Origin of the sequence: Pseudomonas triclosanedens, assembly GCF_026686735.1 — a bacterium.
Lineage (GTDB): Bacteria > Pseudomonadota > Gammaproteobacteria > Pseudomonadales > Pseudomonadaceae > Pseudomonas > Pseudomonas triclosanedens.
Genome location: NZ_CP113432.1, coordinates 399,559 through 627,062, shown reverse-complemented (window position 1 = coordinate 627,062; position 227,504 = coordinate 399,559). Strand labels below are relative to the sequence as shown.

212 protein-coding genes, 1 tRNA gene and 2 pseudogenes (2 of these 215 only partly in view) are annotated in these 227,504 nt (G+C 65.1%); 115 read left to right on the top strand and 100 right to left on the bottom strand.

The features are described from left to right. From OU419_RS02905 to OU419_RS02850, 12 genes are all read left to right on the top strand, one after another. Window positions 1–66, top strand: the end of a protein-coding gene (locus tag OU419_RS02905) for an LPS-assembly protein LptD (RefSeq protein WP_254470203.1). 2,706 nt of this gene lie to the left of the window's left edge; only the last 66 of its 2,772 coding nucleotides appear in the window; the start codon falls outside the window, past its left edge; it ends in the stop codon at window positions 64–66. Further along, window positions 47–1,339 carry a peptidylprolyl isomerase gene (locus OU419_RS02900; RefSeq protein ID WP_254470201.1) on the top strand — a complete coding sequence of 431 codons (1,293 nt, stop codon included), beginning with the start codon at window positions 47–49 and terminating at the stop codon, window positions 1,337–1,339. The genes OU419_RS02905 and OU419_RS02900 overlap by 20 nt, the downstream gene beginning before the upstream one ends. Window positions 1,340–1,464: 125 nt before the next feature. Further along, window positions 1,465–2,457, top strand: a complete 993-nt coding sequence (gene pdxA, locus OU419_RS02895; protein ID WP_254470199.1) for a 4-hydroxythreonine-4-phosphate dehydrogenase PdxA — start codon at window positions 1,465–1,467, stop codon at window positions 2,455–2,457. Between the two features lie 115 nt (window positions 2,458–2,572). Continuing rightward, entirely contained in the window at window positions 2,573–3,400 is an 828-nt protein-coding gene (rsmA, locus tag OU419_RS02890) for a 16S rRNA (adenine(1518)-N(6)/adenine(1519)-N(6))-dimethyltransferase RsmA (protein ID WP_254470197.1), read from the top strand. Further along, a complete protein-coding gene (apaG, locus tag OU419_RS02885) occupies window positions 3,397–3,777 on the top strand; it encodes a Co2+/Mg2+ efflux protein ApaG (protein WP_254470196.1) in 381 nt (126 codons plus the stop codon). Before rsmA ends, apaG begins: the two co-directional genes overlap by 4 nt. Beyond that, on the top strand, window positions 3,777–4,616 hold the full coding sequence (locus OU419_RS02880) for a symmetrical bis(5'-nucleosyl)-tetraphosphatase (protein ID WP_254470194.1): 840 nt from the start codon (window positions 3,777–3,779) through the stop codon (window positions 4,614–4,616). Before apaG ends, OU419_RS02880 begins: the two co-directional genes overlap by 1 nt. Continuing rightward, window positions 4,613–4,942 (top strand): thiosulfate sulfurtransferase GlpE, encoded by a 330-nt coding sequence (gene glpE / locus OU419_RS02875; RefSeq protein WP_254470193.1) that lies wholly within the window; start codon window positions 4,613–4,615, stop codon window positions 4,940–4,942. Before OU419_RS02880 ends, glpE begins: the two co-directional genes overlap by 4 nt. A gap of 289 nt (window positions 4,943–5,231) precedes the next feature. After that, on the top strand, window positions 5,232–7,154 hold the full coding sequence (locus OU419_RS02870) for a PrkA family serine protein kinase (protein WP_254470192.1): 1,923 nt from the start codon (window positions 5,232–5,234) through the stop codon (window positions 7,152–7,154). Between the two features lie 90 nt (window positions 7,155–7,244). Beyond that, window positions 7,245–8,516, top strand: coding sequence for a YeaH/YhbH family protein (locus OU419_RS02865; RefSeq protein ID WP_254470190.1), 1,272 nt, complete (start codon window positions 7,245–7,247; stop codon window positions 8,514–8,516). Continuing rightward, window positions 8,513–10,066 (top strand): SpoVR family protein, encoded by a 1,554-nt coding sequence (locus OU419_RS02860; RefSeq protein WP_254470188.1) that lies wholly within the window; start codon window positions 8,513–8,515, stop codon window positions 10,064–10,066. Before OU419_RS02865 ends, OU419_RS02860 begins: the two co-directional genes overlap by 4 nt. 59 nt (window positions 10,067–10,125) lie before the next feature. After that, window positions 10,126–10,635 (top strand): DUF4136 domain-containing protein, encoded by a 510-nt coding sequence (locus OU419_RS02855; protein WP_254470187.1) that lies wholly within the window; start codon window positions 10,126–10,128, stop codon window positions 10,633–10,635. A 220-nt stretch (window positions 10,636–10,855) separates the two neighbouring features. Then, on the top strand, window positions 10,856–12,085 hold the full coding sequence (locus OU419_RS02850) for a multifunctional CCA addition/repair protein (RefSeq protein ID WP_254470185.1): 1,230 nt from the start codon (window positions 10,856–10,858) through the stop codon (window positions 12,083–12,085). Window positions 12,086–12,242: 157 nt separating this feature from the next. On the opposite strand, the gene folK is transcribed toward OU419_RS02850, so the two are convergent. Next, window positions 12,243–12,779: a 2-amino-4-hydroxy-6-hydroxymethyldihydropteridine diphosphokinase gene (folK, locus tag OU419_RS02845; protein ID WP_254470184.1), complete on the bottom strand. Its 537-nt coding sequence runs from the start codon at window positions 12,777–12,779 to the stop codon at window positions 12,243–12,245. After that, the gene (gene folB / locus OU419_RS02840) at window positions 12,770–13,123 is read right to left on the bottom strand and encodes a dihydroneopterin aldolase (protein ID WP_254470183.1); all 354 of its coding nucleotides are present in this window, start codon (window positions 13,121–13,123) and stop codon (window positions 12,770–12,772) included. The genes folK and folB overlap by 10 nt, the downstream gene beginning before the upstream one ends. Window positions 13,124–13,204: 81 nt before the next feature. Here folB and plsY point away from each other — a divergent pair, with 81 nt between their 5' ends. Beyond that, complete coding sequence (gene plsY, locus OU419_RS02835; protein ID WP_254470181.1) at window positions 13,205–13,774, top strand: glycerol-3-phosphate 1-O-acyltransferase PlsY; 570 nt, start codon at window positions 13,205–13,207, stop codon at window positions 13,772–13,774. Between the two features lie 93 nt (window positions 13,775–13,867). Here plsY and tsaD read toward each other — a convergent pair whose 3' ends face one another. Then, window positions 13,868–14,893: a tRNA (adenosine(37)-N6)-threonylcarbamoyltransferase complex transferase subunit TsaD gene (tsaD, locus tag OU419_RS02830; protein WP_254470180.1), complete on the bottom strand. Its 1,026-nt coding sequence runs from the start codon at window positions 14,891–14,893 to the stop codon at window positions 13,868–13,870. 200 nt (window positions 14,894–15,093) lie between these two features. Here tsaD and rpsU point away from each other — a divergent pair, with 200 nt between their 5' ends. From rpsU to OU419_RS02805, 5 genes are all read left to right on the top strand, one after another. Continuing rightward, window positions 15,094–15,309 (top strand): 30S ribosomal protein S21, encoded by a 216-nt coding sequence (rpsU, locus tag OU419_RS02825; RefSeq protein ID WP_003085057.1) that lies wholly within the window; start codon window positions 15,094–15,096, stop codon window positions 15,307–15,309. A 209-nt stretch (window positions 15,310–15,518) separates the two neighbouring features. After that, window positions 15,519–17,501: a DNA primase gene (dnaG, locus tag OU419_RS02820; protein WP_254470179.1), complete on the top strand. Its 1,983-nt coding sequence runs from the start codon at window positions 15,519–15,521 to the stop codon at window positions 17,499–17,501. 78 nt (window positions 17,502–17,579) lie between these two features. Beyond that, a complete protein-coding gene (rpoD, locus tag OU419_RS02815) occupies window positions 17,580–19,436 on the top strand; it encodes an RNA polymerase sigma factor RpoD (RefSeq protein WP_254470177.1) in 1,857 nt (618 codons plus the stop codon). 103 nt (window positions 19,437–19,539) lie between these two features. After that, window positions 19,540–23,274, top strand: a complete 3,735-nt coding sequence (locus tag OU419_RS02810; RefSeq protein WP_254470176.1) for a bifunctional diguanylate cyclase/phosphodiesterase — start codon at window positions 19,540–19,542, stop codon at window positions 23,272–23,274. A 16-nt stretch (window positions 23,275–23,290) separates the two neighbouring features. Then, window positions 23,291–23,367: transfer RNA gene (locus OU419_RS02805), tRNA-Ile, on the top strand. A gap of 195 nt (window positions 23,368–23,562) precedes the next feature. Here OU419_RS02805 and OU419_RS02800 read toward each other — a convergent pair. Beyond that, a complete protein-coding gene (locus OU419_RS02800; protein WP_254470174.1) occupies window positions 23,563–23,769 on the bottom strand; it encodes a hypothetical protein in 207 nt (68 codons plus the stop codon). Between the two features lie 345 nt (window positions 23,770–24,114). Here OU419_RS02800 and OU419_RS02795 point away from each other — a divergent pair, with 345 nt between their 5' ends. The 3 genes from OU419_RS02795 (at window position 24,115) to OU419_RS02785 (ending at window position 28,347) form a co-directional block, all read left to right on the top strand. Continuing rightward, complete coding sequence (locus OU419_RS02795) at window positions 24,115–24,438, top strand: hypothetical protein (protein WP_254470173.1); 324 nt, start codon at window positions 24,115–24,117, stop codon at window positions 24,436–24,438. Between the two features lie 163 nt (window positions 24,439–24,601). Next, on the top strand, window positions 24,602–26,782 hold the full coding sequence (locus OU419_RS02790) for a putative bifunctional diguanylate cyclase/phosphodiesterase (RefSeq protein ID WP_254470172.1): 2,181 nt from the start codon (window positions 24,602–24,604) through the stop codon (window positions 26,780–26,782). Then, window positions 26,779–28,347, top strand: coding sequence for a methyl-accepting chemotaxis protein (locus OU419_RS02785; protein WP_254470171.1), 1,569 nt, complete (start codon window positions 26,779–26,781; stop codon window positions 28,345–28,347). Before OU419_RS02790 ends, OU419_RS02785 begins: the two co-directional genes overlap by 4 nt. Here the strand turns inward: OU419_RS02785 and OU419_RS02780 are convergent. The 5 genes from OU419_RS02780 to OU419_RS02760 form a co-directional block, all read right to left on the bottom strand. After that, complete coding sequence (locus tag OU419_RS02780; protein ID WP_003084988.1) at window positions 28,344–28,502, bottom strand: YqaE/Pmp3 family membrane protein; 159 nt, start codon at window positions 28,500–28,502, stop codon at window positions 28,344–28,346. The genes OU419_RS02785 and OU419_RS02780 overlap by 4 nt on opposite strands. A gap of 298 nt (window positions 28,503–28,800) precedes the next feature. After that, window positions 28,801–30,150, bottom strand: coding sequence for a glutamine synthetase family protein (locus OU419_RS02775; RefSeq protein ID WP_254470170.1), 1,350 nt, complete (start codon window positions 30,148–30,150; stop codon window positions 28,801–28,803). Between the two features lie 75 nt (window positions 30,151–30,225). Then, entirely contained in the window at window positions 30,226–30,777 is a 552-nt protein-coding gene (locus tag OU419_RS02770; protein WP_254470169.1) for a helix-turn-helix domain-containing protein, read from the bottom strand. 158 nt (window positions 30,778–30,935) lie between these two features. Then, entirely contained in the window at window positions 30,936–32,225 is a 1,290-nt protein-coding gene (locus tag OU419_RS02765) for an NAD(P)/FAD-dependent oxidoreductase (protein WP_254470168.1), read from the bottom strand. A gap of 105 nt (window positions 32,226–32,330) precedes the next feature. Further along, window positions 32,331–33,089 (bottom strand): COG4705 family protein, encoded by a 759-nt coding sequence (locus OU419_RS02760; RefSeq protein WP_254470167.1) that lies wholly within the window; start codon window positions 33,087–33,089, stop codon window positions 32,331–32,333. A 244-nt stretch (window positions 33,090–33,333) separates the two neighbouring features. On the opposite strand from OU419_RS02760, the gene fnr reads away from it, so the two are divergent. Then, window positions 33,334–34,035: a fumarate/nitrate reduction transcriptional regulator Fnr gene (gene fnr, locus OU419_RS02755; RefSeq protein ID WP_408004920.1), complete on the top strand. Its 702-nt coding sequence runs from the start codon at window positions 33,334–33,336 to the stop codon at window positions 34,033–34,035. Between the two features lie 214 nt (window positions 34,036–34,249). Here fnr and OU419_RS02750 read toward each other — a convergent pair whose 3' ends face one another. Next, window positions 34,250–36,223 carry a PhoX family protein gene (locus tag OU419_RS02750; RefSeq protein ID WP_254470165.1) on the bottom strand — a complete coding sequence of 658 codons (1,974 nt, stop codon included), beginning with the start codon at window positions 36,221–36,223 and terminating at the stop codon, window positions 34,250–34,252. Between the two features lie 205 nt (window positions 36,224–36,428). Then, window positions 36,429–37,136 carry an MOSC domain-containing protein gene (locus tag OU419_RS02745; RefSeq protein WP_254470164.1) on the bottom strand — a complete coding sequence of 236 codons (708 nt, stop codon included), beginning with the start codon at window positions 37,134–37,136 and terminating at the stop codon, window positions 36,429–36,431. 100 nt (window positions 37,137–37,236) lie between these two features. Here OU419_RS02745 and OU419_RS02740 point away from each other — a divergent pair, with 100 nt between their 5' ends. Beyond that, window positions 37,237–38,115 carry a LysR family transcriptional regulator gene (locus tag OU419_RS02740; protein ID WP_254470163.1) on the top strand — a complete coding sequence of 293 codons (879 nt, stop codon included), beginning with the start codon at window positions 37,237–37,239 and terminating at the stop codon, window positions 38,113–38,115. Window positions 38,116–38,474: 359 nt separating this feature from the next. On the opposite strand, the gene OU419_RS02735 is transcribed toward OU419_RS02740, so the two are convergent. From OU419_RS02735 to bioB, 10 genes are all read right to left on the bottom strand, one after another. Continuing rightward, complete coding sequence (locus OU419_RS02735; protein WP_254470162.1) at window positions 38,475–40,253, bottom strand: acyl-CoA dehydrogenase C-terminal domain-containing protein; 1,779 nt, start codon at window positions 40,251–40,253, stop codon at window positions 38,475–38,477. A 207-nt stretch (window positions 40,254–40,460) separates the two neighbouring features. Continuing rightward, window positions 40,461–42,257: an acyl-CoA dehydrogenase C-terminal domain-containing protein gene (locus OU419_RS02730; RefSeq protein ID WP_254470161.1), complete on the bottom strand. Its 1,797-nt coding sequence runs from the start codon at window positions 42,255–42,257 to the stop codon at window positions 40,461–40,463. A gap of 119 nt (window positions 42,258–42,376) precedes the next feature. After that, window positions 42,377–43,657, bottom strand: a complete 1,281-nt coding sequence (locus tag OU419_RS02725; protein ID WP_254470160.1) for a GGDEF domain-containing protein — start codon at window positions 43,655–43,657, stop codon at window positions 42,377–42,379. Between the two features lie 163 nt (window positions 43,658–43,820). Next, window positions 43,821–45,626 carry a phenylacyl-CoA dehydrogenase gene (locus tag OU419_RS02720; protein WP_254470159.1) on the bottom strand — a complete coding sequence of 602 codons (1,806 nt, stop codon included), beginning with the start codon at window positions 45,624–45,626 and terminating at the stop codon, window positions 43,821–43,823. Window positions 45,627–45,932: 306 nt separating this feature from the next. Then, window positions 45,933–46,169, bottom strand: coding sequence for a hypothetical protein (locus OU419_RS02715; protein WP_254470158.1), 237 nt, complete (start codon window positions 46,167–46,169; stop codon window positions 45,933–45,935). A 74-nt stretch (window positions 46,170–46,243) separates the two neighbouring features. Next, complete coding sequence (bioD, locus tag OU419_RS02710) at window positions 46,244–46,927, bottom strand: dethiobiotin synthase (RefSeq protein ID WP_254470157.1); 684 nt, start codon at window positions 46,925–46,927, stop codon at window positions 46,244–46,246. A 34-nt stretch (window positions 46,928–46,961) separates the two neighbouring features. Beyond that, window positions 46,962–47,765: a malonyl-ACP O-methyltransferase BioC gene (bioC, locus tag OU419_RS02705; RefSeq protein WP_254470156.1), complete on the bottom strand. Its 804-nt coding sequence runs from the start codon at window positions 47,763–47,765 to the stop codon at window positions 46,962–46,964. Further along, entirely contained in the window at window positions 47,746–48,471 is a 726-nt protein-coding gene (locus tag OU419_RS02700; protein WP_254470155.1) for an alpha/beta fold hydrolase, read from the bottom strand. Before OU419_RS02700 ends, bioC begins: the two co-directional genes overlap by 20 nt. After that, window positions 48,464–49,669, bottom strand: coding sequence for an 8-amino-7-oxononanoate synthase (bioF, locus tag OU419_RS02695; RefSeq protein ID WP_254470154.1), 1,206 nt, complete (start codon window positions 49,667–49,669; stop codon window positions 48,464–48,466). The genes OU419_RS02700 and bioF overlap by 8 nt, the downstream gene beginning before the upstream one ends. A 115-nt stretch (window positions 49,670–49,784) precedes the next feature. Beyond that, window positions 49,785–50,843 (bottom strand): biotin synthase BioB, encoded by a 1,059-nt coding sequence (gene bioB, locus OU419_RS02690; RefSeq protein ID WP_254470153.1) that lies wholly within the window; start codon window positions 50,841–50,843, stop codon window positions 49,785–49,787. Between the two features lie 236 nt (window positions 50,844–51,079). On the opposite strand from bioB, the gene OU419_RS02685 reads away from it, so the two are divergent. The 6 genes from OU419_RS02685 (at window position 51,080) to rarD (ending at window position 55,600) form a co-directional block, all read left to right on the top strand. Continuing rightward, window positions 51,080–51,373, top strand: coding sequence for a hypothetical protein (locus tag OU419_RS02685; protein ID WP_254470152.1), 294 nt, complete (start codon window positions 51,080–51,082; stop codon window positions 51,371–51,373). Window positions 51,374–51,397: 24 nt separating this feature from the next. Further along, a complete protein-coding gene (locus OU419_RS02680; protein ID WP_254470151.1) occupies window positions 51,398–52,120 on the top strand; it encodes a ComF family protein in 723 nt (240 codons plus the stop codon). Between the two features lie 93 nt (window positions 52,121–52,213). After that, the gene (locus OU419_RS02675) at window positions 52,214–52,978 is read left to right on the top strand and encodes a TOBE domain-containing protein (RefSeq protein ID WP_254470150.1); all 765 of its coding nucleotides are present in this window, start codon (window positions 52,214–52,216) and stop codon (window positions 52,976–52,978) included. Between the two features lie 109 nt (window positions 52,979–53,087). Next, entirely contained in the window at window positions 53,088–53,498 is a 411-nt protein-coding gene (locus tag OU419_RS02670) for a substrate-binding domain-containing protein (RefSeq protein WP_254470149.1), read from the top strand. 56 nt (window positions 53,499–53,554) lie between these two features. Next, window positions 53,555–54,529 carry a serine/threonine protein kinase gene (locus OU419_RS02665; protein WP_254470148.1) on the top strand — a complete coding sequence of 325 codons (975 nt, stop codon included), beginning with the start codon at window positions 53,555–53,557 and terminating at the stop codon, window positions 54,527–54,529. A gap of 183 nt (window positions 54,530–54,712) precedes the next feature. Beyond that, window positions 54,713–55,600, top strand: coding sequence for an EamA family transporter RarD (gene rarD, locus OU419_RS02660; RefSeq protein WP_254470147.1), 888 nt, complete (start codon window positions 54,713–54,715; stop codon window positions 55,598–55,600). Window positions 55,601–56,255: 655 nt separating this feature from the next. On the opposite strand, the gene OU419_RS02655 is transcribed toward rarD, so the two are convergent. Together OU419_RS02655 and OU419_RS02650 are read right to left on the bottom strand one after the other, a co-directional pair. Further along, window positions 56,256–56,774 (bottom strand): glycine cleavage system protein R, encoded by a 519-nt coding sequence (locus OU419_RS02655; protein WP_254470146.1) that lies wholly within the window; start codon window positions 56,772–56,774, stop codon window positions 56,256–56,258. Between the two features lie 13 nt (window positions 56,775–56,787). Continuing rightward, window positions 56,788–57,237 carry a GNAT family N-acetyltransferase gene (locus tag OU419_RS02650; RefSeq protein WP_254470145.1) on the bottom strand — a complete coding sequence of 150 codons (450 nt, stop codon included), beginning with the start codon at window positions 57,235–57,237 and terminating at the stop codon, window positions 56,788–56,790. A 293-nt stretch (window positions 57,238–57,530) separates the two neighbouring features. Here OU419_RS02650 and OU419_RS02645 point away from each other — a divergent pair, with 293 nt between their 5' ends. Together OU419_RS02645 and OU419_RS02640 are read left to right on the top strand one after the other, a co-directional pair. Next, the gene (locus tag OU419_RS02645) at window positions 57,531–59,708 is read left to right on the top strand and encodes a malate synthase G (RefSeq protein ID WP_254470144.1); all 2,178 of its coding nucleotides are present in this window, start codon (window positions 57,531–57,533) and stop codon (window positions 59,706–59,708) included. Between the two features lie 378 nt (window positions 59,709–60,086). After that, complete coding sequence (locus OU419_RS02640) at window positions 60,087–61,616, top strand: NCS1 family nucleobase:cation symporter-1 (RefSeq protein ID WP_254470143.1); 1,530 nt, start codon at window positions 60,087–60,089, stop codon at window positions 61,614–61,616. Between the two features lie 44 nt (window positions 61,617–61,660). Here OU419_RS02640 and pcaD read toward each other — a convergent pair whose 3' ends face one another. After that, window positions 61,661–62,458 (bottom strand): 3-oxoadipate enol-lactonase, encoded by a 798-nt coding sequence (pcaD, locus tag OU419_RS02635; protein WP_254470142.1) that lies wholly within the window; start codon window positions 62,456–62,458, stop codon window positions 61,661–61,663. 113 nt (window positions 62,459–62,571) lie between these two features. Here pcaD and OU419_RS02630 point away from each other — a divergent pair, with 113 nt between their 5' ends. Continuing rightward, entirely contained in the window at window positions 62,572–63,474 is a 903-nt protein-coding gene (locus OU419_RS02630; protein WP_254470141.1) for a LysR family transcriptional regulator, read from the top strand. A 4-nt stretch (window positions 63,475–63,478) separates the two neighbouring features. Here the strand turns inward: OU419_RS02630 and OU419_RS02625 are convergent, their stop codons facing one another. Continuing rightward, entirely contained in the window at window positions 63,479–64,231 is a 753-nt protein-coding gene (locus OU419_RS02625) for a glutathione S-transferase family protein (protein WP_254470140.1), read from the bottom strand. A gap of 157 nt (window positions 64,232–64,388) precedes the next feature. On the opposite strand from OU419_RS02625, the gene OU419_RS02620 reads away from it, so the two are divergent. The 3 genes from OU419_RS02620 to OU419_RS02610 all read left to right on the top strand — a co-directional run bounded on the left by OU419_RS02620 (window position 64,389) and on the right by OU419_RS02610 (window position 68,413). Continuing rightward, on the top strand, window positions 64,389–64,907 hold the full coding sequence (locus OU419_RS02620) for an RNA polymerase sigma factor (protein WP_254470139.1): 519 nt from the start codon (window positions 64,389–64,391) through the stop codon (window positions 64,905–64,907). Then, entirely contained in the window at window positions 64,904–65,866 is a 963-nt protein-coding gene (locus OU419_RS02615) for a FecR domain-containing protein (protein ID WP_254470138.1), read from the top strand. The genes OU419_RS02620 and OU419_RS02615 overlap by 4 nt, the downstream gene beginning before the upstream one ends. Before the next feature lie 150 nt (window positions 65,867–66,016). Further along, window positions 66,017–68,413 (top strand): TonB-dependent siderophore receptor, encoded by a 2,397-nt coding sequence (locus OU419_RS02610; protein ID WP_254470137.1) that lies wholly within the window; start codon window positions 66,017–66,019, stop codon window positions 68,411–68,413. A gap of 108 nt (window positions 68,414–68,521) precedes the next feature. Here the strand turns inward: OU419_RS02610 and OU419_RS02605 are convergent, their stop codons facing one another. Next, window positions 68,522–69,376 carry a protein phosphatase 2C domain-containing protein gene (locus tag OU419_RS02605; protein ID WP_302328826.1) on the bottom strand — a complete coding sequence of 285 codons (855 nt, stop codon included), beginning with the start codon at window positions 69,374–69,376 and terminating at the stop codon, window positions 68,522–68,524. Window positions 69,377–69,459: 83 nt separating this feature from the next. Between OU419_RS02605 and OU419_RS02600 the strand changes: the two genes are divergently transcribed. Both OU419_RS02600 and OU419_RS02595 read left to right on the top strand, forming a co-directional pair. After that, on the top strand, window positions 69,460–70,416 hold the full coding sequence (locus OU419_RS02600; protein WP_254470135.1) for a Vgb family protein: 957 nt from the start codon (window positions 69,460–69,462) through the stop codon (window positions 70,414–70,416). A gap of 16 nt (window positions 70,417–70,432) precedes the next feature. Beyond that, on the top strand, window positions 70,433–71,056 hold the full coding sequence (locus OU419_RS02595; RefSeq protein WP_254470134.1) for a glutathione S-transferase: 624 nt from the start codon (window positions 70,433–70,435) through the stop codon (window positions 71,054–71,056). Between the two features lie 228 nt (window positions 71,057–71,284). Here the strand turns inward: OU419_RS02595 and OU419_RS02590 are convergent, their stop codons facing one another. From OU419_RS02590 to rloA2, 5 genes are all read right to left on the bottom strand, one after another. Then, window positions 71,285–71,599, bottom strand: a complete 315-nt coding sequence (locus tag OU419_RS02590; protein WP_268172942.1) for a hypothetical protein — start codon at window positions 71,597–71,599, stop codon at window positions 71,285–71,287. Beyond that, the gene (gene creD, locus OU419_RS02585; protein ID WP_254470132.1) at window positions 71,599–73,044 is read right to left on the bottom strand and encodes a cell envelope integrity protein CreD; all 1,446 of its coding nucleotides are present in this window, start codon (window positions 73,042–73,044) and stop codon (window positions 71,599–71,601) included. Before creD ends, OU419_RS02590 begins: the two co-directional genes overlap by 1 nt. A gap of 186 nt (window positions 73,045–73,230) precedes the next feature. Continuing rightward, on the bottom strand, window positions 73,231–74,649 hold the full coding sequence (gene creC / locus OU419_RS02580) for a two-component system sensor histidine kinase CreC (RefSeq protein ID WP_254470131.1): 1,419 nt from the start codon (window positions 74,647–74,649) through the stop codon (window positions 73,231–73,233). Continuing rightward, window positions 74,649–75,338 (bottom strand): two-component system response regulator CreB, encoded by a 690-nt coding sequence (creB, locus tag OU419_RS02575; RefSeq protein ID WP_254470130.1) that lies wholly within the window; start codon window positions 75,336–75,338, stop codon window positions 74,649–74,651. Before creB ends, creC begins: the two co-directional genes overlap by 1 nt. A 66-nt stretch (window positions 75,339–75,404) precedes the next feature. Continuing rightward, complete coding sequence (rloA2, locus tag OU419_RS02570; protein WP_254470129.1) at window positions 75,405–75,932, bottom strand: retropepsin-like aspartic peptidase RloA2; 528 nt, start codon at window positions 75,930–75,932, stop codon at window positions 75,405–75,407. Window positions 75,933–76,068: 136 nt separating this feature from the next. Between rloA2 and OU419_RS02565 the strand changes: the two genes are divergently transcribed. Further along, the gene (locus OU419_RS02565; protein WP_254470128.1) at window positions 76,069–76,953 is read left to right on the top strand and encodes an acyltransferase; all 885 of its coding nucleotides are present in this window, start codon (window positions 76,069–76,071) and stop codon (window positions 76,951–76,953) included. Between the two features lie 7 nt (window positions 76,954–76,960). Here OU419_RS02565 and OU419_RS02560 read toward each other — a convergent pair whose 3' ends face one another. Next, on the bottom strand, window positions 76,961–77,518 hold the full coding sequence (locus OU419_RS02560; protein ID WP_254470127.1) for a DUF2780 domain-containing protein: 558 nt from the start codon (window positions 77,516–77,518) through the stop codon (window positions 76,961–76,963). A 96-nt stretch (window positions 77,519–77,614) separates the two neighbouring features. Then, entirely contained in the window at window positions 77,615–78,157 is a 543-nt protein-coding gene (locus OU419_RS02555) for a DUF2780 domain-containing protein (RefSeq protein ID WP_254470126.1), read from the bottom strand. A gap of 258 nt (window positions 78,158–78,415) precedes the next feature. Between OU419_RS02555 and mdtD the strand changes: the two genes are divergently transcribed. After that, window positions 78,416–79,852 (top strand): multidrug transporter subunit MdtD, encoded by a 1,437-nt coding sequence (mdtD, locus tag OU419_RS02550; RefSeq protein ID WP_254470125.1) that lies wholly within the window; start codon window positions 78,416–78,418, stop codon window positions 79,850–79,852. On the opposite strand, the gene rloA3 is transcribed toward mdtD, so the two are convergent. Further along, the gene (gene rloA3, locus OU419_RS02545) at window positions 79,853–80,383 is read right to left on the bottom strand and encodes a retropepsin-like aspartic peptidase RloA3 (RefSeq protein WP_254470124.1); all 531 of its coding nucleotides are present in this window, start codon (window positions 80,381–80,383) and stop codon (window positions 79,853–79,855) included. A gap of 90 nt (window positions 80,384–80,473) precedes the next feature. Further along, a complete protein-coding gene (locus OU419_RS02540; protein WP_015475193.1) occupies window positions 80,474–80,686 on the bottom strand; it encodes a cold-shock protein in 213 nt (70 codons plus the stop codon). A 320-nt stretch (window positions 80,687–81,006) separates the two neighbouring features. On the opposite strand from OU419_RS02540, the gene dbpA reads away from it, so the two are divergent. Both dbpA and yccS read left to right on the top strand, forming a co-directional pair. Further along, window positions 81,007–82,383 carry an ATP-dependent RNA helicase DbpA gene (gene dbpA / locus OU419_RS02535; RefSeq protein WP_254470123.1) on the top strand — a complete coding sequence of 459 codons (1,377 nt, stop codon included), beginning with the start codon at window positions 81,007–81,009 and terminating at the stop codon, window positions 82,381–82,383. A gap of 174 nt (window positions 82,384–82,557) precedes the next feature. After that, window positions 82,558–84,753, top strand: coding sequence for a YccS family putative transporter (yccS, locus tag OU419_RS02530; protein WP_254470122.1), 2,196 nt, complete (start codon window positions 82,558–82,560; stop codon window positions 84,751–84,753). A 13-nt stretch (window positions 84,754–84,766) separates the two neighbouring features. On the opposite strand, the gene OU419_RS02525 is transcribed toward yccS, so the two are convergent. From OU419_RS02525 to rpmE, 8 genes are all read right to left on the bottom strand, one after another. Next, complete coding sequence (locus OU419_RS02525; RefSeq protein WP_254470121.1) at window positions 84,767–85,501, bottom strand: substrate-binding periplasmic protein; 735 nt, start codon at window positions 85,499–85,501, stop codon at window positions 84,767–84,769. A 55-nt stretch (window positions 85,502–85,556) separates the two neighbouring features. After that, window positions 85,557–86,330, bottom strand: coding sequence for a phosphatase PAP2 family protein (locus OU419_RS02520; protein WP_254470120.1), 774 nt, complete (start codon window positions 86,328–86,330; stop codon window positions 85,557–85,559). 93 nt (window positions 86,331–86,423) lie between these two features. Further along, complete coding sequence (locus OU419_RS02515) at window positions 86,424–87,194, bottom strand: slipin family protein (protein WP_302328783.1); 771 nt, start codon at window positions 87,192–87,194, stop codon at window positions 86,424–86,426. Then, window positions 87,194–88,534: an NfeD family protein gene (locus tag OU419_RS02510; RefSeq protein ID WP_254470118.1), complete on the bottom strand. Its 1,341-nt coding sequence runs from the start codon at window positions 88,532–88,534 to the stop codon at window positions 87,194–87,196. Before OU419_RS02510 ends, OU419_RS02515 begins: the two co-directional genes overlap by 1 nt. Window positions 88,535–88,670: 136 nt before the next feature. Next, entirely contained in the window at window positions 88,671–89,939 is a 1,269-nt protein-coding gene (locus tag OU419_RS02505; protein WP_254470117.1) for a malic enzyme-like NAD(P)-binding protein, read from the bottom strand. A gap of 103 nt (window positions 89,940–90,042) precedes the next feature. Then, window positions 90,043–91,449 (bottom strand): M48 family metalloprotease, encoded by a 1,407-nt coding sequence (locus OU419_RS02500; protein WP_408004945.1) that lies wholly within the window; start codon window positions 91,447–91,449, stop codon window positions 90,043–90,045. 38 nt (window positions 91,450–91,487) lie between these two features. Continuing rightward, a complete protein-coding gene (locus tag OU419_RS02495; protein WP_254470116.1) occupies window positions 91,488–92,291 on the bottom strand; it encodes a thermonuclease family protein in 804 nt (267 codons plus the stop codon). A gap of 24 nt (window positions 92,292–92,315) precedes the next feature. Further along, window positions 92,316–92,531 carry a 50S ribosomal protein L31 gene (rpmE, locus tag OU419_RS02490; protein ID WP_009615432.1) on the bottom strand — a complete coding sequence of 72 codons (216 nt, stop codon included), beginning with the start codon at window positions 92,529–92,531 and terminating at the stop codon, window positions 92,316–92,318. 211 nt (window positions 92,532–92,742) lie between these two features. On the opposite strand from rpmE, the gene OU419_RS02485 reads away from it, so the two are divergent. From OU419_RS02485 to OU419_RS02440, 10 genes are all read left to right on the top strand, one after another. Further along, the gene (locus OU419_RS02485; protein ID WP_254470115.1) at window positions 92,743–94,962 is read left to right on the top strand and encodes a primosomal protein N'; all 2,220 of its coding nucleotides are present in this window, start codon (window positions 92,743–92,745) and stop codon (window positions 94,960–94,962) included. Between the two features lie 225 nt (window positions 94,963–95,187). Beyond that, window positions 95,188–96,951, top strand: a complete 1,764-nt coding sequence (argS, locus tag OU419_RS02480; RefSeq protein WP_254470114.1) for an arginine--tRNA ligase — start codon at window positions 95,188–95,190, stop codon at window positions 96,949–96,951. Window positions 96,952–96,957: 6 nt separating this feature from the next. Beyond that, window positions 96,958–97,752, top strand: coding sequence for an SPOR domain-containing protein (locus OU419_RS02475; protein WP_254470113.1), 795 nt, complete (start codon window positions 96,958–96,960; stop codon window positions 97,750–97,752). A gap of 143 nt (window positions 97,753–97,895) precedes the next feature. Then, window positions 97,896–98,432, top strand: coding sequence for an ATP-dependent protease subunit HslV (hslV, locus tag OU419_RS02470; protein ID WP_254470112.1), 537 nt, complete (start codon window positions 97,896–97,898; stop codon window positions 98,430–98,432). Between the two features lie 29 nt (window positions 98,433–98,461). Further along, entirely contained in the window at window positions 98,462–99,802 is a 1,341-nt protein-coding gene (gene hslU / locus OU419_RS02465) for an ATP-dependent protease ATPase subunit HslU (RefSeq protein WP_254470111.1), read from the top strand. A gap of 94 nt (window positions 99,803–99,896) precedes the next feature. After that, window positions 99,897–100,268: a gamma-butyrobetaine hydroxylase-like domain-containing protein gene (locus OU419_RS02460; RefSeq protein WP_254470110.1), complete on the top strand. Its 372-nt coding sequence runs from the start codon at window positions 99,897–99,899 to the stop codon at window positions 100,266–100,268. A gap of 489 nt (window positions 100,269–100,757) precedes the next feature. Then, window positions 100,758–102,437: a class II poly(R)-hydroxyalkanoic acid synthase gene (gene phaC / locus OU419_RS02455; RefSeq protein WP_254470109.1), complete on the top strand. Its 1,680-nt coding sequence runs from the start codon at window positions 100,758–100,760 to the stop codon at window positions 102,435–102,437. Next, complete coding sequence (phaZ, locus tag OU419_RS02450; protein WP_254470108.1) at window positions 102,434–103,435, top strand: poly(3-hydroxyalkanoate) depolymerase; 1,002 nt, start codon at window positions 102,434–102,436, stop codon at window positions 103,433–103,435. Before phaC (OU419_RS02455) ends, phaZ begins: the two co-directional genes overlap by 4 nt. A gap of 363 nt (window positions 103,436–103,798) precedes the next feature. Continuing rightward, complete coding sequence (gene phaC, locus OU419_RS02445; protein ID WP_254470107.1) at window positions 103,799–105,481, top strand: class II poly(R)-hydroxyalkanoic acid synthase; 1,683 nt, start codon at window positions 103,799–103,801, stop codon at window positions 105,479–105,481. A gap of 173 nt (window positions 105,482–105,654) precedes the next feature. After that, window positions 105,655–106,269 (top strand): TetR/AcrR family transcriptional regulator, encoded by a 615-nt coding sequence (locus OU419_RS02440; RefSeq protein ID WP_254470106.1) that lies wholly within the window; start codon window positions 105,655–105,657, stop codon window positions 106,267–106,269. A gap of 49 nt (window positions 106,270–106,318) precedes the next feature. Here OU419_RS02440 and OU419_RS02435 read toward each other — a convergent pair whose 3' ends face one another. From OU419_RS02435 to OU419_RS02425, 3 genes are all read right to left on the bottom strand, one after another. Continuing rightward, window positions 106,319–107,209 carry a phasin family protein gene (locus tag OU419_RS02435; RefSeq protein WP_254470105.1) on the bottom strand — a complete coding sequence of 297 codons (891 nt, stop codon included), beginning with the start codon at window positions 107,207–107,209 and terminating at the stop codon, window positions 106,319–106,321. A 10-nt stretch (window positions 107,210–107,219) separates the two neighbouring features. After that, window positions 107,220–107,630 carry a phasin family protein gene (locus OU419_RS02430; protein ID WP_254470104.1) on the bottom strand — a complete coding sequence of 137 codons (411 nt, stop codon included), beginning with the start codon at window positions 107,628–107,630 and terminating at the stop codon, window positions 107,220–107,222. A 166-nt stretch (window positions 107,631–107,796) separates the two neighbouring features. Beyond that, window positions 107,797–108,072 (bottom strand): polyhydroxyalkanoic acid system family protein, encoded by a 276-nt coding sequence (locus OU419_RS02425; protein ID WP_254470103.1) that lies wholly within the window; start codon window positions 108,070–108,072, stop codon window positions 107,797–107,799. Between the two features lie 140 nt (window positions 108,073–108,212). On the opposite strand from OU419_RS02425, the gene ubiE reads away from it, so the two are divergent. The 14 genes and pseudogenes from ubiE (at window position 108,213) to OU419_RS02365 (ending at window position 119,112) form a co-directional block, all read left to right on the top strand. After that, complete coding sequence (gene ubiE / locus OU419_RS02420) at window positions 108,213–108,995, top strand: bifunctional demethylmenaquinone methyltransferase/2-methoxy-6-polyprenyl-1,4-benzoquinol methylase UbiE (RefSeq protein WP_254470102.1); 783 nt, start codon at window positions 108,213–108,215, stop codon at window positions 108,993–108,995. Beyond that, window positions 108,992–109,618: a ubiquinone biosynthesis accessory factor UbiJ gene (locus OU419_RS02415; RefSeq protein ID WP_254470359.1), complete on the top strand. Its 627-nt coding sequence runs from the start codon at window positions 108,992–108,994 to the stop codon at window positions 109,616–109,618. The genes ubiE and OU419_RS02415 overlap by 4 nt, the downstream gene beginning before the upstream one ends. Beyond that, the gene (gene ubiB, locus OU419_RS02410; RefSeq protein ID WP_254470101.1) at window positions 109,615–111,222 is read left to right on the top strand and encodes a ubiquinone biosynthesis regulatory protein kinase UbiB; all 1,608 of its coding nucleotides are present in this window, start codon (window positions 109,615–109,617) and stop codon (window positions 111,220–111,222) included. The genes OU419_RS02415 and ubiB overlap by 4 nt, the downstream gene beginning before the upstream one ends. 81 nt (window positions 111,223–111,303) lie before the next feature. Beyond that, the gene (gene hisI, locus OU419_RS02405) at window positions 111,304–111,717 is read left to right on the top strand and encodes a phosphoribosyl-AMP cyclohydrolase (protein ID WP_254470100.1); all 414 of its coding nucleotides are present in this window, start codon (window positions 111,304–111,306) and stop codon (window positions 111,715–111,717) included. Continuing rightward, window positions 111,707–112,045, top strand: a complete 339-nt coding sequence (locus OU419_RS02400) for a phosphoribosyl-ATP diphosphatase (RefSeq protein WP_045212901.1) — start codon at window positions 111,707–111,709, stop codon at window positions 112,043–112,045. The genes hisI and OU419_RS02400 overlap by 11 nt, the downstream gene beginning before the upstream one ends. A 24-nt stretch (window positions 112,046–112,069) precedes the next feature. Beyond that, window positions 112,070–112,315 carry a twin-arginine translocase TatA/TatE family subunit gene (locus OU419_RS02395; RefSeq protein WP_254470099.1) on the top strand — a complete coding sequence of 82 codons (246 nt, stop codon included), beginning with the start codon at window positions 112,070–112,072 and terminating at the stop codon, window positions 112,313–112,315. Between the two features lie 11 nt (window positions 112,316–112,326). Beyond that, complete coding sequence (gene tatB / locus OU419_RS02390) at window positions 112,327–112,809, top strand: Sec-independent protein translocase protein TatB (RefSeq protein WP_254470098.1); 483 nt, start codon at window positions 112,327–112,329, stop codon at window positions 112,807–112,809. After that, window positions 112,806–113,603, top strand: coding sequence for a twin-arginine translocase subunit TatC (gene tatC / locus OU419_RS02385; protein ID WP_254470097.1), 798 nt, complete (start codon window positions 112,806–112,808; stop codon window positions 113,601–113,603). Before tatB ends, tatC begins: the two co-directional genes overlap by 4 nt. Next, window positions 113,600–114,307, top strand: coding sequence for a 16S rRNA (uracil(1498)-N(3))-methyltransferase (locus OU419_RS02380; RefSeq protein ID WP_254470096.1), 708 nt, complete (start codon window positions 113,600–113,602; stop codon window positions 114,305–114,307). Before tatC ends, OU419_RS02380 begins: the two co-directional genes overlap by 4 nt. A 145-nt stretch (window positions 114,308–114,452) precedes the next feature. Further along, window positions 114,453–115,484 (top strand): annotated as a pseudogene (locus tag OU419_RS28970) (methyl-accepting chemotaxis protein); the annotation flags it as partial. A 48-nt stretch (window positions 115,485–115,532) separates the two neighbouring features. Continuing rightward, the gene (locus OU419_RS28965) at window positions 115,533–116,405 is read left to right on the top strand and encodes a methyl-accepting chemotaxis protein (RefSeq protein WP_408004944.1); all 873 of its coding nucleotides are present in this window, start codon (window positions 115,533–115,535) and stop codon (window positions 116,403–116,405) included. A 231-nt stretch (window positions 116,406–116,636) separates the two neighbouring features. Beyond that, window positions 116,637–117,677, top strand: a pseudogene (locus OU419_RS28960) (methyl-accepting chemotaxis protein); the annotation flags it as partial. 33 nt (window positions 117,678–117,710) lie between these two features. Continuing rightward, window positions 117,711–118,583 carry a methyl-accepting chemotaxis protein gene (locus tag OU419_RS28955; RefSeq protein ID WP_408004943.1) on the top strand — a complete coding sequence of 291 codons (873 nt, stop codon included), beginning with the start codon at window positions 117,711–117,713 and terminating at the stop codon, window positions 118,581–118,583. Between the two features lie 100 nt (window positions 118,584–118,683). Beyond that, window positions 118,684–119,112, top strand: coding sequence for a UPF0158 family protein (locus tag OU419_RS02365; protein WP_254470093.1), 429 nt, complete (start codon window positions 118,684–118,686; stop codon window positions 119,110–119,112). A gap of 222 nt (window positions 119,113–119,334) precedes the next feature. On the opposite strand, the gene OU419_RS02360 is transcribed toward OU419_RS02365, so the two are convergent. From OU419_RS02360 to mexA, 3 genes are read right to left on the bottom strand one after another with little or no spacing between them, the layout of a single operon-like run. After that, the gene (locus OU419_RS02360) at window positions 119,335–120,783 is read right to left on the bottom strand and encodes an AdeC/AdeK/OprM family multidrug efflux complex outer membrane factor (RefSeq protein WP_254470092.1); all 1,449 of its coding nucleotides are present in this window, start codon (window positions 120,781–120,783) and stop codon (window positions 119,335–119,337) included. Between the two features lies 1 nt (window position 120,784). Next, a complete protein-coding gene (locus OU419_RS02355) occupies window positions 120,785–123,925 on the bottom strand; it encodes an efflux RND transporter permease subunit (protein ID WP_254470091.1) in 3,141 nt (1,046 codons plus the stop codon). A gap of 15 nt (window positions 123,926–123,940) precedes the next feature. Further along, the gene (gene mexA, locus OU419_RS02350; RefSeq protein WP_254470090.1) at window positions 123,941–125,095 is read right to left on the bottom strand and encodes a multidrug efflux RND transporter periplasmic adaptor subunit MexA; all 1,155 of its coding nucleotides are present in this window, start codon (window positions 125,093–125,095) and stop codon (window positions 123,941–123,943) included. Between the two features lie 270 nt (window positions 125,096–125,365). Between mexA and OU419_RS02345 the strand changes: the two genes are divergently transcribed. After that, complete coding sequence (locus OU419_RS02345; protein WP_254470089.1) at window positions 125,366–125,800, top strand: MarR family transcriptional regulator; 435 nt, start codon at window positions 125,366–125,368, stop codon at window positions 125,798–125,800. 52 nt (window positions 125,801–125,852) lie between these two features. Here the strand turns inward: OU419_RS02345 and OU419_RS02340 are convergent, their stop codons facing one another. The 3 genes from OU419_RS02340 to OU419_RS02330 all read right to left on the bottom strand — a co-directional run bounded on the left by OU419_RS02340 (window position 125,853) and on the right by OU419_RS02330 (window position 128,677). Next, window positions 125,853–126,428 (bottom strand): YceI family protein, encoded by a 576-nt coding sequence (locus OU419_RS02340; protein ID WP_254470088.1) that lies wholly within the window; start codon window positions 126,426–126,428, stop codon window positions 125,853–125,855. Window positions 126,429–126,454: 26 nt separating this feature from the next. Continuing rightward, window positions 126,455–127,009, bottom strand: coding sequence for a cytochrome b (locus OU419_RS02335; RefSeq protein WP_254470087.1), 555 nt, complete (start codon window positions 127,007–127,009; stop codon window positions 126,455–126,457). Window positions 127,010–127,189: 180 nt separating this feature from the next. Beyond that, the gene (locus tag OU419_RS02330) at window positions 127,190–128,677 is read right to left on the bottom strand and encodes a flavin monoamine oxidase family protein (RefSeq protein ID WP_254470086.1); all 1,488 of its coding nucleotides are present in this window, start codon (window positions 128,675–128,677) and stop codon (window positions 127,190–127,192) included. Between the two features lie 180 nt (window positions 128,678–128,857). On the opposite strand from OU419_RS02330, the gene OU419_RS02325 reads away from it, so the two are divergent. Further along, window positions 128,858–130,261 carry an adenosylmethionine--8-amino-7-oxononanoate transaminase gene (locus OU419_RS02325; protein WP_254470085.1) on the top strand — a complete coding sequence of 468 codons (1,404 nt, stop codon included), beginning with the start codon at window positions 128,858–128,860 and terminating at the stop codon, window positions 130,259–130,261. Between the two features lie 66 nt (window positions 130,262–130,327). Next, on the top strand, window positions 130,328–131,047 hold the full coding sequence (locus OU419_RS02320) for a 16S rRNA (uracil(1498)-N(3))-methyltransferase (protein WP_254470084.1): 720 nt from the start codon (window positions 130,328–130,330) through the stop codon (window positions 131,045–131,047). A 45-nt stretch (window positions 131,048–131,092) separates the two neighbouring features. Here the strand turns inward: OU419_RS02320 and OU419_RS02315 are convergent, their stop codons facing one another. From OU419_RS02315 to pilG, 10 genes are all read right to left on the bottom strand, one after another. Then, window positions 131,093–131,707 (bottom strand): LysE family transporter, encoded by a 615-nt coding sequence (locus tag OU419_RS02315; protein WP_254470083.1) that lies wholly within the window; start codon window positions 131,705–131,707, stop codon window positions 131,093–131,095. 81 nt (window positions 131,708–131,788) lie between these two features. After that, window positions 131,789–132,586, bottom strand: coding sequence for an AraC family transcriptional regulator (locus OU419_RS02310; RefSeq protein ID WP_254470082.1), 798 nt, complete (start codon window positions 132,584–132,586; stop codon window positions 131,789–131,791). Window positions 132,587–132,594: 8 nt separating this feature from the next. Continuing rightward, a complete protein-coding gene (locus OU419_RS02305; protein WP_254470081.1) occupies window positions 132,595–133,095 on the bottom strand; it encodes a chemotaxis protein CheW in 501 nt (166 codons plus the stop codon). 194 nt (window positions 133,096–133,289) lie between these two features. Beyond that, on the bottom strand, window positions 133,290–134,324 hold the full coding sequence (locus OU419_RS02300) for a chemotaxis protein CheB (protein WP_254470080.1): 1,035 nt from the start codon (window positions 134,322–134,324) through the stop codon (window positions 133,290–133,292). Further along, the gene (locus OU419_RS02295; RefSeq protein WP_254470079.1) at window positions 134,317–142,359 is read right to left on the bottom strand and encodes a hybrid sensor histidine kinase/response regulator; all 8,043 of its coding nucleotides are present in this window, start codon (window positions 142,357–142,359) and stop codon (window positions 134,317–134,319) included. The genes OU419_RS02300 and OU419_RS02295 overlap by 8 nt, the downstream gene beginning before the upstream one ends. A gap of 24 nt (window positions 142,360–142,383) precedes the next feature. Continuing rightward, entirely contained in the window at window positions 142,384–143,247 is an 864-nt protein-coding gene (locus OU419_RS02290) for a protein-glutamate O-methyltransferase (protein ID WP_254470078.1), read from the bottom strand. Window positions 143,248–143,309: 62 nt separating this feature from the next. After that, window positions 143,310–145,358, bottom strand: a complete 2,049-nt coding sequence (locus OU419_RS02285; protein ID WP_254470077.1) for a methyl-accepting chemotaxis protein — start codon at window positions 145,356–145,358, stop codon at window positions 143,310–143,312. 81 nt (window positions 145,359–145,439) lie between these two features. After that, window positions 145,440–145,976: a chemotaxis protein CheW gene (locus tag OU419_RS02280; RefSeq protein WP_254470076.1), complete on the bottom strand. Its 537-nt coding sequence runs from the start codon at window positions 145,974–145,976 to the stop codon at window positions 145,440–145,442. A 60-nt stretch (window positions 145,977–146,036) separates the two neighbouring features. Next, the gene (pilH, locus tag OU419_RS02275; protein ID WP_254470075.1) at window positions 146,037–146,402 is read right to left on the bottom strand and encodes a twitching motility response regulator PilH; all 366 of its coding nucleotides are present in this window, start codon (window positions 146,400–146,402) and stop codon (window positions 146,037–146,039) included. A 45-nt stretch (window positions 146,403–146,447) separates the two neighbouring features. After that, window positions 146,448–146,855 (bottom strand): twitching motility response regulator PilG, encoded by a 408-nt coding sequence (gene pilG / locus OU419_RS02270; protein WP_254470074.1) that lies wholly within the window; start codon window positions 146,853–146,855, stop codon window positions 146,448–146,450. Window positions 146,856–147,125: 270 nt separating this feature from the next. Between pilG and gshB the strand changes: the two genes are divergently transcribed. From gshB to OU419_RS02235, 7 genes are all read left to right on the top strand, one after another. Then, window positions 147,126–148,088, top strand: a complete 963-nt coding sequence (gene gshB / locus OU419_RS02265) for a glutathione synthase (RefSeq protein ID WP_254470073.1) — start codon at window positions 147,126–147,128, stop codon at window positions 148,086–148,088. A 54-nt stretch (window positions 148,089–148,142) separates the two neighbouring features. After that, entirely contained in the window at window positions 148,143–149,036 is an 894-nt protein-coding gene (locus OU419_RS02260) for an energy transducer TonB (RefSeq protein WP_254470072.1), read from the top strand. 62 nt (window positions 149,037–149,098) lie between these two features. Next, window positions 149,099–149,668: a YqgE/AlgH family protein gene (locus tag OU419_RS02255; protein WP_254470071.1), complete on the top strand. Its 570-nt coding sequence runs from the start codon at window positions 149,099–149,101 to the stop codon at window positions 149,666–149,668. Next, window positions 149,665–150,102, top strand: coding sequence for a Holliday junction resolvase RuvX (gene ruvX / locus OU419_RS02250; protein ID WP_254470358.1), 438 nt, complete (start codon window positions 149,665–149,667; stop codon window positions 150,100–150,102). The genes OU419_RS02255 and ruvX overlap by 4 nt, the downstream gene beginning before the upstream one ends. Before the next feature lie 139 nt (window positions 150,103–150,241). After that, a complete protein-coding gene (gene pyrR / locus OU419_RS02245; protein WP_254470070.1) occupies window positions 150,242–150,754 on the top strand; it encodes a bifunctional pyr operon transcriptional regulator/uracil phosphoribosyltransferase PyrR in 513 nt (170 codons plus the stop codon). Window positions 150,755–150,799: 45 nt separating this feature from the next. After that, entirely contained in the window at window positions 150,800–151,804 is a 1,005-nt protein-coding gene (locus tag OU419_RS02240) for an aspartate carbamoyltransferase catalytic subunit (RefSeq protein WP_254470069.1), read from the top strand. Continuing rightward, window positions 151,801–153,072, top strand: coding sequence for a dihydroorotase (locus tag OU419_RS02235; protein ID WP_254470068.1), 1,272 nt, complete (start codon window positions 151,801–151,803; stop codon window positions 153,070–153,072). The genes OU419_RS02240 and OU419_RS02235 overlap by 4 nt, the downstream gene beginning before the upstream one ends. Before the next feature lie 175 nt (window positions 153,073–153,247). Here the strand turns inward: OU419_RS02235 and OU419_RS02230 are convergent, their stop codons facing one another. The 5 genes from OU419_RS02230 to pilT all read right to left on the bottom strand — a co-directional run bounded on the left by OU419_RS02230 (window position 153,248) and on the right by pilT (window position 158,759). After that, window positions 153,248–154,417, bottom strand: coding sequence for a trans-sulfuration enzyme family protein (locus tag OU419_RS02230; protein ID WP_254470067.1), 1,170 nt, complete (start codon window positions 154,415–154,417; stop codon window positions 153,248–153,250). Next, window positions 154,414–155,787, bottom strand: coding sequence for a pyridoxal-phosphate dependent enzyme (locus OU419_RS02225; protein ID WP_254470066.1), 1,374 nt, complete (start codon window positions 155,785–155,787; stop codon window positions 154,414–154,416). Before OU419_RS02225 ends, OU419_RS02230 begins: the two co-directional genes overlap by 4 nt. 215 nt (window positions 155,788–156,002) lie before the next feature. Next, window positions 156,003–156,407 (bottom strand): NINE protein, encoded by a 405-nt coding sequence (locus OU419_RS02220; RefSeq protein WP_254470065.1) that lies wholly within the window; start codon window positions 156,405–156,407, stop codon window positions 156,003–156,005. 69 nt (window positions 156,408–156,476) lie between these two features. Further along, complete coding sequence (gene pilU, locus OU419_RS02215; protein WP_254470064.1) at window positions 156,477–157,622, bottom strand: type IV pilus ATPase PilU; 1,146 nt, start codon at window positions 157,620–157,622, stop codon at window positions 156,477–156,479. A gap of 102 nt (window positions 157,623–157,724) precedes the next feature. Further along, window positions 157,725–158,759, bottom strand: a complete 1,035-nt coding sequence (gene pilT, locus OU419_RS02210) for a type IV pilus twitching motility protein PilT (RefSeq protein ID WP_254470063.1) — start codon at window positions 158,757–158,759, stop codon at window positions 157,725–157,727. 73 nt (window positions 158,760–158,832) lie between these two features. Between pilT and OU419_RS02205 the strand changes: the two genes are divergently transcribed. The 13 genes from OU419_RS02205 (at window position 158,833) to OU419_RS02145 (ending at window position 168,706) form a co-directional block, all read left to right on the top strand. Next, entirely contained in the window at window positions 158,833–159,522 is a 690-nt protein-coding gene (locus tag OU419_RS02205) for a YggS family pyridoxal phosphate-dependent enzyme (RefSeq protein ID WP_254470062.1), read from the top strand. A gap of 17 nt (window positions 159,523–159,539) precedes the next feature. Then, window positions 159,540–160,373 (top strand): pyrroline-5-carboxylate reductase, encoded by an 834-nt coding sequence (gene proC / locus OU419_RS02200; RefSeq protein WP_254470061.1) that lies wholly within the window; start codon window positions 159,540–159,542, stop codon window positions 160,371–160,373. 13 nt (window positions 160,374–160,386) lie between these two features. After that, a complete protein-coding gene (locus OU419_RS02195) occupies window positions 160,387–160,980 on the top strand; it encodes a YggT family protein (protein ID WP_254470060.1) in 594 nt (197 codons plus the stop codon). Between the two features lie 5 nt (window positions 160,981–160,985). Next, on the top strand, window positions 160,986–161,276 hold the full coding sequence (locus tag OU419_RS02190) for a DUF167 domain-containing protein (RefSeq protein ID WP_254470059.1): 291 nt from the start codon (window positions 160,986–160,988) through the stop codon (window positions 161,274–161,276). Between the two features lie 117 nt (window positions 161,277–161,393). After that, a complete protein-coding gene (locus tag OU419_RS02185) occupies window positions 161,394–163,361 on the top strand; it encodes a dynamin-like GTPase family protein (RefSeq protein WP_254470058.1) in 1,968 nt (655 codons plus the stop codon). A gap of 122 nt (window positions 163,362–163,483) precedes the next feature. Further along, window positions 163,484–164,623 carry a homoserine O-succinyltransferase MetX gene (metX, locus tag OU419_RS02180; RefSeq protein ID WP_254470057.1) on the top strand — a complete coding sequence of 380 codons (1,140 nt, stop codon included), beginning with the start codon at window positions 163,484–163,486 and terminating at the stop codon, window positions 164,621–164,623. A gap of 8 nt (window positions 164,624–164,631) precedes the next feature. Then, entirely contained in the window at window positions 164,632–165,252 is a 621-nt protein-coding gene (metW, locus tag OU419_RS02175) for a methionine biosynthesis protein MetW (RefSeq protein WP_254470056.1), read from the top strand. A 20-nt stretch (window positions 165,253–165,272) separates the two neighbouring features. Further along, the gene (locus OU419_RS02170) at window positions 165,273–165,695 is read left to right on the top strand and encodes a DUF4426 domain-containing protein (RefSeq protein ID WP_254470055.1); all 423 of its coding nucleotides are present in this window, start codon (window positions 165,273–165,275) and stop codon (window positions 165,693–165,695) included. After that, window positions 165,692–166,285: an RdgB/HAM1 family non-canonical purine NTP pyrophosphatase gene (gene rdgB / locus OU419_RS02165; RefSeq protein ID WP_254470054.1), complete on the top strand. Its 594-nt coding sequence runs from the start codon at window positions 165,692–165,694 to the stop codon at window positions 166,283–166,285. Before OU419_RS02170 ends, rdgB begins: the two co-directional genes overlap by 4 nt. 42 nt (window positions 166,286–166,327) lie before the next feature. Then, window positions 166,328–166,828, top strand: coding sequence for a DUF3916 domain-containing protein (locus OU419_RS02160; RefSeq protein WP_254470053.1), 501 nt, complete (start codon window positions 166,328–166,330; stop codon window positions 166,826–166,828). 27 nt (window positions 166,829–166,855) lie between these two features. Beyond that, on the top strand, window positions 166,856–168,010 hold the full coding sequence (gene hemW, locus OU419_RS02155) for a radical SAM family heme chaperone HemW (protein WP_254470052.1): 1,155 nt from the start codon (window positions 166,856–166,858) through the stop codon (window positions 168,008–168,010). A gap of 71 nt (window positions 168,011–168,081) precedes the next feature. Next, complete coding sequence (locus tag OU419_RS02150; RefSeq protein ID WP_254470051.1) at window positions 168,082–168,405, top strand: DUF3392 domain-containing protein; 324 nt, start codon at window positions 168,082–168,084, stop codon at window positions 168,403–168,405. 46 nt (window positions 168,406–168,451) lie between these two features. Further along, window positions 168,452–168,706 carry a hypothetical protein gene (locus OU419_RS02145; protein WP_254470050.1) on the top strand — a complete coding sequence of 85 codons (255 nt, stop codon included), beginning with the start codon at window positions 168,452–168,454 and terminating at the stop codon, window positions 168,704–168,706. A gap of 93 nt (window positions 168,707–168,799) precedes the next feature. Here the strand turns inward: OU419_RS02145 and OU419_RS02140 are convergent, their stop codons facing one another. The 5 genes from OU419_RS02140 to OU419_RS02120 form a co-directional block, all read right to left on the bottom strand. Beyond that, on the bottom strand, window positions 168,800–170,146 hold the full coding sequence (locus OU419_RS02140; protein ID WP_254470049.1) for a DUF1329 domain-containing protein: 1,347 nt from the start codon (window positions 170,144–170,146) through the stop codon (window positions 168,800–168,802). A 165-nt stretch (window positions 170,147–170,311) separates the two neighbouring features. Continuing rightward, window positions 170,312–170,983 (bottom strand): tRNA (guanosine(46)-N7)-methyltransferase TrmB, encoded by a 672-nt coding sequence (gene trmB, locus OU419_RS02135; protein ID WP_254470356.1) that lies wholly within the window; start codon window positions 170,981–170,983, stop codon window positions 170,312–170,314. Window positions 170,984–171,107: 124 nt separating this feature from the next. Continuing rightward, the gene (locus OU419_RS02130) at window positions 171,108–171,914 is read right to left on the bottom strand and encodes a thiazole synthase (RefSeq protein ID WP_254470048.1); all 807 of its coding nucleotides are present in this window, start codon (window positions 171,912–171,914) and stop codon (window positions 171,108–171,110) included. Between the two features lie 55 nt (window positions 171,915–171,969). Next, complete coding sequence (thiS, locus tag OU419_RS02125) at window positions 171,970–172,170, bottom strand: sulfur carrier protein ThiS (RefSeq protein ID WP_254470354.1); 201 nt, start codon at window positions 172,168–172,170, stop codon at window positions 171,970–171,972. A gap of 100 nt (window positions 172,171–172,270) precedes the next feature. Then, a complete protein-coding gene (locus OU419_RS02120; protein WP_254470047.1) occupies window positions 172,271–172,639 on the bottom strand; it encodes a DUF423 domain-containing protein in 369 nt (122 codons plus the stop codon). 66 nt (window positions 172,640–172,705) lie between these two features. On the opposite strand from OU419_RS02120, the gene mtgA reads away from it, so the two are divergent. Continuing rightward, on the top strand, window positions 172,706–173,395 hold the full coding sequence (mtgA, locus tag OU419_RS02115; RefSeq protein WP_254470046.1) for a monofunctional biosynthetic peptidoglycan transglycosylase: 690 nt from the start codon (window positions 172,706–172,708) through the stop codon (window positions 173,393–173,395). Between the two features lie 13 nt (window positions 173,396–173,408). Here mtgA and OU419_RS02110 read toward each other — a convergent pair whose 3' ends face one another. The 5 genes from OU419_RS02110 to ftsY form a co-directional block, all read right to left on the bottom strand. Next, window positions 173,409–174,029, bottom strand: a complete 621-nt coding sequence (locus OU419_RS02110) for a hypothetical protein (protein ID WP_254470045.1) — start codon at window positions 174,027–174,029, stop codon at window positions 173,409–173,411. 79 nt (window positions 174,030–174,108) lie between these two features. Next, window positions 174,109–174,963, bottom strand: coding sequence for an RNA polymerase sigma factor RpoH (gene rpoH / locus OU419_RS02105; RefSeq protein WP_254470044.1), 855 nt, complete (start codon window positions 174,961–174,963; stop codon window positions 174,109–174,111). 109 nt (window positions 174,964–175,072) lie between these two features. Continuing rightward, window positions 175,073–176,083 carry a permease-like cell division protein FtsX gene (gene ftsX / locus OU419_RS02100; protein WP_254470043.1) on the bottom strand — a complete coding sequence of 337 codons (1,011 nt, stop codon included), beginning with the start codon at window positions 176,081–176,083 and terminating at the stop codon, window positions 175,073–175,075. Beyond that, window positions 176,083–176,754, bottom strand: coding sequence for a cell division ATP-binding protein FtsE (gene ftsE / locus OU419_RS02095; RefSeq protein WP_254470042.1), 672 nt, complete (start codon window positions 176,752–176,754; stop codon window positions 176,083–176,085). Before ftsE ends, ftsX begins: the two co-directional genes overlap by 1 nt. Continuing rightward, window positions 176,751–178,091: a signal recognition particle-docking protein FtsY gene (ftsY, locus tag OU419_RS02090; protein WP_254470041.1), complete on the bottom strand. Its 1,341-nt coding sequence runs from the start codon at window positions 178,089–178,091 to the stop codon at window positions 176,751–176,753. The genes ftsE and ftsY overlap by 4 nt, the downstream gene beginning before the upstream one ends. 193 nt (window positions 178,092–178,284) lie before the next feature. Here ftsY and OU419_RS02085 point away from each other — a divergent pair, with 193 nt between their 5' ends. The 4 genes from OU419_RS02085 to OU419_RS02070 all read left to right on the top strand — a co-directional run bounded on the left by OU419_RS02085 (window position 178,285) and on the right by OU419_RS02070 (window position 182,412). Beyond that, window positions 178,285–179,655 (top strand): M16 family metallopeptidase, encoded by a 1,371-nt coding sequence (locus OU419_RS02085; RefSeq protein ID WP_254470040.1) that lies wholly within the window; start codon window positions 178,285–178,287, stop codon window positions 179,653–179,655. Continuing rightward, window positions 179,648–181,135 carry a M16 family metallopeptidase gene (locus OU419_RS02080; RefSeq protein WP_254470039.1) on the top strand — a complete coding sequence of 496 codons (1,488 nt, stop codon included), beginning with the start codon at window positions 179,648–179,650 and terminating at the stop codon, window positions 181,133–181,135. The genes OU419_RS02085 and OU419_RS02080 overlap by 8 nt, the downstream gene beginning before the upstream one ends. Next, window positions 181,135–181,737, top strand: coding sequence for a 16S rRNA (guanine(966)-N(2))-methyltransferase RsmD (rsmD, locus tag OU419_RS02075; RefSeq protein WP_254470038.1), 603 nt, complete (start codon window positions 181,135–181,137; stop codon window positions 181,735–181,737). The genes OU419_RS02080 and rsmD overlap by 1 nt, the downstream gene beginning before the upstream one ends. Before the next feature lie 111 nt (window positions 181,738–181,848). After that, window positions 181,849–182,412 (top strand): hypothetical protein, encoded by a 564-nt coding sequence (locus tag OU419_RS02070; protein WP_254470037.1) that lies wholly within the window; start codon window positions 181,849–181,851, stop codon window positions 182,410–182,412. A 135-nt stretch (window positions 182,413–182,547) separates the two neighbouring features. Here the strand turns inward: OU419_RS02070 and OU419_RS02065 are convergent, their stop codons facing one another. Beyond that, window positions 182,548–182,901: a hypothetical protein gene (locus OU419_RS02065; RefSeq protein WP_254470036.1), complete on the bottom strand. Its 354-nt coding sequence runs from the start codon at window positions 182,899–182,901 to the stop codon at window positions 182,548–182,550. A 108-nt stretch (window positions 182,902–183,009) separates the two neighbouring features. Between OU419_RS02065 and OU419_RS02060 the strand changes: the two genes are divergently transcribed. After that, a complete protein-coding gene (locus OU419_RS02060; RefSeq protein WP_254470035.1) occupies window positions 183,010–184,014 on the top strand; it encodes a hydrolase in 1,005 nt (334 codons plus the stop codon). A gap of 61 nt (window positions 184,015–184,075) precedes the next feature. Then, on the top strand, window positions 184,076–184,492 hold the full coding sequence (locus tag OU419_RS02055) for a GNAT family N-acetyltransferase (RefSeq protein ID WP_254470034.1): 417 nt from the start codon (window positions 184,076–184,078) through the stop codon (window positions 184,490–184,492). 7 nt (window positions 184,493–184,499) lie between these two features. Here the strand turns inward: OU419_RS02055 and OU419_RS02050 are convergent, their stop codons facing one another. Further along, window positions 184,500–185,153, bottom strand: a complete 654-nt coding sequence (locus OU419_RS02050) for a TetR/AcrR family transcriptional regulator (RefSeq protein ID WP_254470033.1) — start codon at window positions 185,151–185,153, stop codon at window positions 184,500–184,502. A gap of 240 nt (window positions 185,154–185,393) precedes the next feature. Here OU419_RS02050 and OU419_RS02045 point away from each other — a divergent pair, with 240 nt between their 5' ends. The 6 genes from OU419_RS02045 (at window position 185,394) to OU419_RS02020 (ending at window position 191,979) form a co-directional block, all read left to right on the top strand. Beyond that, window positions 185,394–186,824: a coniferyl aldehyde dehydrogenase gene (locus OU419_RS02045; RefSeq protein ID WP_254470032.1), complete on the top strand. Its 1,431-nt coding sequence runs from the start codon at window positions 185,394–185,396 to the stop codon at window positions 186,822–186,824. 55 nt (window positions 186,825–186,879) lie between these two features. Further along, complete coding sequence (locus OU419_RS02040) at window positions 186,880–187,425, top strand: twin-arginine translocation pathway signal protein (RefSeq protein WP_254470031.1); 546 nt, start codon at window positions 186,880–186,882, stop codon at window positions 187,423–187,425. 39 nt (window positions 187,426–187,464) lie between these two features. After that, the gene (locus tag OU419_RS02035) at window positions 187,465–189,060 is read left to right on the top strand and encodes a GMC family oxidoreductase (protein ID WP_254470030.1); all 1,596 of its coding nucleotides are present in this window, start codon (window positions 187,465–187,467) and stop codon (window positions 189,058–189,060) included. A 186-nt stretch (window positions 189,061–189,246) separates the two neighbouring features. Further along, complete coding sequence (gene coaD, locus OU419_RS02030) at window positions 189,247–189,726, top strand: pantetheine-phosphate adenylyltransferase (protein ID WP_254470029.1); 480 nt, start codon at window positions 189,247–189,249, stop codon at window positions 189,724–189,726. Between the two features lie 168 nt (window positions 189,727–189,894). Further along, window positions 189,895–190,146 carry a YfhL family 4Fe-4S dicluster ferredoxin gene (locus OU419_RS02025; RefSeq protein ID WP_254470028.1) on the top strand — a complete coding sequence of 84 codons (252 nt, stop codon included), beginning with the start codon at window positions 189,895–189,897 and terminating at the stop codon, window positions 190,144–190,146. A 132-nt stretch (window positions 190,147–190,278) separates the two neighbouring features. After that, window positions 190,279–191,979: a gamma-glutamyltransferase family protein gene (locus OU419_RS02020; RefSeq protein ID WP_254470027.1), complete on the top strand. Its 1,701-nt coding sequence runs from the start codon at window positions 190,279–190,281 to the stop codon at window positions 191,977–191,979. Here OU419_RS02020 and OU419_RS02015 read toward each other — a convergent pair whose 3' ends face one another. The 6 genes from OU419_RS02015 to nudE all read right to left on the bottom strand — a co-directional run bounded on the left by OU419_RS02015 (window position 191,980) and on the right by nudE (window position 197,236). Next, the gene (locus OU419_RS02015) at window positions 191,980–193,827 is read right to left on the bottom strand and encodes a Na/Pi cotransporter family protein (protein WP_254470026.1); all 1,848 of its coding nucleotides are present in this window, start codon (window positions 193,825–193,827) and stop codon (window positions 191,980–191,982) included. It abuts the gene before it with no gap. A gap of 92 nt (window positions 193,828–193,919) precedes the next feature. Beyond that, the gene (locus OU419_RS02010; RefSeq protein ID WP_254470025.1) at window positions 193,920–194,258 is read right to left on the bottom strand and encodes a multidrug transporter; all 339 of its coding nucleotides are present in this window, start codon (window positions 194,256–194,258) and stop codon (window positions 193,920–193,922) included. Window positions 194,259–194,342: 84 nt separating this feature from the next. Beyond that, a complete protein-coding gene (locus OU419_RS02005) occupies window positions 194,343–194,921 on the bottom strand; it encodes a lysophospholipid acyltransferase family protein (RefSeq protein ID WP_254470024.1) in 579 nt (192 codons plus the stop codon). Between the two features lie 78 nt (window positions 194,922–194,999). Then, window positions 195,000–195,812: a bifunctional DNA-formamidopyrimidine glycosylase/DNA-(apurinic or apyrimidinic site) lyase gene (gene mutM, locus OU419_RS02000; RefSeq protein ID WP_254470023.1), complete on the bottom strand. Its 813-nt coding sequence runs from the start codon at window positions 195,810–195,812 to the stop codon at window positions 195,000–195,002. 39 nt (window positions 195,813–195,851) lie between these two features. Next, window positions 195,852–196,673 (bottom strand): 3'(2'),5'-bisphosphate nucleotidase CysQ, encoded by an 822-nt coding sequence (gene cysQ / locus OU419_RS01995; RefSeq protein WP_254470022.1) that lies wholly within the window; start codon window positions 196,671–196,673, stop codon window positions 195,852–195,854. Beyond that, window positions 196,670–197,236, bottom strand: coding sequence for an ADP compounds hydrolase NudE (nudE, locus tag OU419_RS01990; RefSeq protein ID WP_254470021.1), 567 nt, complete (start codon window positions 197,234–197,236; stop codon window positions 196,670–196,672). Before nudE ends, cysQ begins: the two co-directional genes overlap by 4 nt. A gap of 125 nt (window positions 197,237–197,361) precedes the next feature. Here nudE and yrfG point away from each other — a divergent pair, with 125 nt between their 5' ends. Continuing rightward, window positions 197,362–198,024, top strand: a complete 663-nt coding sequence (yrfG, locus tag OU419_RS01985; RefSeq protein WP_254470020.1) for a GMP/IMP nucleotidase — start codon at window positions 197,362–197,364, stop codon at window positions 198,022–198,024. A gap of 36 nt (window positions 198,025–198,060) precedes the next feature. Here yrfG and lysM read toward each other — a convergent pair whose 3' ends face one another. Further along, complete coding sequence (lysM, locus tag OU419_RS01980) at window positions 198,061–198,498, bottom strand: peptidoglycan-binding protein LysM (protein WP_254470019.1); 438 nt, start codon at window positions 198,496–198,498, stop codon at window positions 198,061–198,063. 150 nt (window positions 198,499–198,648) lie between these two features. Here lysM and OU419_RS01975 point away from each other — a divergent pair, with 150 nt between their 5' ends. The 5 genes from OU419_RS01975 (at window position 198,649) to OU419_RS01955 (ending at window position 204,276) form a co-directional block, all read left to right on the top strand. After that, window positions 198,649–199,548: a LysR family transcriptional regulator gene (locus OU419_RS01975; protein WP_254470018.1), complete on the top strand. Its 900-nt coding sequence runs from the start codon at window positions 198,649–198,651 to the stop codon at window positions 199,546–199,548. 93 nt (window positions 199,549–199,641) lie between these two features. Continuing rightward, complete coding sequence (gene fdhD / locus OU419_RS01970) at window positions 199,642–200,493, top strand: formate dehydrogenase accessory sulfurtransferase FdhD (RefSeq protein WP_254470017.1); 852 nt, start codon at window positions 199,642–199,644, stop codon at window positions 200,491–200,493. Next, window positions 200,490–202,811 (top strand): FdhF/YdeP family oxidoreductase, encoded by a 2,322-nt coding sequence (locus OU419_RS01965; RefSeq protein WP_254470016.1) that lies wholly within the window; start codon window positions 200,490–200,492, stop codon window positions 202,809–202,811. Before fdhD ends, OU419_RS01965 begins: the two co-directional genes overlap by 4 nt. A gap of 395 nt (window positions 202,812–203,206) precedes the next feature. After that, the gene (locus tag OU419_RS01960) at window positions 203,207–203,713 is read left to right on the top strand and encodes a hypothetical protein (RefSeq protein WP_254470015.1); all 507 of its coding nucleotides are present in this window, start codon (window positions 203,207–203,209) and stop codon (window positions 203,711–203,713) included. A 122-nt stretch (window positions 203,714–203,835) separates the two neighbouring features. Next, window positions 203,836–204,276 (top strand): glycine zipper domain-containing protein, encoded by a 441-nt coding sequence (locus OU419_RS01955; RefSeq protein WP_254470014.1) that lies wholly within the window; start codon window positions 203,836–203,838, stop codon window positions 204,274–204,276. A 60-nt stretch (window positions 204,277–204,336) separates the two neighbouring features. On the opposite strand, the gene OU419_RS01950 is transcribed toward OU419_RS01955, so the two are convergent. Then, on the bottom strand, window positions 204,337–204,876 hold the full coding sequence (locus OU419_RS01950; RefSeq protein WP_254470013.1) for a DUF2087 domain-containing protein: 540 nt from the start codon (window positions 204,874–204,876) through the stop codon (window positions 204,337–204,339). Window positions 204,877–205,153: 277 nt separating this feature from the next. Here OU419_RS01950 and OU419_RS01945 point away from each other — a divergent pair, with 277 nt between their 5' ends. Next, entirely contained in the window at window positions 205,154–205,513 is a 360-nt protein-coding gene (locus OU419_RS01945; RefSeq protein WP_254470012.1) for a hypothetical protein, read from the top strand. Window positions 205,514–205,521: 8 nt separating this feature from the next. Here the strand turns inward: OU419_RS01945 and OU419_RS01940 are convergent, their stop codons facing one another. The 3 genes from OU419_RS01940 to OU419_RS01930 form a co-directional block, all read right to left on the bottom strand. Then, a complete protein-coding gene (locus tag OU419_RS01940; RefSeq protein ID WP_254470011.1) occupies window positions 205,522–205,956 on the bottom strand; it encodes an acyl-CoA thioesterase in 435 nt (144 codons plus the stop codon). A 7-nt stretch (window positions 205,957–205,963) separates the two neighbouring features. Then, a complete protein-coding gene (locus OU419_RS01935) occupies window positions 205,964–207,121 on the bottom strand; it encodes an iron-containing alcohol dehydrogenase (RefSeq protein WP_254470010.1) in 1,158 nt (385 codons plus the stop codon). 291 nt (window positions 207,122–207,412) lie between these two features. After that, window positions 207,413–208,207, bottom strand: a complete 795-nt coding sequence (locus OU419_RS01930) for a thymidylate synthase (protein ID WP_254470009.1) — start codon at window positions 208,205–208,207, stop codon at window positions 207,413–207,415. A 217-nt stretch (window positions 208,208–208,424) separates the two neighbouring features. Here OU419_RS01930 and OU419_RS01925 point away from each other — a divergent pair, with 217 nt between their 5' ends. The 7 genes from OU419_RS01925 to OU419_RS01895 all read left to right on the top strand — a co-directional run bounded on the left by OU419_RS01925 (window position 208,425) and on the right by OU419_RS01895 (window position 215,451). Then, entirely contained in the window at window positions 208,425–208,922 is a 498-nt protein-coding gene (locus tag OU419_RS01925) for a sorbitol dehydrogenase family protein (RefSeq protein WP_254470008.1), read from the top strand. Window positions 208,923–208,924: 2 nt separating this feature from the next. Then, window positions 208,925–210,508: a GMC family oxidoreductase gene (locus OU419_RS01920; protein ID WP_254470007.1), complete on the top strand. Its 1,584-nt coding sequence runs from the start codon at window positions 208,925–208,927 to the stop codon at window positions 210,506–210,508. A gap of 2 nt (window positions 210,509–210,510) precedes the next feature. Further along, a complete protein-coding gene (locus OU419_RS01915; RefSeq protein WP_254470006.1) occupies window positions 210,511–211,791 on the top strand; it encodes a cytochrome c in 1,281 nt (426 codons plus the stop codon). Window positions 211,792–211,887: 96 nt separating this feature from the next. Further along, window positions 211,888–214,299 carry a tetratricopeptide repeat protein gene (locus tag OU419_RS01910; protein ID WP_254470005.1) on the top strand — a complete coding sequence of 804 codons (2,412 nt, stop codon included), beginning with the start codon at window positions 211,888–211,890 and terminating at the stop codon, window positions 214,297–214,299. Between the two features lie 79 nt (window positions 214,300–214,378). After that, complete coding sequence (locus OU419_RS01905) at window positions 214,379–214,696, top strand: DUF2388 domain-containing protein (protein ID WP_254470004.1); 318 nt, start codon at window positions 214,379–214,381, stop codon at window positions 214,694–214,696. A 113-nt stretch (window positions 214,697–214,809) separates the two neighbouring features. Then, window positions 214,810–215,136, top strand: a complete 327-nt coding sequence (locus OU419_RS01900) for a DUF2388 domain-containing protein (RefSeq protein WP_254470003.1) — start codon at window positions 214,810–214,812, stop codon at window positions 215,134–215,136. A gap of 93 nt (window positions 215,137–215,229) precedes the next feature. Then, entirely contained in the window at window positions 215,230–215,451 is a 222-nt protein-coding gene (locus tag OU419_RS01895; protein WP_254470002.1) for a hypothetical protein, read from the top strand. A gap of 178 nt (window positions 215,452–215,629) precedes the next feature. Here the strand turns inward: OU419_RS01895 and gcvP are convergent, their stop codons facing one another. The 10 genes from gcvP to OU419_RS01845 all read right to left on the bottom strand — a co-directional run. Beyond that, a complete protein-coding gene (gcvP, locus tag OU419_RS01890; protein ID WP_254470001.1) occupies window positions 215,630–218,506 on the bottom strand; it encodes an aminomethyl-transferring glycine dehydrogenase in 2,877 nt (958 codons plus the stop codon). Window positions 218,507–218,592: 86 nt separating this feature from the next. Beyond that, the gene (gene gcvH, locus OU419_RS01885; RefSeq protein ID WP_254470000.1) at window positions 218,593–218,982 is read right to left on the bottom strand and encodes a glycine cleavage system protein GcvH; all 390 of its coding nucleotides are present in this window, start codon (window positions 218,980–218,982) and stop codon (window positions 218,593–218,595) included. A gap of 66 nt (window positions 218,983–219,048) precedes the next feature. Next, window positions 219,049–220,131, bottom strand: coding sequence for a glycine cleavage system aminomethyltransferase GcvT (gene gcvT, locus OU419_RS01880; protein WP_254469999.1), 1,083 nt, complete (start codon window positions 220,129–220,131; stop codon window positions 219,049–219,051). A gap of 112 nt (window positions 220,132–220,243) precedes the next feature. Further along, window positions 220,244–221,872 (bottom strand): ABC transporter permease, encoded by a 1,629-nt coding sequence (locus OU419_RS01875; protein WP_254469998.1) that lies wholly within the window; start codon window positions 221,870–221,872, stop codon window positions 220,244–220,246. A gap of 138 nt (window positions 221,873–222,010) precedes the next feature. Continuing rightward, window positions 222,011–223,012, bottom strand: coding sequence for an extracellular solute-binding protein (locus tag OU419_RS01870; RefSeq protein ID WP_254469997.1), 1,002 nt, complete (start codon window positions 223,010–223,012; stop codon window positions 222,011–222,013). Window positions 223,013–223,144: 132 nt separating this feature from the next. Further along, a complete protein-coding gene (locus OU419_RS01865) occupies window positions 223,145–224,362 on the bottom strand; it encodes a 2-octaprenyl-3-methyl-6-methoxy-1,4-benzoquinol hydroxylase (RefSeq protein WP_254469996.1) in 1,218 nt (405 codons plus the stop codon). A 50-nt stretch (window positions 224,363–224,412) separates the two neighbouring features. After that, the gene (locus OU419_RS01860) at window positions 224,413–224,895 is read right to left on the bottom strand and encodes a DUF4442 domain-containing protein (protein WP_254469995.1); all 483 of its coding nucleotides are present in this window, start codon (window positions 224,893–224,895) and stop codon (window positions 224,413–224,415) included. 9 nt (window positions 224,896–224,904) lie between these two features. After that, entirely contained in the window at window positions 224,905–226,089 is a 1,185-nt protein-coding gene (ubiH, locus tag OU419_RS01855) for a 2-octaprenyl-6-methoxyphenyl hydroxylase (protein WP_254469994.1), read from the bottom strand. Between the two features lies 1 nt (window position 226,090). Further along, the gene (gene pepP, locus OU419_RS01850) at window positions 226,091–227,425 is read right to left on the bottom strand and encodes a Xaa-Pro aminopeptidase (protein WP_254469993.1); all 1,335 of its coding nucleotides are present in this window, start codon (window positions 227,423–227,425) and stop codon (window positions 226,091–226,093) included. 9 nt (window positions 227,426–227,434) lie between these two features. Then, window positions 227,435–227,504: the final stretch of a UPF0149 family protein gene (locus OU419_RS01845; RefSeq protein WP_254469992.1), read on the bottom strand. The gene runs 485 nt beyond the window's last position; only the last 70 of its 555 coding nucleotides appear in the window; the start codon falls outside the window, past its right edge — the gene reads right to left on this strand; it ends in the stop codon at window positions 227,435–227,437.

Here is a 227,504-nt window from a genome sequence, read left to right as displayed (position 1 = left end):
CAGGTGGAAGGCTTCCTCGACCAAGGTATCCAGGGTTATCGTCAACGTGAAGACAATGCTATGTAAGGCCCTGCGCCCGCTGATGCTGGGCGCGCTGTTGGCAAGTTCCGTCGTACAGGCCGAAGTGGTTCCGCTGGATCGCGTGGTCGCCATCGTCGATAACGACGTGGTGATGCAGAGCCAGCTGGACCAGCGCCTGCGTGAAGTTCGCCAGACCATCCAGAAGCGTGGCGCCCCACTGCCGCCGGAACATGTCCTCACCCAGCAGGTGCTCGAGCGCCTGATCATCGAGAACATCCAGCTGCAGATCGGCGACCGTTCCGGCATCCGCATCACCGATGAGGAGCTGAACCAGGCCATGGGCACCATCGCCCAGCGCAACAACATGAGCCTGGATCAGTTCCGCGCAGCCCTCGCTCATGACGGCCTGTCCTACGACGACGCCCGCGAGCAGGTACGCCGCGAGATGATCATCAGCCGCGTACGCCAACGCCGTGTGGCCGAGCGTATCCAGGTCAGCGAGCAGGAAGTGCAGAACTTCCTGGCGTCCGACATGGGCAAGATCCAGCTCTCCGAAGAGTATCGCCTGGCCAATATCCTGATTCCGGTTCCCGATGGCGCTTCGCCCGAAACCGTGCAGGCCGCTGGCCGTCAGGCTACCGAGCTGTACCAGCAGCTCAAGCAGGGTGCGGATTTCGGCCAACTGGCGGTTTCCCGCTCGGCGGGCGACAACGCCCTGGAAGGCGGCGAAATCGGCTGGCGCAAGGCAGCCCAATTGCCCTCGCCGTTCGACAGCATGATCGGCACTCTGGCCGTGGGCGATGTCACCGAGCCAGTCCGTACGCCGGGTGGCTACATCATCCTCAAGCTGGAAGAAAAGCGCGGCGGCAGCAAGATGCTGCGTGACGAAGTGCACGTCCGCCACATCCTGCTCAAGCCCAGTGAAATTCGCAGCGAAGAAGAAACCCAGCGCCTGGCCCAGAAGCTCTACGAGCGCATTCAGGCTGGCGAGAGCTTCGGCGAACTGGCGAAGAAATACTCCGAAGATCCGGGCTCCAAACTCAACGGCGGCGACCTGAACTGGGTCGATCCGGAGTCGCTGGTACCGGAATTCCGCGAAGTGATGAACAACGCGCCGCAGGGCCAGGTCACCAAGCCGTTCCGCTCGCCGTTCGGCTGGCATGTCCTGGAAGTTCTGGGTCGCCGCGCCACGGACAGCAGCGACAAGTTCCGCGAGCAACAGGCCGCCCAGACCCTTCGCGCACGCAAATACGATGAAGAGCTGCAAGCCTGGCTGCGCCAGATCCGCGACGAAGCCTACGTCGAGATCAAGCTGTAAGCCGCGCCCGTCGCTACAAGGAAACCCGGCCCAGGCCGGGTTTCTTTTTGCCCGTCGAACGCTTCGTCGTAGAGTAGTCCCATCCGTCTTCCCGGCCCGAACGGCCAACGATTCGAGAGTGCCAGATGAACAGCCCACGCCTCTTTGCCCTGACCCCCGGCGAACCCGCCGGCATCGGCCCCGACCTGTGCCTTCTGCTCTCGCGGGAAGCGCAGCCCTATCCGCTGGTGGCGATCGCCAGCCACGCGCTGCTGGCCGAACGCGCCACCCAGTTGGGACTGGACATCACGCTGCAGAAAGTCGGCCCGGGCACATGGCCCAACCAGCCGGCCGCAGCCGGTTCGCTGTACGTGTGGGACACCCCGCTGGCCGCGCCGGTGGAGCCCGGCAAGCTGAACCCCGGCAATGCCGCCTACGTGCTGGAAACCCTGACACGTGCCGGCCAGGGCTGCATTGATGGGCACTTCGCCGGCATGATCACTGCGCCGGTGCACAAGGGCGTCATCAATGAGTCCGGCATCGCCTTCTCCGGCCACACCGAATTCCTCGCCGACCTGACCGCCACCGCCCAGGTGGTGATGATGCTGGCCACCCGTGGTTTGCGCGTTGCCCTGGTGACCACTCATCTGCCGCTGCGGCAGATCGCCGATGCCATCACCCCGGAACGCCTCGAACGGGTCACCCGCATCCTCCACGCCGACCTTCGCGACAAGTTCGGCATAGCCAATCCGCGCATTCTGGTCTGCGGCCTGAACCCCCATGCCGGCGAGGGCGGGCACCTCGGCCACGAGGAAATCGATGTCATCGAGCCGACGCTGGAGCGCCTGCGCACGGAGGGCATGCAACTGATAGGCCCGCTGCCGGCCGATACCCTGTTCACCCCCAAGCATCTGGAGCACTGCGATGCGGTCCTTGCCATGTACCACGACCAGGGCCTTCCGGTGCTCAAGTACAAGGGTTTCGGCGCGGCAGTGAACGTGACGCTGGGCCTGCCGATCATCCGCACTTCGGTGGACCACGGCACCGCGCTGGACCTCGCCGGAACCGGCCGGATCGACAGCGGAAGCCTGCAGGTCGCACTGGAAACCGCCTACCAGATGGCCGAGGCCGGGCGCTGACCCGGGCATTCCGTTCGGCCAGCGTTTCGTGCTGGCCGCACAGGGCTGGTAAACTGATGGTTTTTCGCCTCCAGCTCGCAGCCTAGCGCTCCCAGCTGCTCCTCCGGAGCCATCGATGTCCGAACCTTTCCAACACCGCGCCCGCAAACGCTTCGGCCAGAACTTCCTGCACGATGCCGGGGTGATTCACCGCATCCTGCGCTCCATCGCCCCCAAGGAGGGCCAGCACGTGCTGGAAATCGGCCCGGGCCAGGGTGCCCTGACCGAGGGCCTGGTGGACAGCGGCGCGAAGCTCGACGTGATCGAGCTGGACCTCGACCTGATCCCGCAACTGAAATGGCGCTTCGGCCTCAAGCCCAACTTCAGCCTGCACCAGGGCGACGCCCTGAAGTTCGACTTCGCAAGCCTGGTCGGCGCTGAGGACGATAAGCTCCGCGTGGTCGGCAACCTGCCCTACAACATCTCCACACCGCTGATCTTCCATCTGCTGGACCATGCGCCGATCATTCAGGACATGCACTTCATGCTGCAGAAGGAAGTGGTCGAGCGTCTGGCCGCCGAGCCGGGCAATGGCGACTGGGGCCGCCTGTCGATCATGGTGCAGTATTTCTGCCGGGTGGATTACCTGTTCACCGTCGGCCCCGGCGCGTTCAATCCGCCGCCCAAAGTCGAATCGGCGATCGTCCGCCTGGTGCCCTATAGCGAACTGCCCTATCCGGCCAAGGACCACCGAGTGCTGGAGCGCATCGTCCGCGAAGCCTTCAACCAGCGCCGCAAGACCCTGCGCAACACCCTGCGCGCCCTGATGAGCGTCGAGGACATCGAGGCGGCAGGCGTCGACCCGACCCTGCGCCCGGAGCAACTGAATGTTGCCGACTTCGTGCGCCTGGCGAACCGCCTGTCCGAGATATCCGCCGATACCGCGCAAGGACCCTCCGCATGAGCGACCCGCGCTACAACGTAACCGTCAGCGTCACCACTCGCCATCTGCCGGAGCAGTCGCAGCCCGAGCAGCAGCGCTATGTCTTCGCTTACACCGTGACCATCCACAATCAGGGCGAGCAGGCCGCCAAGCTGCTAACCCGCCACTGGGTCATCACCGATGGCGACGGCCACGTACAGGAAGTGCGCGGCGCCGGTGTCGTCGGCGAGAAGCCGCTGATCGAGCCGGGTGCCAGCCATACCTACACCAGCGGCACCGTGCTCGCCACGAAGGTGGGCAGCATGCACGGCAGCTACGAGATGATCGCCGCCGATGGCCACCATTTCGACGCCAAAATTCCGGTGTTCCGCCTGGCCGTTCCGGGAGCGCTGCACTGATGGCTACCTACGCCGTCGGTGATCTGCAAGGCTGCCTGGAGCCGCTGAAATGCCTGCTCGCACAGGTGAAGTTCGACCCGGCGCAGGACACGCTGTGGCTGGTGGGCGACCTGGTCAACCGCGGGCCGGCATCGCTCGAAACGCTGCGCTACCTGTACGCCATCCGCAATTCGCTGGTCTGTGTGCTGGGCAACCACGACCTGCACCTGATCGCGGTGGCATATAACGCCGAGCGCCTGAAGAAGAACGACACGCTGCGTGAGATCATCGAAGCGCCGGACGGCGCACAGTTGGTCGAATGGCTGAGGCGGATGCCGCTGGTCCACCATGATGCCGAGCGCGACGTCACCCTGGTGCATGCCGGCATCCCGCCGCAATGGTCCATCGAGAAGGCCCTGCTGCGCGCCGCCGAGGTTGAGAAGGCCCTGCGCGATGACACCCAGTTGCCGCTGTTCCTCGATGGCATGTATGGCAACGAGCCGGCCAAGTGGGACAAGAAGCTGCACGGCATCGAGCGCCTGCGGGTGATCACCAATTACTTCACGCGCATGCGCTTCTGCACGCCGGACGGCAGGCTCGACCTGAAGTCCAAGGAAGGTCTGGATACCGCGCCGCCCGGCTACGCACCCTGGTTCAGCTACCCCGAGCGCAAGGCCGCCGGGCGCAGGATCGTCTTTGGACACTGGGCGGCGCTGGAAGGCCAGTGCGATGTCCCCGGCCTCTTCGCCCTGGACACCGGTTGCGTTTGGGGCGGCAGCATGACGCTGATGAACATCGACACCCTGGAGCGCATCACATGCAGTTGCGCGTCCGAAGAAACCCGAGGTAACCCCGCATGAGCGAATTCAAGCGCATCGCCCCCGACCTGGCCCAGCAACTGCGCGAAGGTGGCGCCCAGGTAGTCGACATCCGCGACCCGCAGAGCTTTGCCATTGGCCACATCACTGGCTCCCGCCATATCGACAACTACTCGGTGGCCGATTTCATCCGCGAGGCAGACATGGACGCTCCGCTGGTCGTGGTCTGCTATCACGGCAACTCCAGCCAGAGCGCGGCGGCCTATTTCGTCCAGCAGGGCTTCTCCGAAGTCTACAGCCTCGATGGCGGCTTCGAGCTGTGGCGCAGCGTCTATCCCGCGGATACCAGCGCTGGCGGCGCTGACTGAACGGCCCTGCAAAGGGGATGGAATCGCCCCTTCAAAAAATCTGTAACTTCTCGCGCTTTCGCCCTTTACAGGCCGGATAACGAACTATCCTTTCCCTCAGGCCATCCAAAACAGGGAGAGCCGGCACACCGGCTTCCGGGTAATCGGCAGTGACCATTTGGGGCGGATCAGGGCTATGGCCAGGTTCCGTTGGAGTTCTGGGGGATTCTCGCCGGCTTCACTGGCGGCCCGACCGCACCCGCACACGACCGATCCCGCGCCGGCTCCATGCATCGAGCGAGGAGACGTCATGAGCATTTTCAGTCACTTCCAGGAACGCTTCGAAGCGACCCGCCAAGAGGAATACTCCCTGCAGGAGTACCTGGATCTCTGCAAGCAGGACAAGACCGCCTACGCCACCGCCGCCGAACGGATGCTGATGGCCATCGGTGAGCCCGAATTACTCGACACGTCCGTCGATTCCCGCCTGTCGCGAATCTTCTCCAACAAGGTGATTCGCCAATACCCGGCCTTTGCCGACTTCCACGGCATGGAAGAGTGCATCGACCAGATAGTCGCCTTCTTCCGCCATGCCGCCCAGGGCCTGGAAGAGAAGAAGCAGATCCTTTACCTGCTGGGCCCGGTGGGCGGCGGCAAATCGTCCCTTGCCGAAAAGCTCAAGCAATTGATGGAACGCATACCTTTCTATGCCATCAAGGGCTCGCCGGTATTCGAGTCCCCCCTGGGGCTGTTCAACCCGGACGAAGACGGTGCCATCCTCGAGGAAGACTACGGCATTCCCCGGCGCTACCTGCGCTCGGTGATGTCGCCGTGGGCGACCAAACGGCTCAACGAGTTCGGCGGCGACATCAGCCAGTTCCGCGTGGTCAAGCTGCACCCGTCGATCCTCAATCAGATCGCAATCGCCAAGACCGAACCGGGCGACGAGAACAACCAGGACATTTCCGCCCTGGTCGGCAAGGTGGATATCCGCAAGCTGGAGGAATACCCGCAGAACGACGCAGACGCCTATAGCTACTCGGGTGCGCTGTGCCGGGCCAACCAGGGCCTGATGGAATTCGTCGAGATGTTCAAGGCGCCGATCAAGGTCCTGCACCCCTTGCTCACCGCCACCCAGGAAGGCAACTACAACAGTACCGAGGGCCTGGGTTCCCTGCCCTACAGCGGCATCATCCTCGCCCACTCCAACGAATCGGAGTGGCACAGCTTCCGCAACAACAAGAACAACGAGGCGTTCATCGACCGTATCTACATCGTCAAGGTGCCGTACTGCCTGCGCGTCTCCGATGAGATCAAGATCTACGACAAACTGCTCATCAACAGCTCCCTGGCGCACGCCCACTGCGCGCCGGACACCCTGAAGATGCTCTCGCAGTTCTCCGTGCTCTCGCGCCTGAAGGAGCCGGAAAACTCCAATATCTACTCGAAGATGCGCGTCTACGACGGCGAGAACCTCAAGGACACCGACCCCAAGGCCAAGTCGATCCAGGAATATCGCGACGCCGCGGGAGTCGACGAAGGCATGGCCGGACTTTCCACTCGTTTTGCCTTCAAGATCCTGTCGAAGGTATTCAACTTCGACCCTCACGAAGTGGCAGCCAACCCGGTCCACCTGCTCTACGTGCTGGAGCAACAGATCGAGCAGGAACAGTTCCCGCCGGAAACCCGCGAGCGCTACCTGCGCTTCCTGAAGGAGTACCTGGCGCCGCGCTATGTCGAGTTCATCGGCAAGGAGATCCAGACTGCATATCTGGAGTCCTACAGCGAGTACGGGCAGAACATCTTCGACCGCTACGTTCTATACGCCGACTTCTGGATCCAGGACCAGGAATACCGCGACCCGGAAACCGGAGAAATACTCAATCGCGCGGCCCTCAACGAGGAACTGGAGAAGATCGAGAAACCCGCCGGCATCAGCAATCCGAAGGATTTCCGCAACGAAATCGTCAACTTCGTGCTGCGTGCCCGGGCCGGCAACAACGGCAAGAACCCGAGTTGGCTGTCGTACGAGAAGCTGCGGGTGGTGATCGAGAAGAAAATGTTCTCCAACACCGAGGACCTGCTGCCGGTCATCAGCTTCAACGCCAAGGCGAGCAAGGAGGATCAGCAGAAGCACAACGACTTCGTCAAACGCATGGTCGAGCGCGGCTATACCGAGAAGCAGGTACGCCTGCTGTCGGAATGGTATCTGCGGGTTCGCAAGTCGCAGTAGTCTGCCATCGGCGCGGCGGAAACCGCCGCGCCGGTCGCTTTCGGGTCCGTAGCGGTTCCGCCGCTGCGCAGCAGGCCCTGAGGAGCATTCATGAGCTACGTCATCGACCGGCGTCTGAACGGCAAGAACAAGAGCACGGTGAACCGCCAGCGTTTCCTGCGGCGCTACCGTGAGCACATCAAGAAGGCCGTCGAAGAGGCCGTCAGCCGCCGCTCCATCACCGATATGGAACATGGCGAGCAGATCAGCATTCCCGGTCGCGATATCGACGAACCGGTGTTGCACCACGGGCGCGGCGGCAAGCAGACCGTCGTTCATCCCGGCAACAAGGAATTCACCACTGGCGAACATATCCCGCGCCCCCAGGGAGGTGGCGGCGGTCGTGGCGCCGGCAAGGCCAGCAACCAGGGCGACGGGATGGACGACTTCGTCTTCCAGATCACCCAGGAAGAGTTCCTCGACTTCATGTTCGAGGACCTGGAGCTGCCCAACCTGGTCAAGCGCCACCTCACCGGCAGTGACACCTTCAAGACCGTGCGCGCCGGCATCAGCAACGAAGGCAACCCCTCGCGCATCAACATCGTCCGCACGCTGCGCTCGGCCCATGCACGACGCATCGCACTTTCCGGCTCCACCCGCGGCAAGCTGCGCGCCGCGCTGACGGAGCTGGATCGCCTCAAGCGCGAGGAGCCGGACAACCTCGGCGATATTCAGGAGCTGGAGCAGAAGATCGCCGCCATGCGCGCGCGCATCGACAAGGTGCCCTTCCTCGACACCTTCGACCTCAAATACAACCTGCTGGTCAAACAACCCAACCCGACGTCCAAGGCCGTGATGTTCTGCCTGATGGACGTTTCCGGCTCGATGACCCAGGCCACCAAGGACATCGCCAAGCGCTTCTTCATCCTTCTCTACCTGTTCCTCAAGCGGAACTACGAGAAGATCGAAGTCGTGTTCATCCGCCACCACACCAGCGCCCGCGAGGTGGATGAGGAAGAATTCTTCTACTCCCGCGAAACTGGCGGCACCATCGTCTCCAGCGCGCTCAAGCTGATGCAGGAAGTCATGAGCGAGCGCTACCCCACCAACGAGTGGAACATCTACGCCGCCCAGGCATCCGACGGCGACAACTGGAACGACGACTCGCCAGTCTGCCGCGATATCCTGATGAAGCAGATCATGCCGTTCGTGCAGTACTACACCTACGTCGAGATCACCCCGCGCGAGCACCAGGCGCTATGGTTCGAGTACGAGAAGATCCGCGAAACCTTCGAGGACAGCTTCGCCCAGCAGCAGATCGTCTCGTCCTCGGACATCTATCCGGTCTTCCGCGAGCTGTTCCAGAGGAGGCTCGTCGCATGAGCAAGCGCCAGCCGATTGCCACCGGCTCGGAGTGGACCTTCGAGCTGATCCAGCAGTACGACCGCGAGATCAGTCGGCTCGCCGAGCGCTACGCGCTGGACACCTACCCCAACCAGATCGAAGTGATCACCGCCGAGCAGATGATGGATGCCTACGCTTCGGTCGGCATGCCCATCGGATATAACCACTGGTCTTATGGCAAACACTTCCTCAGCACGGAAAAGAACTACAAACGCGGGCAGATGGGGCTGGCGTACGAGATCGTGATCAACTCCGATCCGTGCATCGCCTACCTGATGGAAGAGAACACCCAGTGCATGCAGGCACTGGTCATCGCCCACGCCTGCTACGGGCATAACAGCTTCTTCAAGGGCAACTACCTGTTCCGCACCTGGACCGACGCCACCTCGATCATCGACTACCTGGTGTTCGCCAAGTCCTACATCAGCAAGTGCGAGGAACGTTACGGCATCGACGCCGTGGAAGACCTGCTGGACTCCTGCCACGCCCTGATGAACTATGGCGTGGACCGCTACAAGCGGCCCTATCCGATCTCCGCCGAGGAGGAGCGGCAACGCCAGAAGGAGCGGGAAGAGCAGATCCAGCGCCAGGTCAACGACCTCTGGCGGACCATCCCCAAGGCCGCCGGAAAGGACAAGGAACAGGGCCTGGCCCGCTATCCCAGCGAGCCCCAGGAAAATATCCTGTACTTCATCGAGAAGAACGCCCCGCTGCTAGAACCCTGGCAGCGCGAAGTCGTGCGCATTGTGCGCAAGGTCGCGCAGTACTTCTACCCGCAGCGCCAGACCCAGGTAATGAACGAAGGTTGGGCAACTTTCTGGCACTACACGCTGATCAACGACCTCTACGACGAAGGGCTGGTCAGCGACGGCTTCATGATGGAGTTCCTCCAGTACCACACCAGCGTGATCTACCAGCCAGGCTTCGACAGCCCCTACTACAGCGGCATCAACCCCTATGCGCTGGGCTTCGCCATGTACCGCGACATCCGCCGGATCTGCGAGACTCCCACAGAGGAAGACAGGCGCTGGTTCCCGGATATCGCCGGCAGCGACTGGCTGGCCACGCTCAAATTCGCCATGAAGAGCTTCAAGGACGAAAGCTTCATCCTGCAGTTCCTTTCACCCAAGGTGATCCGCGAGTTCAAGTTGTTCAGCATCCTCGACGACGACCAGAAGGACGACATGCTGGTCGATGCCATCCATGACGACGACGGATACCGCAAGATCCGCGAAACCCTGGCGGCGCAGTACAACCTCGGCAACCGCGAGCCGAACATCCAGATCTGGGACGTCGACCGCCGCGGCGACCGCTCGCTGACCCTGCGCCACCAGCAACATGACCGCAAACCGCTGGGCGAATCCACCGACGACGTGCTCAAGCACCTGCATCGCCTGTGGGGCTTCGACATCCACCTGGAAACCCTGCAGGGGGAAAACCTGGTCAACACCTTCCACATGCCCCCAAAGGGTGAACGCGACAGCGAGGAAGGCTACCCACGGCTCGACCTGATCATCCCACCCATTTGATCGGTTGACCGGTGCGAGCGGCGAATTCCAGCATGGCGAGACTCCCCACGGAGATCGCCATGCGCCTGTTCGCCATCCTCCTTCTCTGCCTCGCTGTCGCGACCTGCACCACCCATACGCCGCAGGCCCAGGTATCCCATCCGGCCGATGCGCGTCTGGAGGCGCTGCGCGACTTCCAACTGATGCCGCCGGAAAACGCCATCGACGCCCTGCCCTATCGCAACCGCTACCCGCTGATCAACGCACAGGTGCGCCAGGGCCTGATCGAACACGGCTACCGGGAAAGCGCCACACCGCAGATCCGCGTCTATTACTGGCTGGCGCTGCGTGATGCGCCGCTGGAGTTCAAGGTCGACGCGCCGCCACCGGACCCGCTGGGGCCGTACCTCGCCATCCACCGCTTGCGCGACGAAACCGGCACGCTGCGCCTGCGGCTCACCGACGTCCAGGACCAGACGCTCTGGGAAGGCACCGTCAGCACCGGCCTGAGCCCCGCCCACTCCAGCGCCGCCCTGCTACAAGGTGCCATCGATGCACTGCTGCGACAGGTTCCTGCCGCCGCTCTCTAACGCCCCGCCTGGAACAACCGCCCAGGGCAGAGATGCAGGGTGGCGTGGAGCAATACTCATCAATCATCGAGCAACCGTGTTGATGGGTATCGCTTCACGATACCCATCCTGCAACCGACGTCGGTTCCGGCTGGTGCTCCCACACACATTCCTGCGGTCCGCCACCCTTGCCCCTCTCGCCGCAAAGCCTGAAGCTATCCCCATGACAGGAGAGAGTTTCATGCAGATCTACAAGGTCGGCGGCGCAGTGCGCGATCGCCTGCTCAACCGCCCGTTCAGCGATACCGACTGGGTGGTGGTGGGAGCCAGCGCCGACGACATGCTCGCCCAGGGCTACCGTCCGGTCGGTGCCGACTTTCCGGTATTCATCCACCCACAGAGCGGCGAGGAGTACGCCCTGGCACGAACCGAGCGGAAAAGCGGGCGTGGCTATGGCGGCTTCACCTTCTACGCCAGCCCGGACGTCACCCTCGAAGAAGACCTGATCCGCCGCGACCTGACCATCAACGCGATGGCGGAAGACACACATGGCCGGGTCATAGACCCCTATGGCGGCCAGCACGACCTCCAGGCGCGGCTACTGCGCCACGTTTCCCCCGCCTTCGCCGAAGATCCGCTACGGGTACTGCGGGTCGCGCGCTTCGCGGCGCGCTATGCGCCGCTGGGCTTTTCCGTGGCACCGGAAACCCAGGCGCTGATGCGCGAGCTATCGGAATCCGGTGAACTGGAAGCACTCACCGCGGAACGCAGCTGGAAGGAAATTTCCCGCGCCCTGATGGAGCCGCGCCCCGACGTCTTCATCCAGGTCCTGCGCGACTGCGGCGCGCTGACCGTCCTGATGCCGGAAGTCGACGCGCTGTTCGGTGTCCCGCAGCCTCCGCAGCACCATCCGGAAGTGGATGCCGGCGAGCATGTATTGGCCGTGCTGCGCCAGTGCGCCGAGCACGATCAGCCGCTCAGCGTACGCTGGGCCTGCCTGGCGCATGACGTCGGCAAGGGAAAGACACCCCCGGAAGACTGGCCGAAGCACCACGCCCATGAACATCTCGGTCTGCCGCTGATTGCGGCGCTCAACGCGCGTTTCAAGGTGCCACGCGACTGCCAGGAGCTGGCGCAACTGGTCGGCGAATATCACACCCACGCGCACCGGGCGCTGGAACTGCGGCCCAACACCATCCTTGACCTGCTGCAGTCCTTCGACGTCTATCGACGTCCGCAACGCTTCGAAGAGTTCATCTCCGCCAGCGAAATGGACGCCCGCGGCCGCCACGGACTGGAACTGCGCGAATACCCGCAGGCTGACTACCTGCGCGGCGCGGCGCAGGCGGCGCGCGCGGTCGCCGTGCAGCCGCTGCTGGAGAAGGGATACAAGGGGGCGGAGCTTGGCGAAGCGCTCAAGCGCGAACGCCTGGCGGCCATCAAGGCTTACAAGGAAAGCTACGCAGGCTGAAGGCGGGAGTCCTGCTGAAGCGACAGGAGTGGCGGGGATGCACGGAGCGATCCCCGTCTAGCATCACGTAACGGGATGATGGGTATCGCGACTACCGACTCCGACGCTCTGCGCGTTCGCGGCGGGCCGCATCGCGCCAGTCCGGGGCTGCCTTGGCTCAGGCAGCCGGATGCGCCTCGATCAGCGCTGCCGGCGTCAGTTCCAAGCCGCGCCACTGGAAGGGTACCGGCCACAGGCGCTGCGCGATGTGCGCTTCGCCCCACAGATCGGCGAATGTCCGCTGAACACCAGGATGCTCCAACTGTGGCGCCAGGAGCGCCAGCGGCCAGAGCACGAAGGCATTCTTCAGTACCTCGGCGCGTGGCAGCACCAGGCCATCGAACTCGCCGACCAGATCGCCGTACAGCAGCACGTCGATATCCAGCGGCAGCCCCTTGCGCTCCGGGGCGTAGCGGCCGTTATCCGCCTCGATGTGCTTGAGGCGCAGACTCAGTTCAGCCAGCGGCAGCGAAGTTTTCGCCACCACCACAAAGTTGTAGAACGGACCGCTGCGAATCCCCACCGGCTCGCTCTCGAACACAGGAGAGCAGTGAATTTCGAGCAGAAAGCCGTCCAGCGCCTCAAGCCCGGCGACCAGATGGCGCTCGCGCTCGACGTTGCTGCCAAGCCCCAGGTACACCGTGGTCAGCGACATCCGCGTTCGATCTCCACGCCCACACCCACCGCGGCGGCAACCGCGCCCGGCTTGGTGACCTTGAGGCGCAGCCAGCGAATGCCGAACTCCGACATCAGCAGTGCGGCCAATCGCTCGGCGAAGGTCTCGACCAACTGGAAGTGCGCATCGCGGGCATAGGCCATGACACGCTCCGACAGCACCGCGTAATCCAGGGCCTTGGCGATATCGTCACCGGCCGCAGCAGGCTGGATATCCCAGCCCAGCGTCAGATCCAGGCGCAGACACTGGCGAATGCCGCGCTCCCAGTCGTAGACGCCGATCACAGTATCGACCTCAAGCCCCTCGATGAAAACTATGTCCACTCGCTGCATGCTCCAAGGCGGCCACGACAATCCCGTGCCACCCCGTTAGAATCGGAAACGACCTCGCCTCCGGTGGAAACCATGTTCTGGTTCTTGGCGATCCTCGCCTACCTGCTCGGATCACTGTCCTTCGCGGTACTCCTCAGTCGCCTGTTCGGCACTGCCGACCCGCGCGCCAGCGGCTCGGGCAATCCTGGCGCCACCAATATGCTTCGTCTGGCGGGCAAGAAACTCGCCATACTCACACTGCTTGGCGACCTCGCCAAGGGCCTGCTTCCCGTCCTTATCGCCCGCCTGCTCGGCCTTTCCGACATGCAGCAGGCCTGGGTAGGGTTAGCAGCGGTAATCGGCCACCTCTACCCGCTGTACTTCAACTTCCGTGGCGGCAAGGGCGTGGCCACCGCCGCCGGCATGCTGCTGGCACTCTACCCGCCAGCCGCGCTGCTCGCCGCGGTCGCCTGGCTGGTCACCTTCAAGCTGTCGCGCACCAGCTCGCTCGCTTCGCTGGTCGCCACGCCGCTGACCCTGCCGCTGCTGGCCTGGCAGGAACCTTCGGCGCTACTGCCGATGACGGTGCTCACCGGGCTGATCGTCTGGCGTCATCGCAGCAACCTGCGCGACCTCATCGCCGGGCGCGAACGCCACTTCTGACCCGCCAGCTTCCCGTCCGGCGCACCGTGCTGCAAGCGAAAATACGGCCCATGCCGCTCAGAGCATGGGCCGCGTCGTTTGCAGCTTCACTATTCATATGGCCGGCAGCGACTCCATCGACCAGCGTGCCTGCACACCGATCGAAGGCCCATCCTTCTGCCCGGCCAGCAACCGCTGACAGCCGGCATAGGCGATCATCGCGCCGTTATCGGTACAGAAACGCGGGCGCGCATAGAACACCTGCCCCTTCATCTCGCCGAGCATCTTTTCCAGGTTCTGGCGCAGAGCCCGGTTGGCGCTCACGCCGCCGGCGATGACCAGACTCTTCAGATGCGTCTGCTTCAATGCGCGGCGACACTTGATCGTCAGCGTCTCCACCACCGCGGTCTGGAACGCCAGCGCGATGTCGCAACGCGTCTGCTCATTGTCGTCCCCCTCGGCAACGCAGCGCTGCCAGGTATTGAGCGCGAAGGTCTTGAGACCACTGAAACTGAAATCGAGACCGGGACGATCAGTCATCGGCCTCGGAAAAACGAAGCGCCCGGGCGTACCGCGCTCGGCCAGGCGAGCGATCTCCGGACCACCGGGATAGCCCAGGCCGAGCAGCTTGGCAGTCTTGTCGAAGGCTTCGCCGGCGGCATCGTCCACCGACTCGCCAAGCAGTTGGTAGCGGCCGATGCCGTCAACCCGCACGAGTTGGGTGTGGCCGCCGGAAACCAGCAAGGCGACGAACGGAAACTTCGGCGGCTGCTCTTCGAGCATCGGGGCCAGCAGATGTCCTTCCATATGGTGCACGCCGACGGCCGGCACACCCCAGGCGAACGCCATTGCCTGCGCGCAGGACGCGCCGACCAGCAGTGCGCCGACCAGGCCGGGACCGGCGGTATAGGCAATGGCATCGATGTCTTCAGGCTTGCAGCCGGACTCGTCGAGGACCTGGCGGATCAGCGGCAGCATGCGCTTGACGTGATCGCGGGACGCAAGTTCCGGTACAACGCCGCCGTAGACGCGGTGCAGGTCGATCTGACTGAACAGCGCGTCGGCCAGCAGGCCTTTCTCGCTGTCGTAAAGCGCGACGCCGGTTTCGTCGCAGGAGGTTTCCAACCCCAGCACTCGCATGGGCTTGAGCCTTTACTCTGGGCAAAATTGAAGCCGCGCATCATAATCGGCGGCTTGGTTTCGGACCAGCGCTTTTCGATCGGAGGCTTTGCATTCCTCCGTCCGAACCGTTAATATCCGCAACCCTTGAAAACCGCCGACTCCGAACAACCGTCAGGAGCGCGATAAATCCTCCGGTAATCATTGAAGGTACGACCTGGATGCCCGCCGTCAAAGTTAAAGAGAACGAACCCTTCGACGTAGCCCTGCGTCGTTTCAAGCGCTCCTGCGAAAAAGCAGGCGTACTGGCCGAAGTCCGTAGCCGCGAGTTCTACGAAAAGCCGACCGCCGAGCGCAAGCGCAAGGCTGCTGCCGCTGTAAAGCGTCACGCCAAGAAAGTGCAGCGCGAACAGCGCCGCCGCGAGCGCCTGTACTGAGTTACAGCGCTACGCCGCACGCTTTCCGCATCGCCCGGCCCACTCGCCGGGCGAGTGCCTGATACAAGGCACGACTACTCCGATTCGCTCCGGCGAACTTCGGAGTTTTTGCTTTTCAAGCCCCATGCTTACGTTCAGACCCATGAATTGCCACTCACGGCCTTGCCGCCGAGAGTATGCTTGGGCCTTCCCTGCGTCCCGACGAGTCTATGGCCGGCCTGATTCCACAATCCTTCATCGATGACCTACTCAACCGCACCGACATTCTCGATGTGGTGAGTTCGCGCATTCAACTGAAGAAGACCGGCAAGAACTACAGCGCCTGCTGCCCGTTCCACAAGGAAAAGACCCCCTCTTTCACGGTCAGCCCGGACAAGCAGTTCTACTACTGCTTCGGCTGCGGCGCTGGAGGCAACGCACTCGGCTTCATCATGGACCACGACCAACTGGACTTCGTCCAGGCAGTCGAGGAACTGGCCAAGCGCGCCGGCATGGACGTCCCGCACGAGGAGGGTCGGCGCGGCAACAAGCCACGGCAGCCGGTGGATTCACCACTCTACCCGCTGCTCGCTTCCGCCGCCGAGTTCTACCGCCAGGCGCTGAAAAGCCATCCCGCCCGCAAAGCTGCCGTGGAATACCTCAAGGGCCGCGGCCTGACCGGCGAGATCGCGCGCGACTTCGGCCTCGGCTTCGCACCGCCCGGCTGGGACAACCTGCTCAAGAACCTGGGCGGCGACAACCTCCAGCTCAAAGCCATGCTCGACGCCGGCCTGCTGGTGGAAAACCCGGACAGCGGCAAGCGCTACGACCGCTTCCGCGACCGGGTCATATTTCCAATCCGCGATAGCCGAGGCCGGGTTATCGCCTTTGGCGGCCGGGTACTGGGCGACGACAAGCCGAAATACCTGAACTCTCCGGAAACCGCCGTCTTCCACAAGGGGCAGGAGCTGTACGGCCTGTACGAAGCCAGGAAGAACAACCGCGACCTCGACGAAATCATGGTGGTCGAAGGCTACATGGATGTCATCGCGCTCGCCCAGCAAGGCATCCGGAATGCCGTGGCCACGCTTGGCACCGCCACCAGCGAAGAACATATCAAGCGCCTGTTCCGCATCGTGCCGAACATCCTGTTCTGCTTCGACGGTGACCAGGCTGGCCGCAACGCCGCGTGGCGCGCGCTGGAGTCCGCGCTGCCCAACCTGCAGGATGGCCGCAAGGTGCGTTTCCTGTTCCTGCCCGAAGGCGAGGACCCGGACAGCCTGGTACGAGCCGAAGGCCCGGACGCCTTCCGTGCGCGCCTCGTGCAGCAGGCACAACCGCTGGCTGACTACTTCTTCCAGCAGCTGACCCAGGAAGCCGACCCGAGCACCCTGGAAGGCAAGGCACACCTGGCGACCCTCGCCGGCCCGCTGCTGGAGAAGATCCCCGGCAATACCCTGCGACTGCTGATGCGCCAGCGCCTGGGCGAGATCACAGGCCTGAGCGGTGACGCACTCAGCCAGCTCGGCGCACCACGCCAGAGCGTTAGCGGGGCATCGCATGCGGCCGAACAGCACAGCCATGAGTATGCCGACTACGACACCGGGCACTTCGCCGACCACGGCGACAGCCATTACCAGGATGCGTCGAGCTATTTCGAAGCACCGAAGGACTTCTCCGGCGGCAACCAGCAAGGCAAGAAGCCGTGGAAAGGCGAGCGCAAGTGGGACGGCAAGGGCAGGAAAGGCAATTTTGCGCCACGCCAGCCACGCACCGAAGTCAGTGTCGAATCACCGACCCTGACCGCCCTGCGCACGCTCCTGCACCATCCGCAACTGGCGCAGAAGGTCGAGGATGCCAGCCACTTCGCCAACGAAGGGCAAACCTACTCGCAACTGCTCGCAGCGCTGGTCGAGGCGCTGCAGAAGAACCCCGGCCAACGCTCGATGCACCTGATCGCGCGCTGGCACGGCACACCGCAAGGCCGCCTGCTGCAGGTTTTGGCAGAAAAGGAATGGCTGATCGATCAGGGTAATCTTGAAAAGCAGTTCATCGACACCATTACTACACTTGCACACAGTCAACTGCACAACAGCCGCGAAGCGCGCCTGCGCAATGTGATGCAGAAGAGTCCCAGTGAACTGACTGACGAAGAGAAAGCGTTACTGAGGGAGCACTTCAGCACCCCCTCTTCACCAGGCCCCCAGAGCTGAACTGGCGCCTGAAGCCTCGAATCTGGTATAATCCTCGGCTTATTTCAGCCCGCCAAGACCTTCAGTGGATAGGGTGTTATGTCCGGAAAAGCGCAACAGCAATCTCGTCTCAAAGAGTTGATCACCCGTGGTCGTGAGCAGGGCTACCTGACTTACGCCGAGGTCAATGACCACCTGCCGGAGGATATCTCCGATCCGGAACAGGTAGAAGACATCATCCGCATGATCAACGACATGGGGATCAACGTATTCGAGACAGCCCCGGATGCGGATGCCCTGTTGCTGGCGGAAACCGACACCGACGAGGCCGCCGCCGAGGAAGCCGCCGCAGCCCTGGCTGCGGTCGAAAGCGACGTTGGCCGCACGACCGACCCGGTGCGCATGTACATGCGTGAAATGGGCACCGTGGAACTTCTGACCCGCGAAGGCGAAATCGAAATCGCCAAGCGCATCGAAGAAGGCATCCGCGAGGTAATGAGTGCCATCGCCCAGTTCCCTGGCGCGGTGGACGGCATTCTCGACGAATATCAGCGGGTAGTCTCCGAGGGTGGCCGCCTGTCCGATATCCTGAGCGGCTACATCGACCCGGATGACGGCTCCCTGCCGGCCGAAGAGGTCGAACCTGTCGATCTGAAAGACGACAGCGCCGACTCCAAGGAAAAGGACGAGGAAGACGAAGAGGGCGATGGCGAAAGCTCCGATAGCGATGACGAAGGCGATGGCGGTCCGGATCCGGAAGAAGCCGCTCGTCGTTTCGGCGCGGTTTCCGAGCAGCTTGAAAAAGCCAAGAAGGCCCTGAAGAAGCATGGTCGCGGCAGCAAGCAGGCCAGCGAGGAGCTGCTCGCTCTCGCAGAACTGTTCATGCCGATCAAGCTGGTACCCAAGCAGTTCGACGTACTGGTCGCCAAGGTCCGCGATTCGCTGGACAGCGTCCGTCGCCAGGAACGCGCCATCATGCAACTGTGCGTCCGCGACGCCCGTATGCCGCGCGCCGATTTCCTGCGCCAGTTCCCCGGCCATGAAACCGACACTGCATGGGTCGACAGCGTACTCAAGGGCAAGCCCAAGTACGCCGAGGCTATCGAACGCCTGAAGGACGACATCCAGCGCAACCAGCAGAAGCTGGCCGACCTGGAAGCCAGCTCGCAACTGACCGTCGCCGAGATCAAGGACGTCAACCGTGCCATGTCCATCGGCGAGGCCAAGGCCCGCCGCGCCAAGAAGGAAATGGTCGAGGCGAACCTGCGCCTGGTGATTTCCATCGCCAAGAAGTACACCAACCGCGGCCTGCAGTTCCTCGACCTGATCCAGGAAGGCAACATCGGCCTGATGAAGGCAGTGGACAAGTTCGAATACCGCCGCGGCTACAAGTTCTCGACCTACGCCACCTGGTGGATTCGCCAGGCGATCACCCGCTCGATCGCCGACCAGGCACGCACCATCCGTATCCCGGTGCACATGATCGAGACGATCAACAAGCTCAACCGCATCTCCCGCCAGATGCTGCAGGAGATGGGCCGCGAACCGACGCCGGAAGAGCTGGGCGAACGCATGGACATGCCGGAAGACAAGATCCGCAAGGTCCTGAAGATCGCCAAGGAACCGATCTCCATGGAAACGCCGATCGGTGATGACGAAGACTCGCACCTGGGCGACTTCATCGAGGACTCCACCATGCAGTCGCCGATCGAAGTGGCGACCAGCGAGAGCCTCAAGGAAGCTACCCGCGAAGTACTCGCCGGCCTGACCGCTCGCGAAGCCAAGGTCCTGCGCATGCGCTTCGGCATCGACATGAATACCGATCACACCCTCGAGGAAGTCGGCAAGCAGTTCGATGTGACCCGTGAGCGTATCCGCCAGATCGAAGCCAAGGCGTTGCGCAAGCTACGCCACCCGTCGCGAAGTGAGCATCTGCGCTCCTTCCTGGACGAGTGATGAGAAACCCCCGGCCTGAAACCGGGGGTTTTTCTTTAGGCCTTCCACTGGGCAAAGGGCCACGTCTACACTTCGGCGTAGTCCCCCAGGAATGAGGCCCTCCATGCCGCGTCTGCAGGCAGTTCTACTGTGGTGCCTGGCATTCTGGGCCGGACAGGCCTTCGGCCTGGACCTTTCCCCGGAAGAACAGCGTTGGCTGCAGGCGCATCCCAGCCTGCGCCTGGGCGTGGATGCCTCCTGGCCTCCCTTCGAGTTCCGTGACAGCGACGGCCGCTACCAGGGCCTGTCCGCCAGTTACGTTCAGCTCATCGGCCAGCGCCTCAACGTCCAACTGGAATCGGTGGAGCCTGCGACCTGGAGCGAAGTCCTGCAACAAGCCCGCGATGAGCGCATCAACCTGCTTCCCGGAATCATGGCGACGCCGGAGCGATTGGAATACCTCGCCTTCAGCCGCCCCTACCTGGACTTCCCGATCATCATCCTCGCACGCAAGGACGGGCCATCGCCCAGCAACCTGGAGGATCTCTACGGGCTGAAAGTCGGCGTGGTCGCCCACTACGCCCCCTATGAACTCCTGGTCGCCAACCATCCCGATCTCAACCTGCACCCGCTACCCAGCGTCGCCGCCGGCCTGCAGGCATTGGCAACTGGCCAGGTTGATGCTTTCGTCGGCGATCTTGCTTCCAGTGTCTGGAATCTCCGGCAAATCAAGCTTGAAGGCCTGCAGATCAGCGGAGAAACACCCTATCGCTATCAACTGGCGATGGGCGTCCCGAAGAACCAGGCAATCCTCGCCGGCATCATCGACAAGGTGGTCGCCGACCTGAAGCCCGGCGACATCGAAGCCCTGCAGGCCCCCTGGGTCGGCGGTCTGCTGGACAAGCGCCGAGTCTGGCGCGAAATACTCAGCATCGGCATTCCCATCCTGCTGCTGATCACCCTCACAGTTCTCGTACTGGTTACCATGAACCGCCGTCTGCGTGGCGAAATGCAGCGTCGCGAGAAACTCGAACAGGCCCTGCGCGATAGTGAGCAGCACTACCGCGGCCTGGTCGAAAGCCTTACTGCCATCGCCTGGGAAATGCGCCTCGCTGAAAACCGCTTCACCTACGTCTCACCCCATGCCCAGCGCCTGCTCGGCTACCCGCTCAGCGACTGGCTGGAGCCGGGTTTCTGGCAACGCACCCTGCACCCGGAAGACGCCGAGCACGCCGTGAACTACTGCATGAGCGAAAGCCAGGCCGGGCGCAACCACAGCTTCGACTACCGCATGCTCGCCGCCGATGGCCGGGTGGTATGGATTCGCGACATCGTCACCCTCATCCAGCACGGCGAAGAGCTGATCCTGCGCGGCCTGATGATCGATATCACCGATGCCAAGCAGACCGAACAGGCACTGCGGCTATCCGAGCAGAAATTCGCCTCGGTGTTCCACCACTGCCCCGACATCATCGTACTCGCCCAACGTGCCGAAGGCCGACTGCTGGCAGTGAACAGCACTTTCGAGCAGCAGATCGGCATTCCCGCCAGCGAGGCTCTGGGCAAGACATCCACCGAACTGGGCATCTGGGGCGAACTCGGAATGGGGCCGAAGATGCTCGCGCACCTGCAGGGCGGAAACCTCGACAACATCGAGATCCCCCTCAACCGCCGCGACGGCAGCCGCTTCACCGGCCTGCTCTCCGCCCAGCACATCATCCTCGACGACACTCCGGCGCTGGTCGTGGTGGTGCGCAATATCTCCCAGGTCAAACAAACCCAGGAGCAACTGCGCGTCTCCGAGGAGAAGTTCGCCAAGGCCTTCCACGCATCCCCCGACGGCATGCTCATCACCCGCATCAGCGACGGACGGCTGGTAGAAGTCAACGAAGGATTCACCCGCATCACCGGCTACGACCGCGAGCAGACCGCACAGCGATCGACCCTCGAACTCGGCCTCTGGGCCAACCCGGAAGATCGCCTGCAACTGCTCAAGGCGATCAACCAGAGCGCCAGCGTACAGGACTTCACCGCCCGCATTCGCACCCGCGACGGCAGCCTGCGGCTATGCGAACTCTCGGCGCATCGCATTGCCATCGGCGGCGATGATTGCCTGCTGACAATCGCCCGCGACATCACCGAACGCCAGCAGATGCAGGAAAAACTCCAGCTCGCCGCCACCGTCTTCGAGAGTACGGCCGAAGGCGTGATGATCACCGACTCCCGGCAACGCATCATCGCCGTCAACCGCGCCTTCAGCGAAATCACCGGCTACAGTGAGCAGGAAGCGCTCGGCCACTCACCACGCCTGCTCGCCTCCGGCCAGCACGACAGCAGCTTCTACGTCGCCCTCTGGCACCAGCTCGATGCCGACGGCCACTGGCAGGGCGAAATCTGGAACCGCCGGAAGAACCGCGAGCTTTACCCCGAGTGGCTGACCATCAGTGCCGTGCGTAACGCCGATGGCGAAATCTCTCACTACGTTGGTGTATTCGCCGACATCTCCACCCTCAAGTACGCCCAGGCCAAGCTCGACTACCAGGCCCACCACGATCCCCTCACCGGACTCCCCAACCGGCTGCTGCTCGAGAGCCGCCTGAACACCGCGCTCAAGGACGCCGTCGAGGAAGACCAGCAGGGCGCCGTGCTGTTCCTCGACCTGGACCGCTTCAAGCACATCAACGACAGCCTGGGCCATCCGGTGGGCGACCTGTTGCTCAAGTCCATCTCCCATCGCCTGCGCGAACAGCTACGGGACATCGACACCGTCGCCCGCCAGGGCGGCGACGAGTTCATCATCCTGCTGCCCGGTCTGCATCACGCGCTTGACGCGGAGCATGTGGCGAAGAAGCTTCTTAAGTGCTTCGAAAAGGCATTCATTGCCGGCGAACAGGAATTCTTCGTCAGTGCCAGCATCGGCATCTGCCTCTACCCCAACGATGGTGCCGACGTCGCCACCCTGGTGAAGAACGCGGACGCTGCCATGTACCGCGCCAAGGCCCAGGGCCGCAACCGGGTCGAGTTCTACACCCGTGAACTCACCTTCCAGGCCACGGAACGCATGGCCCTGGAGCATGAACTGCGCCGCGCCCTGGAAACCGAGCAACTGCAGCTCTACTACCAGCCCAAGCTGGCGCTCGGCAGCGGCCAGTTGGTCGGGGCAGAAGCACTGATCCGCTGGAAGCATCCACAATTCGGCGCGATCTCGCCCGACCGCTTCATTCCCCTGGCCGAAGAGAACGGCCTGATCCTGCCGCTGGGCGACTGGGTTCTGCGCGAAGCCTGCCGACAGATGAGCCACTGGCAGGACAGCCACGCCGCCTTCGGGCCGCTGTCGGTCAACCTGGCCGGCGCGCAATTGCGCCAGACCCACCTCGTCGAGCGCATCCGCGACCTGCTGCAGCACTACCGCCTGCAGCCATCCCGCCTGCAGCTCGAGATCACCGAGAGCTTCCTCATGCACCAGACGGAAGAAGCCCTCGCCATCCTCTACAGCCTGAAACACCTGGGCGTGCAACTGGCAATCGACGACTTCGGCACCGGCTACTCCTCGCTCAGCTATCTCAAGCAACTGCCGCTGGACACCCTGAAGATCGACCAGTCCTTCGTCCACGGCCTGCCCGACGACCCGCACGACGCCGCCATCGCCCGCGCCATCATCGCCCTGGGGCGCAGCATGAACCTGACCGTGATTGCCGAGGGCGTGGAGCACCAGGCCCAGGAACATTTCCTCGAAGCTGAAGGATGCGACCAGATCCAGGGCTACGCCCTCAGCCCGCCACTGCCCGCCGACGCTTTTGCCAACCGATTCCTCACTCCACTGAACCCGGTTGGCGCTACGGAAAACGCACCGGTATAATCCGCCGGCCTTCTGGGGGCCTATAGCTCAGTTGGTTAGAGCAGAGGACTCATAATCCTTTGGTCCACGGTTCGAGTCCGTGTGGGCCCACCACCTTTAAAGCCGCGCATTGCGCGGCTTTTTGCATTCTGTAATCTCCGTTCGATACCCGAAGCGTCCAAGGCGAGCTGAAACAGGTGCGGACTAGCCGCTCCGGCGAAGCATCGGGGGGGCTGAAACATGGCGACTTCCGAATCTTCGTCGACATCGCACGACCAGGCGCAGGCTGCTGCCGCCCTTGTCCGGCATTCATTCTTCGCCTGCGTCAGGACTACGCTCAGGGGGCGAGTTTGCTGGCGTGGAGGAATCATCGGCCGCCCCGTCATGCACGCACAGCGGGCATTCGTCAGGGGAAATCATCGTCCCCTCGACGTACTTCAGTTGTCGACGAGGTGCCGACCGGTTCATGGCGACACGGTAGGTGGGTCGCTGGGCGGGTTCGGGTTCGTCGCTCATTGTGGATTCCCTCTGCAATCACAGCTCGGCTGCCAGCCTGCCGTTTTAACGTAAAACTGTTGGCCTGTCGCACGCACACGCAATCTACAGCACCTGGGACCAACCGCCCCCGACAGCCTGACGCCTTCCCGGCTGTGCCCTGGCGACGGTGCGTACAACCCACCAGGCATGCCGTGCCGAAAAGCCCATAAACGCGCAAATCGTCACGGATCGGCACCGCAGTGCGAGCCGCATCACACCACCCGTCACAACGCCGGAACGCGCGCTCCAGAGCATGACGAGGATCAATGTTAGATATCTCTACGCCACTAAATTGATATCTTTTTGCCACTTAAGAGCCTTCCCATGACTCTTCACCGGTTCCCGGTGCAGCTACTGGTCGCGTCCAAGGACCCGGCGCAGGCCCGACAAGTCCGCGCGCTGCTGGCTGCCTACGATCTCCCCTGTGCGGTACTCGAAGGTCCAGGGGATTGCGAGCAGGCACCGTTGTGCCGCTGGTTCAAGGATGCACCGCTGAGCGATACGGCGAAACTGCATGCCCTGCTGGCCGATGCCATCGGCGTGCTGGAGCGCAGCCGGCATGCGTTCCGCTCGCGCGAGTTGGGCGAGTTGCGCCGCCGGCTCAGCGCTGCGCTGGAGGAGTTGCCGGGGCCGCGCGCCCTGGTGTAAAAAGCCACGACCCGCGTTCCGCTGCTGCGGAAGCTGGCTTTGCCGGGCAGGATGCCAAGGGCCTGCAAGACAAAGCGCCGTGTTTGTCGCCGTTCATTCGGCTGACGAACCGGCGCTTTTTTCATGCCCGAACAAAAACCAGCCAACCCGCAAGGAGCAAAGCATGGGCCTGGGACCGAAGCTCGAGAGCGTGCTCGAGCGCATCGGCCTGTCGATGACGGAGATCACGCAACGCCTGGAATATCTGCACTGGGGCGAAGACGATCTCCGTCAGTTGAACGGACGCGCCGCCGAACTCGAGAACAGCCACCGGCAGTTCATCGAGAAACTCTACGATCACTTGCGCCATTTCCCGCCACTGGCGGCGATCCTCGCCAACCCGGCGACACTGGAGCGACTCAAGCACAGCCAGCTCGACTACTACCGTCAACTCTGGGATGCCCCGCAGAGCGCCGACTATGTGCGTGACCGCCTGCGGATCGGGCTGGTGCACCAGCAGGTCGGAGTGGAGTTGAAGTGGTATCTTGGCGCCTATCGGCAGTATCTGGACCACATGTTCAGCGAACTGCTGGGCGATGCCCCAGAGGCACCCACCTTTGCCAGCCTGCTCAAGCGTGTGTTCTTCGACATGTCGCTGGCCATCGACACCTACGGGGCGGCGCAGCGCCAGGCGCTGGAGGATAGCGAGGCACGCTTCGCCCGCGCCCTGCGCGGTGCCAACGACGGCATATGGGACTGGGACCTGGGCAACGACCGTCTCTATGTCTCCGAGCGCTGGGCGCGGATGCTTGGTCTCTCCCGCGACAACCTCGGCGAGAGCAGCACCAGTTGGTTCGCCCGTGTGCACCCGGACGACCTGCCCAGTCTGCGCCAGGCCATCGACGCCCACCTGCGCGGCAGCAGTGCACTGCTCAATCATGAATACCGCATCCGCCAGCGTGACGGCGGCTATCTCTGGGTACAGGCGCGCGGGGTGATAACCGACGGCCGCATGGCCGGCTCGCAAACCGACATCAGCCAGCGCAAGGCCAGCGAACATCAACTCAACCACGCCGCGCGACACGACCCGCTGACCGGCCTGGCCAACCGCCTGCGCCTCGACGAGTTGCTGCAGCAGGCCCTGATGCGCCAGCGCCGCCCAGGTGCACGCGAATCCGGCCTGCTGTTCATCGACCTTGACCGTTTCAAGCTGATCAACGACAGCCTGGGCCACGCAGTGGGTGACCGAGTGCTGGTGGAGGTAGCTCAACGGCTGTTGCGCTGCCTGCGCCCCGGCGACCACCTGGCGCGTTTCGGTGGCGATGAATTCGTGGTGCTGCTCGATGACCTGGCCAACCTGAACGACGCCGAACAGGTCGCCCAGCGCATGCTCGACTACCTGCATCTGCCGCTGCACGTGGATGGTCGCACACTGGTGGTCAGCGCCAGCATCGGCATCACCGGCCTGATCGCCGACGGTCAGGCGATCGACACACTACAAGCCGCCGACCTGGCACTGTACCGCGCCAAGGAGGCGGGCAAGGCGCAATACGCGCGCTTCAGCCTGGAACTGCAGGCGGAGGCACAGCGGCGCCTGGATCTGGAAAGCGCGCTGGCCCAGGCACTGCCGCGCGAGGAGTTCAGTCTGCACTACCAACCCATCGTGCGGCTGGATGTCGCCGGTCCGCGCTGGGTAGCAGTAGAGGTGCTGCTGCGCTGGAGCCGCAACGGCGAAACGGTCTCGCCGCTGCAATTCATACCGGCGCTGGAAGAATCCGGCGAGATCGTCCGGGTTGGAGATTGGGTCCTGCGCCAGGCGTGCCGGCAGACAGCCCTGTGGCAACGGGAGGGCCGCAGCGACTTGTACTGCTCGGTCAACCTCTCGAGTCGACAACTGCAACAACCGGGCTTCGCCGGGCGCATCCGGCAGATTCTCGCGGAGAGCGGCCTGTCGCCATGCAGCCTGGTCCTGGAAATCACCGAGAGCCTGTTGATGCAGGACGGCGCCGAGACGCTCGCCTGCCTGCGCGAGCTGGCCGCCCAGGGCGTGCGCCTGGCGCTGGACGACTTCGGCACCGGTTATTCGTCGCTGGGCTATCTCAAGCGCTATCCGCTGCACATCCTCAAGGTGGACCGCAGCTTCATCACTCGCGTACCGGACGACCCGGAACTCAGCGCGATCTGCCGGGCGATCATCGGCCTTGGCCATAGCCTGGGGCTGGAAGTGGTGGCCGAGGGAGTCGAACGCCAGGAGCACCTGGACTTCCTGCACCAGGAAGGCTGCCGCTACGCCCAAGGTTTCCTGTTCAGTCGGCCGCAGCCGCCGGAGCAACTGTTCGGCAACAACCGGGAGCATCTGCGATGAAACTCAACCTTCCGGTCACCGGGCGCCAGGTGGAGGTGCCCGACAACGCCAACATTCTCTCTACTACCGACCTCAAGGGCGCGGTCAGCCACGTCAACCCGGACTTCCTTGCCATCAGCGGCTTCAACGCCGACGAACTGCTGGGCTTCAACCATAACCGGGTGCGCCACCCGGACATGCCGTCGCTCGCCTTCGCCCATCTGTGGCGCACGCTACAGGCCGGGCGAAGTTGGATGGGCCTGGTTAAGAACCGCTGCAAGAACGGCGATCACTACTGGGTCAGCGCCTTCGTCACACCGATACGGCGTAATGGCAAGGTGGTGGAATATCAATCGGTGCGCACACGCGCCAGCGCCGCGCAGATACAAGCTGCCGAAGAACTGTATGCGCACCTGCGCGAAGGTGCGCGGCTGGCTCGGCCGCGCCTGCCATTGCAGGCACGACTGCTGATCGGCATGGGGGTGGCACAGGGTGTCGGCGCCTCGCTGGCGTTTGCAGCGCCGGGCCTGGCTCTATTCGGCTTCCTGCTCTCGCTGGGCCTGGCCGGAGGTTGGCTGACACTGCGTCTGCGACCATTCGGAGCATTGCTGGCGCGAGCCAGGCGTATCGCCGACAACCCACTGAGCCAGCGTCTGTACTCGGGGCGCGACGATGAGTTCGGCGAAGTGGACTTCGCCCTGCGCATGCTGGAGGCGGAAACCGCCGCGGTGGTCGGGCGCATGGCCGACGCCTCGCAACAACTGGCCGAACACTCCTCCGCGCTGGCGGACGCGATGGCCGGTGGTAGCGCCGCCACGCAGTTGCAGCAACGCGAAACCGAGCAGGTGGCCAATGCCATGCACGAACTGGCGCAGAGCGTCCAGGAAGTGGCGCGTCACGCACAGCACAGTGCGGTAGCCGCACAGTGCAGCGACCGCATCACGCAGTCCGGCCACGATGATGTGCGCAACACCCGTGGCCAGCTCGCCAAGCTGGAGTCCGGCGTCCGCCAGGCCTGTGCCGCCGTGGAACAGCAGCAGGAGCACAGCGAGGCGATCTCACGAATGCTGGAGGTGATTCGCGACGTCGCCGGGCAGACCAACCTGCTGGCGCTCAACGCGGCTATCGAAGCCGCCCGTGCTGGCGAGAGTGGACGCGGCTTCGCCGTGGTTGCCGACGAGGTACGTGCCCTCGCGTCGCGAACCGAAGACTCGGCCCGGGATATCCAGGGGCTGATCGGCAACCTGCAACGGGGCGCCGAGGACTCCGTGCGAGCCCTCTGGCTCTGCTGCGAGCAGGCGCTGGCCAGCCTGGATCAGGCTGGCCACGCCGCCGGGACACTGGAGCGCATCAGCGAACAGATGTCGTCGATCCAACGCATGAGCCTGGAAATCGCCACTGCCATCGAGCAGCAGGGTGTAGCCAGCGAGGAAGTTCAGCGCAGCCTGCAGGCCATTCGCGGCTCCGCCGACAGCAATGCGGAGAACGCCGACACCTGCCAGCGCAGCGCAGCACGCATGGCGGAGCTGGCCGCCGAACTGCGCCTGCTGGCTGAGCACTTCTGGGAGGGCAGCCGCACTCTCTAACGCTTGGCGATGATGTACACCGCGTGGACGATGCCGGGGATATAGCCCAGCAGGGTTAACAGGATGTTGAGCCAGAACGCGCCGCCGAAGCCAACCTGGAGGAACACTCCCAGCGGCGGAAGAAGGATGGCGATGAGGATGCGGATGAGGTCCATGCGGTGGCTCCTTGAGAGATTGCCTTGTGCATGGATGGACCACTGGCGCGAAGGCCAGGTTCAGAGAATCTGCCCCGCCAGCGCGGGAGCGACTGTTTCGGCGGGATCGCAGGATGGGTGCGCTTCGATACCTATCCTGCGGCTTGCTTCGGTTCCGACATCCGAACAGTCGCCCACGGATGGAGCGCAAACCGCTCGACGGCATGTCGCCGGCAGACTCTTCGCAGGAGCGAGCCGGCCCCGAGCGAATCCCACAGTGGGGACCGTTCGCGAGCCGACCCGCACCACCCGGTCGGCCTCAAAGGAACCAGCGGTATTCCCGCGCGCTGACTTCGTTCATGAAGTCCAGATGGTCATGGCGCTTGTTCTCGCAGTAGACGAAGACGAACTCGCTGCCCAGGCCATCCTTCACCACCGGATGGTCCTCCATCTCGGCAACGGCACCGAGCATGTCGCGGGGGAAATCGATACCGCTGGCACGGTCCTCGTTGAGCGGCGCGATGGGCTCGCGCTTCGCCTCCAGGCCATGCTCCATGCCGGTGAGGATGGCCGCCAGGACCAGATAGGGGTTGGCGTCGGCGCCGGCGAGACGGTGCTCGATGCGCAAGTTCTTGCCATCGGACTCAGGGATACGGATGCACGCATCGCGATCCTCGAAGCCCCAACTGGCCTTGCTCGCTGCGTTCACCCGCGAGCCATAGCGACGGTACGCGTTGTGGTTGGCGGCGAAGATCGGCATGCAGTGCGGCAGCAGCTCAAGACAGCCGGCCACGGCGTGACGCAGGGCCTGCTGGTTATCGCGATCGAGCAGGTTGTTGCCATCGCGGTCGTACAGGCTGACATGGACGTGCATGCCGCTGCCTGGCGCATGCAGGTAGGGCTTGCTCATGAAGCTGGCCCGATAGCCATGCTTGAGCGCCACACCACGAGTGGCGCGAGTGAACAACGCGGCCTGATCGGCGGCATGCAGGCCGTCGTCGCAGTGGGCGAAGTTGATCTCGAACTGGCCGGGGCCGATTTCCGCGGTGATGACATTGGCGTCCACGCCTTGCTCGCGGGAGGCTTCGACAATCTCGTGGAGCACGTCGGAGAAGCGCGACAGGCGCTCGATGTGCATGTTCGGCTGGTCGTCCTCATCATCGCACAGCGGGTCGCGCGGGTACTGCGGCAGGCCGCCGGCGAGCTTCTTGTCGAACAGGTAGAACTCCAGTTCGAAAGCCACCACAGGGCGAATGCCCTTGGACTCCAGACGCTGCATGACGCGAGCGAGTACTTCGCGGGGCTCGAACTCGATGGGCGCCTCGGTGCCATCCGAGCTGATCAGCATCTGGCCCAGCGGCTGGTTCTCCCAGCGCACCGGCTTGAGCGAGCCGGGGATCAGACGGCGCGGCGCATCCGGGTCGCCGTCGTTGAAGCAGTAGTCGCCGATAGGATGCAGGCCTCCCTGCACGCCGAGCAGCACACAGTTCTGCGGTAGTTTCAGCGGGCTGCCCGCGGCGACCTTTTCCAGCATGTCCACGGGATAGCGCTTGCCGTAGAAGTGGCCGGGAATGTCCAGGCAGATCAGATCGACGTAACGGATGTCCGGGTATTGCTGACGGAAGGCGCGGACTTCGCTGAGCAGGTCGGGATACATCGGGCGGTTCATGATTTCTCTAGGGCCTTTGTGCGGGGGCGGCCGGATCGTTTTCCCAAGCCACCCCTCGCGGGCTGGCTTGGGAAATCACGTGAAGATCCACAGCACCCTTGTCGGTTGGTCGGTGAGGTTGCCGTAACGGAACTGGCTGTGCGGCGGCAGCTGGAAACTGTCATTGGCCCGGAGCGTGACGGTCTGCTCCTGGTACCAGATGGTGAGCTCGCCTTCGAGCACGAAGCCGCCCTGCTCCGAGCTGTCATCCAGGTGGCCTTCGCCACTGGTGGCGCCGGGAGCGAGGATGCTGTCGAGCATGGAGAAGCCGCCGGACATGTTCGGCGAGGCGAGGATGTCGGTGACGCCGCCGGCGTAGTACAACGTGCGCCGGTCGGCCGGGCGGGTCACCCAGTCGAGTTCACGCCGGGTTTCGCCTGAATAGAAATAGGTGGTAGGTACGCCCAGCGCTTCGCTGATGGCGGTGAGATCGGCGACGGTAGGCTGCGACAGGCCGCGCTCGACCTGCGACAGGAAACCCACCGAGCGGCCGATCTGCTCGGCGAGAGCGCCCAAGGTGAGGTTCTTGTGCTTGCGCAGGTCACGGATCAACGTGGCGAGGTGTTCGTTTGCGGCCGTCTGGGTCATGGCGAAGTCCGGTGCTTGAGTCGGTTCAGGGTCTCGTAGAGCGCAGCTCATACAAGGCGAAAGTATCCGCAAACGCGTAGCTGACCCTTGGGCAGGCGAGCCACTTGCGGAGGTTCCCGACGCAGTATGAGCGAGCGCACACAGACATTGACCGAATCTCAGAAGAAGTCCCGCATTCGATACCAGGCCTTGCCAACGGCTTCCAGCGGCGCGGCGAAGCGCTGGCCACCAGGGAACCCGGGATTGCGGATCTGTTGATAAAGATCAAGCTCCTCGCTGCGCCCCTGCATCGCCTCGCTCACCGCGTGAGCGGCGGCCAGGCTCGGCAGCACTCCGTGGCCGGAATATCCCTGCAGCCAGTACAGATCGCCCCGCCGGCCGATGTCCGGGGTGCGGCGCATGCTGCAATCGATATGGCCGCCCCAGGCATATTCGAATTCCACCCCCTTGAGCTGCGGGAACACCCGTTCGACATAGGGGCGCGTAGCGGCGCGGATGTCGCTGGGCATGCCGCCCAGGTACGTACAGCCACCGCCGAACAGCAGGCGGTGGTCAGGAGTCAGGCGGAAGTAGTCGAGGACGAACTGGTTGTCGGTGACGCAGCAGTTCTTCGGCAGCAGCGAACGGGCGAGTTCCTCGCCCAGGGACACGGTGGCGACCTGGTAGGTGCCCACCGGCAGGATGCGCTCGGAGACATCGCGGTCCAGCCCGTCGATATAGGCGTTGCAGGCCAGCACCAGCGAGGCGCAACGCACGCTGCCATGCTCGGTGGCGACCTCGTAACCGCTGCCGCTCTCACGGAAGCTCAGCGCACGCGTCTGCTCGAAGATGCGACCGCCCGCGCGTTCGATGGCGCCAGCGAGCCCGTAGGCGAGCTTGAGCGGGTTGAGATGTGCGGAGTTGGGGTCGTACAGACCAGCCTGGTAGCGCTCGCTGGCGATCCACTCCGGCAGTTCCTCGCGGGGAACGAAACGCAGCCCTTCGTAGCCCCAGCGCCGATTGGCCTCGGCCTGCCAGTCGTAAAGCATGCCGACCCGGCGCGGCAGCACGGCGGTCCAGAGGTGGCCGGCGCGGTAGTCGCAATCGAAGCCGTGGCGTTGCGGGAGGTCGCGCAGTTCGGCGGCGGCCCAGAGCATCCCCTGCCAGAGACGCAGCGCGCCTTCATGGCCCAGGTCGTCCTCGATCGGCTCCAGGTCGCTGGACCAGCCCGGCAGGGCCTGCCCGCCATTGCGCCCGGAAGCGGCCCAGGCAATCCGGCTGGCTTCGATCATGCAGACCTGGCGCCCGCTCTCGGCCAGTTGCAGCGCCGTGTGCAGGCCGCTGAAACCGGCGCCGATCACCAGGACCTCGCACTCCAGCGGTTCGCGCAGGGCGTCGCGCGGCTGGATCAGCTCAGGGTTGGCGCCAGCGTAGTAGGTGCCGACTGGCTCGGTCGAACGCAGGAACATAGCCACCTCGTGAAATTGTTCTGATTATTTTTCATGAAAAATATCAGAACAAATTTCACAAGGCTAGCCCGCCGCATCCTGTTCGACAGGATGCGACGTCATCGGTCAGGACGAAAGTACCGCCGCTCCGGTTCCGGACTTGCGCTTCTGCCGCACGCTGACGGCCACCACCAGTACCAGCAGGATGCCGGCCAGGATCGCCGAGGAGCCGATGGTTCCGAAGTCCAGACCGCCCTTCTCATGGGACTTGGTCAGTACGTCGCCCAGGGTCGCACCGAACGGGCGAGTAAGAACGAAGGCGATCCAGAACAGCAGCACCGACGAGAGACGGGTGAAGTAGTGCAGCAGGACGACCACAGCGATCAGGCTGCCAATCAGCAACGCGCCACCGGCGAAGCCCAGGCCGGAGTCATCGGCAAGGAAATCGCCCAGCGCGGTGCCGAGGGTGTTGGAGAAGAGAATCGCCATCCAGTAGAACATCTCGCCCTTAAAGCTGCGGATGCGGTCTACCGACAGCGAGGTGCCACTCAAGCGCCACAACGCGAAGATCGCGATCAGAATGCTCACCAGTATCGCCGAACCGGTGGCGTAGCCCAGGCCGAGGGTACGATCCATGAAGTCCGACATGGTGGTGCCGGCGGTACTGGTGGACAGAATCACCAGCCAATACAGCCAGGGGTTGTATCGCTTGCTGGCGAGCTGGCCGAGCAGCGTTACGAGGAACAGGGAGATGAGGATCATCGAGCTGACCGCATAACCCACGTCGAGAGTCATCGACAACAGGTCGCCAGCGGTTTCCCCCAGGGTGGTAGCGCAGATTTTCATCACCCAGAAGGCCAGGGTGATCTGTGGAAGCTTATTCACGTTGCATTCTCCGGTGCGTGACTGATGCGCACCGGCTCCCCCGGAACGCGCGGCGCAGATTGCGGCGCAAGCGGTGAAGAAAGGGTCAAGGAAGGATGAAATTTGCATCCGCCATGAGCCGGCGCCGCATTCGGCGCAGTGACATATCGCTGCCAGTTGCTATGGTTTCATGGGGGCCATGCGCCCGATGATCCGCTTTGCAGCGCGCACGATTTGCCGGCGCATGGGGATATGGATGAATCAGATGATCAAACCGCAACCGTACTGCAAGAACTGCCGGCTGGCGCCACCAACGCTGAGCGACGAGAAGGTCGAGGAGCTGGAGGCGATCATCCGGCCGGGCCACCTGCTGCACAAGGGTGACTTCGTGTTCCGCCAGGGCGACCCGTTCCAGAGTGTCTTTCTGGTCCGCTCCGGTTCGATCAAGACCTTCACCACCAACGAACAGGGGCTCGAAAAGATCACCGGCTTCTACTTCGCAACCGAAATCTTCGGCTTCTCCGGCATGGGCGAAGGCAACTACCCGGTCTCGGCCCAGGCACTGGAAAGCACGCTGTGCAGCGAGATCCCCTTCAATCAGCTGGAAGAACTTTCGATCCAGATTCCCGGCCTGTCGCACCAGATCATGCTGATGATGAGCCGCAAGATCCGTGAGGATCAGCAGATGAAGCTGCTGCTCTCGCGCCTGAACTCGGACTCGCGCATCGCTGCCTTCCTGCTGAACATCTCCGCACACTTCCGCGAGCGCGGCTTCTCCGCGACGCGCTTTCGCCTGAGCATGTCGCGCAACGAAATCGGCGACTACCTGGGCCTGGCGGTGGAAACCGTCTCGCGCAGCTTCACCCGTCTGCAGAAGCACGGCCTGCTGCGAGTGGATGGACGGGAGACGGAGATTCTCGACTTCACCGAACTGTGCGCGCTGGCGGGCGGGGAAGTCGAGCTCTAGCCGCACAGTTGGCCCGCATCGCCGGCAACACTGCACGCTGCAATCGACACCGCCGCAGGATGGGTGACGCGAAGCGCATTACTGCAGCCTGCCGGGCGGGCCTGCGCAGGAGCGAATCACCTGCGTAATCCCGGCGCAGCGCTGCAGCCCGCGAACTCCAGACCACCGGGCGGGGGCCCGTCCATCCGGTCCCACCCCAGACCCGCTGGAACCATTACGTTCCGATCACGCCGCCATCGTCCTTGGTGATCACCAGCGTGGTCGATCGCGGAATGCTCTTGCCGTCGCTGGCGGGGAAACTGATGCCCGGATGCTGGATATTCACCCACAGGGTCCTGCCGTCCGGCGTCTGGGTGATGCCGGTCAGCTCGCAGCCACGCGGGCCCACCAGGAAGCGACGAACCTCGCGGCTGTGCGGGTCGGCACAGAGCAACTGGTTACAACCCATCGCGTGCATGGGTTGCTCGGCATCGTCGTAGTCGGTTTCGATCCACAGGCGGCCTGCGGTGTCGAAGTACAGGCCATCCGGCGAGGAGAAGATGTCGCCGTTGATGGTGCCAACCAGATTTTCCGGCGCACCGGAACCCTTCGGCTCACCGGCCAGCAGGAAGATCTCCCACTGGAAGCTGGTGGCCGCCGGATCGCCACCGGCCTCGTCCCAGCGCAGGATCTGTCCGTGGAGATTTTCCTTGCGCGGGTTGGCGGCGTTCACTGGCTGCTTCTTGCCGCGGGCATCGTTGTTGGTAAGGCTGACGTACACGGTACGGCTACCCGGCTGGACGGCCACCCATTCGGGACGATCCATCGGGGTCGCACCCAGCTTGTCGGCGGCGGCGCGGGCATTGACCAGCACCTCGGCCTGGCTGGCGAAACCGTTCTCCGCAGTCAAACCATCCTGGCCGTGCACCAGCGGCAGCCAGCGGCCGCTGCCGTCGTCGCTGAACTGCGCGACGTACAGCGTGCCTTCGTCGAGCAGGTCGCGGTTGGCGGCGCGGTCATCCGGGTCGTACTTGCCGGCCGGGACGAACTTGTAGATGTACTCGCCCTTGGTGTCATCGCCGTAGTAGAAGGCCATGCGGTTGTCCGCGGCCAGCGAGAGAGTCGAGCATTCGCGGCAGAAGCGGCCGACGGCGGTACGTTTCTTCGGTGTGGAGCTGGGATCGTACGGGTCGATTTCCACTATCCAGCCGAAGCGGTTCGGCTCGTTGACGTGGCCGCCGTGGGGCTGGTCCGCCTTTGGCGTAGCGTCGAAGCGAGCGTCCACCGCTTCCCAGGCGTAGTAGTTGCTGAACTTGCCGTTGGACAAGCCATACCGCTTGTGCGAGGTGCGCCTGGCGAAGTCTTCCTTGTCGCGGTTGACGAAGTACTGGTGCCAGTTCTCTTCACAGGCGAGATAGGTGCCCCAGGGCGTGACGCCCATCGAGCAGTTGTTCAGGGTTCCCAGTACCTGTTTCGCGTCGGGATCGCTGGCGGTGCGCAGAAGCTCATGCCCCGCCAGCGGCCCGGAAAGGTCCAGCGGCGAGCTGCCGGTGATACGCCGGTTGTAGCTGGAGCCTTCGACGCGCTGCCAATGGCCGCTGGCATCCTTCTTCACTTCGATGACGCTCAAGCCGTGGGCAGCGATCTCCTTGCGCACTTCGCCCTCGGGTCGACCACGAGTGCCATCCGGGCGATCCTCGAAGGTCTGGCCTTTGGTGTGCAGGGTCGGGTTGATGTACTCGTGGTTGATCACCAGCAGGCCGTGGCTGTCCGGCGCCTCCGGGAATGGGAAATAGTGCATGCCGTCATGATTGTCGCCAGCCTGCAGTTCCTGCGCCTTCCAGTCTTCGCTGGCATCTCCTTTCCAGGCTGGCGAGCCGGCGACCACGGGGTCGCCCCAGGAGAAGAATGGGCGCGCGGTGTAACCCTTGGCGACTACCACTTCATCGAACTGCGGATCCTGCTGCACCGGAACCCCCACGAACCCCAGCAGGGCCGAATGCGTCGGCGCGTCGGCGGCGTAGAGGCGGCGCGGGGCGTACAGGCCGCCACCGAGAAAGGCCAGCGCGCCCAGCACCAGACTTTTCTTCAGCAGGCGGCGACGTGATGCGTCGATCAGTTCGTTCATCGGCACGTTGCCGGAGGGGTTGATCGACCGGTCGTCGAAGGCGGCCAGCCGATCATGGAATTCCTGGAATCGTTCGCTCATGGTGGGGTTCCTTCCGCACGGCCATCCATCGGACGGCTCGGATTGCCAATGAAAGATATGCGCGGAAGGTTAGGAACGGGTTGTTACAGCGGGATGAAGGGCCGCCGGGCCGTAATCGGGCCCGGCATCGAGAATAAAAGCCGCCCCACAGGACCAAGACGATGTCCGGAGGCGGGCGCGAGGACGGTTGAGAAGCAGTGCCGACTCAGAGGTCAAGGCCGCCCTGCTTCAGGCATTCGGGGCCCGACAGGCGGGCCGTCCAGTCTTCAACCACGCCACTGGTCAGGCGTTGCGCGGCCGTCTTGCGCCAGCGCAGCGAGAGCGCATCGCAAGCCATCATCAGGCGCAGCCCGGTGCGCTCCAGGGGTTGGCCGAAATACCAGCCCAGCAGGCTCGCTACAGAAAGCTGCGGGTAGTGGCGCTGCACCAGTTCCAGCGGTGCGTCGGCACAGACCATGCCGGAGCGGCGAACGCGGTAGAACCAGCCGCAGCGGCCCTGCTCCTGCAATTCCAGCGGTAGCTCTGGCAGATTCCAGCGGCGGGCCAGACGGTAGCTTGGCGAACGCGGCTGGCTGACCTCGATCAGCGCATCTCCCCAGCGGAACAGGTCACCTATACATACGTCGGCTTCGCAGAGCCCATACGTCGACAGGTTCTCGCCGAACGCCGGCTGTCGCCAGCGCGTCTGCGGATGCTGCTTGCGCCAGTGGCGGTAGTGTTCGGCCGGGTAGTGGTGCAGTGCGCGATCCAGGCCGTCGCGACGGCGCTGGGCGGCCTGTTCGTCGCCGGGCAGCCCTTCGGCTCCCAGCCAGACCTCCTGATGCGTTTCAAGCTTGTCGATATCGCTGACCAGACCTCCCCAGCTCTCTTCGACTTTTCCTATGAAAACGCCCTGGATGACGATGCTTTCCACCTTTGTCTACCCATCTGAGACAGCGGACAAGCGCTAGAGTAGAGGCTTGGATAGGTGACTATCCATTTCGATTTTCCAGTTTCATTGATAAGCCAGACTTATGGATTTCCGCCAACTACGCTATTTCGTCGCGCTCTACGAGGAAGGCCATGTCGGCCGTGCCGGCGAGCGCCTGGCCATTTCCCAGCCGGCGCTGTCGCAGCAGATCCGCCAACTGGAGCAGAATCTCGACGTGGCGCTCTTCCAGCGCAGCGGCAAGCGCCTGGTGCCGACCGTCGCGGCGCACACGCTGTACAACCACGCCGTGCCGCTGCTCGAAGGCATGGAACGCGCACGGGAAGCCTTGCGCGGCTTTCGCGGGCAGAGTGCGCACAGCCTGGCGATCGGCGTGCTGCAAACAGTCAACGCAAACCTGGTGCCACACCTCGTGGAGCGTCTGCACGCTGCCCAGCCACATGTACAGGTGCGCATCTATGAGCTATCCGGCGTGGAAATCGAACGGCGTCTGATGTCGGGCAAGCTGGATATCGGCATCGGCTTCCTGCCACCGCGTCAGCCCGCATTGCGTGGCGTGGAGCTGTACCCGGACGAACTGCAACTGGTGATCCCCGAGGACCACCCGCTACGCGAATTCAAGAAGGTATCGCTGGCGCAGGCCGCGGAACTGCCGATGCTGCTGCTCGGCGAAGAGTTCCGCGCCCGACAGATCTGGCAGGAGCAGTTGGCCACGATAGGGCGGCGGCCGCGAGTGCAGGCAGAGCTCAATCACATGAGCGGAATTCTCGACAGCCTGCCGCATAGTCGCTTCGCTACGGTACTGCCGGGGCGCGCGCGGCAGACTCATACACACCGGAACCTTCTCTGGAAACCAATCAGCGAACCGCGCATTCCTTTGAGCGTAGGACTGGTGTATCGCGATGCGCAGCGTCAGCAGCCAACCGTGGAACTGCTGCGTTCGCTGCTCGATGGCGCCATCTGAGAACAAGCGCAAACAAAGTTGCACAGGCCGCTGCAGCGCGGCGGAGGGTAGATCGCAGGCAAGAAAAAACCCCGCCCTTGCGAGGCGGGGTTTTGCAGACCGATATCCTGACGTCCGTGCTTGCCACCATCCGTGGTGGAATCCCTAGTTTCCGTATTGTCTTTGGCGCTTCCTGCGCAATGTCCTGACTGAGGAGAAGATTAACGCTGTAAGGGACTTCCAGATAGACGCCGATCACCACCACTCCGTGTAAGCCTTGGCTTACAAAGATTCGTAATAGCAGTGTTCGGAAAGGAAATAACCGCAAAGAAAAAGCCCCGCAAATGCGGGGCTTTTTCATACAGCATTTGCAGCCAGACTCAGAACTGCGCGGCATCCAGCAGGTACAGCGACTCGCTGCCAGCTTTCACCGAAGCGCTCAGGGAGTGGATGCGCGGCAGCAGGCGGGCAAAGTAGAAACGCGCGGTCCCCAGCTTGCTGGCGTAGAACTCGTCCTGGCCTTCCTTGCCCAGCGCAGCGCGCGCCATCAGGGCCCACATGTAGGCGTAGGCCGTATAGCCGAAGGCGTGCAGGTACTCGACCGAGGCGGCGCCGATCTCGTTCGGGTTGCCCTTGGCGCGGTCCAGAACCCAGGCGGTCAGCTCGTCCAGGTTGTCCACGGCGGCGTTCAGCGGGCCGGTGAACTCGGCCAGCTCGGCCGACGCCGAGGCGGTGAAGGCGCGGATTTCATCGGTGAACAGCCTGGCGTAGGCGCCGCCGCTGCCGACGATCTTGCGGCCCATCAGGTCCAGCGCCTGGATGCCGTTGGTGCCTTCGTAGATCTGGGTGATGCGGCAGTCGCGCACCAGTTGTTCCTGGCCCCACTCGCGGATGAAGCCGTGACCGCCGAAAATCTGCTGGCCGTGGATAGTGGTTTCCAGGCCCATGTCAGTGAGGAAGGCCTTGGCCACCGGGGTCAGCAGGGCGACCAGTTCCTCGGCGCGCTTGCGGGTGCTCGGCTCCTGGCTGTACTTGGCAGTGTCCAGTTGCATGGCGACGTAGCTGGAGAAGGCACGGCCACCCTCGTTCAGCGCCTTCATGGTCAGCAGCATGCGACGCACATCCGGGTGCACGATGATCGGGTCGGCAGCCTTGTCCTGGGCAACCGGGCCGGTGGGCGCGCGGCTCTGGATACGCTCGCGGGCGTATTCCACGGCGCTCTGGTAGGAGCGCTCGCCGGTGGCCAGGCCCTGGATACCGACACCCAGGCGCTCGTAGTTCATCATGGTGAACATGGCGGCCAGGCCCTTGTTCGGCGCATCGACGATCCAGCCGGTGGCACCGTCGAAGTTCATCACGCAGGTGGCGGAGGCCTTGATGCCCATCTTGTGCTCGATGGAGCCACAGGAGACGGCGTTGCGCTCGGCCAGGGAGCCATCCTCATTGACCAGCACCTTGGGAACCAGGAACAGCGAGATGCCCTTGGAGCCCGCCGGCGCGTCAGGCAGCTTGGCCAGCACCAGGTGGATGATGTTCTCGGTGAGGTCGTGCTCGCCGCCGGTGATGAAGATCTTGGTGCCGGAAATCTTGAAGCTGCCGTCGGCCTGCGGTTCGGCCTTGGTGCGGATCATACCCAGGTCGGTGCCGGCGTGCGGCTCGGTCAGGCACATGGAGCCCGCCCAGGTGCCGGCGTACATGTTCGGCAGGTACTTGGCCTTGAGTTCTTCGCTGGCGTGGTTGAGCAGCGACAGGCAGGCGCCGGCGGTCAGCATCGGATAGAGACCGAAGGACAGGTTGGCCGAGTTGACCATTTCCTCGACCTGGGCGCCGATCACCTTGGGCATGCCCATGCCGCCGAATTCCGGCGCGCCGCCCACACCCACCCAGCCGCCTTCGGCGTAGGTGCGGTAGGCGTCGGGGAAGCCAGCCGGAGTCTTCACGCCCTCGGCGCTCCAGCTGCAGCCTTCCTCATCGCCGCTGCGGTTCAGCGGGGCGATCACACCGCCGGTGACCTTGCCGGCCTCTTCGAGGATCGCGTTAGCGGTCTCGACGTCGACGGTCTCGGCCAGGCCGGGCAGTTCGGCCCAGAGCTTGGCGACCTCGAAGACTTCATTGAGGACGAATTGCATGTCGCGCAGGGGAGCTTTGTAGTCAGCCATGATGGATCCTCGAACGAAAACGACGGCTGATCTGGCAGCCAGCGGTATCAGAATAGGAGGTACACGAAGGTACGCCGTCGGAGTTTACTCCAACAACTTTTCAGACTTTAAGCGTCATGATATGACCACTCAACAATAGTTTGGTCACAAAGTGTAGCTCCAGAGCGAAGGCTCGCATTGCACGAGCCCACGCCCCGCAGACGAGAGCTACAGCGCGAACTGCTCCGCCGAAAGCCCCATCAGGCCATCCGATCCCGCCTGTGCGGCGGCGACATGGGCCTGCGCGCGCGGCAGCAAGCGGCTGAAATAGAAGGCAGCGGTGGCCAGTTTCGCTTCGTAGTACGCCGCTTCGCCAGCGCCCTCTTCCAGCTTCTGCCGGGCGACGAGCGCCATGCGCAGCCAGAAGTAGCCAAGGGTGACGTAGCCGGAGAACATCAGATAATCGACCGACGCGGCGCCGACTTCGTCCGGATTCTTCATGGCGGCCATGCCGATTGTCTGGGTCAGCTCGCCCCACTGCTTGTTCAGAGCAGCCAACTGTGCAACCTCGGCCTTGAGCTGCGGGTGCTCGGCATGTTGCTGGCAGAGCTGGTGGACGAGCCTGGTGAAGCCCATCAACAGCCTGCCCTGGCTCCCCAGCACCTTGCGGCCCAGCAGGTCCAGCGCCTGGATACCGTTGGTGCCCTCGTAGATCGGCGCGATGCGACAGTCCCGGACAAGCTGCTCCATGCCCCATTCGCGGATGAAGCCGTGGCCGCCGAACACCTGCATGCCGATGTTGGTGACCTCCAGGCCCGTCTCGGTCATGAAGGCCTTGCAGATCGGAGTGAGGAAGGCCAGCAGATTGGCGGCGCGCTCGCGTTCCTCGGCATCCTGGGACAGGTGCTCGATATCCAGCAACTGGGCGGTGAAGTACGCCAGTGCACGGTTGCCCTCGTTGAACGCCTTCATGGTCAGCAGCATGCGGCGTACGTCGGGGTGGACGATGATCGGGTCGGCGGGCTTCTCCGGCGCCTTCGGGCCGGTCAACGAGCGCATCTGCAGTCGGTCCTGGGCGTAGCGTACCGCGCCCTGGAAGCTGGTCTCGCCGAGGCAAAGGCCCTGCATGCCGGTACCCAGGCGCGCATGGTTCATCATAGTGAACATGCAGGCCAGGCCCTTGTTGGCCTCGCCGATCAGGAAGCCGCGGGCGCCGTCGAAGTTCATCACGCAGGTGGCGGAAGCCTTGATGCCCATCTTGTGCTCGATGGAGCCGCAGGCCACGGCATTGCGCTCACCCACTTCGCCGTTCGCATCGAGGTTGAACTTGGGCACGATGAACAGCGAGATTCCCTTGGTGCCAGCCGGCGCGTCCGGCAGCTTGGCGAGTACCAGGTGGATGATGTTCTCGCTCATGTCGTGTTCGCCAGCGGAGATGAAAATCTTCGTGCCGGTGATCGCATAGCTGCCATCGGCATTGGGCACAGCGCGGGTTTTGATGATGCCCAGGTCAGTACCGCAGTGCGGCTCGGTCAGGCACATGGTGCCGGTCCAGATGCCGCTGGTCATGCGCCCCAGGTAGGCTTTCTTCTGATCCTCGCTGCCGTGAGCGTGGATCGCAGCCATCGCGCCCTTGGTCAGGCCCGGGTACATGCCCCAGGAGCAGTTGGAAGCACCGATCATCTCGCTGACCAGCAACCCGAGCGAAGGCGGCAGCCCCTGGCCTCCGTAGGCCGGATCGCTGGAAACGCCGTTCCAGCCACCTTCGACATACTGGGAGTAGGCTTCCTTGAAGCCCTTGGGCGTGGTCACCACTCCGTTGTCAAAATGGCAGCCTTCTTCGTCGCCGGAACGGTTCAGCGGCGCGAGTACCTGCTCGCAGAACTTGGCGCCCTCCTCAAGGATGGCGGAAAACATGTCCGGGGTGGCATCGGTAGCGCCCAGTGCCTGGTAGCGACCGGTGAAATCAAAGACTTCGTCGGTGAGGAAGCGCACATCGCGCAGGGGAGCCTTGTACTCGGGCATCGCGAATCTCCGTTCGGTTCGGGGCGCCGGCAAGGCGCGGAAACCTCGAACCTAACGGCGCGTGACCTGGCGGACAATCACGCTGCACGCGCTGAATGCGCGGTCATAACGCAGGGTATTCAGGCAGTGCGCACCGCTCCCCGGCGCGCCTGGCCGTATACCGCCACGCGATTGCGTCCGCCGCTTTTCGCCGCATACAGCGCCTGGTCGGCACCCTTGATCACTTCCTCGGGGCTGCGCCGTTCGACATCGCGCTCGGCTACGCCGATGCTGATGGTCACCGATACCGTCTGGCCGTCCTTGCCGCCGCGCTTGCTGCGCCCCTGGCGATCATCCCTGGGCCGGTTGCCCCGATCGCGTAGATGCATCGAGTAACTCTCGATGGATTGCCGTACCGCTTCCAGATGCGGCAGGCACTGCTCGATCGACTTGCCGGCGAAAACCAGGGTGAACTCTTCCCCGCCGTAGCGGTACGCCTTGCCACCACCGCCAGTGCGCCGCAAGTGGCTGGCGACCATGCGCAACACCTGGTCGCCGACGTCGTGGCCATGACTGTCGTTGAACTTCTTGAAGTGGTCCACATCGATCATCGCCAGCACGTACTGCTGGCCCAGGCGCTGGAATCGCTCGTTCAGCGCGCGGCGCCCGGGCAGGCCGGTGAGTTCATCGCGGAAGGCCATCTGGTAGGCCTCGTGAGCCACCGCGCCGGCCAGGTTGAGCATCGCCAGGCTGGTCATCACGGTCAGCGCGTGGGGCAGGATGAATACCTTGGGCAGCATCCACAGCAGGCCGAGCAGGCCGACCAATTGCGCGGCATGCAAAGGCCGAGGCTGGCGCAGATAGGCCGCCAGCAGAGCGACGGAGGCGAGGATGAAGCCCAGGTAGGACAATTGCGCGAGACTCATCCACTGGCCGTGCAGCGACGGCCAGTAGGTATCGCTGAGCAGTTCCGCCAGCCCCTGCGGGAAGCGCCGGGCCAGGGCCGTCGTCACCCCCACCACGGCGAGCAGCGCCGCGCTACGCGCCAGCAGGTCCTGCAGCAGATGCATGCGCTCTTCCCAAATGCCGTAAACCCCGTAAAGCAGCGGCAGCAACACGCAGCACAAATGAAACACCAGTGCTGCCTCGGGCCGAGTTCTACCGTGGGCGCGGAAGAAGTCGACCTGGGTATCCAGCAGGAAATAGGCGATGTAGACCGCAGCCAGCATGAATAGCTGGCGCTGCCGTCCATAGACCATGCACAGCGCGCCGCCGAGCAGCAGCAGGAGTGTCGGCAGGACATTGAACAGGGAGATGAAGAATTCCGACAGTTCGGCCAGAGAGCCGGCAGCGATGCCGGCCGGAATCAGCAGCAGAGGAGTGAGGAAATGGCTGAGCCGGTAGTGGGCCGTGAGTCGCACGAAGGGGTCCGCAGAATAACGCCGGGGACGGGATCAGGCCGCCGGCAACTGGCGTAATGATGGCATCTTCTGGATGCAAATGCGTGATCTCACAGACGAAAAAGCCCGCCTGGTGGCGGGCTTTTTCTGTTCAGCGAACGGACGGCGAACCGCCCGAGACCGATCAGTAACCGAGGGCGAAATCTTCCTCGGCCAGGTCCATCAGGTTGTTCGCGCCCGACAGCATGGCGCCAACGTGCGCGCGGGTGCGCGGCAGGATGCGCTGGAAGTAGAAACGCGCGGTCTTCAGCTTGGCCTGGTAGAAGGCCTCTTCGCTGGTGCCTGCGGCCAGCTTCTCGGCAGCCAGGCGAGCCATGTCGGCCCAGAAGTAGGCCAGGCACGCATAGCCGGAGTACATCAGGTAATCCACCGATGCGGCACCGACTTCCTCGCGGTCCTTCATGGCAGCCATGCCGACCTTCATGGTCAGCTCGCCCCACTCCTTGTTCAGCGCGGCCAGCGGTGCAACGAACTCCTTCACGGCGTCGTTGGCTTCGTTGGCCTGGCAGAACTTGTGCACGATCTTGGTGAAGCCCTTGAGCGCTTCGCCCTGGGTCATCAGGATCTTGCGGCCCAGCAGGTCCAGTGCCTGAACGCCGGTGGTGCCTTCGTACAGCATGGAGATACGGCTATCGCGAACGTTTTGCTCCATGCCGTGCTCAGCGATGAAGCCGTGGCCGCCATAGATCTGCACGCCGTGGTTGGCGGCTTCGAAGCCCACTTCGGTCATGAACGCCTTGGCGATCGGAGTGAGGAAAGCCAGCATCGAATCGGCGGCTTTCTTCTCTTCTTCGTCCTGGCTGCGCTGAACGATGTCGACCTGCTTGGCGGCGAAGTACAGCATGGCGCGGTTGCCTTCGGCGAATGCCTTGGCGGTCAGCAGCATGCGGCGTACGTCCGGGTGCACGATGATCGGGTCAGCGGCTTTTTCCGGCGCTTTCGGGCCGGTCAGCGAACGCATCTGCAGACGCTCGCGAGCGTAGGCGATGCCGCCCTGGAAGCCGATTTCCGCATGGGCCAGGCCCTGCAGCGCGGTGCCCAGGCGAGCAGTGTTCATGAAGGTGAACATGCAGTTCAGGCCCTTGTTCGGCGGGCCGATCAGGAAGCCGGTGGCGGCGTCGAAGTTCATCACGCAGGTGGCGTTGCCGTGGATGCCCATCTTGTGTTCGATGGAACCACAGGAAACGGCGTTGCGCTCGCCTACGCCGCCTTCGGCATTGGGCAGGAACTTCGGCACGATGAACAGCGAGATACCCTTGGTACCCTGCGGGGCATCGGGCAGGCGGGCCAACACGATGTGGACGATGTTGTCGGCCATGTCATGTTCGCCAGCGGAGATGAAGATCTTGGTACCGGTGACCTTGTAGGTGCCGTCAGCCTGCGGCTCTGCCTTGGTGCGCAGCATGCCCAGGTCGGTGCCGCAATGCGGCTCGGTCAGGCACATGGTGCCGGTCCACTCGCCGGAAACCAGCTTGGTCAGGTAGGTGTGCTGCTGCTCCGGAGTGCCGTGGGCATGCAGGGTGTTCATGGCACCGTGGGACAGGCCCGGGTACATGCCCCAGGACCAGTTGGCCTGGCCAATCATTTCGCTGATCGCCATGCCGAGGGATTCGGGCAGACCCTGACCGCCGTGCTCGACGTCATGGGCCAGGCTCGGCCAGCCGCCTTCGACGAACTGCTGGTAGGCCTCTTTGAAGCCGGTCGGAGTCTTGACGCCTTCGGGGCTCCATTTGCAGCCTTCCTGGTCGCCAACGCGGTTCAGCGGAGCGATTACCTGTTCGCAGAACTTGGCACCCTCTTCGAGGATGGCATTGACCATATCCGGGGTGGCGTCCTGGGCACCCGGCAGGTTCTGGTAGTGCGCTTCGTAGCCCAGCAGCTCGTCGCGAACGAAACGGATATCACGCAAGGGGGCCTTGTAATCAGGCATAGCGGTAAACCTCTACGAAGGGTTCTGGTTAATGGGCGACCGGTTGTTGCGGTCGCAGTGCGGGATCGTTCCCGGCCGCCCAGTCGGTGCGCGTACGCAGCCCGACAGTCAAACAGGCGTTTGAAACATACGTTTACGCCCTACCCTTGTCAAGCATCCAAACCGACCACCCGGTCACACCCGAGCGCCGGCTTCAGGGGAGCATCGAGGATGCCATCCTGTTATCCAGTAAAGCGCATGGCAGAGCCTCCGGCACGTCATGAAGACGGCCGGAGGGTGGGAGAAAAAAGAAAGGGGAAGCGTCCGTCAGGCGCGGATATCGATGAGGGTGCCGAGCGTTTCGTCGGCGGCCTGGATGACCTTGGCGCCGGCCTCGACTTCATGCTGGCCACGGCGCAAATCCACCAGGTGATCGGCCAGCGCGTCGCTGGTCGTTGTGCGCGCACCGGCACCGGCGATCTCCGCACCGGCCTGATCGACACGGCGCTGACCGCTCTGGACCGAGCTCAGGCCGGCGGCAAAAGCATTACCGGAGATTTCCATCTGCGCGCCTCCCAGAAAAAAGCAGCAAGTGGCCATCATTCAAGCAGACTTACGCCATCCAGGCCAGAGACCTGTTACAACTCGAGAATACTCAGGTCAAGATGCGCCGCGACGGCAACGGGCGTCGCCGGCGATAGATGCGGCACCCGACCGATGCACGGCGCCGGCAGGCGCTCGGCCAGGGTTGCGAGGTTTTCTTCGAGCCGCGACGTCTGTGGGTCGACAATGTTGGCGACCCAGCCGGCCAGTTGCAGGCCATCGCGCTGGATCGCCTCGGCACTGAGGACCGCGTGGTTTATACAGCCCAGGCGCACCCCTACCACCAGAATCACTGGCAAGCCAAGGGCGATAGCCAGGTCGGAGAGGCTTTCCTCTCCTGCCAGCGGAACGCGCCAACCGCCGGCACCTTCCACCACGGAGAAATCGGCACCGAGCTCCAGCACAGAGCGCACAGGCCCGGCCAGCGCAGCGACGCTCAGCTTCACGCCTGCTTCCCGCGCGGCGAGATGCGGCGCGATGGCTGGTTCGAAGGCGAATGGATTCACCTGTTCATACGTCAGCGGCAGGCTGGATTCGCCTAGCAGCGCCAGCGCATCGGAATTGCGCAGACCTTCGGCGCTACGCTCGCAACCGGATGCCACCGGCTTGGCCGCCGCGGTGGAAAGCCCAGCCAGGCGCGCCGAGTGCAGCAGACCGGCAGCGATGGTGGTTTTGCCGATCTCGGTGTCGGTACCGGTAATGAAGTAGGCGTGGGACATGCTGTTCCTCTGGTACTCGTTGCGGGAGCGGAAATCAGGATTTGCGCAAGACGGCATAGACCACCCGGTAGGTGGCCGGGAGCCCCTGGGGCTGCCGGAAGCGTTCGTAGGCCGCGACCAGCGCCCGTACCCGCTCGCGGCCGGTCAGGCCGTCAGGGCGTCCGGGGTTGAGGTTATGCGCACCGAGTGCCTTGAGTTCATGGGTCAGGCTGCGCAGGTCGGGGAAGTGCAGGACGCGGTCCTCGGTGCACAGCTCCAGCACGTCCAGATCGCTTTCTGCGCAATACCTCTGGTAGTCCTCGAAGGCACGGAAGCGGTTCACATGGACGAATCCGTCCACCGCCTCCCAGCTCCGCCGAAGCTCACCGAGCGTACCTATGCACAGGCTGCTGAAGGCCAACATGCCGTTGGGGCGCAATACACGCCTGGCCTCGCCCAGCACCGCAGGCAGGTCCGCACACCACTGCAGCGCAAGGCTGGAAAACAACAGGTCGCAGGCGCCTTCACGCAACGGCAGGTGCTCGGCGTCACCGCCAATGAAATGCTCAGCGCCGCCCAGTTCGCGAGCATGGCGCAGCATGCCCTCGGCGATATCCACGGCCAGGCCCTGCGCCTGCGGATAACGAGACGCCAGCGCCCGCGTGAAGTATCCCGTGCCACTGCCGAGGTCGACCCAACGCCGCGGCACAGGCTCGCCCGGTAGCAGGCTCAGCAGTTGCGAGCCAACCGCGCGCTGCAGATCGGCTACCGCGTCGTAGGTTTCCGCGGCACGGGAGAAGGATGCAGCCACCTGGCGCTTGTCAGGCAGCGCGCTGCGTTCAGGCATCGTCGCCCTCATGGATGAACTTCAGGATGGCGCCGGCCACCTCGTCCGGCCGCTCCAGCGGCAAGCCGTGGCTGGCACCGGGAATCACACTTGCCTCGACGTCCGGCAGCCACTCCAGCAAGGCCTCGGCAGCGCCGGGCGGCACCAGTGCGTCGCTGCCCGCGAACAGGTGCAACTGAGGGCCGGGATAGCGGCCCAGGGCGGCGCGGGTGTCGAGTTGGCCAAGCAGTTGCAGACCGGCGGTCAGGCCGTCGACATCCAGTTGCGGCAGCGCCACCTGCAGTTGCCGGGAAAGGGTGCGGGCATCGCGAGCACCCTGGCTGACCAGCAGGGTGAAGCGTTTGCGGGTGAGCGCAGGCTCCAGCAGGAACGCTTCGAAGAAGTCCTCGAACACTTCGCCGGCCATCGCCTCAGGCCAGTCGTCGCGGCGGCGGAAGCACACGTTGCTGGCCAGCGTCACCAACCCGCGACAGGACTCTCCACGACGCGCCGCCAACTCGGCGGCGAGCATCCCGCCCAGCGACCAGCCGGCTATCCAGGCGTCGTGGGCGACGTTGTCGTCCAACTCGTCGAGCCACACGTTCGGGTCGGCATCGCCGGGCAGCGGCTCGATCTGCACGTTCAGGTGCGGCGACTGTTCCAGCAGCGCATCGCGCAACGGCTCCAGCGGGGCGCTGCCCAGGCCCCAGCCCGGCAGCAGGATCAGTTGGTCACGCATCATCGCCCTCCTCGGCATCGATCTCTGCCAGAAGGCTAGACGACACGCGCTGCCAGCTTTCCGCGAGGGCCACCAACAGACGGTCGACCTGTGCCTCGCTGTGCAGCGCGGAAAGCGTTACGCGCAGGCGCGCAGTGCCGGCAGGCACGGTCGGAGGACGGATCGCTCCGACGAGGATGCCGCGCTCGCGCAGCTCGGCCGACAGCGCCAGGGCCTGGCGGCTGCCGCCGATGAGAATCGGCTGGATCGGCGTAGGACTGTCCATCAGGCGCAGGCCGATGGCTTCGGCCCCCGAGCGGAATCGGGCGATCAGGCTGTTCAGGTGCTTGCGGCGCCAGTGTTCGCGGCGCAGCAGCTCCAGGCTCTTCAGCGTGGCACAGGCCACCGCTGGCGGCTGGCTGGTGGTATAGATGTAGGGGCGGGCGAACTGAATCAAGGTCTCGATCAGTTCCTCGCTCCCGGCGACGAATGCACCGGCGGTGCCGAAAGCCTTGCCGAGCGTCCCGACCAATACCGGCACATCGTCGGCGCCGAGCCCGAAGTGCTCGACGATGCCGCCGCCATTCGCACCCAGCAGGCCGAAGCCGTGGGCGTCGTCCACCATCACCCAGGCGCCCTGCTTTCTAGCCGCCGCGCAAAGGCTGGGCAGGTCGGCAAGGTCGCCGTCCATGCTGAAGACGCCATCGGTCACGACCAGGGTGCTGCCTTCGGACCTTGTCAGGCGCGCGGCAAGGCTGGCGGCGTCGTTGTGCAGATAGCGCGAGAAACGCGCGCCGGAAAGCAGGCCGGCATCCAGCAGCGAGGCGTGGTTGAGGCGGTCCTCCAGTACGCTGTCACCCTTTCCGACCAGCGCGGTGACAGTACCCAGGTTGGCCATGTAGCCGGTGGAGAACAGCAGCGCGCGCGGGCGTCCGGTGAACTCCGCGAGCGCCAGCTCAAGATCGTGGTGCGGGCCGCAGTGGCCATTGACCAGGTGCGAGGCTCCGCCGCCCACACCCCAGCGCTCGGCGCCGGCGCGCAGCGCGGCGATCACCTCGGGATGGCTGGCCAGGCCCAGGTAGTCGTTGGAACAGAACGCCAGCATCCGCCGGCCGTCGATGACCACCTCCGGCCCCTGCGGACTCTCCAGCAACGGGCGTTGGCGGTAGAGATCGTCCGCCCTGCGCTGGGCAAGGCGGGCGGTAAGATCGAAAGACATGCGCAACCCTCTTGGCGTTGGCGGGCCGAAGCCCGCCAGCCCTCATGCCTGCAGGAGGTCGATTGCCCGCGGAGAAGCTTTCGCCAATCGACCCGCTGCTGCATAGACAAGCAAATCAGGCCGAGGCCGCGTTGTAGAAAAGCTGTGAGTCACGCTGCTCGACCAGCGCCTGCTCGATGGCTGCCTGATGCACCTCATCGGCGTGCTCCTCGCGCTCTTCCGGCTTGATGCCCAGACGCGCGAACAGTTGCATGTCCTTCTCGGCCTGCGGGTTGCCGGTAGTCAGCAGCTTCTCGCCGTAGAAGATCGAGTTGGCGCCGGCCATGAAAGCCAACGCCTGCATCTGCTCGTTCATCTGCTCGCGCCCGGCGGACAGGCGCACATGGGATTTCGGCATCAGGATGCGGGCGACGGCCAGGGTGCGGATGAAGTCGAACGGATCGACATCCTTTTCATCGGCCAGCGGGGTGCCCTTGACCTTCACCAGCATGTTGATCGGCACCGATTCCGGATGCTCCGGCAGGTTCGCCAACTGGATCAGCAGGCCGGCGCGGTCATCCACCGACTCGCCCATGCCGAGGATACCGCCGGAGCAGATCTTCATTCCCGCCTCGCGCACGTAGGCCAGGGTCTGCAGGCGCTCGCCGTAGGTGCGCGTGGTGATGATGTTGCCGTAGAACTCCGGCGAGGTATCGAGGTTGTGGTTGTAGTAGTCCAGCCCCGCCTCGGCCAGCGCCAGGGTCTGATCCTGGGTCAGCTTGCCGAGGGTCATGCAGGTTTCCAGGCCAAGCTTCTTCACGCCCTTCACCATTTCCAGCACGTAAGGCATGTCCTTGGCCGACGGGTGTTTCCAGGCCGCGCCCATGCAGAAGCGCGTCGAGCCGATGGCCTTTGCCTCGGCGGCGGCCTCCAGCACCTTCTGCACCTCCATCAGCTTTTCCTTGTCCAGGCCGGTGTTGTAGTGGCCGGACTGCGGACAGTACTTGCAGTCCTCCGGGCAGGCGCCAGTCTTGATCGACAGCAACGTGGAAACCTGCACGCGGTTCGGGTCGAAATGCGCCCGGTGCACGGTCTGCGCCTGGAACAACAGATCGTTGAAAGGTTGTTCGAACAGGGCGCGGACTTCGGCGAGAGTCCAGTCGTGGCGGGTAACCTGGGCTGCTGTGGCACTCATGGGAATTTCCTTTCGACGCTGTCGGGGCGCCTTCTTGTCGAGATATCCGGCGGCACGCCACCGGGATTCAGGCTAAAGGCATCATATGTGGGGCTGTGACGCTGTCAACCAAAGTCACGACACAGGTCGACAAGTGATCAAATATCGATCAATTCCATTGCCTTCCTGCCGACGGCTGAACCCGCCCGGCCAAATACCGCTCCAATCAGCATGAATAGCCAGGAGTCATTACCCAGATGGGAACAGAAGGATTCTTCGACAGCCTCGGCCAGATGGTCGGCAAGGCGATCCGTTTCATCGTCGACTTGCTGTCGGGGGTGCTCGGCGGCCTGTGGGGTGCGATGGACGATTTTTTCCACGGCCTGGCACGGGCCATCGGAATTGACGTCTCGATCTTCAGTTTTGTCCTGCTCTTCCTTGGCCTGTTGCTGCTCTACAGTGGCATCCGCGCCTTCATGCGGCGCTCGATTTTCGGAGGCCTGATCTGGACGTTGCTCGGCCTGCTGGTACTTAGCTGGCTGATCCACTGACGGCCTCGCCCACGGAGAGGCCAGATGCACCCGATGAACTGGCGCCCCGCCTGGTGGCGCCCACGTGTTTCCTGCCTGTTGTGCGGTGCGCAGGCCGACGACGGACGCCTGCCGCTGTGCAGCGGCTGCGATGCCGACCTGCCGTGGCTCGCCGGGCGCTGTTCGATCTGTGCCGTGCCGCTCCCCGCGCATGGCCTCACCTGCGGTCAATGCCTGCGCCGCGCGCCGGCTTACGAACGCGTCGAGGCACCATTGCGCTATGGCTTTCCCGTCGATGTACTGGTCACCCGCTTCAAGCACCAGGCCAACGCGCCGCTCGGGCGGTTACTCGCGCAGTTGCTGGCCCGCCATCTGATGCACGCCTTCGACGACGGCCTGCCACGCCCCGACCGCCTGGTGCCGGTGCCGCTCTCCGCCGCTCGCCAGCGCCAGCGCGGCTTCAATCAGGCGGCACTACTCTCCGCCTGGCTGGGCGAGCCCACCGGCCTGACCGTGGATGGCCGCCTGGTAAGGCGCATCCAGGACACTCCCGCGCAACAGGGGCTCGACGCAGCGACCCGCAAACGCAACCTGCGGCATGCCTTCGCCCTCTCCGAGCCGAGCGCCGCCAGCGGGCTGCACCTGGCGCTGGTGGACGATGTGCTCACTACCGGCGCCACCGCCCAGGCGCTCGCCCGCCTGCTGCGCCAGGCCGGTGCCGAGCGCGTGGATGTGTACTGCCTGGCGCGCACGCCAGCCCCGGAATAGACGACCGCTCATCCACTTTCACCGCAACTGCCCCTTGCCTTTTGTCGGCAAGCATCGGAGCCTCGCCGCATACCAATAAGCACTCGCGAACCCATGACCACCCTCAGCCTGCTGACCCAGCATGTCACCCGTCGACCACAGCGCATCGCCCTGCTCGCGCAAATAGCCCAGCTCGGCTCCATCACCCATGCAGCCAAGGCCGCAGGGATGAGCTACAAAACCGCCTGGGATGCCATCGACGAGCTCAACAACCTTTCCGACCGCCCACTGGTGGAACGCAGTGTCGGCGGCAAGGGCGGTGGCGGCGCGCGCCTGACGGTCGAAGGCGAACGCCTGCTGGCGCTCTACCAGCGCCTGGAGGCCCTGCGCGAACATATCGTCGAGCATGTCGAACACCAGGCCGACCTGGAACTGATCGGCCGCCTGATGATGCGCACCAGCGCTCGCAACCAGTTACACGGCCGTATCTGCGCGATAGAGGCCGCCGGCCTCAACGACCTGGTTTGCATCGAACTGCCCGGCGGCTCCCGCATCCACGCCCGCGTGACGCGCGAGAGCACCGAAAAGCTGGAGCTGCGCGAAGGCCAGCCGGTGGTCGCACTGATGAAGGCCGGCTGGTTATACATCGATCTGCCGAAGGTCCCCTGCCCCGAGGGACTCAATGCGTTGGAAGGCCATATCGACGACATCCGCGAAGCCGACGACGGCCCAAGCGAGGTGCGCATCCAGTTGCCCAGCGGACAGATGCTCTGCGCCCTCACAGACCCCGAGCGAATCGAGATCCTGCGCCTGAAACCCGGAGCGCAGGTCCGCGCACAGTTCTCGCCGGGCCAGGTCATCATCGGTACGCCCCTGTAGTTTCCCTGCCATATATCAAGCCCTGCGCCGCGGCGACGCGCTCCAATAGCCGCCGACGGCCCGCCCATCCCTCGCGGGTCCGGTGGTTCGCCCTGTCAGGAGCCCGACCATGCGCCGATTGCTATGCCTCTTCGCCTTTCCCCTGCTGCTGTCGCTGCCGCTGGTCAGCCATGCCGGTCCCGATGTCCTGCGCGTCGGGGCCAGCGAGGCACTGATGCCAACCCTGGAACCGCTGGTGGATCGCTACCAGATCGAAACCCGCAACAAGGTACTGTTGATCGGCGGCGGAACCGACGAGTTAGGCGAGCAGGTCCGCCAGGGCACGCCATATGACGTACTGATCTCCGAACAAGCGGCCGCCCTGACGCATCTTCATCACCAGGGCCACGGCGAGAAGCCCCGCCCGGTGGCCTGTCAGGCCCGGCCGATGCAGGAACTGACCCTGGTACGCGGCGAGCGGCGCGCACTGGCCAGCCACTTCCTCGACTATCTCGAGCACCACGACTGCAACAGGCACTGAGGCAACGCTCTCGCGGAGGTACACTAGGCGGTCTGCACACAGCCCGGATCGCCGCCATGTCCCATCCCTTCTCCGACCTCACGCCCGATCTGGTTCTCGATGCCGTGGAAAGCATCGGCTTTCTCAGTGACGCCCGCGTGCTGGCGCTCAATAGTTACGAAAATCGCGTCTACCAGGTGGGCATCGAGGGTAGCGAACCGCTGATCGCCAAGTTCTACCGCCCCGGCCGCTGGAGCACCGAGGCCATTCTCGAAGAACACGCCTACGCCAGGGAACTTGCCGAATGCGAAGTACCAGTGGTGGCCCCGCTGGTGCACGACGGCCGCACCCTGTTCGAGCACGCAGGCTTTCGCTTCGCCCTCTTCCCTCGCCGCGGCGGCCGCGCGCCGGAGCCAGGCAATCTCGACCAGCTCTACCGCCTGGGCCAACTGCTCGGTCGATTGCATGCGGTAGGCGCGAGCCGGCCATTCGAGCATCGCGAAGCGCTGACTGTGGATAACTTTGGCCACCAGTCGCTGGCGACACTGCTGGAGGGCGACTTCATTCCGAAAAGCCTGCTGCCAGCCTATGAATCCGTGGCCCGCGACCTATTGAAGAAGATCGAGGATCTCTACCAGCGCGTCAGCTACACCCCCATTCGCATGCACGGCGACTGCCACCCCGGCAACCTGTTGTGCCGGGACGAAACGTTCCATGTCGTCGACCTCGACGACTGCCGCATGGGTCCGGCGGTTCAGGACCTGTGGATGATGCTCGCCGGCGAGCGCCACGAGCGGCTCGGGCAGCTCTCCGAACTGGTGGACGGCTACCAGGAATTCCACGACTTCAACCCGCGCGAACTGCCGCTGATCGAGGGCCTGCGCGCCCTGCGCCTGATGCACTACAGCGCCTGGCTGGCGCGCCGCTGGGACGATCCGGCCTTCCCGCCGAGCTTCCCCTGGTTCGGCAGCGAGCGTTATTGGGGCGAGCAGGTGCTGGTGCTGCGCGAGCAATTGGCGGCGCTGGATGAAGAACCGTTGCGGCTGTTCTGACCCAACGCAGGCGCCATCCGCGTCAATGGCGCCGACCTGGCGGCTCTCCCATGCAGCGTAACGAGATCGTTACGCACATTCAGGGGTCATCCCTGCCTCCTTGGCTGCGCCGGCACAGACAAGCCCGGATACGCCCCCTAGAATTGTGCAGCCACTCATTAGCGACCTAATCAAGGAAGTTTCATGGCCACCGCCAACCCCCGTCAGGGGTATGTCCTGGGCCTGACCGCCTACGTCATCTGGGGACTGTTCCCCATCTACTTCAAACTGCTCGAACGCATTCCCGCGCTGGAAATCATCACCCATCGCGCCATCTGGTCCGCCATGTTCGGCACCCTGCTCCTGCTGGTGTGGAAACACCCCGGCTGGTGGCGCGAACTGCGCGAGAACCCCAGGCGCTTCGCCGTGCTCGGCGCAAGTGGCGTGCTGATCGCCAGCAACTGGCTGGTGTACGTCTGGGCGGTGAACAACGGCCACATGATCGAGGCCAGCCTGGGCTATTACATCAACCCGCTGATCAACGTGCTGCTCGGCCTGGTGATCCTGCGCGAGCGCCTGCGACCGCTGCAGTGGGTAGCGGTTGGCCTGGCTGCGCTCGGCGTCGCCCAGCAGCTCTGGCAACTGGGAAGCCTGCCGTGGGTCTCGCTGGTGCTGGCGCTGACCTTCGGCTTCTACGGGCTGATCCGCAAGCAGGCGCCGGTTGCCGCGCTGCCCGGCCTGGTGGTGGAAACCTGGATGCTGCTGCCACTGGCGCTTGGCTGGCTGCTACTGTTCGCCGACGGGCCAAGCACCCACCTCGAATTCTGGAGCACCCGCGAAGCGCTCTGGCTGGCCGCCGCAGGCCCGATCACCCTCGTGCCGCTGGTATGCTTCAACGCCGCCGCGCGCCACCTTCCCTACGCCACCCTGGGGTTCCTGCAATACCTGGCGCCAACCCTGGTATTGCTGCAAGCCATCTTCCTGTTCGGCGAGCACCTGGACAGTACGCGCATGGTCTCCTTCGGCTGTATCTGGCTGGCGCTGGTCGTCTATAGCGTGGATATCTGGTACCGCCTTTCTCGCGGCGACTGACCGTTTTTTGACCGCAGGAGCGAACCCCACGGCTCACGCGGCACTCAGCGAATCACCACCAGATTATCCACAGCCACGTCCCGCGAAATCGGGGATAAGCGCAGCGCCACAACGCTTATCCCCACGCCACCGACTCGCACTCTCTGCGGCAGGTGTTCCCCACACCGGCAGATCATTTTTTGATCAACACAGCGAAAGCCACGGTTTGCAAGCCATACAGGAGAATTCCCATAGCTTTTCCACAGGGCGATCCCCGCGCTTTGTGAATGCTCGCGGAGCCCCTGATCAGGAAGTGGACAGATCCCCAGATATCCCGTAGTTCATGGCATACAGCCATTCACGAACGGCTTTTCCACAGACTCTTCCAGCACTTTTGTGCACAGCGCAGTGACTCATCACGGGAAAGCCGCACAAGGAAAGCAAGGCACTACAGTGTGGCCAAAAAATGACCAACCACGCAGAGACCCCGCATCTTCTGGCCGACAGGGCTTTATCAACAGAAAGCTAACGGGTTGATCCACGCATTGAGTGCACAATTGAAAACACACGCGTGGATATCTCGGCAGGGCAAAATCCGCAAGGGATGGGCCTTGCGCGCATCAACTCACAGAGAGCGCACAGACTTTTCCACAGAACATCCGATAGCGGAAGAAGATCAGTCCCCGCTGTGGAAATTCATTTCCACCATCAGATCGTCCGCCAGTTCCTCCAGTCGCGCCTGCAGCACCTCAAGCGACAGCGTCAGCGGCACCGCCAGCAGCGCTTCGGCGTGGAACAACGGTTCGCCGCTCATGGGCGCGGGCAGCACTTCGGTGGTCAGGCGCTCCAGATTGACGCCGTGCTCGGTCAGCAGGCGGGTGATGTCCCGCACGATACCGGGGCGGTCGTTGCCCACCAGGTCGAGATGAATAGGCTTCCAGTTGCAGGCCGGCTCAATGCCGCTTTCCGCGAGCAACACACGAATCCCGTGATCCGCGAGTCCCTGCAGGCCCTCGACCAGTTCGTCATACCCTTCGGCGGGAACCGCCACCCGCAGGATGCCGGCGAACTGGCCGGCCATGCGCGACATTCGGCTTTCCAGCCAGTTGCCGCCATGCGCGGCGATGCACTGGGCGACACGCTCGACCAGACCGGGCTGGTCCGGGGCGATGACAGTGAGAACGAGATGGTCCATTGGGCAGCCTCCGCTAGGCCGAAAGATCCAGCCAATAGGTGTAGAACTTGTCGTCGCGCCGGTATCCCAGCCGTTCGTAGAGCGCCTGCCCGGCATGATTGGTCTTGGCCGTTTCCAGCATGAGGCCGCACGCACCGGTGGCTTCGCCGTGGGCGCGGGCGGCATTCATCAGCGCTTCGCCATAGCCGTCGCGGCGCGCGGCCGGCAGCACGTAGAGGTCGCTGACCAGCCAGGCCGGCTGCAGGGAAAGCGAAGCGAAGAACGGATAGAGCTGGACGAACCCGACTGCCAGCCCATCGATGCTGCGCGCGACGAATACCGTGGACTCGCCACGCTCGATGCGCGGCTGGAGAAAGGCGCGGATAGCCGAATGCGGCGCAGGGACTTCATAGAAGTCGAGGTAGCCGGAGAACAGCGGTACCAGGTCGTCGAGATCGGCGGTGGTGGCAAGCGTCACGGACATGCGGGATTCTCCAGAAGGAAAACGCAGTATAGGCATGCCGAGAGTAGCTGGCTGCGACGGGGTGCCACAGATACCCAGTCGGGCTATACGTGTACAGTTTTAAGATTTATCTGGAACAATCCATAAAAACTTTGCGAACATATTACCTGCTACGTGACTGAGATGCGTACTTTGGTCTAACCGCGACGCAAGCCCACTGATTTTTCCCACGGCATCATGTAGTATTCCGCGGCTCGGACTACAAGGCGTTTTGCCTGTGTCCCGAGCTGGTCCTGAGCAGAGTGAGGCAAGCAATGACTGAACGCGTTCAAGTCGGTGGCCTGCAGGTCGCCAAAGTCCTGTTCGACTTCGTTAACAACGAAGCCATTCCCGGCACCGGCGTCGACGCCGGCAAGTTCTGGGCAGGTGTGGAAGCCGTGATCAATGATCTGGCCCCCAAGAACAAAGCCCTGCTCGCCAAGCGCGACGACCTCCAGGCGAAGATCGACGGCTGGCACCAGGCTCGCGCCGGTCAGCCGCACGATGCGGCAGCCTACAAGGCGTTCCTGCAGGAAATCGGTTACCTGCTGCCGGAAGCTGCTGACTTCCAGGCCAGCACCCAGAATGTCGACGAAGAAATCGCTCGCATGGCCGGCCCGCAGCTGGTCGTGCCGGTGATGAATGCCCGCTTCGCCCTGAACGCATCCAACGCCCGCTGGGGCTCGCTGTACGATGCACTGTACGGCACCGACGCGATCAGCGAAGAGAACGGCGCCGAGAAGGGCAAGGGCTACAACAAGGTTCGCGGTGACAAGGTGATCGCCTTCGCCCGCGCCTTCCTGGACGAAGCTGCCGCACTGGAAGCAGGCTCCCACGTCGACGCCACCGCCTACACCGTGAAGAGCGGCGCGCTGGTCGTCACCCTGAAAGACGGCCGCGAGACCGGCCTGAAGAACGCCGCGCAGTTCCTGGCCTTCCAGGGCGACGCCGACAAACCGAAGGCCGTGCTGCTCAAGCACAATGGCCTGCACTTCGAAATCCAGATCGATCCCACCAGCCCGATCGGCCAGACCGATGCCGCTGGCGTGAAAGATGTCCTGATGGAGTCCGCGCTGACCACCATCATGGATTGCGAAGACTCGGTCGCCGCCGTCGACGCCGACGACAAGGTCGTGATCTACCGCAACTGGCTGGGCCTGATGAAGGGCGACCTGGCTGAAGAAGTCAGCAAGGGCGGCAGCACCTTCATCCGTACCATGAATCCGGACCGCGTATACACCAAGGCCGACGGTTCCGAGCTGACCCTGCACGGCCGCTCCCTGCTGTTCGTGCGCAACGTCGGCCACCTGATGACCAACCCGGCAATCCTCGACGCTCAGGGCAACGAGGTGCCAGAAGGCATCCAGGACGGTCTGTTCACCAGCCTGATCGCCATCCACAACCTGAATGGCAACACCAGCCGCAAGAACAGCCGCACCGGCAGCGTCTACATCGTCAAGCCGAAGATGCACGGCCCGGAAGAAGTCGCCTTCGCCGCCGAAATCTTCAGCCGCGTCGAGGAACTGCTCGGCCTGCCGCGCAACACTCTGAAAGTCGGCATCATGGACGAAGAGCGCCGCACCACCGTCAACCTGAAGGCCTGCATCAAGGCCGCCGCCGAGCGCGTGGTGTTCATCAACACCGGCTTCCTCGACCGCACCGGTGACGAAATCCACACTTCGATGGAAGCCGGCGCAATGGTGCGCAAGGGCGCCATGAAAACCGAGAAGTGGATCGGCTCCTACGAGAACAACAACGTCGACGTTGGCCTGGCCACCGGCCTGCAGGGCAAGGCGCAGATCGGCAAAGGCATGTGGGCGATGCCCGACCTGATGGCCGCGATGCTCGAGCAGAAGATCGCTCACCCGCTGGCTGGCGCCAACACTGCCTGGGTTCCGTCGCCAACCGCCGCCACCCTGCACGCGCTGCACTACCACAAGGTCGACGTGTTCGCCCGCCAGGCCGAACTGGCCAAGCGTACACCGGCTTCGGTAGACGACATCCTGACCATTCCGCTGGCCCCGAACACCAACTGGAGCGCGGAAGAGATCAAGAACGAGCTGGACAACAACGCCCAGGGCATTCTCGGCTATGTGGTCCGCTGGATCGACCAGGGCGTCGGCTGCTCCAAGGTGCCGGACATCAACGACATCGGCCTGATGGAAGACCGCGCCACCCTGCGTATCTCCAGCCAATTGCTGGCCAACTGGCTGCGCCACGGCGTGGTGACCCAGGAGCAGGTGCTGGAAAGCCTCAAGCGCATGGCAGCGGTGGTCGACCGCCAGAACGCCAACGATCCGCTGTACCGCCCGATGGCGCCGAACTTCGATGACAACGTGGCCTTCCAGGCTGCGCTGGAACTGGTTATCGAAGGCACCAAGCAGCCCAACGGCTACACCGAGCCGGTCCTGCACCGCCGCCGCCGCGAGTTCAAGGCCAAGAACGGCCTGTAAGAACTTCACGCAGCGCTGAAGAAACCGCCCTCCGGGGCGGTTTTTTTATGGCTGCCGTTCCTGGATCGATCACAGTTCTGCCCGTTTCTTCCGCTTGTTGCTGACCGCCAGTAACGCTTGTGCACAATTTTTGTGTACAAAATCCCCACTGCGTACGATCCCTCCCCCTTATTAATTTGACTCTCAAGTCAATGATCCACCTGAAAAAATCAGCTCCAGCCGATTTCGATCGACAGCGGAACCGCACCAAACAAGGGCGCCAGCCAACTTTGCCGATATTGCGGAAAAGGAGATTCGAGACAGTGAATTCGCACTGGCACGGATTTGGCTTTTGCATACAAACCTAAAAAAGCCGTGCATACAAAATCCGAGTAGCCCATGACCCCCAGCCCAACCCACCTGTCCGGCGTTTCCCCTCTTCAATCTGTCGATAGCGCGGCTCCCGCCAGCGAAGCCGCGCCGACGCTCAGCCCGCGCCTGTACAGCGCCGACCTCGCGCCAAGCAGCGCCGAGGGCCGCAGTTGGGGCCGCTACAGCCTATTCGCGCTGTGGACCAACGATGTACACAACATCGCCAACTACTCGTTTGCCATCGGCCTCTTCGCACTGGGCATGAGTGGCGCGCAGATCCTCGCTGCCTTCGCCCTCGGCGCACTGGTGATCTACGGGCTGATGAACCTGTCGGGCTACATGGGCCAGAAGACCGGCCTGCCCTACCCGGTGATGTGCCGGATCAGCTTCGGCATCCACGGCGCGCAGATTCCGGCCTTGATCCGTGCGGTGATCGCCATTGCCTGGTTCGGCATCCAGACCTATCTCGCCTCGGTGGTGCTGCGCGTATTGCTCACCGCCATCGCTCCGGACCTCAAGGAGTTCGACCAGAGCTCGATCCTCGGCCTTTCGCCCCTGGGCTGGATAACCTTCCTCGGCATCTGGTGCGCACAGCTGGTGATCTTCGCCTACGGCATGGAGATGGTACGCCGCTACGAATCCTTCGCCGGCCCGATCATCCTGGTCGCCTTCGCCAGCCTCGCCGGATGGATGTACTGGCGCAGCGGCCTGTCGATTTCCTGGTCCAGCGGCAATGCGCCCGAGGGCTCGGCGATGTGGCTGAAGGTCCTGGGCGCGGCTGCGCTGTGGGTATCGCTGTACGGCACCATGATCCTCAATTTCTGCGATTTCACCCGCAACTGCCCGGACCGCCGCACCATCAGCGTGGGCAACTTCTGGGGGCTGCCGGTGAACATGCTCGGCTTCGCGGTGATCGCCGTCGTGCTGGCCGGTGCGCAGTTCAGCATCGACGGCAAGCTGGTGCAGAGCCCGACCGAGATCGTCGCCGCCATCCCCGACACCATCGGCCTGGTACTGGCCTGCCTGGCCTTCCTGATCGTCACCGTGGCGGTCAACATCATGGCCAACTTCGTAGCCCCGGCGTACGTGCTGACCAACCTCGCGCCTAACCTGCTGAACTTCCGCCGCGCCGGCCTGCTCAGCGCCACCATCGCGGTGCTGATTCTGCCGTGGCACCTCTATAACAGCCCGGCGGTGATCGTGTACTTCCTCGGCGGCCTGGGTGCACTGCTGGGCCCGCTGTACGGCATTATCGTCACTGACTACTACCTGGTGCGCCGTACCCGCGTGAACCTGCCGGAGCTGTATAGCGAAAGTCGCGACGCCGCCTACCACTATCGCGGCGGCGTCAACCCGCGTGCCGTGGCGGCATTCGTTCCGGCCGCGCTGATCGCCATTGTCCTGGCGTTGCTGCCGGCGTTCGAAGCGCTGTCGCACTTTTCCTGGTTCTTCGGTGCCGGGCTTGGTGCGCTGATTCACTTCGCCCTGGCCGACCGCAACCGCGCCTATACCGACGTCTCCGGCGAGAGCATCGCGGTGGACAGCGTGCACCACTGAGTGATCGTCTTGCGCAAAGGCCGCCCCAAGAGCGGCCTTTTCGTTCAGCGCGCCAGCAGGAAATCCAACACCGCGGCCTCGAACTCGCGCGGGAATTCGACATTCGACAAGTGCACCGCCGGCAGCGTCAGCAGGCGCGCACCGGGAATCGAGTTGGCGATCGATGCGCCGTGGCTGGCGGCGGTAACGGTATCGTATTGCCCGGAGATCACCAGCGTGGGCAGCCGGACCGACGCCAGGTCAGGGCGCAGATCGGCCTCCTGAACCGCGGCGAACGAACCGGCCAATCCGTGTCGATTGGTCGCCAGCAGCATGGCGCGGAAGCGTTCGACCTGCGTATTCGCGCCCTCCAGCCACGTCGCCGGGAACCAGTTGCCGAGGAAGGTCGCTGCGGTCCCCTGCATGTCCACCGCCTGCAGCACCTCGGAGATGCGCTCGTCCCACTGCCGCGCCGGCCCAAGCCACGCAGATGTATTGGCCAGCACCAGCCGCTCCATCCGTTCGGGCGCGTGCACCGCCAACCACTGACCGACGATGCCGCCCAGCGACAGGCCGAGGAAGTGCGCGCGCTGCACACCCAGCGCGTCGAGCAGTTCGACAACATCCATCCCCAGCCGCGCCAGCGAATAGGGCGCAGGTGGAACGCTGGAGGCGCCATGCCCACGGGCGTCATAGCGCAGCACACGGAAGTGGCGGCTCAGTGCGGGGATCTGCCCATCCCACATCAGCAGCGTGGTGCCGATGGAGTTGGACAGCACAAGCAACGGCAGCTCAGCCGGGCCATCCAGGCGGTAGGCGATCAGGGCGTCGTCGGAAGTACGCAGGTAGAACAGCTTGCTCATGGAGCTCTCCTCGATTCGTTGGCCATATGGCCGCTCGGTGATCAAGGAAGCTACTTGCGATTGATTCCTGGAAAAATTACAAAGCACTTAACAGCTCTGTCAGGAATACTGACATGCACGACTTCACCCTGCACGACCTGCAATGCTTCGACGCAGTGATCAGCGCTGGCGGTTTCCAGGCTGCGGCGGCCCTGCTGAATCGCTCGCATCCGGCAGTATTTGCCGCAGTCGCCCGCCTTGAGCGACAGTTGGATCTGGAGTTACTGGACCGCAGCGGCTACCGGGTGGGGTTGACTGTCGCCGGTGAGTCCTTCCATCGCCGTGCCCAGGGGCTACTGCGCGAACTGGACAGCCTGCGCGGCCACGCCGAGCACCTTGCCGCCGGCGAAGAGAGCGAACTGAGCGTGGTGATCGGCGATATCTGCCCGCCCGCTCCCGCCCTGGCGTTGCTCGCGCGCTTCTTCGCCGAACACCCGCAAACCCGCCTGAACCTGTACTTCGAAAGTGTCAGCGGCCCGCTGGAGCGTCTGCTGGACGGCGAGGCTGACCTGATCCTGCATCGCGTGGACAAGGCCGACCCGCGCCTGGAATGGATCGGCCTGAGCGACATCGACTTCGTCCCGGTGATTGCGCCGAGCCTGCTCCCTGCGGAGCCTCCCGCCGATGTGCATCCGGCGCAGTTGCGCAACCTGACACAATGCGTGATGCGCGACAGCGCGCAGCACTCACCGCCGGTGGACTTCTTCACCCTCGACGGCGCGCACCAATGCACGGTGGCCGACCAGTCCATGAAGAAGGAACTGCTGCTGCACGGCTTGGCCTGGGGCCATCTGCCGCGTTATCTGGTGGCGGCGGAACTGGCGGACGGCCGCTTGTGCGACCTGAGCAGCCGCCATCTGCGGGGACGGCGCGAGGAGCTGGCGGCTGTGCGCCGCCAGGATCGGCCGCACGGCCCTGTGGCGGAGCGCCTGTGGCAGTTTCTGAAGCAGGAAGCGCCGAACTTCAGCGCCTGTTGATACCTCAGTTGCGGCTCATCGGCCCGCGCACCGGCTGCTCGCGCAGGTGGCAAACCTCGCTGACCGGTGCACCGGCGGCCAGCAGCGCCTCGCGCTGCTGGAGAATCGGCGTGCGTGCAATGGCGCGCTCGAAGACGTTCAGCCGCTGGAATGCCGGCAACGCGAACGCCGCGTCGAGTAACGCGGCCAGCTTCGGCCAGCGCTGGGCATCGAGCTGATAGCGGGCGAACTGCGCGTTACGCATGAAACAGGCAACGCTGATGTCAGCGATAGACAGCTCGCCGAACAGCCAGCCGCTGGCCGGCATCTGCGCCTCCAGGTAGTCGAATACCGCCGGCAGGTCTTGCTCGTAAGTCTTCGTCAGCACCGCCTGGTCCGGCTCACGGCCCCAGACGCCACGGCCGATCACCAATTGATCGAACAACTGCCAGATCACCACCTGGCCCATGCGACTGTCGGCGAACTCCTCGATCCAGCGCGCCCGCGCCCGCACGGCGATGTCCGAGGGATACAACGCAGGCTCGGGGTAGCGCTCCTCGATGTACTGGCAGATCACCGAGGAATCGTTGAGCACCAGATCGCCATCCACCAGCACCGGCACCTGGCGCAGTGGGCTCAGGCGCTCGAAGGCCTCATTGCCGAAGAACGGCACGATGGGATCGACGCGATACTCCACGCCCTTCAGTTCCAGCATGACCAGCGCCTTGCGCACGTAGGGTGAGAGATAGGAGCCAATGATCAGCAGCGGTTCGGCCATGTCGGTCTTCCGGGGAACGGGAGATCCGATTGTAGAACCCGGCGATGCGCGCAAAAAGCCGACAAGCGCGGATTGCAGGGATTGCGGCAGTTTGCGATCATTTGCGAATAGTTCTCGTTTTTGAATTCATTCCCAGTCTGGGAAATGGGGGAGCAGGGTGTCGGCCGTCCAGATAGGCAATGGCGAACGCGTGGGTGCGCTGTACCGCGATCATCGCGACTGGCTGACCGCCTGGCTCAACCGCAGCCTGGGCTGCCCTCAACGCGCCGAAGACCTGAGCCAGGACACCTTCGTCCGCGTGCTTGGCCGCCGCGAACTACCCTCCCTGCGCGAGCCGCGCGCCTTCCTGGTGACCATCGCCCGCGGCCTTCTGGTCGACCACTGGCGCCGGCTGGCGCTGGAGCAGGCGTACCTGGAAGAGCTGCAACTGATGCCCGAAGCCGTGCAACCTTCGGCGCAAGAGCACTGCCTGATCCTTGCCGACCTGCGGGAAATCGACCGCCTGCTCGGCAGCCTGTCTGCCCGCGCGCGCAGCGCCTTCCTGCTCAACCGCCTGGATGGACTGGGCCATGCCGAGATTGCCGAGCACCTCGGGGTTTCCGTTTCCCGCGTGCGCCAGTACATCGCCCAGGGCCTGCGCCAGTGCTATATCGCGCTGTACGGAACGCCGACGTGAACGACCCGGTTTCCCTGAGCATCCTTGACGAAGCGATCAGTTGGCAATTGCGCCTGGGCTCCGGCGATGCCCGCCCGGACGACGAAACCGCATTCGCCCGCTGGCATGCCGCGCACAGCGAACACGCCCGCGCCTGGAGCCAACTGGGCATGCTCGACCGCAGCCTCGCCGGCGCCGCTCCCAAGGCCGCACGCAATGCCCTTCTGCGCTCGCCGCGGGAAGCCCGGCAGAAGGTCCGCCGGCTGGCCGGCGGCGCGCTATCGCTGCTGCTGGTCGGCGCGCTCGCCCTCGGCGCGGGCAATCGCTACATGCCGATGCGCTACGCCTTCTCCGACCTGCTCACCGGCACCGGCGAACAGCGCGCGCTGCGCCTGCCCGACAACACTCTGCTGCGCCTCGACAGCCGCACCGCGGTGAACGTGCGCTTCGACGCCGGGCAACGCCGCATCGTGCTGCTCAGCGGCGAGATCATGGTCGAGACCGCCCACGGCGATAGCCGCCCATTCATCGTCGAGACCGACGACGGCCGCCTGCGCGCCCTCGGCACGCGCTTCCTGGTAGAGCGCGACGGCGACCACGGCACCCTGCTCAGCGTCCTGCAATCGGCGGTCGCCGCGCGATCGGAACGGCTGGCGCAGGAAACCGTCATAGCCCAGGGGCAGCGCGTACGCGTAATGCCCGATGGCCTCGGTCCGGTTGAGGCCGGCAGTGCCACCGCCGACGCCTGGACCCACGGCATGCTGGTTGTCGACAACGTGCGCCTGGCAGAGCTGATCGCCCGGCTGTCCCGCTATAGCCCCGGTTACCTGGGTATCGACCCGGCGGTGGCCGACCTGCGCATCACCGGCAGCTTCCCGCTGCACAACATCGCCCTGGCCCTGGCCTCGCTGGAGCCGACCCTGCCGGTGCGCATCGAGAAGCACGGGCAGTGGTGGTCGCGCGTGGTGCCGCGCGGCTGAATCCGACGGAGCTGGCCGTAACGGCGCTCCCGCGCAAGTCAGATCCAGCGGGCATTGGCGGCGGCAGAAAAATTTTCGCGCAGCCCTATCACTTTTCCAATCTCGTCCGGCAAGGAGGCATCGAGAACGTTTTTTCAGGAGTCGTTGTCCATGCGCCACCCGTTCGACCTTTCGCTCCGTCCCTGCCTGCTCGCAACTGCCATCCTGCTGGGCACCTCGGCCATCGCCGCGGAAACCACGCGTGACTACCAGCTCCCCGCCGGTCCGCTGGCCAGCACCCTCAACCGCATCGCCGCCGAAGCAGGCCTGAGCCTGAGCCTCGACCCGGCCCTGGCCAACGGCCGCAGCGCCCACGCTGTGAATGGCCGCTACGACGCCGCCGGCGCGCTGCGCCAGGCGCTGGAGGGCACCGGCCTGGAGCTGGTGGAGAGCGGGTCGGGCAGCTACAGCCTGCGGCAGGTTCCAAGCGACACCCTGTCGATGTCCGCCACCACCATCAGCGGCGCCCAGGAAGACCCGGACGGCCCGGCAATCGGCTACGTCGCCACCCGCTCGCGCATCGGCACCAAGACCGACACGCCGATCCTGGAAACCGCCAAGTCGATCTCCGTCACCACCCGCGAGCAAATGCAGGACCGCGCGGTACAGAACATCGACGACGCCGTGCGCTACATGCCCGGCACCGTAGCCAGCAGCTTCGGCAGCGACACCCGCTCCGACTGGCTGCGCATTCGCGGCTTCAAACCGACCCAGTTCCTCGACGGCCTGCCGATGGCCACCGGCGTCTACGCCAACCCGAAGCTGGAAACCTGGGACCTGGAACGCGTCGCCGCGCTGCGCGGCCCGGCATCGTCGGTGTACGGACAGACTCCGCCCGGAGGTCTGATCGACATGTCCAGCCTGCGCCCGCAAGCCGAGCAGGCCAATGCCGTACAGCTCCAGGCCGGCAACTACAACCACAAGCAGATCAACTTCGACAGCACCGGCCCGCTGGATGACCAGGGACGCTTCCTCTACCGCGTCAGTGGCGTGGTCCGCGACAGCAACACGCAGGTCGACCACATCCCGGACAAGCGCTACAACCTTGCGCCGAGCCTGACCTGGAACATCGACGACGACACCAGGCTGACCTTCCTCAGCCAGTTCACCCGCGATGACACCGGCATCACCAGCGCTTTCCTGCCGCTCAAGGGCACCAAGTACGACGCGCCCTTCGGCGACATCTCGCACCACAAGAACCTGGGCGATCCGGACTGGGAAAACTACGACCGCACCACTTACTGGCTGGGCTACAGCTTCGAGCACCGCCTGAACGACGTGTGGCAGTTCCGCCAGAACCTGCGCTACATGAAGAACGACCTGTCGTTCGACGCACTCACCCCCGGCGGCTACCTCGATACCGTCAGCGACGACGGCACCCTCAACCGGGTCAGCACCTCGGTGGACGAGGACGTCACCCAGTTCGTGGTGGACAACAACTTCCAGGCCGACTTCCAGACCGGCGCGCTCAGACACACCGTGCTGCTGGGCCTGGACCACAACCGCAGCAACACCAACTACCTGGCGATCTACGGCTACAACGTACCGCCGACCAACGTGGTGCACCCCATCTACGGCCAGGACATCGCCCGCCCGCCGCGCTCGGATGCGTACTACGACTACGACCAGAAGACCTTCCAGACCGGCGCCTATGTGCAGGACCAGATCGCCCTCGACAACTGGCGCCTGACCCTCGGCGGCCGCCAGGACTGGGTGCACACCGGCACCAGGTTCTACAACAAGGGCGACGCGACCAGCACCGAATCGGACAGCAAGTTCTCCGGCAACGCTGCGCTGAGCTACATCTTCGACAACGGCATCGCACCCTACCTGTCGTACTCCGAGTCGTTCCAGCCGACCACCGGCGCCGACGCTTCGGCCACCGAGTCGTTCAAGCCCACCGAAGGCAAGCAGTGGGAACTGGGCGTGAAGTACCAGCCGGTCGGCAGCGATACCCTGCTGACCGCCGCCGTGTACGACCTGCGGCAGAAGAACGTGAGCGTCTCCGATACCGTCAACGGCGCGTTCGTCACCAGCCAGACCGGCGAAGTGAAAGTCACCGGCCTGGAGCTGGAAGCCAACTCCAACCTGACCGAAAACCTCAAGCTGATCGGCAGCTACAGCTACACCGACACCGAAGTGAAGAAGGGGCAATACTCCGGCAATCGCCTGCAACTGATCCCGCGCAACGCCGCTTCGCTGTGGGCCGACTACATCTGGCATGCCGGCGTGCTGAACGGCTTCGGCGTCGGCTACGGCGTGCGCTACGTGGGCGACACCTACGGCGACCAGGCCAACACCTTCGACGGCTACGCAGGCTCCTACACCGTGTACGACGCCGCGGTGCACTATGACCTGGGCAAGCTGGCCAGCAACCTCGACGGTGCCTCGGTGCAGGTCAACGCCACCAACCTGTTCAACAAGGACTACATCTCCACCTGCGACGGCTACTACTGCTACTACGGCGACCAGCGCAAGGTGGTCGCGAGCCTGACCTACAAGTGGTAACGACGAACCGTTGAATCAGGCGCCCGGCATTCAATCCGGGTCGGGCGCACCGATACAGCCGTCGTCACGCGCCCTTCTTCCTCTTCGAAGGAGGGCGTGAGGCCATGTTCAACCGCCGAGCGCTCCCCACACCACACTCGCATCGTCATGGATCTTCAGGCGCGGATGCTCCAGCGCCTGGCCATCGGCGGCCTCGATCCTGCGCAACTCATCGATCAGCGCCTCGACGCCACGCAGCGGCAACGCCTCGAACAGCTCCAGCAGACCGTAGCGACGAAACTCCAGCAGGCGGTCGAAACCATCGGTCACCAGCATGAACGCACGCAGGCGCGCCGGGTCGACCACCCGCCGTTGCACGTGCGCCAGCCAGCGGTCGGTCGGATCGAGCACCCAGTACCCCTGCGCAGTATTGGCCAGCGCACGATTGCGCCGGACCCACTCCCGGCTGGCCTGGAACAGCTCACCGTGGCTCCAGTGCGGATGCTGCTCGCGCAGCGCCAGCAGGCGCTCCACCGACTGCCGGTCCAGCTCATCCAGCGGCGTGTCGCCGAAGCTTTCGGCGCGGCCATCGTCCCACGCCAGATGGATGCGGCTGTCGCACAGATTGAGCAGCTCCAGCGTGCCGTCCGGCAGCAGCCGCAGCAGGCTCAGGCAGGCGCTGGGCAGGTCCAGCCCAGGTGTCGCTGCGATGCCTGCGTCACGCCGAAAATCATCGGCGATGCCCTGTTGCAGTGCGCGCAGCAGCGCATCGGTCGGCAACCCCGGCGACTCTTCCAGCAAGCGTTGCAGATGGCCGTTGGCGCTCTGCGCGAGCCAGCGCGCGTCGCTTTGCGGGTCCACCAGCCCAGGCCCCAGGCTGGTGGCGCCATCGAGCACCCAGGCGGCGCTCGCGGTGTGACCGATGGCATCATCGTTGACCGGTGAACCCTGGCGGCACGCCGCCCCCAGTACCTGTATCGTCATCACGCGCTTTACTCCTCGTATCGCCGAACGCCATGCCCGGCGTACAGTCTCACCCAATCACGGACCCTGCCAAGGAGAGCCACATGTCCTCGATCCAGCGCGCCCTGCCCCTGCTGCTCGCCGGCCTGTTGCTGGCTGGCGGCGCCGATGCCGCCAGCGTGAAGTACTTCGACCTGCCCAAGGGCTCCGGCCCCCACGACGTGGCGCCCACCGGGGACGGCAAGGTCTGGTACACCGCACAGGCCCTTGGCTCGCTCGGACGGCTCGACCCGCAAAGCGGCGCGACCGAACAGGTCAGCCTGGGCAAGGGCTCAGCACCGCACGGTGTGGTAACAGGCCCCGATGGCGATGCCTGGATCACCGACAGCGGTCTCAACGCCATCGTCCGAGTCGACCACGAGCGCCTGGGTGTGGAAGTCATCCCGCTGCCCAAGGAAGCCGCCAACGCCAACCTCAACACTGCCGTATTCGATGACGATGGCATCCTGTGGTTCACCGGGCAGAACGGTTTCTATGGCCGCCTCGACCCGCAGACTCGCGAACTCAAGGTCTGGCCCGCGCCCGGCGGCAAAGGCCCCTACGGCATCGCGGTCACGCCCGACGGAGAAATCTGGTACGCCTCGCTGGCCGGTAACTACGTCGGCCATATCGATCCGGTCGGCGACAAGGTCACCCGCTCCGACCCGCCGGCCAACAGCGGCCCGCGCCGCCTCTGGTCCGACTCGGTCGGACGCCTCTGGGTCAGCCAGTGGAGCGCCGGCCAACTGGCCTGCTTCGACCCGGACAACAACCAGTGGAAAACATGGAAACTGCCGGGCGATCATCCGCAGCCCTATGCGCTCTACGTCGACGCGATGGACCAGGTGTGGCTGAGCGATTTCGCCAGTAATTCCATCCTGCGCTTCGACCCGGAGAGCGAACGCTTCAGCGCCTACCCGAGCGACCACGAGAACGCCAGGGTACGCCAGTTGCAGGGGCGTCCAGGCGAGGTCTGGGGCGCAGAGTCCGGCACCGACCGCCTGGTGCTCATCCACGATTGAACGCCAAGGAGTACCCATGAGCGTCCGTCCCATCCTGTTCCACGCCCCGGCATCGCCGTTCGTACGCAAGGTCATGGTGCTGCTGCACGAGACCGGCCAGCTCGACCGGGTGGAGCTGTATGCCGCCGTCCATACGCCCATCGCGCCGGACGCCGGCGTGCTGCAGGGCAACCCCGCCGGCAAGATTCCCGCCCTGCGCCTGCCCGATGGGCAGGTCCTGCACGACAGCCGGGTGATCCTCGAATACCTCGACCAGCAGCACACCGGCGAACCGCTGATCCCCCGTGACGGCCCGGCTCGCTGGCGGCGCCTGACGCTGGCCTCGCTGGCCGACGCGGTGATGGATGCGGCAGTGCTGATCCGCTACGAAACCGCCATGCGACCGCCGGAAAAGCACTGGGAGCAATGGCTGGACAACCAGCAGCAGAAGATCGCGCGCACCCTCGCCTACTTCGACGGCCCGGCCCACGCCGAACTCGCCGGGCGCTTCGACGTGGCCGCCATCGGCCTGGCCTGCGCCCTGGGCTACCTGGACTTCCGCCAGCCGCACTGGAACTGGCGAGCCGAGTATCCGCAACTGGCGCACTGGCTCGCCGAGGCCAGCCGGCGGCCGTCGCTGCAGGCGACCGCCCCGGCCTGACACTCGCCACCACCCGGGCCTGCCTGTCGTGCCGCCAACAGCACAGCGTCACGGCCCATAGAGCGCCATGACGTCGACCGGCCCGGCAGAATCAGCATCCGGCTCCACCGGCGGCCCGGGGGTGATTCCGCCCCTTCGCCGGCAACGGCCTGGGCGGAAACAGTAATGCGATCCTGCGCGCCAGCTTTCGCCCCTCTTCGCGCTCAGCGCGCAACCCGTCCCAGGCGCTCATTTGCGCACCGCCAGGCGGTAGATCGCAACTGCCAGCAGCAGACCCGACTGGGCGACGCCTGTGCACAATTCGAGGAAGGAACGCACATCCGGGTTGTGCGCCGCGTCCGCCACACCGCTCAGGGACTCCCACAAGGCTCCGGGCAGCGCCACCAGGGCGAGATGGGCCAGCGGCTTGCCGCTGGCGGCCAGCGCGGCAATCCAGTCGAAGCGGCCGATCAGCATCAGCACCGGCAGGCTCGCAGCGCTGAGCAGCAGACCGGCCAGCAGGCATCCGGCGAAGCGAGCAAGGTTCTGCATGAACATGTTCATCAACCCCCCGCCTGTACGTCGCTCAGCGAAAAGGACAGCTCATCCCCGCGCGATGGCTTGCCGATGCCATACCAGTCCAGGCGGCGGGTCAGCACCATCACTCCGGCAAGCACAGCGAACAGCAGCAGCGAGCCCATCAGCAGTGCATAGTCCTCGGCGTTGAGCAGCGCATAGAGCATGCCGTACAGGGCCGCCAGAGCGACGCTGAAGGTCACGCCGCGCCACAGGCTGTGCAGCACGTAGCAGAGATAGAAACCGAGCAGGCCGACACAGGCGGAGGCAGAAATCAGATAGGCCAATTCGAAACCGACATGCTCGCAGAGCGATAGCAGCAGCAGGTAGAACAACGCCAGCGCCATGCCCACCAGGCCGTACTGCACCGGGTGCACGGCCAGCCGCTTGAGGACCTCGAAGAGGAAGAAGCCAGCGAAGGTGAGGACGATGAATAGCAGCGCGTACTTCACCGCACGGTCGGTCTTCAGGTACTGGTCCACCGGGTCGACCAGGGCGACGCCGAAGCTGTGCTCGGCGAACTCGCTGCATCGTGCGGAAGATGCCTGGCCCACATCCGGGTCATCCGGCACGGCAGCCACTGCGACATCGGGCTGAGCCGATGCAGTGCAGGCACGCAACTGGTCCTCCAGGTTGGTGGCGAAGAAGCTGGTGCGCCAGCGCGCGCTGAACCCCCGGTCGCTGATGCTGCGCTCGGTGGGCAGGAATTCGCCGCCAAAGCTTGGGTGAGGCCAATCGGCGGTCAGGTTGACCTGGCTGTCGCGGCCAACCGGCGTGATGTCCAGCCGGCTGCTGCCGAGCAGAGACAATTCGAAGGCATAGTCGAAGCGCTGCTCGCGGTCGCTTGCCTTGAACGGCAGCACTGCGTGCACCCCGTTGCCGAGGAGCTGGCTCCGGGTACCGGGCTGGAAGTCACGCAGCGCGCCTTCGACCTTGAGCTTGGGCGCGTTCTCGATGCCCCGCACATCGCTGATCCCCACGGCCAGAACCGGGTCGTCGAACCGGTAGCTGGCCAGGTCGCTGGCGATGCCGTAGTTGGCTGGCAGAACGAAGCTGCCGCTGATCTGGTTGCCGGCGTGGTACAGGCGTGCCTCGTAGATGCCGCGGTGGCGCAGCTCGGTGCGCATCTGTCCGTCGAGGACGAACGTTTCCGGCAGGAAGTACAGGCGGCCACGCACCTCACGCTCCTGCATCACCCGTTGCTGGCTCGCCTTGTCCAGGCGCCAGCTACGCAAGGTACGGCTGTACGGCACGACCACCACCGGCCCGGTGAGCTGCTGGCTGTAACTGGAACTGCGCGAGATATCCTGCAGCACCTCGTCACGATAGGACTGACGTTCATCCACAAGGCCGTCGATCATCAGTAGCGGAATCAGCAGCAGCACGATCAACAGCGCGATGGCGCCGAGCTTGAAGCCGAGTTGGCGGTTCATTGGGGGCTCTCCCTGGTTGCGATGGGGAGAGCTTGGGGAACGCCGGTGGCGGCGATAGGGAAGGAATGTGGAGAGTTCGTGGAGATTGCATGCCGTGCGGAGCCCCATCGGCACCGTCGCACAATGCTCGATGGGTATCGCTTCGCGCCACCCAGCCGCCAAACGGCTTCTGGAGGGCCGAGTTCCCTAGGCCTGAGGCAAGGTCAGGCTCGCCCGTACCCCGCCCTCGACGTTCTCCACCCGCAATTCGCCGCCGTGCAGCGCCGCGACTTCGGCCACGAAGTTCAGCCCCAGCCCCGTGCTCTTGCGGCCGCTGGCGGGGCGCGGCAGAGAGTAGAAGCGTTCGGTGAGGCGCGGCAGGGCGAAGTCGGGAATCGCCTCGCCCTGGTTGTACAGATCGAGCCGCCAGTGCTCGCCGACCTGCGTGGCGTCGAAACGAATCATGCCGCCGGGCGGGGTGAAGTCCAGGGCGTTATCCAACAGGTTGCCCAGCGCCTGGCGCAACAGGAAGCGCTCGCCGGCCACGATGGCCTGCGGCGCGATGGCATTCTCCAGCTTCACCCCTTGCACGCGGGCGAGGCGCTCATCGGCCAGTGCAGCGACCAGCTCACGGAGCGCCACCGGCACTCGTTCCTCCAGCCCCTGGCGCTGCTCCACCTGGGCCAGGTTGAGCAGGCGTTCGATCAGTTGCTGCAAGCGTTCGCTTTCACCCGCTATGTTGCCGACGAAGCGCGCGCGCTGCTCGGCGGGCATCTCGCCCTCGAGCAGTTCGGCCGCGCCGCGGATCGCCGCCAGCGGGCTTTTCAGCTCGTGGGTCAGCGTGTGCACATAGCGCTCGACGTACGCCTTACCTTCGAGCTGCACCCGCATGCGCTCCACCGCGTCGGCCAGCTGCGCCATCTCGCCACCCCGGTAGCGCGGCAGCTCGGCGCGGCGGCCATCGCTGACGGCTTGCGCATAGCGGGTCAGGCGGCCGAGGGAGCGGCTCAGCCACCACGACAGCAGCCCACCCACCAGCAGGCCGAGCGCGATCAGCCCGGCGCCAAGCCAGGCGAGGCGGCGCTGGGAGCGGTCGATATAGGGTTGCAGGGTGCGGTTGGGCTTGGAAACCGAGACCACGCCGATGATCTTCTCGCCATCGCGGATGGGAGCCGCGACGTACATCACCGAGGACTCCGGGTCATCCGCCGATTCGCGGCTGGAGCGCGCGCCGTACTGGCCACGCAAGGTCAGGTAGACGTCGTTCCAGCGCGAGTAGTCCTGGCCCACCGCCTGGCCGAGAGAGTCCAGCAGGACGATACCGCGCGCATCGGTGACGTAGATACGGTGGTTTACCGCCGTCTTGTTCACGCCCCAGATATCGGCCTGCGGGCTGCGCGAGCCATAGGCGCGGAGGGCGTCGGGCAGCCGGCTCCGGTCCAGGCTGCCGTTCTTCACGTCGGCTTGCAGCACCTCGGCCAGCAGGTTGGCGGTGTCCACCAGGGTCTCTTCGCTGGACTGTCGAACGCCGGGGCGAATCTCATCCATCACCGTGCGCAGGACGAACCAGCCGGTCAGCCCGACGAACAGGAAATAGACGAGGAAGATGCGCAGGCCAAGGCGCATCAGCTCTTGTCCGGCGCGTAGCTGTAACCCAGGCCGCGATGGGTCTGGATCGGTTCGGCGGCGGCATCCACCAGGCGCAGCTTGGCGCGCAGGCTCTTGATGTGGCTGTCGACGTTACGCTCGTAACCGGCATCAACGGCCACACCCAGCGCATCGAGCAACTGCTCGCGGCTGAACACCCGTTCCGGGCGCGCCAGCAGGGTCTGCAGGAGGCGGAATTCGTGGCGGGTCAGGTTGAGCGGCTGGCCGTGGTAGCGAATCTGGAAGCGCTCCTCGTCCACCGCGAACGGCCCCATGTCGGCCACGCCAAGCGGCGGCACCTCGCGCGGCGCGGTGCGCTTGAGGATGGCTTTCACCCGCGCGGCGACTTCGCGGGGGCTGAAGGGTTTCACCACGTAGTCGTCTGCGCCGATCTCCAGCCCCACCACGCGGTCGATCTCGGCGTCGCGAGCGGTGAGGAAGATCACTGGTACGTCGGAAAAGCGCCGCAGCCGTTTGCAGGCTTCGAAACCGCTGATGTCGGGCAGGCCGACATCGAGGATGACCAGCTCGAAGCTCTCGCGCTGCAACCGCTCAAGCGCAGCGCCAGCCAGGCTCAGCCAGGTGGCCTGGAAACCTTCCGCCTGTAGCGCGTAGAGCAGCGTGTCGGCGATGGCAGCTTCATCTTCGACGATGAGAATATGCGGCATGGAATTCCCGCTCCGTGGAAACTGCCGGCACGGTGCCGCAAGGCCGGCACCGCGTCAATCCAGGCATCAGCCGCCAGAACAGCTTGGCTTGCCGGCGGCGAAGCGTTCGCTCGGATCCACCGCGGCGTGGAACTTGCGCAGCCCTTTGGTTCCCATCAGGAACGGGTAATTGAAGTGGCTGCGGTCGGTAAGGTTGACCTCGATGGTGCGCTGGTCGCCGCCCAGGCACACTGGCAATTCGATCACCGGACGCTGGCTGAGGCCGGGATTGCTGTCCTCCTCCTCGTCCTCGGCGGCGCCTTCGGCGCGGTTCTTGATCTTGGAGATACGCAGCAGCTTGTGCTCGTAAACCGAGTCGCCGCCGTCCTTGGTCGCCAGCTTGAAGCGCACCCAGTCTTCGCCGTCTCGCTGGAAGATCTGGATGTCCTTGGCCGACAACGACGAGGTATAGGCACCGGTGTCCATCTTCGCCTGCAGGGTACGGTCCAGCTCGGGCAGGCTGACCCACTCGTAGCGGCCATAGAGCCTGGGTTCGGCGGCCAGCACCAGGCTGGGCAGGGCAATCAGGGATAGCAGGGCGAGGGCGCGTTTCACGCGAAATCTCCGGGATGGGATATGTCGCATAGGACTAGCATGGCGGCCATTGGTTCGCCATACCCGCCATGCTTGGGTGCGAGGATTTGTCTGCGTATCATGGCCGCGCCACCGTCGCACAAGGAATCGGATCTCCATGCGGGCACTGTCCGGCGTCATCGCCAGCCTCCTGTTGCTGCTCAATACCCTGATCCTGATCGGCCCGATGATGCTGATCGCACTGCTCAAGCTGATCGCCCCCGGCCAGGCGGCCAAGGACGCCTGCTCGCGCGGGGTGATGTGGATCGCCGAAACCTGGGCCGAGATCGACAAGGCCATCTTCGCGCTGATGACGCCCACCGTGTGGGACATCCGTGGCGGCGAAGACCTGCGCGGCGACACCTCCTACCTGGTGATCAGCAACCACCAGTCCTGGGTCGACATCCCGGCCCTGGTGCAGGCGTTCAACCGCAAGACGCCGTATTTCAAGTTCTTCCTGAAGAAGGAGCTGATCTGGGTGCCATTCCTGGGGCTCGCGTTCTGGGCGCTCGACTACCCCTTCATGAAGCGCTACAGCAAGGCGTTCCTCGACAGGCACCCGGAGCTCAAGGGCAAGGACCTGGAAATCACCAAGGCGGCCTGCGAGAAGTTCAAGCGCATGCCGGTGACCGTGGTGAACTACCTCGAAGGCACCCGCTTCACCCCGGCGAAAAGGGCCCAGCAGCAGTCGCCCTACAAGAACCTGCTGCGTCCCAAGGCAGGCGGCGTGGCGTTCGTGCTGGCGGCGCTGGGCGAGCAGCTCGACACCCTGCTGGACGTCACCGTGATCTATCCGAAAGGCCCGCTGCCGGGCTTCTGGGACCTGCTGTGCGGGCGCGTACCGCGGGTGATCGTGGATATCCAGCCGCGCGAGATCGACCCCGCACTATGGCAGGGCGACTATGAGAACGACGCGCAATTCCGCCAGTACGTGCAGGCGTGGGTCTCGCGCCTGTGGGAAGAAAAGGATGCTCGCATCGCGGCACTGCGCGAAGAGTTCTGATATCCGCTCAGGCGCCGCGGCCAGCGGCGGATGCGGCCGGCGCCGCCGATGCGGCGGCGGGCACGCCCCATAGTCCAGCCAGGGTTCCCAGCAGTTGAGTGCTGAGTCCCTGCTGGCCGAAGTAATCCATGATCACGCCGGCGAAGCGGCCGATCATCGACTGGTCCATTCCCAGCACCGCAAATATCTGGTCGACGTCCTGCAGGTCGCTGATGCCACCCAGGAGCGCGGCCGCGCCTCCGAGCCCGCCCAGCGCGCCACCCAGGTCGCCCAGCGAACTGTTGCCGGCGAGCTGCTGCATATCCGGCATCGCCTTCTGCAACTGCGCGCTGTCCGCATCCTTCAGGGTATTGAGTGCCAATCCCAGCAACGCGCCGGTGCCCCCAATGGCCTGCTGCTCGCTCACCCCCAACTGCTGCGTCAGGTCGTTCAGCAAGGTGCCTGCCGCCTGCGCAGGCGCCTCGAGCGAGCCGGCAGGCTCGGCACTTTCGCTGAAGGTAGCGGCGAACACAGGGGAAACGGCCAGCCAGGCGGCGGCCAGAAGAACGGCGGATTTGGCGGACATCGACGACTCCGGAAGGGAAGCCCGGCCCCGGGCAGGGGCCGAGTCGTCGATTCGACCTGGCAGGCCGGCGGCGGTTCCGCGCCGGCGGGCGGCTACTCAGGCACCTGCGCCCCAGAGTCCGCCGAGGCTGTTCAGCAGTTGGCTGTTCACCCCCTGCTTGCCGAAATAGTCCAGCAGCACGCTGGCGAATTTGCCGGTCATGCCCTGGTCCATGCCCAGAGCCCCGAACGCCTTGTTCACATCGCCCAGGCTGCTGACGTTGCCCAGCAACCCACTGGAAGCACCGCCCCCCAGATTGCCGAGCTGGCCGCCCAGCCCATCGAGCGCACTGCTCCCGGAAAGCTTGTCGAGGCCGGGGACGGCCTTCATCAGTTGCGAATAGTCACCGCCGCTAAGCTTGTTCTTGGCCAGGCCGAGCAGCGCGCCGGTGCCACCGAGCGCCTGTTCGTCGCTGACGCCGAGCTGGCCGGTCAGGGCACCGAGCAGGCCGCTGGTCTGCGGCGTGGTGGCAACCTGCGAAACATCGCCGCCGGTCGCACCTGAGACCGCCTTGGCGGCATCTTCAAGGTTGAAGGCGAAGGCGGAAGAGGCTGCCAGCAGGGCGGCCAGGGCGAGGGTGACACGGGGTTTGACGGACATCGCTGACTCCTCTGGGTACTCCGGCAAACGGCCGGACGATATATCGACCGAGCGACGCTGACATCGTTCCGCCATCGCCGGGGTACTCTGCACCGGCCAACCGGCCTGTCCAGAGCGTCCTGTTCGAGCATAGCGGATGGTTTCGCCGAACCGCTGGCAACCCGTCGCAGGACCTCGTCGCACCAGTACCGGCGAGACGGCAAGCGCCACTGGCAAATATTCCCTAAGCTAGAGCCATTCCCGACCGATGGATCGACCATGAGCGAACCTTTCATCCTGACGCCTCGTGTGGCTCGACTGCTGCCCTGGCTCGTGGCAATCGCCTTCTTCATGCAGGCCCTGGACGGCACCATCCTCAACACCGCGCTACCGAGCATGGCCACCTCGCTGAACGAGGACCCGCTGCGCATGCAGGGCGTGGTGATCGCCTACCTGCTCACAGTGGCGCTGCTGATTCCCTCCTCCGGCTGGATTTCCGACCGCTTCGGCACACGCCGGGTGTTCCTCTTCGCGATCTTCCTGTTCAGCCTCGGCTCGCTGCTCTGCGCGCTCTCACCGAGCCTCGGCACCCTGATCGCCGCGCGGGTGGTGCAGGGCATCGGCGGGGCGCTGATGATGCCGGTGGGGCGCCTGGTGATCCTGCGCGTCTACCCGCGCAGCGAGCTGGTGCGGATCCTCAGCTTCGTCACCATCCCCGGCCTGCTCGGCCCGCTGGCCGGCCCGACGATGGGCGGCTGGCTGGTGGAATATGCCAGCTGGCACTGGATCTTCCTGATCAACCTGCCGGTGGGGCTGATCGGTTTCATCGTCGCCCTGCGCCTGATGCCGGACCTGCACGGCGTGCGCGCAACACGTTTCGACGGTATCGGCTTCCTGCTGTTCGGCGGCGCGATGGTGTTGATCACCATCGCCCTGGAGGGCCTGGGCGAACTGCACATGCCCCACGTGCGGGTAGTACTGCTGCTGGTCGGCGGACTGGTCCTGCTGGCGGCCTATTGGCTGCGCGCGCTGCGCATCGAAGCGCCGCTGTTCCCGCCGTCGCTGTTCCGCACCCGCACCTTCGCCGTGGGCGTGCTGGGCAACCTGTTCGCACGGCTGGGCAGTGGCTCGCTGCCGTTCCTGACGCCGCTGCTGCTGCAGGTCGGGCTTGGCTACTCGCCGTCCAAGGCAGGGATGAGCATGATCCCGATGGCGCTTGCGGCGATGGTCATCAAGTCGCTGGCCAGGCCACTGCTGGAGCTGTTCGGCTACCGCCGGCTGCTGGTGGGCAACACGGTGCTGCTCGGCGCGATGATCGCAAGCCTCGGCCTGGTGGACCAGAACACGCCGTATGCCCTGCTGCTGGTACAACTGGCCGTGCTCGGCGGGATCAACTCGCTGCAATTCACCGCGATGAACACCTTGACCCTGATCGACCTGCGCGACGACAACGCCAGCTCAGGCAACAGCCTGCTTTCGGTGGTGATGCAGTTGTCGGTCGGCCTTGGCATCGCCTGCGCGGCGGCGCTGCTGGGCGGTTTCAATGGTGACCTGGAGAGTGCCCAGGGCAATGTGCTCTCGGCCTTCCAGGCGACCTACCTGAGCGTCGGCCTGCTGTCGATGCTGGCGGCGGCGATCTTCTTCCAGCTCAACACCGAGGATGGCCGCACGACGCCGCGCCGGGTAGATCCGGAGAACAACGTCAACGAACACTGATCAGGGTTTGCAGGTTGGGGTCGCGGTCTGCGTCTTCGAAGCGTCCACCGGGCCCAGGTGCTCCAGCGTGCGCCGGCCAAGCAGCACCGGATAGTCCAGGGTCTGCCGGTCGCGCAGGGAGAACTGCTCGCGGTAGACCTTGCCGCCCAGGCACACATCCATCAGCACCACCGGGCTGCGCTCGAGGCCAGCGGCCGTCTTGAATTTCAGCACCCGTTCGACGCGCCGCTCGAAGGGCAGGCGCACTTCCTTGCCGGTAGTGGGGTCGGTGACCATGACGTCGTACTGCACCCAGCGCTCGCCGTTCTTCTTGATCCGGGTGATGTTGCGGGCGTCCATCGTCGAGGTTTGCGCGCCGGTATCCAGCTTGGCCTTGAGCGCCGCATCCTCGGGCATCAGCTTGAGCGTCTCGACCCAGCCCCAGGTGGTGGGCTGCGCGGATGTGGGAGCAGGGGTGTCGGCGGCAAAAACGCCGGTGGCGCCGGAGGCGAGCAGACAGGCGATCAACAGGCGGGAACATGGCGACGGCATGGATGGCGACTCCGATATGACAACGGCAGTTAGGCAATAAAAAACCCCGGATGTTTCCATCCGGGGTTCTTCGGCTGACGCCAGGGGATCTTAGTTGATCACCTGAACGCGCTCGGCCTGCATGCCTTTCTGGCCCTGCACGACTTCGAAGCTGACCTTCTGGCCTTCGGCCAGGGTCTTGAAGCCGTTACCTTCGATAGCGCGGAAGTGAACGAAAACGTCCGGGCCGCTTTCCGGGGTAATGAAGCCGTAGCCCTTGGTCTCGTTGAACCACTTGACGGTGCCGTTCTGACGATTCGACATGGTGTTCTCCTTGGAACGTATTTTGGAAATTAGCCACGTGAGTGGCCAGGAACTGAGTTGCAAGGAGTTACAAGGAGTCGAGCAGGACGGGGTGGAATAACCGACCGCATCAGGTCACGATCGACGGCGACCCATGCAAACACAGTTCGGAAACTCTACGACAAAAATCTACGGAAAGCGAATCTGGATAAAAATCCCCGGAATGCGCTTCCCGGTATTTCTGACGAGTGGCCGCAAACCCTTGCCGCACCGGCATCTCAGCCCGCTTTGGAGCGTCCCCTGCTACACTGCGCGACCAAAGGATTCACCAGGCCCTCTCCGTGACCACGCCCGCATTCTCCAGCCTTCCCCTGTCAGCCGATCTGCTGGCCAACCTCGACACCCTCGGCTACCGGGAAATGACCCCGATCCAGGCCGCCGCGCTGCCGGTGATCCTCAAGGGCCGCGACCTCATCGCCCAGGCCAAGACCGGCAGCGGCAAGACCGCCGCCTTCGGCATCGGGCTGCTCAGCCCCCTGAACCCACGCTTCTTTGGCTGCCAGGCACTGGTGCTCTGCCCTACCCGCGAACTGGCCGACCAGGTGGCCAAGGAAATTCGCCGCCTGGCCCGCGCCGCCGACAACATCAAGGTGCTGACCCTCTGCGGCGGCGTGCCCTTCGGCCCGCAGATCGGTTCGCTGGAGCATGGCGCCCACGTGGTGGTCGGCACGCCGGGCCGGGTGCAGGAACATCTGCGCCGCGGCACGTTGAAACTCGACGGGCTGAATACCCTGGTGCTCGACGAAGCCGACCGCATGCTCGACATGGGCTTCTACGACAGCATCGCCGACATCATCGGCCAACTGCCCTCGCGCCGGCAGACGCTGCTGTTCTCCGCCACCTACCCCGACGGAATCGGCCAGTTGGCGGCAAAGTTCCTGAAGAACCCCGAGCGCGTGGAAGTGGAGGCTCTGCACGACGACAGCCAGATCGAACAGCACTTCTACGAGATCGACCCCAGGCAGCGCCTCGATGCCGTCGTCCGCCTGCTGCAGCACTTCCGCCCGCAGTCCTGCGTGGCCTTCTGTCATACCCGCCAGCAGTGCATGGAAGTAGTGGAGCAGCTCAATGCGCGAAAGATTTCCGCCCTGGCGTTGCACGGCGACCTGGAGCAGCGCGAGCGCGATCAGGTGCTGACCATGTTCGCCAACCGCAGTTGCAGCGTGCTGGTGGCCACCGACGTGGCCGCGCGCGGGCTGGACATCGCCGCTCTGGAAGCGGTGATCAACGTCGAGCTGTCGCGTGATGCGCAGGTCCATGTGCACCGCATCGGCCGCAGCGGCCGCGCTGGCGAGAAAGGCCTGGCGCTATCGCTGGTCACCCCCGCCGAGGCCAGCCGCGCCCAGGCGATCGAAGACCTGCAAGGCGCCCCGCTCAACTGGGAGCGCATCGATTTCCTCAAGGCCAACGACGCCCCGCTGTTGCCGCCGATGACCACCCTGGCCATCGCCGGCGGGCGCAAGGACAAGCTGCGCCCCGGCGACATCCTCGGCGCACTGACCGGTGACGCCGGGCTCAAGGGCACCCAGGTCGGCAAGATCGCCATCTTCGATTTCCAGGCCTTCGTCGCCGTTGAACGTGATGCGGCCAGGCAGGCTTTGAAGCATTTCAACGAAGGCAAGATCAAGGGCCGTTCGTTCAAGGCGCGGATACTCTGACCCCGGTATCAGGCCCGGCGGACCGGGCTTGAGCAATGTTGCCCGCCGGATGACCTGGAGCCCCCGCCGAGCGGCGTGCCAGCAGGGAGGCGTCGTACACTGTCGCGCTTGCGATAGCCGCGTCCGGAACGATCCGCTAGTCTGAGCGGCAGACACCCGGAAGTCCCCGATTCGATGCTTTCCTCCCCACTGCTCCAGTCTCTTCGGCGCCTCTGGGCGCTGGACAAATTCGCCTACAGCCTGCGGGTCTTCGTCGCCCTCAGCGGGGTCATGCTCGTGTGCTGGCTGCAAGGTCAACCGGAGCTGGTGATCCCGCTGTTCCTCGGTGTCATCGCCAGTGCCCTGGCGGAAACCGACGACCACTGGCTCGGTCGCCTGCAGGCGCTGCTGGTGACCCTGGCCTGCTTCAGCATCGCGGCGCTGGCGGTGGAGCTGCTGTTCCCCTACCCCTTGCTATTCATCGCCGGGCTGGCGCTGTCGACCTTCGCCATGACCCTGCTCGGCGCCCTCGGCGAGCGCTATGCGGCCATCGCTTCGGCAACGCTGATCCTGTCGATCTACACTATGATCGGCGTCGACCAGCGCGGCGGCACGCCCAGCGACTTCTGGCGTGAGCCGTTGCTGCTGGTAGCGGGTGCGGCGTGGTACGGGCTGCTCTCGGTGCTGTGGAACGCACTGTTCGCCAACCAGCCGGTGCAGCAGAGCCTGGCGAAGCTGTTCCTCGAACTGGGCGAGTACCTGAAGATCAAGTCGAGCCTGCTGGAGCCCGTGCGCCAGCTCGATGTCGAAGCCCAGCGCCTGGCTCTGGCGCGGCAGAACGGCCGGGTCGTGGTAGCGCTGAACCAGGCCAAGGAAACCATTCTCGCGCGCCTCTCCCACGGCAGACCAGGGCCGAAGATCAGCCGCTACCTCAAGCTGTATTTCATCGCCCAGGACGTCCACGAACGCGCCAGCTCCTCGCACTACCCGTACAACCGGTTGGCCGAGGCGTTCTTCCACAGCGACGTACTGTTCCGCTGCCAACGCCTGCTCAACCAGCAGGGCAAGGCATGCAAGGCGCTGGCGAAGGCCATCCAGCTACGCCAGCCGTTCGACTACAACGACAGCGAGCTGGCACTGGCCGACCTCAACGCCTCCCTGGACTTCCTGCGCCAACAGGGCAACCCGGCCTGGCGCGGTCTGCTGCGCTCGCTCGGCGCACTGGCCGCCAACCTGACCACGCTGGACCGCAAGCTCAGCGGCGCGAGCAATCCCGATGCGCTCGACGACGAACAGGACAGCACCCTGCTGGACCGCTCGCCGCACTCGCTGCGCGACGCCTTCGAGCGCATCCGCCTCCAGTTCTCGCCGACCTCGCTGCTGTTTCGCCATGCGCTGCGGCTGTCCCTGGCGCTGGCCGCCGGCTACGGCGTGCTGCATCTGATCCACCCGACGCAAGGCTACTGGATCATGCTCACTACCGTGTTCGTCTGCCAGCCGAACTACGGCGCCACACGCATTCGCCTGGTGCAACGGATACTCGGCACGCTGATCGGCCTGGTCGCCGGCTGGGCGTTGATCGACCTGTTCCCCAACCCGCTGATTCAATCTCTGCTGGCGGTGATCGCCGGGGTTGCCTTCTTCGCCACCCGCAGCACGCGCTACACCCTGGCCACTGCGGCAATCACCCTGCTGGTGCTGTTCTGCTTCAACCAGGTCGGCGACGGCTATGGGCTGATCCTGCCGCGCCTGTTCGATACCCTGCTAGGCGCGCTGATCGCCGGGATCGCGGTGTTCCTGGTGCTGCCCGACTGGCACGGGCGCAGCCTGCACCGTCTGGTCGGCGGCACCCTGGCCTGCAACAGCCGCTACCTGCGCGAAATCATGCAGCAATACGCCAATGGCAAGCGCGACGATCTCGCTTACCGCACCGCCCGGCGCAACGCGCACAACGCCGACGCAACGCTCTCCACCACGCTATCGAACATGCTGCTGGAGCCCGGGCACTTCAGGAAAGATGCGGAAATCGGCTTCCGCTTCCTGGTGCTCTCGCACACCCTGCTCAGCTACCTGTCTGCCCTCGGCGCGCACCGCGACCGCCTGCCCGCCGACCCGAGCGATACACTGATCGGCGAAGCCGCCGAGCGCCTGACTGCCAGCCTCGACGACATCGCCGTGCGCCTCTCCGAGCGGCGCCCGGTGGCGATCTACAGCGACGAGGAGGACGCCCTGGCCAAGCGCCTGGAAGAGTTGCCCGAGGAGCAGGACGACGCGCACCGGCTGGTGCAGACGCAACTGGCGCTGATCTGCCGCCAGCTCACTCCACTGCGCACGCTGGCGGCGCACCTGCTGAAGAAAGAGATCGGCACGGAACAGGCCGACACTGCCTGAACCGCGCGCGCCGCTACAGTCCGTGCGCCCGCATCAGCGCGTCGTAGCTGCCGTCTTCATGCATCGCACGGATCGCCTTGTTGAACGCCTCGACGATCTGCCCATGCTGCGGATTGCGCCGGCTGACCAGGATATGCAGCCCCCTCTCGGCCAGCGGCAGCGGCAGGAATTCCAGCTCGTTGCGGGCTTCGGCCAGCTCTCCGGCGAACTGGTGGCGGGCGGTGATTTCGTCCTCCACCGCCAGGTCCACCCGCCCGGCCTGCAGCATCCGGGCGGCGTTGGCGAAGCTGAGCACCGGCACGCGCTGCAGGTGGGTATCGCCGTCGAACTCGGTGGAGTAGCTGTAGCCGCGCACCACGGCGATCCGGTACGTGTAGAGATCCGCCAGGTGGGCGAAGGTGATTGGCGAGCCGCGGCGCTTGAGCAGGCGCACGCGATTGCTCAGGTAGGCCTCGGAGAATTCGCCGAAGGTTTCCCGGTCCGGGCTGTACCAGGCGTCGACCACCACATCGTACTCGCCACCGCGCACCCCGTGCAGGACACGCGGCCAGGGCACTTCAACGTACTCGCTGGGATAGCCGGCACGCTCCAGCGCAGCGCGCACCAGGTCAACCGCCACACCACCCCTGGGCAGCCGGCTGTCAGCGTATGGAGGCCAGCGGTCCGCCGCGACGCGCAATAGGTCATCTGCGCGCGGCGCGGCAAGGCTGGCGAAACACAACAGCAACAGCAGCAGGCGCAGCGGCATCGGCGGGCTCTTTCGGCGGAGAATCAGGCAAGACTAGCCGCTGTCGCCCATCCCGTCAGAAAAGCATTGCCGCGCGCAGACTCATGCCGCCACCCGTTTCGGGAAGCACCGAGAAGTTGTAACGCTCGCTCTCGGCCCCTTCGAGGAACAGGTTGTAGGTGAAGTTGGCGAAGAAGTTGCCCACCGCCATGCCCACCAGCACGTCAGTGGGATAGTGCTTGTCACCTTCCACCCGCGACAGCGCAGTCAGCCCGTCGAGCGTGTACAGACCGGCCTTGGCCGTGTAACGCAACGTCGGGTCCATGTCGATGTAGTCCAGGTTGCGCCGGGTGAAGCTGTTGTGCACGGCGGTGACGGCGGTGTGCTTGGACGGGAAGGAGTCGTCGGGAATGCCGTCGGGGCGCTCCCGTCCGGACCACTCCTTGGCTTCCTCGACGAAGCCTGCGACGGCGTAGCGGTCAGCCGCCAACAGGGCCAGGTTGCGCCCACGCCAGCTCCAGGCTTCCTCGCTGCCGGCATCCTTCGGCGCGGCGACCAGGCCAGTCACTACGCTGAGGCCGGTAGCCAGGTTGAGCATGCGATCGGCGGCCTGGTTGGCGTCACCGCCGAAAAACCAGTCATGGTCGCTCGCCGAGCGTTGCCACTTGTGGTCCCAGTTGCCAGCGGCGATGACCGCGGCGCCCGCCACCGGGGCCCAGACATCCGGGCTGACCACCGCGCGTTTGGCGGAATCGCCTACTCGCGACCAGCTCATCTGGGGCGCGCCGGCACAACCGATCAGTACAGAGGAGACGGCCAGCGCCACGGCTGCCATCAGGGTGCGTTTCATGATGTCCCCCAGGGCGCCCGCCTCGTCCCAGAGCGGGCGCGTCAGTGCATGAGCCGGGAACTATAGACCCTGCCCCTCGCATAGGCCTTGCCTTCAGTCAGGCTTGCCGGATTTGCCCCCTGGCTCCAGCAACCCCTTGAGCAACTCGATGGGCATGGGGAAGACGATGGTGGAGTTCTTGTCGCTGGCGATCGAGCCGAGCGTCTGCATGTAGCGCAGCTGCATCGCGCCGGGCTGGCGGCTGAGCATCTCGGCGGCCTGCATCAGCTTCTCGGAAGCTTGCAGCTCGCCTTCGGCGTGGATCACCTTGGCCCGCCGCTCGCGCTCCGCCTCGGCTTGCCGCGCGATGGCGCGGACCATCGACTCGTTGAGATCGACGTGCTTGATCTCGACATTGGCGACCTTGATACCCCACGCGTCGGTCTGCGCATCGAGCACCTTCTGGATATCCATGTTGAGCCGCTCGCGCTCGGCGAGCATCTCATCCAGCTCATGCTTGCCCAGCACCGCGCGCAAGGTGGTCTGGGCCAACTGGCTGGTAGCCGCGAGGAAGTTCTCCACCTGGATGATTGCCTTCTGCGGATCGAGCACGCGGAAATACACCACTGCGTTGACCTTCACCGAGACGTTATCGCGGGAGATTACGTCCTGCGGCGGCACGTCCAGCACCACCGTGCGCAGGTCGACACGCACTATCTGCTGCACCACCGGGATCACCAGCACCAGCCCCGGCCCCTTGACCTTCCAGAAGCGGCCGAGCTGGAACACCACCCCGCGCTCGTACTCGCGCAGGATGCGCAGGGCGCTGGCCACCAGGAACAGCAGCAGGATCAGTGCCACCATGAGTCCGAAGGGAAAGCCCATCACACACCTCCTGAATCGTCCTCGGCCGCTACCTCGAACCTGAGGCCATCGCGCGCCAGGACTCTCACTCGTTGCCCCACCCGTAACGGTCGACCAGCGCGCACCTGCCATTGTTCACCTTGAAGCCGGACCCAGCCGCAGCACGGGTCGTCATCGGCCACCTGGCTGACCGTCGCGAGGCTCCCCACCAGCCCGGCGGGGCCGCTGACCACCGCGCGCCGTCGCGCCTTGAGTGCGGCGGCGAGAATGCCGCCGATGAACAGCGCACTGATGGTCGCCAGCGCTATCACCAGCGCCAGCGGAACACCGAAGCCCGGTGCATCGGTATCGATGAGCATCAGCGCGCCGAACACGAACGCGACGATGCCGCCCAGGCCCAGCGCGCCGAAGCTGGGCACGAAGGCCTCGGCGGCCATGAACCCGAGACCGATCAGGATCAAGCCGGCCCCGGCGTAACTCACCGGCAGCAGTTGCAGCGCGTACAACCCCAGCAGCAGGCAGATTGCACCGAGCACGCCGGGCAGTGCCATGCCGGGGCTGGCCAGCTCGAAGATGAGTCCGTAGACGCCGATCATCATCAGGATCAGCGCCACGCTGGGGTCGGTAATCACCGCCAGCAGTCTGGTCCGCCAGTCCGCCCCACGCTCTATCAGCGCCGCTCCGGCGAGCCGCAGGCGCACATCGTGCCCGGCGACGCTGACCTTGCGGCCGTCGAGCGCACGCAGCAGGTCTGGAACATCCGCCGCGACCAGGTCCACCACGTTCTGTTTCAGCGCCTCGTCCGCCGCCAGGCTGACCGCCTCGCGCACTGCCCGTTCGGCCCACTCCGCGTTACGCCCGCGCAGTTGCGCCAGGCCGCGGATATAGGCCGCCGCATCGTTGATCTGCTTGCGTTCGAGGGTGTCTCCGGCCTTTTCAGCCGAGGGAGCTTTTGACGGCCCGGCGTCCGGCTTGGAACCGATGCGCACTGGCGTCGCGGCGCCCAGGTTGGTACCCGGCGCCATCGCCGCGATGTGGCAGGCGTAGAGAATATAGGTTCCGGCACTGGCCGCCCGTGCGCCGCCGGGCGCCACGTAGCAAGCCACGGGTAGCGGGCTGACCAGGATCGCCTTGACGATGCTGCGCATGGCGCTGTCGAGCCCGCCGGGCGTATCCATGCGCAGGACCACCAGAACCGCGCCCTCGTCCGCCGCGCGGGCGATTCCGCGCGCCACATAGTCCGCCGTTGCCGGCCCGATGGCACCGTCCACATCCAGCACCACCGCGGCCGGAGCCGCCAGCGCCCCTCCTGCACAAAGCAGCAGGAAGCAGGCAAGTCGACGAAACAGCCTGGTCATCACGTCTCCCCGGCCGCAGCCGGTGGGTGCCGCGGCGAGTGGATGTGCGACGCCCTCCTGCAAGCATAGCCTGCGCGGCTGCCCGCCCCGCTGAAACGAAAAACCCCGCCGAAGCGGGGTTTCTCGATACAGCCGGGAATCAGCCTTTGAAAACGTCTTCCACGGACTGCAGCGGGTAGTGCTTCGGATACGGCAGGGTCGCCACGCCGGTTTCGATGGCGGCCTTGGCCACGGCATCGGAAACGACGGTGATCAAACGCTTGTCCATCGGTTTCGGAATGATGTACTCGCGGCCGAACTCGATGGCGCTCACGCCGTAGGCCTCGCACACTTCCTTGGGTACCGGCTCCTTGGCCAGGTCGCGCAGGGCCAGGGCGGCGGCGATCTTCATTTCCTCGTTGATGCGGGTGGCGCGAACGTCCAGGGCACCGCGGAAGATGAAGGGGAAGCCCAGTACGTTGTTGACCTGGTTCGGGTAGTCCGAACGGCCAGTGGCCATGATCACGTCGTCACGGGTGGCATGTGCCAGCTCCGGCTTGATTTCCGGGTCCGGGTTGGAGCAAGCGAAGACGATCGGGTTCGGCGCCATGCGCTTGAGGTCTTCGGCGCTCAGCAGATTGGCGCCGGACAGGCCGACGAACACGTCGGCGCCGTCGAGGGCATCAGCCAGGGTGCGCTTGTCAGTCTCGGTGGCGAACACGGCCTTGTACTGGTTCAGGTCGTTGCGGCCAGCGTGGATCACGCCCTGGCGGTCGATCATGTAGATGTTCTCGACCCTGGCGCCCATGCTCACCAGCAGCTTCATGCAGGAGATGGCGGCGGCGCCGGCGCCCAGGCAGACGATCTTCGCGCTTTCCAGTTTCTTGCCGGCGATCTCCAGAGCGTTGAGCATGCCGGCAGCGGTCACGATGGCGGTGCCGTGCTGGTCATCGTGGAACACCGGGATATCGCACTGCTCGATCAGCGCGCGCTCGATCTCGAAGCACTCCGGCGCCTTGATGTCTTCCAGGTTGATGCCGCCGAAGGTGATGGAGATGCGCTTGACGGTATCGATGAAGGCCTGCGGGCTCTCGGCGTCGACTTCGATGTCGAACACGTCGACACCGGCGAAACGCTTGAACAGCACACCCTTGCCTTCCATGACCGGCTTGGAGGCCAGCGGGCCGAGGTTGCCCAGGCCGAGGATTGCGGTACCGTCGGAAATGACCGCGACCAGGTTGCCCTTGCCGGTGTACTTGAAGGCCAGTTCCGGATCACGCGCGATTTCGCGCACTGGCTCGGCGACACCCGGGCTGTACGCCAGCGACAGGTCGCGGGCGGTGACGGTCGGTTTGGTCAGCTCGACGCTCAGTTTTCCGGGACGGGGTTGGGCGTGATATTCGAGGGCAGCGGTCTTGAGATCAGACATTTGGGCACTTCCGCTTTTGTTGCTTGTTGGACAGACGGGGGACCGAGCATACGCAGAAAGCCCTCACCTGCCAAGGTAGCCCAGCCCCCTGCTGTCAAGACCTTCAGCGTACGACTTTCAGCCAGTCGCCAGGTTTTGGCTCACCAGTTGGATACAAGTCATTCAATAAACGTATACGATTTATCGAGTCAGATTGCGGACCGCTTTCAGCGTTGGCGAACTGCTCAACAGTCTGCCCCGATTTGACCTGAACCACGGCAATACGGCGCGGTTCCGCCAGCTTCCGCTCATCTGCACGCATGGGCCGGAAACTGCGGATCACCTGCATGAACTGGTCATCCACGCTTTCCAGCGATGCGCGGCCCTTGACCGCACCCACGAACAGATAGGCCCGGTCCTTCTGGTAGATCACCGCGATCCGCCGCGCAGGTGACCCCGGCACCACCCCGGTGGCGCCCGTCAGGCCAGCCTGCTGGAAGCTCTCCTCCGCCGCGAGGCGGCCGCCTGTGCCTTTGCGCAAGTACTCCGCGGGCGTCAGTTGGCCGTCGCGCTGCACCAGCTTCATACCGATGTAGGCCTGCTGGTCGGCGGTGAAACCCACCAGTGCGGCGGGCTGGTTGAGGATACCCCAGCCGGTCGGGTAGCTGAGGGTGAAGTCCAGCTCCGAGTGATAGAAGTTCTGCCCGCGGCGTACGCCACTGGCAGCGGAGTCACCGAACGGCATGCCGTCGATAGCCTTGAGGTAGCGCTCCACGCCCAGTTCCTGCTGGCCGCCAGCCAGGGCCTGGGCCGGCCCGACGACCTGCTTGAGGCGCTGGTCGTTGTCCGGGTGGGTGTCGAACAGGCCGTGGTAGCCCACCGGCTGCGTGGCCTGCCCCTTGCGCGCCGCTTCGTCGCGGGCGAAGTCTTCCTGGTTCTTCAGCACCCGCACCACCTGGATCATTGCAGTGGGATCATAGCCGGCGCGGGCCAGGTACTTGGCGCCCAGGCCGTCGGCCTCCAGCTCCATGTCACGGCCATAACCGCGCACGAAGGCGGTGCCGAGCACGTTGGTGAGATCGGCGGCGGCGTTCACCCCGGTTCCGATGGCGACGGCCTGCCCGAGGATGTTCCAGGCGCTGGACTGGCTCTGCTGGCGCACACTGTGGCGCGCGGTGACATGGCCGACCTCGTGGCCGAGCACGGCGGCCAGCTCTGCCTCCGAGCCGAGGTAGGCCATCAGGCCGCGATGGATGTAGATGTAGCCGCCAGGAAGGGCGAAGGCGTTGATGTCCGGCGTATCGATGACGGTGAAGTGATACTGCAGGTTGGGGCGGTCGCCGGCGCGGGCAACCCGCTCGCCGACCTGCTGCACGTAGGACTGCAGCTTCGCATCCTCATAGCGCGGGTATTGCTTGAGGATTTCCTGGCTGTACTTCTGCCCCATGCCGAGCTCTTCCTGCTCGCTCATCATGACGAAGTCGGTCTTGCCGGTGGCGGGGTTGGTGGCACAGCCTGCCAGGACGCTCATCAGCGCCAGCAGAATGACAATTCCGAACGAGCGCACGCTCATGGCAATACCTCCATCATCGCCGGGTCGGTCAAAGGCAGCATCCAGCGTGCCTGTCCAGGTTTCACGCTGCCGCGCTCGGCCCGGTCGATCACCCAGCCGCGCGCTTCCACTTGCCGGCCCCGCAGGTTTCGCAGGGCGTCGGCGTCAAAATTGTCCAACGAACGAAAATCGATGCGCAGCACCAGCGGGCCGTCGAAATCGATCCATATGCCGCCACGGTTGCGCTCCACCTGCTCGACTCGCCCGCGCACCAGGGCAAAACCGCTCTCGTGGAGCTGCTGCGGAGTCTGTACCGGGGAACGCTTCCACAACCCCAGCCCGGCACTGCGCGCCTCGCGCTCGGCAACCTGCTGGCAGGCGGTCAGTTCGGTATTGGGCGCAATAGCTACAAGGTAGCCCAGGCCCTCGGCCAGCAGGCGGGACTCGAGGTTGTTGCCCTGTGCATCATAGGCATGGGCAAGGGTACGGCCGTATTTGTCCTTGCCCTGGCGGCCACTGACCAGCCCGACCTCGTCATCGTTGGCCGCGACCAGTTGCTCCAGGCCGCGCTTTGCGGCGACCGCAAATGGCTCTTCCGAGCGCCCCCGGTGGGCGAGTTCAGGCGCGTTCACCCCGATCAGGCGCACACTTCGGCCATCGGCCAGCTTGAGGGTATCGCCGTCCACTACCCGCGCAACGCGCACGATTTCGGGCGAATGAGGCTTCGGACAGGAGGCAGCGCTCGCATCGAGGGAAAAGAGAGCGGCCATAAAAAAGGCGCCCACAAGGGACGCCTTTTTCGAGATGCCGTGAAAAACCATGAGGGCCTTTCCCGGAAATCGATCTTACTTCTTGCCACCGAACATGGCGAAACGCTGGTTGAAGCGATCGATACGGCCGCCGGTGTCGACGACTTTCTGCTTACCGGTGTAGAAGGGGTGGCACTCGGAGCAGACGTCCAGGTGGATGCCCTTGCACAGGGTGGAACGGGTCTTGATCACGTTGCCACAGCTGCAGGTAGCTTCGATTTCTTCGTAAGCGGGATGGATTTCCGGTTTCATGATGTCTTCCTCTGGTTGGTGTGCCGCCACCCAGTCTCTGGCAGAAGCCGAGCCACGGCCATCGAGGACCGCAGGCGGGATCTTTACCGGGCACCGCACGCAAATTAAGGGCGTGGATCATACCAGAGATGTCTTTCCACGCAAGTCAAGCCTCGACCGATCGTCGCCGGGTGCTAAGATCCCCGATCCCCGCCGCCCCGGAATCCGTCGCGTGCCGTCGCCAATCATCCTGCGTGTCGCCCTGCCATCGCCGCTGCGCCGCCTGTTCGACTACCTGCCCCCCCGCGGGCTGGATGCCTCGCGCCTGCAGCCTGGCGTGCGCCTGCGCGTGCCGTTCGGCCGCCGGGAGATCGTCGGCGTGCTGGTCGACAAGGTCGAGCACTCGGAAGTCCCGGAGGACAAGCTGCGCCCGGCTCTGGCCGTGCTCGACCGCGAGCCGCCGATGCCGGCGCACCTGCTGGAACTTTGCCGCTGGACGGCGCAGTACTACCAGCACAGCCTGGGCGACACCTTTTCCTGGGCGCTGCCCAATCTGCTGCGCCAGGGCGAAGCCGCCGAGGCGCGCCAGCAGCGCTTCTGGCATGCCGAGCCCGGCGCCCGCGAGGACGACCCGCGCCTGACCCGCGCACCACGCCAACGCCAGGCGCTGAAGGTGCTGCAGCAACATCCCCACGGCGTCGCTCACGAACTGCTGACGCAACTGGAGATCAACAAGGACAGCCTCGACCTGCTGCAGGAGAAGGGGCTGGTGACACTGGAGATCCGCCGCCACAGCGTGCCGCCGCACCACGGTCCTTGGCTGGCGCAGGCGGAGCTGCCGCTGAACGCGGAGCAGCGCGCAGCCTTCGAAGCGGTGCGCGCAGGCTTCGGCGGCTTCCATAGTTTCCTGCTGGCCGGCGTCACCGGCAGCGGCAAGACCGAGGTTTACCTTCAACTGATCCGCGAAGCGCTGGAGGCTGGCAAGCAAGCGCTGGTGCTGATCCCGGAGATCAACCTCGGCCCACAGACCCTGAGCCGCTTCGAACGCCGTTTCAATGCGCGCATCGCCCTGCTGCACTCGGCGCTGACCGACCGCGAGCGGCTCGACGCCTGGCTGGCGGCCCGCGATGGCGAGGCGGATATCGTCATCGGCACCCGCTCGGCGCTGTTCACCCCGCTGAAGAATCCGGGGCTGATCATCATCGACGAGGAGCACGACGCTTCCTATAAACAGCAGGAAGGACTGCGCTATCACGCCCGCGACCTGGCAATGGTGCGCGCGCGCCTGGAAAGCGTGCCGATCCTGCTCGGCTCGGCGACGCCTGCGCTGGAAAGCCTGCACAACGCCCAGAACGGCCGTTACGGCCTGCTTCGCCTGACCCAGCGCGCCGGCGGCGCACACCAGCCGAAATTCCAGCGCCTGGATGTGAAGAGCCTGCCGCTGGACTCCGGTATTTCCATGCCACTGCAGCGTGCGATCAAGGAAACCCTGGCCGCCGGCCAGCAAGTTCTGGTCTACCTGAACCGCCGCGGCTTCGCCCCGACCCTGCTGTGCCACGACTGCGGCTGGATCAGCCAGTGCCCGCGCTGCGATGCGCGGATGACGGTGCACCAGGGCAGCGGCGAGCTGCGCTGCCACCACTGCGACCACCGCGAACGGCCGCCGCGCAACTGCCCGAAATGCGGCACGGTCGACCTGCGCCCGGTGGGAGCCGGCACCGAGCGCGCCGAAGAGCGCCTGCGGATTATCTTCCCCGACTATCCGGTGCTGCGTATCGACCGCGACAGCACTTCGCGCAAGCACGCCATGCGCGACCTGTTCGCCACCATCAACAAAGGCAAGCCGTGCATCCTGGTCGGCACCCAGATGCTCGCCAAGGGGCACCATTTCCCACGGGTGACGCTGGTGGCGATCCTCGATGCCGACGGCGGGCTGTTCTCCGCCGACTTCCGCGCCAGCGAACGCATGGCCCAGCAGATCGTCCAGGTCGCGGGGCGCGCGGGCCGCGCCGACGAGCCCGGCCGGGTGCTGATCCAGACCCACCTGGCCGACCACCCGCTGCTGGTGCAGCTCACCGAGCAGGGCTATTTCGCCTTTGCCGAACAGGCCCTGACAGAGCGCCGCTCCGCGGGGCTGCCACCCTTCGCGCACCTCGCGCTGCTACGCGCCGAGGCCCACAAGCCGGGACAGGCCGAAGGTTTCCTCGATGAAGCCTGCGCAGAAGCCGAGCGCCTGCAAGCTGAACTCGGCTGTGAAGTCGACCTGCTGGGCCCGGTGCCCGCGCCAATGGAGCGCCGCGCCGGACGCTTCCGCGCACAATTGCTGCTGATGAGCAGCGCCCGCGCTCCGCTGCATCGCCTGCTCACGCCGTGGCTGCAGGTGCTCGAAGGCATGCCCGGCGGACGCCAGGTGCGCTGGTCGCTGGACGTCGACCCCATCGACCTGTTCTGAAGTGCATGCTGCTCCGACAAATCCACGCGATCGCCCCTGATCAACCCGCGCGCCCTTGCGCATCCGTCCTACATTGACTTCCATCAGCCGCAGCGCTTGACGCAGCGGCGAGACTGGTCAGGAGCGCTCCGCGGTTGGCAAGCCATGCCCGGCCACGGATAATGTGCGGTTCTGAGCCCGATAACCGGTCGCGCGCGCCGGATGCACGCGAGCACGGAGACAACCATGAAAGACACGATTCGCCACCTGATCCAGCAAGCCCTTGTCAGCCTCACCGAAGACGGCACCCTGCCGGCCGGCCTGACGCCCGACATCCAGGTGGAGAACACCAAGGACCGAACCCACGGCGACTTCGCCAGCAACATCGCAATGATGCTGGCCAAGCCCGCCGGCATGAAGCCGCGCGACCTCGCGACCAAACTGGTCGAGGCGCTGCCGCAGAGCCCGGAAGTGGCCAAGGTCGAGATCGCCGGCCCCGGCTTCCTGAACTTCTTCCAGGACCAGGCCTGGCTCGCCGCCAGCCTCGACAAGGCCCTGGCCGACGATCGCATCGGCGTACGCAAGGCCGGTCCGGCCCAGCGCGTGGTAGTGGACCTGTCCTCGCCGAACCTGGCGAAGGAGATGCACGTCGGCCACCTGCGCTCGACCATTATCGGCGACGCCGTCAGCCGCGTGCTGGAGTTCCTCGGCGACACCGTGATCCGCCAGAATCACGTGGGCGACTGGGGTACCCAGTTCGGCATGCTGCTGGCCTACCTGGAAGAGCAGCCGGTGGATGCCCAGGCCGAACTGCATGACCTGGAGGTCTTCTATCGCGCAGCCAAGAAGCGCTTCGACGAATCGCCCGAATTCGCCGACCGCGCCCGCGAGCTGGTGGTCAAACTGCAGGCCAACGACCCCAAGTGCATGGCCCTGTGGACCCGTTTCAACGACATTTCCCTGTCGCACTGCCAGAAGGTCTACGACCTGCTGGGTGTGAAACTGACGATGGACGACGTGAAGGGCGAGAGCGCCTATAACGACGACCTGGCCAACGTAGTCGCCGACCTCACCGCCAAGGGCCTGCTGGTCGAGAGCGACGGCGCCCTGTGCGTGTTCCTGGACGAGTTCAAGAACGCCGAAGGCGAGCCGCTGCCGGTGATCGTGCAGAAGGCCGGCGGCGGCTACCTCTATGCCACCACCGACTTGGCCGCCATGCGCTACCGCCACAAGGTGCTGCACGCCGACCGCGTGCTGTACTTCGTCGACCAGCGCCAGGCCCTGCACTTCCAGCAGGTATTCGAAGTCGCCCGCCGCGCCGGCTTCGTTCCGGCCAGCATGGACCTGGAGCACATGGGCTTCGGCACCATGAACGGCGCCGACGGCAAGCCCTTCAAGACCCGCGACGGCGGTACCGTGAAGCTGATCGACCTGCTGATCGAGGCCGAGGAGCGCGCCTACACCCTGGTGAAGGGCCTCAACGAAAAGCGCGTCGAAAAGGGCGAAACACCCTTCGACGAGGAAGAGCTGCGTCGCATCGGCCACGTAGTGGGTATCGATTCGGTGAAGTACGCCGACCTGTCCAAGCACCGCACCAGCGACTACAGCTTCAACTTCGAGCTGATGCTGAGCTTCGAGGGCAACACAGCGCCTTACCTGCTCTACGCCTACACCCGCGTGGCCGGCGTGTTCCGTAAACTGGGCAAGGGCTATGACGAAGTGGGTGGCAGGATCGTCCTGCAGCAACCCCAGGAAATCGCCCTGGCCGCGCAGCTGGCGCAGTTCGGCGACCTGCTCAACAACGTGGCGATCAAGGGTGTGCCGCACATCCTCTGTGCCTACCTGTACGAGCTGGCCGGCCTGTTCTCCAGCTTCTACGAGCACTGCCCGATCCTCACCGCCGAAGACCCGGCGCAACAGGCAAGCCGCCTGCGCCTCGCGGCGCTGACCGGCCGTACCCTCAAGCAGGGCCTGGAACTGCTGGGCCTGGAAACCCTGGAGCGCATGTAAGCACTCATGGCGAAGAAGAAACCCGCTCCCAAGCGCGGCGCCAGCCGCTACCAGGCCCCGGCCAGGAAGAGTTCGGTCCCGGGCTGGGTCTGGCTGGTCGCCGGCCTGGCCATCGGCGGCTTCATCATGTTCCTGATGAAGCTGGAGCCGGGTCGCAACGATGTGAAACGCGAGAAGCCCGAGGCGCCCAAGACCGTCGTAGGCTCCAGCAAGCCCTCGGGTACTGTGCAGCAACAGCCGGCTCCTACGGCGGTCAAGCCCAAGTACGACTTCTACACCCTGCTTCCGGGCTCGGAAGTCGTGGTGCCGCCGGATGCCGTTCCGCCGCCGCCCCAGCCGCAGAAGCCGCCGACCGTGGTAGCCACTCCGGAAGAGGCCGCGAAGATCGACACCCAGCGCGCACTGACCGCTCTCAGCGGCCAGACTCCGCCGCCGCCCGCGGTAGTCAAACCGGCTGCCGCAACCGACCAGGTGGCGATGGCGCAGAAGCAGACGCTGCCGCAGGCACCCACGGGCCAGGCCACGCCGGCCAAGCCCACTCCGCCGCCGGCCGTGGCCGCCACCCAGTACTACCTGCAGGCCGGCTCGTTCCGCAAACAGTCCGACGCCGATCATCTGCGCGCGCAGATCATCATGATGGGGCAGAACGCCCGCGTGGAATCCGGCACCGTGCGCGACGAAACCTGGTACAGGGTGATGGTCGGCCCCTATGGCGACCGCGCCAAGGCCTCCGCCGCCCAGAAGCAACTGGCCGGCAACGGCTTCAGCAACCTGTTGTTACAGCAGCGCCAGACCCGCTGATCCGCAGAAGAATCAGGCCCTGCACCGACAGGCGGCGCGTGAAAAGCGCGTTCGCCGGTCGGCGCGGGACTTGAACCCCGCCCTTCCAGTCCCCATCTGACTCTGCATTCGGGCACATCGCCCCGCAGTGTGGAGTAAGACCCTTGACCACCATCGTATCTGTCCGCCGTAACGGCAAAGTCGTCATGGGCGGCGACGGCCAGGTTTCCCTGGGCAACACCGTGATGAAAGGCAACGCGAAGAAAGTCCGCCGCCTGTACCACGGTGAAGTGCTGGCCGGCTTCGCCGGCGCCACCGCCGATGCCTTCACCCTCTTCGAACGCTTCGAGCAACAACTGGAAAAACACCAGGGGCACCTGGTGCGCGCCGCCGTCGAGCTGGCCAAGGACTGGCGTACCGACCGCTCCCTGAGCCGCCTGGAAGCCATGCTGGCCGTGGCCAACAAGGACGCATCCCTGATCATCACCGGCAATGGCGACGTGGTCGAACCCGAGCACGGCCTGATCGCAATGGGCTCCGGCGGCGGCTTCGCCCAGGCGGCGGCCCTGGCCCTGCTGCAGAAGGGCACCGACGACATGAGCGCCCGCGAGATCGCCGAAACCGCCCTGAACATCGCCGGCTCGATCTGCGTGTTCACCAACCAGAACCTGACCATCGAGGAGCTCGACAGCGCCGTCTGAGGCGCTGTCGCTCCGGAGTACTACGTCAAATGTCCATGACTCCCCGCGAGATCGTTCACGAACTCAATCGCCACATCATCGGCCAGGACGACGCCAAGCGCGCCGTAGCCATTGCCTTGCGCAACCGCTGGCGGCGCATGCAACTACCGGCCGAGCTGCGCGCCGAAGTGACGCCCAAGAACATCCTGATGATCGGCCCCACCGGCGTCGGCAAGACCGAAATCGCCCGCCGCCTGGCCAAGCTGGCCAACGCGCCGTTCATCAAGGTGGAGGCGACCAAGTTCACCGAGGTCGGCTATGTCGGCCGCGACGTCGAGTCGATCATCCGCGACCTTGCCGATGCCGCGATCAAGATGCTCCGCGAGCAGGAAGTGCAGAAGGTGAAGTACCGCGCCGAAGACGCCGCCGAAGAGCGCATCCTCGACGCCCTTCTGCCGCCGGCCCGTACCGGCAGCTTCGGTGACGAACCGCAGCGCGAGGATTCCAACACCCGCCAGCTCTTCCGCAAGCGCCTGCGCGAAGGCCAACTGGACGACAAGGAAATCGACATCGAGGTGGCCGACATTCCCTCGGGTGTGGAAATCATGGCCCCGCCCGGCATGGAAGAGATGACCAGCCAGTTGCAGAACCTCTTCTCCAACATGGGCAAGGGCAAGCGCAAGAGCCGCAAGCTGAAGGTCGCCGAGGCCATGAAGCTGATCCGCGACGAGGAAGCCCAGCGCCTGGTCAATGAAGAAGACCTCAAGGCTCGCGCCCTGGAAGCGGTGGAGCAGAACGGCATCGTCTTCATCGACGAGATCGACAAGATCGCCAAGCGCGCCAACGCCGGCGGCGCCGACGTCTCCCGCGAAGGCGTACAGCGCGACCTGCTGCCGCTGATCGAGGGCTGCACCGTGAACACCAAGCTGGGCATGGTGAAGACCGACCACATCCTGTTCATCGCCTCGGGCGCGTTCCACCTGTCCAAGCCGAGCGACCTGGTGCCGGAGCTGCAGGGCCGCCTGCCAATCCGCGTCGAACTGAAAGCCCTGAGCCCGAGTGACTTCGAGCGCATCCTCAGCGAGCCGCATGCGTCGCTGACCGAGCAGTACACCGCGCTGCTGAAGACCGAGGGCCTGGACATCGAGTTCGCCGCCGACGGCATCAAGCGCCTGGCGGAGATCGCCTTCCAGGTCAACGAGAAGACCGAGAACATCGGTGCCCGCCGCCTGCACACCCTGCTCGAACGGTTGCTGGAAGAGGTGTCGTTCGACGCCGCCGACCTGGCCAGCGAGCACAGCGACAAGCCGATCGTGATCGACGCGACCTACGTGAACGGCCACCTGGGTGAGCTGGCGCAGGACGAAGACCTGTCCCGCTATATCCTGTAACCGGCGAACTACCGTGATGACGGGGCGCCTCTGGGCGCCCCGTCGCATTTTGCAGCGGGCTACAATGCCCGCACGCAAGAATCAGGAGCCGTCCATGCGCATTCCTTCCGCCATCAAGCTGCACAAGGCCTCGAAGAAACTTTCGCTGACCTACGGCGAGCAGTCCTACGACCTCTCCGCCGAGTTCCTCCGCGTGCATTCCCCCTCGGCGGAAGTGCAGGGCCACGGCAATCCGGTCCTGCAGGTCGGCAAGCTGCACGTCGGCCTCTCTGGCCTGGAACCGGCCGGCCAGTACGCCCTTAAACTGACCTTCGACGACGGCCACGACAGCGGCCTGTTCACCTGGGACTACCTCTACGAGCTGTGCATCCGCCAAGACGAGATGTGGGCCGATTACCTGGCGCAACTGGAAAAGGCAGGGAAATCGCGCGACCCGTCGGAGTCGGTGGTCAAACTGATGCTCTGAAGCTTCAGCCTCCGCACATTGCCATTCGTGGGGTGGCCTGGAGCGATCCCCATCAGCGGTGCCTGAGCCTTCTTCGATGGGTATCGCTCCGCTCCACCCATCCTGCGAAACCTCCCAGCACCTTCGCCCCCACCGACCACGCACCAACCTTCGTCGGGCAATCGCCCCAGGGCACGCCATTTGCAACATTCTCCGGGCAGACTGGCTTCGGCGTGGCCCTGACGAAGATGCCCCCGCTCTAGGGCGCGTTTTCTAAACTTTGTCGACATACTTTCGGCAAGAGGCCCACGCTGCACCAGCTTGCGCGGTGGTGGAAACTCGGGTAACCAAGGCAGTGCAGCGCACTGTGGTTCCCGATTTCCAGTGATGCCGCCAAGTGATGAACCGCGTGGAGTTTTCTCCACGTTCCGCTAACCCGAGCAGTACTTGGCCTTCGTCACGACAGGTGAGCCCCGCCAGTATTCGTCTCAGGACAATGGAGCGTCGCCGATGACCCAGAAGAACAATAACGATCTGCCTCAGCAAGCCGCGGAAAACACGCTCAACCTCAACCCGGTGATCGGCATTCGTGGCAAGGACCTGCTCACTTCTGCCCGCATGGTGCTGCTGCAAGCGATCAAGCAGCCCTTCCACAGCGCCAAGCACGTGACCCAATTCGGCCTGGAGCTGAAGAACGTCCTGCTCGGCAAGTCTGAACTCAAGCCGTCCGACGACGACCGCCGCTTCAACGATCCGGCCTGGAGCCAGAATCCGCTCTACCGCCGCTACCTGCAGACCTACCTGGCCTGGCGCAAGGAGCTGCACGCGTGGATCGGCGACAGCGACCTCTCGGCCCAGGACATCAGCCGCGGCCAGTTCGTCATCAACCTGATGACCGAGGCGATGGCGCCCACCAACACGCTGTCCAACCCGGCGGCGATCAAACGCTTCTTCGAGACCGGCGGCAAGAGCCTGCTCGACGGCCTCACCCATCTGGCCAAGGACCTGGTGAACAACGGCGGCATGCCCAGCCAGGTGAACATGGATGCCTTCGAGGTCGGCAAGAACCTCGCCCTGACCGAGGGCGCGGTGGTATTCCGCAACGACGTGCTGGAGCTGATCCAGTACAAGCCGATCACCGAAAGCGTGCACGAACGCCCGCTGCTGGTGGTACCGCCGCAGATCAACAAGTTCTACGTCTTCGACCTTTCGCCGGAGAAGAGCCTGGCGCGCTTCTGCCTGCGCAACCAGGTACAGACCTTCATCGTCAGTTGGCGCAACCCGACCAAGGCCCAGCGCGAATGGGGCCTGACTACCTATATCGAGGCGCTCAAGGAAGCCATCGACGTGGTCCTCGCCATCACCGGCAGCAAGGACCTGAACATGCTCGGCGCCTGCTCCGGCGGCATTACCACCGTCACCCTGCTCGGGCATTACGCCGCGTTGGGCGAGAAGAAGGTCAACGCCTTCACCCAGATGGTCAGCGTACTGGACTTCGAACTGGACACCCAGGTCGCACTGTTCGCTGACGAGAAGACCCTGGAAGCGGCCAAGCGCCGCTCGTACCAGTCCGGCGTACTGGAAGGCAAGGACATGGCCAAGGTATTCGCCTGGATGCGCCCCAACGACCTGATCTGGAACTACTGGGTCAACAACTACCTGCTGGGCAACGAACCGCCCGCCTTCGACATCCTGTTCTGGAACAACGACACCACGCGCCTGCCCGCCGCACTGCACGGCGAACTGGTGGAGATGTTCAAGACCAACCCGCTGACCCGCCCGGGCGCGCTCGAAGTGTCCGGCACGCCGATCGACCTCAAGCAGGTCACCTGCGATTTCTATTGCGTGGCCGGTCTGTCCGACCACATCACCCCCTGGGAAGCCTGCTACCGCTCCGCGCGCCTGCTGGGCGGCAAGTGTGAATTCATCCTGTCCAACAGCGGGCACATCCAGAGCATCCTCAACCCGCCGGGCAATCCCAAGGCACGCTTCATGACCGGACCGGAGCTGTCCGCCGATCCGAAAACCTGGCAGGAGAACGCCAGCAAGCACGCCGACTCGTGGTGGCTGCACTGGCAGAACTGGCTGGCCGAGCGCTCGGGCAAGACTCGCAAAGCCCCTGCTGCCCTGGGCAACAAGGCCCATCCGGCCGCTGAAACCGCTCCCGGAACCTACGTGCACGAACGATGAAAACAGAAGCCCTCCCGCAAGCCGGCGCCGTCGCGGACGACGCCTCCACGCAACCGGTACCGGCCGCCGAGGTGGTCGCCCCACCGCGGCGCACCAAGGCCAGGCGCGCCAGCGAGGAGGTGCTGCCGGCCAAGGCGCCGGCGGCGCAGCCGTTCGAGTTCCGCACCATCGAACTGAACGGCCAGACCATCCGCACCGCCGTGCGGCCGGGCAAGGCGCACATGACGCCGCTGCTGATCTTCAACGGCATCGGCGCCAACCTCGAACTGGTATTCCCCTTCGTCGCCGCGCTGGACCCGGACCTGGAGGTCATCGCCTTCGATGTCCCCGGCGTTGGCGGCTCGTCCACGCCCAGCACGCCGTACCGCTTCCCCGGCCTGGCCAAGCTGGCCGCGCGCATGCTCGACTACCTGGACTACGGCCAAGTGACCGCCATCGGCGTATCCTGGGGCGGCGCGCTGGCGCAACAGTTCGCACACGACTACCCGGAGCGCTGCAAGAAACTGATTCTCGCCGCCACCGCCGCCGGTGCCGTCATGGTGCCGGGCAAGCCCAGGGTGCTCTGGCGCATGGCCAGCCCGCGCCGCTACATCCAGCCGTCCTACGGCGTGCACATCGCCCCGGATATCTATGGCGGCGCCTTCCGCCGCGACCCGAAGCTGGCAATGGCCTTCGCCAGCAAGGTGCGCTCGTCCGGCAAGATGGGCTACTACTGGCAGCTCTTCGCGGGCCTGGGCTGGACCAGCATCCACTGGCTGCACAAGATCCGCCAGCCGACGCTGGTACTGGCCGGCGACGACGACCCGATCATCCCGCTGATCAACATGCGCATGCTCGCCTGGCGCATTCCCAACGCCGAGCTGCACGTAATCGACGATGGCCACCTGTTCCTGGTGACCCGTGCGGAAAGCGTGGCGCCGATCATCATGAAGTTCCTCCAGGAGGAACGGCAGCGCGCGGTGATCCACCCCCGCCCGTTCGCGCCCAAGGCTGGCTGAAGCATCACAGCTTCGTCACAGTCGGCCGGCATGCTGCCTTGACCAATCCTGTTGCAGTTACTAACAACAAACAGGCTTGTTCGCGGGTATCGACACGTAGCGCCTGACTCGGCCCCCGTCGCGGCGACCCTCGCCGGTGACCGCAGGGCAACCCGGCTGCTGATCCGCTGCCCTGTTTTCGGGCAGTTTTCCTCTTGCATCGATCCCCGTGTACATCCCTCGAACGGATAACAGGTGTCTGGACCGGGAGTTTCCCGACTCCGGTACAGCCCTTGCTTCGCTGGGTCCATTGACGCTTCGCCGCGGCCTCGGCGGAACGTCGATAGACCCTGATTAGGTCGAACCCTTTACGGAGTGCTGTTCATGCGAGAGAAAGCCGAGCCTGGTAGCGTCCCCGTCCCCACCGAGTTCATGAATGCGCAGAGCGCCATCGTCGGCCTGCGCGGCAAGGACATGCTGTCCACACTGCGCATGCTCGCCCTCCAGGGCGTGCGCCAGCCGCTGCATTCGGCGCGCCATCTGGCCGCCTTCGGCAAGCAGATGGGGCAGGTGCTGATCGGCGACTCGCCGTTGCAACCCAACCCGCAGGACGCGCGCTTCCAGGACCCGTCCTGGCGCCTCAACCCGATCTACCGCCGCACCGTGCAGGCGTACCTCGCGTGGCAGAAACAGTTGCTGGCCTGGATCGACGAAAGCGACCTGAGCTGCGACGACCGCGCCCGCGCGCGATTCCTCCTGTCGATCATCTCCGATGCCGCTTCGCCGTCGAACACCCTGATCAACCCGCTGGCGGTAAAGGAACTGTTCAACACCGGCGGCCAGAGCCTGTTCAAGGGCGCGCGTCATCTGCTCGACGACCTGATGCACAATGGCGGCATGCCCAGCCAGGTCAACCGCAGCGCCTTCGAAATCGGCCAGAACCTCGCTACCACCCCGGGCGCAGTGGTGTTCCGCAACGACGTGCTGGAGCTGATCCAGTACAAACCGATGGGCGAGCACCTGTATGCCAGACCGTTGCTGGTGGTACCTCCGCAGATCAACAAGTTCTATATCTTCGACCTGACGACGGAAAAGAGCTTCGTCCAGTACGCCCTGAAGAACAATCTGCAACTGTTCATGGTCAGTTGGCGCAACCCCGACGCGCGCCACCGCGAATGGGGGCTTTCCACCTATGTCAAGGCGCTCGACGAGGCCATCGAGGCATGCCGCTCGATCAGCGGCAGCCGCAGCGTAAACCTGATGGGAGCCTGCTCCGGCGGCCTGACCATCGCCGCGCTGCAGGGTCACCTGCAGGCGCGCCGGCAATTGCGCAAAATCGCCAGCGCGACCTACCTCGTCAGCCTGCTGGACAGCCAGGTGGAAACCCCCGCCGCGCTGTTCGCCGACGAGCAGACCCTGGAAACCAGCAAGCGCCGCTCCTACCAGCAGGGCGTGCTGGATGGCCGTGACATGGCCAAGGTATTCGCCTGGATGCGCCCCAACGACCTGATCTGGAACTACTGGGTCAACAACTACCTGCTGGGCAAGCAGCCGCCGGCGTTCGACATCCTCTACTGGAACAACGACAACACCCGCCTGCCCGCCGCGCTGCACGGTGACTTCCTCGACTTCTTCAAGCACAACCCGCTGGCGCGCGCGGGGGCGATGGAAGTCAACGGCACACCTGTTGACCTGAAGAAAGTCGGCGTGGACAACTTCCATGTCGCCGGCATCACCGACCACATCACGCCGTGGGACGCGGTATACCGCTCGGCGCTGCTGCTGGGCGGCGAGAGCCGCTTCGTGCTGTCCAACAGCGGCCACATCCAGAGCATTCTCAACCCGCCGGGCAATCCCAAGGCGTGCTACTTCGAGAACAGCAAGCTCAGCTCCGACCCACGCGCCTGGTACTACGACACGCAGCGCCATGAAGGCAGTTGGTGGCCGCTGTGGCTGGAGTGGATCCAGCAGCGCTCGGGCGAGCGCGGGCCGGTGAATTTCGAACTGGGCAACGCCGAGCATCCGCCGAAGGAAGCAGCGCCGGGGACTTACGTGCACGTGCGCTGATTACGGCAACCCAACGCGGGTGGATGGCGCAGGCACCCTGGAATGCCTTGCAGGATGGAAGCCCAGGCAGCCCACGGTGCGGACGCTCCATGCGGAAGTTTGCCGCACAGCCATTGGCAGTCACCCTCGCCCGCAGCTATCGTCCGCCCATCGTGGCTGGAACCTGAACACGGATGAAAACGCGCGACCGGATTCTCGAATGCGCCCTGCGACTGTTCAACGAGCAGGGCGAGCCCAACGTTTCCACCCTGGAGATCGCCACCGAACTGGGCATCAGTCCGGGCAACCTCTACTACCACTTCCACGGCAAGGAGCCGCTGGTGATGGCGCTGTTCGAGCGCTTCGGGGATGAGCTGGCACCGTTGCTCGACCCACCCACCGATGTGCGGCTGGGCGCCGAAGACTACTGGCTGTTCCTGCACCTGATCGTCGAACGGCTGGCGCATTACCGCTTCCTTTTCCAGGACCTTTCCAACCTTGCCGGACGGCTGCCCAAGCTCGCACGCGGCATGCGCACCTGGCTCAACGGCCTCAAGCGCACCCTGGCGACGCTGCTGGCGCAGCTCAAGGCCGAAGACGAACTGGCCAGCGATACCGACGCCCTCGGTCAACTGGTGGAACAGATCACCCTGACCCTGCTGTTCTCCCTCGACTACCAGCGCATCCTCGGCCACGAAGGCGACGTCCGCCAGGTGGTGTTCCAGGTGATGATGCTGGTGGCCCCGCACCTGCGGCCAGACTCGCGGCACATCGCTGAACGCATCGCGCAGCGCTACCTGGACCACTGAAATGAAAACGCCCGGCACGAGGCCGGGCGCGGGTGTTGCGGCAGGCCTGTCAGGCCTGGGACGACGGCGTTGCCGGAGCGGCGGCTGGCGTCACGGCCGGCGCGGCGGCGGGAGCCGACGGAGCAGCAGTGGCGGCCGGAGCGGCTGCCGGCTTCGGAGCTGCCGGCTTGGCGGCGGCCTTCGGCGCGGCAGGCTTTTTCGCGGCAGGCTTCTTCGCCACGGCCGGCTTGGCAGCGGGCTTTGCAGTCGCGGGCTTTGCCGCGGGCTTGGCGGCCGCTTTTGCACCAGCAGGCTTGGCCGCAGGTTTTGCAGCCGGCTTCGCAGCAGGCTTGGCTGCAGCCTTGGCAGCCGGTTTAGCGGCAGGCTTCGCAGCAGCAGGCTTGGCCGCAGGCTTCGCGGCGGGTTTGGCGGCCGGCTTCGCAGCGGGCTTGGCCGCTGCCTTGGACGCCGCAGCCTTCACAGCGGGTTTCGACGCCGGCTTGGCCGCTGCCTTGGCTGCGGGTTTCGCGGCGGCCTTGGCAGCCGGTTTGGCGACGCTGACGCCAGTGAGCTTCTCGATCTGCCTGGTGAGGCTGTCGACCTTGCTGTGCAGGTCTTTCACCTCACGGCTGCTGGGAACGCCCAGGCGCGAAATCGCGCTGTTCAGGCGCTTGTCGAAGGCCTCTTCCAGTTCGCTCCACTTGCCGATCGCCGCGCCCTTGACGGCATCGACGCGCGACTTCGCGGAACGGGTGGAAGTCTTAACCACACCCTCGACTTCGGTCTTGGCTTGTTTCTCGGCCTTCTCGCCATCCTTGACCAGTGCTTCGAAGACCTTGCTGCCGTCCTTGCTGACCTTCGAGTAGGCCCCCAAGCCAGCCAGCCAGATCTGCCGCGAGTATTTCTCGATCTCGCCGATCCAACTGGACTCTTTTTTATCGGTAGTTTTTTTGCCAGCCATCCTGCTCTCCTTATTGAGTTCTCGCGACACGCTCGAGCACTGCGCTCAGCTCATCCAGCTTAGCAGAGAGCGCCTCCACATCACGCCTTGAGGGAATTCCGATTCGATTGAGGGCGGATGCGACACGAGCGTCGAACGCCTCCTCGATCTTCTCGAAATTCAGCCTGGCCTTCACGCTGTGCAGGCGGCCCTTGACGCTGTCGTTGGCGGCGTCGATCTGAGTGCTCACCAGGTCGCGGCCTTTTTTCTCCACGGACTCGCCGGCTTTCACCAGATCCTTGAAGTAATCGGCGCCTTCCTGCCCCACGCGGGCGTAGGTGCCCAGGCCGGCGAGCCAGATCTGCCGGGCGTAGTGCTTGGCGTCGGAGTAGAGGGAGGATTCGAATTCGGCGACTTTCTTCTTGCTGACAGCCTTGGCCATGATGGCACCTCACAATGTTCTGATTCGAGGGAGTCGAATAGCTGCCCGCGAAAGGCGGGACCGTGAGCCAAGGTATCGGGGAAAATTAGAAAACACATACCAGCATTCGACGGACCACCGGCATCGCTCGAAGCCCAGGCCCCGCGAGACGCGGGGCCTGCCGGAGTCAGGCCAGGGCCTTGTCCAGCGCGCGCTCGATCTCGCCCTTGAGCATGCCGCTCATGGCGGACAGCATCAGCCCCAGCTTTACGTCCACCGCAACACGGTCTTCACCCACCTCGATGCGCCCGTCCACACCGCTGCGCTTGAACAGCAGCGTATCGCCCTGCCACTCGCTGCTCACGCCGTGCTCCCGGGAGAGTTTGTCGGCGAGCTTCTCGGCTTTGGCGCGGGCGGCCTCGCGGCCAAGGGAATGGGGGCGTTCGACGTGAATACGGGACATGCTGGAACTCCGCGGATGGCTGACTGGCCGATCATACGCGCCGCGCCTTATCGCCGCACCCCGACAGTCCGGTGAGCGGGGCGGCGTTTTTCCTCCTTCCTGTTAGAATGCCCGCCACTGACTTCCAGGGTAGAAATGCCATGAGCGAACCGCGCAAGCCCCAAGCCGGCCAGGACAGCGCCGATCCCACCACGCACTTCGGCTACAAGACCGTGCGCGAGAGCGAGAAGGCCGAGAAGGTCGCCGAGGTGTTCCATTCGGTCGCGGCCAAGTACGACCTGATGAACGACCTGATGTCCGGCGGCGTCCATCGACTGTGGAAACGCTTCACCATCGAGCTGTCCGGCGTGCGCGCCGGCAACCGGGTGCTGGACATCGCCGGCGGCACAGGCGACCTGACCCGCCAGTTCTCCCGCCTGGTCGGCCCGACCGGCGAAGTGGTGCTGGCCGACATCAACGCCTCGATGCTCAAGGTCGGCCGCGACAAGCTGCTCGACAGCGGCGTCGTCGGCAATGTCAGCTTCGTCCAGGCCGACGCCGAGAAGCTGCCCTTCCCGGACAACTACTTCGACGCGGTGACCATCGCCTTCGGCCTGCGCAACGTCACCCACAAGGACGAAGCCATCCGCTCCATGCTGCGGGTGCTCAAGCCGGGCGGCCGCCTTCTGGTGCTGGAGTTCTCCAAGCCTACCAGCGGCCTGCTGTCCAAGGCCTACGACGCCTACTCCTTCACCCTGTTGCCGCTGATGGGCAAGCTGGTCACCAACGACTCCGAGAGCTATCGCTACCTGGCCGAGTCGATCCGCATGCACCCCGACCAGGAAACCCTGAAGTCGATGATGGTGGAGGCCGGTTTCGACCGCGTCACCTACCACAACATGACCGGCGGCATCGTCGCCCTGCACCGCGGCATCAAGCCCTGATGATCCTGCTGACCCAGGCCGCGCTGGCCAGCGCCGAAGCCACCCTCAACCGCGTCCTGCGGCTGGACGGCGTGGCGCTGCGACGCCTGGGCCGGCTTTCCGGCAAAGTGCTGGAAGTGGATTGCCAGGCCCCGATGCTGCGACTGTTCATCCTGCCCGACGCCGACGGCCTGCACCTCGCCGCGCACCACGAAGCCGAGGCCGACTGCACCCTGCGCGCCCCTGCGGGCAGCCTCTTGCAATTGGCGGTGGCGCGGGACAAGACGCGCGTGCTGCACAGCCCCGAAGTGGAAATGGGTGGCGACAGCGCGATGCTCCTGGAGCTGGCCGACATCCTCCAGAGCCTGGAGCTGGACTGGGAGTTCGAAGTTTCCCGCTGGCTCGGCCCGGTGCCTGCTCACCTGCTGGGCGCGCGCCTGCGCGGCGGCATGGCCTGGGCTGGCGACAGCCTGGAAAGCCTGCGCCTGAGTCTTGCAGACTATCTCGCCGAGGAAAGCCGAACTCTGGTCGGCCAGCATGAGGCCGAAGCCCGCTTCGCCGAGCTGGACCAACTGAAGATCGCCCTCGACCGCCTCGACGCGCGCATCACGCGCATGACCCAGAAGATCAAGCCCGACGCATGAAGCTGCTCGCCTTCCGCCGCCTGCTGCGCATCCAGCGCGTGGCGATCCGCTACCGACTCGACGACATGGTCCTCGACCTGCCCTTCCTCCCCTGGTGGCTGCGCCTGGTCGGCGGCCTGCTGCCGTGGCGCTGGCTGCCCCGCAAGCCGATGCAACTGAACCGTGGCGAGCGCCTGCGCCTGGCCCTGGAAGACCTCGGGCCGATTTTCATCAAGTTCGGGCAGATCCTCTCCACCCGCCGCGACCTGCTGCCGGACGACATCGCCAACGAACTGGCCCGCCTGCAGGACAAGGTGCCTCCGTTCCCGCCGGACCTCGCAGTAGCGCGGATCGAGGAGCAACTGGGAGCGAAGATCGAGCAGGTATTTTCCCGCTTCGAACGCGAACCACTGGCATCCGCCTCGGTAGCCCAAGTCCATGCCGCACAGTTGAAGACCGGCGAGGAAGTGGTGGTGAAGGTGATCCGCCCGAATCTGGAGCCGGTGATTCGCTCCGATATCGCGTGGCTGCATATCCTCGCGCGCACTGCCGAGCGCATTTCCGCCGACGCCCGCCGCCTGCACCCCGCAGAAGTGGTCAGCGACTACGAGAAAACCATCTACGACGAACTGGACCTGCTCCGCGAAGCGGCCAACTCCTCGCAGCTGCGGCGCAACTTCGAAGGCTCGCCGCTGCTCTACGTACCCCAGGTGTACTGGGACTGGTGCCGCCCCAAGGTGCTGGTGATGGAGCGCATCTACGGCATCCCGGTCACCGACCTTGCGACCCTGCGCGACCAGCGCACCGACTTCAAGGCGCTGGCCGAGCGCGGCGTGGAGATCTTCTTCACCCAGGTGTTCCGCGACAGCTTCTTCCACGCCGACATGCACCCCGGCAACATCTTCGTCAGTACCCGCACGCCGTGGAGCCCGCAGTACATTGCGGTGGACTGCGGCATCGTCGGCAGCCTCACCGACGAAGACCAGGACTACCTGGCACGTAACCTGATCGCCTTCTTCAAGCGCGACTACCGCAAGGTCGCCCAGTTGCACATCGACTCGGGCTGGGTACCGGCCCAAACCAAGGTCAACGACTTCGAAGCCGCGATCCGCACCGTATGCGAGCCGATCTTCGAGAAGCCGCTCAAGGACATCTCCTTCGGCCAGGTGCTCCTGCGCCTGTTCCAGACTGCGCGCCGCTTCAACATGGAAGTGCAGCCGCAACTGGTGCTGTTGCAGAAGACCCTGCTGAACATCGAAGGCCTGGGCCGTCAGCTCTACCCGGAGCTGGACCTGTGGACCACCGCCCAGCCGTTCCTCGAACGCTGGATGCGCGAACGTGTCAGCCCCGGCACCCTGCTGCGCAATGCCCAGCAACACATCGAGCAACTGCCACACCTCGCGCAGATGACCCGCGACACGCTCGAACGGCTATCCCGCGAGCCACAGGCCGAACGCCGAGCTGCCGATACCCACTCCGGCATGGCCAGCGCCTGGCCCTCTCGCCTGATAGGTGCCGTGCTGGTCGCCGGCGCTGCCGAAACGGGTCTTGCAACTCACAGCCTCGCGGCCTGGCCCGCCTGGGCCATGCTGGCCGGCGGTCTGTATCTGATCCTTCGCCGATAGCCAGTCGCCGCCCTGGCTGGCACACTTAACCGTTGTAGACAGTGGCTCCGGGCACCCCGTGCCCGCCGTACGGAACCCGAAATGAAAGACTGGCTGGACGAAATTCACTGGAATGCCGATGGCCTGGTACCGGCCATCGCCCAGGACTACCGCACCGGGCGCGTGTTGATGATGGCCTGGATGAACCGCGAATCCCTGGCCCTGACCGCCGCCGAAGGCCGCGCCATCTACTGGTCGCGCTCGCGCGGCAAGCTGTGGCGCAAAGGCGAGGAGTCCGGGCATGTGCAGAAGCTGCACGAGCTGCGCCTGGACTGCGATGCCGACGTCGTGATCCTGATGGTCGAGCAACTGGGCGGCATCGCCTGCCATACCGGCCGCGAGAGCTGCTTCTACCGGGTGTTCGAAAACGGCGCCTGGCAGACCGTCGACCCGGTGCTCAAGGACCCGGACGCCATTTACTCCCATGCAGGTACTGGAAAGCCCCATGAGCACTGATACCCTCGCCCGTCTGGCGGAAGTCCTCGAAGCGCGCAAGAATGCCGCACCGGACAGCTCCTATGTGGCCAGCCTCTACCACAAGGGCCTGAACAAGATTCTGGAAAAGGTCGGCGAGGAATCGGTGGAAACCATTCTTGCCGCCAAGGACGCCGCCGCGAGCGGTGACTGCACGGACCTGATCTACGAAACGGCCGACCTCTGGTTCCATTCCCTGGTGATGCTCGCCGCCCTCGGCCAGCACCCGCAGGCGGTATTGGACGAACTGGATCGCCGCTTCGGCCTTTCCGGGCACGACGAGAAAGCAGCACGCCAGCCGTCGGCCTGATACGAACAATTCGAGGAGAACAAGATGGGCATCTTTGACTGGAAACACTGGGTAGTCATCCTGATCGTCGTTGTGCTGGTCTTCGGCACCAAGCGCCTGAAGAACCTCGGCTCGGACGTCGGCGAAGCCATCAAGGGCTTCCGCAAGGCGATGAACACCGAGGAAGACGAGAAGAAGGACCAGCCCGCCGCCCCCACTCAGCCGCTGAACCAGCCGCACACCATCGACGCCCAGGCGCAGAAGGTCGAAGAGCCGGCGCGCAAGGACTGATGGGATAAGCCATGTTTGGTATCAGCTTCAGCGAACTGCTGCTGGTCGGCCTCGTCGCCCTGCTGGTGCTCGGCCCCGAGCGCCTGCCGGGAGCGGCGCGTACTGCCGGTCTCTGGATTGGTCGGCTAAAGCGCAGCTTCAACGCCATCAAGCAGGAAGTGGAGCGCGAGCTGGGTGCGGATGAAATCCGCCGACAGCTGCACAACGAGCACATCCTGCAGATGGAGCAGGAGGCGAAGAAGCTGATGGCGCCGCTGACCGACCTGCAATCCCAGGTCCAGGACGGCCTGAATCCGCAGTCGCAGGCGCAAACTCCGCCAGCGGCACCGACCATCGCTCCCAATAGCCGCCTGAACAACCTGCCGGGCGCGAGCACCGAGCCTGCCGCCAGCCCGGAAACGGCCCCCACCGCACCGGCCGAGCCGACAGACGCGCCCCCGGCGCCAGCCGCCAGCCAGCCGCCAGCCTCGCCCGAGACGCCGCGTACCCCATGAGCGCCGAAAGACCCGACCAGCCCGAACACGACCAGGAAATGCCCCTGGTCTCGCATCTGACCGAGCTGCGCACGCGCCTGCTGCGCTGCGTGATCGCGATTTTCGTGATCTTCATCGGCCTGCTGTACTTCTCACAGAAGATATACGCCCTGGCATCCGAGCCTCTGCGGCGCTTCCTGCCCGAAGGCGCCACGATGATCGCCATCGACCCTGCCTCGGCCTTCCTCGCACCGCTGAAGCTGACCATGATCGTGGCGCTGCTGCTGGCGATGCCGGTAATTCTTGCGCAGGTCTGGGGCTTCATCGCACCCGGCCTGTACAAGCACGAGAAGCGCGTCGCCCTGCCGCTGCTAGCTTCCAGCATCGTGCTGTTCTATGCCGGCATGGCCTTCGCGTACTTCCTGGTATTCCCGCTGATGTTCCACTTCTTCCTCGGCCAGGCCCCGGAAGGGGTGACGCCGATGACCGACATCAACAGCTACCTGGACTTCCTCACCCTGCTGTTCGCCTTCGGCCTGGCTTTCGAGATTCCGGTAGCCACCGTGCTGCTGGTGTGGATCGGCGTGGTCGACGTAGCCTACCTGAAGAAAATCCGTCCCTACGTGATCATCGGTTGCTTCGTGGTCGGCATGATCCTCACCCCGCCGGATCCCCTGTCGCAAACCCTGCTGGCAGTGCCGATGTGGATGCTCTTCGAAGCCGGTGTGCTGTTCAGCCACCTCATCCGCAAGCGCGGGCCGGAAACCACGGAAGACGAATCCAAGGGCGATCAGCCGCCGGCCACCCGTCCGTGAACCTGCTGCTGCTCGACGACGCCGATTTCGTCGCGGCGGACCGCGTAATCCTGCGCGACCGCCGCCTGACCCACATGCAGGAAGTCCATCGCGCCGAAAGCGGCGACCGCATGCGCGTAGGCCGCCTCGGCGCGCAGATGGGCGAAGGCCGTCTGCTGCGCCTGGACGCCAACGAAGCGGAACTGGAAGTGCGCTTCGACCAGCCGCCTCCGGCCAAGCTGCCCATCACCCTGCTGCTGGCCCTGCCCCGCCCGAAAATGCTCCGCCGCGTGTTGCAGACCGTCTCCGCTATGGGCGTGCCGCGCCTGGTGCTGCTCAACAGCTACCGTGTGGAAAAGAGCTTCTGGCAAACCCCGTTCCTCGAACCCGGCGCGGTGCGCGAGCAACTGATCCTCGGCCTCGAACAGGCCCGCGACACCGTGCTGCCCGAGGTCATCATCGAGAAGCGTTTCAAGCCCTTCGCCGAAGACCGGCTGCCCGCCCTGGCAGCCGGCAGCCTCGGCCTGATCGGCCACCCCGGCCCCTGGCCGGAATGCCCGCGCGCGCTCAGCGAGCCGGTCACGCTGGCCATCGGCCCCGAAGGCGGCTGGATTCCCTACGAGGTGGAGAAGCTCCGCGAGGCCGGGCTGGAGCCGGTCCAACTGGGGGAGCGCATCCTGCGCGTGGAAACCGCCGTCACCGCACTGTTGGCACGCCTGTTCTAGTACCGATTCGCTACAGGCCAGGTACCACGCGGCCTCCAACGTGAACCGCCAGTCAGAAAAACACCTCGAAGCTCTTCAGTTCCAGGCACTCAAGCCGATACCAGCGCTACCGGTCGTCCCCACTCTGCGCATTTCCTGCTCAGCCATGCGTACCGGCCCTGATTATCCCTGGAGCACCGCTTTCATGTTTCGCTGGTTCAACAACCTCAGTGTCAAACTCAAACTCGCCTCCGGTTTCGGCCTGGTGCTGTTACTCACCCTGCTGATCGCCGTAACCGGCTGGATCAACCTGAGTGGCGTCATCAGCCGTGGCGACAAGCTCGGCGAGATTTCCGAACTGATCGCCATCGCCAAGGACCTGCGCATCACCCGCCTGAAATTCCAGTCTACCCGCACACCAGAAGACGCCAGGCTGGTAGGTGAAACCCTCGACCTGCTGGACCAGCGCCATCGCGCGCTCAAAGAGCGCTTCAGCGAGGACGAAGACCGTCACGTCATCGAACAGCAGCATGAACTGGCCGTTGAGTACCGCCGCCTGTTCAGCCAGTTGCTGAAATCCTACGAAGGCCGCGACACCGCCAAGCAGACCCTGATCCGCTCAGCCGGCAGCGCCGGCGAGGCAATGGAAAAGGCCGAGAAGAAGCTGGTCAGCAGCGGCAATCCGGAAAACCTCCAGCACATGGCGGACCTCGCCAGCCTCGGGCGCCTGATGATGCAGGCACGCCTGCAGGTCATGGCCTACACCAGCACCGACGCGCAGTCCCTTGAACAGAACGCCTTCAATGCGCTTCAGCAGGTGATCCAGGCAACGCAGAACGACATGAAGGACTCGCCCGCCGAACTCAATGCCGAGCTCGCGGCCACGCTCCAGGCGCTGGAAGCCTACCGCAACGCGCTGACCACCTACCGCAACGAGGTCAACGAGAGCCAGGCCGCGCGCGACCGCATGCGCGATGCCGGCACCCAGATCGAGAAGCTCAGCATCGACCTGACCACGACCCAGACCGCCAAGCGCGACGCCGGAGTCGCCCAGGCGAAGACGTTGCTGACCCTGGCTGCGCTCATCGCCCTGGCTCTGGGCGTGGTAGCGGCCTGGCTGATCACCGGACAGATCGTCAACCCGCTGCGCGAGGTCCTCGGCCATGCAGAGCGCATCGCCGATGGCGACCTAAGCCGCAACATCCCGACCAGCCGCTCCGACGAATTGGGCCAGTTGCAGAAGAGCATGCAGCGCATGAACCTGTCCCTGCGCGAGCTGATCGGACGCATTCACGACGGCGTGACGCAGATCGCCAGCGCCGCCGAGGAGCTGTCCGCCGTCACCGAGCAGACCAGCGCCGGGGTCAACAACCAGAAGACCGAGACCGACCAGGTCGCCACTGCCATGAACGAAATGGCCGCCACCGTGCAGGAAGTCGCGCGCAACGCCGAGGAGGCTTCCGAGGCAGCCTCCGCCGCCGACCGCGAAGCCCGCGAGGGCGAAGGCGCGGTCAATGAAGCGGTCGGACAGATGGACCGGCTGGCCAACGAAGTCGACCGCTCCAACGAGTCGGTACTCAAGCTCAAGCGCGAAAGCGAGAAGATCGGCAGCGTACTGGATGTGATCAAGGCGGTGGCAGAGCAGACCAACCTGCTGGCGCTCAACGCCGCCATCGAGGCCGCCCGCGCTGGCGACGCCGGCCGTGGTTTCGCAGTGGTGGCCGATGAGGTGCGCGCCCTGGCGCAACGCACCCAGTCCTCCACCGAGGAAATCGAGGAACTGATCGCCGGGCTGCAAAGCGGCACCCAGCAGGCTGTGCAAATGATGGAAACCAGCCGCGACCTCACCGTCAGCACCGTCGATCTGACCCGCCGCGCCGGCGAGCGTCTGGGCGCAATCACCCGCACCGTCTCGACCATCCAGTCGATGAACCAGCAGATCGCCGCCGCCTCCGAGCAGCAGAGCGCTGTGGCCGAGGAGATCAACCGCAGCGTGATGAATGTGCGCGACATCTCCGAACAGACCGCCGCCGCCAGTGAGGAGACCGCCGCTTCCAGCGTCGAACTGGCGCGCCTGGGCAACGAGCTGCAGATGCTGGTCAGCCGCTTCCGCGTCTGATCCGTTCCGTTTAGAAGAGCCCGCGCAATGCGGGCTTTTTCCTTTACGGCACCAGCCGCTCCGCCCTGAGCAGACTACGACAAACTCCCGCTTCAGTTCCGACAATCGCGGCCGATAGCCTCTGACGCACGGAGATGCGTCCCGAGAAAACCCGCCTCACCAGCACCACAACCTGATCCTGCCTGCCGCGAACCGTCGATCTCGTGGCGAAGTCTGTCTGGAGCATTCGACATGTACGATTGGTTAGTAGTCCAGCTGGGGCGTCTCAACGTCAGCCTCAAGCTCGTGGTGGGTTTTGGCATCATCCTGTTCCTTACGCTGCTGGTACTGCTCGGCGGCCTGCGTAGCCTGGACAGCCAGGCCGCGCGCGGCGAGCAACTGGCGACCATTACCGAGCTGAATGATCTCAGCCAGCAGGCCAACCTGGCCCGTCTGCAATTCGAACTGGGCGGCGAGCGTGCCCAGGCAGAGCGCGTCGAGCAACACAGTACGCAGATGCTCGAACTGATCGAGCGGCGCCTGAAGGGCAGCGACATCGATACCCGTCAACTGGATGCGGCGCGCCAGGCCGTGACCGACTATCGCCAGGCGTTCGGCGGCCTGAGCCGCGCCGTCGACCAGCGCGCCCAGGCTCGCAGCACCCTTGTCGGCAGCGCCCAGCGCGCGTTGCAGGCGTTCGAGGCCCTGGACAAGCAACTCTTCGAGCTGCTCGCCGAGCAGCCCGGCGATGCCCAACTGCTGCACAGCGTCCAGGCTTTCGGCCAACTGCACCAGCAATTGCTGCAGCTCCGCTATCAGGTGCGCGGCTATGTCTTCGAGCAGTCCGCCAGTGCCGAGCAGGCGGCCTTCACCGCTTTCGACCGACTGCGCGACAGCGCTGTCGCACTGCACAGCAACCTGCCGGCGATTGCCGCCGATGGCCTGGCCCGCGCGCTGAAGGAGCTGCAGGAATACCGCAGCGGCATCGAGCACTTCCGCGACGGAGTGAATGCCACGCGGCAGGCACGCACCGGCCTGAACGCAGCGAGCGAAGCCATGCTCGGTGCCGCCACCGGCCTGTACCAGGACACCCTGCAACGCAGCGATGCGGAAACGGCCGCCGCCAAGTTCCGGCAGATTCTCGTCGCTGCCTTCGCTCTGGCCTTCGGCATGCTCTCCGGCTGGGCCATAAACCGGCAGATCGTCCGCCCCCTGCACGAGGCGCTGGAACTGGCCGAGCGCATCGCCCAGGGCGACCTTTCCCAGGGCCTGAGCCGAGACCTGAACGTGCAGCGCCGCGATGAGCTGGGCCAGTTGCAGCGTGTGATGCTGCGCATGCGTGAAAGTCTGGCACAGTTGATCGGCCAGCTCGGCGGCAGCGTCAGCCAGCTGGCCACCGCCGCGGACGAGTTGTCGGCGGTTACCGAGCAGACCCGCGCCGGGGTCAACGCCCAGCGTGTAGAGACCGAGCAGGTCGCCAGTGCCATCCACGAAATGGCCGCCACCGTACAGGAGGTCGCGCGCAATGCCGAACAGGCATCGCACGCGGCGCAGCAGGCCGACCAGCAGGCCCGCCAGGGCGATCACGTAGTGCAGAATGCCGTCGCACAGATCGGTCGTCTGGCCAACGAAGTGGACCGCTCCGCCGAAGCGATGGAGCAACTGCGCAAGGAAAGCGAAAGGATCGGCAGTGTGCTCGACGTGATCAAGTCGGTAGCAGAGCAGACCAACCTGCTGGCGCTCAACGCCGCCATCGAGGCCGCCCGCGCGGGCGAAGCAGGCCGTGGTTTCGCTGTGGTGGCGGACGAGGTGCGCGGCCTGGCCCAACGCACCCAGCAGTCGACCGAAGAGATCGAGAGCCTGATCGCCTCCCTGCAACGCGGCGCACAGGATGCGGTAATGCGCATGGACGACAGCCGCCGCCTGACCGGCAGTTCGGTGGAACTGACCCGCCGCGCGGGCGAAGCGCTGGGCGAGATCGCTCGCACGGTGGCCGACATCCAGGGGATGAACCTGCAAATCGCTTCCGCCGCCGAGCAGCAGAGCAGCGTGGCCGAGGAGATCAACCGCAGCGTGGTGCAGGTGCGCGAGATCGCCGACCAGTCCGCCGCCGCCAGCGAGCAGACCGCCAGCTCCAGCACCGAGCTGGCGCGGCTGGGCAACGAGCTGCAACTGCAGGTCGGACGCTTCCGCGTGTGATTGCCACAATGGCCGGTGCTCCGGCGCCGGCCATGTTCGGCAGGACAGTTGCAATGCGCATGGCGTAGGATCAGTCACTCGCCATACAGGGAGAGTGACCATGCGCCCACTGACCATCGATCTCGACGAACTGGCGTTCGCGCTCGATACCCAGGGTATCGATCACTACCTCGACCTGTTCAGCGGCCAGGTGCTGCTGATTCCCGAGGAGGATCCCGACCCGGAACTGGCCGAGCTGTTGCACCGCGAACCCGAGCGACTTCTGCCCATCGAACCGCTGAGCAGCGGCCAGTCGCTGGACCTGATGCGGGACTTCCTGCGCGAAGTGCCCGATCCCCACGCCTATTCCGCCCTGGCCAACGCCATCGAAGGGCGCAAGCCGTTCAAGGCGTTCCGCCATGTGCTGATGGGGTATCCCGAGCTGTTGCAGGCCTGGTACGCCTATCAGGGCGAACGCCTGCGCGAGTGCGCACTGGACTGGCTCGCGGACAACCACATCCAGCCGGCGACGCGCCGCGCGATGCTGTAGAAGCGACAGCCTTGCCACGTTCGCAGGGTGGTGTGGAGCGGAGCTGCGTCGTGATGCTTCTTGGGTTTGGATGTCCTTGCGCCCTGGCGGATGCCTCGCTGGAAGCCCTCGAAGGCGAATCGCAATGCAGGACACATCCCGCCCGGAAGCTGCTGCATGCCCCTGCCCCGCAAACAAGAACGCCGCCCTTCCGGGCGGCGTTTTCGTTTCCAGCCGTGGCGATCAGCCTTTCGGCGCCTCGTCCTTGATCGGCCGAGACTGCGCCGCCGATGCCTGCCAACCGCCGCCGAGGGCCTTGTACAGGTTCACCTCGCTGGTCAACTGGTTCAGGCGGTCGCTGATCAACTGCTGCTGCGCGCTGAACAGCGAGCGCTGTGCATCGAGCAGGGTCAGGTAGTTGTCCACACCGGTGCGGTAGCGTTTGTCCGCCAGGCGGTAGTACTCGCTGCTGGCGTCCACCAACGCGCGCTGCGCCTGCAGTTGCTCGTTGAATGTACCGCGCGCGGCAAGACCATCGGCAACCTCGGAGAAGGCCGTCTGGATGGTCTTCTCGTACTGCGCCACGTTGATGTCCTTCTGCACCTTTGCCAGGTCCAGGCTGGCGCGCAGTGCGCCGGCGTTGAAGATCGGCAGGGAGATCGAAGGCTGGAACAGCCAGGAGCCGGAGCCGGCGTCGAACAGGCCGGAGAGATCCGGGCTCAGGCTGCCCGCGTTGGCGGTCAGGCTGATGCGTGGGAAGAACGCCGCGCGCGCCGCGCCGATATTGGCGTTGGCGGCCTTGAGCTGGTGTTCGGCCTGAAGGATATCCGGGCGGCGCTGCAGCAACTCGGAGGGCAGGCCCGCTGGCACGGTGGCCAGCAACTCGTCGCCCAGGCCCCGGCCCTTGGGCAGGTCGGCCGGCATGCCAGTGCCAAGCAGCAGCACCAGGGCGTTCTGGTCCTGAGCCACCAGGCGGGTGTACTGGGCCAGGGTCGCGCGGGCGCTCTCCACCGAAGTCTGCGCTTGTCGCAGGTCCAGTGCCGACGCCACGCCGACGTCGTAGCTGCGCTTGGTCAGGTCGTAGCTCTTCTGGTAGGTACCCAGGGTGTCGCGAGTGAGCTGCAGTTGGGCCTGGTCGGCGCGCAGCGTCAGGTAGGCGTTGGCGACATTGGCCACCAGGCTGGTCTGGGTGCTGCGGCGTGCTTCTTCGCTGGCGAAGTACTGCTCCAGTGCCTGGTCACGCAGGGCGCGCAGGCGGCCGAACAGGTCGATTTCCCAGGCGGTGATGCCCAGAGTCGCACCGTACTGGCTGCTGATCATCGAGCTGCCGGTGGTCGACAGGTCGGCCGGCACGTGCTGGCGCGAGCCAGTCACGCCAGCGTCCACCGCCGGGAACAGGTCAGCCCGCTGGATGCGGTACTGTGCCCGGTAGGCTTCGATGTTCAGTGCGGCAACGCGCAGGTCACGGTTATTTTCCAGCGACACTTCGATCAGTCGCTGCAGTTGCGGGTCCTTGAAGAACTCACGCCAGCCGATGTCGGCGCCGGCGTTGGCCGGCTGCGCCGCATCGTAGGCTTCGCCCTGCGGGTAAGCCCCTGCCACGGGCGCCTCGGGGCGCTCGTAGTCAGGGATCAGCGAGCAGCCGGAAAGCACGGCTGCCGCAATCGCGAGGGACAGGAAGGACTTTCTCATATCAATGCCCCTTCTCGGTGGTTTCCTGTTCCTTGGACGCAGCGTCCTTGAACAGCGTACTCACCACCACGTAGAACAACGGCACCCAGAAGATCGCCAGGACGGTCGCAGTGACCATGCCGCCGATCACGCCGGTACCGATCGCATGCTGGCTGCCCGAGCCGGCGCCGGAGGAAATCGCCAGCGGCACCACGCCGAGAATGAATGCCAGCGAGGTCATGACGATCGGACGCAGACGCATCCGGCACGCCTCAATGGCCGCCTCGACGATGCCCTTGCCCTGCTCGTGCAGCTCCTTGGCGAATTCGACGATCAGGATCGCGTTCTTCGCCGACAGGCCGATGGTCGTCAGCAGACCTACCTGGAAGAACACGTCGTTGGACAGGCCGCGCATGGACGTCGCCAACAGCGCACCGATGACCCCGAGCGGCACCACCAGCATGACCGAGAACGGAATCGACCAGCTCTCGTACAGCGCCGCGAGGCAGAGGAACACCACGATTAGCGACAGTGCATAGAGCGCCGGAGCCTGGGAGCCGGACAGCCGCTCCTCGTAGGACAGGCCGGTCCATGAGTAGCCAACGCCCTTGGGCAGTTGCTTGACGATCTCCTCGACCGCCAGCATCGCATCACCGGTACTGCGGCCCGGAGCCGGTTCACCGAGGATCTCCATCGCCGGCACGCCGTTGTAGCGCGCAAGCTTTGGCGAACCGTAGCTCCATTCGCCAGTGGCGAAGGCACTGAACGGCACCATCTCGCCGACGTTGTTGCGCACGTACCACTTGTCCAGGTCTTCCGGGCTCATCCGCGCGTTCGGACGACCTTGCAGGTAGACCTTCTTCACACGGCCGCGGTCGATGAAGTCGTTGACGTAGTTCGAACCCCAGGCGATGGAGATGGTGCTGTTGATATCGGCGAGCGACACGCCCAGAGCGCTGGCTTTCTCGTCGTCGATCAGCAGCTTGTACTGCGGCTCGTCGTTCAGACCGTTGGGACGTACGCGCTGCAGCGCAGGGTTCTGCGCGGCCAGGCCGAGGAACTGGTTGCGCGCCTGCATCAGCACTTCATGCCCAACGCCTGCCTGGTCCTGGAGGAAGATGTCGAAGCCCACGGCGTTACCCAGTTCGAGTACCGCTGGCGGGGCGAAGGCGAACACCATCGCGTCCTTGAAGGTGAAGAAGTGCTGCTGGGCACGCTGGGCCAGCGCGAACACGCTGTTTTCCGCGCCCGGACGCTCTTCCCAGGGCTTGAGCATGATGAACGCCATGCCCGAGCTCTGGCCACGGCCGGCGAAGTTGAAGCCGGTCACGGTGAACACCGAGGCCACCGAGCTGCTTTCCTCTTCCAGCAGGTAGGAACGCATCGCGTCGACCACCACCTGGGTGCGCTCGGCGGAAGAGCCCGCCGGCGTCTGTACCTGGGCGAACAGTACGCCCTGGTCTTCGTCGGGAAGGAACGCGGTGGGGATACGGGTGAACAGCCAGATCATGCCGCCGAGAATGACCACGTACATCAGCAGATACGGGAAGCGGTGCTTGAGGATCGATGCAACGCCACGCTCGTAGCCGTGGGTGGTGGACAGGAACATGCGGTTGAACCAGCCGAAGAACCCGCGCTTGTGCTCGCCGTGGTCGCCCTTCTCGATGGGCTTGAGCATGGTGGCGCAGAGCGCCGGCGTGAGGATCAGCGCCACCAGCACCGACAGCGCCATCGCCGAAACGATGGTGATGGAGAACTGGCGGTAGATCACACCGGTGGAGCCGCCGAAGAATGCCATCGGCAGGAACACCGCCGACAGCACCAGCGCGATACCCACCAGGGCGCCCTGGATCTGTCCCATCGACTTGCGCGCCGCCTCGCGCGGCGACAGGCCTTCCTCGGCCATCACCCGCTCGACGTTTTCCACCACGACGATGGCATCGTCCACCAGCAAACCGATGGCCAGCACCATACCGAACATGGTCAGGGTGTTGATCGAGAAGCCAAAGGCGGCGAGTACGCCGAAGGTGCCCAGCAGCACCACCGGCACGGCGATCGTCGGAATCAGCGTGGCGCGGAAGTTCTGCAGGAACAGGTACATCACCAGGAACACCAGCAGAATCGCTTCGCCCAGGGTCTTCACGACCTCATGGATGGAAGCGGAAACCACCGGGGTGGTGTCGTACGGGTAAACGATCTTCATGCCCTGCGGGAAGAACGGCTCCAGCGTGCTCAGGGTCGCGCGGATCGACTTGGCGGTATCCAGCGCGTTGGCGCCGGTCGCCAGCTTGATCGCAATACCGGAGGCCGGCTTGCCGTTGAACTGGGCGTTGATGCTGTAGTCCTGGCCGCCCAGGGCCACGTCGGCGACGTCCTTGAGACGAACCTGGGAGCCGTCGGCATTCACCTTGAGCAGGATTTCCTTGAACTGCTCGGCGCTCTGCAGGCGGGTCTTGCCGATGATGGTGGCGTTGAGTTGCTGCCCCTTCACCGCGGGCAGGCCGCCCAACTGGCCGGAGGAGATCTGCACGTTCTGCGCCTGGATCGCGGCCTTCACGTCACCCGGGGTCATCTGGTAGCTGTTGAGCTTGGCCGGGTCGAGCCAGATGCGCATGGCGTACTGCGAGCCGAACACCTGGAAGTCGCCCACACCGGCAGTCCGCGACAGCGGGTCCTGGATGTTGGAAACGATGTAGTTCGACAAGTCTTCCTTGGTCATGCTGCCGTCGGTGGAGACGACGCCGACCACCATCAGGAAGTTCTTCACCGCCTTGGTCACGCGGATGCCCTGCTGCTGCACTTCCTGCGGCAGAAGCGGCGTGGCGAGCTGCAGCTTGTTCTGCACCTGGACCTGGGCGATGTCAGGGCTGGTGCCCTGGTCGAAGGTCACGGTGATGGTCATGCTGCCGTCGGAGTTGCTCTCCGAGGAGATGTAGCGCAGATGGTCGAGACCGTTCATCTGCTGCTCGATCACCTGGACCACGGTGTCCTGCACCGTTTCGGCGGAGGCCCCCGGGTAGCTCACCTGGATGGCGATGGCCGGCGGCGCAATGGCCGGGTATTGGTTCACCGGCAACTTGAGGATCGACAGACCGCCCGCCAGCATGATCACCAGGGCGATTACCCAGGCAAAAATGGGCCGGTCAATGAAAAACTTCGACATTACGAATCCCCTTGATCAGCCCTGCTTGCCCGGCTCGGCAGCAGGCTTGTCGGCGGCGCCGTTGAGCGGAGCGACGTTCTTCGCAGGAACGGCCTTGGCCTGGGCACCCGGCTGGACGAACTGCAGGCCCTCGGTAATCACGCGGTCGCCCGGATTCAGGCCGTCGGTGACGAGCCAGTAGGCCCCCAGGGTGCGTTCGGCCTTGATGGTGCGCAGCTCGACCTTGTCGTCGGCGCCCAGCACCATCGCGGTGGCCTGGCCACGGAAGTCACGCGTCACGCCCTGCTGCGGGGCCAGGATCGCCTGCTTCTTGATGCCTTCCTGCAGCTGCGCGTGGACGAACATGCCCGGCAGCAGCTCCTTGTTCGGGTTGGGGAAGATGGCGCGGACGGTGACCGAGCCGGTGCCCTGGTCGACGGAGACTTCGGAGAACTCCAGGCGGCCTTCGAGCGGGTACTCGGAGCCGTCCTCAAGGAACAGCTTGACCTTGGCGGCATTCTCGCCGGCCTTCTCCAGTTGGCCGGCAGCCAGCTCGCGACGCAGACGGATCAGCGAAGTGGAAGGCTGGGTGACGTCGACATAGATCGGGTCAAGTTGCTGCACGGTGGCCATCGCGCTGGCCTGGCCGTTCTGCACCAGCGCGCCTTCGGTCACCGAGGAACGGCCGATGCGGCCGGAAATCGGCGAGTACACCTTGGTGTAGCGCAGGTTGATCTTGGCGCTGTCCACCGCGGCTTTCGCCTGCAGGTAGGCAGCCTGGGCATCGGCGTATTGCTGCTTGCTCACCGCCTCGTCCTTGACCAGTTCCTTGTAGCGCTCGGCCTGCTGCTGGCTGGAAACAAGGTTGGCCTGTGCGCTCTGGTAGGTCGCCTCGTAGGTAGAAGGGTCGATCTGGTAGAGCTGCTGGCCTTCCTTGACGTCGCTGCCTTCCTTGAAGAGACGCTTGAGGATGATGCCATTGACCTGCGGGCGGACTTCGGCGATGCGATACGCAGTCGTGCGGCCGGGCAGCTCGGTGCTCAACGTCACCTCCTGCGCTTGCAGGGTCACTACCCCGACTTCAGGGATAGGCTTCTGCTGCGGAGCTTCGCCCTTGTCGCAGCCGGCAAGGGTCGCCATCGCGACGAGCAGTGCCGGTACCAGAGCGCGCATGGCTGGCGTTCGTTGCATATCGTTGTCCTCGTGAGCAAAGCATCCGGGGTGGCTGTGGGCTTGCCGGTCCGGAAAAGCTGGCCAAAATACTTACATCCAACCCTGTTTGTAAACGCCCGAAAGCCCTGAGGGAAACCTACTGAAACGATTTAGCGAAAGGCTGAATTCGAAGTAGATTTCCTGCAGGGCGGCCGCTATGACCAACAAAGTTGATAACATCAACTAAAATACGAAAAAATGGTTGAGCCGATCAACCTGATTTACACAAGGTTTACCGTGACCGAGCCGATGACCCATAGCGTTAATCCCGAGCTGCCGCAGACCCTGACGGAGGTACTCGACCATCTGCGCGAGCGCCTCCAGGAGCAGCTTTGCGCGGAAGGCATCGACCTCACCCCGCCGGATATTCGCCTGCTCGAACTGATCGGCGCCGACGCCGGCCAGAGCCTGCAGAGCCTAGGGCGCAAACTGTGCCGCGACAAGGCGCTGATCACTCGCAAGATCCGCGAAATGGAGTCTCTCGGGCTGGTACGGCGCGAGCGCAATCCCGACGACCAGCGCAGCTTCCAGCTATTCCTCACGGAGACCGGGAAGAGCGTCGGAGAACGCACGCAGGCCATCCTCGCACGAACCCATGACGATTTGTTCGCACCGCTGGACGACGCCGAGCAACAACTGCTCATGCGCCTGCTCCAGCAGTGCCTGGCGGCCCACGCAGAGTGAACCGCACAAACGAAAACGCCGGCATTCGCCGGCGTTTTCGCATTCTCGCGTCTTATTGACGCACCCCCTCGACCGACAGGGTCAACTCGACTTCCTGGGAAGCCGGGCCGAGGTCGCGCTGAATGTTGAAGTCCTTCAGCTTGAGCGTGGTAGTACCGAGGAAGCCCGCGCGGTAGCCGCCCCAGGGGTCATCGCCCTGACCGATCAGCTCGGCCTTGATGGTAACCGGCTTGGTCACGCCGTTCAGGGTCAGGTTGCCGGTGATCTCGGCATTCTTGCCATCGGCCTTCACCCCAGTGGACTCGAAGGTCGCGGTCGGATTCTTGCCGACGTTGAGGAAGTCCGGGCTGCGCAGGTGCTTGTCACGCTCGGCGTGGTTGGAGTTCACGCTGTTGGTGTTGATGGTGACCTTGACCTTGTCGGCGGCCGGGTTCTTCTCGTCGAAGGTAAAGGTGCCGTCGAAGTCATCGAAGCGGCCATACAGCCAGCTGTAGCCAAGGTGCTTGATGCGGAACTCGATGAAGGCGTGCTGGCCTTCCTTGTCGATCTTGTAGTCCGCGGCCATAGCCTGGCCGGCGGAGAACAGCGCGGTGCCCAGAGCCAGAGCGGCGAAGGTCTTCTTCAGCATTGAACAATCTCCCTTTGGGTGAGGATTTACTTCGCGGCGCGGCCGAGCATGCGTGTCAGCGTGGCGTCGCGATCGATGAAATGGTGTTTCAGGGCCGCCAGGGCGTGCAGCACGGCCAGCACCACCAGCGCCCAGGCGAGGTACAGGTGAATAGCCCCGGCGATGTCGGCTTGGTCTGTCAGCCCGCTGATGGTGGCGGGAACGTCGAACCAGCCGAACACACTGATCGGCTTGCCTTCGGCGGTGGAGATCAGGTAGCCGGCAATCATCACCGCGAACAGCAGGGCGTACAGGGCGAGGTGGCCCAGCTTGGTCGCCAGCCGGGTCATCTGGCCGTGGTTGGCCGGAGTCGACGGGGGCGGGCTGACAAAGCGCCAGAGTACGCGCAGCAACAGTGCAACGAGCAACAGGATACCGATGCCCTTATGGATTTCAGGGGCGCGGTGGTACCAGGTGTCGTAGTAGTCCAGTTCACGCATCCAGAGGCCCAGGCCGAACAGGCCGAAGACCACCAGTGCGCTGCCCCAGTGCAGGATCAGGCTGACCAGGCCATAGCGGGCGGGGGAATTGCGCAACTGCATCGAGGGACTTCCTTGAAAATCGGAGCCTCAAGACTAGCGGCAAATCCATCGAATAAAAGCAGAAAATCCTGCTTTGAAACATCGACTGACAAGATAGATCAGCTCTGAAACATGCGTTCCAGAGCCTGAAAACGACAATGCCGGCTTACGCCGGCATTGCATCGATCGTAGCGACTTCGATCAGAATGGCAGCCAGGACAGCACGCCTTTCTTCTCGCTCTTGCCGCCGCCCGGATTGTCGCTGGCGGCCGGCTTGTTCTGGGCCACGGCGCTGCCTTCGATCACCGGAGTCTTGCCGGCGTACAGGTCGCGAACCTGGCTGGCAGCACGCTTGCCGCTGCGCAGGGCGCCTTCGATGGTGCCTGGATAGAGCGCGTCGGTATGTTCGCCAGCGAAAGCCACGCGGGACACCGGGGTCTCCCACACACGCCAGAAGCGGCTGATCTGGCCCGGACCATAGGCCAGGTAGGAACCACCCGTACCGGCGTCGATGCTGTAGCGACGCATTTCGTAGCCGTCGTAGGCACCGCGCATCTTCGGGTAGTACTTGTTCATGCGGATCAGCACCTGCTCGGAGAGCTGGCGGTCACCGAAGGCCTGCATCACGCGGGCGTTGTCGCCAGACAGGTTGATCAGCACGTTTGCGCCGCCCTTGGTCGCAGGCTCGACCCAGATCATGCCCAGGCCCTGGTCGCTGTAGATCTCGCCGGACAGGCGAGTCTTGTCGTCCCACACCGGGCGCTTGAACTTCATCAGGATCTGGTCGCGCCAGCCGTAGTTGGTGCCCTTGAGCGCCGCCAGTTGCTTCTCGTTCAGGCCCGGAGTCAGGGTGATGTTGCCCAGTGCGCGCAGCGGCACGGCCAGCACCAGGTAGTCGGCGCTGTAGCCGGTAGGACCGACCTTGACGGTCACGCCGTCCTTGTCCTGGCTGATGGAGGTGACCTTGGCGTTGGTCTTGATGGTCTTGATCTGCTTGACGAAGGCCTGCGCCAGAACCTGGCTGCCACCGGGCAGACGCGCCGCGCGCAGGTCACGGTCGTCGACGCCACGGTATACGCGGCCCTGCTGGGCGAGGTAGAGCAGCGACAGGCGCGACGGCTCGTCGTAGTGCGAACGGATGCGCTGGTTGACCAGCAGGCGCGCGGTCGGCGACAGGTTCAGCTTGTCCAGCCAGCGCGCGGCGGTGAGCTGGTCGAGAGCGAACAGGGTCTTGTTAGCCAGCGGGTTGAGCGGATCGTCGATGGAGGCGGACAACTCGTTCAGGGACTTCTCGAAGCGCTCCAGATCGGCGGCCACGGCTGGCATCTTCTGCTTCAGGTCGCTGCTGGAGTAGTAGACGCCGTCGATCAGGTAGCTGGGCGTGCGCACGAAATCCGGCGCCGGAACGGCCGTGACCTTCAGCGTGTTCAGGTAGGCATTGAGCGTTGGCTGGGCCTTGCTGTTGCCGATCCACTCACTGGTGGCCAGGCCCGAACGGCCACCTACCTGCGGCTTGGCTTCGAGCAGGGTGACCTGCCAGCCGCCCTGCTGCAGCTCATAGGCCGCGGAAAGGCCCGCCAGCCCGCCGCCGACCACGATGGCCGTTGGCTGTTTGTCCTTGCCCAGCGCAACTGCACTGAACACCCCCAGAGTAAGCAGCGCCGCGGCGCGCAGCCATCCCATCTTCATCGCCAGGTCCCCAACCGAAATGGTGCAAAGGCGCGCAGCATACGCCAGCGCCCGAAGGCCGACCAGACGTCTCCGTCGGCTGCGCGAAGCATGTGTCCCGGAGCGGGTCCTTGTTCATCTGAAGTGCATTGCATAGGCTTGCGCGACCATAGAAGTCGCCAGTATGACCAGGAGAACCCAATGGGCCTTAATGCCGAGTGGATGCAGCGCGACCTCAGCGTACTCTGGCACCCCTGCACCCAGATGAAAGACCACGAGCGCCTGCCGGTGATCCCGATCCGCCGGGGCGAAGGCATCTGGCTGGAGGACTTCGAGGGCAAGCGCTACCTCGACGCCGTCAGCTCCTGGTGGGTCAACGTGTTCGGCCACGCCAATCCGCGCATCAACCAGCGCATCAAGGACCAAGTCGACCAACTGGAACACGTCATCCTGGCCGGCTTCAGCCATGCGCCGGTCATCGAGCTGTCCGAGCGCCTGGTGCGCCTCACCCCGGAAGGGCTGACGCGGGTGTTCTACGCCGACAGCGGCTCGGCCGGCATCGAAGTGGCGCTGAAGATGAGCTACCACTACTGGCAGAACCTCGGGCAACCGGACAAGAAGCGCTTCATCACCTTGACCAACAGCTATCACGGCGAAACCGTGGCAGCGATGTCGGTGGGCGACGTGGCACTGTTCACCGAGACCTACAAGTCGCTGCTGATGGACACCATCAAGGTGCCGACCCCGGACTGCTACCTGCGCCCCGACGGCGTGACCTGGGAAGAGCACTCGCGGACGATGTTCGCCGAGATGGAACAGGCCCTGGAACGCCACCATAAGGAAGTCGCCGCGGTGATCGTAGAACCCCTGGTACAGGGCGCCGGCGGCATGCGCATGTACCATCCGGTCTACCTCAAGCTGCTGCGCGAAGCGTGCGACCGCTATGGCGTGCACCTGATCCACGACGAGATCGCCGTTGGCTTCGGTCGTACCGGCACGATGTTCGCCTGCGAGCAGGCCGCCATCACCCCGGACTTCCTGGTGCTGTCAAAGGCGCTCACCGGCGGCTACCTGGCGATGAGCGCGGTACTCACCACCGAGAACGTCTACCAGGCCTTCTACGACGACTACTCCACCCTGCGCGCTTTCCTCCACTCGCACACCTACACCGGCAACCCGTTGGCGTGTGCCGCCGCCCTGGCGACGCTGGACATCTTCGAGCAGGACAATGTGATCGAGGCCAACAAGACCCTTGCCGCGCGCATGGCCAGCGCCACCGAGCACCTGGCCGACCATCCGCATGTTTCGGAAATCCGCCAGACCGGCATGATCCTCGCCATCGAGATGGTCCAAGACAAAGCCGGCAAGACCGCCTACCCGTGGCAGGAGCGGCGTGGCCTGAAGGTCTTCCAGCACGGCCTTGAACGCGGCGCGCTGCTGCGCCCGCTGGGCAGCGTGGTGTACTTCCTGCCGCCGTACATCATCACCCCGGAGCAGATCGACTTCCTGGCCGAGGTCGCCAGCGAAGGCATCGACATCGCCACCCGCGATGCGGTCAGCGTCGCGGTCAGCGATTTCCACCCGGACCACCGCGATCCGGGCTGATCGGCTACAAGCGGCAGGCCGAAAGCTTTAAGCTTGCCGCTTTCCCCCTTCTTGTCCGACACCACCATGCGCCTCTCCCGTTTCTTCATCGACGCCCCGCTCTCCCTCGGCCAGCACGAGCTGCCCGAAGCCCAGGCCCACTACATCGGCCGCGTGCTGCGCCACACAACGGGTGACGCCGTGCAACTGTTCGACGGCTCGGGCCGCGAGTACCTGGGCGAACTGATCGAAGTGGGCAAGAAGAACGTGCGCGTGGAGCTGCGCGAAGCTCTCGACGGCCAGCCGGAATCGCCGTTGCGCGTTCACCTTGGCCAAGGGCTGTCCCGCGGCGAACGAATGGACTGGGCGATCCAGAAAGCCACCGAGCTGGGCGCCAGCGAGATCACCCCGATCGTCAGCGAGCGCTGCGAAGTCCGCCTGAAGGACGAACGCGCCGACAAGCGCATGGCCCATTGGCGCCAGGTCGCGATCAGCGCCTGCGAGCAGTGCGGCCGCTCGGTGCTACCGGTGCTCAACGCGCCTGTCACTCTGGCGGAGTGGCTGGAAAGCTGCGACGCGCAGCTCAAGCTGGTGCTGCATCCGGTGGCCGAACCGCTGACCAGCCATGACAAACCGTCCAGCCTGGCCTTCCTGATCGGCCCGGAAGGCGGCCTGAGCGACGCCGAAGTGGAGCAGGCCAAAGGCGCTGGCTTCCATGCCGCCAGGCTTGGCCCGCGAGTGCTGCGCACCGAGACAGCGCCGGTCGTCGCGCTGAGCGTGGCCCAGCAGCTTTGGGGCGATTTCTAGCGCTTTGCGCAGAGTGGGCGGGACAAGCCCCGTCCACCACACATCTCAGACTCCGCGCAGAGCCAGCCCCGCCAGCACCAACAGGACCAAGCCGCACAGCGCGTGGCTGACGCGATGCCAGCGCGGCGAAGCATTACGCCGCAGCCAGTCCACCAGCGCGGCGCAGAAAAAGCAGCAGAGCACCGATGCAGTCATGAAGCCGGCGAAGAACACCAGCGAATCGGCCAGGGTCGGCACTCCAGCAACAAGGCCGCTCAAGGCACCGCCGAGCGCACCCCAGTAGACGATATTCTTCGGATTCGACAACGACAGCATGGCCCCGGAGGCAAAGGCCCCGGCGTTATGCTCGCCGGCATCGCCCTCCTCCACCACACCGACGCGCCGCGCATCGCGCAGGCTCTGCACGCCCAGCCAGGCCAGGTAGGCGGCGCTGGCCAGCGTCAGCGGCAGACGCAAGGTCTCATGACCGAGCAAGAGCGCCAGTCCGGTCAGGCCGATCAACGCCCAGACCGCATCGCCGATCAGCGAGCCGAACTGCACCAGCAACGCAGGGCGAAATCCTCCTTTCAGGCCACGCCGCAGCGTTTCGGCCAGCACGGCACCGGGAGAGAGGCAGAACACGATGCCGAACAGCAGCGCGGCGAAAAACAAGGTCAACATGGGAACAGGCTCCTGGCGGAAAGCGGGACCGCAGCAGTATCCGCCGGACGGCGCCGATGCACTTGAACCCGATTGCGCTGCTCAACCGAGAGCGCGTTGGTAGCTACCCGGCGAGAGCCCGTAGGCGGCGCGGAAATGCCGGTTGAGGTGGCTCTGATCGGCGAAGCCCAGCACATGGGCGACCTCGGTAGCCGGCAAGCCGACTCGCAGCAGCGACTGGGCGCGGCGCGTACGCAATTGCATCGCCCATTGCCGGGGGCTGAGCCCGACCCGACGCTGGAAGCTGCGCAGCAGGTGAAACTTGGAGAGCCCAAGGTGTGCCGCCATCTCGTCCAGGCTGGGTTGGCGTGCGAGGTCAGCCGCCAGCCACTCCTGCAATTCGGCGATCCGGCCATCCGCCGCATCGGCCTGCCGCGGCAGCCGCACACCCATCGCCTGCGCCACCTCGGCCAGCAACAGGGTCAGGCGTTCCTCGCCGCGCTGCCGGACGAAGCCATCGCCACACAGGACTCGCTCCACCGCATCCGCCATCGCCACCGCCAGCGCAGGCAGGCGCTCGGCCGGACGCTCGAACTCCACTCGCGCCACCCCGAGCGCCGCAGCCAGCGGCTCCGGTGCGACATACAGGCTGACGAACTGCCAGGGCTGGCCGTCGGCAACGCCGCCGCCCTGGATTTGTCCGGGGTTATAGCTGGTGAGCGTGCCGGGGCCGGCCTCGAAACTGCGCCCGTCGAGCCACACCCGCTCTTCGCCGCGCAGGTTGGCGCTGATCACGAATTCGTCGTGGCTATGGCGCTCGAAGGCATGGCCGCCCAGCGTCGCGCTCGCCACCTCGAAGCCGGGATGGTCACCCAACTGGGCGAGGCGCATGCCGGACATCGGCAGGCTCAGATCAGGCCGGAGTCGGCCAGCATCTGCTCCAATGCGACCAGATCTGGAATTCGCGCCTGCTCATCGCCCAGGTTCACCGCATCCAGCTCCAGCGGCGCCAGGGGCGCATCGGCGCGCTGCAGATCGGCACCGACCTTCAGCGAGCGCGGAATACCCTGCACCAGCAGGGCGAGGAATTTGACGTTGGCCCGCCCGCCGAGGGCGTTGAGCACCAGTACGCGGGCCCCCGCGCTGACCTGTGCCTGACCGCCGGAAGCAGCCTCGAAGGACAGCAGCGGCAGGCGCAGATCGCGCCAGGCCACCTGGCCCAGATACCAGGACGGCAACCCGGCGACCGGTTGCGGGGCGCGATAGGTGATCAGTTCGGCCACAGCCACGTTGGGCAGCAACAGGTTGCGGTCAGCCAGCGGCACCAGCAGGCCGGTCAGACTGCTCGGCGCGGCATTGGCTGGCGCGGCGCTCTGGCCGCTTTCCTTGGCCACGGGAAGATCACTCATCGAACCACTCCGCTCGGTAGGGTCTGTATTCGTTCTGGCGCAAGCCGCCCGCTGCGACCAGGCCCGCCGGGCCAGATACAGGGCGCAGGCAATGGTAGCGCCCCTGGCGAGTCGTGCAATGGCGCACGGACCAGATGGCCGCGCGCGCAGGAGGCTGGCCGGCTTGTGCCCGGTAGCGGGCGGACGGCTGGATATCAGGTCGCATCGGCCGCCGCGTACTGCGCCGCCAGGTGATTGACCAGCGCCGCCGCCAATTCGCGCGGATCGCCAGACAGCGTGCTGTAGCCGCCCTCGCGCAGGCTGTCGGGCATACTCGAACAGGCGCAACTGTCGGCGCGCTGGGTCCAGATTTCCGCGCCTTGTCGGCGCACGTAAGCCGCCGCCGCGCTGCCATCGCTGCACATGCCGCTGAAGACGATCACACCGCAGCGGCTACCATACTGCTGGGCCAGGTTGAGCATCATCTGATCGATTGACGGACTGTAAGGCTCCGGCCAGGCGCGATCATGCACGCACATCCGCGCGTCACTAGCGAAACCCAGCTCCTGGCTGATCGGCACCACCACGACCTCACCGCAACGTACCGCGTCGCCGTTGCGCACGGTGTTCACATGCCATTGGCTGTGTCGGCCAACGGCCTGGGGCAGATTCGCCTCGAAAGAAGGATCGATGTGCTGCGCGTAGAGGAAGCCAACCGGCAACCCGCCTGGCAACGCATCGAGGAATGTCTTGACCGCCGCCGGCCCTCCCAGCGACGCCGCCAGCAGCCAGACCTGCGCGGCCGGCTCGCCAGCCTTCAGTGGCGATGCCGCAAGATCGTCCGGCAAGGCCACGCGGGGCGGGCGCTGGGCTTCATCCAGCAAGGCAGCGAGGCTGCGGCCGACCCCGGCGCTGGGGTCGCCCACCAGTTTGCGCAGCTTGGACACCAGACGCCGCTCCCAGCGTGGATAGTGCTCGGAATGCCGCTCCGGCGCATGCCCCTCGCCAAACAGCACGGGCACCCGCGACTGCTCCAGCAGGTCATCCACCAGCGGCGAGTCTTCCTGCTGAGCGAGATCCACCAGCCACAGGTCGGTTTCGCAGGCTTCCAGTTGCTCAACGTCCAGGCGCGCCGGGTCCGCGTTGAGCACTACCTGGTAACCGTGGCCGGCCAGCGCCTGCTGCAGCACATGGCGCTGCAGCGAGGTGTCGGCGATCACCGCGATACGCGGCGTATGCAGCTCAGACATGGGCTTTGACCAGCCGAGTGATACTGTCGAGCAGTTCCGACTCCTGATACGGCTTGCCAAGGTACTGGTTCACCCCGATGGCCAGGGCGCGATCGCGGTGCTTCTCGCCGGTGCGCGACGTAATCATGATGATCGGCAGGTCCTTGAGCTGTTCGTCGTGGCGCACAAGGGTCGCCACCTCGAAACCGTCCATGCGCGGCATCTCGATGTCCAGCAGCATGATATCGGGCTTGTGCTCCTGCAACTGGGCGATGGCGTCCACTCCGTCCTTGGCCGTGAGAACGTTCATGCCGTTGCGCTCCAGCAGACGGCTGGTGACCTTGCGCACGGTGACCGAGTCGTCCACCACCATGACCAGGGTAGGGCGCTGGTGCTCGATTTCCGCGGCGGACGGGCCAGCCAGCTGGCGGCGCGGTTGCGCTTGCAGGGCAGTTGCGTGGCGCACACGGATGGTTGCCAGCAAGTCGAGAATCACCACCACGCGGCCATCCCCGAGGATGGTCGCGCCGGAAATCCCGCTGACCCCGGCGAATTGCGCTCCGAGGCTCTTCACCACGATTTCGCGGGAGCCTGCTAGGGCATCCACCTGCACCGCCACGGCATGTTCCGCCGAGCGCACCAGGATCACCGGCAACGGCAGCGACTGGCCCACCAGCTTCGGATGCTGGCCGTTGTTGAGCAGGTCACCGAGGTACTTCAGTTCGTAGCTCTGACCGGCGTACTCGAAGTGCGGCGACGCGCCGCCTTCGGCCGCGGCCTGTTCATAGAGCGCTTCCAGCTCGTACGGGGAAACCCGGACGATACCTTCGATGGTGTTCAGCGGCAGCGCGTAGAGGTCTTCGCCGGAAAGCACCATCAGCGCGCGGTTCACCGACACGGTGAACGGCAGGCGGATGTTGAAGTGCGTGCCCTCACCCACCGTCGAATGAATGCTGATCGAGCCGCCCAGTTGCTTCACTTCCGACGCCGCGACGTCCATGCCGACGCCCCGGCCGGAAATCTGCGTGACCTTCTCGGCGGTACTGAAGCCCGCTTCGAGGATGAACTGCAGCACTTCATGGTCGGTAAGGTCGCTGTCGGCGGTCATCATCCCGCGCTCGATTGCCTTGCGCCGCACAGCGTCCAGGCGTACGCCGCCGCCGTCGTCGGCCAGGGTCAGCAGGATATCGCCACCTTCGCGGCCAAGGGTCAGGCGAATGGTGCCGGCCTCGGGCTTGCCGGCCAGGCGACGCGCCTCGCCGGACTCGATGCCGTGGTCCACGGCGTTGCGCAGCATATGCTCCAGCGGCGCGACGATGCGTTCGAGAACGGTCCGGTCCATTTCGCCTTCGGCATTGCTGACCACGAACTCGACCTGCTTGCCCAGTTCGTTGGCCACCTGCCGCACGATGCGGCGCAGACGCGGCACCAGGCGGTCGAACGGCACCATGCGGGTGCGCATCAGACCTTCCTGCAGTTCTGTGTTGACTCGCGCCTGCTGGAGCAGCAGCGTTTCCGCGTCGCGGTTCTTCGCCGCCAGGGTTTCCTTCAGGTCGAACAAGTCCGACGCCGACTCGAACAGCGCGCGAGAGAGCTGCTGCAACTGCGAGTAGCGGTCCATTTCCAGGGGGTCGAAATCTTCATAGCCGGCACGCTCTGCGTCGGCCTGGTGACGCGAGAGAATCTGCGCCTGGGTCTCGGTATCGAGACGGCGCAACTGGTCGCGCACACGCTCGATGGTGGCATCCATTTCCGACAGCGTCGAACCAACGTCGCTTACCTGCTGCTCGACGCGCCCCCTGAAGATAGAGGTCTCGCCCGCGAGGTTGACCAGGCCCTCGAGCAGTTGCGCCGGCACCTTGACCAGTTCCTGCGGTGCCCGGCGGGATGCCGCTTCCTGGGCCGCTTCCTGAGCGCGCACAACGAACGGCAGGACTACCGGCACATCGAGCCGCGGCGGCTCGACGGCAGCCATGATCGCCTCGGGCAGCGCTGGCAGCGATTGCGCCTCGGGTTGAACCGCCTCCGGCTCCTGGCTGTCGGCTTCGGCCTCGCCCAGGTGCTGGCGCAGTTGATCGACCTCAGCCTGCAGCCCCTCGAAACCGGACTGCACATCCAGCAGCAGACTTTCCGGCCAGGGCGCACCCTGCTGCTGGGCCTCGGACAGATGTTGCTCCAGATCGTGAGCGAGATCGCCCAGACCGCCCTGGCCGGCCAGCCGCGCTCCGCCCTTGAGGGTGTGAAGAATGCGCAGCAGCTCGTCCAGCGAGCCGTTTTCTCGCTCGCCATCCCAGCGGCCCAGCGCCTGCTCCATGTTTTCGAGGAGGTCATCGGCCTCTTCGAGGAAGATGTCGAGGATGTCTGCTTCCGGCCCATCCGGCAGCGTCGGCTCTACGCTCACCGACTGCAGGCTGACGCTAGTAGGAGTGCTCAGTTGTTCGTCGGGGTTTGCGCGAAATCGGCGGATCGCCTCGATCAGCGAGTCGCCCTCCGGAATCCGGCTGTGCCCCTGGACGGCCTCGAGCATTTCCGCCAGACGGTCGTGGCAGCGTTGCAGCAGTTCGTACAGGGCCGGACTGGCGCGCAGGCGACCGCCGCACAGGCCCTCGTAGAGGAACTCCAGCTCATGGGCGAGATCGCCGATGGGGCGGATCTCCGCCATTCGCGCACCGCCCTTGAGGGTGTGCAGGTCACGCTGCAGCGCTTCCAGCTCGACACTGTTGTCGACGTTCTCCATCCAGCGCTGCAAGGCGCCGGAGGAGCTTTCGAGGATATCGAAACCTTCCTCGAGGAAAATTTCCACCAGTTCCGGGTCGCGCTCGTCGTCGAACTCATAACCGGCATCGGCCGCCGGTTCGGCCTGCGGCGCGGACTGCGGCGGTTCGGCGATCTCGGCCTCGGCTTCGTCGAGGAAGGACTGCAGGTCGATTTCCGGCAACGCGGCCGGTTCCTCGGTCTCGGAAACCACAGGCTCCGCTGCGCCTTCAATCGGCTCGTCCAGCTCCGGCTCGGCGGGCAGCTCAAGCTCGATCTCTTGCTCGACGTGCTGCCCGACAGCCGGCGCACATCCGGATTCCGCTTCGGCTTCCTGCGGCGCCTGCGCCAACGCCGAGGTCAGCCCGGCGGCGGGGTTCTGCCGAAATGTGCGGATGGTCTGTACCAGGTCGGCAGGATCGGTCAGCGCCTGCCCGGCCTGTAGCTGGTCGAGCTGGGTCGCCAGGCGGTCGTGACAGGTACGCAGCAGGTTGCCCAGCGCCGGGGTATGGTGGAAACGATGATCCAGCAGCCCTTCGTAGAGCGACTCCAGCTCGTGGGAGAGATCACCGATCTCCCGAATTTCCGCCATGCGCGCGCCACCCTTGAGGGTGTGCAGATCACGCTGCAGGGTCGACAGCGCAGCCAGCCCTTCCGGCGACTGCAGCCACTGGTCGAGCGCCTGCCCAGCGTTATCCAGAATATCGACCGCCTCTTCGAGGAAGATCGCGACCATTTCCTCATCCAGAGCCCGGGGCGGGTGCTGTGTCGAGAGATGCGCGTGCGGGTCCTCGGCGGTGATCACTTCGTCGTCGTCAGGCTTGGGCGCCTGCAAGCCAGCATCCGCGCGGGGCGACCAGTCCAGTCCTTCGGGCAGGTCGTCTTCAGCCACCGGACGGCTATCCAGAAGGAACTCTTCACTCTCGGCCGGGAAGTCGTCGGCAGTCAGGCTTTCGAGGTCGACGTAGTTCTGTTCCGGCACCTCAGCCGGCGGCTCGACAGCGGACTCCAGCAGCTTACGCAGCGCTTCGACCTGCTCCGGGCGCGCGCTAACCTGCAGTGCCGCAGCCACCTGGTCCATCATGCCGATCAGCGCCTCGTGGGCGTCTTCGGCGGCGCTGAAGAAAGCATCGCCCACATCCAGGCGGCCATCCTGCACGGCGCCATAGGCCGCCAGCAGCGCATCGGCCAGCTCGGCCATCTGCGGCAGCTCGGCCATTTGCGCACCACGCCCCAGCGCTTCGAGTTCGGCATACAGGGCGCTCAGTTCCTGGCGCTCCTGCGGATGCTCACGCCAGCGCCGCAGCAGATCCTCGGCATCCAGCAGAATGTCCATGCCCTCGGCCAGGAACACGCCGATCATCTGCGGGTCGCTCGCGCCATCGCCGCTATCGCCGCGGCGCTTGGCCTCGGCAGCCTCCAGGCGCTCCTGGTGGACTTGGGCGATGCGCAGCAGCAACTCGTCGCTGCCTTCGATGGGAGCCAGCGGGCGGCCTTCCACCAACTGATCGAGCCCTGTGCGGAACAGACGCTCGGCGCCGTGCAGCAACTCGGCTTCGCGCAGATCGATCTGCAGCAGGTTGGTCTTGAATTCCTTCATCAGCCGCTCGAGCGGCGTGGCAATCTCGGCGATCGGCAGGATACCGGCCATGTGCGCACTGCCTTTGAGCGTGTGCAGGGCGCGTTGCAGATCGTCGGTCACCGGCTGCGGCAACTGCTGCGCGCAGTCGGCGAGGAAGCCCACCAGGGTTTCCAGATGGGTTTCCGCCTCGTTGCGGAAGATCTCCAGCAATTGTGGATCGAGGCTCTCGCCCTCCGCTTCGTCAGCCAGCGGGGCGGCAGGTGTCTCGGCAACTTCTTCAGCGGCCGCAGCAACTTCCTCCGGCTGCCCGCCACCGGGCGGCGGGACCGGCTGCCCCTTGGCCAGCGCGTGTGCGGTGGCGGCCAGGCGGTCGACATCGTCACGCTGGCGTTGGGCGTTGACGGCGAATTCTTCGACCAGTTCGGGCATCAGCGCAACCACGTCCTGCACAACCTGCAGCACAGCGGGAGACACGCTGATGCTGCGATCGAGCACGCGGTTGAGCAGGTTTTCGATGGACCAGGCCAGCTCGCCGATCACCAGGGCACGAACCATTCGGCCACTACCCTTGAGGGTGTGGAAGGCGCGCCGAATTTCGGTCAAAGCCTCGCGGTCGTCGACGTTGGCCATCCAGTTCGGCAGGTAGGTGCCGATGGTTTCCAGAACTTCGCCGGCCTCTTCGATGAAGACCTCGCGCAGTTCATCGTCCACCGGCTCCTCGTCGGCTGGCGGCGGCAGCAGGCTGGGTGGTACATCCTGGGCGGGCGGGTTGATCGCCTGGGCAGGCGCCGCCATCACTTCGGCGAGCGACATCGGCCTTTCGATGGGTTCGGCGACCGGCTCCACCACGGGGGGCGGGCCTGGCAGCTCGACCTCCGGCAGATCCAGGTCGGCGATATCCAGCTCTTCCCAACCCTGCGCCTCTGCCAGCGGTTCGTCGGCGAGCGACTGTGCGTCCAGTTCCAGCGGCGCATCGAGACTGAAATCGACACCTTCCGCCACGGCGGAGGTCGCGGGCAGTTCGCCGAGTGTCCAGTTGTCATCGCTGACCAGCGGTTGCTCGGCTGCGGGCAGCTCGGGCTCCCAACGGAGGTCGTCGCCGGCAACGGGCACGCCCGACGCCGGGTCGATGGCGGTGGATGCTTCATCCAGCTCCAGCGGCGACAGCGCAGGCTGTTCGGTTGCCGGAAGCTCGGGCTCCCAGCTCAATTCATCGCTGGCCACTGGCTCGATGGCAGTGAATGCCTCATCCAGTTCCTGCGATGGCGTCGTGGGCTGCTCCTGTGGCAGTTGCAGGTCGCGGTCGAGCCAGTCCTGTTCGGCGACCGGCGCGGCCAGGTCCCAACTCAGTTCGTCGGCAGGCGGCTGGGCGGCGGGAGACTCACCCGGCACGGCATCCGGATCGAGCGATTCCCACAGGTTTTCACTGGCAGGTGCCGGCTCGGCAAGGCTGTCCAGTTCCCAGGCAGGCTCACCCGGTTCCTGCGGAGTCACGGCGTCCACCACAAAGGGTTCCAGTGGCGCATCGAGATTGAAATCGCTCGTCGCAGCTGGCTGGGCAGGTTCGGCGCCACTCGCCAGCCGGGAGTCGGCGGCCTGCGGCGCTGCCGGCTCGCTGGCCGCGGACAGGTCGAAGTCCCAGTTGCTAACGTCGGCCTGCGGCTGACTGGCGGCCGGAGCGGCTTCGAGTTCGTCGAGCGACCAGACGCCAAGGTCGGCGGCCGGCTCGTTGGGCTGCAGGCCGGAGTCCAGCTCCAGCGCTTCGAAGGCCGGGGCCGGCGCGTCGGCGAGGCTCAGGTCGTCGAGGGTCTGCAGGCTGCCGAAGTCTTCCACCGGAGCGAAAGGTTGCGCTTGTGCAGTGGTATCGACGATATCGCCCGGCGATAGGGCGGATTCGCCGGCCTCCTGGGCGGCGATCGGCCCGGGCGCAGCAGCGTCCGGTTGCTCGCTGTCGCCGAGCACATCGATCTCATCCAGTGGGTTGGCCAGGGGTGTCGGAGACTGCGGCTCGATGGCATCGAGGATAGAGGGGCGCGGCTTGAGGGAATAGCCGAGGCTCTCCAGGCTGTCCTCGGCAACGTCGAGAATCAGGTCGCCCTGGGTGCCGTGGTCTTCGGCCAGTCGCTCGAGGTAGTACTCGACGCCGGTGATGGCGTCGGCCAGGGTGTCGAGGCTGTGCCAGTCCGGCACTGCCTGGCGCACCAGCAGTTGTTCCTGGATATAGCGGTTGCAGGCTTCCAGCAGTTTGGCCGCACGCTCCTGGGAGATCATCGCCAGGCCGCCACGCACCTGCGTGAGCAGCTCCGGCACGCGGGCCAGGTGTTCGTGATTCCACTGCGAGGCGATGAACTCGATGATCGCGTCCTTGGCCAATTCAAGGCCATTACGCGCTTCCTTGATCACCACCTGGTGGATCTGGTCGACATCGGTGGTGGGCAGAACGCTCTCTTCGCTACCCGGCTCGTCGCTCGGGCCAACCATGCCGGCCAGGGTCGCTTCGACGTACAGCAGGGCGCCGGCCACGTCCATCAGGGTCGCGTCGCTCGGCTCGCGCTGGCCGCGCGCGAGGGCGCCAACCACATCGATCTGGTCGAGGATGACCTTGCGCGGCTGGCCGAAGCCCAGTACGGCGAGGGTATCGGCGATCTGCTTGAGCGGCGCGAGCAGACCTTCCAGCTCGCTGACCACACTGCGGTCGCTGCGCACGAAGAGGTCAAGGCTGTCCTTGACCCGCACCAGTTCCTCGCACAGCGCGCCAACCACGGAGCGCATGGCGTCGCGGTCGGGGCCAGCCAGGCGGGCACGCTCCTCGTCGACCACTGCCTCGCCCGGCAGGGCGTCGTCCAGGCGGTATTCGTCCTTCACCGCGCGCACGCGCGGCGACTGGTCGGAGGCCTTGGCCACGTAGAACAGCAGGTTCTTGATCAGTTCGTCCGGCGCAGGCTCGTTCATCGCGTCGGCACCCTGGTCCACCAGGCGCTTCAGCTCACGGTCGACCTGGCGCAGCAGGTTACGCATGGAGGTGCCGTTGGCGATGCTGCCGTTGGCGAGCCCTTCGATGGCCGCCGAGGCGATCACCCACAGGCGCCCGAGCGGGGCGTCCTTGCAGAGGGATTCCAGGCGCGCGAAGACTCGCGCCATGTAACCAAGGTTGGTTGCCAGGTCCTGGTTGCGGATCACACCTACCAGAGCGACCTGGAGCATCTGCCGGAGCTTGCGCAGCAGCGCCGGCAGTTCGGCGGTGCGCAAGCGAGCCAGGGCATCTACCGGCAGGACCGGCGACTGGCGGGACAAGTCGGGGGAGAACAGGCTGGTTTCCGACAGCAGCTTCTCGCCACGGGTCGTGCGCAAATCGTTGAGCAGCGGCAGCACGACCATCGGCAGGTCGCGACGAGCGCTCTGGATGCGGTCCAGGTATACCGGAAGCTGGAGGATCGCCTGCATCAGCACTTCCAGGGCCTCGCCCTGGCTGGTGACGCGGTTGTCGATCAACGCCTGGGTCAGGTGCTCCATTTCTTCGGCGAGCAACGCTGCGCCGTAGAACTCCACCATCTGCAGGGTTCCCCGCACCTGATGGACATACGCCAGGCAAAAGCCCATCCGCGTCGGATCCTGAGGATTCTCGACGTACGATTCGAGGGCCTGCCGCGCCTGCTTGAGCGTTTCGGCAATCTCGCCTTTTACCCATTCCAGGGCGACATAGTCGTGCCGATCACCCATAGCCACTCCACTCATGTGTCTGTGTCATCCCTTCCGGGTAAAGGCCAGAACGCGCTCATCGGCAACCGGTTCGAGGGCCGGATGGTGCCAATCCACCACCTCGCCGACACCGACCACCAACATTCCCCCCGGCGCCAGCCGCTCGGCCAGGCGATTGAGGATTTCCCGCCGCCGCCAGCGACGGAAATAGATCAGCAGGTTCTGGCAAAAGATCACATCCATGCCGGACATTGGCGCCTTCGCCAGTTCCAGCACATTCAGCCGTGCGCAGCAGACGCGCTCGACCAGATTCGGTACTACCTGATATCGCCCGTCGTCCTGCGCGATGAAGAAACGCGCAACCAACCCGGCGTCGAACTCGTCCAGCTTGCGTGCCGCGTACCGCGCCTCGCGCGCCTTGCCGAGGGCGTTGAGGCTGATGTCGGTCCCGGTCACGCCAAACAGCGGCGCAAGTCCGGCGGCTTCCATTACCTGCGTGGTCACCATCGCGAGGGAGTAAGGCTCCTCGCCACTGGAGCAGCCTACACTCCACAGCGCCAGCGGCCTGCTCTGGCCGACCTCATCGACGCGCTGGCGCAGGTAGCGCTCCAGCAGGTCGAACGAAGGTTTGTGGCGGAAGAAACGGGTTTCCTGAACGGTGAGGCGATCCAGCAGGTTCGACCACTCCACGGCACCACGCGGGCCATCGGTGACCTGTCGGTAGTAGCTGCCATAGTCGTTGATGCCCAATTCGCGCATGCGTGCGCCCAGGCTGGTCTGCAGGAAGGCGCGGCGCTGTTCGTTGACGACAACGCCGGTGCGGTCTTCCAACAGTGCCTGCCAGTCGCGGAATTCCGCGGCCGACATGTCGGCCAACGGCTGCAACGACCAGACGCCACTTGCCTGCATGTCGCGCCCCTCGCTCAAGACTGTCGTGCGCTACCCCGCCCGGAGCAGCGCACCTCCTCTGCTCAGGCCTGCTCCGCGATGTCCGGCAGTTTGAAGCCGGATACGGAGTTGCGCATTTCGCTCGCCATCTTCGCCAGGTTTCCGATGCTGCGCGCAGTGGCAGTGGTACCGGCGGAGGTCTGCGAGGTGATCTCCTGGATCACGTTCATGGTGTTGGAAATGTGGCCGGCAGAGGATGCCTGCTGACGGGCGGCGTTGGAGATGTTCTGGATCAGCGCCGCCAGAGTCTTGGATACCTTCTCGATCTCTTCCAGTGCCACACCGGCGTCCTGCGCCAAGCGTGCACCGCGCACCACTTCGGAGGTGGTCTGCTCCATCGAGATGACCGCTTCGTTGGTGTCGGTCTGAATGGTCTTCACCAGCGCCTCGATCTGCTTGGTCGCTGCGGAAGAACGTTCCGCCAGGCGCTGTACTTCGTCCGCTACCACCGCGAAGCCGCGGCCCGCGTCGCCCGCCATGGATGCCTGGATCGCGGCGTTCAGTGCGAGGATGTTGGTCTGGTCGGCAATGTCGTTAATCAGGCTAACGATGTCACCGATCTCCTGGGACGACTCACCCAGGCGCTTGATTCGCTTGGAGGTGTCCTGGATCTGCTCACGGATGTTATCCATGCCGGTGATGGTGTTGTGCACCACCTCGTTGCCCTTGTTGGCGATGGCTACGGAACGTTCCGCTACCGCGGACGATTCGGAGGCGTTCGCCGATACCTGGTCAATGGACACCGCCATCTCGTTGATCGCGGCGGACGCGCCGGCGATTTCCTGGGCCTGGTGCTCGGAAGCTTCGGCCAGGTGCATCGCAGTGGCCTGGGTTTCCTGGGCTGCGGCAGCCACCTGCACGGCGGTCAGGTTGATGGTTTCCACCAGCTCGCGGAGCTGGTCGATGGAGTAGTTGATGGAGTCTGCGATGGCGCCGGTGAAGTCTTCGGTTACGGTCGCGGCTACCGTCAGGTCGCCGTCGGCGAGGTCGGCAATTTCGTCGAGCAATCGCAGAATCGCGGCCTGGTTTCGTTCGTTCTTCTCGGCGGTCTCGGCCAGGCGGCGGTTGGACTCACGTACCATCACCAGACCGATGAGGATGATCGCGCCCAGGGCGATGATACCCAGCGCAACGCTGGCAACCTGGTTGAACACTCGGCCAGCGGCCAGGTTCTCGAAGCCGGCGGCCAGGCTGGAGGCCTTGTCCAGCAGGGTCTGCGAACCACCGAAGATGGTGTTGGCGGCTTCACGGACCTGGAACAGTTCCGGCGAGGTCTCGAGGATTTCATCCACCGAGCCGGAAACGAATTCGAAGAGTTCGGAAATCTCGTTGAGGCGGTCAACGGCCTCGGCGTTGGTCACCTTGGAGATGCTCATCGCCGCGTTGCCTTCCTTCATGCCCTTCAGTACGCGGCCGAACAGGCTGGCGTCACGACCGAAGCTGTCGGCGGCCTGCACCGAGTTCTCGTCACCGGCGAGCACCTTGTTCACCGAGCCGAGGATACGTTCGGCGAGCAGCGACTGGCGCTGGGCTACCGCGACCTGATCTGCCGGCGCGCCGTTCTCCAGCAGGATGTCGACGACCTCCTCGTACTCCACCTGCAGCTGCGGGATGGTTTCGGCGAGGGTGGCGGCAACCTGGTGCAGGGAGAGCACGGTCTGCTCGCTGGCCAGGATGGAGTCGGCGTTCTTGCGCAGAACGTCCCAGTCCTTCTGCACTTCGGCAACCTGCGGCTGCACCGCGGCCGGGCTCGGCGGCAGGCCGGTGCTTTCGTCACCGCCGGTCAGGATGTTCCAGCGCTTCTCGAAGTCGTTGCGCGCCTCTTTCAGAAGCTTGAACGCCTCGCCCTTGCCCGCCGCCGCTTCGGTGGCGTTCTTGGCGATACGCTGGGACAGCACCCGCAGCTCGCCGGCGTGGCCGATGTACTGTTTGTCGTGGTTCGACTGGGTGTTGAGGTAAGCGAAGTTGGCGAACAGCAAGACGATCGCCACGATCAGGACCACGAAGAGTCCAAGGATCAGCGAGCTGCTGCGCGCGCCCGAAAAAAGACTGCCTGCCTTTAGATTTTTCATATTCGGCCCCCGCCTGGACCCACCACGATTACGGTTTCCATGTCACAACACGGGCCAGCGAACCGGCCCAACCGGTCAAAACTAGCTGGCGACGTCGAGAAAGCCCGGGTGCTGCGCCAGGGCATGCGGGCTGAATACCAGCCAGGGCTGTTCTCGGTTGAAGACGCCATGAATAAAGGGTTGCAGGACCGCCTCGAGGGGTGGCAACTGCTCGCTGAAGGTATCCACCGGGAAGTGCTGCATGCCGAACACCTCATCGACGATGAGGCCGGCGAAGACTTCCTGGTGTTCCACTACCAGCACGCGGCGCTGTTTGCGCAGAGGCGAAAGCTCCGCGCCGAGGAAGCCGCAGAGATCCATGATGGGCAGCAAGCGACCGCGTACGTTGGCGACTCCCTTAACCCAGTCACGAACCCCCGGCAGCAATGTGTAGCGCGGCTCATGAAGAACCTCGCCGACCTCCCCCATAGGTGCCACAAACAGGCGCCCAGCCATTCGGAAGCCAATGCCGTTCCAGCTCTGCACCACTTCGCGCTGGGCAGGCAGACCCGCCGCCAGCTGACGACAGCGCTGATCGATCTGGACGAGAATCTCGAAAGGACTCTGGACTTCCGCCATGCCGGCCCTGGCCTTCTCTAATAATTATGTTCTGGACGACAACATGCGCGCAGACCGGCTTCAGCCGGCCAGCACCGCATTGATGGTCTTGAGCAGGGTGTCTTCGTCAACGGGCTTGGTCAGGTAGTCGCGAGCGCCCTGGCGCTTGCCCCAGACCTTGTCGGTCTCCTGATCCTTGGTGGTGACGATGATCACCGGAATGCTGCTGGTCTCCGGGTCCTTGGACAACTGGCGGGTAGCCTGGAAGCCATTGAGCCCCGGCATGACGATGTCCATCAGGACGACGTCCGGTTTCTCCTGGCGGGCAAGCGCCACGCCATCGGCACCGTTCTCGGCCTTGAGCACCTGGTGCGAATGCTTTTCCAGCATCGCGGTCAGCTTGTACATCTCGGTCGGAGAATCATCAACAATCAGAATTCGAGCCATTGGGGTCCCCATACGGAAAAGGCGTCACCGGCGCGGAGCCGGACTTCAGGAAGCGTGCTCCACCGGGGTGAAGTCGGGCACATGAGTCTTGATCGCGCCGAGCAGTTCTTCCTTGCTGAAGGGCTTGGTGAGGTACTGATCGGAACCGACGATTCGACCCTTGGCCTTGTCGAACAGGCCGTCCTTGGAGGACAGCATGATCACCGGCGTGGATTTGAATGCACTGTTGTTCTTGATCAGGGCGCAGGTCTGATAGCCATCCAGGCGCGGCATCATGATGTCGACGAAAATGATGTTCGGATGGGTATCGGCGATCTTCGCCAGCGCGTCGAAGCCATCGATGGCTGTGATGACATCGCAGCCCACTTTCTTCAGCAGGGTTTCCGCAGTGCGACGAATCGTCTTGGAGTCGTCGATCACCATCACTTTCAAACCGTCGGAATGCTGTTCCATGTTCGCCCTTACCATCTCGGTGAATCGTTATTCCGCTTTTTTATATCAGGGCGCGAACACCCTGCCACCGTCGGGCTGCGACCCAATCGTGGGAACCTTTTACCACAATCGTCAGAATCTTTACCACGCCCCGCAATTTCCGGCCATAACACCCCAAACCCGCAGGCTTTTTCCTTGACCGAGCGCATATCCAGCGCCACCCTGAGCTTCCTTTTTTCGTCGTTCCGGTAGCGGTCTTCGCCGCACCTTCCAGCCTAGTGAGGACATCCCATGAGCGTACGTCTCGGGATCGTGATGGACCCCATCGCGCAGATCAACTTCAAGAAGGACAGCTCCCTGGCCATGCTCCTGGCAGCCCAGGCTCGCGGTTGGTCGCTGTTCTACATGGAACAGCAGGACCTTTACCAGAAAGCGAGCGAGGCTCGCGCCCGCATGCGCCCTCTCAAGGTGTTCTACGACGCTTCACACTGGTTCGAACTGGGAGAGGAAGCTGATCTGCCGCTGTCGGACCTCGACGTAATTCTGATGCGCAAGGATCCGCCCTTCGACAACGAGTTCGTCTACTCCACCTACCTGCTGGAACAGGCCGAACGCTCCGGCACTCTGATCGTGAACCGTCCGCAGAGTCTGCGTGACTGCAACGAGAAGCTGTTCGCAACCCTGTTTCCCCAGTGCACTCCCCCGACGGTAGTAAGCCGACGGCCAGACATTCTGCGCGAGTTTGCCTCGGAGCATCGTGACATCATTCTCAAACCCCTCGATGGCATGGGCGGATCGATGATCTTCCGCCACCGCGAAGGCGACCCGAACCTTTCGGTGATCCTCGAAACCCTTACCCAGCATGGCCGCCAGCAGATCATGGCGCAGCGCTACCTGCCGGCGATCAAGGACGGCGACAAGCGCATCCTGATGATCGATGGCGAGCCGGTGGAATACTGCCTGGCGCGCATCCCGGCCCAGGGCGAGACTCGCGGCAACCTGGCCGCCGGCGGTCGCGGCGTGGCTCAGCCGCTGTCAGAGCGCGATCGCTGGATCGCCAGTGAAGTCGGCCCGGAACTGCGCAAGCGCGGCCTGCTGTTCGTCGGCCTGGACGTGATCGGCGAGAACCTCACCGAGATCAACGTGACCAGCCCGACCTGCATCCGCGAAATCGATTCCGCCTACGACACCCGCATCGGCGAACGACTGATGACGGTCATCGAGGAAAAGCTCAAGGCGCGCAGTGCGTCATAGACTTTTCCAATACTCGTCGGCAGACTTCGCCAACTTTGGCCTATGCGACCCGCGATGAACGCTGCAACCCATCCAGACTTCCCTGTGTCCTCCGGCGTACGCCCGGCGGACCGGCTGGGTTTCACCCTGTTCGTCGCGGCCATTCTGCATGTGGCCGTGCTCCTCGGCGTGGGCTTCACCATGCCCGCGCCGAGCCAGCAGAGCAAAACCCTGGAGATCACCCTCGCCAGCTTCAAGAGCGAAAAAGCGCCCGAAAAGGCCGACTACCTCGCCCAGATGAACCAGCAGGGCAGCGGTACCCTGGAGCACAAGGCGGTTCCCAAGACCACCGAGCAGGCGCCGTTCCACGACACCGAGGTGAAGAAGGTCGCGCCGCCGGCTACGCCGAAGCAGGCCACGAGCCCGGAATCGCCCAAGACCGCCGTTGCCACCCGCAGCCCGCGTCCGGACAAGGTGCAGGCCAAGCCGCAGACACCAAAGGCGGAAAACGTCGCCAAGCCAGCCCCGCAGTTCGACTCCAGCCAGTTGTCTGCGCAGATCTCCAGCCTTGAAGCCGACCTGGCCCGCGAGCAGCAGGCCTATGCCAAGCGCCCACGCATCCACCGCCTGAGCGCCGCCTCGACCATGCGCGACAAGGGCGCCTGGTATAAGGAAGAGTGGCGCAAGAAGATCGAGCGCATCGGCAACCTGAACTACCCGGACGAAGCCCGTCGCCAACGCATCTATGGCAGCCTGCGCCTGCTGGTATCGATCAACCGCGATGGTTCGCTCTACGAAGTGCAGGTGCTGGAATCCTCCGGTCAGCCCACGCTCGACCAGGCAGCCCAGCGTATCGTCCGCCTGGCCGCACCGTTCGCCCCCTTCAGTGGCGATCTTTCGGACATCGACCGCCTGGAAATCATCCGCACCTGGCGCTTCGAGCGCGGCGACCGCCTCTCCAGCCGGTAATACTCCCCCACTGGCACTTTCCAGTCTTGCTCCGCCAGGCCACAGGCCTGAAACTAGCCAGCATGAAAAGCGCAGCCCCCAGTTCTCTCAAGCATCACTTCCTGATTGCCATGCCGCACATGGTGGACCCGAACTTCGCCCAGACTGTCACCTACCTCGTCGAACACAACGATCAGGGTGCGATGGGCCTGGTGATCAATCGCCCCAGCGGCCTGAGTCTCTCCGACGTGCTCGAACAGTTGCGCCCGGACGAGCTGCCACCAGCGCGCTGCCAGGGCGTCACCATCTACAGCGGCGGGCCGGTACAGACCGACCGAGGTTTCGTTCTCCACCCGGCCGGACGCACCTATCAGGCCACACTGGAACTGGGCGAACTGTCGCTCTCTACGTCTCAGGACGTGCTGTTCGCCATCGCCGACGGCAGCGGGCCCGCCCAACACCTGATAACCCTCGGCTACGCTGGCTGGGACGCGGGCCAACTGGAAGCGGAACTCGCCGACAACGCCTGGCTGACATGCCCGGCTGACCCGGCGGTACTCTTCGACACGCCGACCGAGCAGCGCCTCTCCGCCGCCGCCGAACGCCTGGGCGTCAACCTCAACCTGCTCACTGCCCAGGCCGGGCACGCCTGATGAGCGCCAAGCCCCTGCGTCTGCTGCTCGGTTTCGACTACGGGACCAAACAGATCGGCGTCGCGGTCGGTCAGGCCATCACCGGCCAGGCCCGCGAGCTCTGCGTGCTCAAGGCGCAGAACGGCGTGCCGGACTGGAATCGCGTCGAAGCACTGATAAAGGAATGGCAGCCCGACGCCATCGTCGTCGGCCTGCCGCTGAACATGGACGGCACCCCCAGCGAGATGAGCGAGCGCGCCGAGAAGTTCGCACGCCGCCTGAATGGCCGCTACAACCTGCCGGTTCATACCCACGACGAACGCCTGACCACTTACGCAGCCAAGGGTGAACGCCTGGCACAGGGCCAGCGCGACGGCTACCGCGAGCGGCCAGTGGACGCCCTGGCCGCCGCCCTGTTGCTGGAGGGCTGGCTGGCCGAACATCCCCCCGCCTGATCCGCGGCAGCGCACCCTTGACCTATGGCAGCGCCAAGGGTGCGAAACCCACTAAGCTTGCCGGACCACTCCTTCCCGGAACGGTCCGCCCCGATGGCCGCCCGCGCCGGGTGGCCTCGCCAACCGAACCGGAGACGTCATGACCCTGCCCAGCCCCGCCGAACTCCTCCCCCGCATGGCTACCGACCTGCGCAACTACCTGGCGCAACGCGGTATCGACTCGCCGCGCTTCGTCGGCATCCACACCGGCGGCATCTGGGTCGCCCAGCAATTGCTCAAGGAACTGGGTAGCGACGAGATCCTCGGCATCCTCGACGTATCCTTCTACCGCGACGACTTCACCCGCAGCGGCCTGCACCCACAGGTGCGCCCGTCGGAACTGCCGTTCGACATCGATGGCCAGCATCTGGTGCTGGTGGATGACGTGCTGATGAGCGGCCGTACCATTCGCGCGGCGCTCAACGAACTGTTCGACTATGGGCGTCCGGCCAGCGTAACTCTGGTCTGCCTGCTCGACCTGAACGCCCGCGAACTGCCGATTCGTCCGGATGTGGTCGGCGAAACCCTGTCGCTGGCCCCCAACGAGCGGGTAAAATTGCGTGGTCCCGCACCACTCGTCCTCGAGCGCACGCTTCTCAGCCCAGCGCTGTAACCCCGCGCGCCCGGACATCCACCTCCTACTTTCAGGGCCTGCCACATGCCGACCGACGCCAAGCGCCCGCTGCAGCTCAACGATCTGGGCCAGCTGCGCCACTTTCTCTCGCTCGACGGGTTGTCCCGCGAACTGCTGACCGAAATCCTCGATACCGCCGACTCCTTCCTCGAAGTCGGCGCCCGCGCGGTGAAGAAAGTCCCGCTGCTGCGTGGCAAGACCGTGTGCAACGTGTTCTTCGAGAACTCCACGCGCACTCGTACCACCTTCGAGCTTGCCGCCCAGCGTCTGTCCGCTGACGTCATCTCGCTGAACGTATCGACCTCCTCGACCAGCAAGGGCGAAACCCTCACCGATACCCTGCGCAACCTGGAAGCGATGGCTGCCGACATGTTCGTCGTGCGCCACAGCGACTCGGGTGCCGCGCATTTCATTGCCGAGCACGTCAGCCCCAATGTCGCCGTGATCAACGGCGGCGATGGTCGCCACGGCCACCCGACCCAGGGCATGCTCGACATGCTCACCATCCGCCGCCACAAGGGCAGCTTCGAGAACCTCTCGGTCGCCATCGTCGGCGACATCCTGCACTCGCGCGTCGCACGCTCCGACATGCTGGCATTGAAGACGCTGGGCTGCCCGGACATCCGCGTCATCGCCCCGCGCACCCTCCTGCCGGTGGGGCTGGAAGAGCAGTACGGCGTGAAGGTCTACACCGACGCCAACGAGGGCTTGAAGGACGTCGACGTGATCATCATGCTGCGCCTGCAGCGCGAGCGCATGGCTGGCGGCCTGCTACCCAGCGAGGGCGAGTTCTTCAGGCTCTATGGTCTGACCCGGAAGCGCCTGAAGCTGGCCAAGCCCGACGCCATCGTCATGCACCCCGGCCCGATCAACCGTGGAGTGGAGATCGATTCCGCTGTCGCCGACGGCGAGCAGTCGGTGATCCTCAATCAGGTCACCTACGGCATCGCCATCCGCATGGCCGTGCTCTCCATGGCCATGAGCGGCCAGAACGCCCAACGACAGCTGGAACAGGAGGACGCGCAATGACCGTCAGTATTCGTGGCGCCCACCTGATCGACCCGGCCGCCGGCCTGGACAAGATCTGCGACCTGCACATCGAGGCCGGCCGCATCGTCGCTATCGGCGACGCTCCCGAAGGTTTCCACGCCGCCCAGGAAATCGACGCAGCCGGCCTGATCGCCGCGCCCGGCCTGGTGGACCTGAGCGTCGCCCTGCGCGAGCCGGGCTATAGCCGCAAGGGCAGTATCGAGAGCGAAACCCGCGCCGCCGCCGCCGGTGGCGTCACCAGCCTGTGCTTCCCGCCGCAGACCAGGCCGGTGCTGGATACCCCCGCCGTCGCCGAACTGATCCTCGACCGTGCCCGCGAAGCCGGCAATGCCAAGGTCTTCCCCATTGGGGCGCTGACCAAGGGCCTGGCCGGCGAGCAACTGTCCGAGCTGGTCGCCCTGCGCGACGCAGGCTGCGTAGCCTTCACCAACGGCCTGGCGCCGATGGCCAGCAACCGCGTTCTGCTGCGCTCGCTGGAATACGCAGCCACCTTCGACCTGACTGTGATCTTCACCTCCCAGGACGCCGACCTGGCCGAAGGCGGCCTTGCCCACGAAGGCCCGACCGCCAGCTTCCGTGGCCTGGCCGGCATCCCGGAAACCGCCGAGACCGTGGCGCTGGCGCGCAACCTGCTGCTGGTCGAACAGGCCGGCGTGCGCGCTCACTTCAGTCAACTGACCAGCGCCCGCGGCGTCGAACTGATAGCCCAGGCCCAGGCTCGCGGCCTGCCGGTCACCGCCGACGTCGCGCTGTACCAGTTGATCCTCACCGACGAGGCATTGGCGGACTTCTCCAGCCTGTACCACGTACAGCCGCCGCTGCGCTCCCACAAGGACCGCGACGCCCTGCGCGAAGCGGTGAAGAGCGGTGTGATCCAGGCCATCGCCAGCCATCACCAGCCCCACGAAGCGGACGCCAAGAACGCACCGTTCGCAGCGACCGACCCTGGCATCAGCAGCGTCGAACTGCTGCTGCCACTGGCGATGACGCTGGTTCAGGACGGCCTGCTCGACCTGCCGACACTGCTCGAACGCCTATCCAGCGGCCCAGCCGCGGCGCTGCGCCTGCCGGCCGGCAAGCTGGCAGTGGGCGCGGCTGCCGACGTGGTGCTGTTCGAGGCCGACGGCCAGACCCTCGCAGGTGAGACCTGGCACTCACGTGGCCAGAACTGCCCGTTCCTCGGCCACTGCCTGCCGAGCGTGGTGCGCTGCACCCTGGTGGACGGGCATATCGTCCACGCGGTGTAACGCTGCGCTGTTGCATGAAAAAGCCCGCCAATCGGCGGGCTTTCTCTTTTGATGCGGCGAACCTCATGCGGGGTCGAGCTTGTCTGCGAAATCCTTCGCGGCGGGCCCCGTCTTTCGGAATGCACCAGACGCAGGATCGGTGGAGCGGAACGGCCCCCATCCGGCACCCTGAATTTCAAATCATCGCCAGCGCCTTGGCCAGGTCGGCGCGCAGATCCTCCACATCCTCTACGCCCACCGACAGGCGAATCAGCGAATCGCCAATGCCAAGCGCCGCGCGGTTTTCCGGCGGGATGCTGGCATGGGTCATGATCGCCGGATGTTCGATCAGGCTTTCCACGCCGCCGAGACTTTCCGCCAGGGCAAACAGTCGGACGTTCTCCAGGAAACGCTTCGAACCCGCCAGATCGGTATCCAGGTCCAGCGAGATCATCCCGCCGAAGCCCTTCATCTGCCTGCGCGCCAGTTCGTGCTGCGGGTGCGAGGCCAGGCCGGGGTAGTAGACGCGCCTAACCTGCGGCTGCTGCTCCAGCCACTTGGCCAGCTCCAGCGCATTGACGCAGTGGCGCTCCATGCGCAGCGCCAGAGTCTTCACCCCACGCAGGGTGAGGAAGGCGTCGAACGGGCCGGCGATGGCGCCTACCGAGTTCTGCAGGAAGCCCAGACGCTCGGCGAGGTCGGGGTTGTCGCCGACGATGGCGATGCCGCCGATGACATCGGAGTGACCGTTGAGGTACTTGGTGGTGGAGTGCACGACGATGTCGAACCCCAAGTCCAGCGGGCGCTGCACATAAGGGCTGGCGAAGGTGTTGTCGGCCACGCAGAGGATGCCGCGCTCGCGGCAGGTGCGGGCGATGACGGCAAGGTCAGTCAGGCGCAGCAGCGGGTTGCTCGGGGTTTCCACCCAGACCATGCGGGTCTTGTCGGTAATCGCCGCCTCCAGAGCGCCAGGCTGGGCCAGGTCGGCGAAGTGGAAATCATGCCCGGCGCTGCGCCGGCGCACGCGCTCGAACAGGCGGAAGGTGCCGCCGTAGAGGTCGTTGCCGGAAACGACGTGCGATCCCGCGTCGAGCAGCTCCAGCACTGCTGAAATCGCCGCCAGCCCGGAGGCGAAGGCGAACGCCTTGCTGCCACCCTCCAGGTCTGCCACGCAGCGCTCCAGCGCCCAGCGCGTGGGGTTGTGCGAGCGCCCGTAGTCCAGCCCCTTGTGCACGCCGGGACTGTCCTGGCGATAGGTGGAGTTGGCGTAGATCGGCGGCATGATCGCCCCGGTGGACGGGTCGGGTTCCTGCCCGGCATGAATCACCCGGGTGGCGAAACCGAGGCGGTCGTCGTGCTGGCTCATGCGAGAGTCCTCCGCAGATGGTTGAGCAGGTCGAATCGGGTAATGAGTCCGTGGAAGCCGGATGCGTCGGCGATGATGGCGACCAGCCCTCGACCGAGCACCGCTTCCAGCTCGGCGAGGCTGGCGCCGGGCGCGAGGGTTTCCGGAGCGTCACTCATGGCGCTGGCAACGTCGCAGCGGAAATGGCCGGGATCGTCGTGCACGCCCAGCAGAATGTCGGACTCGTCGATCACGCCCACCAGCCGCCCGCTATCCAGCACCGGCAACTGCGAGACATCCGCCAGGCGCATGCGCTGGAACGCCGTGAGCAGTGTGTCGCCGGGGCCGACGCTGACCACTCGCCCCTCCTCGAAACGTCGCGCCACGATATCGCGCAGGTCGCCGTAGCGCTTGCGCTGCAACAAGCCCTGGTCAGTCATCCATTGGTCGTTGTAGATCTTCGACAGGTAGCGCGTACCGGTGTCGCAAACCAGGCTGACGACGCGCCGGGGCTCGGTCTGTTCGCGACAGAAGCGCAACGCGGCGGCAAGCAGCGTTCCGGTGGAGGAGCCGGCAGCTATGCCTTCGTTGCACAGCAGCGCGCGGGCAGTACTGAAGCTCTCTTCATCGCTGATCGAGTAGGCGTGGCGGACGCTGGAAAGATCGGCGATGGACGGCACGAAGTCTTCGCCGATGCCTTCCACTGCCCAGGAGCCGGGTGTGCCCAACAGGCCGGAGCGCGAGTACTCGGCCATGATGGATCCGACCGGGTCGGCCAGCACGATCTCAAGGTCCGGCTGTACTTTCTGGAAAAAGCGTGTCAGGCCGGTAAGCGTGCCGCCGGAACCAACGCCGACCACGATGGCATCCAGGTCGTGCCCTGTCTGCGCCCATATTTCCGGCGCGGTGCCGCATTCGTGTGCCAGCGGATTGGCCGGGTTGTTGAACTGATCGGCAAAGAAGGCGTCGGGCAGTTCCCTGGCCAGACGCGCGGCAACGTCCTGGTAGTACTCCGGATGGCCCTTGCCGACATCCGAGCGGGTGATGTGCACTTCGGCCCCCATCGCCCGCAGATGCAGGACCTTCTCGGTGGACATCTTGTCCGGCACCACCAGCACCACGCGATAGCCCTTGGCGCGTCCGACCAGCGCAAGGCCCAACCCGGTGTTCCCGGCGGTGGCCTCGACGATCACGCCGCCGGGCCTGAGCCTGCCATCGCGCTCGGCGGCTTCGATCATGGCGACGCCGATGCGGTCCTTGATGGAGCCGCCGGGGTTCTGCGATTCGAGCTTGAGGAACAACGTGCAAGGCCCGGTATCGAAGCGCGTGACGCGGACCAGTGGGGTATTGCCGATCAGGTCGAGCACCGCAGGGCGGGATTCGTTGCTCATGGCAGCCACTCCTCCTCGGCACCTTGGGGGTCGCCCGACGGTGCCTGCTACTGTCTTCCTGACCTTAGGCGCGCGGCGATGGGATCGCCAGGCGCGTGCGACGAAAGACGGCGGAGAGCTGTAGTGGCAGGAGCGGACGCCTTCCGCGACCAGCCCCCTGCCCGAGGCTATCGCGGACAGAGCCCGCTTCTACGAGAGCGAGCGCTGCGCGTGGATCAGATTCGCTGCGGGCCGTTGCGCTCGGAAATCTGGCTGTTCAGCGTCCAGAAGTCATACAGCACGCCTATCAGGAACAGACCACCGGTCAGCAGGTAGAGCAGGCCGGTGATCCATTTGCCCATGTACATGCGGTGCACGCCGAACACGCCCAGGAAGGTCAGCAGAATCCAGGCGACGTTGTAGTCGATGCCGCCGGAGCGGTAGCGCTGGTCAGCGGCATCGTCCATCGAGGGGATGAGGAACAGGTCAATGATCCAGCCGATGAAGAACAGGCCGAAGGTGAAGAACCAGATGGTTCCGGTGATCGGCCGGCCGTAGTAGAAACGGTGGGAACCGGTGAAGCCGAAAAGCCAGAGCAGGTAGCCGATGACCTTGCTGTGAGTATCTGGGGTGGCGGACATGCCGTTCTCCATTTGCGATTGCCTCCGCGCAGGTTAAACGAAAAGCCCGCACGAGGCGGGCTTTTCACATCAGCGCAGGCGCCGGTTGGGGTCGTCGTCGCTGAGTTCCAGGGTCAGCCCCTGGGTCATGGTGGAGAGATGGTCGGCGTCGGTTTCCGAGCCCAGCTTGATCATCAGGCGCAGGTCGTTCGCCGAGTCGGCGTAGGCCAGCGCATCCTCATAGGTGATCTCGCCCTGGGTGTAGAGCTGATACAGCGCCTGGTCGAAGGTCTGCATACCCTGCTCGGTGGAGCGCTTCATCAGCGGCTTGAGCTCGTGCACCTCGCCCTTGCGGATCAGGTCGGCTGCCAGCGGGGTATTGAGCAGCACCTCGATCACCGCGCGACGGCCCTTGCCGTCCGGGGTCGGCACCAGTTGCTGGGCGACGATGGCCTTGAGGTTCAACGACAGGTCCATCCACACCTGCCCGTGACGATCCGCCGGAAAGAAGTGAATGATCCGCTCCAGCGCCTGGTTGGCGTTGTTGGCGTGCAGCGTGGCCAGGCAGAGGTGGCCGGTTTCGGCGAAGGCCACGGCGTGGTCCATCGTCTCACGGGAGCGCACCTCACCGATCATGATCACGTCCGGCGCCTGGCGCAGGGTGTTCTTCAAGGCAACTTCGAAGGAATCGGTATCCAGGCCCACCTCACGCTGGGTGACGATGCAGCCCTGGTGCTGGTGGATGTACTCGATGGGGTCTTCGATGGAGATGATGTGGCCGGTGGAGTTCTTGTTGCGATAGCCGATCATCGCCGCCAGCGACGTGGACTTACCGGTGCCGGTGGCACCGACAAAGATCACCAGGCCGCGCTTGGTCATCGCCAGCTTCTTGAGGATTTCCGGAAGCTTCAGATCCTCGATGGTCGGGATACTGGTCTCGATCCGACGCAGCACCATGCCCACCAGGTTGCGCTGGTAAAAGGCGCTGACCCGGAAACGGCCGACTCCGCGGGCGCTGATGGCGAAGTTGCACTCGTGGTTCTCGGCGAAGTCGCGGCGCTGCTGCTCGTTCATCACCGAGAGCACGGTCTCACGGGTCTGCTCCGGCGACAGCGCAGTCTTGGTCACTGGCAACACCTTGCCGTTGACCTTCATCGACGGGGGAACGCCGGCGGTGATGAAAAGGTCGGAAGCTCCCTTTTCCACCATCAGGCGCAGCAGTTTCTCGAATTCCATGATCATTCTCGCCGAGTTCACGCTGGCTGCGACAAAGCTGTCGGATCACGGAGCGAGTGCGTGTGGCGCGCTCCGTGCGCCGGGCCGCGAGGGCCCGGAGAATCAGAAGTTTTCCGGGATCTTGGCTTTTTCTTTCGCCGCGTCACGGGTGACCAGCCCCTTGGCGACCAGGCCCTTGAGGCACATGTCGAGAGTCTGCATGCCGATCGCACCGCCGGTCTGGATCGACGAGTACATCTGTGCGACCTTGTCCTCACGGATCAGGTTACGAATGGCCGGGGTGCCGATCATGATCTCGTGGGCCGCCACCCGGCCGCCACCGATCTTCTTCAGCAGGGTCTGGGAAATCACCGCCTGCAGAGATTCGGAGAGCATGGAGCGGACCATCGATTTTTCTTCGGCGGGGAACACGTCGACGATACGGTCGATGGTCTTGGCCGCGGAGGTGGTGTGCAGGGTGCCAAATACCAGGTGGCCGGTTTCCGCGGCGGTCAGCGCCAGGCGGATGGTCTCCAGGTCACGCATCTCGCCCACCAGGATGATGTCCGGGTCTTCACGCAGCGCCGAGCGCAGGGCCTCGTTGAAGCCCAGCGTGTCACGGTGCACCTCGCGCTGGTTGACCAGGCACTTCTTCGATTCGTGGACGAATTCGATGGGGTCTTCGACAGTGAGGATGTGGCTGTACTTGGTGTTGTTCAGGTAGTCGAGCATCGCGGCGAGCGAGGTGGACTTGCCGGAACCGGTCGGGCCGGTGACCAGCACCAGGCCGCGCGGGACATCTGAAACACGTTTGAACACTTCTCCCATGCCCAGGTCCTCCATCGTGAGTACCTTGGAGGGAATGGTCCGGAACACGGCGCCGGCGCCGCGGTTCTGGTTGAATGCGTTGACCCGGAAACGGGCGACCCCGGGGACTTCGAACGAGAAGTCGGTCTCCAGGAATTCCTCGAAATCCTTGCGCTGCTTGTCATTCATGATGTCGTAGATCAGCGCGTGAACCTGCTTGTGCTCCAGGGGTGGCAGGTTGATCCGGCGGACATCGCCGTCGACGCGGATCATCGGCGGCAGACCGGCCGAGAGGTGCAGGTCCGAAGCGCCTTGCTTGGCGCTGAAGGCGAGCAACTCGGTAATATCCATGGGACTCCCCAATCTAGAGCAAGCAGGTAGAATGCCGCAGAACTCGCAGCAGCCGGGCGGTAGAGCGCAGGTAATGTCCACGATAGCAGAGAATATTGCAAAGGTTCGCGCACGCATCCGTGAGGCGGAGCAAGCTTATGGCCGCGCCCCCGGGTCGGTCGAATTGCTGGCGGTGAGCAAGACAAAACCTGCCGCCGACATCCGTGAAGCCCATGCCTGCGGACTGGCCGATTTCGGCGAGAATTACCTGCAGGAAGCGCTGGCCAAGCAGGCGGAACTGGCCGACCTGGCACTGACCTGGCACTTCATCGGGCCGATCCAGTCCAACAAGACCCGCCCCATCGCCGAACACTTCCACTGGGTTCACTCGGTGGACAGGCTGAAGATCGCCCAGCGGCTTTCCGAACAGCGCCCAGCCAGCCTGCCACCGCTGAACATCCTGCTGCAGGTGAACGTCAGCGGCGAAGACAGCAAGTCTGGCTGCGCCCCCGATGAGTTGCCCGCGCTGGCACAGGCCGTGGCGCAACTGCCCCATTTGAAACTGCGCGGCCTGATGGCGATTCCCGAGCCGACCGAAGACGTTGCCGCGCAACATGCCGCATTTGCCCGCCTGCGCGAGCTGATGCTTGCCCTGAACCTCGGCCTGGACGCCCTGTCCATCGGCATGAGCCATGACCTCGAAGCCGCCGTGGCCGAAGGCGCGACCTGGGTGCGGATCGGCACCGCCCTGTTTGGCGCCCGCGACTACGGTGTATCGCACTGATTAAAGGAAGAGACTCCATGAGCAGCACCCGCATTGCCTTCATCGGCGCCGGCAACATGGCCGCCAGTCTCATCGGCGGCCTGCGCGGCAAAGGTGTCGCCGCGAGCGACATCCGCGCCAGCGATCCCGGCGCCGAGCAGCGCGCGAAAGTCACCGCCGAGCACGGCATCGAAGTCGTCGCCGACAACGCCGCCGCCGTGATCGGCGCCAACGTGGTGGTCCTGGCGGTCAAGCCGCAGGTCATGAAGGACGTCTGCCAGGCGCTGGCGCCGGCACTATCGGAAAACGCGCTGATCATCTCCATCGCCGCCGGTATTCCCTGCGCGAGCCTGGAGCGATGGCTCGGCGCCGTGGCAGGCAAGCCTCGCGCCATCGTCCGCTGCATGCCCAACACGCCGGCGCTGGTCGGCCTGGGCGCCAGCGGCCTGTACGCAAACGCCAGCGTCAGCGTGGCGCAGCGCGAGCAGGCAGAACAGTTGCTGTCCGCCGTCGGCATCGCCCTGTGGCTCGACGAGGAAAGACAGATCGACGCGGTGACCGCCGTTTCCGGCAGTGGTCCGGCCTACTTCTTCCTGTTGATGGAAGCCATGACCGCCGCCGGTGAGAAGCTCGGCCTGTCCCGCGACGTCGCTGGCCGCCTGGCGCGCCAGACCGCGCTGGGCGCCGCCCGGATGGCGACCGCCAGCGATGTCGATCCGGCCGAACTGCGCCGCCGCGTGACCTCGCCCAATGGCACCACGGAAGCGGCGATCAAGACTTTCCAGGCCAACGGTTTCGAGGCACTGGTGGAGAAAGCGGTAGGTGCCGCCGACCACCGCTCCGCGGAACTCGCCGAACAACTGGGTCAATGACAAGGAGCCCTCAATGACCGGTCTTTCCACCGCTGCCATCTATGTCATCCAGACCCTGGGCAGCCTCTACCTGCTGATCGTTCTGCTGCGCTTCATCCTGCAACTGGTCCGCGCGGACTTCTACAATCCGCTCAGCCAGTTCATCGTGCGCGCCACCAAGCCGTTGCTCAACCCGCTGCGCCGGATCATTCCAGGCTTCGGTGGCGTCGACTTCGCCTCGCTGGTGCTGGCCATCCTGGTCCAACTGGTACTGATGGTCGTCACGCTGACCCTGATGGGCTACGGCGTCGGCGGCTACATCCTGCAACTGCTGGTGTGGTCGGTGATCGCGGTGACGTCGCTGTTCCTCAAGGTATTCTTCTTCGCCCTGATCATCAGTGTGATCCTCTCCTGGGTCGCTCCTGGCAGCTACAACCCCGGCGCCCAGTTGGTGAACCAGATCTGCGAGCCGTTCCTGGCGCCGTTCCGCAGGCTGCTGCCGAACCTGGGCGGGCTGGATATTTCGCCGATCTTCGCGTTCATCGCACTGAAGCTGATCGACATGCTGGTCATCGGCAACCTGGCGGCGATGACCGGGATGCCGCAGATTCTCAGCCCCTTCATGTAATCGGCATGCCGTTCTATCACTGGGACGGCGAGGACCTGATCCTCGACTGCCACCTGCAGCCCAAGGCGAGCCGCGACGAGTTCGCCGGGCTGCATGGCGAGCGCCTGAAAATCCGCCTCACCGCGCCGCCCGTGGAGGGCAAGGCCAACGCCCACCTGCTGGCGTTCCTTGGCAAGGCATTCGGCGTCCCCAAGAGCACGGTCAAGCTGGAAAGCGGCGAACTCAATCGCCAGAAGCGCGTGCGCATCCCGAGTCCGACCCGGCTGCCGGAAGAGTTGGGGATTACCGCTCGGTAGCCTTGGCCGACCTTACACACGGTAATGTGATGGGGGCCAATTGACGCTATTGCTTCTCGTCGCATAATTCACCGCACCCATCCCCGCGCAGGATGCGCCAGCCAAAGGAACGCCTGAATGAGCATGGAACGACTCAGTCAGCAGATCGACGCCTACGTTACCTGGAAGCGGGAACTGGTCCGCGAGATCACCCGCTATCGCAGCTGGCTGGAGCGTTGCCGGCTGAACACGCCGGACATCGAGAGCCGCCTCGAACGTACTCTGCGCCTGCTGCGGGTCGATCACATTACCCTGGCCTTCGTCGGCGAATACTCGCGCGGCAAGACCGAGCTGATAAACAGCCTGTTCTTCTCCGGCTATGGCCGGCGCATGCTGCCGTCCCAGGCCGGACGCACCACCATGTGCCCCACCGAGCTGTTCTTCGATCCCCGTTCGGAACGCCCCTACATCCGCCTTCTGCCGATAGAAACCCGCGTGGCCGATGCCAGCGTCGCGCAGTTCAAGCGCATTCCACGGCACTGGGTGAACATCCCGCTGGACACCTCCGACCCGGCCAACATGGCCCAGGCGTTCGCTCAGGTTGCCAAGACCAAGCCATTGCCGGTGGAACAGGCGATCCAGTTGGGCTTCCACCCGGACATGCTGGAAGCCACCGACAAGCCCGGCATGGTGTTGGTACCGGCCTGGCGCCATGCGCTGGTCAACTTCGACCATCCGCTGCTGCGCCAGGGTCTGCGCATTCTCGATACTCCCGGCCTGAACGCACTGGGCAGCGAGCCCGAGCTGACCCTGTCGATGCTCCCTGCGGCACAGTCGATCCTCTTCCTGCTCGCTGCGGACACGGGCGTCACCGCCTCCGACATGGCGATCTGGCAGAACCACATCCGCCAGCTTGGCGAAGACAACCACACAACGCTGTACGCGGTGCTGAACAAGATCGACGTACTGTGGGACGACCTCGCCGGCGAGAGCTTCATGCAGAACGCCATCCGCCAGATCCAGGACACCACCGCGCGCCAACTGGGCATCGCCCGCGACGACGTGCTGCCGCTGTCGGCCAAGCAGGCTCTGCTGGCCAAGGTTCGCGGCGACCGCGAATTGCTCGCCCGCAGCCAGATGGAAGCGCTCGAGGACCTGCTCTGCGAGCGCATAGTCGCGCAGAAGGAACGCCTGCTCGAGGACGCCGTGCTCGGCCAGGTGCTGGCGTTGGTCAACAACAGCCAGCACACCCTGCGCGTTCGCCTGGAGAAAGTGAAAGAGCAGCAGGCACTGCTCAACAGCCAGCAACAGGACAGCGGCCAACTGCTGTTCGAACTGACCGCCAGGACAAAGGACGACCACAGCCAGCACCACAAGCGTCTGCTCAACCTGAAGACCAATCAGCGCCTGCTGCGCCACCAGGGTGAGCAATTGCGCAATGCCGTACTGCCCGAACGTCTCGAACTGCATCTGTCGCGAGTGCGCAACAAGCTGCGCGGCAGTTGGACGACCGTAGGCATCAACCAGGCCATCCTGCAGTTCTTCCGCACCGTGCAGAGCGACCTGATCAGCCTGCACCACGAAGCCCAGACCGCCAATCGCATGGTCGACGCGATCTACAAGCGGCATAACCAGGAAAACCCGCTCAATGCACTGGATGCGCCGCAGTTCCGCGTCGAGCGTTACCTGCGCGAGCTGGCCAAATTGCAGGAGCAGGCCGACCGCTTCCGCCTGCACCTGAAGACCCTGCTCACCGAGCAACGTACTCTCACCCGCCGCTTCTTCGCTACCGTGGCGCAGGAAGTGATCGGCCTGCACCAGCGCCTGCGCGAAGAAGCCGAGCAGTGGGCCGCCGACGCACTGATGCCGCTGATGCAGTACAGCCTGGAGCACAAGCAACTGCTGGAAACCCATATGCTGCGGCTCAAGGCGCTCGCCCAGGAAACCCAGCAGGCCCGCCAGCGCACGCTGCTGCTGGGCCGCTACCTGGATGAGCTGGAGAAGCAGTTGGCCGAAGCGTCCGACATCCTGCGCCTGCTGCGGCGCCCTTCGCCCCTGCAACGCCAGGCGAAGGTCGTTACGCTGCCAGGCTCCCAGCGCGCCTGAGTCCCGCCACCGGCACTTGCCGCCGGTGGCGACGCTCTCGTGCCTGACAGGCTGCGCGGCTTGCGACGAAAGCGGATCAACCCCTAGACTTGGCGCCCTTCCTTTATTCTTGAGCCGGGTCGATGCCTACAGTCTTCCCCGACGATTCCGTAGGTCTGGTTTCCCCCCAGACGCTGCACTTCAGCGAACCGCTGCCCCTGGCCTGTGGCAAGACGCTGCCCGAATACCAGTTGGTGATCGAAACCTACGGTGAACTGAACGCCACGGCGAGCAATGCCGTGCTGATCTGCCACGCCCTCTCCGGCCACCACCACGCCGCCGGCTACCACAGCACCGAAGACCGCAAGCCGGGCTGGTGGGATAGCTGCATAGGTCCGGGCAAGCCCATCGACACCCGCAAGTTCTTCGTCGTCGCCCTGAACAACCTGGGCGGCTGCAACGGTTCCACCGGCCCGACCAGCCCTAACCCCGCCACCGGCAAGACCTATGGCGCGGACTTCCCGGTAGTCACCGTAGAAGACTGGGTTCACAGCCAGGCCCGCCTGGCGGACCGCCTCGGTATACAGCAGTGGGCAGCCGTGATCGGCGGCAGCCTGGGCGGCATGCAGGCACTGCAGTGGACCATCAGCTACCCCGAGCGCGTGCGCCACTGCCTGTGCATTGCCAGCGCGCCCAAGCTGTCGGCGCAGAACATCGCCTTCAACGAAGTCGCGCGTCAGGCGATCCTCTCCGACCCGGAGTTCTTCGGCGGCCACTTCCAGGAACACGATGTAATTCCTCGGCGCGGCCTGCGCCTGGCTCGGATGGTCGGGCACATAACGTACCTGTCCGATGACGCGATGGGCGCCAAGTTCGGCCGCGACATGAAGTCGGAAAAACTCAACTACGACCTGCACAGCGTCGAGTTCCAGGTGGAAAGCTACCTGCGCTACCAGGGTGAAGAGTTCTCTACCCGTTTCGACGCCAATACCTACCTGCTGATGACCAAGGCGCTGGACTACTTCGACCCCGCCGCGGCCCACGGCGGCGACCTGGCGCGTACGCTCGCCGGAGTGAAGGCCGACTTCTGCCTGATGTCGTTCACCACCGACTGGCGCTTCTCCCCTGCACGTTCGCGGGAGATCGTCGACGCGCTGCTGGCGGCGAAGAAGAACGTCAGTTACCTGGAAATCGACGCACCGCAAGGCCACGACGCCTTCCTGATGCCGATTCCTCGCTACCTGCAAGCCTTCAAAGGCTATATGAACCGCATCAGCGTATAAGGACCACCATGCGCGCCGACCTGGAAATCATCCAAGACTGGATCCCCGCCGGCAGCCGCGTGCTCGACCTGGGCTGCGGCGATGGCGAACTGCTCGCCTGGCTACGCGACCACAAGCAGGTCAGTGGCTACGGCCTGGAAATCGACAGCGACAAGATCGCCAAGTGCATCGAACATGGAGTCAACGTCATCGAGCAGGACCTGGACAAGGGCCTGGGCAACTTTGCCAGCAACAGCTTCGATGTCGTGGTGATGACTCAGTCCCTGCAAGCGCTGCGCTACCCGGACAAAGTCCTGGCGGAGATGTTGCGGGTTGGCAAGACCTGCATCATCACCTTCCCCAACTTCGGCCACTGGCGCTGCCGCTGGTACCTCGCGCGCAATGGCCGCATGCCGGTGTCGGAGTTCCTTCCGTACACTTGGTACAACACGCCGAACATCCACTTCTGCACCTTCCGCGACTTCGAGGCGCTCTGCCACGAGCAGCAGGCGCAGGTACTGGACCGGCTGGCGGTAGATCACGAGCACCAGCATGGCTGGGCCTCGCGAATCTGGCCTAATCTGTTGGGTGAGATCGGCATCTACCGGGTCAGCGGTCCCGGCGTGCAAGACCATCGCATCGCCATCTGATCGACCCCAGGAGAAACATCATGCGCCGCCTGCTTACCTTCATCGCCTGCCTGGTCCTCGCCCTACCCGCCTTTGCCGAACAGGTCAAGCGCCTGGGCGACCTCCAGGTCCACTACAGCGTGTTCAACTCAAGCTTCCTGCAGCCCAATGTCGCCTCGGCCGTGGGCGTGGTGCGCAGCAAGGCCCAAGGCGTGGTCAACATCGTGCCGCTGGATGCCGCCGGCAAGCCGGCCAATGTCACCGTTGCGGGCAGCGCCAAGAACCTCATGGGACAGACCATCCCCCTGACCTTCAAGCGCGTGGTCGAGGAAGGCGCCGTCTACAACCTGGCGCAGTTTCCCATCGAAGGCCGCGAAACCCTGACCTTCTCCATCCAGGTCCAGTCCGGAAGCGAAGCTCCGCAGAGTTTCGACTTCATGCAGGAAATCTTCCCCGACGAATGATCAAGCTCGAACAACTGGTGCTGGCCAGTCACAACGCCGGCAAGCTCAAGGAACTCCAGGCCATGCTCGGTGCCCATGTGAAGGTGCGCTCCATCGGCGAGTTCAGCGATGTGGAGCCGGAAGAAACCGGCCTGTCGTTCGTCGAGAACGCCATCCTCAAGGCCCGCAATGCCGCGCGCATCTCAGGCTTGCCGGCGCTTGCCGATGACTCGGGCCTGGCGGTGGACTATCTCGGCGGCGCGCCGGGCATCTACTCCGCGCGCTACGCCGACGGCAAAGGTGACGCGGCGAACAACGCCAAGCTCCTCGACGCCCTCAAGGACGTCCCGGACGGGCAGCGCGGCGCCCAGTTCGTCAGCGTGCTGGCCCTGGTTCGCCACGCAGAAGACCCGCTGCCGATCCTCTGCGAGGGCCTCTGGGAAGGCACAATCCTGCGTGCCGCACGCGGCGAACACGGCTTCGGCTACGACCCACTGTTCTGGGTGCCGGAAGCCGGGTGCTCCAGCGCCGAACTGCCGCCCGAGCACAAGAACCGGATCAGTCACCGCGCCCGCGCGATGGCCCTGCTGAAACAGCGGCTGGGTCTCTGATTGGGGCGGCGCCTCCTCCAGAGCGGAAAGAAACTTCGCGGAGTGAAGCGCCGCTTGCGCGCGCTTCAGAAGTGGGCCGATAGCTTTCAGGGCCATTTCCCAACCGATGTACCGTCGACCGAGCGCTATTGGAACTGGAAGATTCCGGTCCAGGCCAACCTTGTCCAGGGCCCCCACACGACGCCTGAAATCCAGGCCCAGTGCGCGCAAGCGCTGATCAATGCCTGCCAGCACCTGATGCAGAGCAAGGCCGGGTTCGCCAGGGACTGGCGGATAACCGCTGTTATCTGCCTTCCGGACTTCTTCACCAGCGAAATCTGTATCTACAAGGACGAAGGTTACTTCGCCAGTCACACGCGAGAAGCGGAAGGTCCCGGCGGCACGAGCCGGCACCTGAAATCCAGCCTCGCCGAAGAGTGGCAGCTTCAGTTGGCCCCGGGCAGTTCCGAGCTCGGCATCCATCTCGATTGCGCCGACCCTGACCAGCCTGATGGGCGCTTCATCTGCCAACGCTGGTACTTTGGCGAAGTCATGCCACGATAGTCACCCCAACGATTCAAGCCTGTCACTGTGCCCAACGACCCAGCTTTCCAGCTTCCCCCATTGTCCGCCTACGTACACATCCCCTGGTGTGTGCGCAAATGCCCCTATTGCGACTTCAATTCCCACGCCGCCGGCCCGGAGTTACCCGAAGACGCCTACGTCGAGGCGCTGCTGGCAGACCTGACAGCCGACCACGGATACATACATGGCCGCAAGCTGACCTCGATCTTCTTCGGCGGCGGCACGCCCAGCCTGTTCTCCGCCAAGGCGCTCGGCCGCATCCTCGACGGACTGCAGCGCCAGATCGGCTTCGAAGGCGACATCGAGATCACCCTGGAAGCCAACCCCGGCACCTTCGAGCAGGCCAAGTTCGCCGATTACCGGGCACTGGGCATCAATCGCCTGTCCATCGGCGTGCAAAGTTTTCAGGCCGCCAAGCTCAAGGCGCTGGGACGCATCCATGATGGCGACGAAGCCATCCGCGCCGCCGACATGGCCCGCCGCGCCGGCTTCGACAATTTCAACCTGGACCTGATGCACGGCCTGCCGGAGCAGAGCGTCGCCGACGCCCTCGCCGATCTGGAGCAAGCCACTGCCCTCGCGCCGACGCACCTGTCCTGGTACCAACTGACGATGGAACCCAACACGGTGTTCTGGAGCCAGCCGCCGGAGCTACCGGAAGACGACCAACTGTGGGAAATCCAGGAAGCCGGCCAGGCGCTTCTCGCCCGCTCGGGTTATGTCCAGTATGAAACCTCGGCCTACGCCCAGAGCGGCAAACGCGCGCGGCACAACCTGAATTACTGGACGTTCGGTGACTTCCTCGGCATCGGCGCCGGTGCCCACGCCAAGCTGAGCAACCCGGATGGCCGCATCCTGCGCACCTGGAAGACCCGGCTGCCGAAGGATTACCTGAACCCCGACAAGCCATTCCAGGCCGGCGAGCGGGTGCTGGAGCCGGACGACCTGCCGTTCGAGTTCATGATGAATGCCCTGCGCCTGACCGACGGAGTCGCCGCCACTATGTTCGCCGAGCGCACTGGCCTTTCGCTGGCCAGCATCGACGACGCCTGCCGACAGGCGCGCAAGGATGGCCTGCTGCTGGACGACCAGTTGCGCCTGGCGCCCACCGAACGCGGCCAGTTGTTCCTCAACGATCTGCTGCAGCGTTTTCTGCCCTGAAAAGCGCCCCGGCGACGCTGCCGGCGGCGGACGTGTACACTCCCCGCGACCGTTGATCACTAGGAGCCCCAATGGACTTCGCGCTCGATCTGATTGCCACCGTTTCCCGCTGGTGCCGCGGCCACCTGTCCGATATCGCCCTGGCGATCATGGCGACCGTGCTGGTGCTGTTCGGTCCGGCGATCAATGCCTGGGTACAGCAGCGCATCGGCAGCTTGAACTTCGTCTTCCGCACGCTGCTGTTCGTTTTGATCTGTGCCGTCGGATACGGCCTGGCGATGGTCTTCATCACGCCCTGGCTGGCCAAGGGGCTGGGTTACTTCAACAACTACACCCTGGCGCCCGTACTGCTGCTAGTGTTCTTCGTGATTGGCATGATCGCCGACCGCAGCTGATCGCGGTGCCTCCGGCGGTCGGCCACCATCCACTGCCGGAGGACACATGAAGCCGATCAAGCATCTTTATCTGCATTTCGCCGATGGCCAGCGCCTCGCCTTGCGCTTTCCACAGCAAAGCGACGACCCCGCCGAGGTCGCTCGCGGCATCCGCAAGCAGATGGAATCACCAGTCATCAGCATCGAGGTGGACGGTGATCTGCTGATCATTCCGCGAGCCAGCATCAAGTACCTGCAGATCAGCCCGGCGCCAATGCGTATGCCGGAAACGACCGTGCTGGGAGCAGAACTGATCGAGTGACGCCCGGCCGGTCTAGTCCACACGCCCTCGCTACAGCAATGGCCAACGCCACCCGGAAACACAAAGGCCGCCTCGCGGCGGCCTCTGCTGGACTCAATTGCCCTCGCGGCGCAACGCCTGCGGGGTGAAGTCGCGCGGCCCCAGCGGAATCTGGAAGTCGTACATCGGCTCGTTGTTGTCCAGGCCGTCGACGAAGTAGCGCGAACCTTCGAAGTCGTACAGCGCCTCCAGGGTGCTGAGCACCATCGGCACGTCGTAGTAGTTGATCGGATGCACTTCCTGGGCACGGATCAGCTTGCCGTCGGCGTTGTAGATGTCCGAGGCAAGAATCTGCCAGCTGTCTTCATCCAGGTAGAAGCGGCGCTTGGCGAACGGATGGCCCATGCCCTTGCGCAGGGTCGCCTCGACCACCCACACACGGTGCGGCTCGTAGCGTAGCAGCTCAGGGTTGAGGGTCTTGGTGCGCAGGATGTCTGCGTACGGGATGCCCTTCTGGTGCACGGCATAGCTGTTGTATGGAACCAGCATCTCGCGTTTGCCCAGCAGTTGCCACTCGTAGTGGTCCGGGGCGCCGTTGTAGACGTCCACGGTGTCGGCGGTGGCCAGGCCATTGGTGTCCGGTTGCAGGGTGTCGTAGGCCAGGCTCGGCAGACGGCGCACGCGGCGCTCGCCACGGTTGAAGCGCCAGGCCTTGCGGATCGACAGCACCTGGTCGAGGGTTTCCTGAACCACCAGCGCGGAGCCGGCCAGCTTGGCCGGCGCCACCACGTTGTACTTGTAGTAGAACAGGGTGTTGTTCAGGTACTGCGGGGTCATGCCCTCGCGGCCGTAGTTGAAATACACATAGCGGTCGAGCTTGAGCAGGTTGTAACTGCCGTTGGAGAGCACGGCCGCCTGGTTGGTGACCATGTGAATCTGCTCGCCACGGTAACGCATGATGTGGTTCCAGATCGCTTCAAGGCCATTCTTCGGGATCGGGAACGGTACGCCGGCAGCGGCGCCCTGCACGCCGTTGCCGTCTGCGATCAGCTCGGCGTTCTCGGCATTGAGGCGAGTGGCGTCATAGATGCGCTGGGGCAGCGAAGCGCTACGGCGACTGGGGAAAACGCGCAGATAGTAATCCGGGTTCTCCTGCAGCAGCGCCTGAGTGCCCGGAGTGAGCAGCGCCTGGTACTGCGCCAGATTCTTGCTGTCGATCGTGTACTGCACCGCATCGGCAGCGTACGGATCGATGTGATGGGCGCCGACCTGATAGCCGGCCGGTGCAGTGGTGATGCCCCCGGTCCAGGCCGGGATACTTCCGCTGGCATTGCCGGCCTTCTCCGCCCCCATCGGCGTCAGGTCGCGGCCCAGTCGCGCCGCCTCGGCAGGCTCGACTTTCGCCTGCGCCGGCAGGGCGCACGCCCCTGCCATCAGCAGTACAGCAAGATTCTTCAACACAGCAGACTCCTTTGCGACGAACTCCTGTCCGTCACTCTTATTTTCGTCCGCGGCGGGTGCCGCTTTTTTTCAGGAGGTGAGGGTGGCCGCTGGGCCTGCCGGGTGATCCCGGTCTATTGGCTATTCATCCGTGAAAAAGGCCCGCTCCGCAGGCCTTTCACTGGATCAGTCAACGCGCTCGAACTTAAGGTCCCAGACACCGTGTCCGAGTCGTTCCCCGCGACGCTCGAACTTGGTGACCGGGCGCTCTTCCGGGCGCGGTACGTAGGTATTATCCGCCGACTGGTTGCGATAGCCGGGTGCGGCGTTCATCACTTCCAGCATGTGCTCGGCGTATTGTTCCCAGTCAGTGGCCATGTGCAGCACACCGCCGACCTTCAGCTTCTGCCGCACCAGCTCAGCCCAGGCCGGCTGCACGATGCGCCGCTTGTGGTGGCGCGACTTGTGCCACGGGTCCGGGAAGAACAGCAGTAGGCGGTCGAGGCTGGCATCGGCAACGCAATCGCGCAGCACCTCGATGGCATCGCAGCTGTAGACGCGGATATTGGTCAGGTTCTGAGTGAGCATGCCGTTGAGCAGCGCACCAACGCCGGGACGGTGAACTTCCACGCCGATGAAGTCCTGGTCCGGCGCCGCGGCGGCCATTTCCAGGGTCGCGTGGCCCATACCGAAACCGATCTCGAAGGTCCGCGGCGCCTTGCGCCCGAAAACCTGGTCGAAGTCCTGCAGGCCATCGGCCAGTTCCAGGCCGAACTTCGGCCAGCCCTGGTCGAGGCCGCGCTGCTGGCCCTCGGTCATGCGGCCGGCACGCATCACGAAGCTTTTGATGGTGCGCATCGGACGGTTCTCGGCGTCGGGCTGGTTCTCGAAGGATTCACTCATGACTCGGACCTTGCGGGTAAATGCACGCGCGGGCCGGCTGCCCCTGGCAAACCGGCCCGCGCGTCGGAATGGAAAATGCTTAGTTGATAAGACCTGTCATCGGCGACGACGCGCTGGCATACAACTTGCGCGGCATGCGGCCAGCCAGGTAGGCCAGGCGGCCGGCGACGATGGCATGTTTCATCGCTTCGGCCATCATCACCGGATTCTGCGCGTGGGCAATGGCGGTGTTCATCAGCACGGCCTCGCAGCCCAGCTCCATCGCAATGGTGGCGTCAGAGGCGGTACCTACGCCGGCATCCACCAGCACAGGAACAGTGGCTTCTTCCAGGATGATGCGCAGGTTGTACGGGTTGCAGATGCCCAGACCCGAGCCGATCAGGCCGGCCAGCGGCATCACCGCGATGCAGCCGATCTCGGCCAGTTGGCGGGCGATGATCGGGTCGTCGCTGGTGTACACCATGACGTCGAAGCCATCCTTGACCAGCACTTCGGCGGCCTTGAGGGTTTCCACGACATTGGGGAAAAGAGTCTTCTGGTCAGCAAGGACTTCCAGCTTGACCAGATTGTGGCCATCCAGCAGCTCCCGGGCCAGGCGGCAGGTACGCACGGCTTCCACCGCGTCGTAGCAGCCCGCTGTGTTCGGCAGGATGGTGTAGCGATCCGGCGGAATCACTTCGAGCAGGTTGGGCTCGCCCGGGTTCTGGCCGATGTTGGTACGGCGCACCGCGACGGTGACGATCTCGGCACCGGACGCTTCGATGGCGATGCGCGTCTCTTCGAGATCCTTGTACTTGCCGGTACCGACCAGCAGGCGCGATTCGTAAGTGCGGCCAGCCAGGGTAAAGGGCTTGTCGACCGGGAGATTGGAGGAAGCTTGGCTCATCGGATCACTCCTGAAGGGAAGTCGGGGCGGGGCCTGAAAGTCGTGGCGGCAGGCGTTAGCCGCCACCGATGGCATGCACCACTTCCACCTGGTCGCCATCGCTCAGTGCGGTGGCGGCGTGCTGGCTGCGCGGCACGATGTCCAGATTGAGCTCGACCGCCACACGCTTGCCGGTGAGGTCGAGACGTTCGAGCAGGTTGGCGACGGTCTGGCCATCGGGCAGCTCGAAAGGTTCGCCATTCAACTGAATACGCATGGACATGACGGTCGTTGCTGGAGGGGTCGGCATTCTAGCCCGATCGCGCCCGATGACCAAGGTATCGGAGCGTCGCACTCGGGCTTTTCTGACGTTCGGGTCAACCCAGGCGCAGGGCGGCAGCCAGCAGCAATGCCCAGCCGATCAGGAAGAACAGCCCGCCGATTGGCGTGATGATGCCCACGCCCAGGCCCGCCAGTGTCAGCAGGTAGAGGCTCCCGGAGAACAGCAGAATGCCGATGGCGAAGGCCCAGCCGGCCAGGCTCACCAGGGTGCCGCTGACATGAGTAGAAAGAAGCGCTACGCCGAACAGCGCCAGCGCGTGGAGCATCTGGTAGTGCACCCCGGTCTGGAACACCGCCAGGTATTCCGCGGTGAGACGGCTCTTCAGGCCGTGGGCGGCGAAGGCGCCGAGCGCAACGCCAGTAAAGCCGAAGAAGGCGGCGAGCATGAGGAAGATACGCAGCATGCGGGAACTCCAGGCAGATGAGTGCCGCTATAATGGCCCGCTCATCCGCCCCGGGCAAAGCCTCGCATGCGCAACCTGCTCCGCCGCCTGTTCAAGATCGCGCTCTGGTTCGTCGCCGTCAGCGTGGCGCTGGTCATTGTCCTGCGCTGGGTGCCGCCACCGGGCACGATGCTGATGGTCGAGCGCAAGATCGAGTCCTGGTTCGACGGCGAGCCCATCGACCTGCAACGGAGCTGGCGTTCGTGGGACGAGCTGCCGGATAGCCTGAAACTCGCGGTGATCGCCAGCGAGGACCAGAAGTTCGCCGAGCATCACGGCTTCGACCTGCCGGCAATCCAGAAGGCCCTGGCGCACAACGAGCGCGGCGGCAACGTGCGCGGCGCCAGCACCATCAGCCAGCAGGTGGCCAAGAACGTCTTCCTCTGGTCTGGCCGCAGTTGGGTGCGCAAGGGCTTCGAGGTGTGGTTCACCCTGCTGATCGAGACCTTCTGGTCGAAACAGCGGATCCTCGAGGTCTACCTCAATAGCGTCGAATGGGATGCCGGTGTGTTCGGCGCCCAGGCCGCCGCGCGTCACCACTTCGGTATCGATGCCGAACGCCTGTCGCAACAGCAGGCCAGCCTGCTGGCCGCCGTGCTGCCCAATCCGCGCAAATGGAGCGCCGGCAAGCCCGGCCCTTACGTGCGCCAGCGCGCGTCCTGGATTCGCCAGCAGATGTGGCAACTGGGCGGTAACGAGTACCTCGAACGCCTGTAGCCGATCTCTCCGGTCAGGGCGAGGGCGTCCCGGTGCGCTGGAAAGTCGAGCGCGGCACTACGCGCAACCACTGCAACTGGCCGTCCTTGTGCAGCAGCGTCAGGCCGCGCTCCGGGTAGACCCAGGCTTCGCCGGCATCCGTCTGCAGGCGCAGGCGCGGATCGCCCAGGCTGGCAGCCAGACGGCCGACGGCCAGATCTTCCTGGGGCGCCAGCGCCAGCTCCGCCACGAGCTTGCCATCCAACTGACGCATCATGTCGGCACTCAGCGGCTGGTCCTTGCTGCCCGGCTGCATTCCGGTGGCCCGCGCCAGGCTCTCATGCTCGGCATCGTTCAGCGCCAGCTCCGCCTCCACATGCCAGGCCCCCTCTTCCGAGCGCAACTGGCCACGGTAATGAAGCTGCGGCCCATCCTGGCTCGCGGTCAGCCATAGCTCGCCAGCCTGCACAGCTTGCAGATCGCTCAAGGTAAGGCGGTTGTCGGCGAGCGGATCGAAGACCTTCTCCATCCATTCGCCAAGCCATTGCGGCGGCTTGGGCGGCGCCGAGGTGCGCGCAACCCATGTACCCAGGCCGAAGGCCAGCAGGGCAATGACGAGGAAGAACATCCCGTGGACGGGGCGGAGGCGCGGCATGGAGTTCTCCGGTGGCGCGGGCAGAAAAAAACCGCACCTGGGTGCGGTTCTCGAACTAGCCGGGGCGCGTCGAAGCCGGTCAGGCTTCGATACGGCCCTTGAGTTTGTTCATCGCGTTCTTTTCCAGCTGGCGAATACGCTCGGCGGACACGTTGTACTTGGCCGCCAGGTCGTGCAGCGTCGCTTTCTCCTCGGCCAGCCAGCGCTGATAGAGGATGTCGCGGCTGCGCTCGTCCAGACCTTCCAGCGCCTCGTGCAGGCTGGCGGTGGAGCTATCGCTCCAGTCTGCCTCTTCCAACTGGCGCGCCGGGTCGTAGCGATGATCTTCCAGATAATGCGCCGGAGACTGGTAGGCACTTTCGTCGTCGGCATCGGCTGCCGGGTCGAAGGCCATGTCCTGTCCGGTGAGACGGCTTTCCATCTCGCGGACCTCGCGAGCCTCGACACCGAGGGTTTCCGCGACGCGGTGCACTTCGTCATTGCTCAACCAGGCCAGCTTCTTCTTCTGGCTGCGCAGGTTGAAGAACAGCTTGCGCTGCGCCTTGGTGGTCGCGACCTTCACGATCCGCCAGTTGCGCAGGATGAACTCATGAATCTCCGCCTTGATCCAGTGGACGGCGAACGACACCAGACGCACGCCCATTTCCGGGTTGAAGCGCTTCACGGCCTTCATCAGGCCGACGTTGCCTTCCTGGATCAGATCGGCCTGGGACAGGCCGTACCCGGAATAACTCCGGGCGATGTGCACGACGAAGCGCAGGTGCGCCAGAACCATCTGCCGTGCCGCTTCCAGATCTTGCTGATAGAAGAGGCGTTCGGCCAGTTCGCGCTCCTGCTCCGGCGACAACAGCGGAATGCTGTTCACCGAGTGCACGTAGGATTCCAGGTTTGCACCGGGAACCAGGGCATAGACAGGTTGCAGGGAATTGGTCATGCGAATCCTCCGATTCACGAAACTCGCGCAGTGTAGCACTGCGGAATCTGACTGCAAGCGGGTGTAAAAGTTCCTTTACACCCGTTCAAACGCAGAGAAACCAAGGGCCTCAGCGAGGCGCCAGTTCCCGCAGATGACGCGCCACGGCCAGCCAGGCGCCGATCCAGCCCAGCAGCACAGCGCCGACGGTGAGGGACAGGCCATCGTCGACCGGTACACCCGCCAGTCCGAAATCGCTGCCGTAGAGGCCAGCCAGATTGACCACCGAGCTGTTCAGCCAGTTCAGGCCAAAGGCCAGCAACGCCCAGGACAGGATGCCTGCGCCCAGGCCGTACAGCGCGCCCATATAGAGGAAGGGGCGCCGCACGTAACCGTCCGTCCCGCCAACCAGCTTGATCACCTCGATTTCGTTACGGCGGTTTTCGATGTGCAGACGGATGGTATTGCCGATCACCAGCAGCAGCGTCAGGACCAGCAGGATGGTCAGGCCAAAGACGAAACGGTCGCCAAGCTTGAGGATCGCCGACAGTCGCTCGACCCAGACCAGGTCCAACTGCGCCTGTTGTACACCCGGCAGTTCGGACAACCTTTGACGCAAGGCATCCAGCTGGTTCTTGTCGATCTGCCTGGGCGTCACCGAGATTACCGCCGGCAGCGGATTTTCCGGCAGCTCCTTGAGTGCTTCGCCGAGGCCGGACTGCTGCTGCAGCTCCTTCAGCGCATCGTCGCGGCTGATCAGTTGCGCCTCGATCACGTCGGGCATCTTCTCGATCTGTTCGCGCAGGTCCTGCCCCTGGCTTTCGCTGGCCTTCAGATCGAGGAACAGTGATATCTGCGCGGCGCGTTGCCAGGAGCCGCCGAGGCGCTCGACATTGTTGAGCAGCAGCGACAGCCCCATCGGCAGGCTCAGGGTGATCCCCATTACCAGGCAGGTGAAGAAGCTGCCGAACGGGTGGCTGAACAGGCGATGCAGGCTATCGGCCAGGCTCGCACGGTGGTTTTCCACGTACGCGGCCAGCGATGCGCTCTGGTCCTGGCTGTCATGGTCCTCGGGGCGCTCGCGGGTCTTGCGCCGGGGGGTGCCCTCTTCCGGGCCGTGGGGCAGGTCGTTGGCGCTCATCAGGCGGTCTCCTCACGGTCGGCGATGATGCGGCCGCGCTGCAGGGTGATCATCCGGTGGCGCATCCGCGCGATCAACGCCAGGTCGTGGCTGGCGATCAACACAGTGGTGCCCAGACGGTTGATGTCCTCGAACACGGCCATGATTTCCGACGCCAGGCGCGGGTCGAGGTTACCGGTGGGTTCGTCGGCAAGCAGCAGGGCCGGGCGATGCACCACGGCACGGGCGATGCCCACGCGCTGTTGCTGGCCGGTGGAGAGATCGGACGGTCGGTCCTGGGCCTTCTCCTTGAGATTCACGCGGTCCAGCGCCTCTTCCACGCGGCGGGAGATTTCCGGCTTGGGCAGCCCGAGAATCTGCATTGGCAAGGCAACGTTGTCGAACACGCTGCGGTCATCGAGCAACTGGTGGTTCTGGAACACTACGCCTATCTGCCGGCGCAGGAAGGGAATCTGCGCGGTAGAAATACGCGATACATCCTGGCCGCCGAGCAGAAGCTTGCCGGAAGTCGGCCGCTCCATCGCCAGGATCAGCCGCAGCAGGGTGCTCTTGCCGGCGCCGGAGTGACCGGTGACGAACATGATCTCGCCGCGAGGAACGCGAAACGAGATTTCGTGCAGGCCGACATGGCCGTTGGGATAGCGTTTGCCTACCTGCTCGAAACGGATCATGCGGTCTCCCGAGTCTCGAAGAGTGCGCGGACGAAGGCATCGGCCTCGAAGGTTCGCAGATCGTCGATCCCTTCGCCAACGCCAATGTAGCGGATCGGCAGCTCGAACTGCTTGGCCAGGGCGAAGATCACCCCGCCCTTGGCGGTGCCGTCCAGTTTGGTCAGGGCCAGGCCGGTGAGCTCCACCGCATTGTTGAACTGCTTGGCCTGGTTGATGGCGTTCTGCCCGGTACCGGCATCCAGCACCAGCAGGACCTCGTGGGGAGCCGTTTCATCCAGCTTGCCGATCACGCGGCGCACCTTCTTCAGCTCTTCCATCAGGTTGTCCTTGGTGTGCAGGCGACCGGCGGTATCGGCGATCAGCACGTCCACGCCACGGGCCTTGGCGGCCTGCACGGCGTCGAAGATCACCGAGGCCGAGTCGGCGCCGGTGTGCTGGGCGATTACCGCAATGTTGTTGCGCTCGCCCCACACCTGCAGTTGCTCGACGGCCGCTGCGCGGAACGTATCGCCGGCGGCAAGCATGACTTTCTTGCCATCCAGTTGCAGCTTTTTCGCCAGCTTGCCGATGGTGGTGGTCTTGCCAACGCCGTTCACGCCGACGACCAGGATTACATAGGGCTGCTTCCCTGCGGCAATGGTCAGCGGCTGCTCGACCGGGCGCAGCAGCGTGGCCAGCTCTTCCTGCAGGGCCTTGTAGAGCGCCTCGCTGTCGGCCAGTTCCTTGCGCGCCACGCGCTTGGTCAGGTTCTGCACGATGGCGGTGGTAGCCTCGACGCCGACGTCGGCGGTCAGTAGGCGGGTTTCGATCTCGTCGAGCAGGTCGTCATCGATGGCCTTCTTGCCCAGGAACAGGCTGGCCATGCCTTCGCCGATGCTGGCGCTGGTCTTCGACAGCCCCTGCTTGAGGCGGGCGAAGAAGCCGGCCCTGGCCGGTTCCGCCGGTGCGGCAGGCGTGGGCTCGGGCTGCGGCTCGACCACGGGCACTTCTTCGGCGGCCACAGCCGCAGGAACGGGCTCAGGCCGCGGCTCGGCCGGCAGTGCGATGGGAGCCGGCGCTGCGTCAGCAACAACCGGGGCTGGCGGCTCGGATGCGGCAGGAGCCACGTCGACGCGCGCTTCCGTGGCCGGCTCGACGGCGGGCTGAGCCGGGCTGGCCTGGGCAACCGCCGGCTGCGCCGACGGTTCGGCGGACGAGGACTCGACAGGCTGCTGGGCCTGCGGCTCGGATTCGGCAACGGGCTGCTCGACGGCCTGCGGCTTCTTGCGCAACCAGCCGAACAGACCCTTTTTTTCCCCGGATGGCGGGGCCTTCTTGTCGTCGTTGGAACCAAACATGTAGGGATCGAATCTCTAGGGGACGCCACGAGGATCAGGCAGCAAAAAAGGCTCGCAACAGCTTTCGCCAGCCCCGAACGTGGCCGCCCGGAAAACGGATGGGTATCCTAGCATCTCCTCGCCCGCCGGAGTTAGGAGGGCAGGCCGCCAGCCTGCATAGACCCCGCGGACAACCCGAAAGGTTCATTCGACGATGAAAACCCTTGCACGCCGCCACGCCGGCCTGCTGTTCGGTTCCCTGCTGCTCCCGCTCATGGCCAGCGCCGCGGAACCCCAGCCCACCCACGAGTACACTCTGGACAACGGCCTGAAGGTCGTGGTCCGGGAAGACCATCGCGCCCCCGTGGTGGTGTCCCAGCTCTGGTACAGGATCGGTTCCAGCTACGAAACACCCGGCCTGACCGGTCTGTCTCACGCCCTTGAGCACATGATGTTCAAGGGCAGCCGCAAGCTCGGCCCCGGCGAGGCATCGCGCGTGCTGCGTGACCTCGGCGCGGAAGAGAACGCCTTCACCACCGACGACTACACCGCCTATTACCAGGTTCTCGCCCGCGACCGCCTGCCGGTGGCGCTGGAACTGGAAGCCGACCGCATGGCGCATCTCGCCCTGCCGGCCGACCAGTTCAAGAGCGAGATCGAGGTGATCAAGGAAGAACGCCGCATGCGCACCGACGACAAGCCCAGCGCGCTTGCCTTCGAACGCTTCAAGGCGGCCGCCTATCCCGCCAGCGGCTACCATACGCCGACCATCGGCTGGATGGCGGACCTGCAACGCATGACCATCGACGACCTCCGCCATTGGTATCAGGCCTGGTACGCGCCGAACAACGCCACCCTGGTGGTGGTGGGCGATGTCAGCGGCGACGAAGTGAAAGCTCTCGCCCGTAAGTACTTCGGCGACATCCCCCGGCGCGACCTGCCGGCAGCGCGCAAGCCGCTCGAACTGGCCGAACCCGGCGAACGCCGCCTGAAACTCCACGTGCGCACACAACTGCCCAGCCTGATCATGGGTTTCAACGTACCGAGCCTGGGCAGCAGCGACACCCCGCGCGAGGTCAACGCCCTGCGTCTGCTCTCGGCGATTCTCGACGGTGGCTACAGCGCTCGCCTCGCCTCGCGCCTTGAGCGCGGCGAGGAAATCGTCGCCGGCGCCTCCGCCTCCTACGACGCCTTCGCTCGCGGCGACAGCCTGTTCTTCCTCACGGCCACGCCCAACGTGCAGAAGGGCAAGACCCTCGACCAGGTAGAAGCTGCCCTCTGGCAGCAACTGGACGACCTGAAGAAGAGCCCGCCCAGCAAGGAAGAACTGGAGCGCGTGCGCGCTCAGGTCATCGCCGGCCTGGTCTATGAGCGCGACTCCATCGCCAGCCAGGCCAGCACCATCGGCGAACTCGAAAGCGTCGGCCTGTCCTGGAAGCTTGCCGACCAGGACCTGGAAGCCCTGCAGGCGGTCACCGCCGAGGACATCCAGAACGCCGCCCGCACCTATTTCACCCGTTCCCGCCTGACCCTCGCCCAGGTCCTGCCGGAAGAAGCCACCGACAAGGAACCGAGCCATGAGTGAACGCAATGGCCTGCGCTATGGCCTGGTCGGCCTGATCGTCCTTCTGCTGATCGCCGGCCTGGTGCTGTTCGTCGCCCGCCCGGTGGCCCAGACCGCACCGGCCAGCCCCAGCGTCGCGGCCCCGACCGGCCTGCAATCCCTGGCCGAAGCGGCCGGCAAGGCCCCCGGTCATCGCAAGCTGGATATCCAGCAATGGGAGACCGCCGAAGGTGCCCGCGTACTCTTCGTCGAGGCCCATGAACTGCCGATGTTCGACCTGCGCCTGACCTTCGCAGCCGGCAGCAGCCAGGACGGCGACACCTATGGCCTCGCCATGCTGACCAACGCCATGCTCAACGAAGGCGTGCCCGGCAAGGACACCAGCGCCATCGCCGCCGGCTTCGACGATCTCGGCGCCGCGTTCGGCAACGGTTCCTACCGCGACATGGCGGTGGCCAGCCTGCGCAGCCTGAGCGCCCCGGACAAGCGCGACGCCGCCCTGGCGCTGTTCGACCAGGTGATCGGCCAACCGACTTTCCCCGAAGAAGCCCTGGAGCGCATCAAGAACCAGGTGCTGGCGGGCTTCGAGTATCAGAAGCAGAACCCCGGCAAGCTGGCCGGCCTGGAGCTGTTCAAGCGACTCTACGGCGACCACCCCTATGCCCACTCCAGCGACGGCAACGAACAGTCGATACCAAAGATCACCACAGCCCAGTTGCGCGCCTTCCACCAGAAGGCCTACGCCGCCGGAAACGTGGTCATCGCCCTGGTTGGCGACCTGAGCCGCGAGCAGGCCGAGAGCATCGCCGCCAGCGTCTCCCGCTCGCTGCCCAAGGGCCCTGCCCTGGCAGGCCCGGCCGAGCCGAAAACGCCCAAGGCCGGCGTCACCCACATCGAGTTCCCGTCCAAGCAGACCCAACTGCTGCTGGCCCAGCTGGGCATCACCCGCAACGACCCTGACTACGCCGCGCTCTACCTGGGCAACCAGATCCTCGGCGGCGGAGGCTTCGGCACGCGCCTGATGGATCAGGTACGCGAGAAGCGTGGCCTCACCTACGGCGTGTACTCCGGCTTCACCGGTATGCAGTCCCGCGGCCCGTTCACCATCGGCCTGCAGACCCGTGCCGAGATGAGCGAAGGCACCCTCAAGCTGGTGCAGGACATCGTTCGCGACTACCTCGACAAGGGCCCGACCCAGAAAGAGCTGGACGACGCCAAGCGCGAGCTGGCCGGCAGCTTCCCGCTGTCCACCGCGAGCAATGCCGATATCGTCGGCCAACTGGGGGCTATCGGCTTCTACGACCTGCCGCTGGACTACCTGGAAACTTTCCTCAGCCAGGTGCAGGCGTTGAGCGTCGAACAGGTGAAGGAGGCCATGCGCCGCCATCTCGACCCGGACGGCTTCGTCATCGTCACCGCCGGCCCGACCGTGCCGCAGAAACCGCTGCCACCGCCCACCGACAAACCCGCCGAGCAGCCTACCGGCGTACCGGAGCATTGATGAACAGACGTCCCCAGGGCACCCCGCAACGCCAGCATGGCGGCCAGGGCCAACTGCGCATCATCGGCGGCGAATGGCGCAGCCGGCGCTTCGCCTTCCCCGATGGCCCGGGCCTGCGCCCGACGCCGGACCGGGTGCGCGAGACGCTGTTCAACTGGCTGGCCGCCTATGTTCCCGGCGCGCGGGTACTCGACCCCTTCGCCGGTAGTGGCGCACTGTTCCTCGAAGCTCTGTCACGCGGCGCCAGCTCCGGCCTCGCGCTGGACACCAATGGCGAAGCGGCCAACGCCCTGCGCAACCACCTGGCCACCTTGAAGTGCGACGCCGGCCAGGTCCTGCTGACCGACGCCCTGCGCCACCTGGAACACCAGCCGGCCACGCCGTTCGACCTGGTATTCCTCGACCCGCCCTTCCACCAGGATCTGCTGCAGAACACCTGCCGCCTGCTGGAGGAGCGCGGTTGGCTGGCCAAGGACGCGTGGATCTACACCGAAAGCGAAGCCGTGCCCTCCAGCCTCGGCCTGCCGGGCAACTGGCGCCTGCACCGGGAGAAGAAGGCCGGCGCGGTGCATTACGCGTTGTGGCAGCGGGAAGAATCCTGATCAGGGACTGAACCGCTGCAGATAGTGCAGCGGTTCAAACCCTGGGGCTCCGTGGGGGCGAGCTCCGACGGGAAAACAGCACTAGCAGCCACAGCGGCAGGACGCTGAACAATGACCACCACCCCGCTCTCGATCCGCGAACAACTGCTGGCGCTGGACGAGCGCTGTTTCGAACAGCCCGCCAGCGACTGGGCCGGGGAGATCGCTCTGCCGACCGAGCTTGCGCGCTTCTACCGCGAGGTCGGTCCGTGCGACTGCAACCTCGACACCGCCGGCAATCCGTTTTTCATTCCTTCACTGGCGAGGCTGTGGAAACAGCAGGCTGGCTATCGCTGGCACGGCCTGACCGGCGAGCGGCTCGCGGGATGGAGCGATGACTGGATCGTGGTGGCGGACCAGGGTGCCGATCCTTTCATTCTCGAATGCTCCACCGGCCGAGTCCTCTTCGACCAGCATGGCGGTCCCTGGGCCCCCGCGCCGATGTTCGACGATCTCTGGCAGATGACCGCCTGCCTCGCGACCTTCGCCCGGGTGTGGCGCTGCGCGGATGAAGACATCTTCGCGGAGGACTGCAGCGTCAACCCGATCTACCGCCGCAAGCTGATCGGCGAACTGGCGCAACTGCTGAACGACGCCCGCCGCGCCGAAGACCTGGCCAGCGAATTCGGCTGGTAGCGAGCCTCACTGGCTCGCCAGTGCCGCGCCGGCTTCCGGCTGGGAAAGTGCCGACGGAGCAACCACCGACTGAACATAGGGAACGGTCCCCATATCCGTTGAATTTGCCGGTTGCCCAGGGCGCGCGCCGAGGTGTCAGATGGACTTGCCGACATCGACGGTGCTGGTGCGCACCAGCTCCACGCCGTCGACCACCATTTTCCATTTACCCCCGTCCTGGTAGGGCGGTCTGGAAACCTTGAAGCTCGTGCCGAACGGGCCGAAGCCCACGGTGAATCCGTCGCTTTCATAACTCTTGATCGGCGCCTTGATGGATTTCGAGGTACTGCCCGACACCCGTTCGTAGGCGACGCGACCATCCGCTGTGACCAGCAGGCTCATCTGTGGCGAGGTCCAGTACCCCACGTATGCCTTATGATCCTGTGGCACAGGTTCGCCACATGCGGCGAGCCAGAGTGCCAGGCTCAGCGCCGCGATATCTTTCCGCATGCCATCCCCTCCTTAAGCGTGGTTTCCCTGGCGACGGATGCACAAGGCGTCCATCGCATGACCGACTTGGCGTTACTATCACGACTCGTCAGCCCGTCAGTTCAAACGATGACTATACCTTCCCCATTCAAGCCCGCCTGGTGGCTTCCCAGCCCACATTTGCAGACCCTGTACGGTTCGCTGCTGCGCAAGGCGCCGACACTCCAACGCCGGCGCGAGCGGCTGTGGCTGGACGACGGCGACTTCATCGACCTGGACTGGCACGGCCCGCACGAGGCGCAGGCGCCACTGGTGCTGGCGCTGCACGGGCTCACCGGCTCCTCGTCGTCGCACTACATCCTCGGCCTGCAGCAGCAACTGGCGGCCCAGGGTTGGGCCAGCGTGGCGCTGAACTGGCGCGGCTGCTCGGGCGAATCGAACCTGTTGCCGCGCGGCTATCACTCGGGCGTCAGCGAAGACCTCGCCTCGGTGGTCGCCCACGTGCGCGCCAGGCGGCCGATGGCACCGCTCTATGCAGTGGGCTATTCGTTGGGCGGCAATGTACTGCTCAAATACCTGGGCGAAACAGCGGAAGACTGCCCCTTGCGTGGCGCGGTGGCGGTGTCGGTGCCGTTTCGCCTGGACCAGTGCGCCGACCGCATCGGCATCGGCTTTTCCAGGGTCTACCAGGCGCACTTCATGCGCGAACTGGTCGCGTACGTACAGACCAAGCGCCAGGCCTTCGCCGCCGGCGGCCATGCGGAGAACCTCGCCGCGCTGGAGCGCCTCGGCCCCCTGGACGGCATGCGCACCTTCTGGGACTTCGACGACCGGGTGACCGCGCCGCTGCACGGTTTCGCCGACGTACACGACTACTACCGGCGCGCGTCCAGCCGCTACTACCTGGGCGGGATTCGCATACCCACGCTGGTGATCCAGTCCAGCGACGATCCCTTCATCCACGCGCAGAGCATCCCCCAGGCGGACGAACTGTCCGCCACGACGGAGCTGGAACTGCTGGCGCGCGGCGGCCACGTGGGCTTCATCGGCGGCTCACCGGGACGCCCGGAGTACTATCTGGAACACCGCATTCCCCAGTGGCTGCGGCAAAGGCACGGAGCGTCCCTGCCCTAGATCAGGCTTTCGGGCCACCGATCCGGCAGACTGAAAGTGGACGCCAGACAGGAGTGATGCCATGACTGACACACCGCTGACGATTCTGCACAACCCGCCGTTGAGCGACGCCCAGTGCGCGAGCATCGCGGCGCTCTACCGGGCGGTCGGCTGGGGCGTACCCGGCACGATGACGGAGTTGCGCGACCTCTACGAGTTTTCCAGCTACACGCTGCTGGCCCAGGAGGGTGACCTGATTGTCGGCCTGCTGCGCGCCGAAAGCGAAACAGCGCAAACCACATGGTTGGCCGAAGTTGCTGTGCTGCCGGGCTTCCAGGCCCAGGGAATCGGCCAGCGGCTGATGGCCCGCTTCCTTGCCGATCACCCTCGGCGCACGCTCTATACCGATGCTACCGAAGGCGTTGAGGACTTCTTTCTGCGCCACGGCATCGCCTTGCGCCGACCGCGGGTTCCGGGACCACGCAAAGCCGACGCCTGAGCGGCGCTCATTCTTCCAGCGGCACATAAAGGCGGTCGAACACCGCCGCCACGGCTTCACGCGCGGCCGGGGCGATATGCCCGCTCTCCAGCGCGAGCACCTGGTACAGGCCACGGCGCAACTGGGCTTCGCTCAGGTCGCCGCTGAACTCGCGGGTGGTACACAAGTAGCGCACCCATGAGGTAAGGATGATCCAGGCATTAAGGGTAAGCGCATCGAGCTGCGTCTCATCCATCAGCAGGATGCCGGCCTCGACGAAGCCGCGGTAGATCGCCTTGGCGTTGAGCAGCGCACGCTGTGCGAAGCTGCGGTAGTTCGCGGCCAGCTCCGGGTCGGAGTCGAGCAAGTGCTCCAGGTCGCGGTGCAGGAAGCGGTAGTGCCACATCGCTGCCAGCAGCGCCTCCAGGTAGTAGAGCTTGTCGTCGACTGTCAGCGCGCGGCCTTCGGGCACGCGCAGGAACTGGTCCACATGCCTTTCGTACGCGGCGAACAGCTCGGCGATGATCGCCTGCTTGTTGCGGTAGTGGTAATACAGATTGCCCGGCGAAATACCCAGGTGCGCAGCGATGTGGTTGGTGGTGACACTGCGCTCGCCCTGGGCGTTGAACAGCTCCAGGCTGGCCTGGGCGATGCGGTCACGGGTGTTGATACGTGGGGCCATTCGCGGACTCGTGAAAGCGGATTGCGGGGCAAAGGTACACCGATTGCTACCGCGTAACACCCCGGGAGGCACATCCCAGCTTTTCGTTGGCTGGGACTCGGGAGCCGGGCGAGGCATCCTGATTGACACTCTAGAGTATTTGCTCTAAAAATCCAGACAGCACAACAACGCGAAGCGTCCCGCCCTTGCCGCATTGCACTCGGACAGCTTCCCCTGCCGCTTCCGCCAAGGAGCCACGTCATGGTCGCCGATATCGCCTACCTGCAGCAGAGCCAGCAGCAGATCAGCCAGCTGGAATCCCTCCTCGAACGTCAACGCCAGGCCTATCGCGCCAATCCGATGCCCGACGCCGGCCAGCGCATCCAGTGGCTCAAGAGCCTAGCCAATCTGCTGGTGACCGAGCAGCAGGCGATCATCGATGCGATCAACAGCGACTTCAGCAACCGCTCAGCCGACGAAACCCTGCTCGCCGAAGTGATGCCCAGCCTGCACGGCGTGCACTACGCCGCCAAACGGGTGAAGAAGTGGATGAAACCCTCGCGCCGCTCGGTAGGCATGCAGTTCATGCCGGCGTCGGCCAAGGTGGTGTACCAGCCGCTGGGCGTGGTGGGCGTGATCGTGCCGTGGAACTACCCGCTGTTCCTTGCCATCGGCCCGCTGACCGGCGCCCTGGCCGCCGGCAACCGCGTCATGATCAAGATGAGCGAATCCACACCCGCCAGCGCGCGCATGCTCAAGGCCCTGCTGGCCAAGGTCTTCCCCGAGGACATGGTGGCCGTCGTCGAAGGCGAAGTGGATGTGGGCGTCGCCTTCTCCAAGCTGCCGTTCGACCACCTGCTGTTCACCGGTGCCACCAGCATCGGCAAGCACGTGATGCGCGCGGCAGCGGAAAACCTGACCCCGGTAACCCTCGAACTGGGCGGCAAGTCACCGGCCATCGTGTCGTCCAGCGTGCCGATGAAGGACGCCGCCGAGCGCATCGCCTTCGGCAAGTCGCTCAATGCCGGGCAAACCTGCGTGGCGCCCGACTACGTGCTGGTGCCGCAGAGCCGCGTCGATGAGTTCGTCCAGACCTACCGTCAGGTGGTCCAGGGCTTCTTCCCGAAACTGGAGAACAACCCGGACTACACCGCGATCATCAACGAACGCCAACTCTCCCGCCTGAACGGCTACCTGGCCGATGCCCAGGCGCGCGGCGCCACCGTGATCCCGCTGTTCCCGCAGGGCCAGGGCCGCCGCCTGCCGCAAGCGCTGCTGCTGAACGTGAACGACGAGATGAAGGTGATGCAGGAGGAAATCTTCGGGCCGTTGCTGCCGGTGATCCCCTACCAGAACCTCGAACAGGCGCTGAGCTACATCAACGAGCGCGACCGCCCGCTGGCGCTGTATTACTTCGGCTACGACAAACGCGAGCAGGAACACGTACTGGCGCAGACGCATTCCGGTGGGGTGTGCCTCAACGACACCCTGCTGCACGTTGCCCAGGACGACATGCCGTTCGGCGGCGTCGGCCCGTCGGGCATGGGCCACTACCACGGCCATGAAGGCTTCCTCACCTTCAGCAAGGCCAAGGGCGTGTTCAGCAAGCCGCGCTTCAATGCGGCCCGCGTGATCTACCCGCCCTATGGCAAGTCGCTGCAGAAGCTGGTGTACAAGCTCTTCATCCGCTGACCCTTCCAGCCGCCGGCCACCCAGGCGGCTCTCCTGCACAGGTGAAACAACAAGAATGACAGACACCTCCCTGAGCACGCCGGGGCTCTCCCGGCGCGGCGTCCTCAAGATCGGCCTGATCGGCAGCGCCTTCCTCGCCACCGCAGGCGTCACGGCCAGCCTCAGCGGTTGCTCCGCGAGCACGCCATCCAGCGGCTTTGCGGTGCTGCGCGACTCGGACATGCCGTTCCTGCGCGCACTGATCCCGGTGATGCTGGCCGGCGCGGTACCCGCCGAGCGCATGGCAGATGCTGTCGAGGGCACCATCAAGAGCCTCGACTACAGCCTCCACCGCCTGTCTCCGGAGATGCTCAAGCTCACCGTCCAACTGTTCGACGTACTCGCTCTGCCAGTCACCCGCGGCCCGCTGACTGGCATCTGGGGTAGCTGGGAAAACGCCAGCGCCGCCGACGTGAAGCACTTCCTCGAACGCTGGCAGAACAGCTCCCTTTCCCTGCTGAAGATGGGCCATAGCTCGCTGCTGCAACTGGTCCTGATGGCCTGGTATGGCCGCCCGGAATCCTGGGGACACTGCGGCTATCCCGGCCCGCCGAAAGTCTGACCCGGCCAGAACAACAAGAATTCGCCTGAGAGAATCTCGATGCCTGTACCCGATCTGTTCGCCGCCGGCCTCGCCGGTGGCTGGAAAGTCCACGATGGCTCGCGCCTGGAAAAAGACCTGACCCTCGAAGCCGACGTGGTGATCGTCGGCACCGGCGCAGGCGGCGGCACCACAGCCGAAGCCCTGAGCGCCGCCGGCTACAAGGTGCTGCTGGTGGAGGAAGGCCCGCTCAAGACCAGCTCCGACTTCAAGATGCAGGAAGCCGACGCCTACCCGAGCCTGTACCAGGAAGGCATCGGGCGGATGAGCAAGGACGGCGCGATCACCATCCTCCAGGGCCGTGCCGTGGGTGGCACCACGCTGATCAACTGGACCTCCAGCTTCCGCACGCCCGAGCCGACCCTCGAACACTGGGCCAAGGAGCATGGCGTCAAGGGCCACGGCGTCGCCGAGATGGCACCCTGGTTCGAGAAGATGGAGCAGCGTCTGGGCGTTGCGCCCTGGGCGCTGCCGCCGAACCCCAACAACGATGTGATCCGCAACGGCTGCGAGAAGCTCGGGCTGCACTGGAAGGTCATCCCGCGCAACGTTCGCGGCTGCTGGAACCTCGGCTACTGCGGCATGGGCTGCCCGACCAACGCCAAGCAGTCGATGCTGGTCACCACCATCCCTGCGACCCTGGACAAGGGCGGCGAGCTGCTCTATCTCGCCCGCGCCAACCGCCTGCTGATCGACGGCGAAAAAGTCAGCGGCCTGGAATGCCTGGCAATGGACGAACGCTGCGTCGCGCCGACTGGCCGCAAAGTCACCGTCAAGGCGCGCCACTACGTGCTGTCCGGCGGCGGCATCAACACCCCGGCGATCCTCATGCGCTCCAAGGCGCCCGACCCGAACGGCCGCGTGGGCCAACGCACCTTCCTGCATGTGGTGAACTTCAGCGCTGCGCTGTTCGACGAAGTGATCAACCCGTTCTACGGCGCGCCGCAATCGATCTACTCCGACCACTTCCAGTGGGATGACGGCGCAGCCGGCCGCATGTCCTACAAGCTCGAAGTGCCGCCGCTGCAACCATCCCTGAGCGCCACGCTGCTCGGCCGCTTCGGCGAAGACAACGCGCTGCGCATGGAGCAGTTGCCGCACACCAACGTGATCCTCGCGCTGATGCGCGACGGCTTCCACCCCGACAGCGCGGTCGGCACCGTCAGCCTGCGTGGCGACGATACCCCGGTGCTCGACTACCAGATGACCGACTACACCTGGGACGGTATCCGCCGAGCCTTCCACACGATGGCCGACATCCAGTTCGCCGCTGGCGCCAAGGCCGTGCTGCCGCTGCATGCCGACGCCGGCTACGTGAAGAGCGCCAAGCAAGCCCATGAACTGATCGACGGCCTCAGCCTGGAGCTGTACCGCACCCGCCTGGGCAGCGCCCACGTGATGGGCGGCTGCGCGATGGGCGAGGACCCGAAACAGGCCGTGTGCGACAGCCTGGGGCGTCACCACCAGTTGGAGAACCTGTCGATCCACGACGGCTCGCTGTTCCCCACCAGCATCGGCGCCAACCCGCAGCTTTCGGTCTACGGCCTGACTGCGCAACTGTCCGCCGCGCTGGTCGAACGGCTAGGCAAGGCGTAACGCTGGAAACGCTCGCGCAGGCTCTGCAACGGGGCCTGCGCGTGACCACCGGGTCCGCCGGGCGGAAACGCAGGTAGTCCGCGCCGCAAAGCACTACCAAGGTCGCTTGGCCCCACGGGCGGGCTGCGTTACCATCCAGCCCCGCTATTGCCCAGCCTGCCAACAAGAGCCGACCAGGACGCCGCGATGAATCGAGTGCTGTACCCGGGTACATTCGACCCCATCACCAAAGGCCACGCGGATCTGGTCGAACGCGCCTCGCGACTGTTCGACCAGGTGATCATTGCCGTCGCCGCCAGCCCCAAGAAGAACCCACTGTTCCCCCTGGAGCAACGCGTCGAGCTGGCGCGCCAGGTCACTTCGCACCTGCCCAACGTGGAAGTCGTCGGCTTCTCCACGCTGCTCGCGCATTTCGTCAAGGAGCAGAACGCCAACATCCTGCTGCGCGGCCTGCGCGCGGTGTCGGACTTCGAATACGAATTCCAGTTGGCGAACATGAACCGCCAACTCGCCCCCGACGTGGAAAGCATGTTCCTCACCCCGTCGGAGAAGTACTCCTTCATCTCTTCCACCCTGGTGCGCGAAATAGCGGCCCTGGGCGGCGACATCACCAAGTTTGTGCATCCCGCGGTGGCCAGCGCACTGGCCGAGCGCTTCAAGCACTGATCTCAAGGCGTCGAGTCTCGACGCAGCCCCGACAGAACCTGACGCGCCAAGGACGGCCGTTTCCGGCACCACCTTTCCCGCCCGCGTGCACTGAACGCGCCGATGCGGCACAATTTCCCCATTGTGCTTAATGATCGCCGCGGGGTCGCCTGCGGCTGGAGTTGTTCGATGTCCCTGAAAATCACTGACGATTGCATCAACTGCGACGTCTGCGAACCCGAGTGCCCCAATGGCGCGATCTCCCAGGGCGAGGAGATCTACGTCATCGACCCGAACCTGTGCACCGAATGCGTCGGCCACTACGACGAGCCCCAGTGCCAGCAGGTCTGCCCGGTCGACTGCATCCCGCTCGACGAAACGCACGTAGAGAGCAAGGACGAGCTGATGGAGAAGTACAAGAAGCTCACTGGCAAGGCCTGACACGGCAGGCTTCGCTGATTTTTCATTGAGTTCTCACAAACCGTTCGGCTTCGGGATTGTCTATCCTCCCAATTCGCCACCGCGTCTTTTGTCAGGCCATCCGCTGGTAGAACCGGCGGTTCGTGAGAAGCCATGTCCCTGTTGAATTCCAGCTCCCGCGCCCTGCTCGGCTTCTGCAGCCTCCTGCTGCTCAGTTTTGCGCTGCATGCCGCGGAGCACCCGGCACAGGCCAGCGTCGCCACCGCCCATCCCGCAGCAACCGTAGCCGGCCTCGAAACCCTGGCCGATGGCGGCAACGCCTTCGACGCCGCCGTCGCCATCAGCGCGGCACTGGCCGTCGTCGAGCCCTATGGATCCGGGCTCGGCGGTGGCGGCTTCTTCCTCCTGCGCAAGGCCGGCAGCCCGCCGACCTACCACTTCATCGACGCCCGCGAGCGCGCGCCCCTGGCCGCCCACGCACGGATGTACGAGCGCAATGGCAAGGTCGACCCGCAACTGTCGCTCAATGGCGCGCTGGCTGCCGGCATTCCGGGCCTGCCCGCCGCCCTGGCAGATATCACCAGCCGCTATGGCCGCAAGACCCTGGCCAACAACCTGGTGCCGGCGATCCGCCTGGCCACCGACGGCGTATCCGTCGACCGCATCTACATCGATCGTGCGGCCTGGCGCCTCGACGCCATGCGCAAGGACCGCGAAACCGCGCGAATCTTCCTCGACCAGGGCAACCTGCCCGAAGAATGGAGCCTGCTGCGCCAGCCGGACCTCGCCCGCACCCTGGAGCGACTGGCGCGCTACGGCCGCATCGGATTCTACGAAGGCGAAACCGCCGGGAAACTGGTCGACGGCGTACGCGCCGCTGGCGGCATCTGGAGCCTGGAAGACCTTGCCAGCTACCGCACTGTCGAGCGTCAGGCGTTGCGCTACCCGCTCGATGGCGGTCGCGAACTGATCAGCGCGCCGCCGCCCTCCGCCGGCGGTATCGCACTGGCGCAGAGCCTCGGCATGCTGCAGCAGTTGCCGTGGCAGAAAGCCGACCCCGTGCAACGCACGCACTATGTGGTGGAGGTGCTGCGTCGCGCCTACCGGGACCGCGGCCTGCTGGGTGATCCCGACCGGGTCGCCAACCCGGTACCGCAACTGCTCGCACCCGACTATCTCAAGCGCCTGGCCAGCGGCATCGACCCGCAGCGCGCCACTCCCAGTTCGTCGCTGCCGGGCGCGCCCGCCTGGCGCGAGGGCGATCACACCACCCATTTCGTGGTGATGGACGCCGACGGCAATGCAGTGGCCGCGACCCTGTCGGTGAACCTGCCCTTCGGCGCGGCCTTCACCGTCCCCGGTACCGGCGTGCTGCTCAACGACGAAATGGATGATTTCGCCACCGACGTCAGCGGTGCCAACGCCTACGAACTGACCGGCAGCCAGGCCAATGCCGTGGCATCGGGCAAGCGCCCGCTGTCGAGCATGAGCCCGAGCTTCATCGAAAGCCCGACGGAACTGGCGGCGTTCGGTACGCCTGGCGGCAGCCGCATTCCCAGCATGGTGCTGCTGGCGATGCTCGACTACCTGGACGGCAAGCCGATCCAGCGCTGGGTCTCGTCGCCGCGCTATCACCATCAGTACCTGCCCGACATCATCGAACACGAACCACGTGCCTTCACCGGCAGCGAGATGGCCGACCTGCAACGCCGCGGCTACACGCTCAAGGATGTCGGTCGCGCCTACGGCAACCAGCAGGTGCTGCACTGGAACAAGCAGACCGGTGACGTGCAGTCGGCCAGCGACCCGCGCGGCATCGGCCTGGCCACCGAGCTGCCGTCGCCGCTGCGCTGATCAGGGTACGAGCAGCGCGGGCGCGTCGTCTTCGCGCGGCTCGAACAGGCCGTGCTCGGTGCCCAGTTGCAGAACGTTGCGCAGGCTCTGGATGATCCGGCTGACGTAGCCCAGGTCGTTCATCAGCGAACTCATCTGCAAGCCATCCAGCTCCTGGCGGCGTACCGCCGCGAACAGCCGCTGGCGGAACGCGGTATCGAACTGCGCGGCGCTTTCGTCCAGCATCTGCAGGCGCGCCTGCAGCGCTTCCTCGGGCAGGTCGCCGCCGAGCAGCGTGCCCATCGCCCGCACTTCGCGCAGCATGCCGACCAGGTGCCGGCGCAGCTCCACGTAAGCCTCGCGCGTGGCCGAAGGGTCGGCCTGCAGAGCCTGGCCGAGGTTCTTCTGCAGATGCTTGGCGTCCTTCACCGCATCCACCAGTTGCAGCGCCACCACCTGGCAGGACAGCCAGAAGCGCTGGTGCTCCTCGTCCAGCGGCACCTCCAGGCGGCCCATGAAACTCAGCAGGTCGCCGTAGACGCCCTTGATGTGGCGCTGGTAGAGCACTTCCGCCGCCAGCGCGTGGCGGTCTGGCACCGCGTGCAACTGGGTATCGTCCAGCCGCGGCTGCGTCAGCATCTCCACCGGCAGGTACAGCGCGTGGCAGATCACCTCGATGCTCAGCCGTCCCAGGTGCCGCAACTCCTGGAGGACGGCCCGGGAAGCGGCGTCGGCGGAATCCAGGGCGCGCTCGTTGAGATAGCGCGCATGGGTGCGCTCGACGCTCGGCTCGGCCGGCGCGAGATCGGTGATCAGCACCTGCGGCTCTTCCACTTCCGGCAGCCAGCGCACCAGCGCACTGGCAAGCGCGCCCTGCAGCGGCCAGAAGAGCATCACGCCCATGCCGTTGAACAGCGTATGGAACAGCGCCAATTGGATCATCGGGTTATCACCCAGCCCCAGCGGCGCTACCAGCCAGTGCACCAGCCAGGTCAGCGGCGAAAGCAGGAGGAACGCCAGCACGCCGGTCACGACGTTGAACAGCACGTGGGCCAGCGCCAGCCGCTGGCCGCTGCGGTTGCCGCCCAGCGAACCGACGAAGGCAGTGGTGACGCTGCTGCCAACGTTCGAGCCGATGGCGATCGCCAGGCTCTGGCCGAGCTGCAACTGACCGCCGGCCAGCGCCGCGAGCGTCAGCATGAGCGTGGCATGGCTGGACTGCAGCACGACGGTGATCAGCACGCCGAAGGTGACGAACAGCAGCGCACCGAGCATGCCCTCGGCCTGCAGCTCGCTCATGTCCATCGCATCGCCGAAGCTGGAGAAGCCCTCCTTGATCTGGTCGATGCCCAGGAAGATGAAAGCGATCCCGAGCAGGATGCGCCCGGCGGCCTTGCTCTTGGCGCCGTTGAAGCCCATCAGCACGCCGAACACCAGCAAAGGCAGCGCCAGCGGGCTCAGGCTGAGGTTCTGGCCCGCCAGCGCCAGCAGCCAGATGCCGCTGGTGGCGCCAAGGTTGGCGCCGAACAGAATGGCGATGCCGCCGGCGAGCTGGATCAGGCCGGTACTGATGAAGGCAATGGTCAGCAGGGAAACCAGCGTGCTGGATTGCAGCAGGAAGGTCCCGCACAGGCCGAACAGCAGGCTTTTGCCGCGAGTCGCGGTGCTTTTTTCCAGCCAGCGCTCCAACTGGCTGCCGGCAAGATCGCGCAAGCCTTCTTCCAGGCACTGCATGCCGAACAGGAAAAGCGCCAGCCCCGCGCCGAGCTGCAACAGGCCTGCACTGGACCAGAAGGTGTAGCCCAGAACCACCGCCGCCAGCAGCAGAAGCAAGGGACGCAGATGCTTCTTCAGCCGGTTCGAGGCCATGCGCTACCTGCTGGTTTCGGCGCATCTCGTGGGATGCGCGGGGAGCCACGGGGCGGTATTGCCGGACGGCAGCCGCCCCATACGAGGGGAGATCAGTCTTTCTTGTAGCCGCTGGTGGTGCAGCCGAGGCAGCGCACGAAGGCGGCCTTGCCCGGATCGACCACCAGCGCCTGGCCTGCTTCCTTGACGTTGCCGCCCAGGGCGCTGAACGGCAGGGTCACCACGAATGCCGCAGTACCCACCACGGTGGCGGCGATCAGCAGCGGGCGGGCGAAGATCAGGTCGCCCATCATGGCGTAGGCGGGCGGCGCTTCGACGGTGTAGAGCGGATCGCCACTGGAGTTGGCCACCACGTCATCGGCAACGGCCGGCATTGCCGACAGCCCACAGGTCAGAGCCAGGACAACGGCGGTGGTGCGGAACAGATTCATGGAGGGAAGTCCTTTTTAGTGTAATTGGGCAGGCAGACTGCCATAACTATAACAGCGCTCCATGACTTGTCAGCGTGATGGCCATCAATCGCCGAGGAATGCGTATTCCGGCTTTTTCGGCGTGTAGGGGCGATAGAACGCCAACATCCGCCGCAGGTCCTCCGCCTCGTCTCCGCTCGGCCAGTAGGGCTCGCCGATGATGATGCGCCGGCCAGGGTAGTCCAGCGCCGCCAGCACGATCGGCACGCCGGCTCCACGGGCAATGTGGTAGAAGCCCATTTTCCAGCGGTCCACCTTCTTGCGCGTGCCCTCCGGCGACAGGATGAGCATCATCTCGCGGCTCTGGTGGAACGTCTGCACGGCCTGGTCGACCGTGTTCAGCTTGAGATGACGCTGGATCGGAATTCCACCCCAGCGGCGCATCATCCCGCCCAGCGGCCCGCTGAACAGCGTGTGCTTGCCGAACCAGCGGGCGTTGAGACGCAGCACGAACTTCACCGCGAGGAACAGCACGAAATCCCAGTTGGAAGTGTGGTGGGCGCCAATCACCACGAACTTGTCGAGGGCAGGCAGGGAGCCCTCGATGCGCCAGCCCCCAATACGCAGCATGGCGTGACCGAGCGCCTCGGCCAGCGGGTTGCGGGGCAGATAATTGCCGGACATGAATCACCTGGCGGCCCCTCGCGAGGGGCCTTTGTTGTTATGGATCAGGGTGCGACAGAGTAGCGGCGACAGCCGCCGTCAACGTTGGCAGCGCGGACAGTAGACGCTGGCGCGCTGGCCGAGACGAACCTCGCGCAAGGTCGAACCGCAGACCTTGCAGAATTCGCCGCCGCGTCCGTAGACGAACAGTTCCTGCTGGAAGTAACCAGGTTGCCCGTCACCGCCGACGAAGTCGCGCAGCGTGGTGCCGCCGCGCTCGATGGCAGTCGCCAGGATGCGCTTGATCTCCTGCGCCAGTTTCACGTAGCGCGCCCGCGAAATGGAGCCGGCCTCGCGGCGCGGATCTATCCCGGCGGCGAACAGCGCCTCTGTGGCGTAGATGTTGCCCACCCCGACCACCACCGCGTTGTCCATGATGAAGGGCTTCACCGCCATGCTGCGGCCACGGGACATCTGGTACAGCCGCTCCCCCTCGAAGGCATCGGTCAGCGGCTCCGGTCCGAGGTTGCGCAGCAGCTCATGCTCCAGTGGCGCCTGGCTCCAGAGCAGAGCGCCGAAGCGACGCGGATCGGTGTAGCGCAGCGCCATGCCGGACTCCAGCTCGATGTCCACATGCTCGTGGCGCGCCGCCGGCAACCCGCACTCCACCAGACGCAGACTTCCCGACATGCCCAGGTGGCTGATCAGCGTGCCGACCTCGGCATTGAGCAACAGGTACTTGGCGCGGCGCTCGATCTGCAGGATGCGTTGCCCCGACAGGCGTACATCGAGGTCCTCCGGGATCGGCCAGCGCAGGCGGCGCTCGCGGACGATCACGCGGCTTACGCGCTGCCCCTCCAGATGGGGCGCGATACCCCGGCGGGTGGTTTCTACTTCGGGTAATTCGGGCATGACGGTTACGGCTGCATTGTTTTTGGGGAACGAGCTCGATCAGTCCAGCGCACGCGCCAACTGGACCAGCTCCTCGCGCCACTCCGCGGCCCGCGGCAGAGCGAGGAACGATTCGTTCAGATAGGTTTCTCGGGCCTCGTAGGTGAAGGGCTGGCCACGCAGGTCGAGCACTTCGCCACCGGCACCTTCCAGTACACCCTGGGCCGCCGCGGTATCCCACTGCGAAGTCGGCGCAAGGCGCGGATAGCAATCCGCCGAGCCCTCGGCCAGCAGACAGAACTTCAGGGAGCTGCCGATATTGGCCAACTGGAGATCACCGAAGCGCTCCGCCAGGCCCGCCAGCAGCCGCTCTTGCGCGGGGCTGGAGTGACGCTTGCTCGCCACCACGGTAAACGCCTCCGCCGGGCTGATCCGCACGGAGATTTCCCGCGGCTCGCCGCCGCGCTCCTCACGCCACGCACCCAGGCCGCTGCCGCCGTAGTAGCAACGGCCGCTGGCTGGAACGCCGACGACACCGAATACCACCCGGCCACGTTCGATCAGGGCCACGTTGACGGTGTACTCCTCGCTGCCGGCGATGAACTCCTTGGTGCCATCCAGCGGGTCCACCAGCCACCAGCGCGTCCACTGGGCGCGCTGTTCCGGGGCGATGCTGCAGTCCTCTTCCGACAGCACCGGCACATCCGGTGCCAGCGCGCGCAGGCCGTCGGCCAGCAGGCGATGGGCGGCCAGGTCCGCAGCGGTGACGGGTGATTCATCGGCCTTGCGCTCGACATTCAGATCGCCGCGCCAGAACGGCAGGATGACATCGCCGGCCTTGTGCACCAGATCGATTACCGCAGGCAGGAAGGCATGAATCACAGTCGGAATTCCCCTCGTTGGGTCAGCAGGTCGCGCACCAGATAGAGCGCGGCAAGGGCACGGCCTTCACTGAACTGGGCGTGCTGAGCGAGGCTTGCGAGCTCCCGCAGATTGATCTTGTCCACCCGCATCGGCTCCGGCTCGTCGCCGGGCAGTGTCTCGGGGTAGAGATTGCGCGCCAGCACCACCTGGATACGCTGGCTCATGTAGCCCGGCGACAGCGACAGCTCAGTGATGTACTCCAGTTCATGGGCGCCGTAGCCGGCTTCTTCCTTGAGCTCGCGGTCGGCGGCGGCGAGGACGTCCTCGCCCGGCTCTACCAGTCCCTTGGGCAACGACAACTGGTATTCGTCGACGCCAGCGCAGTACTCCTCGACCAGCACCGCATGCTCGGCGTCGAGCATCGCGACCACCATCACCGCGCCGTAGCCCTGCCCCTTGCCCGCCAGGCGCTCGTAGGTACGCTCCACGCCGTTGGAAAAGCGCAATTGCAGCTCTTCGACGCAGAACAGTCGGCTTTTGGCGACGATCTCGCGGGCGAGAACCGTGGGTTTCTGACGCATGGGGCAACTCCTGGGGGTGGCCGGGTCGGCTATGATAACCCGCCTTTCCTGATTATCCGTGTCGGAGATTGTGCCGAAGCTGCCTGTCCGCGACACAATTGCGACACTCTTTTTCCGAGCCCCGCATGCCAACCCTGCCCTGGTCAGCCATCGATACCGTCCTGCTCGACATGGACGGCACCTTGCTCGATCTGCATTTCGACAACCATTTCTGGCTCGAACACCTGCCGCATCGCTACGCGCAGCATCACGGCATCAGCCGCGAGCAGGCCGACGCCGAGCTGCTGCCGTTGTTCCGCGACAACGCCGGGCAACTCAACTGGTACTGCCTGGACTTCTGGAGCCGCGAGCTGAAGCTGTCGATCCGCGACCTCAAGCTCGAAGTCGCCCACCTCATCGCCCTGCGCCCGGACGCCGACCTGTTCCTCGCTGCCCTGCGCCGCCACGGCAAGCGCGCGGTGCTGATCACCAATGCGCACCGCGACTCGCTCTCGCTGAAGATGGAGCGTGTGGAGCTTGCACCGTGGTTCGACCGGCTGATCAGCTCTCACGATTATGGATTTCCCAAGGAAGACCAGCAGTTCTGGCAGGCGTTGCACGCCGACGTCGGCTTCGACCCGGCGCGCAGCCTGTTCATCGATGACAGCCTGCCGATCCTGCGGGCGGCGCGGTGCTTCGGTATCGGCCAGTTGCTCGCGGTGCGCAACCCGGACAGCCGCCAGGGGCCGAAGGACACCGAGGAATTCGCCGCCCAGGAAGACTACCGGACGCTGATCGAGGGGTTGTAACGCGGCGAGCCCGGCTCAGGGCCGGGCTCGCAGGCATCACGCGGGGATCCGCAGCACCTGGCCGGGATAGATCTTGTCCGGATGGCTGAGCATCGGCTTGTTCGCCTCGAAGATCTTCATGTAGGCGTTGGCATTGCCGTACTCGGCCTTGGCGATGGCGCTCAGCGTGTCGCCCTTCTTCACTGTAACGAAGCGCGCTTCCGGCGCCGGAGTGGCGACGGTGATGCGGTCCTCGACACCGGAGATGCCGGCGACGTTACCCAGCGCCAGCAGGATCTTCTCCTTCTCCTCCTGGCTCGCCACCTCGCCAGCGGCGATCACCTTGTCACCTTCCACGCTGACCTGGATGTTGGGATTGCCCAACCCCACCTTGGCCACGTGCTCCTTGAGCGACTCGGCAGCCTGAGCCTCGTTGCCCACCAGGCTGTCCCAGAGCTTCTCGCCGGCTTCCTTCACGAACGCAAAAATGCCCATTTCTTCTCTCCCTACGGTTACAGTTGCTGACGGCCGACATTGGGCAGACCGCGCCCCGAGGTAGTCTAGACGGCAAGTTCGCACCGGCATTTCGGAAATGCCCTAAACCCGCCCCAACCCGACAGAACGTAGCCGGAGTCGCCATCGACGATGGACATCAAGCAGCTGAAATTCCTCTGCGCCCTCGACGAAACCCGGCATTTCGGCCAGGCGGCGGCGCGCTGCCATGTCACCCAGCCCACGCTGTCGATGCGACTGCGCAGCCTGGAGGAAGAGCTCGGGCTGGAGCTGGTGCGGCGAGGCCAACGCTTCGAAGGCTTCACCGAAGCCGGCGAGCGCGTGCTGGCCTGGGCGCGCAGCCTGCTCGCCGCCCACGACGGGCTGTACGCGGAGGCCGCTGCATGCCGTGGGCAACTGGTCGGTACGCTGCGCCTGGGCGTAGTGCCACTGGCCGGCTTCGACCCCATGCGCCTGGTCGAGCTGTTCGCCCAGCGCCACCCCGAGCTGCGCTTCCAGCTCTTCGCCCTGAGTTCGGAGAACATCCTCGAAGCTCTCGGCCGCAACCAGCTCGACCTCGGCCTGTCCTACCTCGACCGCCTCGACCGTGAGCATTTCCAGGGGCTGGAGCTGGCCGAAACGCGCATGGGCCTGCTGCACGATCGCCGTCACTTCCCCATCGATGCGCCGAGCCTGAGCTGGGACGCCCTGGTCGACCTGCCGCTGGGCCTGCTGTCGGCCGGGATGCACTTCCGCCAATCCATCGACCACGGTTTCCGCAGCCGTGGCCTGAGCCCGCGGCCACGGCTTGAAACCGACGCCGTGCACCAGTTGCTGCAAGCAGTGGAGCGCGGCCTGTGCTGCGCGATCATGCCACTTGGCAGCGGGCTGGAGCGCGAGGACAAGCACCTGGCACTCACCCCCATCGACGACGCACGTACCCTCTCGCCGCTGGGTCTGATCATCCGCCGCAGCGAACCGCGCTCGGCCCTGGCCGATGCCTGCTTCCGCGAGGCAAACGCTCTGCTGGGCGGCTCGCGGGAAAGCCGATAGACATTGTCGATCACTACATCGGCACTACCGATTAGACGCCTCCGGAACGTCGCCCTAGGCTGGACTCATTACTAGAACCACAGGGCTCCGCCCATGCCTTGCCTGATCGCCCGCCCGGCTCGCGCCGATGTCCGGGCCGCCGTCGCGTCCGCCGACGGCTATGCCTATGCCGAACTCGCCCCGCAAGCGGCCGCCGGTCTCGCGCCACTGGCCGACGAGATCGCCCTGGCCATCGCCTACAACGGGCTCAACCAGGCCGTGATGATGGTCTCGCCGAGCGACCTGGAAGATTTCGTCCACGGTTTCAGCCTAGGCGCGGGGCTGGTCGACTCCATCGACGATATCTATGACATCCGCCTGGCCCAGCACGGCGAAGCTGTCACCGCCGAAGTCCAGATCAGCAGCCGCGCCTTCTGGGCGCTCAAGCAACAGCGCAGGCAGCTCGCCGGCAACAGCGGCTGCGGCCTGTGCGGCGTGGAAGCGCTGGAGCAGGCCCTGCCGCGTCTGGACAGGCTGGCCCCGGCGGAGTTACCTGCCGCCGAACACCTGCATGGTCTGCGTGAACGCATCGACGCCGCGCAGGCCCTCGCCCGCCGCAGCGGCGCGCTGCACGCCGCGCTGTTCGTCGACGGCCGTGGCGACATCCGCCTGTGCCGCGAAGACATCGGCCGGCACAACGCCCTCGACAAACTGCTCGGCGCCCTCAAGCGCCAGCGCCTGGACCTGCGCGATGGCTTCGCCGTGGTCACCAGCCGCTGCAGCCTGGAACTCATCCACAAGGCCGTGCGCGCCGGGCTCGCCACACTGGTCAGCCTGTCCGCGCCGACGGGGCTCACCGTACAGTGGGCCCGCGAGCACAACCTGAACCTGATCCACTTGCCCCACCGCAGCGCGCCCCGCGTCTACAGCCCCGCGCCGCAAGCCGACCGGGAGAGTCGCCCATGAGCCTGCAACAGGAAAATCCCCGCTACCAGCCGTACAAGGGCCCCGCCGCCGGTTGGGGCGCGCTGGTCAGCGTCACGCGCTTCTGGCTGGACAGCAAGCAGCCCTTCAAGAACCTGCGCGCGCTGCTCAAGACCAACCAGAACGGCGGCTTCGACTGCCCCGGCTGCGCCTGGGGCGACTCGCCCGAAGATGGCCGCGTGAAGTTCTGCGAGAACGGCGCCAAGGCGGTTAACTGGGAAGCCACCAAGCGCCGCGTGGACGCCACCTTCTTCGCCCGCCACAGCGTCAGCGCACTGCGCGAACAGAGTGACTACTGGCTGGAGTACCAGGGACGGCTGACCGAACCGATGCGCTACGACCCGGCGACCGACCGCTACCTGCCGATCGGCTGGGACGATGCCTTCGCCCTCATCGCCCGCCACCTCAAGGCACTGGAAAGCCCCAACCAGGCCGAGTTCTACACCTCCGGTCGCGCCAGCAACGAGGCCGCGTTTCTCTACCAGTTGTTCGTTCGCGCCTTCGGTACCAACAACTTCCCCGACTGCTCGAACATGTGCCACGAGGCAAGCGGCGTCGCCCTGGGCCAGAGCGTTGGCGTCGGCAAGGGCAGCGTGACCTTCGCCGACTTCGAACACGCCGACGCCATCTTCGTCTTCGGCCAGAACCCCGGCACCAACCACCCGCGCATGCTCGAACCGCTGCGCGAAGCGGTGAAGCGCGGCGCCCAGGTTGTCGCCTTCAACCCGCTCAAGGAGCGCGGCCTGGAACGCTTCCAGCACCCACAACACGCTCTGGAGATGCTCACCAACGGCTCCGAGCCGCTGAACACTGCATTCTTCCGTCCCGCGCTGGGTGGCGACATGGCTGCCGTGCGCGGTATCGCCAAGTTCCTACTGCAATGGGAGCGCGACGCCCAGGCCAAGGGCGAACCGGCGGTCTTCGATCACGTCTTCATCGCCGAACACACCCAGGGCCTCGACGCCTACCTCGCCGAGCTGGACGCCACCGGTTGGGAACACATCCAGCAGCAATCCGGCCTGAGCCTGGCAGAAATCGAGCAGGCCGCGATCATGTATCGCCGCGCCGAGCGCGTGATCGTCTGCTGGGCGATGGGCATCACGCAGCACCATCACTCGGTGCCGACCATCCAGGAAATCGTCAATCTGCAACTGCTGCGCGGCAACATCGGTCGACCGGGCGCGGGGCTGTGCCCGGTGCGCGGCCACAGCAACGTGCAGGGCGACCGTACGATGGGCATCAACGAGCGGCCGCCAGCCTCGCTGCTGGACGCCATCGAGCGCCGCTTCCAGTTCAAGGTGCCGCGCGAGAACGGCCACAACACGGTCGAGGCGATCAACGCAATGCTCTACGGCCAGGCCCGGGTCTTCATCGGCCTGGGCGGCAACTTCGCCCAGGCCACCCCGGACAGTCCTCGCACCCACCGAGCCCTGCGGAGCTGCGCGCTGACCGTACAGATCAGCACCAAGCTCAACCGCAGCCACCTGACCGTTGGCGGCGATGCGCTGATCCTGCCGTGCCTGGGCCGCACCGACATCGACCGCCAGGCCGAGGGCCCGCAAGCAGTGACGGTGGAAGACTCCTTCAGCATGATCCATGCGTCCTACGGGCAGTTGGAACCGTCGTCGGCGCAGATGCGCTCCGAGCCTGCCATCATCGCCGGCATCGCCAAGGCCACGCTGGGCAACCACCCGGTGGACTGGGACGCGATGATCGCCAACTACGACCGCATCCGCGACCTGATCGCCGACACCATCCCCGGTTTCGCCGACTTCAACCGCCGCGTCGCGCACCCGGGCGGCTTCTACCTGGGCAACGCAGCCGGCGCGCGGAGCTGGAACACTGCCAGCGGCAAGGCCAACTTCCACAGCCATCCGCTGCCGGCAGACCTGCTTCACGAAAAGATCCGCGATACCGGCCAGCAGCCGCACCTGATCCTGCAGACACTGCGCTCCCACGACCAGTACAACACCACCATCTACGGCCTCGACGACCGCTACCGCGGCGTACGCGGCCAGCGCGAAGTGGTGTTCGCCAACGAGGCGGATATCCGTCGCCTGGGCTTCGAGCCGGGCGACAAGGTGGACATGGTCTCGCTATGGGCCGATGGCGTGGAACGCCGCGTCAGCGGCTTCACCCTGCTAGCGTATGACATCCCCACGGGTCAGGCCGCGGCCTACTATCCCGAAACCAACCCGCTGGTACCGCTGGAAAGCCACGGCGTGGGCAGCCACACGCCGACCTCCAAGTTCGTCGCCATCCGCTTCGAGAAAGCGCGGCCAAGCCTGCGCATCGCCTGATGCCCCAAGGCGCTCCAGCCGGAGCGCCTCGCCGCATCGGCGAACCCGGCTCTCCAACGCACCGCCCCGCAGTTTTTTTGCCGCGCGCATGGACAGTCGCGCCACGCGAAAAAACGCCGCAGCCGGTTCATGTGCAAAGAGGTTTGAAAGCAGATTCGGAGAAAGAAGGGACGCCGCGTGAAAAGCCATCATTTCAATGGCATTTTGTGATGAATGCACGCTGAAAGCAGAACCCCGGAATAACACTCAGACAGCCCGGAATCGAAAAAGTTCTGACCTTAAATCATATACTTGCATTATTTGATGAAAGTCGTGTTACTCGTCGGAAGTACCTTGTCAGAGCCTTCGCGCAAACAGAGGATCGCCACCAACATCCCCACAGAGAGATCCTCTCTATGAAGTACTCCTCGATGCTCCTGTTGTCTCTTGCGCTGGTCGGTGGCACCGCCTTCGCGGACGGCGACACCCGTGCCGGCGTCGGTGGCGCCCTGGGCGGGGTATTGGGTTCTGTCGTCGGCCAGGCAGTCGGCGGCAGCACCGGCGCCGCCATCGGTGGCGGTCTCGGCGGTGCAGCCGGTGGCGCGGTCGGTGCCCGCCACGGCAACAAGACGGAAGCCGCCATTGGCGGCGGCCTGGGCGCCGCGGGCGGCCAGGTGATCGGCAACAAGATGGGCAGCACCACGGGCGGCCTGATCGGCGCAGCCCTGGGCGGAGGCGCTGGTGGCGCGCTGGGCAACCACTATGCCGACAGCAACCGCGACGACGATGACGACGACTACCGCCACGGCTACCGCCGCGCTCGCTACGACGACCGTCACTGGCACGACAACGGTCGTCACCGCGGCTGGTACAAGCACAAGCACTGGCGCGGCAAACACCATCGTGGCGACTGGGACGATTGATTCAGCGCAAATTTTCAACGTTCCATCGCTCCGAACGTCGACCAACAGCCGGGCACACGTTGCCCGGCTGTTTCGTGTGCGGGACAATTCCCCAATAACTTCCCTACATTCAGGTTCGCAACATGCGTAAGACTCTCTCCGTACTGGCCCTCAGCCTGCTGGCCGCCCACGCTATGGCCGACGACACCAAGGCCGCCATTGGCAGCGGTGTAGGCGGCGCGCTCGGCAACGTGGTCGGCGGCGCCCTGGGCGGCTCCACCGGTGCCGCGATCGGCGCTGGCGTAGGTGGTGCAGCCGGCGGCGCAATGGGCGCCAAGGACGGCAAGAAGACCGAAGCCGCCATCGGCGGCGGCCTGGGCGCAGCGGGCGGCTCGGTGATCGGCAACAAGGTTGGCGGCTCCACTGGCGCGGCCATTGGCGCCGGCCTGGGCGGTGCAGCCGGCGGTGCGCTGGGCAACCACCTGGCCGACGACGATGACGGCCACAGCAGCCACAAGAGCGGCAACCATAAGGGCAATGGCCACTACAAGAACAAGCATAAGCACAAGCATCACGACGACTGATCGCCGTGCTCATGCAGAAAGCCCGCCATCAGGCGGGCTTTCTCGTTTCAGACGGGCCGATTACGCACAGACCGGCAGACAGGACAGCAGCGCGCCCGGTTCCATCGGCGGACGCCGCTCCACACGGCGGTACTCGCTGCCATCGTCGGTGCGCGCCAGCCAACCGCCGTCGACCAGGGCGCGGCGCAGCAGCAGGTGATCGCCAATGCACTCCTGCCCGCGCAGGCACTCGTTGATCTCGCGCTCGCTCCAACTGCGCCGCGCCGGCAGCCGCGACCGCAACACCCAGAGGCAGGCCTCGCGGTGGCTGTGTTTCTTCGGCCAGCGCCGCAGACAGCCGGACTCATCGAAGTAGCGCCGCCACTGCTCGATGCGGCGAAAGTCCACCACCGCCTCCGGCTCGGCCCCGCGGGCCAGACGCGCTTCGGCCAGACGGCTGGCACGCAGTGCCTGGTAGTTGCGGAAGCCGACCGCGCGGGCCAGCAGGTTGAGCAGCTCGACATGGCCAGGGCGCTCCGGCGCCTCATCCAACTGGCGCGCCAGTGAGCGGGCAAGGGCCGAGATATCGGGTGCGTGGACGGGCAAGCGTTGCTTGGACACAGGGCAATCCTCGTTGTGTGCCAAGACCTCGCGCAGAGGTTATCGGGGGTCGCCGGATTCCGATGCGGCACAGGGTTGCGTATCGGATCCAAGGAGTGCGGGGAACCGCGCGGCAGGTTTAGCGCTCTCCATACGGAGGCGGCGACGCCTGGGTGAACTGCCGACCGACGGCCGGTATACGGCCGCCACACCGGCCAGGGCAACCCTCCGGACGTGCCATTTGGCGGGCGTGGTATAGGCTTGCAGGCCAGGGATAACTGGCTACAAGGAGTTTGTCGTGAAAGCTGTTGCTGGGCTGTTCCTGCCCGTTCTCGCAATACCCTCGGCCCATGCGGCGGACTGGGAAGTCTGCCGCATGGAAGTGGAGATCACAGAAACGGTGACCCAACCCCACCCCGGCCTCAAGGGTCGCGTGGAGTCGGTGAAGACGCAGAACGAGGCGGCGCAATGCCCGCCGCGCGGCGCGGTGATCGCCTTCGAGCCGGAGAGCGCCGACTACCAGAGCATGATCCCGCGCAAGCACTGGCCCAAGCCCGGCCAGCGGGTGTGGATGCGTTACCAGTACCTGGACGGCATGTGCAAGAACGACGGCAACGAAAAGCCCTGCCGGATCGAGCACTACCCGATGGGCTGGTAACGGACGGGTCAGCCGCGCACAAGCACCTGCATCGCCTCGCGCAGCCCGGGAGGAATGGCTACGGGACGGTTGCTGGCGCGATCCACGAATACGTGCACGAACTTGCCCGCCGCGCAGGCCAGTTCGTCGCCCTCGCGGAAGATCGCCAGTTCGTACTGCACCGAGCTGTTGCCCAGCTTGCCGACCCGCAAGCCGACCTCGATACGCTCGGGGAAGGCCACCGGCGCGAAGTAGTCGCAGCTTGAACTCACCACGAAACCCACCACCTCGCCGCCGTGGATATCCAGGCCGCCGCGCTCGATCAGATAGGTGTTCACCGCCGTATCGAAGAAGCCGTAATAGGTCACGTTGTTCACATGGCCGTAGATGTCGTTGTCGTGCCAGCGCGTGGTGATCGGCTGGAAGTGCGCGTAGTCGGCGCGGCTGGGATGCTGTTCGCTCATCGCTCTCTCAATAGGCGGCTCGGTAGATGGCCAGCGCATCGCTCTCGCTGACCTCGCGGGGATTATTCACCAGCAGGCGCTGCTGCAACATCGCATCGGCGGCCAGACGCGGCAGGCTGTCTTCCGGCACGCCAGCATCGCGCAGGCGCGAAGGCAGGCCGCAGCGCGGGCTGAGGTCGGCCAGTTCGGCGATGAACTGCTCGGTGCGGTCGACGCCAATGCGCAGACGTTCGCCCAGCAGCAGCGGCGCCAACTCGGCGTACAGGGTGCCGGCATTGGGCGCATTGAAGCGGATGACCTCCGGGAGCACCAGCGCATTGCTCAGGCCGTGGGGAATGTGGAAGTGCCCGCCCAGCGGATAGGCCAGCGCATGCACGGCGGCCACCGGAGCGTTGGCGAACGCCTGGCCAGCCAGGCAGGCGCCGAGCAGCATCGCCTGGCGCGCCTCGCGGTTGCGGCCGTTGTGCACCGCTTCGTCGAGGTTCAGCGCCAGCAGACGCAGCGCTTCGCGGGCCAGCAGGTCGGAGAGTGGGTTCTTCTTCAGCTTGCTGGTGTAGGCCTCGATGGCATGGACCATTGCGTCAATACCGGTAGCAGCCGTGACCACTGGCGGCAGGCCGAGGGTAAGGTCGGCGTCGAGCACCGCCAGGTCCGGCAGCAGGTGCGGGCTGACCACACCCATCTTGGTGGTTTCGCCAGTGGTAACGATAGCGATCGGCGTCACTTCCGATCCGGTGCCGGCAGTGGTCGGCACCTGGATCAGCGGCAGGCGCGGGCCACGGGCGTTGCCAACACCGAAGACATCGGCCAGCCCCTGAGTCGCCAGCGGATGCGCCAGCAACGCCACCAGCTTGGCCACGTCCATCGAACTGCCGCCGCCGAAACCCACTACCAGTTGTGCCGCCATCCTGCGCGCCTGCTCGGCGGCGGCCAGCACCACGCTTTCCGGCGGATCGGCCAGCACCTGGTCGAAGACTTCCACCGCCACCCCGGCGGCGGCGAATCCGGGCAGCACGCCATCGAGCATGTTCAGACGGGTGATGCCGGGGTCGGTGACGATCAGTACGCGCTGCGCGCCGCGCTCATGGCAGATATCCCCCAGGCGCGCGGCGGAACCGCTTTCACAGAGAATCTGCGCGGTGGTGGCAAAGCTGAAAGGCTGCATGACGTTCCCCGTTCTTGTCGTTGTACTGCGGAATGTCCGTGAGCCGCATTTTGGCGGCCAGTCGGGGGAGCATAGCAATGGGGAGCAACGTTACGGAACCTTGTACCGCCAGGCGAAACGGTTATTCACCGAATGAATGCCACGAGGAATACCATCCTGCTTGGTGACACTCGCCCACGAGAACGGCGAGGGCCATGGCAGCTTCGGGCGTCAGCTTTCCGCGCCTGCGAAATCAACCGCGCAGAAACGAAAAAGGCCGGCATTGAGCCGGCCTTCTTTCGCACGGGCGGGTCAGACAGCGACCGGTGCCTTGATGTGCGGATGGGCTTCGTAGCCGACCAGTTCGAAATCCTCGAAGCGGAAGTCGAACAGATCCTTCACCTGGGGATTGATCTTCATGGTCGGCAGCGGCAGCGGCTGGCGGGTCAGTTGCAGGTCGGTCTGCTCGATGTGGTTGGCATACAGGTGGCAGTCACCGCCGGTCCAGATGAACTCGCCCGGCGCAAGCCCGGCGACCTGCGCGACCATCAGGGTCAGCAGCGCATAGCTGGCGATGTTGAACGGCACGCCGAGGAAAATGTCGGCTGAGCGCTGGTAGAGCTGGCAACTGAGCTTGCCGTCGGCGACATAGAACTGGAACAGCGCGTGGCACGGCGGCAGGGCCATCTCGTCGATCAGCGCAGGGTTCCATGCCGAGACGATCAGGCGACGCGAATCCGGGTTGCTCTTGAGCATCGCCATCAGGTTGGCGATCTGGTCGATATGACGGCCATCCGGCGCCGGCCAGGAACGCCACTGGTAGCCGTAGACCGGGCCGAGGTCACCGTTCTCGTCGGCCCATTCGTCCCAGATCGAGACGCCGTTTTCCTTCAGGTAGGCGATGTTGGTCGAACCTTTGAGGAACCATAGCAGCTCATGGATGATCGATTTGAGGTGGCACTTCTTGGTGGTCACCAGCGGGAAGCCTTCGGCCAGGTCGAAACGCATCTGGTAGCCGAACACGCTATAGGTGCCGGTGCCGGTACGGTCGCTCTTGAAGGTGCCGTGTTCGCGCACGTGGCGCATGAGGTCGAGGTACTGTTTCATCGCTGCGGTTTCACCCAAAAGCCGGTCGGTGAGGCTCTGCGGCGCGGCTCTGGTATGGCCGCCGGCAGGCTGGTCCGCCCGGCAGAATCTGAACAAACGGCAATACTAAGGGGCACGGCCCGCTATCGCCACCCTGGCCGACCAGCGAAATGCGGCACCTGATCCAAGCGGTGCCAGACCGCCCCCACAACCGTTCGCCTGTGCAAGAGAGGTCTTCATGTCCGAGGCTAGCCTGCCCCTTTCCCGGCGCCACCTGTTGGCGATGGCCTGCGCCAGCGCTGCGGTGGGCGGCGTGATGCTCAGCCCGGCGGGGCGCACCTGGGCCGCACTGACGCCCCAGGCGGAAGCGGAGCTATCCAGCTTCATGACGCTGTCCCAGCGGCTGACCGGGCGCAGCAACCTGGATCCGCGCATCGGCCTGCGCCTGTTCGAGGCCCTGGCCCACCGCGACAGTGCGCTCAGGCAGAGTCTGGGCGAGCTTCAGGCACACCTGGGCGACGCGCCGTCCAGTTGGAGCGAGCGCCAGCAGTGGCTCGCCCGGCAGATCCTCGGCGGCTGGTACCTGGGCATGATCGGCGATGACCAGAACGCCACCGTGGTGACCTACGAGAACGCACTGATGTTCAAGGCTGTGGACGACGTGCTGGTGATCCGCAGCTACTGCCCGAACAAGCCTGGCTTCTGGGCCGCGCAGCCGGTCGAGCGGGAGGTGTGAGCATGGCCGATACGCAACGGGCGGACTACGTGGTGATCGGCTCCGGCGTGGCCGGGGCGCTGGTGGCCCATCAGTTGGCGCTGGCCGGCAAGGACGTGCTGATCCTCGAAGCCGGGCCGCGCATGGCACGCTGGGAGATCGTCGAGCGGTTCCGCAACCAGCCGGACAAATCCGACTTCCAGGCACCCTACCCGGCCAGCCCGATGGCCCCGCATCCGCAATTCCACCCGGACAACCACTACCTGATCCAGAAGGGCGAACACCCCTACGACGTGCAGTACATCCGCGCCGTGGGCGGCACCACCTGGCACTGGGCGGCGTCCGCCTGGCGCTTCCTGCCCAACGACTTCAAGCTCGCGAGCCTCTACGGCGTGGGTCGCGACTGGCCCATCGAATACGCCGAACTGGAGCCCTGGTATCAGCGCGCCGAAGAGGAACTGGGCGTCTGGGGGCCGGGCGACGAGGAACTCGGCTCGCCGCGCAGCCAGCCGTACCCGATGGCGCCGCTGCCGCTGTCGTGGAACGAGCAACGCATCAAGACACTGCTCAACGCCAACGGCTATCGCGTGGTAACCGAACCTGTGGCGCGCAACAGCCGTCCCTACGACGCGCGGCCAACCTGCTGTGGCAACAACAACTGCATGCCGATCTGCCCGATCGGCGCCATGTACAACGGCATCGTCCACGTCGAGAAGGCCGAGGCCGCCGGCGCCCGGCTGGTCGAGAACGCAGTGGTGTTCAAGCTGGAAAAGAGCGAGGCCGGCAAGATAGCCGCGGCGCTGTACAAGGACCTGCAGGGCAACGAAGTGCGCATCGAGGGCGATACCTTCATCCTCGCCGCCAACGGCATCGAGACGCCCAAGCTGATGCTGATGTCCGGGGTCGGCAACAGCTCCGACATGGTCGGCCGCAACCTGATGGACCACCCCGGCACCGCCGTGCAGTTCTACGCCGACGAGAAGCTCTGGCCGGGCCGCGGCCCGCAGGAGATGACCTCGCTGGTTAGCTTCCGCGACGGCGCCTTCCGCAGCGAATACGCATCGAAGAAGATCCACCTGTCGAACCTCTCACGCACCGACCAGGTGGCCGCCGAGCTGATCCGCCAGGGCCCGCTGCTGCTGGGCCGCGAACTGGACGCGCAGATCCGCGACCGGGCGGCGCGTTTCGTGCGTTTCGACAGTTTCCACGAAATCCTCCCGCGCCCGGAAAACCGCATCGTGCCCAGCGCCAGCGAGCGCGACGGCGCGGGAATTCCCAAGCCCGAGTTCACCTATGCGATGGACGACTACGTGCGCAAGAGCGCGGCCCACACCCGCGAGGTCTACGCCCATGCGGCCAAACTGCTGGGCGGCAGCGAAGTGCTGTTCGAGGACAACTTCGCCAACAACAACCACATCACCGGCACCACGCTGATGGGCGCCGACCCGAAGGACTCGGTGGTCGACAGCCAGTGCCGCAGCCATGACCACCACAACCTGTTCATCGCCAGCAGCGGCGTGATGCCCACTGTCGGCTCGGTGAACTGCACCCTGACCATCGCAGCGCTGGCATTGCGCCTGGCCGATCACCTGAAGCGGGAGGCCTGAACATGAAGCGATTCGCAGCTCTCCTGCTGCTCGTCGTGCCGCTGACAAGCCACGCCGCCAAGGCGCTGGACCCGGCGCCGCCGGAACTGCTCGCGCGCGGCGAATACCTGGCCCGCGCCGGCGACTGCGCCGCCTGCCATACCGCGCCGGGCGGCAAGCCCTTCGCTGGCGGGCTGCCCCTGGCCACGCCGCTGGGCGCCGTGTACTCCACCAACATCACGCCCGATCCGAAGACCGGCATCGGCAGCTACCGCTACGAAGACTTCGCCCGCGCGCTGCGCCAGGGCGTGGCCAAGGGCGGCTCGCGGCTCTACCCGGCGATGCCCTACACCGCCTACGCGAAAATCAACGACGAGGACATGCAGGCGCTCTACGCCTGGTTCCTCGAAGGCGGCGTGCAGGCAGTAGCACAACCCAACCGCGATCCCGACATCGCCTGGCCGCTGAACATGCGCTGGCCTCTGGCGGTCTGGAACGTCCTGTTCCACGACGACCAGACCTACCAGCCGAATCCCAGGCAGAGTGCCACATGGAACCGTGGTGCCTACCTGGTCCAGGGGCTCGCCCATTGCGGCACCTGCCACACCCCGCGCGGCATGGCGTTGCAGGAAAAGGCCACCGACGAACGCAGCGCCGGATTCCTCGCCGGCGCCGCACTGGGCGGCTGGTATGCCTTCAACATCACCCCCGACACCCACAGTGGCATCGGCGGCTGGAGCGACGCCGAACTGGTGCAGTACCTCAAGACCGGCCGCGTGCCCGGCAAGGCGCAGGCCGCAGGGCCGATGGCCGAGGCCGTGGAGCACAGCTTCCAGCACATGACCGACGCCGACCTGCAAGCCATCGCCAGCTATCTGCGCAGCGTCCCGGCGGTCAGCGACGGCGAGCGCAAGGCGCGTTTCCAGTGGGGCGAAGCCGCCGACGACGTGATCGCCCTGCGCGGCGCAGACTTCGCCGCGCAACCCAAGGCCGACGGCGCGCGTCTGTACCTGGGCAACTGCGCCAGTTGCCACTCCTGGAGCGGCGAGGGCGTGCCCGACGGCTACTATCCGATGCTCACGAAGAACACAGCGGTCGGCGCGCTGCAGCCAGATAATCTGGTGCAGGTGGTGCTTGGCGGCGTGCACCGCAAGGTCGGCGCAGATGAAGTGTTCATGCCCGGATTCGCCGGAACTCTTGACGACGAACAGATCGCCACCCTGGTGAACTACCTCACCGCACAGTTCGGCAACCCCGACGTGAAAGTCGACAGCGCCCGGGTCGCCGAGATACGCCAGCCGTAAGGCAGCGGCCCGCCGAGGAAAGGCGGGCCGCCGCGTTGACAGCCGCAGCTCGCTCGCGGAAGCTCCCCCTACCCCGGAGTCGTCGCGGAACAACGGATGTCCATGTCCAACAAGACCAAGAAGCCTCGTCCCACTCCCATCGTTCAGCCGTCTCCCGCGCCCCGCCGCACCTGGCTCGCGATCGTCGCGGGGGTATTGCTGCTGGCCACCATCGGCGCCTGGATATGGGTCCAGCAGGACACCGGAGTCCAACTGCCGAGCAACCATCCACCGATCACGACGGCCACGCCACCGGCGCAGCCTGCACCGCCACCGCCCGCCGCCACTTTCGTCGCCGAATCCGAATGCCAGGGCTGCCACCAGGCGCAGACCAAGGACTGGCAAGGCTCCCACCACCAGCAGGCAATGAAGCCGGCCAGCGAGGGCAATGTGCTCGGCGACTTCGCCGACGTCACCTTCAAGGGCGAGACCGAGACCACCCGCTTCTTCCGCAAGGGTGACGAATACTGGGTCAACACCCCCGGCGCCGACGGTAAGCCGGCGGACTTCAAGGTGGCCTACACCTTCGGCTTCGAGCCGCTGCAGCAGTACCTGGTGGAGTATCCAGACCAGACAGGCGGCCGCCTGCAGGCGCTCGGGGTGGCCTGGGATAGCCGCAAGAACCACTGGTTCCAGCTGATGCCCGGCCAGCGCATCGACTACAAGGACGAACTGCACTGGACGCGCCCGGCACAGAACGCCAACTTCATGTGCGTCGAGTGCCATACCACCGGATTCAAGCGCAACTACGACGCCAAGACAGACACCTTCGCCAGCCACTGGAACAGCCTGGGCGTCGGTTGCCAGGCCTGCCACGGGCCCGCATCGAAGCACCTGGAGTGGGCGCAGAAGCCCGATGGCAGCGCCGGCAAGGGCTTCGACAAGCCGCTGCAGAACGCCAGCCAGACCACCATCGTAGAAACCTGCGCCCGCTGCCACGCGCGCCGCGCGCCGCTGGCCGACGGCTTCGATACCAGCCACCGGTTCATGGACGACTACCTGCCCAGCACCCTGACCCGCGAACTCTACGAGATCGACGGCAAGATCAAGGACGAAGTCTTCGAGTGGGGCTCCTTCACCCAGAGCAAGATGTTCGCCAAGGGCGTGCAGTGCACCGACTGCCACAACCCCCACAGCGGCGAGCTGAAGGCGCCGGGCAACGGCGTCTGCCTGCAATGCCACAACACCGCCGGCAAACCGGTACGCCCGGAAATCGACGGCAAGGGGCTGAAGGCGAAGAACTACGACTCCCCCGAACACCATCACCACCAGCCCGGCAGCCCCGGCGCACAGTGCACTTCCTGTCACATGCCAGGCCGCTACTACATGGTCAACGACTACCGCCATGACCACGGCTTCAGCCTGCCCAACCCCGCGCACGCTCGCCGCATCGGTGCGCCGGACGCCTGCCTGGCATGCCACAAGGACACTCCGGCGAAGAAGATCGGCGACCAGTTCCGCCAGTGGTATGCCAGCGAGCTGCCAGCCAAGGCGAACGCCTCCAGCAACCCCACGCCGCGCTATGACGACACCTTGTGGAAGGCTCGCGGCGGCATGCCCGGCGCTTCCCGCGCGCTGCACCTGCTGCTGGCCTCGCCAGACCTGCCGGCGATCCGTCGCGCGACCCTGATGGCCGAGCTGCCCAACTACCCCAGCCCGCGCTCGCTGGAGCTCGCCGCCCTGAGCCTGAAAGACCCCGATCCGCAGGTACGCAACGCCGCCATCGATATCCTCGTGCCACTCGCCAACGGCCCGCAGCAGGCGCTGGTGCTCGCCCCCATGCTGGCTCCGCTGCTGTCCGACCCGATCCGCGCGGTACGCATCGCCGCCGCCTGGCAACTGGCGCAACTGCCGCCGCAGGCCCGCGCCGGGCTGGATGCCGCACTGGAGAAGGGCCTGCGGGAATACGAAGACGTACAGAAGGAACTGACCGAGCGCGCCGAGGCCAATCTCAACCTCGCCATGCTCTACGAGCGCACCAACCGGCCCGAGCAGGTCGAGCCCGCGCTGCGCGCCTCGATGGCGCGCAACCCGGACTTCCTCCCGGCGCAGGTCACGCTCATCCAGTGGCTGGAAGCCAACGGCCGCCAGGCAGAGGCACGCCAGTTGCTCGACGACGCACTGCGCCAGCACCCCACCTCCGGCCTGCTGCACCACGTCAACGGCCTCGCACTGGTACGCCAGGGCGATCGCGCACAGGCGCTCAAGGAACTGCGCGAGGCAGTGAAGCTCGCGCCGGACGACGATCAGTTCCGCTACGTGCTGGCCATCGCCCTGCACGACAGCGGCGACGCCGATGCCGCCTGCCGCGAACTGGAAGCGCTGTTGCAGCGCCACCCAGCCAATCGCGGCGCACGCATGGCGCTGGTCGCTTACCTGCGCGAAACGGGGCAGATGCAGAAGGTGCAGATGCTGCTGTCGGAGCTGGAGCAGCAGAATCCGGACGACCCCTCGCTCAAGCGGGAATGAATCGAGGCAACCGACGACAGGCGGGAACTCACGAAACGGCGGACGCTCTGAGAGACGCGCATTCACTCAAGGAGACATCATGCGTCGCCGCTTCACCCCTGTCGTCATTGCCCTCACCCTCCTGCCGTTGGCATCCGCGTTCGCCGAAGACCGCAGTTTCTGGCGCGGAGTCCTGACCTCCGGCGCCACCACCGCCTCGACCTACCTCACCAGCCGCGACGACCACAAGCTGGTCGGCCCGGCACAGGACGACGCCGCCAGCTTCATCGCCAGCGACGGCGCCATCCGCGGCCCGTACCTGGAGGCCGCACTGCTGAAGTTGCGCAACGCCGACCCGGCCCTGGCCAACACCAGCGACAGCGAACTGGCCAGCGCCATCCTCGCCGCGCAGCACTGACCGCCGCGGCGCGCGTGGCTTCCAAGGCCGCGCGCGCCGCCCGGAAGGTTTCCGGAACTCGGCCAGCGCCCCGCGCATCTCACCTGTACACGGACCTACCGGAGGTGATTCCGATGCGCACCGCCAAACTGGCCACCGCGTTCGCCCTGCTCGCCCTGCCCCTCGCTCCGGCCTTCGCCGACGGCTTCTGGCGCGACATCATTTCGTCCGGCGCCACCACTGCGTCGACCTACCTGACCTTCAGGCACGACCACAAGTTGATCGTCGCCGCCCAGGACGATGCCGGCGCCTATGTCGCCAGCGACGGCGCCATTCGCGGCCCGTACCTGGAAGCTGCCCTCACCCGTCTGCGCAGCGACGATAGCAGCCTGCGCCAACGCAGCGACATGGAACTGGCCAACGCCATCCTTGCCCGCGACGACGACGAACCGCCCCACTGAACCCTCCCGTGCCCCGTGGCGCATCGCCACGGGCCATGCGAGGGCGCGATCGCTGTGCTCTACTGACGCTCCAGTCCCGACACGGAGCGCCCCATGAACGATCCCATCAAACCCCTCAGAATCATCCTGATTCTGCTGATCGTCAGCGAAAGTTTCTGGCTCCTGAGCCGCCTGCTGAGCGTGGTCGACCTGGAGATCTACTCGCTGCTGCCCTCCAATCTCTACAACCTGATCGGCATGCTCAGCAACGTGCTGATGATCCTGCTGTTCGTGTTCCTCATCCGGCTGATTGGCCAGTTGCAGCTCAAGCCCTGACCGTTTCCGCAGGGACTGCAACCGTTGCGCCACACGCAGTGGTTGCCGAGATTCACGGCTATCGCGGTGGGTCCTGCGATGCGTTCCGCGAGGCAAGCGCCGGATAGCTCCGCTCCAGCCGGGACCGCGCCATGAAAGAAGCCGCCCGAGGGCGGCTTTTTTCAGTTCAGCGCAGCCTTCACTCGCGGTAATCGTCCACCGGCACGCAGGCGCAGAACAGATTGCGATCTCCGTAAACGTTGTCCACGCGGTTCACCGCCGGCCAGTACTTGAAGGCGCGGGTGTGTTCGGTCGGCGTCACGGCCTCGGCGATCTCGTAGGGGCGCTGCCAGACGCCGGTGACGTCCGCCAGGGTGTGCGGCGCACGCTTGAGCGGGTTGTCTTCGGCCGGCCATTCACCCGCTTCGACCTTGGCGATCTCCGCGCGGATCGACAGCATCGCCTCGATGAAGCGGTCCAGCTCGTGCTTTGACTCACTCTCGGTCGGCTCGACCATCAGCGTGCCGGGCACAGGGAAGGACATGGTCGGCGCGTGGAAGCCATAGTCCATCAGGCGCTTGGCGACGTCTTCCTCGCTGATCCCGGTCTGCGCCTTGAGCGGGCGCAGGTCGAGGATGCACTCGTGGGCAACGCGGTCGTTGCGGCCGCGGTAGAGCACCGGGAAAGCATCGTCGAGCCGCTGGGCCAGGTAGTTGGCGTTGAGGATCGCCACTTCCGTGGCGTCCGCCAGTTGCGGGCCCATCATGGCGATGTACATCCAGCTGATCGGCAGGATGCTGGCACTGCCCCAGGGCGCAGCGCTGACCGCGCCGTTGAGCGGGTTCGGGCCCTCGATGCGGATCACCGGGTGGTTGGCGACGAAGGGAGCGAGGTGCTTCTTCACGCCGATCGGGCCCATGCCCGGACCGCCACCGCCGTGGGGGATGCAGAAGGTCTTGTGCAGGTTCATGTGCGACACGTCGGCGCCGATGTCCGCCGGACGCGCCAGGCCAACCTGGGCGTTGAGGTTGGCGCCGTCCATGTACACCTGGCCACCGTGGTTGTGGATGACCTCGCAGATCTCGCGGATGCCTTCCTCGTACACGCCGTGGGTCGACGGGTAGGTGATCATCAGGCAGGACAGTTGCGGGCCGGCTTCCTCGGCCTTGCGCTTCAAGTCCTCCATATCGACGTTGCCGCCCTTGTCGCACTCGACGATGACCACGCGCATGCTCGCCATGATCGCCGACGCCGGGTTGGTGCCGTGGGCGGAGGACGGGATCAGGCAGATGTTGCGGTGCGCGTCGCCACGGCTCTCGTGGTACTTGCGGATCGCCAGCAGGCCCGCGTACTCGCCCTGGGCGCCGGAGTTGGGCTGCATGCAGATGGCGTCGAAGCCGGTGATCGCGCAGAGCCAGCGCTCCAGCTCCTCGATCATCAGGCGGTAGCCCTCGGCCTGCTCGCGGGGCACGAAGGGGTGCAGGCTGGCGAATTCCGGCCAGGTGATCGGGATCATCTCGCTGGTGGCGTTGAGCTTCATGGTGCAGGAGCCCAGCGGGATCATCGCCTGGTTCAGCGCCAGGTCCTTGCCTTCGAGCTGGCGCAGGTAGCGCAGCATCTCGGTTTCGCTGTGGTGGCGATTGAACACCGGGTGGCTCAGGTAGCCGCTGCTGCGCTGCAGGTCGGCCGGGATGCCTTCGGCGACGCTGCCGGCGTCGAGCTGCGCGACATCCAGGCCGTGGCCGGTGCCGAGAACAATGTCGAACAGGCTGGCGAGGGTGTCGACACCGGTGGTTTCGTCGAGACTGATACCCAGGCGGTCTTCGCCGACGATGCGCAGGTTCACTCGGGCGGCGCGGGCGCGTTCGAGGATGGCCTGCTGCTGGGCGCCGACGTCGAGGGTCAGGGTGTCGAAGAAGTGCTGGTTGACCCGCTTCACACCCTTGGCGGCGAGGCCGGCGGCCAGCACGGAGGTCAGGCGGTGCACGCGCTGGGCGATGCGCTTGAGGCCCTGCGGGCCGTGGTAGACGGCGTACAGGCTGGCGATGTTGGCCAGCAGCACCTGGGAAGTACAGACGTTGGAGTTGGCCTTCTCGCGGCGAATGTGCTGTTCGCGGGTCTGCAGCGCCATGCGCAGCGCGGTGTTGCCACGGGCGTCCTTGGAAACGCCGATGATGCGGCCCGGCATGGCACGCTTGTACTCGTCCCGGCAGGCGAAGAAGGCCGCGTGTGGCCCGCCGTAGCCCATCGGCACGCCGAAGCGCTGGGCGCTGCCCAGGACCACGTCGGCGCCCAGCTCGCCCGGCGGGGTAAGCAGCAGCAGTGCGAGCAGGTCGCTGGCCACGCAGGCGATGGCCTGCTGGGCATGCAGGGCATCGATCGGGCCGCGCATGTCACGGATTTCGCCACGGGTGTCGGGGTATTGCAGCAGCGCGCCGAACACCTGGTGCTGACCAAGGTTTTCCAGCTCGTCGACCACTACGTCGAAGCCGAACGCTTCGGCGCGGGTCTGCACCACGGAGATGGTCTGCGGATGGCACTGGGCATCGACGAAGAACAGGTTGCTCCTGGCCTTGGCCACGCGCTTGGCCAGGGCCATCGCCTCGGCGGCGGCGGTCGCTTCATCGAGCAGCGAGGCGCTGGCGAGGTCCAGGCCGGTGAGGTCGATGGTCATCTGCTGGAAGTTCAGCAGCGATTCGAGACGACCCTGGGCGATTTCCGGCTGGTACGGCGTGTAGGCGGTGTACCAGCCCGGGTTTTCCAGCACGTTGCGCAGGATGACGGTGGGCGTCAGGGTGCCGTAGTAGCCGGTGCCGATCAGGCTGGTCCACAGTTGGTTCTGCTGCGCGTACCCCTTCAGCTTGGCCAGTGCACCCTGTTCGTCGAGGGCAACCGGCAGGTCCAGCGGCCGGTTCAGGCGGATGGCCGGCGGCACGGTCTGCACGATCAGGTCATCGCGACTGCCAAGCCCGAGGGTTTCGAGCATAGCGTGCTGCTCGGCGGCGTCGGGGCCCAGGTGGCGGGCAAGGAAGGCATCAGGCTGGTGCAGCTGGGAAAGCGAAGGGGTGTTCGACATGGCCACGGTCTCGAAAAGTCGGTCCGCAATCGGTCCGTAAAAAGAACAGGCCCCGACGAGTCGAGGCCTGTGTTTACAGCAGTGTCTTACGCGTCGGCGTCGCAGGAAGCGCGGTAGCCGGCGGCGTCGAGCAGCTTGTCCAGCTCGGCCGGGTTGCTCGGCTTGAGCTTGAAGAACCAGGAGCCGTACGGATCGTTGTTCACTTCTTCGGGAGTGTCGGCCAGCACGTCGTTGACGGCGATGACTTCACCGCCCACCGGGGCGTAGATGTCCGAGGCGGCCTTCACCGACTCGACGACACCAGCTTCCTGGCCTGCTGCCAGGGTCTTGCCCACTTCCGGCAGCTCAACGAAAACCACGTCGCCCAGTGCCTCCTGGGCATGGTCGGAAATGCCCACGGTTACGCTACCGTCGGCTTCCAGGCGCGCCCACTCGTGGCTGGCGGCATAACGCAGGTCGGCGGGAATATTGCTCATCTTGTTTTCCTCGAGGACATAGGCGACGGGCGGCGGTGCCGCACGATGCAAGTTAGTTCATGCAATTTAGATCAGGGCTTTGCCATGACGCACGAAATTCGGCTGAACGACGCGTACCGGGTACCACTTGCCGCGAATCTCCACTTCGGCGCGGTCGCCGGTGGCGGCTGGCACGCGGGCCAGGGCGATGGATTTGCCGAGAGTCGGGGAGAAGCTGCCGCTGGTGATCTCGCCCTCGCCGACACCGGCGACGCGAACCACCTGGTGGGCACGCAGTACACCGCGCTCCTCCAGCACCAGGCCAACCAGTTTGGGCGCATCGCCGGCCGCTTTCTGCGCTTCCAGGGCCTTACGGCCGATGAAGTCGCGCTCGGCGGGCTCCCAGGCGATGGTCCAGCCCATGTTGGCGGCCAGCGGGGTGACATCTTCGTCCATGTCCTGGCCATAGAGATTCATCCCGGCTTCCAGGCGCAGGGTATCGCGCGCGCCAAGGCCGGCGGGGGCGATGCCGGCGCCGACCAGGTCGTTGAGGAAGCCCGGCGCTTCGCTGGCCGGCAGCATGATTTCGAGGCCGTCCTCACCTGTGTAGCCGGTGCGGGCGATGAACCAGTCACCGTCGGCCTTGCCCTGGAAGGGCTTGAGTTCGCGGATAAGCGCGGCGCGCGACGGCGTAACCAGTTCGGCGGTCTTCTCGCGGGCGTTCGGGCCCTGGACGGCCAGCATCGCGAGGTCCGCGCGCTCGGTCAGGGTGACGTCGAAGCCTTCGGTGTGGGCCTGCATCCAGGCCATGTCCTTGTCGCGGGTGGAGGCGTTGACCACCACGCGGTAGCCGTATATGCCGAGGTAGACGATGAGATCGTCGACCACCCCGCCACGCTCGTTGAGCATTCCGCTGTACAGCGCCTTGCCCGGGGTTTGCAGTCTGTCGACATCGTTGGCCAGGAGCCGCTGCAGGTATTCCCTCGCCTGCGGGCCGGTGACATCCACCACGGTCATGTGGGAAACGTCGAACACGCCGCAATCACGGCGAACCTGGTGGTGCTCTTCGACTTGCGAGCCGTAGTGCAGCGGCATGTCCCAACCGCCGAAATCGACGATCTTGGCGCCGAGGGCGACGTGCAAATCATAGAGCGGCGTGCGCTGTCCCATGGGTGGTCTCCTTCCGGGCGTGGCGGGTGCGGAGCGCGAGAACGGCCCGCACGAAACGCGCGCATTGTAGTCGCATGACCGGTCTGTGGACAGCTTGTCCGACAGTCGATTCTCAGCGATTGTCGGAAGCTACTGACCTCGCGGAGCGACGAATCAGACCAATGACCGGAAACAGCCCTACCAGTACCAGCGTCAACGACGGCAATGCCGCGCGCGCCCACTCGCCTTCGCTGGTCATTTCGAAAACCCGGACGGCCAACGTGTCCCAGCCGAACGGGCGCATCAGCAGCGTCGCCGGCATTTCCTTGAGCACATCAACGAATACCAGCAGGGCGGCGCTCAGAGCACCCGGCAGCAGCAGCGGCAGGTAGACCCGCAGGAACAGGCCGGCGCCGCCGACGCCGAGGCTGCGCGAGGCTTCCGGCAGCGACGGGCGAATCCGCGCCAATGCGCCTTCGAGCGGCCCGTACGCTACCGCCATGAAGCGGATCAGGTAGGCCACCAGCAAGGCCCCCAGGCTGCCCAGCAACAGCGGCTTTCCGGCGCCGCCCAGGGCGCTGGAGAGCGGGATCACCGCGTTGTTGTCGAGCCAACTGAAGGCCAGCATGATTGCCACCGCCAGCACCGAGCCCGGCAGTGCATAGCCAAGGTTGGCCACGCCGACCGCCGTGCGCACCGCTGGCGTCGGCGCCAGGCGGCGGGCGAAGGCCAGCAGCAGAGCCACGGCTACCGTCAGCAGCGCCGCAAAACCACCCAGGTAGAGGCTGTGCAGGATCAGCCCCCAGTAGCGCTCATCGAGGTCGAAACGCCCTCTCTGCCAGACCCAGGCCACCAGTTGCAGCAGCGGGATGACGAAGGCGCAGGCAAACACCAGCAGGCACCAGGCGCTGGCGGCGAATGCTTTCCAGCCGCGCAGGCGGTACAGCGCCGCACCGCGCGGACGCTCGCTGGGCACGCCACTGCGGCCCCGGCTGTAGCGCTCGCCCAGCAGCACGAGCATGACGAACAGCAACAGCAGGCTGGCCAGTTGGGTCGCGCTGGAGAGGCTGTAGAAGCCGTACCAGGTCTTGTAGACGGCGGTGGTGAAGGTATCGAAGTTGAATACCGAGACGGTGCCGAAGTCCGCTAGGGTTTCCATGATCGCCAGCGCCAGCCCGGCACCGATGGCAGGCCGGGCCATCGGCAGGGCCACGCGCCAGAACGCCGCCCAGGGCGACAGTCCGAGTACCCGCGCCGCTTCGGTGAGCCCGCGCCCCTGGGCCAGGAAGGCGGTGCGGGCGAGCAGGTATACGTAGGGGTAGAACACCAGCACCAGAACGATGATCACCCCGCCGGTGGAGCGCACGCGCGGCAGCCGCAGGCCGGCGCCGAACCATTCGCGCAGCAGCGTCTGCACGGGCCCCGCGAAGTCCAGCAGGCCGACGAAGACGAACGCCAGCACGTAGGCCGGCACGGCGAACGGCAGCATCAGCGCCCAGTCCAGCCAGCGTCTTCCCGGAAATTCGCAGAGGCTGGTCAGCCAGGCCAGGCTGACGCCGAGCAGCGTCACGCCGACGCCGACGCCACCGACCAGGACCAGGGTGTTGCCAAGCAGGCGCGGCAGTTGCGTGTCCCACAGATGCGCCCAGATGTCCCGGTCGATCTCCGCCCAACTGAGCAGCAGCACGCTGATCGGCAGCAGTATCAGTGCGGCAATGGCGAAGACGATGGGGTACCAGCGGCGGGGGGCGGGACGCGACACGAAAACCTCGGTGGAGAAATGACCACGCGCCGCAGAAGCGGCGCGTGCAAACCTACGTCAGTGGCGGGCGCCATGCCAGCCTATCGTTCGGACGATGGGCCGGCCTCGCGCCGCGCTTGCGCGCAGAGGGCCGTGCGGTCAGTTCCAGCCGGCACGGTCCATCAGCTTGATCGCTTCTGCCTGGCGCTTGCCGGCGACTTCCACTGGGATGCTGTCGGCCTTGAATTCACCCCAGGCCGCCACTTCCTGCGATGGCGACACCTTCGGGTTGGCCGGGAATTCCTGGTTGATGCCGGCGAACAGTGCCTGGGCGTCCGGCCCGGTCATCCACTCCACCAGTTTCTTGGCCTGTTCGGGGTGCGGCGCGTGCCTGGTCAGGCCGATGCCCGAGAGGTTGACGTGCACGCCACGATCGCCCTGGTTCGGCCAGAACAGTTTTACCGGCAGCTCCGGGTTCTGCTGGTGCAGGCGGCCGTAGTAGTAAGTGTTGATGATGCCGACATCGCACTGGCCGGCGGCGATAGCCTGAAGCAGCGCGGTGTCGTCGGAGAACACGTCGGTGGCCAGGTTGCTTACCCAGCCCTTGAGAATCTGCTCGGTCTTCTGCTCGCCGTGGGTCTCGATCAGCGTCGCGGTCAGCGACTGGTTGTAGACCTTCTTCGCGGTACGCAGGCACAGGCGGCCTTCCCACTGCTTGTCGGCCAGCGCTTCGTAGGTGGTCAGTTCTTCGGGCTTTACCCGCTGGGTCGAGTAGGCAATGGTGCGGGCACGCAGCGACAGGCCGGTCCAGCTATCGGTGCCGGAGCGGTATTGCGGCGGGATGTTGGCGTCCAGCACCGGGGAATCGAACGGCTGCAGGATCCCCATCTTCTCAGCTTGCCAAAGGTTGCCGGCGTCCACGGTGAGCAGCAGGTCGGCAGGAGTGTTCGCGCCTTCGGCCTTGATCCGCGCCATCAGCGGCGCTTCCTTGTCGGTGATGAACTTGACCTTCACACCGGTCGCCTTGGTGTAGGCGTCGAACACCGGCTTGATCAGTTCGTCGATGCGCGAGGAGTAAACCACCACTTCGTCGGCGGCCTGGGCGGTGCCACCGATGGCGGCCAGCAGGAGGGTGGCGAGAAGACCTTTGCGCGCAAGCATGGAGCGTTTCCTATGCGGGATGAAGTCCTGCAAATGATAAGGAACCGCATTTGCTATTGAGGCGTGCGTTTGTGTCGAGGTGTTTCGGCGGGGTGCGGTCTGGCGTCGCGGGAGCGCACCAGACCGCTCCGGCTACACCCGCGCCAGCCCCGGCAGGTCGCCCGAAAGCCCCAGCGCCTGGCGCACGAACACACCCTTGGCCTCGTGGTGCTTGTCGACCAGCCGCAAGCCGGCGTTGCGCAGCCAGCGCACCGGCAGCGGGTCGGCCTGGAACAGGCGCTGGAAGCCTTCCATTGCCGCCATCATCGCCAGGTTGTGCGGCATGCGGCGCCGCTCGAAGCGGCTCAGCACGCGTTCCTCGGCGATGTTTTCGCCGCGCCCGTGGGCATGCAGCAGTACTTCGGCCAGCACCGCGGCATCGAGGAAGCCCAGGTTCACACCCTGTCCGGCCAGCGGGTGGATGGTGTGAGCGGCATCGCCGATCAGCGCCAGCCCCGGCTCCACGTAGCGCTTGGCGTGACGCTGACGCAGCGGGATGCACAGGCGACGGTCGGCGTGCTCGATGGCACCCAGGCGATGTTCGAAAGCCAGCCCGAGGGCGGCGCGGAAGCCGTCGTCATCCAGCGCCATGAGCTGTTCCGCCTGCTCCGGCATGGTCGACCACACAATCGAGCACCAGTGGGCGTCGCCGTCCTTCGCCAACGGCAGGAAGGCCAGCGGGCCGTCGTCGGTGAAGCGCTGCCAGGCCGTAGCCTGGTGCGGCTTCTCGCAACGCACGCTGGTGACGATGGCGTGGTGCAGGTAGTCCCATTCGCGGGTGGCACAACCAGCCAGGCGGCGCACTGCGGAGTTGGCGCCGTCGGCGGCGATCACCAGCGGCGTACGGATTTCACGGCCATCGGCCAGGGTCAGCAGCCAGTCGTCGCCGGAATGGCGCAGTTGCTCCAGGCGCGCGTTGGGCAGCAGGCCGAGGGCGGAGTCGTGCAGGCGCTCCAGCAGGGCATCCTGCACCACGCGGTTCTCGACGATATGGCCAAGCATTTCGGCATGTACGCTGGCGGCGCTGAAATGGATCTGCCCGGTGCCGGAACCATCCCATACCCGCATCTCGCGGTAGGGTTCGGCGCGGCGCTCGGCGATGCCGTCCCACGCATGCAGACGCTGGAGGATGCGCCGGCTGGCTTCGGACAACGCACTGACCCGCGGCTCGAAGGGGCCTTCGCGGTCGAACGGCTTGACGCTCAGCGGCGAGCCGTCCAGCAGCAGGATGTCCAACCCGCTGCCTTCCAGGGCCAGGGCCAGGGCGCTGCCGACCATTCCCGCCCCGACGATTACCAGATCCGCGTGCATGTGCGTTCCTTCTTCAGCGGCCCGCGCGGCTCAGGCGCGGGCATCGAAATTCATGCGACCTGTCGCGCGCGCGGCTTGAGCCGGACGTACAGGGTCTTCTGCACCCGCGCCACCAGCGTGCCCTCGCCATCGCGCACCTCGGCGTGCAGGCGTGGCAGGTACTTCGCGCCGTCGGCAGTTTGCTCGCGGATGTCGTCGAGCAGTTGCTGGTCGATGCGGAAATCGGCGTAAACCGGGCCCTTGCCGGGGCTGACGAACTCGATGTTGGCCGCCTTGTCCCAGACGATGTAGTCGCGCCCCAGGTTCTCCATCAGCATCAGCATGAAGAACGGGTCGGTCATGCTGTACAGGCTGCCGCCGAACTGCGTGCCGACGTAGTTGCGATTGAACAGGGACAGGCCCATCTTCACCCGCACTTCGCGGAAGTCCGCACTGATGTGGCGTACCCGCACCCCGGCACCGAGGTAGGGTGGGTAGAGGTTCAGGCCAAGGCGCAGCAGGCGGGCGCGGCGGGCTTTATTGCGCAGTTCCATCGTATCGACTCAGACCGGCCGGGCGCCCAGGCCCATCGCCTGGCGAGCGAACCAGCGCTTGGCTGGCGGCAGGAGATCCAACCCCAGCAGGCCGAGGTTGCGCCCCGTGGCAAGCAGCGGCTGGGCATTGGAAAACAGGCGGGTGACGCGGTCGGAGAAGCCGACGGTCATCTGCTGGTCGAGCCGCTGGCCGTCGAGATAGCGCTGCAGCACGGCGAAACTCCCCGGCCTGGCGTCTTCCTGCAACAGCCGGTCGCCCAGGGCCTGGGCATCGCGCAGCGACAGGTTGAAGCCCTGCCCTGCAATGGGATGCAGGCTGTGGGCAGCGTTGCCCAGCACGACCAGGTGCGGGCGAATCTGCTCTTCGGCCTCGATCAGGCTCAGCGGGTAGCCATAACGCACACCGACCTGGCGGAAGGCCCCCAGGCGGTAGCCGAAGGCATCCTGCAGCTCGGCCAGGAAGGCGCTGTCGGGCATCTCGCGCAGGCGCTGCGCGTCGCTGCCGTCGCGGGTCCAGACCAGCGCACAGCGGTTTTCCGGCAGCGGCAGCAGCGCCAGCGGACCGCTGTTGGTGAAGCGTTCGAAAGCCTGGCCGCGATGGGCTTCGAAGGGACTGACGTTGGCGATCAGCGCGGTCTGCCCGTAGGACGAGGAGCGCACGCCGATACCCAGTTGCTCGCGCAGGCCCGAGCGGCCGCCGTCGGCCAGCACGGCGAGGTCGCAGTCGAGCTGCGAGTCGTCGTCCAGGGTCAGGCGGTAGCCGTCGCCGATGGCTTCCATGCGCCGCACTTCGGCAGGGCAGCGCCAGCTCACCACTTCCGGGTCCAGCGCGTGCCACAGGCACTGGCCGAGCCAGGCGTTTTCAGTCACGTAGCCAAGCGCCGGAACCCCCTCTTCAACCGCCGTCAGGCGCGCGGAACCAAAACGGCCGCGATCGGAGACGTGGATCTGGGTGATCGGTTCGGCGCGCTGGCTGATCTGCTGCCACAAGCCAAGACGTTCGTAGATCTGCCGGCTGCCGAAGGACAGCGCGGACGAGCGCGCGTCGTAGCTCGGCTGGTAGGAATCGCCGGGAGCGAAGGGCTCGATCAGGACGATCCGCCAGCCTCGCTCGCGGGCGCCAGCCTGGAGAATCAGCGCCAGGCTCGCGCCAACCAGGCCACCACCGATGATGGCCAACTGCGTGCGCTGCATGTCAGGCCGCCTTCGCCTTGGCTTCGGCCATCAGCGCCTCGATCTCGGCAACGGTCTTGGGTACGCCATTGGTGAGGACTTCGCAGCCGGTCTTCGTCACGACCACGTCGTCTTCGATGCGCACGCCGATGCCACGCCATTTCTTCGGCACGTCGGTGTTGTCCGGCGAGATGTAGATGCCCGGCTCGACGGTCATCGACATGCCCGGTTCCAGCACGCGCCACTCGCCGCCGACCTTGTATTCGCCGACATCGTGCACGTCCATGCCCAACCAGTGGCCGGCACGGTGCATGTAGAAGGGCTTGTAGGCTTCACTGGCGATCAGTTCGTCGACGTCGCCACTGAGCAGGCCGAGCCTAACCAGGCCGGCGGTGATGACCCGCACGGTGGCTTCGTGGGCTTCGTTCCAGTGGCGGCCCGGGGCGATGAAGTCGAAGGCGGCCATGTTGGCTTCCAGCACCAGCTCGTAGATGGCCTTCTGCTCGGGGCTGAAGGTGCCGTTGGCGGGGAAGGTGCGGGTGATGTCGCTGGCGTAGCAGTCGATCTCGCAGCCTGCGTCGATCAGGATCAGGTCGCCGTCCTTGATCGTCGCGTCGTTCTCCCGGTAGTGCAGGATGCAGGCGTTGCGGCCGGTGGCGACGATGGAGCCGTAGGCGGGCATCTTTGCCCCACCCTTGCGGAAGGCGTATTCCAGCTCGGCTTCGAGGTGGTACTCGTTCAGGCCGGGGCGGCACACCTGCATGGCGCGCACGTGGGCGCCGGCGGAAACCTCGGCGGCGTAACGCATCACTTTCACTTCGCCTGCGCTCTTGTACAGGCGCAGGTCGTGCAGCAGGTGATCGAGCGCCACGAACTCGTTCGGCGGCTGCGCGCCCTGGCGGGCCTTGGAACGGATCACGTTGATCCAGTCCATCAGCCGGCGGTCGAACTCCTGGTTCGAACCCAGCGCGTAGTAGACGCGATCACGGCCTTCGATCAGGCCCGGCAGGATGTCGTCGATATCGCCTATGGGGAAGGCGTCGTCGGCACCGAAGTCCTTGATCGCGCCGTCCTGGCCGGCACGCAGGCCGTCCCAGAGCTCACGCTCCGGATCGCGCTCGCGGCAGAACAGGACGTACTCGCCATGCTCGCGGCCAGGAATCAGTGCGACCACTGCTTCGGGCTCGGGGAAGCCGGTAAGGTACTGGAAGTCGCTGTCCTGGCGATAGACGTGCTCGACGTCGCGGTTGCGGATGTACATCTGCGCCGCCGGGAGAATGGCGATGCTGTTGGGTTCCATCTGCTCCATCAGCGCCTTGCGCCGACGGGCATATTCCGACTTGGCGATACGGATCATGCAGCGACCTCAATGCAGGGAAGGTTTCTCGGCCGGTACCGGCACCTTGCCGAATTCGGAGAACAGCAGCAGCGGGGCG

Bases quoted from the DNA above. Each gene is read 5' to 3' on its own strand.
- pdxA (WP_254470199.1), top strand. From the start codon at position 1,465: ATGAACAGCCCACGCCTCTTTGCCCTGACCCCCGGCGAACCCGCCGGC.
- rsmA (WP_254470197.1), top strand. From the start codon at position 2,573: ATGTCCGAACCTTTCCAACACCGCGCCCGCAAACGCTTCGGCCAGAAC.
- apaG (WP_254470196.1), top strand. From the start codon at position 3,397: ATGAGCGACCCGCGCTACAACGTAACCGTCAGCGTCACCACTCGCCAT.
- OU419_RS02880 (WP_254470194.1), top strand. From the start codon at position 3,777: ATGGCTACCTACGCCGTCGGTGATCTGCAAGGCTGCCTGGAGCCGCTG.
- glpE (WP_254470193.1), top strand. From the start codon at position 4,613: ATGAGCGAATTCAAGCGCATCGCCCCCGACCTGGCCCAGCAACTGCGC.
- OU419_RS02870 (WP_254470192.1), top strand. From the start codon at position 5,232: ATGAGCATTTTCAGTCACTTCCAGGAACGCTTCGAAGCGACCCGCCAA.
- OU419_RS02865 (WP_254470190.1), top strand. From the start codon at position 7,245: ATGAGCTACGTCATCGACCGGCGTCTGAACGGCAAGAACAAGAGCACG.
- OU419_RS02860 (WP_254470188.1), top strand. From the start codon at position 8,513: ATGAGCAAGCGCCAGCCGATTGCCACCGGCTCGGAGTGGACCTTCGAG.
- OU419_RS02855 (WP_254470187.1), top strand. From the start codon at position 10,126: ATGCGCCTGTTCGCCATCCTCCTTCTCTGCCTCGCTGTCGCGACCTGC.
- OU419_RS02850 (WP_254470185.1), top strand. From the start codon at position 10,856: ATGCAGATCTACAAGGTCGGCGGCGCAGTGCGCGATCGCCTGCTCAAC.
- folK (WP_254470184.1), bottom strand. From the start codon at position 12,779: ATGTCGCTGACCACGGTGTACCTGGGGCTTGGCAGCAACGTCGAGCGC.
- plsY (WP_254470181.1), top strand. From the start codon at position 13,205: ATGTTCTGGTTCTTGGCGATCCTCGCCTACCTGCTCGGATCACTGTCC.
- tsaD (WP_254470180.1), bottom strand. From the start codon at position 14,893: ATGCGAGTGCTGGGGTTGGAAACCTCCTGCGACGAAACCGGCGTCGCG.
- rpsU (WP_003085057.1), top strand. From the start codon at position 15,094: ATGCCCGCCGTCAAAGTTAAAGAGAACGAACCCTTCGACGTAGCCCTG.
- dnaG (WP_254470179.1), top strand. From the start codon at position 15,519: ATGGCCGGCCTGATTCCACAATCCTTCATCGATGACCTACTCAACCGC.
- rpoD (WP_254470177.1), top strand. From the start codon at position 17,580: ATGTCCGGAAAAGCGCAACAGCAATCTCGTCTCAAAGAGTTGATCACC.
- OU419_RS02810 (WP_254470176.1), top strand. From the start codon at position 19,540: ATGCCGCGTCTGCAGGCAGTTCTACTGTGGTGCCTGGCATTCTGGGCC.
- OU419_RS02800 (WP_254470174.1), bottom strand. From the start codon at position 23,769: ATGAGCGACGAACCCGAACCCGCCCAGCGACCCACCTACCGTGTCGCC.
- OU419_RS02795 (WP_254470173.1), top strand. From the start codon at position 24,115: ATGACTCTTCACCGGTTCCCGGTGCAGCTACTGGTCGCGTCCAAGGAC.
- OU419_RS02790 (WP_254470172.1), top strand. From the start codon at position 24,602: ATGGGCCTGGGACCGAAGCTCGAGAGCGTGCTCGAGCGCATCGGCCTG.
- OU419_RS02785 (WP_254470171.1), top strand. From the start codon at position 26,779: ATGAAACTCAACCTTCCGGTCACCGGGCGCCAGGTGGAGGTGCCCGAC.
- OU419_RS02780 (WP_003084988.1), bottom strand. From the start codon at position 28,502: ATGGACCTCATCCGCATCCTCATCGCCATCCTTCTTCCGCCGCTGGGA.
- OU419_RS02775 (WP_254470170.1), bottom strand. From the start codon at position 30,150: ATGAACCGCCCGATGTATCCCGACCTGCTCAGCGAAGTCCGCGCCTTC.
- OU419_RS02770 (WP_254470169.1), bottom strand. From the start codon at position 30,777: ATGACCCAGACGGCCGCAAACGAACACCTCGCCACGTTGATCCGTGAC.
- OU419_RS02765 (WP_254470168.1), bottom strand. From the start codon at position 32,225: ATGTTCCTGCGTTCGACCGAGCCAGTCGGCACCTACTACGCTGGCGCC.
- fnr (WP_408004920.1), top strand. From the start codon at position 33,334: ATGATCAAACCGCAACCGTACTGCAAGAACTGCCGGCTGGCGCCACCA.
- OU419_RS02750 (WP_254470165.1), bottom strand. From the start codon at position 36,223: ATGAGCGAACGATTCCAGGAATTCCATGATCGGCTGGCCGCCTTCGAC.
- OU419_RS02740 (WP_254470163.1), top strand. From the start codon at position 37,237: ATGGATTTCCGCCAACTACGCTATTTCGTCGCGCTCTACGAGGAAGGC.
- OU419_RS02735 (WP_254470162.1), bottom strand. From the start codon at position 40,253: ATGGCTGACTACAAAGCTCCCCTGCGCGACATGCAATTCGTCCTCAAT.
- OU419_RS02730 (WP_254470161.1), bottom strand. From the start codon at position 42,257: ATGCCCGAGTACAAGGCTCCCCTGCGCGATGTGCGCTTCCTCACCGAC.
- OU419_RS02720 (WP_254470159.1), bottom strand. From the start codon at position 45,626: ATGCCTGATTACAAGGCCCCCTTGCGTGATATCCGTTTCGTTCGCGAC.
- OU419_RS02715 (WP_254470158.1), bottom strand. From the start codon at position 46,169: ATGGAAATCTCCGGTAATGCTTTTGCCGCCGGCCTGAGCTCGGTCCAG.
- bioD (WP_254470157.1), bottom strand. From the start codon at position 46,927: ATGTCCCACGCCTACTTCATTACCGGTACCGACACCGAGATCGGCAAA.
- bioC (WP_254470156.1), bottom strand. From the start codon at position 47,765: ATGAGGGCGACGATGCCTGAACGCAGCGCGCTGCCTGACAAGCGCCAG.
- OU419_RS02700 (WP_254470155.1), bottom strand. From the start codon at position 48,471: ATGCGTGACCAACTGATCCTGCTGCCGGGCTGGGGCCTGGGCAGCGCC.
- bioF (WP_254470154.1), bottom strand. From the start codon at position 49,669: ATGTCTTTCGATCTTACCGCCCGCCTTGCCCAGCGCAGGGCGGACGAT.
- bioB (WP_254470153.1), bottom strand. From the start codon at position 50,843: ATGAGTGCCACAGCAGCCCAGGTTACCCGCCACGACTGGACTCTCGCC.
- OU419_RS02685 (WP_254470152.1), top strand. From the start codon at position 51,080: ATGGGAACAGAAGGATTCTTCGACAGCCTCGGCCAGATGGTCGGCAAG.
- OU419_RS02680 (WP_254470151.1), top strand. From the start codon at position 51,398: ATGCACCCGATGAACTGGCGCCCCGCCTGGTGGCGCCCACGTGTTTCC.
- OU419_RS02675 (WP_254470150.1), top strand. From the start codon at position 52,214: ATGACCACCCTCAGCCTGCTGACCCAGCATGTCACCCGTCGACCACAG.
- OU419_RS02670 (WP_254470149.1), top strand. From the start codon at position 53,088: ATGCGCCGATTGCTATGCCTCTTCGCCTTTCCCCTGCTGCTGTCGCTG.
- OU419_RS02665 (WP_254470148.1), top strand. From the start codon at position 53,555: ATGTCCCATCCCTTCTCCGACCTCACGCCCGATCTGGTTCTCGATGCC.
- rarD (WP_254470147.1), top strand. From the start codon at position 54,713: ATGGCCACCGCCAACCCCCGTCAGGGGTATGTCCTGGGCCTGACCGCC.
- OU419_RS02655 (WP_254470146.1), bottom strand. From the start codon at position 56,774: ATGGACCATCTCGTTCTCACTGTCATCGCCCCGGACCAGCCCGGTCTG.
- OU419_RS02650 (WP_254470145.1), bottom strand. From the start codon at position 57,237: ATGTCCGTGACGCTTGCCACCACCGCCGATCTCGACGACCTGGTACCG.
- OU419_RS02645 (WP_254470144.1), top strand. From the start codon at position 57,531: ATGACTGAACGCGTTCAAGTCGGTGGCCTGCAGGTCGCCAAAGTCCTG.
- OU419_RS02640 (WP_254470143.1), top strand. From the start codon at position 60,087: ATGACCCCCAGCCCAACCCACCTGTCCGGCGTTTCCCCTCTTCAATCT.
- pcaD (WP_254470142.1), bottom strand. From the start codon at position 62,458: ATGAGCAAGCTGTTCTACCTGCGTACTTCCGACGACGCCCTGATCGCC.
- OU419_RS02630 (WP_254470141.1), top strand. From the start codon at position 62,572: ATGCACGACTTCACCCTGCACGACCTGCAATGCTTCGACGCAGTGATC.
- OU419_RS02625 (WP_254470140.1), bottom strand. From the start codon at position 64,231: ATGGCCGAACCGCTGCTGATCATTGGCTCCTATCTCTCACCCTACGTG.
- OU419_RS02610 (WP_254470137.1), top strand. From the start codon at position 66,017: ATGCGCCACCCGTTCGACCTTTCGCTCCGTCCCTGCCTGCTCGCAACT.
- OU419_RS02605 (WP_302328826.1), bottom strand. From the start codon at position 69,376: ATGACGATACAGGTACTGGGGGCGGCGTGCCGCCAGGGTTCACCGGTC.
- OU419_RS02600 (WP_254470135.1), top strand. From the start codon at position 69,460: ATGTCCTCGATCCAGCGCGCCCTGCCCCTGCTGCTCGCCGGCCTGTTG.
- OU419_RS02595 (WP_254470134.1), top strand. From the start codon at position 70,433: ATGAGCGTCCGTCCCATCCTGTTCCACGCCCCGGCATCGCCGTTCGTA.
- OU419_RS02590 (WP_268172942.1), bottom strand. From the start codon at position 71,599: ATGAACATGTTCATGCAGAACCTTGCTCGCTTCGCCGGATGCCTGCTG.
- creD (WP_254470132.1), bottom strand. From the start codon at position 73,044: ATGAACCGCCAACTCGGCTTCAAGCTCGGCGCCATCGCGCTGTTGATC.
- creC (WP_254470131.1), bottom strand. From the start codon at position 74,649: ATGCGCCTTGGCCTGCGCATCTTCCTCGTCTATTTCCTGTTCGTCGGG.
- creB (WP_254470130.1), bottom strand. From the start codon at position 75,338: ATGCCGCATATTCTCATCGTCGAAGATGAAGCTGCCATCGCCGACACG.
- OU419_RS02565 (WP_254470128.1), top strand. From the start codon at position 76,069: ATGCGGGCACTGTCCGGCGTCATCGCCAGCCTCCTGTTGCTGCTCAAT.
- OU419_RS02560 (WP_254470127.1), bottom strand. From the start codon at position 77,518: ATGTCCGCCAAATCCGCCGTTCTTCTGGCCGCCGCCTGGCTGGCCGTT.
- OU419_RS02555 (WP_254470126.1), bottom strand. From the start codon at position 78,157: ATGTCCGTCAAACCCCGTGTCACCCTCGCCCTGGCCGCCCTGCTGGCA.
- mdtD (WP_254470125.1), top strand. From the start codon at position 78,416: ATGAGCGAACCTTTCATCCTGACGCCTCGTGTGGCTCGACTGCTGCCC.
- rloA3 (WP_254470124.1), bottom strand. From the start codon at position 80,383: ATGCCGTCGCCATGTTCCCGCCTGTTGATCGCCTGTCTGCTCGCCTCC.
- OU419_RS02540 (WP_015475193.1), bottom strand. From the start codon at position 80,686: ATGTCGAATCGTCAGAACGGCACCGTCAAGTGGTTCAACGAGACCAAG.
- yccS (WP_254470122.1), top strand. From the start codon at position 82,558: ATGCTTTCCTCCCCACTGCTCCAGTCTCTTCGGCGCCTCTGGGCGCTG.
- OU419_RS02525 (WP_254470121.1), bottom strand. From the start codon at position 85,501: ATGCCGCTGCGCCTGCTGCTGTTGCTGTTGTGTTTCGCCAGCCTTGCC.
- OU419_RS02520 (WP_254470120.1), bottom strand. From the start codon at position 86,330: ATGAAACGCACCCTGATGGCAGCCGTGGCGCTGGCCGTCTCCTCTGTA.
- OU419_RS02515 (WP_302328783.1), bottom strand. From the start codon at position 87,194: ATGGGCTTTCCCTTCGGACTCATGGTGGCACTGATCCTGCTGCTGTTC.
- OU419_RS02505 (WP_254470117.1), bottom strand. From the start codon at position 89,939: ATGTCTGATCTCAAGACCGCTGCCCTCGAATATCACGCCCAACCCCGT.
- OU419_RS02500 (WP_408004945.1), bottom strand. From the start codon at position 91,449: ATGAGCGTCCTGGCAGGCTGTGCCACCAACCCCGCCACCGGCAAGACC.
- OU419_RS02495 (WP_254470116.1), bottom strand. From the start codon at position 92,291: ATGGTTTTTCACGGCATCTCGAAAAAGGCGTCCCTTGTGGGCGCCTTT.
- rpmE (WP_009615432.1), bottom strand. From the start codon at position 92,531: ATGAAACCGGAAATCCATCCCGCTTACGAAGAAATCGAAGCTACCTGC.
- argS (WP_254470114.1), top strand. From the start codon at position 95,188: ATGAAAGACACGATTCGCCACCTGATCCAGCAAGCCCTTGTCAGCCTC.
- OU419_RS02475 (WP_254470113.1), top strand. From the start codon at position 96,958: ATGGCGAAGAAGAAACCCGCTCCCAAGCGCGGCGCCAGCCGCTACCAG.
- hslU (WP_254470111.1), top strand. From the start codon at position 98,462: ATGTCCATGACTCCCCGCGAGATCGTTCACGAACTCAATCGCCACATC.
- OU419_RS02460 (WP_254470110.1), top strand. From the start codon at position 99,897: ATGCGCATTCCTTCCGCCATCAAGCTGCACAAGGCCTCGAAGAAACTT.
- phaC (WP_254470109.1), top strand. From the start codon at position 100,758: ATGACCCAGAAGAACAATAACGATCTGCCTCAGCAAGCCGCGGAAAAC.
- phaZ (WP_254470108.1), top strand. From the start codon at position 102,434: ATGAAAACAGAAGCCCTCCCGCAAGCCGGCGCCGTCGCGGACGACGCC.
- phaC (WP_254470107.1), top strand. From the start codon at position 103,799: ATGCGAGAGAAAGCCGAGCCTGGTAGCGTCCCCGTCCCCACCGAGTTC.
- OU419_RS02440 (WP_254470106.1), top strand. From the start codon at position 105,655: ATGAAAACGCGCGACCGGATTCTCGAATGCGCCCTGCGACTGTTCAAC.
- OU419_RS02435 (WP_254470105.1), bottom strand. From the start codon at position 107,209: ATGGCTGGCAAAAAAACTACCGATAAAAAAGAGTCCAGTTGGATCGGC.
- OU419_RS02430 (WP_254470104.1), bottom strand. From the start codon at position 107,630: ATGGCCAAGGCTGTCAGCAAGAAGAAAGTCGCCGAATTCGAATCCTCC.
- OU419_RS02425 (WP_254470103.1), bottom strand. From the start codon at position 108,072: ATGTCCCGTATTCACGTCGAACGCCCCCATTCCCTTGGCCGCGAGGCC.
- ubiE (WP_254470102.1), top strand. From the start codon at position 108,213: ATGAGCGAACCGCGCAAGCCCCAAGCCGGCCAGGACAGCGCCGATCCC.
- ubiB (WP_254470101.1), top strand. From the start codon at position 109,615: ATGAAGCTGCTCGCCTTCCGCCGCCTGCTGCGCATCCAGCGCGTGGCG.
- hisI (WP_254470100.1), top strand. From the start codon at position 111,304: ATGAAAGACTGGCTGGACGAAATTCACTGGAATGCCGATGGCCTGGTA.
- OU419_RS02400 (WP_045212901.1), top strand. From the start codon at position 111,707: ATGAGCACTGATACCCTCGCCCGTCTGGCGGAAGTCCTCGAAGCGCGC.
- OU419_RS02395 (WP_254470099.1), top strand. From the start codon at position 112,070: ATGGGCATCTTTGACTGGAAACACTGGGTAGTCATCCTGATCGTCGTT.
- tatB (WP_254470098.1), top strand. From the start codon at position 112,327: ATGTTTGGTATCAGCTTCAGCGAACTGCTGCTGGTCGGCCTCGTCGCC.
- tatC (WP_254470097.1), top strand. From the start codon at position 112,806: ATGAGCGCCGAAAGACCCGACCAGCCCGAACACGACCAGGAAATGCCC.
- OU419_RS28965 (WP_408004944.1), top strand. From the start codon at position 115,533: ATGCAGCGCATGAACCTGTCCCTGCGCGAGCTGATCGGACGCATTCAC.
- OU419_RS28955 (WP_408004943.1), top strand. From the start codon at position 117,711: ATGCTGCGCATGCGTGAAAGTCTGGCACAGTTGATCGGCCAGCTCGGC.
- OU419_RS02365 (WP_254470093.1), top strand. From the start codon at position 118,684: ATGCGCCCACTGACCATCGATCTCGACGAACTGGCGTTCGCGCTCGAT.
- OU419_RS02360 (WP_254470092.1), bottom strand. From the start codon at position 120,783: ATGAGAAAGTCCTTCCTGTCCCTCGCGATTGCGGCAGCCGTGCTTTCC.
- OU419_RS02355 (WP_254470091.1), bottom strand. From the start codon at position 123,925: ATGTCGAAGTTTTTCATTGACCGGCCCATTTTTGCCTGGGTAATCGCC.
- mexA (WP_254470090.1), bottom strand. From the start codon at position 125,095: ATGCAACGAACGCCAGCCATGCGCGCTCTGGTACCGGCACTGCTCGTC.
- OU419_RS02345 (WP_254470089.1), top strand. From the start codon at position 125,366: ATGACCCATAGCGTTAATCCCGAGCTGCCGCAGACCCTGACGGAGGTA.
- OU419_RS02340 (WP_254470088.1), bottom strand. From the start codon at position 126,428: ATGCTGAAGAAGACCTTCGCCGCTCTGGCTCTGGGCACCGCGCTGTTC.
- OU419_RS02335 (WP_254470087.1), bottom strand. From the start codon at position 127,009: ATGCAGTTGCGCAATTCCCCCGCCCGCTATGGCCTGGTCAGCCTGATC.
- OU419_RS02330 (WP_254470086.1), bottom strand. From the start codon at position 128,677: ATGAAGATGGGATGGCTGCGCGCCGCGGCGCTGCTTACTCTGGGGGTG.
- OU419_RS02325 (WP_254470085.1), top strand. From the start codon at position 128,858: ATGGGCCTTAATGCCGAGTGGATGCAGCGCGACCTCAGCGTACTCTGG.
- OU419_RS02320 (WP_254470084.1), top strand. From the start codon at position 130,328: ATGCGCCTCTCCCGTTTCTTCATCGACGCCCCGCTCTCCCTCGGCCAG.
- OU419_RS02315 (WP_254470083.1), bottom strand. From the start codon at position 131,707: ATGTTGACCTTGTTTTTCGCCGCGCTGCTGTTCGGCATCGTGTTCTGC.
- OU419_RS02310 (WP_254470082.1), bottom strand. From the start codon at position 132,586: ATGTCCGGCATGCGCCTCGCCCAGTTGGGTGACCATCCCGGCTTCGAG.
- OU419_RS02305 (WP_254470081.1), bottom strand. From the start codon at position 133,095: ATGAGTGATCTTCCCGTGGCCAAGGAAAGCGGCCAGAGCGCCGCGCCA.
- OU419_RS02300 (WP_254470080.1), bottom strand. From the start codon at position 134,324: ATGTCTGAGCTGCATACGCCGCGTATCGCGGTGATCGCCGACACCTCG.
- OU419_RS02295 (WP_254470079.1), bottom strand. From the start codon at position 142,359: ATGGGTGATCGGCACGACTATGTCGCCCTGGAATGGGTAAAAGGCGAG.
- OU419_RS02290 (WP_254470078.1), bottom strand. From the start codon at position 143,247: ATGCAGGCAAGTGGCGTCTGGTCGTTGCAGCCGTTGGCCGACATGTCG.
- OU419_RS02285 (WP_254470077.1), bottom strand. From the start codon at position 145,358: ATGAAAAATCTAAAGGCAGGCAGTCTTTTTTCGGGCGCGCGCAGCAGC.
- OU419_RS02280 (WP_254470076.1), bottom strand. From the start codon at position 145,976: ATGGCGGAAGTCCAGAGTCCTTTCGAGATTCTCGTCCAGATCGATCAG.
- pilH (WP_254470075.1), bottom strand. From the start codon at position 146,402: ATGGCTCGAATTCTGATTGTTGATGATTCTCCGACCGAGATGTACAAG.
- pilG (WP_254470074.1), bottom strand. From the start codon at position 146,855: ATGGAACAGCATTCCGACGGTTTGAAAGTGATGGTGATCGACGACTCC.
- gshB (WP_254470073.1), top strand. From the start codon at position 147,126: ATGAGCGTACGTCTCGGGATCGTGATGGACCCCATCGCGCAGATCAAC.
- OU419_RS02260 (WP_254470072.1), top strand. From the start codon at position 148,143: ATGAACGCTGCAACCCATCCAGACTTCCCTGTGTCCTCCGGCGTACGC.
- OU419_RS02255 (WP_254470071.1), top strand. From the start codon at position 149,099: ATGAAAAGCGCAGCCCCCAGTTCTCTCAAGCATCACTTCCTGATTGCC.
- pyrR (WP_254470070.1), top strand. From the start codon at position 150,242: ATGACCCTGCCCAGCCCCGCCGAACTCCTCCCCCGCATGGCTACCGAC.
- OU419_RS02240 (WP_254470069.1), top strand. From the start codon at position 150,800: ATGCCGACCGACGCCAAGCGCCCGCTGCAGCTCAACGATCTGGGCCAG.
- OU419_RS02235 (WP_254470068.1), top strand. From the start codon at position 151,801: ATGACCGTCAGTATTCGTGGCGCCCACCTGATCGACCCGGCCGCCGGC.
- OU419_RS02230 (WP_254470067.1), bottom strand. From the start codon at position 154,417: ATGAGCCAGCACGACGACCGCCTCGGTTTCGCCACCCGGGTGATTCAT.
- OU419_RS02225 (WP_254470066.1), bottom strand. From the start codon at position 155,787: ATGAGCAACGAATCCCGCCCTGCGGTGCTCGACCTGATCGGCAATACC.
- OU419_RS02220 (WP_254470065.1), bottom strand. From the start codon at position 156,407: ATGTCCGCCACCCCAGATACTCACAGCAAGGTCATCGGCTACCTGCTC.
- pilU (WP_254470064.1), bottom strand. From the start codon at position 157,622: ATGGAATTCGAGAAACTGCTGCGCCTGATGGTGGAAAAGGGAGCTTCC.
- pilT (WP_254470063.1), bottom strand. From the start codon at position 158,759: ATGGATATTACCGAGTTGCTCGCCTTCAGCGCCAAGCAAGGCGCTTCG.
- OU419_RS02205 (WP_254470062.1), top strand. From the start codon at position 158,833: ATGTCCACGATAGCAGAGAATATTGCAAAGGTTCGCGCACGCATCCGT.
- proC (WP_254470061.1), top strand. From the start codon at position 159,540: ATGAGCAGCACCCGCATTGCCTTCATCGGCGCCGGCAACATGGCCGCC.
- OU419_RS02195 (WP_254470060.1), top strand. From the start codon at position 160,387: ATGACCGGTCTTTCCACCGCTGCCATCTATGTCATCCAGACCCTGGGC.
- OU419_RS02190 (WP_254470059.1), top strand. From the start codon at position 160,986: ATGCCGTTCTATCACTGGGACGGCGAGGACCTGATCCTCGACTGCCAC.
- OU419_RS02185 (WP_254470058.1), top strand. From the start codon at position 161,394: ATGAGCATGGAACGACTCAGTCAGCAGATCGACGCCTACGTTACCTGG.
- metX (WP_254470057.1), top strand. From the start codon at position 163,484: ATGCCTACAGTCTTCCCCGACGATTCCGTAGGTCTGGTTTCCCCCCAG.
- metW (WP_254470056.1), top strand. From the start codon at position 164,632: ATGCGCGCCGACCTGGAAATCATCCAAGACTGGATCCCCGCCGGCAGC.
- OU419_RS02170 (WP_254470055.1), top strand. From the start codon at position 165,273: ATGCGCCGCCTGCTTACCTTCATCGCCTGCCTGGTCCTCGCCCTACCC.
- rdgB (WP_254470054.1), top strand. From the start codon at position 165,692: ATGATCAAGCTCGAACAACTGGTGCTGGCCAGTCACAACGCCGGCAAG.
- OU419_RS02150 (WP_254470051.1), top strand. From the start codon at position 168,082: ATGGACTTCGCGCTCGATCTGATTGCCACCGTTTCCCGCTGGTGCCGC.
- OU419_RS02145 (WP_254470050.1), top strand. From the start codon at position 168,452: ATGAAGCCGATCAAGCATCTTTATCTGCATTTCGCCGATGGCCAGCGC.
- trmB (WP_254470356.1), bottom strand. From the start codon at position 170,983: ATGCGCACCATCAAAAGCTTCGTGATGCGTGCCGGCCGCATGACCGAG.
- OU419_RS02130 (WP_254470048.1), bottom strand. From the start codon at position 171,914: ATGAGCCAAGCTTCCTCCAATCTCCCGGTCGACAAGCCCTTTACCCTG.
- thiS (WP_254470354.1), bottom strand. From the start codon at position 172,170: ATGCGTATTCAGTTGAATGGCGAACCTTTCGAGCTGCCCGATGGCCAG.
- OU419_RS02120 (WP_254470047.1), bottom strand. From the start codon at position 172,639: ATGCTGCGTATCTTCCTCATGCTCGCCGCCTTCTTCGGCTTTACTGGC.
- mtgA (WP_254470046.1), top strand. From the start codon at position 172,706: ATGCGCAACCTGCTCCGCCGCCTGTTCAAGATCGCGCTCTGGTTCGTC.
- OU419_RS02110 (WP_254470045.1), bottom strand. From the start codon at position 174,029: ATGCCGCGCCTCCGCCCCGTCCACGGGATGTTCTTCCTCGTCATTGCC.
- rpoH (WP_254470044.1), bottom strand. From the start codon at position 174,963: ATGACCAATTCCCTGCAACCTGTCTATGCCCTGGTTCCCGGTGCAAAC.
- ftsX (WP_254470043.1), bottom strand. From the start codon at position 176,083: ATGAGCGCCAACGACCTGCCCCACGGCCCGGAAGAGGGCACCCCCCGG.
- ftsE (WP_254470042.1), bottom strand. From the start codon at position 176,754: ATGATCCGTTTCGAGCAGGTAGGCAAACGCTATCCCAACGGCCATGTC.
- ftsY (WP_254470041.1), bottom strand. From the start codon at position 178,091: ATGTTTGGTTCCAACGACGACAAGAAGGCCCCGCCATCCGGGGAAAAA.
- OU419_RS02085 (WP_254470040.1), top strand. From the start codon at position 178,285: ATGAAAACCCTTGCACGCCGCCACGCCGGCCTGCTGTTCGGTTCCCTG.
- OU419_RS02080 (WP_254470039.1), top strand. From the start codon at position 179,648: ATGAGTGAACGCAATGGCCTGCGCTATGGCCTGGTCGGCCTGATCGTC.
- rsmD (WP_254470038.1), top strand. From the start codon at position 181,135: ATGAACAGACGTCCCCAGGGCACCCCGCAACGCCAGCATGGCGGCCAG.
- OU419_RS02070 (WP_254470037.1), top strand. From the start codon at position 181,849: ATGACCACCACCCCGCTCTCGATCCGCGAACAACTGCTGGCGCTGGAC.
- OU419_RS02065 (WP_254470036.1), bottom strand. From the start codon at position 182,901: ATGCGGAAAGATATCGCGGCGCTGAGCCTGGCACTCTGGCTCGCCGCA.
- OU419_RS02060 (WP_254470035.1), top strand. From the start codon at position 183,010: ATGACTATACCTTCCCCATTCAAGCCCGCCTGGTGGCTTCCCAGCCCA.
- OU419_RS02055 (WP_254470034.1), top strand. From the start codon at position 184,076: ATGACTGACACACCGCTGACGATTCTGCACAACCCGCCGTTGAGCGAC.
- OU419_RS02050 (WP_254470033.1), bottom strand. From the start codon at position 185,153: ATGGCCCCACGTATCAACACCCGTGACCGCATCGCCCAGGCCAGCCTG.
- OU419_RS02045 (WP_254470032.1), top strand. From the start codon at position 185,394: ATGGTCGCCGATATCGCCTACCTGCAGCAGAGCCAGCAGCAGATCAGC.
- OU419_RS02040 (WP_254470031.1), top strand. From the start codon at position 186,880: ATGACAGACACCTCCCTGAGCACGCCGGGGCTCTCCCGGCGCGGCGTC.
- OU419_RS02035 (WP_254470030.1), top strand. From the start codon at position 187,465: ATGCCTGTACCCGATCTGTTCGCCGCCGGCCTCGCCGGTGGCTGGAAA.
- coaD (WP_254470029.1), top strand. From the start codon at position 189,247: ATGAATCGAGTGCTGTACCCGGGTACATTCGACCCCATCACCAAAGGC.
- OU419_RS02025 (WP_254470028.1), top strand. From the start codon at position 189,895: ATGTCCCTGAAAATCACTGACGATTGCATCAACTGCGACGTCTGCGAA.
- OU419_RS02020 (WP_254470027.1), top strand. From the start codon at position 190,279: ATGTCCCTGTTGAATTCCAGCTCCCGCGCCCTGCTCGGCTTCTGCAGC.
- OU419_RS02015 (WP_254470026.1), bottom strand. From the start codon at position 193,827: ATGGCCTCGAACCGGCTGAAGAAGCATCTGCGTCCCTTGCTTCTGCTG.
- OU419_RS02010 (WP_254470025.1), bottom strand. From the start codon at position 194,258: ATGAATCTGTTCCGCACCACCGCCGTTGTCCTGGCTCTGACCTGTGGG.
- OU419_RS02005 (WP_254470024.1), bottom strand. From the start codon at position 194,921: ATGTCCGGCAATTATCTGCCCCGCAACCCGCTGGCCGAGGCGCTCGGT.
- mutM (WP_254470023.1), bottom strand. From the start codon at position 195,812: ATGCCCGAATTACCCGAAGTAGAAACCACCCGCCGGGGTATCGCGCCC.
- nudE (WP_254470021.1), bottom strand. From the start codon at position 197,236: ATGCGTCAGAAACCCACGGTTCTCGCCCGCGAGATCGTCGCCAAAAGC.
- yrfG (WP_254470020.1), top strand. From the start codon at position 197,362: ATGCCAACCCTGCCCTGGTCAGCCATCGATACCGTCCTGCTCGACATG.
- lysM (WP_254470019.1), bottom strand. From the start codon at position 198,498: ATGGGCATTTTTGCGTTCGTGAAGGAAGCCGGCGAGAAGCTCTGGGAC.
- OU419_RS01975 (WP_254470018.1), top strand. From the start codon at position 198,649: ATGGACATCAAGCAGCTGAAATTCCTCTGCGCCCTCGACGAAACCCGG.
- fdhD (WP_254470017.1), top strand. From the start codon at position 199,642: ATGCCTTGCCTGATCGCCCGCCCGGCTCGCGCCGATGTCCGGGCCGCC.
- OU419_RS01965 (WP_254470016.1), top strand. From the start codon at position 200,490: ATGAGCCTGCAACAGGAAAATCCCCGCTACCAGCCGTACAAGGGCCCC.
- OU419_RS01960 (WP_254470015.1), top strand. From the start codon at position 203,207: ATGAAGTACTCCTCGATGCTCCTGTTGTCTCTTGCGCTGGTCGGTGGC.
- OU419_RS01955 (WP_254470014.1), top strand. From the start codon at position 203,836: ATGCGTAAGACTCTCTCCGTACTGGCCCTCAGCCTGCTGGCCGCCCAC.
- OU419_RS01940 (WP_254470011.1), bottom strand. From the start codon at position 205,956: ATGAGCGAACAGCATCCCAGCCGCGCCGACTACGCGCACTTCCAGCCG.
- OU419_RS01935 (WP_254470010.1), bottom strand. From the start codon at position 207,121: ATGCAGCCTTTCAGCTTTGCCACCACCGCGCAGATTCTCTGTGAAAGC.
- OU419_RS01930 (WP_254470009.1), bottom strand. From the start codon at position 208,207: ATGAAACAGTACCTCGACCTCATGCGCCACGTGCGCGAACACGGCACC.
- OU419_RS01925 (WP_254470008.1), top strand. From the start codon at position 208,425: ATGTCCGAGGCTAGCCTGCCCCTTTCCCGGCGCCACCTGTTGGCGATG.
- OU419_RS01920 (WP_254470007.1), top strand. From the start codon at position 208,925: ATGGCCGATACGCAACGGGCGGACTACGTGGTGATCGGCTCCGGCGTG.
- OU419_RS01915 (WP_254470006.1), top strand. From the start codon at position 210,511: ATGAAGCGATTCGCAGCTCTCCTGCTGCTCGTCGTGCCGCTGACAAGC.
- OU419_RS01910 (WP_254470005.1), top strand. From the start codon at position 211,888: ATGTCCATGTCCAACAAGACCAAGAAGCCTCGTCCCACTCCCATCGTT.
- OU419_RS01905 (WP_254470004.1), top strand. From the start codon at position 214,379: ATGCGTCGCCGCTTCACCCCTGTCGTCATTGCCCTCACCCTCCTGCCG.
- OU419_RS01900 (WP_254470003.1), top strand. From the start codon at position 214,810: ATGCGCACCGCCAAACTGGCCACCGCGTTCGCCCTGCTCGCCCTGCCC.
- OU419_RS01895 (WP_254470002.1), top strand. From the start codon at position 215,230: ATGAACGATCCCATCAAACCCCTCAGAATCATCCTGATTCTGCTGATC.
- gcvP (WP_254470001.1), bottom strand. From the start codon at position 218,506: ATGTCGAACACCCCTTCGCTTTCCCAGCTGCACCAGCCTGATGCCTTC.
- gcvH (WP_254470000.1), bottom strand. From the start codon at position 218,982: ATGAGCAATATTCCCGCCGACCTGCGTTATGCCGCCAGCCACGAGTGG.
- gcvT (WP_254469999.1), bottom strand. From the start codon at position 220,131: ATGGGACAGCGCACGCCGCTCTATGATTTGCACGTCGCCCTCGGCGCC.
- OU419_RS01870 (WP_254469997.1), bottom strand. From the start codon at position 223,012: ATGCTTGCGCGCAAAGGTCTTCTCGCCACCCTCCTGCTGGCCGCCATC.
- OU419_RS01865 (WP_254469996.1), bottom strand. From the start codon at position 224,362: ATGCACGCGGATCTGGTAATCGTCGGGGCGGGAATGGTCGGCAGCGCC.
- OU419_RS01860 (WP_254469995.1), bottom strand. From the start codon at position 224,895: ATGGAACTGCGCAATAAAGCCCGCCGCGCCCGCCTGCTGCGCCTTGGC.
- ubiH (WP_254469994.1), bottom strand. From the start codon at position 226,089: ATGCAGCGCACGCAGTTGGCCATCATCGGTGGTGGCCTGGTTGGCGCG.
- pepP (WP_254469993.1), bottom strand. From the start codon at position 227,425: ATGATCCGTATCGCCAAGTCGGAATATGCCCGTCGGCGCAAGGCGCTG.